At 72.4% G+C, this 222,029-nt stretch carries 211 protein-coding genes, 3 tRNA genes and 1 pseudogene (2 of these 215 only partly in view); 102 read left to right on the plus strand and 113 right to left on the minus strand.

Going from position 1 to position 222,029, the window contains the following annotated elements; genetic code table 11:
* The 7 genes from BLW43_RS06530 to BLW43_RS06560 all read left to right on the plus strand — a co-directional run.
* Positions 1–692, plus strand: partial view of an ABC transporter ATP-binding protein gene (locus BLW43_RS06530; RefSeq protein WP_093250621.1) — the 3' portion only. The gene continues 82 nt to the left of window position 1, outside the view; the window shows 692 of its 774 coding nt (coding positions 83–774); its start codon lies off the left edge, out of view; it ends in the stop codon at positions 690–692.
* Between the two features lie 19 nt (positions 693–711).
* Positions 712–1,326, plus strand: a complete 615-nt coding sequence (locus tag BLW43_RS06535) for a hypothetical protein (RefSeq protein WP_093250628.1) — start codon at positions 712–714, stop codon at positions 1,324–1,326.
* Positions 1,323–1,784 (plus strand): paraquat-inducible protein A, encoded by a 462-nt coding sequence (locus tag BLW43_RS06540; RefSeq protein WP_245730951.1) that lies wholly within the window; start codon positions 1,323–1,325, stop codon positions 1,782–1,784. The genes BLW43_RS06535 and BLW43_RS06540 overlap by 4 nt, the downstream gene beginning before the upstream one ends.
* Complete coding sequence (locus BLW43_RS06545; RefSeq protein ID WP_093250631.1) at positions 1,772–2,308, plus strand: lipocalin family protein; 537 nt, start codon at positions 1,772–1,774, stop codon at positions 2,306–2,308. Before BLW43_RS06540 ends, BLW43_RS06545 begins: the two co-directional genes overlap by 13 nt.
* A 15-nt stretch (positions 2,309–2,323) precedes the next feature.
* Positions 2,324–3,694 (plus strand): DNA repair protein RadA, encoded by a 1,371-nt coding sequence (gene radA, locus BLW43_RS06550; RefSeq protein WP_093250635.1) that lies wholly within the window; start codon positions 2,324–2,326, stop codon positions 3,692–3,694.
* Positions 3,695–3,761: 67 nt separating this feature from the next.
* On the plus strand, positions 3,762–4,337 hold the full coding sequence (locus tag BLW43_RS06555) for a CvpA family protein (protein ID WP_093250638.1): 576 nt from the start codon (positions 3,762–3,764) through the stop codon (positions 4,335–4,337).
* A gap of 41 nt (positions 4,338–4,378) precedes the next feature.
* Complete coding sequence (locus BLW43_RS06560) at positions 4,379–5,377, plus strand: magnesium transporter CorA family protein (RefSeq protein WP_093250640.1); 999 nt, start codon at positions 4,379–4,381, stop codon at positions 5,375–5,377.
* Positions 5,378–5,457: 80 nt separating this feature from the next.
* On the opposite strand, the gene BLW43_RS06565 is transcribed toward BLW43_RS06560, so the two are convergent.
* Together BLW43_RS06565 and BLW43_RS06570 are read right to left on the minus strand one after the other, a co-directional pair.
* On the minus strand, positions 5,458–6,693 hold the full coding sequence (locus tag BLW43_RS06565) for an HlyD family secretion protein (protein ID WP_093250645.1): 1,236 nt from the start codon (positions 6,691–6,693) through the stop codon (positions 5,458–5,460).
* Positions 6,690–7,091 carry a hypothetical protein gene (locus BLW43_RS06570; RefSeq protein ID WP_093250649.1) on the minus strand — a complete coding sequence of 134 codons (402 nt, stop codon included), beginning with the start codon at positions 7,089–7,091 and terminating at the stop codon, positions 6,690–6,692. Before BLW43_RS06570 ends, BLW43_RS06565 begins: the two co-directional genes overlap by 4 nt.
* A gap of 167 nt (positions 7,092–7,258) precedes the next feature.
* Here BLW43_RS06570 and purF point away from each other — a divergent pair, with 167 nt between their 5' ends.
* Positions 7,259–8,752, plus strand: a complete 1,494-nt coding sequence (gene purF / locus BLW43_RS06575) for an amidophosphoribosyltransferase (RefSeq protein ID WP_093250652.1) — start codon at positions 7,259–7,261, stop codon at positions 8,750–8,752.
* A gap of 42 nt (positions 8,753–8,794) precedes the next feature.
* Here purF and BLW43_RS06580 read toward each other — a convergent pair whose 3' ends face one another.
* On the minus strand, positions 8,795–9,379 hold the full coding sequence (locus BLW43_RS06580) for a beta-class carbonic anhydrase (RefSeq protein WP_093250659.1): 585 nt from the start codon (positions 9,377–9,379) through the stop codon (positions 8,795–8,797).
* A 124-nt stretch (positions 9,380–9,503) separates the two neighbouring features.
* On the opposite strand from BLW43_RS06580, the gene BLW43_RS06585 reads away from it, so the two are divergent.
* The 3 genes from BLW43_RS06585 (at position 9,504) to BLW43_RS06595 (ending at position 12,025) form a co-directional block, all read left to right on the plus strand.
* Entirely contained in the window at positions 9,504–10,205 is a 702-nt protein-coding gene (locus BLW43_RS06585; protein ID WP_093250662.1) for an SDR family NAD(P)-dependent oxidoreductase, read from the plus strand.
* Positions 10,202–10,969, plus strand: coding sequence for an SDR family oxidoreductase (locus BLW43_RS06590; RefSeq protein WP_093250665.1), 768 nt, complete (start codon positions 10,202–10,204; stop codon positions 10,967–10,969). Before BLW43_RS06585 ends, BLW43_RS06590 begins: the two co-directional genes overlap by 4 nt.
* 96 nt (positions 10,970–11,065) lie before the next feature.
* Positions 11,066–12,025 carry an autotransporter domain-containing protein gene (locus BLW43_RS06595; RefSeq protein WP_093250669.1) on the plus strand — a complete coding sequence of 320 codons (960 nt, stop codon included), beginning with the start codon at positions 11,066–11,068 and terminating at the stop codon, positions 12,023–12,025.
* Between the two features lie 12 nt (positions 12,026–12,037).
* Here BLW43_RS06595 and BLW43_RS06600 read toward each other — a convergent pair whose 3' ends face one another.
* Complete coding sequence (locus tag BLW43_RS06600) at positions 12,038–13,939, minus strand: ABC transporter ATP-binding protein (protein WP_093250670.1); 1,902 nt, start codon at positions 13,937–13,939, stop codon at positions 12,038–12,040.
* Positions 13,940–14,131: 192 nt separating this feature from the next.
* On the opposite strand from BLW43_RS06600, the gene BLW43_RS23895 reads away from it, so the two are divergent.
* Positions 14,132–14,767: a VPLPA-CTERM sorting domain-containing protein gene (locus tag BLW43_RS23895; RefSeq protein WP_093250673.1), complete on the plus strand. Its 636-nt coding sequence runs from the start codon at positions 14,132–14,134 to the stop codon at positions 14,765–14,767.
* 67 nt (positions 14,768–14,834) lie between these two features.
* On the opposite strand, the gene BLW43_RS06610 is transcribed toward BLW43_RS23895, so the two are convergent.
* The 4 genes from BLW43_RS06610 to BLW43_RS06625 all read right to left on the minus strand — a co-directional run bounded on the left by BLW43_RS06610 (position 14,835) and on the right by BLW43_RS06625 (position 18,894).
* Positions 14,835–16,685: an ABC transporter ATP-binding protein gene (locus tag BLW43_RS06610; RefSeq protein ID WP_093251587.1), complete on the minus strand. Its 1,851-nt coding sequence runs from the start codon at positions 16,683–16,685 to the stop codon at positions 14,835–14,837.
* 179 nt (positions 16,686–16,864) lie between these two features.
* On the minus strand, positions 16,865–17,743 hold the full coding sequence (locus BLW43_RS06615; RefSeq protein ID WP_093250676.1) for a hypothetical protein: 879 nt from the start codon (positions 17,741–17,743) through the stop codon (positions 16,865–16,867).
* The gene (locus BLW43_RS06620) at positions 17,740–17,964 is read right to left on the minus strand and encodes a hypothetical protein (RefSeq protein ID WP_093250679.1); all 225 of its coding nucleotides are present in this window, start codon (positions 17,962–17,964) and stop codon (positions 17,740–17,742) included. Before BLW43_RS06620 ends, BLW43_RS06615 begins: the two co-directional genes overlap by 4 nt.
* A 33-nt stretch (positions 17,965–17,997) precedes the next feature.
* On the minus strand, positions 17,998–18,894 hold the full coding sequence (locus BLW43_RS06625) for a hypothetical protein (protein ID WP_139283995.1): 897 nt from the start codon (positions 18,892–18,894) through the stop codon (positions 17,998–18,000).
* A gap of 86 nt (positions 18,895–18,980) precedes the next feature.
* On the opposite strand from BLW43_RS06625, the gene hemF reads away from it, so the two are divergent.
* Positions 18,981–19,937 carry an oxygen-dependent coproporphyrinogen oxidase gene (gene hemF / locus BLW43_RS06630; RefSeq protein WP_093250685.1) on the plus strand — a complete coding sequence of 319 codons (957 nt, stop codon included), beginning with the start codon at positions 18,981–18,983 and terminating at the stop codon, positions 19,935–19,937.
* A 49-nt stretch (positions 19,938–19,986) separates the two neighbouring features.
* On the opposite strand, the gene BLW43_RS06635 is transcribed toward hemF, so the two are convergent.
* A complete protein-coding gene (locus BLW43_RS06635) occupies positions 19,987–20,598 on the minus strand; it encodes a flavin reductase family protein (RefSeq protein ID WP_093250689.1) in 612 nt (203 codons plus the stop codon).
* Positions 20,599–20,684: 86 nt separating this feature from the next.
* On the opposite strand from BLW43_RS06635, the gene BLW43_RS06640 reads away from it, so the two are divergent.
* The 7 genes from BLW43_RS06640 (at position 20,685) to upp (ending at position 25,174) form a co-directional block, all read left to right on the plus strand.
* The gene (locus tag BLW43_RS06640) at positions 20,685–21,248 is read left to right on the plus strand and encodes a GNAT family N-acetyltransferase (protein WP_093250690.1); all 564 of its coding nucleotides are present in this window, start codon (positions 20,685–20,687) and stop codon (positions 21,246–21,248) included.
* A gap of 67 nt (positions 21,249–21,315) precedes the next feature.
* Positions 21,316–22,665 (plus strand): GAF domain-containing sensor histidine kinase, encoded by a 1,350-nt coding sequence (locus BLW43_RS06645; RefSeq protein ID WP_175478785.1) that lies wholly within the window; start codon positions 21,316–21,318, stop codon positions 22,663–22,665.
* A gap of 141 nt (positions 22,666–22,806) precedes the next feature.
* Positions 22,807–23,337 (plus strand): MarR family winged helix-turn-helix transcriptional regulator, encoded by a 531-nt coding sequence (locus BLW43_RS06650; protein WP_217632110.1) that lies wholly within the window; start codon positions 22,807–22,809, stop codon positions 23,335–23,337.
* 129 nt (positions 23,338–23,466) lie between these two features.
* Complete coding sequence (locus BLW43_RS06655; protein ID WP_093250698.1) at positions 23,467–23,769, plus strand: hypothetical protein; 303 nt, start codon at positions 23,467–23,469, stop codon at positions 23,767–23,769.
* 45 nt (positions 23,770–23,814) lie between these two features.
* Positions 23,815–24,252 (plus strand): GNAT family N-acetyltransferase, encoded by a 438-nt coding sequence (locus BLW43_RS06660; protein WP_093250701.1) that lies wholly within the window; start codon positions 23,815–23,817, stop codon positions 24,250–24,252.
* The gene (locus BLW43_RS06665) at positions 24,249–24,431 is read left to right on the plus strand and encodes a hypothetical protein (RefSeq protein ID WP_093250704.1); all 183 of its coding nucleotides are present in this window, start codon (positions 24,249–24,251) and stop codon (positions 24,429–24,431) included. The genes BLW43_RS06660 and BLW43_RS06665 overlap by 4 nt, the downstream gene beginning before the upstream one ends.
* 101 nt (positions 24,432–24,532) lie before the next feature.
* Positions 24,533–25,174, plus strand: a complete 642-nt coding sequence (gene upp / locus BLW43_RS06670; protein WP_093250706.1) for a uracil phosphoribosyltransferase — start codon at positions 24,533–24,535, stop codon at positions 25,172–25,174.
* A 318-nt stretch (positions 25,175–25,492) separates the two neighbouring features.
* Here upp and BLW43_RS06675 read toward each other — a convergent pair whose 3' ends face one another.
* A complete protein-coding gene (locus tag BLW43_RS06675) occupies positions 25,493–26,815 on the minus strand; it encodes an 8-oxoguanine deaminase (protein WP_093250709.1) in 1,323 nt (440 codons plus the stop codon).
* Complete coding sequence (gene puuE / locus BLW43_RS06680; RefSeq protein ID WP_093250711.1) at positions 26,812–28,224, minus strand: allantoinase PuuE; 1,413 nt, start codon at positions 28,222–28,224, stop codon at positions 26,812–26,814. The genes BLW43_RS06675 and puuE overlap by 4 nt, the downstream gene beginning before the upstream one ends.
* 37 nt (positions 28,225–28,261) lie before the next feature.
* Between puuE and BLW43_RS06685 the strand changes: the two genes are divergently transcribed.
* From BLW43_RS06685 to xdhC, 5 genes are read left to right on the plus strand one after another with little or no spacing between them, the layout of a single operon-like run.
* The gene (locus BLW43_RS06685) at positions 28,262–28,948 is read left to right on the plus strand and encodes a nuclear transport factor 2 family protein (RefSeq protein ID WP_175478786.1); all 687 of its coding nucleotides are present in this window, start codon (positions 28,262–28,264) and stop codon (positions 28,946–28,948) included.
* Between the two features lie 5 nt (positions 28,949–28,953).
* Positions 28,954–29,298, plus strand: coding sequence for a hydroxyisourate hydrolase (uraH, locus tag BLW43_RS06690; protein WP_093250714.1), 345 nt, complete (start codon positions 28,954–28,956; stop codon positions 29,296–29,298).
* A complete protein-coding gene (gene xdhA / locus BLW43_RS06695; RefSeq protein ID WP_093250723.1) occupies positions 29,298–30,740 on the plus strand; it encodes a xanthine dehydrogenase small subunit in 1,443 nt (480 codons plus the stop codon). Before uraH ends, xdhA begins: the two co-directional genes overlap by 1 nt.
* A 1-nt stretch (position 30,741) precedes the next feature.
* A complete protein-coding gene (xdhB, locus tag BLW43_RS06700) occupies positions 30,742–33,078 on the plus strand; it encodes a xanthine dehydrogenase molybdopterin binding subunit (RefSeq protein WP_093250726.1) in 2,337 nt (778 codons plus the stop codon).
* A complete protein-coding gene (xdhC, locus tag BLW43_RS06705; protein ID WP_093250730.1) occupies positions 33,068–33,850 on the plus strand; it encodes a xanthine dehydrogenase accessory protein XdhC in 783 nt (260 codons plus the stop codon). Before xdhB ends, xdhC begins: the two co-directional genes overlap by 11 nt.
* 22 nt (positions 33,851–33,872) lie before the next feature.
* Here xdhC and BLW43_RS06710 read toward each other — a convergent pair whose 3' ends face one another.
* The 6 genes from BLW43_RS06710 to BLW43_RS06735 all read right to left on the minus strand — a co-directional run bounded on the left by BLW43_RS06710 (position 33,873) and on the right by BLW43_RS06735 (position 40,168).
* A complete protein-coding gene (locus BLW43_RS06710; protein WP_093250734.1) occupies positions 33,873–34,649 on the minus strand; it encodes an HpcH/HpaI aldolase family protein in 777 nt (258 codons plus the stop codon).
* A 32-nt stretch (positions 34,650–34,681) separates the two neighbouring features.
* Complete coding sequence (locus BLW43_RS06715) at positions 34,682–36,121, minus strand: CHASE2 domain-containing protein (protein ID WP_093250741.1); 1,440 nt, start codon at positions 36,119–36,121, stop codon at positions 34,682–34,684.
* 178 nt (positions 36,122–36,299) lie between these two features.
* On the minus strand, positions 36,300–37,601 hold the full coding sequence (gene guaD, locus BLW43_RS06720) for a guanine deaminase (RefSeq protein ID WP_217632111.1): 1,302 nt from the start codon (positions 37,599–37,601) through the stop codon (positions 36,300–36,302).
* Positions 37,598–38,803 carry a urate hydroxylase PuuD gene (locus BLW43_RS06725; RefSeq protein WP_425441168.1) on the minus strand — a complete coding sequence of 402 codons (1,206 nt, stop codon included), beginning with the start codon at positions 38,801–38,803 and terminating at the stop codon, positions 37,598–37,600. The genes guaD and BLW43_RS06725 overlap by 4 nt, the downstream gene beginning before the upstream one ends.
* 74 nt (positions 38,804–38,877) lie before the next feature.
* Positions 38,878–39,615 carry an FkbM family methyltransferase gene (locus BLW43_RS06730; RefSeq protein ID WP_093250743.1) on the minus strand — a complete coding sequence of 246 codons (738 nt, stop codon included), beginning with the start codon at positions 39,613–39,615 and terminating at the stop codon, positions 38,878–38,880.
* A gap of 22 nt (positions 39,616–39,637) precedes the next feature.
* Positions 39,638–40,168, minus strand: coding sequence for a DUF1178 family protein (locus tag BLW43_RS06735; RefSeq protein WP_093250744.1), 531 nt, complete (start codon positions 40,166–40,168; stop codon positions 39,638–39,640).
* A gap of 159 nt (positions 40,169–40,327) precedes the next feature.
* Between BLW43_RS06735 and BLW43_RS06740 the strand changes: the two genes are divergently transcribed.
* Both BLW43_RS06740 and mbfA read left to right on the plus strand, forming a co-directional pair.
* Positions 40,328–41,698, plus strand: a complete 1,371-nt coding sequence (locus tag BLW43_RS06740; RefSeq protein WP_139283996.1) for a sensor histidine kinase — start codon at positions 40,328–40,330, stop codon at positions 41,696–41,698.
* Positions 41,699–41,797: 99 nt separating this feature from the next.
* The gene (mbfA, locus tag BLW43_RS06745) at positions 41,798–42,778 is read left to right on the plus strand and encodes an iron exporter MbfA (protein WP_093250746.1); all 981 of its coding nucleotides are present in this window, start codon (positions 41,798–41,800) and stop codon (positions 42,776–42,778) included.
* A 15-nt stretch (positions 42,779–42,793) separates the two neighbouring features.
* Here mbfA and BLW43_RS06750 read toward each other — a convergent pair whose 3' ends face one another.
* Entirely contained in the window at positions 42,794–43,240 is a 447-nt protein-coding gene (locus BLW43_RS06750) for an RrF2 family transcriptional regulator (protein WP_093250747.1), read from the minus strand.
* Positions 43,241–43,438: 198 nt separating this feature from the next.
* Complete coding sequence (locus tag BLW43_RS06755) at positions 43,439–44,071, minus strand: GcrA family cell cycle regulator (protein WP_093251589.1); 633 nt, start codon at positions 44,069–44,071, stop codon at positions 43,439–43,441.
* Positions 44,072–44,179: 108 nt separating this feature from the next.
* On the opposite strand from BLW43_RS06755, the gene BLW43_RS06760 reads away from it, so the two are divergent.
* On the plus strand, positions 44,180–45,118 hold the full coding sequence (locus tag BLW43_RS06760) for an ABC transporter permease (RefSeq protein WP_093250748.1): 939 nt from the start codon (positions 44,180–44,182) through the stop codon (positions 45,116–45,118).
* Between the two features lie 86 nt (positions 45,119–45,204).
* Here the strand turns inward: BLW43_RS06760 and BLW43_RS06765 are convergent, their stop codons facing one another.
* The 5 genes from BLW43_RS06765 to BLW43_RS06785 form a co-directional block, all read right to left on the minus strand.
* Complete coding sequence (locus tag BLW43_RS06765; protein ID WP_093250750.1) at positions 45,205–46,236, minus strand: VPLPA-CTERM sorting domain-containing protein; 1,032 nt, start codon at positions 46,234–46,236, stop codon at positions 45,205–45,207.
* Between the two features lie 490 nt (positions 46,237–46,726).
* Positions 46,727–48,661 carry an acetate--CoA ligase gene (gene acs / locus BLW43_RS06770; RefSeq protein ID WP_093250751.1) on the minus strand — a complete coding sequence of 645 codons (1,935 nt, stop codon included), beginning with the start codon at positions 48,659–48,661 and terminating at the stop codon, positions 46,727–46,729.
* Between the two features lie 188 nt (positions 48,662–48,849).
* Positions 48,850–50,259: a sensor histidine kinase gene (locus BLW43_RS06775; protein ID WP_245730952.1), complete on the minus strand. Its 1,410-nt coding sequence runs from the start codon at positions 50,257–50,259 to the stop codon at positions 48,850–48,852.
* A gap of 131 nt (positions 50,260–50,390) precedes the next feature.
* Complete coding sequence (locus BLW43_RS06780) at positions 50,391–51,830, minus strand: dihydrolipoyl dehydrogenase family protein (RefSeq protein ID WP_093250754.1); 1,440 nt, start codon at positions 51,828–51,830, stop codon at positions 50,391–50,393.
* A gap of 3 nt (positions 51,831–51,833) precedes the next feature.
* Positions 51,834–52,613, minus strand: coding sequence for a TVP38/TMEM64 family protein (locus tag BLW43_RS06785; protein WP_093251591.1), 780 nt, complete (start codon positions 52,611–52,613; stop codon positions 51,834–51,836).
* Positions 52,614–52,838: 225 nt separating this feature from the next.
* Here BLW43_RS06785 and rpmH point away from each other — a divergent pair, with 225 nt between their 5' ends.
* The 8 genes from rpmH (at position 52,839) to yihA (ending at position 58,410) form a co-directional block, all read left to right on the plus strand.
* Positions 52,839–52,973 (plus strand): 50S ribosomal protein L34, encoded by a 135-nt coding sequence (gene rpmH / locus BLW43_RS06790; RefSeq protein ID WP_093250757.1) that lies wholly within the window; start codon positions 52,839–52,841, stop codon positions 52,971–52,973.
* 24 nt (positions 52,974–52,997) lie between these two features.
* A complete protein-coding gene (gene rnpA, locus BLW43_RS06795; protein ID WP_217632112.1) occupies positions 52,998–53,399 on the plus strand; it encodes a ribonuclease P protein component in 402 nt (133 codons plus the stop codon).
* Entirely contained in the window at positions 53,396–53,617 is a 222-nt protein-coding gene (yidD, locus tag BLW43_RS23900; RefSeq protein WP_217632113.1) for a membrane protein insertion efficiency factor YidD, read from the plus strand. The genes rnpA and yidD overlap by 4 nt, the downstream gene beginning before the upstream one ends.
* Positions 53,618–53,654: 37 nt before the next feature.
* Positions 53,655–54,272, plus strand: a complete 618-nt coding sequence (locus BLW43_RS06805) for a trimeric intracellular cation channel family protein (protein ID WP_175478787.1) — start codon at positions 53,655–53,657, stop codon at positions 54,270–54,272.
* Between the two features lie 97 nt (positions 54,273–54,369).
* On the plus strand, positions 54,370–54,723 hold the full coding sequence (locus BLW43_RS06810) for a DMT family protein (protein ID WP_093250768.1): 354 nt from the start codon (positions 54,370–54,372) through the stop codon (positions 54,721–54,723).
* A 140-nt stretch (positions 54,724–54,863) separates the two neighbouring features.
* On the plus strand, positions 54,864–56,654 hold the full coding sequence (gene yidC, locus BLW43_RS06815) for a membrane protein insertase YidC (protein WP_093250770.1): 1,791 nt from the start codon (positions 54,864–54,866) through the stop codon (positions 56,652–56,654).
* Positions 56,655–56,842: 188 nt separating this feature from the next.
* On the plus strand, positions 56,843–57,655 hold the full coding sequence (locus tag BLW43_RS06820) for an MOSC domain-containing protein (protein WP_093250772.1): 813 nt from the start codon (positions 56,843–56,845) through the stop codon (positions 57,653–57,655).
* A gap of 101 nt (positions 57,656–57,756) precedes the next feature.
* The gene (gene yihA / locus BLW43_RS06825; protein WP_093250775.1) at positions 57,757–58,410 is read left to right on the plus strand and encodes a ribosome biogenesis GTP-binding protein YihA/YsxC; all 654 of its coding nucleotides are present in this window, start codon (positions 57,757–57,759) and stop codon (positions 58,408–58,410) included.
* 17 nt (positions 58,411–58,427) lie between these two features.
* On the opposite strand, the gene adhP is transcribed toward yihA, so the two are convergent.
* From adhP to BLW43_RS06890, 13 genes are all read right to left on the minus strand, one after another.
* Positions 58,428–59,462: an alcohol dehydrogenase AdhP gene (adhP, locus tag BLW43_RS06830; protein ID WP_217632114.1), complete on the minus strand. Its 1,035-nt coding sequence runs from the start codon at positions 59,460–59,462 to the stop codon at positions 58,428–58,430.
* Positions 59,463–59,555: 93 nt separating this feature from the next.
* Complete coding sequence (locus BLW43_RS06835) at positions 59,556–59,873, minus strand: phosphoribosyl-ATP diphosphatase (RefSeq protein ID WP_093250777.1); 318 nt, start codon at positions 59,871–59,873, stop codon at positions 59,556–59,558.
* The gene (gene hisF, locus BLW43_RS06840; RefSeq protein ID WP_093250781.1) at positions 59,870–60,631 is read right to left on the minus strand and encodes an imidazole glycerol phosphate synthase subunit HisF; all 762 of its coding nucleotides are present in this window, start codon (positions 60,629–60,631) and stop codon (positions 59,870–59,872) included. The genes BLW43_RS06835 and hisF overlap by 4 nt, the downstream gene beginning before the upstream one ends.
* Complete coding sequence (locus tag BLW43_RS06845; RefSeq protein ID WP_093250784.1) at positions 60,625–60,864, minus strand: SPOR domain-containing protein; 240 nt, start codon at positions 60,862–60,864, stop codon at positions 60,625–60,627. Before BLW43_RS06845 ends, hisF begins: the two co-directional genes overlap by 7 nt.
* Before the next feature lie 37 nt (positions 60,865–60,901).
* Positions 60,902–61,537: a LysE family translocator gene (locus BLW43_RS06850; RefSeq protein WP_245730953.1), complete on the minus strand. Its 636-nt coding sequence runs from the start codon at positions 61,535–61,537 to the stop codon at positions 60,902–60,904.
* 5 nt (positions 61,538–61,542) lie between these two features.
* On the minus strand, positions 61,543–62,265 hold the full coding sequence (hisA, locus tag BLW43_RS06855) for a 1-(5-phosphoribosyl)-5-[(5-phosphoribosylamino)methylideneamino]imidazole-4-carboxamide isomerase (RefSeq protein WP_093250787.1): 723 nt from the start codon (positions 62,263–62,265) through the stop codon (positions 61,543–61,545).
* Positions 62,262–62,906, minus strand: coding sequence for an imidazole glycerol phosphate synthase subunit HisH (hisH, locus tag BLW43_RS06860; protein WP_093250791.1), 645 nt, complete (start codon positions 62,904–62,906; stop codon positions 62,262–62,264). The genes hisA and hisH overlap by 4 nt, the downstream gene beginning before the upstream one ends.
* On the minus strand, positions 62,903–63,313 hold the full coding sequence (locus BLW43_RS06865; RefSeq protein WP_093250793.1) for a DUF2628 domain-containing protein: 411 nt from the start codon (positions 63,311–63,313) through the stop codon (positions 62,903–62,905). Before BLW43_RS06865 ends, hisH begins: the two co-directional genes overlap by 4 nt.
* Positions 63,310–63,903 (minus strand): imidazoleglycerol-phosphate dehydratase HisB, encoded by a 594-nt coding sequence (gene hisB, locus BLW43_RS06870; protein WP_093250796.1) that lies wholly within the window; start codon positions 63,901–63,903, stop codon positions 63,310–63,312. Before hisB ends, BLW43_RS06865 begins: the two co-directional genes overlap by 4 nt.
* A 72-nt stretch (positions 63,904–63,975) precedes the next feature.
* Complete coding sequence (locus BLW43_RS06875; RefSeq protein WP_139283997.1) at positions 63,976–64,491, minus strand: hypothetical protein; 516 nt, start codon at positions 64,489–64,491, stop codon at positions 63,976–63,978.
* Complete coding sequence (locus tag BLW43_RS06880) at positions 64,481–65,182, minus strand: hypothetical protein (protein WP_093250801.1); 702 nt, start codon at positions 65,180–65,182, stop codon at positions 64,481–64,483. Before BLW43_RS06880 ends, BLW43_RS06875 begins: the two co-directional genes overlap by 11 nt.
* Positions 65,155–66,765, minus strand: coding sequence for a caspase family protein (locus tag BLW43_RS06885; RefSeq protein ID WP_175478788.1), 1,611 nt, complete (start codon positions 66,763–66,765; stop codon positions 65,155–65,157). The genes BLW43_RS06880 and BLW43_RS06885 overlap by 28 nt, the downstream gene beginning before the upstream one ends.
* Before the next feature lie 13 nt (positions 66,766–66,778).
* Positions 66,779–68,068 (minus strand): hypothetical protein, encoded by a 1,290-nt coding sequence (locus BLW43_RS06890; protein WP_139283998.1) that lies wholly within the window; start codon positions 68,066–68,068, stop codon positions 66,779–66,781.
* Positions 68,069–68,310: 242 nt separating this feature from the next.
* Between BLW43_RS06890 and BLW43_RS06895 the strand changes: the two genes are divergently transcribed.
* Positions 68,311–70,305: a glycosyltransferase family 2 protein gene (locus BLW43_RS06895; protein ID WP_175478789.1), complete on the plus strand. Its 1,995-nt coding sequence runs from the start codon at positions 68,311–68,313 to the stop codon at positions 70,303–70,305.
* Here the strand turns inward: BLW43_RS06895 and BLW43_RS06900 are convergent.
* Positions 70,284–70,736, minus strand: coding sequence for a hypothetical protein (locus BLW43_RS06900; RefSeq protein WP_139283999.1), 453 nt, complete (start codon positions 70,734–70,736; stop codon positions 70,284–70,286). The genes BLW43_RS06895 and BLW43_RS06900 overlap by 22 nt on opposite strands.
* Before the next feature lie 189 nt (positions 70,737–70,925).
* Positions 70,926–72,896 carry a transketolase gene (tkt, locus tag BLW43_RS06905; protein WP_093251598.1) on the minus strand — a complete coding sequence of 657 codons (1,971 nt, stop codon included), beginning with the start codon at positions 72,894–72,896 and terminating at the stop codon, positions 70,926–70,928.
* Between the two features lie 319 nt (positions 72,897–73,215).
* Here tkt and BLW43_RS06910 point away from each other — a divergent pair, with 319 nt between their 5' ends.
* The 4 genes from BLW43_RS06910 to BLW43_RS06925 all read left to right on the plus strand — a co-directional run bounded on the left by BLW43_RS06910 (position 73,216) and on the right by BLW43_RS06925 (position 75,473).
* Positions 73,216–73,500 (plus strand): hypothetical protein, encoded by a 285-nt coding sequence (locus tag BLW43_RS06910; RefSeq protein WP_093250812.1) that lies wholly within the window; start codon positions 73,216–73,218, stop codon positions 73,498–73,500.
* Positions 73,501–73,535: 35 nt separating this feature from the next.
* Positions 73,536–73,820 carry a cell division protein ZapA gene (locus BLW43_RS06915; protein WP_093250814.1) on the plus strand — a complete coding sequence of 95 codons (285 nt, stop codon included), beginning with the start codon at positions 73,536–73,538 and terminating at the stop codon, positions 73,818–73,820.
* Positions 73,821–74,082: 262 nt separating this feature from the next.
* Complete coding sequence (locus BLW43_RS06920) at positions 74,083–74,658, plus strand: 5-formyltetrahydrofolate cyclo-ligase (RefSeq protein ID WP_093250816.1); 576 nt, start codon at positions 74,083–74,085, stop codon at positions 74,656–74,658.
* Positions 74,649–75,473 carry a TIGR00282 family metallophosphoesterase gene (locus BLW43_RS06925; protein WP_093250825.1) on the plus strand — a complete coding sequence of 275 codons (825 nt, stop codon included), beginning with the start codon at positions 74,649–74,651 and terminating at the stop codon, positions 75,471–75,473. Before BLW43_RS06920 ends, BLW43_RS06925 begins: the two co-directional genes overlap by 10 nt.
* 57 nt (positions 75,474–75,530) lie before the next feature.
* Here the strand turns inward: BLW43_RS06925 and BLW43_RS06930 are convergent, their stop codons facing one another.
* Entirely contained in the window at positions 75,531–76,805 is a 1,275-nt protein-coding gene (locus BLW43_RS06930) for an endonuclease/exonuclease/phosphatase family protein (protein WP_175478790.1), read from the minus strand.
* A gap of 212 nt (positions 76,806–77,017) precedes the next feature.
* Between BLW43_RS06930 and glgC the strand changes: the two genes are divergently transcribed.
* The 6 genes from glgC to BLW43_RS06960 all read left to right on the plus strand — a co-directional run bounded on the left by glgC (position 77,018) and on the right by BLW43_RS06960 (position 87,080).
* Positions 77,018–78,283, plus strand: a complete 1,266-nt coding sequence (gene glgC, locus BLW43_RS06935) for a glucose-1-phosphate adenylyltransferase (RefSeq protein ID WP_093250829.1) — start codon at positions 77,018–77,020, stop codon at positions 78,281–78,283.
* Between the two features lie 69 nt (positions 78,284–78,352).
* A complete protein-coding gene (glgA, locus tag BLW43_RS06940) occupies positions 78,353–79,768 on the plus strand; it encodes a glycogen synthase GlgA (protein ID WP_093250832.1) in 1,416 nt (471 codons plus the stop codon).
* Positions 79,765–81,849 (plus strand): glycogen debranching protein GlgX, encoded by a 2,085-nt coding sequence (gene glgX / locus BLW43_RS06945; protein ID WP_093250836.1) that lies wholly within the window; start codon positions 79,765–79,767, stop codon positions 81,847–81,849. Before glgA ends, glgX begins: the two co-directional genes overlap by 4 nt.
* Positions 81,846–83,897, plus strand: a complete 2,052-nt coding sequence (malQ, locus tag BLW43_RS06950) for a 4-alpha-glucanotransferase (RefSeq protein WP_093250838.1) — start codon at positions 81,846–81,848, stop codon at positions 83,895–83,897. The genes glgX and malQ overlap by 4 nt, the downstream gene beginning before the upstream one ends.
* Complete coding sequence (locus tag BLW43_RS06955; protein WP_093250842.1) at positions 83,894–85,525, plus strand: alpha-D-glucose phosphate-specific phosphoglucomutase; 1,632 nt, start codon at positions 83,894–83,896, stop codon at positions 85,523–85,525. The genes malQ and BLW43_RS06955 overlap by 4 nt, the downstream gene beginning before the upstream one ends.
* Positions 85,526–85,655: 130 nt before the next feature.
* Positions 85,656–87,080 (plus strand): Glu/Leu/Phe/Val family dehydrogenase, encoded by a 1,425-nt coding sequence (locus tag BLW43_RS06960; RefSeq protein ID WP_093250844.1) that lies wholly within the window; start codon positions 85,656–85,658, stop codon positions 87,078–87,080.
* A gap of 45 nt (positions 87,081–87,125) precedes the next feature.
* Here the strand turns inward: BLW43_RS06960 and BLW43_RS06965 are convergent, their stop codons facing one another.
* Positions 87,126–88,061 carry a TAXI family TRAP transporter solute-binding subunit gene (locus tag BLW43_RS06965; RefSeq protein ID WP_175478791.1) on the minus strand — a complete coding sequence of 312 codons (936 nt, stop codon included), beginning with the start codon at positions 88,059–88,061 and terminating at the stop codon, positions 87,126–87,128.
* A gap of 108 nt (positions 88,062–88,169) precedes the next feature.
* On the opposite strand from BLW43_RS06965, the gene BLW43_RS06970 reads away from it, so the two are divergent.
* The gene (locus BLW43_RS06970; RefSeq protein ID WP_093250846.1) at positions 88,170–88,970 is read left to right on the plus strand and encodes a bestrophin-like domain; all 801 of its coding nucleotides are present in this window, start codon (positions 88,170–88,172) and stop codon (positions 88,968–88,970) included.
* A 5-nt stretch (positions 88,971–88,975) separates the two neighbouring features.
* Positions 88,976–89,656, plus strand: coding sequence for an AIM24 family protein (locus tag BLW43_RS06975; protein ID WP_093250848.1), 681 nt, complete (start codon positions 88,976–88,978; stop codon positions 89,654–89,656).
* 37 nt (positions 89,657–89,693) lie between these two features.
* Here the strand turns inward: BLW43_RS06975 and BLW43_RS06980 are convergent, their stop codons facing one another.
* From BLW43_RS06980 to BLW43_RS06990, 3 genes are all read right to left on the minus strand, one after another.
* A complete protein-coding gene (locus tag BLW43_RS06980; protein ID WP_093250849.1) occupies positions 89,694–90,110 on the minus strand; it encodes an Hsp20/alpha crystallin family protein in 417 nt (138 codons plus the stop codon).
* Positions 90,111–90,191: 81 nt separating this feature from the next.
* Positions 90,192–91,313 carry a THUMP domain-containing class I SAM-dependent RNA methyltransferase gene (locus tag BLW43_RS06985; protein WP_093250850.1) on the minus strand — a complete coding sequence of 374 codons (1,122 nt, stop codon included), beginning with the start codon at positions 91,311–91,313 and terminating at the stop codon, positions 90,192–90,194.
* Positions 91,314–91,410: 97 nt separating this feature from the next.
* The gene (locus BLW43_RS06990) at positions 91,411–91,920 is read right to left on the minus strand and encodes a TIGR00645 family protein (protein WP_093250852.1); all 510 of its coding nucleotides are present in this window, start codon (positions 91,918–91,920) and stop codon (positions 91,411–91,413) included.
* Positions 91,921–92,081: 161 nt separating this feature from the next.
* Here BLW43_RS06990 and BLW43_RS06995 point away from each other — a divergent pair.
* A tRNA-Lys gene (locus tag BLW43_RS06995) sits at positions 92,082–92,157 on the plus strand.
* A gap of 6 nt (positions 92,158–92,163) precedes the next feature.
* Here the strand turns inward: BLW43_RS06995 and BLW43_RS07000 are convergent.
* The 4 genes from BLW43_RS07000 to BLW43_RS07015 all read right to left on the minus strand — a co-directional run bounded on the left by BLW43_RS07000 (position 92,164) and on the right by BLW43_RS07015 (position 95,511).
* Positions 92,164–93,345 (minus strand): tyrosine-type recombinase/integrase, encoded by a 1,182-nt coding sequence (locus BLW43_RS07000; protein WP_139284000.1) that lies wholly within the window; start codon positions 93,343–93,345, stop codon positions 92,164–92,166.
* A gap of 357 nt (positions 93,346–93,702) precedes the next feature.
* Complete coding sequence (locus BLW43_RS07005) at positions 93,703–94,161, minus strand: hypothetical protein (protein WP_093250864.1); 459 nt, start codon at positions 94,159–94,161, stop codon at positions 93,703–93,705.
* A gap of 207 nt (positions 94,162–94,368) precedes the next feature.
* Positions 94,369–94,683, minus strand: a complete 315-nt coding sequence (locus BLW43_RS07010; protein ID WP_093250866.1) for a hypothetical protein — start codon at positions 94,681–94,683, stop codon at positions 94,369–94,371.
* A 291-nt stretch (positions 94,684–94,974) separates the two neighbouring features.
* Positions 94,975–95,511: a type II toxin-antitoxin system PemK/MazF family toxin gene (locus BLW43_RS07015; protein ID WP_093250870.1), complete on the minus strand. Its 537-nt coding sequence runs from the start codon at positions 95,509–95,511 to the stop codon at positions 94,975–94,977.
* Between the two features lie 616 nt (positions 95,512–96,127).
* Here BLW43_RS07015 and BLW43_RS07020 point away from each other — a divergent pair.
* Positions 96,128–97,783 (plus strand): plasmid recombination protein, encoded by a 1,656-nt coding sequence (locus BLW43_RS07020; RefSeq protein WP_139284001.1) that lies wholly within the window; start codon positions 96,128–96,130, stop codon positions 97,781–97,783.
* Positions 97,784–97,826: 43 nt separating this feature from the next.
* On the opposite strand, the gene BLW43_RS07025 is transcribed toward BLW43_RS07020, so the two are convergent.
* The 3 genes and pseudogenes from BLW43_RS07025 to BLW43_RS07035 all read right to left on the minus strand — a co-directional run bounded on the left by BLW43_RS07025 (position 97,827) and on the right by BLW43_RS07035 (position 103,057).
* The gene (locus BLW43_RS07025) at positions 97,827–98,360 is read right to left on the minus strand and encodes a hypothetical protein (RefSeq protein ID WP_093250878.1); all 534 of its coding nucleotides are present in this window, start codon (positions 98,358–98,360) and stop codon (positions 97,827–97,829) included.
* Between the two features lie 310 nt (positions 98,361–98,670).
* Positions 98,671–99,351, minus strand: a pseudogene (istB, locus tag BLW43_RS07030) (IS21-like element helper ATPase IstB); the annotation flags it as partial.
* A 61-nt stretch (positions 99,352–99,412) separates the two neighbouring features.
* On the minus strand, positions 99,413–103,057 hold the full coding sequence (locus tag BLW43_RS07035; protein WP_175478792.1) for a TIR domain-containing protein: 3,645 nt from the start codon (positions 103,055–103,057) through the stop codon (positions 99,413–99,415).
* Between the two features lie 138 nt (positions 103,058–103,195).
* Between BLW43_RS07035 and BLW43_RS07040 the strand changes: the two genes are divergently transcribed.
* From BLW43_RS07040 to BLW43_RS07055, 4 genes are all read left to right on the plus strand, one after another.
* Positions 103,196–104,929, plus strand: coding sequence for an nSTAND1 domain-containing NTPase (locus BLW43_RS07040; protein ID WP_093251605.1), 1,734 nt, complete (start codon positions 103,196–103,198; stop codon positions 104,927–104,929).
* On the plus strand, positions 104,926–107,283 hold the full coding sequence (locus tag BLW43_RS07045; RefSeq protein WP_093250893.1) for a WD40 repeat domain-containing protein: 2,358 nt from the start codon (positions 104,926–104,928) through the stop codon (positions 107,281–107,283). Before BLW43_RS07040 ends, BLW43_RS07045 begins: the two co-directional genes overlap by 4 nt.
* A 17-nt stretch (positions 107,284–107,300) precedes the next feature.
* Complete coding sequence (locus BLW43_RS07050) at positions 107,301–108,227, plus strand: hypothetical protein (RefSeq protein WP_093250894.1); 927 nt, start codon at positions 107,301–107,303, stop codon at positions 108,225–108,227.
* Positions 108,228–108,749: 522 nt separating this feature from the next.
* Positions 108,750–110,441, plus strand: coding sequence for a DUF262 domain-containing protein (locus tag BLW43_RS07055; protein ID WP_093250895.1), 1,692 nt, complete (start codon positions 108,750–108,752; stop codon positions 110,439–110,441).
* A gap of 71 nt (positions 110,442–110,512) precedes the next feature.
* Here the strand turns inward: BLW43_RS07055 and darG are convergent, their stop codons facing one another.
* Genes darG through BLW43_RS07070 form a run of 3 tightly spaced genes read right to left on the minus strand, consistent with a single transcriptional unit; the run spans position 110,513 to position 116,408 of the window.
* The gene (gene darG / locus BLW43_RS07060) at positions 110,513–111,595 is read right to left on the minus strand and encodes a type II toxin-antitoxin system antitoxin DNA ADP-ribosyl glycohydrolase DarG (protein WP_217632115.1); all 1,083 of its coding nucleotides are present in this window, start codon (positions 111,593–111,595) and stop codon (positions 110,513–110,515) included.
* Complete coding sequence (darT, locus tag BLW43_RS07065) at positions 111,580–112,254, minus strand: type II toxin-antitoxin system toxin DNA ADP-ribosyl transferase DarT (protein ID WP_093250897.1); 675 nt, start codon at positions 112,252–112,254, stop codon at positions 111,580–111,582. The genes darG and darT overlap by 16 nt, the downstream gene beginning before the upstream one ends.
* On the minus strand, positions 112,251–116,408 hold the full coding sequence (locus BLW43_RS07070; RefSeq protein WP_139284003.1) for an Eco57I restriction-modification methylase domain-containing protein: 4,158 nt from the start codon (positions 116,406–116,408) through the stop codon (positions 112,251–112,253). The genes darT and BLW43_RS07070 overlap by 4 nt, the downstream gene beginning before the upstream one ends.
* Positions 116,409–116,983: 575 nt before the next feature.
* Between BLW43_RS07070 and BLW43_RS07075 the strand changes: the two genes are divergently transcribed.
* The 6 genes from BLW43_RS07075 (at position 116,984) to BLW43_RS07100 (ending at position 125,727) form a co-directional block, all read left to right on the plus strand.
* The gene (locus tag BLW43_RS07075; RefSeq protein WP_093250899.1) at positions 116,984–118,150 is read left to right on the plus strand and encodes a mandelate racemase/muconate lactonizing enzyme family protein; all 1,167 of its coding nucleotides are present in this window, start codon (positions 116,984–116,986) and stop codon (positions 118,148–118,150) included.
* 52 nt (positions 118,151–118,202) lie between these two features.
* The gene (locus BLW43_RS07080; protein ID WP_093250900.1) at positions 118,203–119,354 is read left to right on the plus strand and encodes an NAD(P)/FAD-dependent oxidoreductase; all 1,152 of its coding nucleotides are present in this window, start codon (positions 118,203–118,205) and stop codon (positions 119,352–119,354) included.
* Positions 119,355–119,588: 234 nt separating this feature from the next.
* Positions 119,589–120,614 carry an alpha/beta fold hydrolase gene (locus BLW43_RS07085; RefSeq protein WP_093250901.1) on the plus strand — a complete coding sequence of 342 codons (1,026 nt, stop codon included), beginning with the start codon at positions 119,589–119,591 and terminating at the stop codon, positions 120,612–120,614.
* A gap of 303 nt (positions 120,615–120,917) precedes the next feature.
* Entirely contained in the window at positions 120,918–122,003 is a 1,086-nt protein-coding gene (locus BLW43_RS07090; protein WP_093250902.1) for a TRAP transporter substrate-binding protein, read from the plus strand.
* A 93-nt stretch (positions 122,004–122,096) separates the two neighbouring features.
* Complete coding sequence (locus BLW43_RS07095; protein ID WP_093250903.1) at positions 122,097–123,065, plus strand: TRAP transporter small permease subunit; 969 nt, start codon at positions 122,097–122,099, stop codon at positions 123,063–123,065.
* 19 nt (positions 123,066–123,084) lie between these two features.
* Complete coding sequence (locus tag BLW43_RS07100) at positions 123,085–125,727, plus strand: TRAP transporter large permease (protein WP_093250904.1); 2,643 nt, start codon at positions 123,085–123,087, stop codon at positions 125,725–125,727.
* A gap of 43 nt (positions 125,728–125,770) precedes the next feature.
* Here BLW43_RS07100 and ruvB read toward each other — a convergent pair whose 3' ends face one another.
* The 3 genes from ruvB to ruvC are packed head-to-tail and all read right to left on the minus strand — an operon-like array spanning position 125,771 to position 128,059.
* Entirely contained in the window at positions 125,771–126,808 is a 1,038-nt protein-coding gene (gene ruvB / locus BLW43_RS07105) for a Holliday junction branch migration DNA helicase RuvB (RefSeq protein ID WP_093250905.1), read from the minus strand.
* A 55-nt stretch (positions 126,809–126,863) separates the two neighbouring features.
* Positions 126,864–127,559, minus strand: coding sequence for a Holliday junction branch migration protein RuvA (gene ruvA, locus BLW43_RS07110; protein WP_093250926.1), 696 nt, complete (start codon positions 127,557–127,559; stop codon positions 126,864–126,866).
* Positions 127,556–128,059 (minus strand): crossover junction endodeoxyribonuclease RuvC, encoded by a 504-nt coding sequence (gene ruvC, locus BLW43_RS07115; protein ID WP_093250929.1) that lies wholly within the window; start codon positions 128,057–128,059, stop codon positions 127,556–127,558. Before ruvC ends, ruvA begins: the two co-directional genes overlap by 4 nt.
* Positions 128,060–128,337: 278 nt before the next feature.
* Here ruvC and BLW43_RS07120 point away from each other — a divergent pair, with 278 nt between their 5' ends.
* Positions 128,338–128,580, plus strand: a complete 243-nt coding sequence (locus BLW43_RS07120) for a YjiS-like domain-containing protein (RefSeq protein WP_175478793.1) — start codon at positions 128,338–128,340, stop codon at positions 128,578–128,580.
* A 65-nt stretch (positions 128,581–128,645) separates the two neighbouring features.
* Here the strand turns inward: BLW43_RS07120 and BLW43_RS07125 are convergent, their stop codons facing one another.
* Positions 128,646–129,512 carry a 50S ribosomal protein L11 methyltransferase gene (locus tag BLW43_RS07125; protein WP_093251622.1) on the minus strand — a complete coding sequence of 289 codons (867 nt, stop codon included), beginning with the start codon at positions 129,510–129,512 and terminating at the stop codon, positions 128,646–128,648.
* A gap of 193 nt (positions 129,513–129,705) precedes the next feature.
* Between BLW43_RS07125 and BLW43_RS07130 the strand changes: the two genes are divergently transcribed.
* Complete coding sequence (locus tag BLW43_RS07130; protein WP_093250936.1) at positions 129,706–131,616, plus strand: methyl-accepting chemotaxis protein; 1,911 nt, start codon at positions 129,706–129,708, stop codon at positions 131,614–131,616.
* Positions 131,617–131,720: 104 nt separating this feature from the next.
* On the opposite strand, the gene BLW43_RS07135 is transcribed toward BLW43_RS07130, so the two are convergent.
* The 3 genes from BLW43_RS07135 to BLW43_RS07145 all read right to left on the minus strand — a co-directional run bounded on the left by BLW43_RS07135 (position 131,721) and on the right by BLW43_RS07145 (position 135,916).
* Positions 131,721–132,506 carry a Bax inhibitor-1/YccA family protein gene (locus tag BLW43_RS07135; protein ID WP_093250939.1) on the minus strand — a complete coding sequence of 262 codons (786 nt, stop codon included), beginning with the start codon at positions 132,504–132,506 and terminating at the stop codon, positions 131,721–131,723.
* Positions 132,507–132,650: 144 nt separating this feature from the next.
* Positions 132,651–135,212, minus strand: a complete 2,562-nt coding sequence (locus BLW43_RS07140; protein WP_245730954.1) for an ABC transporter permease — start codon at positions 135,210–135,212, stop codon at positions 132,651–132,653.
* A complete protein-coding gene (locus BLW43_RS07145) occupies positions 135,209–135,916 on the minus strand; it encodes an ABC transporter ATP-binding protein (protein ID WP_093250941.1) in 708 nt (235 codons plus the stop codon). The genes BLW43_RS07140 and BLW43_RS07145 overlap by 4 nt, the downstream gene beginning before the upstream one ends.
* A gap of 52 nt (positions 135,917–135,968) precedes the next feature.
* Between BLW43_RS07145 and BLW43_RS07150 the strand changes: the two genes are divergently transcribed.
* Both BLW43_RS07150 and thpR read left to right on the plus strand, forming a co-directional pair.
* Positions 135,969–136,595 carry an arylesterase gene (locus tag BLW43_RS07150; protein ID WP_093251626.1) on the plus strand — a complete coding sequence of 209 codons (627 nt, stop codon included), beginning with the start codon at positions 135,969–135,971 and terminating at the stop codon, positions 136,593–136,595.
* 2 nt (positions 136,596–136,597) lie between these two features.
* Complete coding sequence (thpR, locus tag BLW43_RS07155; RefSeq protein WP_093250945.1) at positions 136,598–137,143, plus strand: RNA 2',3'-cyclic phosphodiesterase; 546 nt, start codon at positions 136,598–136,600, stop codon at positions 137,141–137,143.
* 4 nt (positions 137,144–137,147) lie between these two features.
* Here the strand turns inward: thpR and BLW43_RS07160 are convergent, their stop codons facing one another.
* Together BLW43_RS07160 and BLW43_RS07165 are read right to left on the minus strand one after the other, a co-directional pair.
* Positions 137,148–137,540 carry a hypothetical protein gene (locus BLW43_RS07160; RefSeq protein WP_093250949.1) on the minus strand — a complete coding sequence of 131 codons (393 nt, stop codon included), beginning with the start codon at positions 137,538–137,540 and terminating at the stop codon, positions 137,148–137,150.
* A gap of 292 nt (positions 137,541–137,832) precedes the next feature.
* Entirely contained in the window at positions 137,833–138,519 is a 687-nt protein-coding gene (locus BLW43_RS07165) for a response regulator transcription factor (RefSeq protein ID WP_093250952.1), read from the minus strand.
* A 189-nt stretch (positions 138,520–138,708) separates the two neighbouring features.
* Here BLW43_RS07165 and ribA point away from each other — a divergent pair, with 189 nt between their 5' ends.
* The 3 genes from ribA to BLW43_RS07180 are packed head-to-tail and all read left to right on the plus strand — an operon-like array spanning position 138,709 to position 141,161.
* Positions 138,709–139,797, plus strand: coding sequence for a GTP cyclohydrolase II (gene ribA / locus BLW43_RS07170; protein WP_093250955.1), 1,089 nt, complete (start codon positions 138,709–138,711; stop codon positions 139,795–139,797).
* 10 nt (positions 139,798–139,807) lie between these two features.
* Entirely contained in the window at positions 139,808–140,410 is a 603-nt protein-coding gene (locus BLW43_RS07175; RefSeq protein WP_245730955.1) for a L,D-transpeptidase family protein, read from the plus strand.
* Positions 140,411–140,465: 55 nt separating this feature from the next.
* Positions 140,466–141,161, plus strand: coding sequence for a M48 family metallopeptidase (locus tag BLW43_RS07180; protein ID WP_093250959.1), 696 nt, complete (start codon positions 140,466–140,468; stop codon positions 141,159–141,161).
* Positions 141,162–141,267: 106 nt separating this feature from the next.
* On the opposite strand, the gene BLW43_RS07185 is transcribed toward BLW43_RS07180, so the two are convergent.
* The 4 genes from BLW43_RS07185 to BLW43_RS07200 all read right to left on the minus strand — a co-directional run bounded on the left by BLW43_RS07185 (position 141,268) and on the right by BLW43_RS07200 (position 145,029).
* Positions 141,268–141,792 (minus strand): RSP_2648 family PIN domain-containing protein, encoded by a 525-nt coding sequence (locus BLW43_RS07185; protein WP_093250964.1) that lies wholly within the window; start codon positions 141,790–141,792, stop codon positions 141,268–141,270.
* A complete protein-coding gene (locus BLW43_RS07190; RefSeq protein ID WP_093250965.1) occupies positions 141,792–143,048 on the minus strand; it encodes an RSP_2647 family RNA methyltransferase in 1,257 nt (418 codons plus the stop codon). The genes BLW43_RS07185 and BLW43_RS07190 overlap by 1 nt, the downstream gene beginning before the upstream one ends.
* Positions 143,049–143,147: 99 nt before the next feature.
* Positions 143,148–144,521 carry a sensor histidine kinase gene (locus BLW43_RS07195; RefSeq protein ID WP_093250966.1) on the minus strand — a complete coding sequence of 458 codons (1,374 nt, stop codon included), beginning with the start codon at positions 144,519–144,521 and terminating at the stop codon, positions 143,148–143,150.
* 28 nt (positions 144,522–144,549) lie between these two features.
* Positions 144,550–145,029: a putative pterin-binding protein gene (locus tag BLW43_RS07200; RefSeq protein WP_139284004.1), complete on the minus strand. Its 480-nt coding sequence runs from the start codon at positions 145,027–145,029 to the stop codon at positions 144,550–144,552.
* 190 nt (positions 145,030–145,219) lie between these two features.
* Here BLW43_RS07200 and ccmI point away from each other — a divergent pair, with 190 nt between their 5' ends.
* The 3 genes from ccmI to BLW43_RS07215 all read left to right on the plus strand — a co-directional run bounded on the left by ccmI (position 145,220) and on the right by BLW43_RS07215 (position 147,578).
* The gene (gene ccmI, locus BLW43_RS07205; protein ID WP_093250969.1) at positions 145,220–146,704 is read left to right on the plus strand and encodes a c-type cytochrome biogenesis protein CcmI; all 1,485 of its coding nucleotides are present in this window, start codon (positions 145,220–145,222) and stop codon (positions 146,702–146,704) included.
* A gap of 158 nt (positions 146,705–146,862) precedes the next feature.
* Entirely contained in the window at positions 146,863–147,351 is a 489-nt protein-coding gene (ruvX, locus tag BLW43_RS07210) for a Holliday junction resolvase RuvX (RefSeq protein WP_093250972.1), read from the plus strand.
* On the plus strand, positions 147,348–147,578 hold the full coding sequence (locus tag BLW43_RS07215) for a DUF1289 domain-containing protein (RefSeq protein ID WP_245730956.1): 231 nt from the start codon (positions 147,348–147,350) through the stop codon (positions 147,576–147,578). The genes ruvX and BLW43_RS07215 overlap by 4 nt, the downstream gene beginning before the upstream one ends.
* A gap of 211 nt (positions 147,579–147,789) precedes the next feature.
* Here the strand turns inward: BLW43_RS07215 and BLW43_RS07220 are convergent, their stop codons facing one another.
* The 8 genes from BLW43_RS07220 to BLW43_RS07255 all read right to left on the minus strand — a co-directional run bounded on the left by BLW43_RS07220 (position 147,790) and on the right by BLW43_RS07255 (position 155,355).
* Positions 147,790–148,776, minus strand: coding sequence for an acetamidase/formamidase family protein (locus tag BLW43_RS07220; protein ID WP_093250974.1), 987 nt, complete (start codon positions 148,774–148,776; stop codon positions 147,790–147,792).
* Between the two features lie 27 nt (positions 148,777–148,803).
* The gene (locus BLW43_RS07225; RefSeq protein ID WP_093250978.1) at positions 148,804–149,517 is read right to left on the minus strand and encodes an ABC transporter ATP-binding protein; all 714 of its coding nucleotides are present in this window, start codon (positions 149,515–149,517) and stop codon (positions 148,804–148,806) included.
* Entirely contained in the window at positions 149,510–150,229 is a 720-nt protein-coding gene (locus BLW43_RS07230) for an ABC transporter ATP-binding protein (RefSeq protein ID WP_093250981.1), read from the minus strand. Before BLW43_RS07230 ends, BLW43_RS07225 begins: the two co-directional genes overlap by 8 nt.
* Complete coding sequence (locus tag BLW43_RS07235; protein ID WP_093250983.1) at positions 150,226–151,338, minus strand: branched-chain amino acid ABC transporter permease; 1,113 nt, start codon at positions 151,336–151,338, stop codon at positions 150,226–150,228. Before BLW43_RS07235 ends, BLW43_RS07230 begins: the two co-directional genes overlap by 4 nt.
* Positions 151,339–151,347: 9 nt before the next feature.
* Complete coding sequence (locus BLW43_RS07240) at positions 151,348–152,220, minus strand: ABC transporter permease subunit (RefSeq protein ID WP_093250986.1); 873 nt, start codon at positions 152,218–152,220, stop codon at positions 151,348–151,350.
* A 79-nt stretch (positions 152,221–152,299) separates the two neighbouring features.
* Entirely contained in the window at positions 152,300–153,541 is a 1,242-nt protein-coding gene (locus BLW43_RS07245; protein ID WP_093251003.1) for an urea ABC transporter substrate-binding protein, read from the minus strand.
* A gap of 33 nt (positions 153,542–153,574) precedes the next feature.
* On the minus strand, positions 153,575–154,195 hold the full coding sequence (locus tag BLW43_RS07250) for an ANTAR domain-containing response regulator (RefSeq protein WP_093251006.1): 621 nt from the start codon (positions 154,193–154,195) through the stop codon (positions 153,575–153,577).
* Entirely contained in the window at positions 154,192–155,355 is a 1,164-nt protein-coding gene (locus BLW43_RS07255; protein WP_093251633.1) for a transporter substrate-binding domain-containing protein, read from the minus strand. Before BLW43_RS07255 ends, BLW43_RS07250 begins: the two co-directional genes overlap by 4 nt.
* A 592-nt stretch (positions 155,356–155,947) precedes the next feature.
* On the opposite strand from BLW43_RS07255, the gene BLW43_RS07260 reads away from it, so the two are divergent.
* From BLW43_RS07260 to BLW43_RS07275, 4 genes are all read left to right on the plus strand, one after another.
* On the plus strand, positions 155,948–157,045 hold the full coding sequence (locus BLW43_RS07260) for a mandelate racemase/muconate lactonizing enzyme family protein (RefSeq protein ID WP_217632117.1): 1,098 nt from the start codon (positions 155,948–155,950) through the stop codon (positions 157,043–157,045).
* 83 nt (positions 157,046–157,128) lie between these two features.
* Entirely contained in the window at positions 157,129–158,121 is a 993-nt protein-coding gene (locus BLW43_RS07265) for a TRAP transporter substrate-binding protein (RefSeq protein ID WP_093251011.1), read from the plus strand.
* Between the two features lie 54 nt (positions 158,122–158,175).
* The gene (locus tag BLW43_RS07270) at positions 158,176–158,748 is read left to right on the plus strand and encodes a TRAP transporter small permease (RefSeq protein ID WP_093251013.1); all 573 of its coding nucleotides are present in this window, start codon (positions 158,176–158,178) and stop codon (positions 158,746–158,748) included.
* Positions 158,745–160,025 (plus strand): TRAP transporter large permease, encoded by a 1,281-nt coding sequence (locus BLW43_RS07275; protein ID WP_093251636.1) that lies wholly within the window; start codon positions 158,745–158,747, stop codon positions 160,023–160,025. The genes BLW43_RS07270 and BLW43_RS07275 overlap by 4 nt, the downstream gene beginning before the upstream one ends.
* 9 nt (positions 160,026–160,034) lie before the next feature.
* Here BLW43_RS07275 and BLW43_RS07280 read toward each other — a convergent pair whose 3' ends face one another.
* The 4 genes from BLW43_RS07280 to BLW43_RS07295 form a co-directional block, all read right to left on the minus strand.
* Positions 160,035–161,291, minus strand: a complete 1,257-nt coding sequence (locus tag BLW43_RS07280) for a lactonase family protein (RefSeq protein ID WP_093251016.1) — start codon at positions 161,289–161,291, stop codon at positions 160,035–160,037.
* A gap of 182 nt (positions 161,292–161,473) precedes the next feature.
* Positions 161,474–161,550 (minus strand) — tRNA-Pro (locus BLW43_RS07285).
* A 13-nt stretch (positions 161,551–161,563) separates the two neighbouring features.
* Positions 161,564–162,106: a DUF192 domain-containing protein gene (locus BLW43_RS07290; protein ID WP_175478794.1), complete on the minus strand. Its 543-nt coding sequence runs from the start codon at positions 162,104–162,106 to the stop codon at positions 161,564–161,566.
* Positions 162,107–162,125: 19 nt separating this feature from the next.
* Positions 162,126–162,836, minus strand: coding sequence for a cold-shock protein (locus tag BLW43_RS07295; RefSeq protein ID WP_093251021.1), 711 nt, complete (start codon positions 162,834–162,836; stop codon positions 162,126–162,128).
* Between the two features lie 233 nt (positions 162,837–163,069).
* Between BLW43_RS07295 and BLW43_RS07300 the strand changes: the two genes are divergently transcribed.
* The 4 genes from BLW43_RS07300 to BLW43_RS07315 all read left to right on the plus strand — a co-directional run bounded on the left by BLW43_RS07300 (position 163,070) and on the right by BLW43_RS07315 (position 168,366).
* On the plus strand, positions 163,070–163,786 hold the full coding sequence (locus BLW43_RS07300; protein ID WP_139284005.1) for a hypothetical protein: 717 nt from the start codon (positions 163,070–163,072) through the stop codon (positions 163,784–163,786).
* A 91-nt stretch (positions 163,787–163,877) separates the two neighbouring features.
* Entirely contained in the window at positions 163,878–165,701 is a 1,824-nt protein-coding gene (locus BLW43_RS07305) for an aminopeptidase P family protein (protein ID WP_093251025.1), read from the plus strand.
* 57 nt (positions 165,702–165,758) lie between these two features.
* The gene (locus tag BLW43_RS07310) at positions 165,759–166,082 is read left to right on the plus strand and encodes a DUF427 domain-containing protein (protein WP_093251029.1); all 324 of its coding nucleotides are present in this window, start codon (positions 165,759–165,761) and stop codon (positions 166,080–166,082) included.
* A gap of 94 nt (positions 166,083–166,176) precedes the next feature.
* Complete coding sequence (locus BLW43_RS07315) at positions 166,177–168,366, plus strand: esterase-like activity of phytase family protein (protein WP_093251032.1); 2,190 nt, start codon at positions 166,177–166,179, stop codon at positions 168,364–168,366.
* Between the two features lie 107 nt (positions 168,367–168,473).
* Here the strand turns inward: BLW43_RS07315 and BLW43_RS07320 are convergent, their stop codons facing one another.
* Both BLW43_RS07320 and BLW43_RS07325 read right to left on the minus strand, forming a co-directional pair.
* Complete coding sequence (locus BLW43_RS07320) at positions 168,474–169,523, minus strand: MBL fold metallo-hydrolase (protein ID WP_093251035.1); 1,050 nt, start codon at positions 169,521–169,523, stop codon at positions 168,474–168,476.
* A complete protein-coding gene (locus tag BLW43_RS07325; RefSeq protein ID WP_093251039.1) occupies positions 169,520–171,208 on the minus strand; it encodes an acyl-CoA dehydrogenase family protein in 1,689 nt (562 codons plus the stop codon). Before BLW43_RS07325 ends, BLW43_RS07320 begins: the two co-directional genes overlap by 4 nt.
* Positions 171,209–171,327: 119 nt before the next feature.
* Between BLW43_RS07325 and BLW43_RS07330 the strand changes: the two genes are divergently transcribed.
* Positions 171,328–172,332: an L-threonylcarbamoyladenylate synthase gene (locus BLW43_RS07330; RefSeq protein WP_093251045.1), complete on the plus strand. Its 1,005-nt coding sequence runs from the start codon at positions 171,328–171,330 to the stop codon at positions 172,330–172,332.
* A gap of 10 nt (positions 172,333–172,342) precedes the next feature.
* On the plus strand, positions 172,343–173,770 hold the full coding sequence (locus BLW43_RS07335) for an FAD-binding oxidoreductase (protein WP_093251052.1): 1,428 nt from the start codon (positions 172,343–172,345) through the stop codon (positions 173,768–173,770).
* Positions 173,771–173,945: 175 nt separating this feature from the next.
* Here the strand turns inward: BLW43_RS07335 and BLW43_RS07340 are convergent, their stop codons facing one another.
* The 4 genes from BLW43_RS07340 to BLW43_RS07355 all read right to left on the minus strand — a co-directional run bounded on the left by BLW43_RS07340 (position 173,946) and on the right by BLW43_RS07355 (position 175,802).
* Positions 173,946–174,620 carry a glutathione S-transferase gene (locus tag BLW43_RS07340; protein WP_093251069.1) on the minus strand — a complete coding sequence of 225 codons (675 nt, stop codon included), beginning with the start codon at positions 174,618–174,620 and terminating at the stop codon, positions 173,946–173,948.
* Positions 174,621–174,709: 89 nt separating this feature from the next.
* Positions 174,710–175,291, minus strand: coding sequence for a hypothetical protein (locus BLW43_RS07345; RefSeq protein ID WP_093251072.1), 582 nt, complete (start codon positions 175,289–175,291; stop codon positions 174,710–174,712).
* 38 nt (positions 175,292–175,329) lie between these two features.
* Positions 175,330–175,524 (minus strand): hypothetical protein, encoded by a 195-nt coding sequence (locus tag BLW43_RS07350; protein ID WP_093251074.1) that lies wholly within the window; start codon positions 175,522–175,524, stop codon positions 175,330–175,332.
* A 47-nt stretch (positions 175,525–175,571) separates the two neighbouring features.
* On the minus strand, positions 175,572–175,802 hold the full coding sequence (locus BLW43_RS07355; protein WP_093251077.1) for a hypothetical protein: 231 nt from the start codon (positions 175,800–175,802) through the stop codon (positions 175,572–175,574).
* Positions 175,803–175,933: 131 nt separating this feature from the next.
* Here BLW43_RS07355 and BLW43_RS07360 point away from each other — a divergent pair, with 131 nt between their 5' ends.
* Positions 175,934–176,275, plus strand: coding sequence for an ArsR/SmtB family transcription factor (locus BLW43_RS07360; RefSeq protein WP_093251081.1), 342 nt, complete (start codon positions 175,934–175,936; stop codon positions 176,273–176,275).
* A gap of 13 nt (positions 176,276–176,288) precedes the next feature.
* Positions 176,289–177,317: a permease gene (locus BLW43_RS07365; RefSeq protein ID WP_093251084.1), complete on the plus strand. Its 1,029-nt coding sequence runs from the start codon at positions 176,289–176,291 to the stop codon at positions 177,315–177,317.
* 28 nt (positions 177,318–177,345) lie between these two features.
* Here the strand turns inward: BLW43_RS07365 and BLW43_RS07370 are convergent, their stop codons facing one another.
* Together BLW43_RS07370 and BLW43_RS07375 are read right to left on the minus strand one after the other, a co-directional pair.
* Positions 177,346–178,542: an acyl-CoA dehydrogenase family protein gene (locus tag BLW43_RS07370; RefSeq protein WP_093251088.1), complete on the minus strand. Its 1,197-nt coding sequence runs from the start codon at positions 178,540–178,542 to the stop codon at positions 177,346–177,348.
* Positions 178,543–178,553: 11 nt separating this feature from the next.
* A complete protein-coding gene (locus BLW43_RS07375) occupies positions 178,554–179,282 on the minus strand; it encodes an SDR family NAD(P)-dependent oxidoreductase (protein ID WP_245730957.1) in 729 nt (242 codons plus the stop codon).
* 274 nt (positions 179,283–179,556) lie between these two features.
* Here BLW43_RS07375 and BLW43_RS07380 point away from each other — a divergent pair, with 274 nt between their 5' ends.
* A complete protein-coding gene (locus BLW43_RS07380; protein WP_175478795.1) occupies positions 179,557–179,898 on the plus strand; it encodes a winged helix-turn-helix transcriptional regulator in 342 nt (113 codons plus the stop codon).
* A 7-nt stretch (positions 179,899–179,905) separates the two neighbouring features.
* On the opposite strand, the gene BLW43_RS07385 is transcribed toward BLW43_RS07380, so the two are convergent.
* Complete coding sequence (locus BLW43_RS07385) at positions 179,906–180,793, minus strand: hypothetical protein (protein ID WP_139284006.1); 888 nt, start codon at positions 180,791–180,793, stop codon at positions 179,906–179,908.
* A gap of 105 nt (positions 180,794–180,898) precedes the next feature.
* Between BLW43_RS07385 and BLW43_RS07390 the strand changes: the two genes are divergently transcribed.
* Entirely contained in the window at positions 180,899–181,786 is an 888-nt protein-coding gene (locus tag BLW43_RS07390; RefSeq protein ID WP_093251638.1) for a LysR family transcriptional regulator, read from the plus strand.
* Between the two features lie 420 nt (positions 181,787–182,206).
* Here the strand turns inward: BLW43_RS07390 and BLW43_RS07400 are convergent, their stop codons facing one another.
* Together BLW43_RS07400 and BLW43_RS07405 are read right to left on the minus strand one after the other, a co-directional pair.
* Positions 182,207–182,701 (minus strand): ureidoglycolate lyase, encoded by a 495-nt coding sequence (locus BLW43_RS07400; RefSeq protein ID WP_093251111.1) that lies wholly within the window; start codon positions 182,699–182,701, stop codon positions 182,207–182,209.
* Between the two features lie 25 nt (positions 182,702–182,726).
* Positions 182,727–183,647 (minus strand): polyprenyl synthetase family protein, encoded by a 921-nt coding sequence (locus tag BLW43_RS07405; protein ID WP_093251639.1) that lies wholly within the window; start codon positions 183,645–183,647, stop codon positions 182,727–182,729.
* A gap of 194 nt (positions 183,648–183,841) precedes the next feature.
* On the opposite strand from BLW43_RS07405, the gene BLW43_RS07410 reads away from it, so the two are divergent.
* The 3 genes from BLW43_RS07410 to BLW43_RS07420 all read left to right on the plus strand — a co-directional run bounded on the left by BLW43_RS07410 (position 183,842) and on the right by BLW43_RS07420 (position 185,201).
* A complete protein-coding gene (locus BLW43_RS07410; protein WP_093251112.1) occupies positions 183,842–184,072 on the plus strand; it encodes a putative signal transducing protein in 231 nt (76 codons plus the stop codon).
* Positions 184,073–184,155: 83 nt separating this feature from the next.
* Positions 184,156–184,893 (plus strand): tRNA1(Val) (adenine(37)-N6)-methyltransferase, encoded by a 738-nt coding sequence (locus tag BLW43_RS07415; RefSeq protein WP_093251642.1) that lies wholly within the window; start codon positions 184,156–184,158, stop codon positions 184,891–184,893.
* Between the two features lie 134 nt (positions 184,894–185,027).
* A complete protein-coding gene (locus BLW43_RS07420; protein WP_093251113.1) occupies positions 185,028–185,201 on the plus strand; it encodes a YdcH family protein in 174 nt (57 codons plus the stop codon).
* 15 nt (positions 185,202–185,216) lie between these two features.
* On the opposite strand, the gene yddG is transcribed toward BLW43_RS07420, so the two are convergent.
* The 3 genes from yddG to BLW43_RS07435 all read right to left on the minus strand — a co-directional run bounded on the left by yddG (position 185,217) and on the right by BLW43_RS07435 (position 187,348).
* A complete protein-coding gene (gene yddG, locus BLW43_RS07425; protein WP_093251130.1) occupies positions 185,217–186,077 on the minus strand; it encodes an aromatic amino acid exporter YddG in 861 nt (286 codons plus the stop codon).
* A 47-nt stretch (positions 186,078–186,124) separates the two neighbouring features.
* Positions 186,125–186,895, minus strand: coding sequence for a type 1 glutamine amidotransferase (locus BLW43_RS07430; RefSeq protein ID WP_093251131.1), 771 nt, complete (start codon positions 186,893–186,895; stop codon positions 186,125–186,127).
* Positions 186,896–186,967: 72 nt separating this feature from the next.
* Positions 186,968–187,348: a VOC family protein gene (locus tag BLW43_RS07435; protein ID WP_093251132.1), complete on the minus strand. Its 381-nt coding sequence runs from the start codon at positions 187,346–187,348 to the stop codon at positions 186,968–186,970.
* A 97-nt stretch (positions 187,349–187,445) separates the two neighbouring features.
* Between BLW43_RS07435 and BLW43_RS07440 the strand changes: the two genes are divergently transcribed.
* Positions 187,446–188,288 carry an urea carboxylase-associated family protein gene (locus BLW43_RS07440; RefSeq protein ID WP_093251133.1) on the plus strand — a complete coding sequence of 281 codons (843 nt, stop codon included), beginning with the start codon at positions 187,446–187,448 and terminating at the stop codon, positions 188,286–188,288.
* Between the two features lie 84 nt (positions 188,289–188,372).
* On the opposite strand, the gene preA is transcribed toward BLW43_RS07440, so the two are convergent.
* From preA to BLW43_RS07460, 5 genes are all read right to left on the minus strand, one after another.
* Positions 188,373–189,674, minus strand: coding sequence for an NAD-dependent dihydropyrimidine dehydrogenase subunit PreA (gene preA, locus BLW43_RS07445; RefSeq protein ID WP_093251134.1), 1,302 nt, complete (start codon positions 189,672–189,674; stop codon positions 188,373–188,375).
* Positions 189,675–189,921: 247 nt separating this feature from the next.
* Complete coding sequence (locus BLW43_RS23420) at positions 189,922–190,215, minus strand: DUF1127 domain-containing protein (protein ID WP_093251135.1); 294 nt, start codon at positions 190,213–190,215, stop codon at positions 189,922–189,924.
* Positions 190,212–190,673: a helix-turn-helix domain-containing protein gene (locus BLW43_RS07455; protein WP_093251144.1), complete on the minus strand. Its 462-nt coding sequence runs from the start codon at positions 190,671–190,673 to the stop codon at positions 190,212–190,214. The genes BLW43_RS23420 and BLW43_RS07455 overlap by 4 nt, the downstream gene beginning before the upstream one ends.
* A 169-nt stretch (positions 190,674–190,842) precedes the next feature.
* Positions 190,843–191,004 (minus strand): hypothetical protein, encoded by a 162-nt coding sequence (locus BLW43_RS23425; RefSeq protein ID WP_175478797.1) that lies wholly within the window; start codon positions 191,002–191,004, stop codon positions 190,843–190,845.
* Between the two features lie 175 nt (positions 191,005–191,179).
* Complete coding sequence (locus BLW43_RS07460; RefSeq protein WP_093251146.1) at positions 191,180–192,517, minus strand: NAD(P)-dependent oxidoreductase; 1,338 nt, start codon at positions 192,515–192,517, stop codon at positions 191,180–191,182.
* A 197-nt stretch (positions 192,518–192,714) separates the two neighbouring features.
* On the opposite strand from BLW43_RS07460, the gene BLW43_RS07465 reads away from it, so the two are divergent.
* Complete coding sequence (locus BLW43_RS07465; RefSeq protein ID WP_093251149.1) at positions 192,715–193,737, plus strand: Fe(3+) ABC transporter substrate-binding protein; 1,023 nt, start codon at positions 192,715–192,717, stop codon at positions 193,735–193,737.
* A 72-nt stretch (positions 193,738–193,809) separates the two neighbouring features.
* Here the strand turns inward: BLW43_RS07465 and BLW43_RS07470 are convergent, their stop codons facing one another.
* Positions 193,810–194,133, minus strand: coding sequence for an NIPSNAP family protein (locus BLW43_RS07470; protein WP_093251644.1), 324 nt, complete (start codon positions 194,131–194,133; stop codon positions 193,810–193,812).
* A gap of 194 nt (positions 194,134–194,327) precedes the next feature.
* On the opposite strand from BLW43_RS07470, the gene BLW43_RS07475 reads away from it, so the two are divergent.
* Positions 194,328–195,590 carry an aspartate kinase gene (locus BLW43_RS07475; protein WP_093251152.1) on the plus strand — a complete coding sequence of 421 codons (1,263 nt, stop codon included), beginning with the start codon at positions 194,328–194,330 and terminating at the stop codon, positions 195,588–195,590.
* An 89-nt stretch (positions 195,591–195,679) separates the two neighbouring features.
* Complete coding sequence (gene ptsP / locus BLW43_RS07480; RefSeq protein ID WP_093251154.1) at positions 195,680–197,923, plus strand: phosphoenolpyruvate--protein phosphotransferase; 2,244 nt, start codon at positions 195,680–195,682, stop codon at positions 197,921–197,923.
* Between the two features lie 66 nt (positions 197,924–197,989).
* Here ptsP and BLW43_RS07485 read toward each other — a convergent pair whose 3' ends face one another.
* The 4 genes from BLW43_RS07485 to BLW43_RS07500 all read right to left on the minus strand — a co-directional run bounded on the left by BLW43_RS07485 (position 197,990) and on the right by BLW43_RS07500 (position 204,938).
* Positions 197,990–198,847, minus strand: coding sequence for an OmpA family protein (locus BLW43_RS07485; RefSeq protein ID WP_093251157.1), 858 nt, complete (start codon positions 198,845–198,847; stop codon positions 197,990–197,992).
* A gap of 217 nt (positions 198,848–199,064) precedes the next feature.
* The gene (ileS, locus tag BLW43_RS07490; protein WP_093251160.1) at positions 199,065–201,992 is read right to left on the minus strand and encodes an isoleucine--tRNA ligase; all 2,928 of its coding nucleotides are present in this window, start codon (positions 201,990–201,992) and stop codon (positions 199,065–199,067) included.
* A gap of 475 nt (positions 201,993–202,467) precedes the next feature.
* A complete protein-coding gene (locus tag BLW43_RS07495; RefSeq protein WP_093251162.1) occupies positions 202,468–203,517 on the minus strand; it encodes a YcjF family protein in 1,050 nt (349 codons plus the stop codon).
* Positions 203,518–203,528: 11 nt separating this feature from the next.
* The gene (locus BLW43_RS07500; RefSeq protein ID WP_093251647.1) at positions 203,529–204,938 is read right to left on the minus strand and encodes a YcjX family GTP-binding protein; all 1,410 of its coding nucleotides are present in this window, start codon (positions 204,936–204,938) and stop codon (positions 203,529–203,531) included.
* Positions 204,939–205,062: 124 nt separating this feature from the next.
* Here BLW43_RS07500 and truA point away from each other — a divergent pair, with 124 nt between their 5' ends.
* Together truA and mutS are read left to right on the plus strand one after the other, a co-directional pair.
* Positions 205,063–205,818: a tRNA pseudouridine(38-40) synthase TruA gene (gene truA / locus BLW43_RS07505; RefSeq protein ID WP_093251165.1), complete on the plus strand. Its 756-nt coding sequence runs from the start codon at positions 205,063–205,065 to the stop codon at positions 205,816–205,818.
* Positions 205,811–208,450 carry a DNA mismatch repair protein MutS gene (gene mutS, locus BLW43_RS07510; protein WP_093251167.1) on the plus strand — a complete coding sequence of 880 codons (2,640 nt, stop codon included), beginning with the start codon at positions 205,811–205,813 and terminating at the stop codon, positions 208,448–208,450. Before truA ends, mutS begins: the two co-directional genes overlap by 8 nt.
* Positions 208,451–208,459: 9 nt before the next feature.
* Here mutS and BLW43_RS07515 read toward each other — a convergent pair whose 3' ends face one another.
* The 4 genes from BLW43_RS07515 to BLW43_RS23430 form a co-directional block, all read right to left on the minus strand.
* A complete protein-coding gene (locus BLW43_RS07515; protein ID WP_093251170.1) occupies positions 208,460–209,179 on the minus strand; it encodes a DUF2927 domain-containing protein in 720 nt (239 codons plus the stop codon).
* A gap of 125 nt (positions 209,180–209,304) precedes the next feature.
* Positions 209,305–210,486, minus strand: coding sequence for a toxic anion resistance protein (locus BLW43_RS07520; protein WP_093251172.1), 1,182 nt, complete (start codon positions 210,484–210,486; stop codon positions 209,305–209,307).
* Positions 210,487–210,530: 44 nt separating this feature from the next.
* Positions 210,531–211,445 (minus strand): 5-bromo-4-chloroindolyl phosphate hydrolysis family protein, encoded by a 915-nt coding sequence (locus tag BLW43_RS07525; protein WP_093251175.1) that lies wholly within the window; start codon positions 211,443–211,445, stop codon positions 210,531–210,533.
* Positions 211,442–211,579: a hypothetical protein gene (locus BLW43_RS23430; protein WP_175478798.1), complete on the minus strand. Its 138-nt coding sequence runs from the start codon at positions 211,577–211,579 to the stop codon at positions 211,442–211,444. The genes BLW43_RS07525 and BLW43_RS23430 overlap by 4 nt, the downstream gene beginning before the upstream one ends.
* Positions 211,580–211,704: 125 nt before the next feature.
* On the opposite strand from BLW43_RS23430, the gene BLW43_RS07530 reads away from it, so the two are divergent.
* Positions 211,705–212,670: a ChaN family lipoprotein gene (locus BLW43_RS07530; RefSeq protein WP_093251178.1), complete on the plus strand. Its 966-nt coding sequence runs from the start codon at positions 211,705–211,707 to the stop codon at positions 212,668–212,670.
* Between the two features lie 21 nt (positions 212,671–212,691).
* On the opposite strand, the gene BLW43_RS07535 is transcribed toward BLW43_RS07530, so the two are convergent.
* Positions 212,692–212,916, minus strand: coding sequence for a sulfurtransferase TusA family protein (locus tag BLW43_RS07535; RefSeq protein ID WP_093251180.1), 225 nt, complete (start codon positions 212,914–212,916; stop codon positions 212,692–212,694).
* Positions 212,917–213,046: 130 nt separating this feature from the next.
* Here BLW43_RS07535 and BLW43_RS07540 point away from each other — a divergent pair, with 130 nt between their 5' ends.
* Together BLW43_RS07540 and BLW43_RS23435 are read left to right on the plus strand one after the other, a co-directional pair.
* Entirely contained in the window at positions 213,047–213,505 is a 459-nt protein-coding gene (locus BLW43_RS07540) for a c-type cytochrome (RefSeq protein WP_093251182.1), read from the plus strand.
* Positions 213,506–213,574: 69 nt separating this feature from the next.
* On the plus strand, positions 213,575–214,618 hold the full coding sequence (locus BLW43_RS23435) for a cytochrome c biogenesis CcdA family protein (RefSeq protein ID WP_093251199.1): 1,044 nt from the start codon (positions 213,575–213,577) through the stop codon (positions 214,616–214,618).
* On the opposite strand, the gene BLW43_RS07550 is transcribed toward BLW43_RS23435, so the two are convergent.
* From BLW43_RS07550 to ypfJ, 3 genes are read right to left on the minus strand one after another with little or no spacing between them, the layout of a single operon-like run.
* Positions 214,573–214,884: a ribbon-helix-helix domain-containing protein gene (locus tag BLW43_RS07550; protein ID WP_342741599.1), complete on the minus strand. Its 312-nt coding sequence runs from the start codon at positions 214,882–214,884 to the stop codon at positions 214,573–214,575. The genes BLW43_RS23435 and BLW43_RS07550 overlap by 46 nt on opposite strands.
* Positions 214,851–215,063 carry a DUF4169 family protein gene (locus BLW43_RS07555; RefSeq protein ID WP_093251203.1) on the minus strand — a complete coding sequence of 71 codons (213 nt, stop codon included), beginning with the start codon at positions 215,061–215,063 and terminating at the stop codon, positions 214,851–214,853. The genes BLW43_RS07550 and BLW43_RS07555 overlap by 34 nt, the downstream gene beginning before the upstream one ends.
* Before the next feature lie 8 nt (positions 215,064–215,071).
* Complete coding sequence (gene ypfJ / locus BLW43_RS07560) at positions 215,072–215,947, minus strand: KPN_02809 family neutral zinc metallopeptidase (RefSeq protein ID WP_093251206.1); 876 nt, start codon at positions 215,945–215,947, stop codon at positions 215,072–215,074.
* A 234-nt stretch (positions 215,948–216,181) separates the two neighbouring features.
* Here ypfJ and BLW43_RS07565 point away from each other — a divergent pair, with 234 nt between their 5' ends.
* Positions 216,182–217,045 carry a DUF2189 domain-containing protein gene (locus tag BLW43_RS07565; protein WP_093251208.1) on the plus strand — a complete coding sequence of 288 codons (864 nt, stop codon included), beginning with the start codon at positions 216,182–216,184 and terminating at the stop codon, positions 217,043–217,045.
* A gap of 97 nt (positions 217,046–217,142) precedes the next feature.
* Here BLW43_RS07565 and fumC read toward each other — a convergent pair whose 3' ends face one another.
* Entirely contained in the window at positions 217,143–218,537 is a 1,395-nt protein-coding gene (gene fumC, locus BLW43_RS07570) for a class II fumarate hydratase (protein ID WP_093251215.1), read from the minus strand.
* A gap of 120 nt (positions 218,538–218,657) precedes the next feature.
* Between fumC and BLW43_RS07575 the strand changes: the two genes are divergently transcribed.
* The gene (locus BLW43_RS07575; RefSeq protein ID WP_093251217.1) at positions 218,658–219,326 is read left to right on the plus strand and encodes a hypothetical protein; all 669 of its coding nucleotides are present in this window, start codon (positions 218,658–218,660) and stop codon (positions 219,324–219,326) included.
* Here BLW43_RS07575 and BLW43_RS07580 read toward each other — a convergent pair.
* On the minus strand, positions 219,310–220,320 hold the full coding sequence (locus BLW43_RS07580; RefSeq protein WP_093251220.1) for a DUF2125 domain-containing protein: 1,011 nt from the start codon (positions 220,318–220,320) through the stop codon (positions 219,310–219,312). The genes BLW43_RS07575 and BLW43_RS07580 overlap by 17 nt on opposite strands.
* Before the next feature lie 72 nt (positions 220,321–220,392).
* Here BLW43_RS07580 and BLW43_RS07585 point away from each other — a divergent pair, with 72 nt between their 5' ends.
* The 3 genes from BLW43_RS07585 to BLW43_RS07595 all read left to right on the plus strand — a co-directional run.
* Complete coding sequence (locus tag BLW43_RS07585; protein ID WP_175478799.1) at positions 220,393–220,965, plus strand: gamma-glutamylcyclotransferase; 573 nt, start codon at positions 220,393–220,395, stop codon at positions 220,963–220,965.
* A 45-nt stretch (positions 220,966–221,010) separates the two neighbouring features.
* A tRNA-His gene (locus tag BLW43_RS07590) sits at positions 221,011–221,087 on the plus strand.
* A 130-nt stretch (positions 221,088–221,217) separates the two neighbouring features.
* On the plus strand, positions 221,218–222,029 hold the 5' portion of the coding sequence (locus BLW43_RS07595; protein ID WP_093251222.1) for a tetratricopeptide repeat protein. Its footprint extends 568 nt past the window's final position; only the first 812 of its 1,380 coding nucleotides appear in the window; the start codon lies at positions 221,218–221,220; the stop codon falls past the right edge of the window.

A 222,029-nucleotide genomic window follows, 5' to 3' on the forward strand; every position in this document is an offset into this window, starting at 1 on the left:
ACGTGACGCTGGAGGTCGGGCGCGGGCGGTCCCTGGTGATCATCGGCGGCTCTGGCACCGGCAAGTCCGTCACGCTGAAATGCGTGATCGGCCTGATCGAGCCCGACAGCGGGACGATCAGGCTAGACGGCGAGGACATCACCCATGCGCGGGGCCGCAGGCGCGACGCGTTGCTCAACCGCTTCGGGATGCTGTTCCAGGGCGCGGCGCTGTTCGACAGCCTGCCGGTCTGGCGCAACGTCGCCTTCCGCGTGCTGCAGACCCGGCCTGCGAAGGACGCGCGCGAGATCGCCATCGAGAAGCTGCGCAGGGTGGGCCTGACGCCCGACGTCGCCGACCGCTTTCCGGCGGAGCTTTCGGGCGGCATGCAGAAGCGCGTCGGCCTCGCCCGCGCCATCGCCGCCGAACCGGAGATCATCTTCTTCGACGAGCCGACAACGGGGCTCGACCCGATCATGGCCGACGTCATCAACGACCTCATCCGGGAGATCGTGAGCGAGATGGGCGCCACAGCCATGACCATCACCCATGACATGACCTCGGTCCGCCGCATCGCCGACGATGTCGCGATGCTGCATGACGGCGTGGTTCAGTGGCTTGGGCCCATTGCGGATCTCGACAACAGCGCCAACCCTTACGTGGACCAGTTCATCCACGGACGCGCCGATGGCCCCATCGCCGCGGTGCGTTGAGCCCAGGAGGCCGCAGCCCATGTCCGACGACGTTCTCTGGCGCGATCTGCTGCGCATCGCCGACCAGCACCGCAAGGCGGCGGCGCCCGCTCCCTTCGAGACCGCCTATGCCGACGTCGCGCGCAGCCTCGCGATCTGCCACCGGCTCGGCGTCGACCACCCCGGCGTCGACATGCTCAAGAAGGACAGCTTCGCGCCGGCTGAGCTGAGTGACTTCTTCCAGAAGACGTGGCGGCTAGCGACCCTGCACCTTGAGGAGCGGCGCGTGGCGCAGCTGGAGGCGCGCGGCGGCGTGGACCTCGACGCCGGCGACCTCGACCGCCTGCGCGCCAACCTGCTGGAGTCGCGACGCATGATCCTCGCCTTCGCGTGGCTCGGCGAGGACCAGAAGCGGCGCCATCTCGACCAGCTGGAGGCCGTGGGGTCGGAGCTGCAGCGCGCGCGCGACGCCTTCGACGTGGCGCTCGACGGCGTGGACGACCGCGGTGCGGCGGCGATGATCGAGATCGGTCGGCCGAGCCCGCTGAAAGACCTGCTGGCGCGGCTGATCGCGCCAATCGCCGGCTCGAAGGCGCAGCCGAGCGCCCTGCCCGGCCCCAATGCGAGGCTCGCGCCGCCGGACGGCAAGAAGTGACGGCGCGCGCGCCCCGCGCGCTGGAGCTCGCCAATCTCGCCGTCCTCGCGCTGCTGCCGGTGGCCTGGGCGGCCCCGCTGATGCGCGCGCAGGCGCTGCCGTTCTTCCCGACGAGCGAGATCAGCATCCTCTCCGGCGTCGCGGCGCTGTGGGAGACCGACGCGGCGCTGGCCGTCGTCGTCGCCCTGTTCGCGCTGGCGGCGCCGCTGGCCAAGGGCCTCGCGACGGCCGCGGCGCTGCGCGGCCTGGCGCCGCGGCGGCTGACGCGCTGGCTGCCGGCGCTGGGGCGGCTGGCGATGGCCGACGTCTTTCTCGTCGCGGTTTATGTCGTGGTCGTGAAAGGCGTCGGGCTGGCGACGGTCGAGACCGGCTGGGGCCTGCACCTGTTCACCGCGCTCGTGCTGGCGGGGCTGGCGCTGGCGCATCTGGTCGAAAGGAGCGCGCGATGCAGCGCATGACCGCCGCCGCGGGGTGCCTCGCACTCGCGGCCTGCACCGGAGCGCCGGACGGCGTGACGCCGGTGACCGGTTTCCAGCCCGAGCGCTACGCTGGCGAATGGTTCGAGATCTACCGGCTCGACCACAGCTTCGAGCGCGGCCTGACCAACGTCACGGCGACCTACGCCCTGCGCGAGGACGGGCGGCTTTCGGTCGTCAACCGCGGCTGGAGCCCGGATGACTGCGCCTTCGACAGCGTCGAGGGAACCGCTCGGCCGATCGGCGCGCCGGGCGAGGCGAGCCTCGCCGTCACGTTCTTCTGGCCCTTCGCGGGCGGCTACCACCTCTTCGCGCTCGACCGGGAAGACTACGCCTGGGCCGCCGTCTCCGGCCCGACGCGGGAGTATCTGTGGATCCTTGCACGCGAACCGGCGCTCGACGCCGAGACTGACGCGGCGCTGCGGGCGCAGGCCGCGCGGCTGGGCTTCGACACGGACGCGCTGATCGCCGTCTCCCACGGCGCGCCGGTCTGCGATGACGGCTGAGGGGGCGGCTTGAGCATGGCGAAGGACGCGCCGGGCTTCGCCTGCGCCGAATGCGGCGCGACGCACCGCAAGTGGTCGGGGCGCTGCGACGCCTGCGGGGCATGGAACAGCATCGTCGAGGACAAGGGGCTGACGGCCTCCGGCCCGCCCTCCAAGACGCTGGGGCGCGCGCGCGGCAAGGCGATGACGCTGGTCCCGCTCACGGGTCGGGAGGCGCCGCCGCCGCGCACGCCCTCCGGCGGCGCCGAACTCGACCGCGTGCTCGGCGGCGGGCTGGTCGCGGGCTCGGCGATCCTCGTCGGCGGCGACCCCGGCATCGGCAAATCGACGCTGCTGCTGCAGGCGGCGGCGGCCTTCGCGCGCGGAGGGGCCAAGTCGGTCTATGTCTCCGGCGAGGAGGCGACGGCGCAGGTTCGAATGCGCGCCGCGCGGCTGGGGCTGGCCGACGCGCCGGTGCTGCTGGCGGCCGAGACCTCCCTGCGCGACATCCTCACAACGCTGGAGGCGGAGCGCCCGGCGCTGGCGATCATCGATTCGATCCAGACCATGTGGGCCGACACGGTGGACAGCGCGCCCGGCTCCGTCAGCCAGGTGCGCGCCGCCGCCCATGAGCTGACCGCCTTCGCCAAGCGGCGCGACACCGCGGTGATCCTCGTCGGCCACGTCACCAAGGAGGGCCAGATCGCGGGGCCGCGGGTGGTCGAGCACATGGTCGACACGGTGCTCTATTTCGAGGGCGAGCGCGGGCACCAGTTCCGCATCCTGCGCTCGGTCAAGAACCGCTTCGGCCCGGCCGACGAGATCGGCGTGTTCGAGATGACCGGGTCGGGGCTGGCGGAGGTCGCCAACCCCTCGGCGCTGTTTCTCGGCGAGCGCGGCGCGCGGGCGCCCGGCGCGGCGGTGTTCGCCGGGATGGAGGGCACGCGGCCGCTGCTGTGCGAGATCCAGGCGCTGGTGGCCCGCTCCAGCCTCGGAACCCCCCGCCGCGCCGTGGTGGGCTGGGATTCGGGCCGCCTTGCGATGCTGCTGGCGGTGCTGGAGGCGCGCGCCGGGGTCTCGATGGCGGGGATGGACGTCTATCTCAACGTCGCCGGCGGCCTGCGCGTGGGCGAGCCGGCGGCGGACCTGGCGGTGGCCGCGGCGCTGATCTCGGCGCTGACCGACGTCAGCCTGCCCGCCGACGCGGTGTGCTTCGGCGAAATCAGCCTCTCGGGCGCCGTTCGCCCTGTCGCCCACGCCGAAGCGCGGCTAAAGGAGGCGCAGAAGCTGGGTTTCGCCCGCGCTTACGGCCCCGCCGGGGGGCCTGAGGCGGCGGGGCTGGCCCTGGAGCGCGTCGCCGATCTCGCGGATTTCGCCGCGGCGCTCGGCTGCGCGCCGGAGGAATGAAGTCGGGGGCTGGATGGCGGCGGCTCGGGGCCGCGGCCCGCGGCCTTAAGGCGCGGAGGCGGGCGGCATGGCGTTCACGGTGGTCGATCTGGTTGTGCTCGGCGTCGTCGCCGTCTCGGGCCTGCTGGCCTATTCCCGAGGGCTGACGCGCGAGGCGCTGGCGATCGGCGGATGGATCCTCGCGGGGCTCGGCGCCTTCTTCTTCGCGCCGCTGGTGGAGCCGCTGCTGCGCGAGATCCCCGTCGTCGGCGACTTCCTGCGAACCTCCTGCACGCTGGCGATGCTGGCGGGCTTCGCCGTCTCCTTCGCGCTGATCCTGCTGCTGCTGGCGATCTTCACGCCGCTGGTCTCGGGCATGGTGCGCGAGAGCGCCATCGGCCCGCTCGACAGCGCGGCGGGCTTCCTGTTCGGCGTGGCGCGCGGCGTGGCGCTGGTGGCGGTGCTCTACCTGCTCTACGATCTCGTGGTGCCGATCGAGCAGCGCGTGGAGGCGATCGACGGCGCGCGCTCGGCGGTCTGGCTGGGCGACGCTGCGGAGGCGATCCGCGCCTCGGCGCCCGAGACGGCCCCTGCCTGGCTCACCGACCGCATCGACCGGCTGATGGGCGCCTGCGGCGAGCCGCCGGCGACGCCGGCGATCTGACCCCCTGCCCCTCTGAACCCCTGACCGCCGGAGCGCGCGAGATGATCAGAGCCTACGGTCATCATGCGGAGCGGCTGGTGAAGCGCGCTCCGGACGCCGATCTCGCGAACATCCTCTGGTTCGACCTCGAAGCGCCGTCGAATGAAGAGGAGACCACGCTTGAGGCCCGGCTCGGGCTCGACCTGCCGACCCGCGACGAGATGCGCGAGATCGAGCAATCCGCGCGCCTCTATGTCGAGAATGGCGCGGTGTTCATGACTGCGACGCTGCCGGCGAGTTCCGAGGGCGAGAGCCCGGCGCTGGAGCCCGTCACCTTCGTGCTGACCGACCGCTGCCTCGTGACCGTGCGCTACCACACGCCGCGCGCCTTCACGACCTTCCCGCCCCATGCCGCCAAGGGGCTGGCGCCCTGCGACACGCCGGCCGCCCTGCTGACGAGCCTGCTCGACGCGATGGTGGAGCGGCAGGCCGACCTGCTGGAGCATGTCGGCGCCGGCATCGACGGGGTGTCGCGCGACATCTTCCGCCACAAGGCGCAGACGGGCAAGCCGCGCCCCGACAAGGACATGCGCGGCATCCTGGAGACCATCGGCCGCATGGGCGACCTCAGCGGCAACATCCGTCTTGGACTGCTGAGCCTTGAGCGGCTGGTCGGCTTCCTCGCGCTGAACCTCGGCGAGCGGACCGGCGAGCGGGTCGCCGACATGCCCGGCGCGCGCGAGGCCCGGCCGCGGGTGAAGGTGCTGGCGCGGGACGTGCGGGCGCTCTCCGAGCACGCGGCCTTCCTCGACCAGAAGATCACCTTCCTGCTCGACGCCGCGCTCGGCTTCATCAACATCGAGCAGAACGCGATCATCAAGATATTCTCGGTGGCCGCGGTCGGCTTCCTGCCGCCGACGCTGGTCGCGTCCATCTACGGGATGAACTTCCAGTTCATGCCGGAGCTGGACTGGGGCCTGGGCTATCCGCTGGCGCTGGGGCTGATGGTCCTCTCCGCCGCGCTGCCGCTGTGGTATTTCCGTCGGCGCGGCTGGCTCTGAAGCCCGCGCGGGGCCTGAACGGCCGACCGCCGCGCGCCAGAACGGCCCCGGGCGCGCGAGCGACAGCCTCGGCGGGCGCCTCAGTGCCCGCCCGACAGCACCAGCCTGCGCACCGGCGCGAGCAGCGCCTGGATCCGCAGGATCGCGGCGTGCACCACGCCGGTCGCATCGATGGCGTGGAGCGCCACGGCGCCGAGCGTCGAGAGGTCGGGATCCTGAAGCCGGTCGTGGTGGCTGGTGTAGACGTTGGCCGTGCAGGAGGCCCCCGGCGGCAGCCCCTCAAGCCCGCCCGCGAACATCGGCTCCAGCTCCGCCAGAACCGTGCCGTCGCCCCTGAACGCGCCGGCGTCGAGAAGCTGGTCGGAGAGCCGCACCTGCCCCGAGGCGACGTATTCCTGCACATGGGTCACGACCATGGGGATGATCGTGAAGGGCTTCGCCGGGCAGGCGATCTCGGCGGCCATGCCGACCTTGAGAACCTGCGCCTCGATCTGGTCGAAGCCCGCCAGCACCGCGCGCCGCCCCGCGTCGGCGGGGATGATGACGCCCGCCGGGCGCATCAGCGGGCTGACGAAATCGCCGACGCGAAGCGTGAGCTGCTCCAGCGCGCCGTCGACGCCGGCGCGGACCACCGTCTGGTCCAGCGCCACCTGCGCCTGCGCGAGCTGGGCCTCGGCGAGCGCGCGCTGCGCGGGCAGCAGGGCGGCGATCTCGACCTGGCTCGCCGCCTTCTCCGCCTGGGCCGCCGCCACCGCGCCGCGGCGACCGTCCGCGCGGGTCTGGAGCCGCTCGATCTCGCGCCTCGGCACCACGTCGGGGTTCCGCGCGGCGAGCTCCTGCTTCGTCTCCAGCTCCTCGAGCGCCTGATCCAGCGCCCCCTGCGCCTCGACGATGGCGCCGTCCGCCGCGGCGAGCCGCGCCGACGCCACCAGCATGCGGGCCTCGATCTCGGCGATGCTGCGCCGGGCGGTCTCGACCGCCGCGCGCTCGTCGGCGTCGTCGAGCGAGAAGAGCGGCGCGCCGGCCGTCACGCGGTCGCCGCTGCGCACATGCACGGCGGCGATCCGCCCGCCGGCCTCGGGCAGCAGCGGCACGGTGCGGAAGAACGCGGCGGCGCTGCCCGTCGAGGGGTGGAAGTAGAAGATGACCGTGATCAGCGAGAGGGTCAGGATCACGCAGGCGGCGATGCCCCAGCGCAGCTCGTACCACACGGTGTAGAGCGTGATCTCGGCGCCGAGCCGCTTGCCCTGCCCGAAGCGGCGGAACAGGTAGTCCGGGAGGATTGTCACCAGCGAGCAGAGCAGCGCCTCGATCATGGCGCGTCCTCGCCCTGCGTCGCGGGACCGTCCTTCGCTGCGGGGCCGCCGCGCCGGCGCCCCGTCATCCGCTCCAGCGCCTCGGCGATGCGGCGCGCAGGCGTCTGGAGGTCGGGAAGCTCGACCAGCGCCAGGACGAGCGCGGCGACCCAGAAGATGTTCTGGTGAGTGAACAGCGCCAGCAGCGCCAGCACGGCGACCAGTTCGATCTGCCCCCTGCCCCGGCCATGCGCCAGCCGCTCCGGCAGCGCGTGCAGCGTGAGGTAGAGCACCGCCGCGCCCAGTACGGCGGCTACGAGCACGACGCCGAGCCCGACGAGCAGTGCGTCCGTCTCGCCCGGGGGCGTGATGAAAGGCGGCAGCGCATGCGGCGCCAGCGGATGCATCCCTGCGGCCATCGCCTTCCTCCCCATCGACGTCCCTGCGCTAGCGCGCGCGCCCCGGAGGCGCCAGCCCTGCGATTGTCGCATCGCCGCCCGGCTTTTCGCGACGGCGTGATGACACCCCGCCCCGCGGGCGTTATATGCGAGAGCGACTCCTTGACCAGCGAAGCGGAGCAGCGCGCATGACTGGCGACGCCCATACGCCTGACCGACGCCTGCCCAGCCACCCGTTCGACCCCGACGACGACAAGCTGCGCGAGGAATGCGGCGTCTACGGGGTGTTCGGCGCCCCCGACGCGGCGAGCTTCGTGGCGCTGGGGCTGCACGCGCTCCAGCATCGGGGGCAGGAGGCCGCAGGCGTCGCCGCCCATGAGGGCGAACCGAACGGCTTCAACATCGTGCGCCGGCTAGGCCATGTCCGGGACAGCTTCACGACCGCGGAGGTCATCAAGGCCCTGCCCGGCCGTCTCGCGCTCGGCCATGTGCGCTATTCGACCGCCGGCGCGAAGGGCGCGACCGCCATCCGCGACGTGCAGCCGCTCTACGCGGAGTTCGCGCAGGGCGGCTTCGCCATCGCCCATAACGGCAACATCGTGAACGCCGACGCGCTGCGGGCGGAGCTGATCGAGCGCGGCTCGATCTTCCAGAGCTCCAGCGACACCGAGTGCATCGTGCATCTCATGGCGCGCTCGATCCAGCGCAGCGCGGCGGAGCGGATGAAGGACGCGCTGCGCCGCGTCGAGGGCGCCTACTCCATCATCGCGATGACGCGCAGCAAGATGATCGGCGTGCGCGACCCCCTCGGCGTGCGGCCGCTGGTGCTGGGCCGCGCCGGCGACGCCTGGATCCTCTCGTCTGAGAGCTGCGCGCTCGACATCGTCGGCGCCGAGTTCGTGCGCGACGTGGCGCCCGGCGAGATGGTCATCATCTCCGACGACGGCGTGGAGAGCCAGTTCCCGTTCCAGCCGAGCAAGCCGCGCTTCTGCGTGTTCGAATACGTCTACTTCTCGCGCCCCGACAGCGTGATCGGCGGCCTCTCGGTCTACGAGACGCGCCGCCGCATCGGCGTGGAGTTGGCGCGGGAGGCGCCGGTGGAGGCCGACCTCATCTGTCCCGTGCCCGACAGCGGCACGCCCGCCGCCATCGGCTACAGTCAGGAATCGGGCGTGCCCTACGCGATGGGGATCATCCGCAACCAGTATGTCGGGCGGACGTTCATCGAGCCGAGCGAGCAGATCCGCAACATGGGCGTACGGCTGAAGCTGAACGTCAACCGCGCCGTCGTCGCCGGCAAGCGCGTGGTGCTGGTCGACGACAGCGTGGTGCGCGGCACGACCTCCCGCAAGATCAAGGAGATGGTGCTGGACGCCGGCGCCGCGGAGGTTCACCTGCGCATCGCCTCGCCGCCGACCACCTGGCCCTGCTTCTACGGCGTGGACACGCCCGACAAGGAGAAGCTGCTCGCCGCCACCATGAGCGAGGAGGAGATGCGCGACCATCTGGGCGTCGATTCGCTGCGCTTCGTCTCGCTGGACGGCCTCTACCGCGCCTGCGGCGTGGCGGAGGGCCGTGACGACCGGGCGCCGCAGTTCTGCGACGCCTGCTTCTCGGGCGACTACCCGGTGGCGCCGTCGGACCGGATCGCGCAGGGCCGCCTCAAGCTCGCCGCGGAGTAGCGCGGCGGAGCCGAGGCCCGGGGGCGATGCGCCGCCGGGACGTCACCCCTTCGGCCTGCCGGCCTGCGTCGCGTCGGCGACCTCGTTCAGCCGGCCGGTCTTCACGTCGTAGACGTAGCCGTAGATCGGGATCGCAGGGTTGACGAGCGGGTGGGCGCGGATGCGCGCGACGTCCTCGACGACGGCGCGGGCCTGATCGGGAATGGTCAGCCACTTGACGTAGCGGCCCTCGGCAGAGCCGCCCGGCTCGGCGGTGTTGCGGAAACCCGCCGGCGTGAGCTCGGCGGTCGCCAGCGAGCCCGCCAGAAGATCGCCCATCGTCGCGTCGTCGAAGAACAGCATGCCGCAGTCGGTGTGATGCACCACGAACCACTCCCGCGTGCCGAGCAGCTTGTGGCTGATCACCATGGAGCGAATCGCGTCGTCGCTCGCGCGCCCGCCGGCGTTGCGCACGACATGCGCGTCGCCTTCCGCGAGACCAGCGTACTTCGCCGGGTCGAGCCGCGCGTCCATGCAGGTGAGAATGAGAAAGCCGCGCGCCGGCGGCAGCGCGAGCGCGCCCTTCTCGCCAAAATCCCCCGCATAGGCCGCGTTGGCCGCCTCGATCTCGATCTTGATCGCGCTCATGGCGTCTCTCCCCCCTGCGCTCCGGCGCGCAGTCGCCGGTTCGGGAAAGGATGACCGGCGGACGGGGGCGCACGCAACGCCAAACGCCCTTCTCCGGCCTCGGAATTCGCGCTAACTCGGGCCGATGGACAGGAAAGATGAAGTGGTTCTCGTCACCGGCGCCTCGCGCGGGCTCGGCTATGCGCTGGCGCTGGCGGAGGCCGCGCGAGGCGCCCATGTCGTCGCGCTGGCGCGCACCGTCGGCGGACTGGAGGAACTCGACGACGCGGTGAAGGCGGCCGGCGGCGCCGCGACGCTGACGCCGCTCGACGTCACCGACGACGACGGGCTGGCGCGGCTCGGCGCGGCGATCCACCAGCGTTGGGGCCGGCTGGACCGCTGGCTGCACTGCGCCGTGCATGCGCCGCCCTGCGCGCCGGCGAGCCACGCCGATGCGAAGGACGTCGACCGCGCCATGGCGGTGAACGCGCGGGCGACGCAGCGCCTGATCAGGGTGCTCGACCCGCTGCTGCGCGCGGCGCCCGCCGGCGCGGCGGCGCTGATGGACGACCGGACGGAGGGCCGGCCCTTCTTCGCGCCCTACGCCGCGAGCAAGGCCGCGGCCCGCGCCTGGTGGGCGGCATGGGCGCTGGAGACGTCGAAATCGCCGCTGCGCGTGCGCCTGGCGCTTCCCCCGCCGATGGCGACCGCGACGCGAGCGCGCTTCTTTCCCGGCGAGGACCGGGAGCGTCTGGCGCGTCCCGCCGAGGTCGCCGGGCGACTGCTGGCGGCGCTGGCGCAGGGCGGCGACGCGGAGATCGATCTGAGGGAAAGGCTGGCGGCGTGAGCGCGGAACTCCAGGGAAAGGCCGCGCTCGTGACTGGCGCCTCGCGCGGCATCGGCGCGGCGGCGGCGGCGGCGCTTGCCGAAGCCGGGGTCTCGGTCACGCTCGCGGCGCGCACCGTCGCGGAGGCGGAGACGCACGCCGCGACCATCCGCGCCGCGGGCGGCCGGGCGCAGGCGCTGGCCTGCGACGTGGCGGACGCCGCCGCCGTAGAGGCCGCGGTCGCCGCTACCGAGGATGCGTTCGGCCGCTTCGACATCCTCGTGAACAACGCCGGCCTGATCGACCCGATCGGGCGGCTCGCGGACGTGGACCCCGAGGCCTGGGGCAAGGTGATCGACGTCAACGTGAAGGGCGTCTTCCACGGCCTGCGCGCCGCGCTGCCCCGCATGGCGGCGCAGGGCGCGGGCGTCGTGGTGAACATCAGCTCCGGCGCCGCGACCAACGCGCTGGAAGGCTGGGCGCACTACTGCGCCTCCAAGGCCGCCGCGCTGATGCTGACGCGCTGCGCGCATGTCGAATACGGCGCGCAGGGCGTGCGCGTGGTGGGCCTGAGCCCCGGCACGGTGGCGACCTACATGCAGGAAACCATCCGCGCCTCGGGCGTCAACGCCGTCAGCCGGCTCGACTGGTCGGCGCACATCCCGCCGGAGTGGCCGGCGCGGGCGATCGTCTGGCTCTGCACCGAGGACGCGCGCGAATTCGACGGCGGCGACGTCTCGCTGGGGAATGAGGAGATCCGGCGGCGCGCGGGGCTGATCCCGTGACGCGCCGTTCCTCAGCCGACCGCGCGACCGGGACGACCGCCGGATCGGGCGGCCCGCGCGGTCGCCCGCCCGGTCGGCTGTCGCGGGGCTGAGCGGATGCGGCCGTTCCTGCGCCGCTGGGCGACGGCCTGCGCCGTCGCCGTCGCTGCGGGAGCCGCCGCCGCGGCGGCAGAGGCGCAGGAAGTCGTCAGCGGCGCGCTGATGGACGCCAAGCTCCGCAGCCGCGCCAACGGCGTGCTTCAGGTGCTGTCCTTCACGGCGATCCCCGACAGCACCGCATCGGCGCTCAGCATCAGCAGCGATGACACCGGCGACCCGCATTTCCGGCAGACCCAGCTCGGCGGCGCCTTCACGGTGAGCGAGCGCACGCCGATCTATCTCGAAGGCTTCATCGGCGCGACGCGCTACGACCCCGAATTCGTGTTCAGCGGCGGCGAAAGCACGCGCAGCGTGCCGACACGCTGGAGCGGCGTGACCGCCACCGGCGGCGTGGGCTACGATTTCGACATCGGCGCGAACTGGGTGTTCCGGCCGATCGTCAACACGATGCTCGGCTACATGGCCAGCGACCTGAAACTCCTCACCTTCGTGATCGACCGCCAGGCGGACCCCGACCTCGACTTCATCGACGGCGGCGACCTGTTGGCGGTCGGCGGCGGCGGTTCGGTCATGCTGGACTACGAGCACCGCTCGGCGGCCTACGACGCAGACATCGAACTGCGCTTCACCAGCCTGTTCGTGCGCAGCTTCGGCGGGGATGCGGTGGAGGGCCAGGCCCACGGGCAGACCGCGGCGCTGTGGACGCGCCTGCGCTACCCGACGGGGCTTCGCGCCTTCGACGCGCCGGTGCGCCTTGTCGTCGAAGGGGCGCATTCGAGCTTTTTCGGGGCGAACCGCGGCGCGCTGGGCTTCACCGACCTCAGCCAGGTCGGGCTCGGCATCGAATTCGACACGGAAAGCAAGGGTGTTATCCTCACCCGCACGCGGCTCGTCGGGCGCTACGTCTTCGGCCGGAACGTCTCCGGCTTCGGCGTGGGCCTCGGGGTCAGCTTCTGAAGGCGCGCCGCGCTACTCCGCCGCCTCCGCGCCGAGGAAGCCGCCCGACTGCCGCGCCCAGAGCTGCGCATAGAGCCCGCCCTTGGCCAGCAGCGCGCCATGCGGCCCCTGCTCGACGACGCGGCCCTGATCGAGCACAAGCACCCGGTCCATCGCCGCGATGGTGCTGAGGCGGTGCGCGATGGCCAGCACGGTCTTGTCGCGCATCACCTCCTCCAGCGCGGCCTGGATGTCGGCCTCCACCTCGCTGTCGAGCGCCGACGTCGCCTCGTCGAGCAGCAGCACGGGGGCGTCCTTCAGGATCGCGCGGGCGAGCGCGATGCGCTGGCGCTGGCCGCCCGAGAGCTTCACGCCCCGCTCGCCGAGATGGGCGGCGTAGCCGGTGCGCCCCCGTCCGTCGCGCAGGCCCTCGATGAAGTCGTGCGCGCGGGCGCGCTTCGCCGCCTCCATCGCCGCCTCCAGGCCCGCCTCCGGGCGGCCGTAGAGGATGTTGGCCAGCGCGGAGCGGTTGAAGATCGCCGTCTCCTGCGTGACCGTGCCGACGGCGCGGCGCAGGCCGTCCTGGGTGAGATCGCGGATGTCCGCGCCGTCCAGCGTCACGCGGCCCTTCTCGACGTCGTAGAGCCGCAGCAGCAGCGAGACGGCGGTGGACTTGCCGGCGCCCGAGCGCCCCACCAGCGCGACCTTCTCCCCGGCGGCGATGTCGACGTCGAGCCCCGCCACTCCGCCGGTCTCGCGGCCGTAGCGGAAGGTGACGTCCTCGAACCGCACCCGCCCCGTCACCGGCGCGGGGTCTCGCGCGCCGGGGCGGTCGGTGATGTCGTGGCGCGGCGAGAGCGTCTGCGCGCCGTCCTCGATGGTGCCGATCTCGCCGAAGATGCTGAGCGCGGAGAACGCGATCCAGTTCGACATGTTGGTGAGGCGGAAGGTCAGCATCGCCGCCATCGCCACGACGCCGATGCTCGCGGAGCCCACCTGCCACAGCCACAGCGCCCCGCCGATCAGCGCCAGCGTCACCAGCACGTTGAGGATGTTGAGCAGCACGCGCATCGCCATCATCGCCCGGCCGAAGCCGAGCGCCGCCTCGCGGTATCGCGCCAGAGCCGCCTTCGCGCTCTCCTCCTCGCGCCGGGCGTGAGCGAAGAGCTTCACCGTCTTCATGTGGCTGAGGCTGTCCACCAGACGGCCCGTCACCGCCGCACGCGCCGCCGCCCGCGCCTGCGAGCGCGCCCGCACCAGCGGCACGCCCCAGCGCAGGGCGAGGCCGAAGCCCAGCGCCCAGAGCAGCGTGACCAGCGCCAACCACGGCTCCGCCGCGGCGAGCAGCAGCGCCATCGTGGCGACGTAGCTCACAAGCATGCCGAGCGTGCTCAGCGTGTCCATCGTGACGGAGGTGGTGGCGTTGGCCGTCTGCATCTGCTTCTGCGCGATGCGCCCGGTGAAATCCTCCTCGAAGAAGCGCATCGACTGCCCCAGCGTGTGGCGATGCAGCCGCCAGATCACGAGCTGGTTCAGCGTCGGGCCGAAGGTCAGCGAGGTGAGGGCGTTCTGGCCGAGCTGCGCCAGCGGCTTGGCGACGACGACGCCGAAGCCGAGGGCGGCGAGCCAGGGCCATTCGTCGGCGAAGAACCGCTCCGGCCCCGCCGCCGCCGCGCGGTCCACCAGTCCGCCGATCAGCGCATAGACGAGCGCCTCGGCCGCGCCCAGCACAAGCGAGACGACCCCGAGCAGGACGACGGCGGGCCGTGCGTCAGTGAGCGCCCAGCGCAGGAACGGGACGAGCGCGCGCGGGGGCTCCGCGGCGGCGTATGGGCCGAACGGATCGATAAGCCGCTCGAACGGCGCGAACAGCCGCTGGAACGGCGTCGCGCCCTGCAGGGCGGCTTCCCGTTTGTCGTGGGCGTCGTCATGCATCGCGGATTCTCCCCTCGTCGCTCCACAACTAGGGCGACTCGCGTCGCCCGACACGCGGGCCTCTCTCCAAAACCCTCTTAATGTTTCGTTGAGTAATTAAACAACTTTGATAACCACGAAATCATTTCAACTTTTCCATCAAATCCACTACAACTCCCTTCAGTAGCGTAATCGAGTTGTGGAGTTTGTAACATGAAAACCCTGGTGATCGGCCTCGCCTTCGGCCTGCTCGCGGCGTCTGCTTCGGCGGCGACCGTGTCGGTTGTGAAGACCGCGCTCCCCATCGATCTCGTCGAGGCGCAGAGCGACGTGCTGGCGCCGACGAGCTTCACCGCCGGCAAGTTCCTCGCCAATCAGACCGGCTCGATCGGCGGCGTCCGTCGTTCGCCTTACGACTCGGTCGCCAGCCTCGCCGACTCCGGCGTCTACAACAGCGTTCAGGGCGGCGGCTCGGCGACCTACCTCTTCGACGCGGCGCAGGACGGCTTCTCGATCCTGTGGGGCTCGCCCGACGCGTACAACACGCTGTCGTTCTTCCTCGGCGGAACGCAGATCGATCTCGGCGTGGCGCCGGGCGTGGCCGGCATGTCGATCACCGGAGCCGAGGTCGCCGCGCTGCCGGTGTGGCAGCCCCAGCAGATCGGCCTTGCGCAGGTGGTGTTCAGCGGCTTCGAGTTCGATGAAGTCGTGCTCGCCTCGGGCGGCAACGCGTTCGAGTACGGCCTGGTCTCGACCACGCCTGCGCCGGTGCCGCTGCCGGCGGCCGCCTGGCTGCTTGCGGCCGGTCTCGGCGCCCTCGGCCTGCTGCGCCGTCGCGCGACGGCCTGAAGGGCTGCGACGATCTCCGCCCTCCCCACGCGCCTCGGCCGTGGGGAGGGCGCAGCGTGTCGGGGCGTCACTCGGCGGCGGCCGGGCCGGCGTCCTCCAGTCCGATGAAGCCGCCGGACTGGCGCGCCCAGAACCCGGCGTAGAGGCCGCGCGCGGCCAGCAGCTCGGCGTGGGGCCCCTGCTCGGCCACCCGCCCCCCGTCCAGCACCACGATGCGGTCCATCTGCGCGATGGTGCTGAGCCGATGCGCGATGGCGATCACCGTCTTGCCCGCCATCAGGCCGGTCAGCGCCGCCTGGATCTCCGCCTCCACCTCCGAATCGAGCGCCGAAGTCGCCTCGTCGAGCACGAGGATCGGCGCGTCCTTCAGCACCACCCGCGCCAGCGCGATGCGCTGGCGCTGACCGCCCGAGAGCTTCACGCCGCGCTCGCCGACATGGGCCTCGTAGCCCGAACGGCCGTTGAAATCGCGCAGGCCGAGGATGAAGTCATGCGCCGAGACGCGCCGCGCGGCGGCGACCATCGCCGCCTCCCCCGCCTCGGGCCTGCCGTACAGGATGTTGTCGCGCACCGAGCGGTGCAGAAGCGCGGTGTCCTGCGTGACCATGCCGATCCGGCGGCGCAGGCTGTCCTGCGTCACCGAGCGCACGTCCTGCCCGTCGATCTCGATGCGGCCGGCCTCGGGGTCCTGGAAGCGCAGGAGCAGGTTGACCAGCGTCGACTTCCCGGCCCCTGAGCGGCCCACCAGCCCGACGCGCTCGCCGGGGCGGATCACGAGGTCGATCCCCTCCAGCCCGCCGCCCTGTTTGCCGTAGTGGTGGCGCAGGCCGCGGAAGGCGATCTCGCCGCCTGTCACCTTGAGATCGGACGCGCCGGGCGCATCGGTGACGTCATGGGGCTGGGAGATGCTCTCCATCCCCTCGCGGATCACGCCGGCGTGCTGGAAGAGCTGCGACGTGACCCACATGATCCAGCCGGTCATGCCGTTGAGCCGCAGGGTCAGCGCCGCCGCCGCGCTGACCGCGCCGATGGAGGCGTCGCCGAGCGACCAGAGCCAGATCGCCGCGCCGACCACCGCGACGATCACCAGCCCGTTGACGGCCGCGATGCCAGCCATCATCAGCGTCATCAGCCGCAGCATCCGCGCGAAGCGCAGCCGCGACGACTTCATCGCCGAGAGGGCGAAGGCCTCCTCCCGCCTGCCATGGGCGAAGAGCTTGACGGTCGCGATGTTGCTGTAGCTGTCGACGATGCGCCCCGTCAGCGTCGACCGCGCGGCGGAATACTTCTGCGAAGCGCGCCCGATCGCCGGGATCAGCGCGCGCAGCAGCGCCAGATAGATCAGCAGCCACAGCAGCAGCGGGATCGAGAGCCGCCAGTCGATCTCGGACAGCACCAGCAGCGCGCCGATGAAATAGGCGGCGGCGTACCACAGCGCCTCGAAGCTCATGAAGGCGCTGTCCTCCACGGCGGGCCCGGTCTGCATCACCCGGTTGGCCAGCCGTCCGGCGAAGTCGTTCTGGTGGAAGCCGATGGACTGGCCGAGCAGGTGCCGGTGCGCGCGCCAGCGCACCCGCTCCAGCAGGTTGGTCGAGAGCGCCTGGTTCAGCAGCAGGTGGTTGAGCGTGATCGCCACGGGCCGCAGCAGCAGGACGAAGGCGGAGATCAGAACGAGTTCGAGCCCATTGCGCGACCAGAATCCGTCCTCGCCTTCGGCCAGCAGATCCACGACATGGCCGGCGTAGTAGATCAGCCCGGTCTCCACCAGCGCGGTCGCCAGCCCAGTCAGCGTGATGAAGCCGAGCACCCGCCGGAACGGGCGCAGATGGTCGGCGAGATAGGCCCAGAAGGTCGCCGGCGGCGCGGTTTCGGGCATGCCGTCGAACGGCGCCACGAGCCTCTCGAAGAAGCGGAACATCGGATCGGTCCTGAAACGGAAGGGATGGACGGTCGGCCCGCGCCATGCGGGCGCGGCGGTCATGCGCCGGTCAGCGCTCCGGATCGATGCATCGAGGATCCTCCCGCACACGACGCCGCGTGCCTACCGCGAATCGCGGCGGTTGTCAGCCGGGAAGCGGCAGGCGCGCGCGGGCGGCGTCAGTCGCCGCCGCCCGGTCCGCCGCCGATGGGCGCCACCGTCACCGCCGAGAGCCCCTCGCGGTCGGCGCGGTCGAGGTCCACGGCGCCGAAGGCGCGCGGGCGACCGCCGTTGCGCGCCACGACGACGAGCCGGCGCCTGCGCGACCGCGCGAGCGCCTGGTCGATCTCGCGCAGCTCGAAGCAGCGGAACGCGTTGCAGGTCTCGGCCCGCAGCGACCTCGGCAGGACGCAGCCCTGCGCCCCGTGATAGACGCATGAGCCGTGGAGCGAGCGGTCCGGCAGCGCGTCTCGGTAGAGCGCCAGCATCGCCGCAGCGTCGGCCTCCGGCCGCCGGGCGCGCTGGCGGGCGATGTCCTTCGCGCTCAGGAACGCCATCCGCCCTGCGCCGTGCTGGCAGCACCAGCCGCGACACGCCGCGCAGGCCGCGACGCCGGCGGCCTGCGGCGCGGCGGCGGCGGCTTCGGCGTCCTGCGTCGCCTCGGCATCGACGGCGGGCAGCGCGAAACCGGCCGCGACGACGCCTTCCAGATGCGCGAGGAAGGCCGCCTGCTGCGCCCGGTCGGCGGGCGCCAGCCGCCGCTCGGTGAAGGGCGCGTCCATCGTCAGCGCATCGCCCGGCGCGCCGCCCAGCGCGGCGCGGGCCGCCGCGATCGCGGGCTCGGCCGCCCTGAGCGCCGCGGCGCGGGCCTCCAGCCGCTCGGCCTCGCGCCGGGCGGCGACGCCGTCCACGGCCGCCCGGCGCGACGCCGCGGCGCAGGCGGGCGCAGAGCAGTGTCCGCCGGAGACGGCCTCGTTGGGCGTGATCGGCGCGCCGCAGCGGGCGCAGGCGCGAGGCTTGAACGCCGCGCGGGGCGGCGTCGCTCCGGCCTCGCTCACCGCTCGCTCCGCCGCGCGGCGCGCCAGCTGCGCAGCCAGTAGAGCCAGCCGCCGATGGCGATGGCCCAGCCGAACGGATAATAGGGCAGCACCGGCGACGGGTCGCCCGTCGCCGCCAGCATCGCCGGCCCGCCGAGGCCCAGCGCCGCGATCGCGACCGCAGCGACGCCGAGACCCGCCATGCCGCGCGCCCTGACGCGCTTCGCTTCGGCTTCCGTCATCGCTCTCCTTCCCTCCGGGGTTCCGCCGCCGCGTCAGTCGCCGGCGGCGCGCGGCGCGCCGCGCCGCCAGGTCTCGCGGAAGCCGGCGGCGAAGCCGTCCGCCTCCGCCGCCGCGACGTCGATCACGCCCACCGCAAGCGGCGCGGCGCCGTCGCGCGAGACCACCGCGACCGCCCTGCGCGGCCGCTCCGCCATCTCCCGCGCGATGGTGCGCTGCTCGGTGCAGTGAAAGTCGTTGCAGATGTCGGCGCGCATCGCGCGCGGCAGCGTGCAGCCCATCGGCCCGTGATAGAGGCAGGAGCCTTCCACCGGATCGTCGGGCAGAAGGTCGAGGTAGCGACGCTTCACGGCCTCCGCGTCGTCCTGCGGCCGGTCGCGGCGCGCGCGGGCGATCTCGTCCGCACTGAGGAAGGCGTGGCTCGCCGCGCCCAGGCGGCAGCAGCGGCCCCGGCAGACCGCGCAGGCCGCGGTGAGCGCCGGCGCCTCCTCCGCCTCGCCCTTCAGGCGGGCGGCGTCGGACGCCGGCGCCGGCGCCGCCGCGAAGCCCTCCGCCACGATCGCGTCGAGATGGGCGAGGAACGCGGCGCGCTGGTCGGGCCGCGCCGTCACGATCCCGGGGTCGAAGAAGGGCGCGTCGGTCACGAGCGCGTCCTCCGGCGACACGCCGACGGCGGCAAGCGCGGCGGCGACTTCGGCCCCCGCCGCTTCAAGCGCCCCGGCCCTGCTGCGCAGCCGCTCCGCCTCGGCCTTCGCCACGACCGCCGCCGCCGCGGCCTCCCGCTCGGAAGCGCGGCAGCGCCCGGCGACGCAGGCGCTCTCCGGCGCGCCGATGTCGAGGGGGGAGCCGCAGGCGGGGCACGGCGTCGGCCTCCAGCCCTTCGCCGCTGCGCCGCTGGCCACCATCATTCCGCCCGGTCCCAAGCCCTTCATCCGGCCCTCCCATCGCGACGTTGGGCCATATTGCCCGTATTGCCCCCAAAGCCTAACCCGTGGGAGCCCATGAGACGAGGACAACGATGAACCAGGCCGCCGACGCGCCCGCCCGACCCGCCGCCGCCCCCGCGCAGGCCGCCCAGCTCGCCGAGGAGCGGGCCCGCGCGGCCGCGTGGTTCGTCTCGCTGCGCGACACGATCTGCGCCGCGTTCGAAAGGCTGGAGGACGAGCAGACCGAAGGGCCCTTCGCCCATCTCCCCGCCGGCCGCTTCGAGCGCAAGGAGACGCGCCGCGCCGGCGAGGGCCCCGAGGGCGAGAAGGGCGGCGACCAGGGCGGCGGCGTGATGAGCGTGATGCGCGGCGGGCGGCTGTTCGAGAAGGTCGGCGTCAACGTCTCGGAGGTGTATGGCAGGCTCGGCGATCAGGCGCAGCGCAGCCTGACGGCGCGCCGAGCGATCCCCGGCCTCTCGACCGACCCGCGCTTCTGGGCGTCGGGCGTGTCGCTGGTGGCGCACATGCGCAGCCCCAAGGCGCCGGCCGTCCACATGAACACGCGGATGTTCTGGACGCCGTTCTGCTGGTGGTTCGGCGGCGGGACCGACCTCAACCCGATGGTCGCGGTCGACGAGGACACCGCCTTCTTCCACGGCGTCCTGAAGGAGGCCTGCGACCGCCACGACGCCGCCTTCTATCCCAAGTACAAGGCGTGGGCCGACGACTACTTCATGATCCGTCACTGGAACGAGCCGCGCGGCGTCGGCGGCATCTTCTATGACGACCACTGCACCGGGGACTGGGAGGCCGACTTCGCCTTCACGCAGGACGTCGGCCGCGCCTTCCTCGACGCCTTCGCGCCGATCACCGAGAAGCGCCGATTCGAGCGATGGACCGACGCCGACCGCGAGCACCAACTCGTGCGCCGCGGCCGCTACGCCGAGTTCAACCTCGTCTACGACCGCGGCACCCGCTTCGGGCTGGAGACCGGCCACAACCCCGAGGCGGTGCTGATGAGCCTGCCGCCAGAGGCGAAATGGCCGTGACGCGCGGCCCCGCGCCGGCTCGGCATTCGCAGCCCCGGCTTTCTTCGGCTCAGCCTTCGCCGGGCCGGGCCATCGCGAACACTTCGCGCACGACGGCGTAATCCTGGTAGCCGAGGCGGGACAGCGGGTTGAAGCGGGTCACGTCGAACCGGCCCGCCACAACGCAGTCGTCGCGCAGGTGCACGCCGACGACCTCGCCGAAGGCGACATGGTTCGCCGCGCCCGGCAGCTTCACGATCTGGGTGAGCCGGCATTCCAGCGCGGCGGGCGCGCCTGCGACGCGCGAACAGGCGATCTCGCGGCACGGCTCGCGGGCGATCCCCGCCTCCTCGAACTCGTCCACGTCGCGGCCGAAGCCGGCGGAGCTCGCGTTCATCGCGTCGCGCGCGGCATATTCCACGATGTTGACGCAGAAGACGCCGGTCTCGCGGATGTTGCCGAGGCTGTCCTTGCCGTCGCCGCGGTCGGGCTTCGAACCGGTGGAGGCGAACATCACCTGGGGCGGCGTGTAGGCGACCGCGTTGAAGAACGAGTAGGGCGCCAGATTGTCCCGCCCGTCGGCCCCGCGGGAGGAGATCCAGCCGATCGGCCGGGGCGTCACGATCGCGTTGAAAGGATTGTGCGGCAGGCCGTGGGCGTCGAGCCCCGGTCGGTAGAACATGTGATCCTCGTCGGGTGGGGGGCGGCTGGCTCAGCCGTGCGGGTCATGCTAGCCGCGCCGCGACGCTACGCAAGCGAGGGCGAGAGGTGTTCAGACTGCTGCCGGAGACGCCGCGCGACCTCGACGAGGTGGAGGCGCTGCTCGACCTCGCCTTCGCGCCGGGCCGCACGGCGCTGTCCTCCTACCGCCTGCGCGAGGGCGTCGCGCCGGTGGCTGCGCTCTGCCGCGTCGCGCGCGACGAGTATGACGCGCTGGCCGGCTGCATCCGCTTCTGGCCGGCGCTGATCGGGACGGAGGGCCGGCCGACGCTGCTGCTCGGCCCGGTCGCCGTCCACCCGACCAGGCAGGGCGAGGGGCTCGGCGCGCTGCTCATCGTCGATGCGCTGGAGCGGGCGGCGGGACTCGGCTGGGAGCGCTGCGTGCTGGTGGGCGACGAACCCTACTACCGTCGCTTCGGCTTCACGCGCGAGGCGGCGAGGGACATCGTCTTTCCGCCGCCGACGAACCCGGCGCGGGTGCTGGCCAGGGCCCTCGCGCCCGGCGCGCTGGACGGCGTCGCGGGCGAGGTGCGGCGCGCCGGGGCGCCGGCGAAAGGCCCGGATGCGGACACCGGGCCGGACCCGGGCCCGTGCCCGGACCCGGTCGCGTAAATCCTCCTTAACGAGTTCCGGCGCATGGTGAGGCGTGTGGCGAACCCATTCAGGCCGTATGACCGACATGCTCGACCCAGCCGCGCTGAGCGACGTTTCAGGCGCCGAATTCGACCGGCTGACACGGCTGGCGGCGACGGCGTTGAACACGTCCGCAGCGCTGCTGACGGTCGTCGAGCCCACGCGGCAGGTGTTCCTGTCGCAGACCGGCCTTCCGGAGTTCTGGGCGCGCCGCGGATCGTCGCCGCTCTCGCATTCGATCTGCAAGCATGTGGTCGCGCGCGGCGAGATGCTCGACGTGCCGGACGCCCGCAAGCATCCCGCCCTGAGGGACAACGGCGCCATCGAGGCCATGAACGCCGTCGCCTATCTCGGAACGCCGGTCCATGACGCCGAAGGGCGCGCCATCGGCGCGCTCTGCGTCATCGACGGCGAGCCGCGGAAATGGTCCGCGCAGGACCGCGAGACGCTCTCGACGCTCGCCGCTGCGGTCGACACCGCGGTGGCCCTGCGCGCGGCCCTGCGCCGCCAGACCGAAGAGATGGACGAGCTGAACCGCATCAACGAATCACTCTCCGCCCAGATGGCCGAGCTGACCATGGCGCGGCTTTCCGCCGAGGCCGCGCTGACCCGCCAGACCCGATTCATCGCCGGGCTAAGCCATGAGGTGCGCACGCCCCTGAACGGCGTGCTCGGCGGCCTGTCGCTGCTGGAGGCGTCGTCGGACCCCGGCCAGACCCAGCGCGTCCACGCCATGATCCGGGCCTCCGCGAACGCGCTCAGCGACTGCGTCGACGATCTCGTGACCTATTGCCGGATAGGCTCGGGCGAGGAGCGGCCATCGCTCGACGCCTTCGCGCCCGCGCGCGTCGCGCGGGAGGCGCTGAGCGCCATCGAGGCGAGCGCCGCCGCCAAGGGGCTCTCCATGTCGGTGGCGCGCGCCACCGACGCGCCGGAGAGCTGGGTCGGCGACGAGCGGCGGGTCCGCGGCGTGCTGATCAACCTCCTGGGCAACGCCGTGAAGTACACCGAGAGCGGCTCGGTCGCCGTTAAGATCGAGCGCTGGGGCGACGCGCTCGCCCTGCGGGTCGTCGACACCGGGCGCGGCGTCCAGCCCGCCCACGCCGACGCGATCTTCGAGCCCTTCAACCGCGGCGATCCCGAGACAGCCCGCACGGCGAGCGGCTCCGGCCTCGGTCTCGCCATCGCCCGCAAGACCGCGGAGCTGCTCGGGGGGTCGCTGACGCTCGAGCGCACGGCGGACGCGACGGGCGCCTCGTTCCTGCTGCTGCTCCCGCCGCCCGGCGCCGCCGTCGCGCGCCCGTCGCAGGGCCCGGCCGGCGTCACCGCGGCAAGAGCAGAGGGCGCGGCCTCGGAGGGGGGCGGCGAAGGCCTCAGCGCGCGCCGGACCGGTTGATCTGACGCGTCCTGATGCGCCGCGCGAGGTTGACACGCCGCTCAGGACGTGGACCGTTTCAGGATGAGACGGGGTGGGACGAACGCCATGGATGAGACATATCTTCGCGCCGGGCGCGTGGCGTTTGGCGGAGCGCCGAGTGTGGCGAGACGCGCCGCCGGGGCGAAGGGCGGCTCGGGCGCCGCGCGCCCCGAAGACTTCGCGGCCCGCCCTCTGCGCCTCGACGACCAGCTGTGCTTCGCGCTCTACGCCGCGACCAACGCGGTGGTGCGCGCCTACCGGCCGATGCTGCGCGAACTCGGGCTCACCTATCCGCAGTATCTCGTGATGCTCGCGCTGTGGCAGGACGGGCCGAGCCCCATCGGGACCATCGCCGACCGGCTGAGCCTGCCCCAGAACGCGCTCAGCCCGCTGCTCGAGCGCCTCTCCAAGAACGGTCTGGTGCGCCGCCAGCGCGATCCGGCCGACCGGCGGGTGATCCACATCTCGCTGACGGAGGCGGGCGCGGCTCTCGAGCCGGCGGCGTCCCGCGTCCAGCAGGCCGTGGAGTGCCATACCGGGCTCGACCCCGACGCGCTCGCGGCGATGCGCGGCGCGCTGCGCGCGCTTGCGCTGCGGACCGCCTCGGCAGGCGGACCGGGAGACGATCTCCCCGACGAAACCGAGACCTGACGCCGCCGCCGGCGCCGCCTTCGAAGACCCCATCTCCACGCGGCCCGTCGCGTCGGCCAGCGACGAAATGGCGAGTGCATTCTTGCGGGACATCGCCTATGTTGCAGTGCACAACAGGAGGCCGCGGCGATGACGCCCAAAGCGATGATGAAGTCCTACGAAGCGTGGTTCCGCCTTGCGACCGGCATGGCGAAGCTCGGCGTCGCCGCGAACGAAGTGGTTCTGCGCCGCACCGCCATGATGGCGATGGGCGCGATGAAGCCGCACGAGGCGACGAGGATGCTGCTGGAGAAGCCCGCCGCCTTCGCGCAGGCGGCGCAGAAGGCCGCGATGGCCGCCGCCGGCGGCAGCGACGCGACCGCCATCGCGACGGCCGCGCTCAGGCCGATCAAGGTCGCCGCCTCGGCCAACGCGCGGCGGCTGCGCAAGTAGCCCGACGCGCTGGCGCCGCGCCCCGCGACCTGCTAAGCGCGACGCATGACCGACATCAGACCCTTGAAAGCGCAGGACGAAGGCGACTGGCGCCGGCTCTGGGCCGACTATCTCGCCTTCTATGAGACCACGCGCCCGGACAGCGTGTTCCGGGCGACTTTCACGCGGCTGCTCGACGCCGCCGAGCCGATGCGCGGCCTCGTCGCCGTGGCCGACGGCCGCGTTGTCGGGCTCGCCCACCTCATCTTCCATCGCCATTGCTGGAGCGAGGGCGACACCTGCTACCTGCAGGATCTCTATGTCGATCAGGACATGCGCGGCGAGGGCCTCGGCCGCAAGCTGATCGAGGCGTGCTACGCCGAGGCGGACGCGGCCGGCGCGGTCACGGTCTACTGGATGACGCAGGAGTTCAACTACGCCGCGCGGATGCTGTACGACCGAGTCGGCGTGCGCACCCCGTTCATCAAGTATCAGCGGCCATGATCCTGATCCTGGCCTTTCTCGCCGGCGCCGCGCTGGGCGCCTTTCGCGCGAAGTCCCGCGGCGGGTCGGTCGGCGACATGGCGCAGTACGGCATCGCCCACGGCTTCGCCGGGCTCGTCGCCGCCGCCGCCGTCGCGCTGTTTGCGGCGCTCACGGGTCTGAGCGACGCGCTGATCTGACGGCGACGACGCGACGGGCGGATGGGCCGCTGCGCGCGCCGGCGATTTCCAGCGGCCGGCGCAGGCGGTAGAGCATGGCCGCAGACGCAAGGAGCCACGCGATGACCGCCGAACACCCCTCCCTCACGATCGTCGATCACCCCCTCGTCCAGCACAAGCTGACCCTGATGCGCGAGAAGGATGGCTCGACGGCGCGCTTCCGTCGCCTCCTGCGCGAGATCAGCCTGCTGCTCGGCTACGAGGTGCTGCGCGACCTGCCGCTGACCTCGCGCCGCATCGAGACGCCGCTGGAGGCGATGGACAGCCCAGAGATCGAGGGCAAGAAGCTGGCGCTGGTCTCGATCCTGCGCGCCGGCAACGGCATGCTGGAGCCGCTGCTGGAACTGGCGCCTTCGGCGCGGGTGGGCTTTCTGGGGCTGTACCGAGACCACGAGACGCTTCAGCCGGTGGAGTACTACTGCAAGCTGCCGAGCGAACTCGCGGCGCGGCCCGTCATCCTCGTGGACCCGATGCTGGCGACCGCGAACTCGGCCGTGGCGGCGGTGGACAAGGTCAAGGAGTCCGGCGCCCAGGACGTCCGGATGATGACGCTGCTCTGCGCGCCGGAGGGCGTGCGACGCATGGCCGAGGCGCACCCCGACGTGCGCGTGTTCACCGCCGCGCTGGACCGGGAGCTGAACGACAAGGGCTACATCCTGCCGGGGCTGGGCGACGCCGGCGACCGGATGTTCGGCACGAAGTAAGGCCCGGGGAACGAAGCACAGGCGGCTCAGCGCGGAAGGCGGCCTGTGGCCTGAAGGCGCCTCGCTCGACCCTTGGCCCGTGCGACCAGCACGGGCCGCGCCCTCCCTCCCCCAAGGGAGGGCGCATTGCAACGCCTCAACCCGCTGCGCCGTCGAAGTTGTTTGCCCCATAAACCGCGCCGCTCAGCCGTCGCGAAGCGCCCACCCGAGGGAGGGCGCGGCCCTCATCGCTCAAGAGGCGCCGCGGGGCGGACGGCTGAAATCCGCGCATGGCGGTCGAACATAGCGGATGGACCGAGACCGCCCTGGCCCGGCCCCCTACCTGAACGCCAGCGCCATGGCGCCGTGCTCGGCGCGAAGGCGGGCGACGTCGACGCCGACCGGCGCGCCGTGTTCCAGCACCCAGCGGCCGGCGACCATCGCCCGGTCGGCGCGATGCGCGCCGCAGAGCAGCAGCGCCGAAAGCGGATCATGCGCGCCGGAGAAGCGCAGCTCGTCAAGCCTGAAAAGCGCCAGATCGGCCTGCAGGCCGGGCGCGATGCGGCCGATGTCGGCGCGGCCGAGGCACGAGGCGGAGCCCTCGGTCGCCCAGGCGAGCACGTCGCGGCAGGGCATGTCGGCGCCATAGACGTGCCGCGCCAGCATCAGCGCATGGCGCGCGCCCTCCATCGCGTTGGAGCTGTCGTTGGAGGCCGACCCGTCGACGCCCAGGCCCAGCTTGACCCCCGCCGCAACCATTTCCCGCGTCCGGCAGGCGCCGGAGGCCAGCACCATGTTCGAAGTCGGGCAATGGCAGACGCCGACGCCCGCCGCGGCGAGCCGCGTGATCTCGCCGTCGTCGAAGTGCACGCCATGGGCGAGCCAGGTGCGCGGGCCCATCCAGCCGCACTGCTCCAGATAGTCGAGCGGGCGCAGGCCGAAGGCTTCGCGGCAGAAGGCGTCCTCGTCGGCGGTCTCGGCGAGATGGGTGTGCAGGCCGCAGCCCGTCTGGGCCGCGAGCGCCGCGCTGTCGCGCATCAGCTCGCGCGTCACGGAGAAGGGCGAGCATGGCGCGAGCGCCACCTGCGTCATCGCCCCCTCGCCGGCGTCGTGCCAGCGCGCCACCGTGCGGGCGCTGTCGGCCATGATCGCGTCATGGGACTGGATGACGTCGTCCGGCGGCAGGCCGCCCGCGCTTCGCCCGAGGTTCATCGAGCCGCGGTTGAGCGTGATGCGCACGCCGAGCCGCGCGGCCTCCTCCGCCTGGATGTCCATGGCGTCGTCCATGCCGGCCGGAAAGACGTACTGGTGGTCGGAGGAGGTCGTGACGCCGGACATCAGCAGTTCGGTCAGCGCCAGCCGCGTCGCCAGCCGAAGCGCCTCGGGCGTCAGCCGCGACCAGAGCGGATAGAGCGCCTGCAGCCATGGAAACAGGGGGCGGTCGATGGCGTCGGGGTGGCAGCGCGTCAGCGTCTGGTAGAAATGATGGTGCGCGTTCACGAGCCCGGGCAGGACGACATGGGCCGAGGCGTCGAACGCCGCGTCATGCGCCGGAACGAAGCCCGGCGCGACCAGCGCCGCGATGCGCCCGCCTTCGATCACCACGCCGCCGCCGGCGCCCTCGGCGAGGATGGCGAGCGGGTTCCTGAGCCAGAGCCTCACGACAGCAGCGCGTCGAGGCGCAGGCGGGCGATGCGCTCGACCTGCCGGCACGCCTCGGCGACCTCCGTGGGCGGGTCGGCGGCCAGCCGCGCCTCGAAGGTGTAGAGAATCGACGCCTTGTCGTGGTCGCGCACGGCGATGATGAAGGGGAAGCCGAACTTCTCCTGATAGGCGGCGTTGAGCTGCGTGAAGCGGGCGCGCTCGGCGTCCGTCAGCGCGTCGAGCCCGGCGGAGGCCTGCTCCGCCGCGCTCTCCGCCGTCAGCCGCCGCGCCGCGGCGAGCCTGCCGGCGAGATCGGGATGGGCGCGCAGCACGTCGCGCCGCTCGTCGGCCGAGGCGAGCCGGAACTGCGCGCAGAGCGCGCCGTGCAGCCCCGCGGCGCGGTCATGGGCCGGGCCGAGTTCGGCGGCGTGGGCGCGCTCGGCGACCCAGGGCGAATGCTCGAACACGGCCCCGAAGCGGGCTAGGAACGCCTCGCGGTCCATGGCGGAGGGTCTTTCGCGCGATGCGAAGGGGTGCGTCGCCGCCCAGTGGCGGGCGATGTCAAGCCGCGTCGCGACCCAGGCCCGGTCATGGGCGCGCACATGGTCGAGAAACCGCGCCAGCGCCGCCGCCCTGCCCGGCCGCCCCGCAAGGCGGCAATGCAGCCCGACGCTCATCATCGCCGGCCTGCCCGCAAGCCCCTCGGCATACAGGGCGTCGAAACTGTCGCGCAGGTAGGCGAAGAACTGGTCGCCCGAGTTGAAGCCCTGCGGCGTGGCGAAGCGCATGTCGTTGGCGTCGAGCGTGTAGGGAACGATGAGCTGGGCGCGGCCTTCGTGCTCGCGCCAGTAGGGCAGATCGTCGGCGTAGCTGTCGGCGACGTACTCGAACCCGCCCTCCTCGCTGGCGAGGTCGACGCTATTAATCGAGCAACGGCCGAGATACCAGCCGTGCGGCCGCTCGCCGGTCGCCGCGACGTGCAGGCGGATCGCCTCGGCCATGTGGGCGGCCTCGTCCTCGCGCGGGAAATCCCTGTACTCGATCCATTTGAGACCGTGGGAGGCGATCTCCCACCCCGCCTCGCGCATCGCCGCCACCTGTTCCGGGCCGCGCATCAGCGCCGTCGCGACGCCGAACACCGTCACCGGAAGGCCCCGGTCGACGAACAGGCGGTGCAGCCGCCAGAACCCGGCCCGCGCCCCGTACTCGTAGATCGTCTCCATGTTCCAGTGGCGCTGGCCGGGCCAGGCGCTCGCGCCGACGATCTCCGACAGGAAGGCTTCCGAGCCCGCGTCGCCATGGAGCAGGCAGTTTTCGCCGCCCTCCTCGTAGTTGACGACGAAATTGACGGCGACGACCGCCCCGCCGGGCCATTTGGGGTCTGGCGGGGTCGCGCCGTAGCCGGCAAGGTCTCTGGGGTAACGCATGGGCTGAGGCTCCGGGGCGCGTGGCGGGCGGCGCAGCATGGCGCCGAACCGCCCCGGCTATCCAGCCCCTGCGGACGGTGCGGGAGAGATGATGGGATCGTCGAGCAAGCGCGCCCTCGCGGCGCTTTCCCTCGGCGGCGCGGCCCTCTGCGGCGCTGCGCCGGCAGCCGAGGTCCGCCCCGGCGTCGAGTTCGCCGGAAAGCTCGCGGCGGACGGGACGACGGCGGCGATGGCGCAGGCGCTGATCTTCGACTTCGCGACCTCCTGGGCGGCCTGCGACGCGCAGGCGATGCGCCGCGCGCTGGCGGAGGACGTGGCGTTCTCCTACCCGACCACGGCGCATCTCGGGCGGGACGCGGCGCTGGCGGACCTCGCGCTCTTCTGCGAACAGGCGGCCGACACGAGCTTCTGGTTTCCCGCCGACGCCTTCACCATCGACGCGGAGGCCGGCCGCGCGGCGGTGGAGGTGCAGTTCCGCACCTTCCAGCGCGGCGCGCGGCAGGCGGTGAACGACGTCTGGGTGGTCCATTTCGCCGATGGGCGCATCACCGTGCTCAAGGAATACCTCGACGGCCGGGTGAAGGATCTGCAGGCGCTCGGCGTTCTAGAACTCGACGAGAGCCCGGAGACGCTGACGCCATGGCCGCCGCGCACCGCCGCCTGGGAGGCCTGCTTTCCCGTGGTGAAGGCCGCCCCGATCAACGACTGCCCGCCCAAGGAGTAGGCGCAATGGCCGCAAGCCTGACGACCCATGTGCTGGACCTCGCCGCCGGCAGACCCGCCGCCGGCATGGCCGTGGAGCTCTACCGGCTCGACGGCGACGGCGAGACGCTGGTGACGCGCTTCCACACCAACGCCGACGGCCGCTCGGACGGGCCGATCCTCGGCGACGCCACGCCGCGGAGCGGGGTTTACGAACTGCGCTTCCACGTCTCGGACTACCTGAAGACCGGGCGGGAGACGCCGTTCCTCGGGGTGGTTCCGGTGCGCTTCGGGCTCGATGCGGAGGGCGGGCACCATCACGTCCCCCTGCTGCTGTCGCCCTACGGATACTCGACCTACCGGGGAAGCTGATGGCGCGCGACCATGTCCGGCTGCTGCTGAACGACGACGCGGTGTCGGCGCGGCCCGGCCCGCGCGACACGCTGCTCGACTTCCTGCGGCTGGAGCGCCGGCTGCGTGGAACCAAGGAGGGCTGCGCCGAGGGCGACTGCGGCGCCTGCACGGTGCTCGTCGGCAGGCCGGACGGCGACGGCATGTCCTATGCGCCGGTCAACGCCTGCATCCGCCTGACGGGTTCGCTCGACGGCGCCCATGTCGTAACGGTCGAGGGACTGGGGACGCCGGCGGCGCCGCACCCGGTTCAGGCGGCTATGGTGGCGCATCACGGCAGCCAGTGCGGCTTCTGCACGCCGGGGATCGTCATGGCGCTGGCCGCGCTCCGGATGCAGGGCGGCAGGCCGTCGGACGCCGAGATCGACCGCGCGCTGCAGGGCAACCTCTGCCGCTGCACCGGCTACGCCCCCATCGTGCGGGCTGCGGAGGCCGCCTGCGCCGCGCCGCGCGAGGCCGATCCGCTGACGGCCGGCGCCGGGGCGGTCGCGGCGCGGCTTCGCGCGATGGCGGACGGCGCGCGGATCGACATCGGCGCGGGAGAGGACCGCCTCATCGTCCCCTCCGACGCCGACGACCTCGCCGCCGCGCTGGCGGAGGCGCCGGGGGCGACGCTGGTCGCCGGCGCGACGGACGTGGGCCTGTGGATCACCAAGAACCTGCGGCCGGTCGGGGCGACGATCCTCATCGGCGGCGTCAGGGAGCTGCACGTCATCGAGGAGAGCGCGGCGGGCCTGCGCCTCGGCGCCTGCGTCAGCTATGCGCAGGCGGCGCCCGCCCTGCTGCGGGCGCATCCCGAACTTGCGGCGCTGTGGTCGCGGATCGGCGGGCCGCAGGTGCGGGCGATGGGCACGATCGGCGGCAACATCGCCAACGGTTCGCCTATCGGCGACACGCCGCCGCCCTTCATCGCGCTTGGCGCGCGGCTGACGCTGCGGCGCGGCGCGGCGCGGCGGGAGACCGCGCTGGAGGACTTCTTCCTCGGCTACGGCGAACAGGACCGCGCGGCCGACGAGTTCATCGAGAGCGTGTTCCTGCCCGCTCCGGGGCCCGGCGAGCGGCTCCGCGTGGCGAAGCTCTCAAAGCGGCGCGACGAGGACATCTCGACGGTCTGCGGCGCGATGTGGCTGCGGCTCGACGCCTCCGGCACGGTCGAGGCGGCCCGCATCGCGTTCGGCGGCATGGCCGGCACGCCCGCCCGCGCCCCGTGCGCCGAGGCCGCGCTGGTCGGAAAGATCTGGGGCGAGGCGGCGGCGGAGGCCGCGGCGGCGGCGCTGGCGGCGGACTTCGCGCCGCTCAGCGACTGGCGCGGCTCGGCCGCCTATCGCCGCATCGCCGCCGCCAACCTGCTGCGCCGCTTCGCGCTGGAGGACGCCGGCGCGCAAGGGCTGGAGGTCGCCTGACATGAACCGCCACGCGCCTCCGGCGGGGTCGCCCGCCCCGCGCCTGAAGCCGCCCGAAGGCGACACGGCCGACCGTCACGAGAGCGCGTGGCTGCACGTCTCGGGCCGCGCGGAGTACATCGACGACCTGCCCGAGCCGGAAGGCTGCCTGCACGCCTGCCTCGGCCTGTCAGAGCGCGCCCATGCGCGGATCGCCGCGCTCGACCTCGCGGCGGTTCTCGCGGCGCCCGGCGTGGCGGGCGTGCTGACGGCGCGGGACGTGCCTTGCGTCAACGACATCTCGCCCACCCACCGCCATGACGAGCCGGTGTTCGCCGAGGACCGCGTGCTGTTTCACGGCCAGCCGATCTTCGCCGTGGTCGCCGCCACCCGAGCGCAGGCCCGCGCGGCGGCGCGGCTGGCGCGGGCGGACTACGAGGCGCTGCCGCACGCCGTCGACATCGAGGCGGCCGAGGCGATGGGCCTGCCGCTCGTCACGCCGCCGCTGACGCTGTCGCAGGGCGACGCCGCGGCCGGGCTGGCGGCGGCGCCGCGGCGGCTCTCGGGCGAGATGCGCATCGGCGGGCAGGACCATTTCTACCTCGAGGGCCACATCGCGCTGGCGATCCCGCAGGACGACGGGATCGTGATCCATTCCTCCACCCAGCACCCCAGCGAGGTGCAGCACATGGTCGCCGCGGCGCTCGGCCTGCCGGCGAACGCAGTGACGGTGCTGGTGCGGCGGATGGGCGGCGCGTTCGGCGGAAAGGAGACCCAGAGCAACCTGTTCGCCGTCGTCGCGGCGCTGGCGGCGCTGCGCTGGGGCCGCGCGGTGAAGCTGCGTCCCGACCGCGACGACGACATGATCTCAACGGGCAAGCGGCATGACTTTCGCGTGCGCTATGAAGTCGGCTTCGACGATGACGGGCGCATCCTCGCCGTCGACGCCGGTTTCGCGGCGCGGTGCGGGTTCTCGTCGGACCTGTCGGGGCCGGTGACGGACCGGGCGCTGTTCCACGCCGACAACGCCTATTTCTACCCTGCAGCGCGGCTCGTCTCGCAGCCGCAGATGACGCACACCGTCTCCAACACCGCCTTCCGCGGCTTCGGCGGACCGCAGGGCGTGGTCGGCGCCGAGCGCATCATCGAGGAGATCGCCTATGCGACCGGGCGCGACCCGCTGGAGGTGCGAAAGCTCAACTTCTACGGCGAAGGTCGCGACGTAACCCCCTATCATCAAAGGGTCGAGGACAACATCCTGCCGCGGCTCGTCGCGGAGCTGGAGGCGTCGTCCGACTATGGGGCGCGACGCGCGGCGGTCCTCGCCTTCAACCGCGACAGCCGGATCGTGCGCAGGGGAATCGCGCTGACGCCGGTGAAGTTCGGCATCAGCTTCACCGCCACCTGGTACAATCAGGCCGGCGCGCTGGTGCATGTCTACCAGGACGGCTCGGTGCAGGCGAACCATGGCGGCACGGAGATGGGTCAGGGCCTGCACACCAAGGTGCGCGGCGTGGTGGCGGAGGTCTTCGGTTTGTCGCCTGAGCGCGTGCGGGTGACGGCGACGGCGACCGACAAGGTGCCCAACACCTCGGCGACGGCGGCCTCCTCCGGCGCGGACCTCAACGGCATGGCGGCGCTCGCGGCGGCGACGACGATCCGCGACAGGCTGCGGGCGTTTCTCGCCGAGAGCCGCGGCGTCGGCGCGGAAAGCGTGCGATTCGAGGGCGGCATGGTGCTGGCGGGCGACGTCGCCGAGCCCTTCGCGCAGGTCGTGAAGGCGGCCTACATGGCGCGCGTCCAACTTTCGGCCTCGGGGTATTACCGCACGCCAAAGGTCCATTGGGACAGGGAAAAGGGCCGGGGGCGGCCGTTCTACTACTACGCCTACGGCGCGGCGGCCTCGGAGGTGTCGGTCGACACGCTGACCGGCGAGCATGTCGTCGACCGCGTCGACATCCTGCACGACGCCGGCAAATCGCTGAATCCCGAAATCGACCTCGGACAGGTCGAGGGCGGCTTCGTGCAGGGCATGGGATGGCTGACCTCGGAGGAGCTGTGGTGGGACGAAGCGGGCCGGCTGCGGACCCACGCGCCGTCCACCTACAAGATCCCGCTCGCCTCTGATCGCCCGCGCGTCTTCAACGTGGCGCTCGCGGACTGGTCGGAGTGCCGCGAGATGACCATCAAGCGCTCCAAGGCCGTGGGCGAGCCGCCGCTGATGCTGGCCGCCTCGGTGCTGGAGGCGCTGTCGATGGCGGTGGCCTCGCTGGCCGACTACCGCGAGTGCCCGCGGCTGGACGCGCCGGCGACGCCCGAGAGGCTGCTGATGGCGGCGGAGCGCCTGCGTGGCCGCTGAGCGCGCCGCCTGGGTGCTGGCGACGATCGAGGCGGCGGAGGGCTCGGCGCCGCGGGGGCCGGGCGCCTGGATGCGGGTGTTCGCGAACACGGTGGAGGGCAGCGTCGGCGGCGGCGCCCTGGAGCACCGCGCCATCGCCCGCGCCCGCGCGATGCTGCGCGAGGGCGCAGGGCCCGGCGCGGGCGCGGAGACGCTGACGCTGCCCCTCGGGCCCGATCTCGGCCAGTGCTGCGGCGGGCGCGTGCGGCTGCGGCTTGAGCCGGGCGGCGACGCAGGCCCGCTCGCGGCGGCGGAGGCGGCCGCGCGGCCCGTCGCGATGATCCACGGCGCGGGGCATGTCGGCCGGGCGCTGGCGGCGGCGCTGGCGCTGCTGCCGGTGCGGACGGTGGTGCTCGACGGGCGCGAGAGCGAACTGGCGCAGGCGCCCGGCGCGGTCGAGCGGCGGCTCACGGCCTTGCCGGAGGCCGAGGTGGCCGCCGCCCCGGCCGGGGCGGCCCATGTGGTGACGACCCATGACCACGGGCTCGATTTCCTCATCGCGACGGCGGCGCTGGCGCGGGGCGATGCGGCCTATGTCGGGCTGATCGGCTCGGCGACCAAGCGCGCCCGCTTCGAGCGGTTCGCGCGCGGGCGGGGGGTGGACCCCGCCCCGCTCGTCTGCCCCGTGGGCGCGATGGGCGGCGCCGGGCTGGCGGACAAGCGCCCGGCCGTGATCGCCGCCATGGTCGCGGCGGAGCTGATGGCGGCCTTCGCGGCCGCGCGCGGCGGCTGAACCCCGGCCCAGCGGCGCCGGCTCAGGGAGCAAAACCCTCCAGCGCGGCGTCCTTCGCCGCCAGCGCCGCGCTGGCCCCGGCCACCACGAGCGCGGTGTCGCACGGCCCGATGACAAGGCGGTAGCCCAGCTCGAACAGCTCGCGGAACCCGCGCCCCGGCAGGGTGATGGTGCCGATGAGGGCGCCCGAGGCGGCGGCCTTCGCCTCGATCTCGGCATGGGCGGCGTTCATCTCGGCGCAGTCCAGCTCGTTGAGCCGGCCCATCGAGCCGGCGAGGTCGTTCGGCCCGACAAAGCCCATGTCGACGCCGGGCGTCGCCATGATCGCGTCGAATTCGGCGACGGCGGTGACGTGCTCGATCTGCACCATCAGCAGCAGCTCGTCGGCCGCGGCCTTCTGATAGCCGACGTCGGTTCCATAGCCTGCGGCGCGCACGGCGCGGGCGAAGCCCCGGCGGCCGAGCGGGGGGTAGCGGCATGCGGCCGCGACCGAGGCGGCGATGGCGGCGTCGTTGACCATCGGCGCCATGATCGACTTCGCGCCGCGGTCCAGCGCGCGCTTGAGCGTCGCATCGTCGCCGAAGGGCACGCGCAGAATCGCCTCGCCGCCCGCGGCCTCGACGGCTCGGATCATGCCGGCGGCGCTCTCTACGCCGGCGCAGCCGTGCTCGCAGTCCACGACGATCACATCCCACCCAGCGCGCACCAGCGCCTCGGCGGCGTCCGGCGAGCCGAGCTGCGCCCAGGCCCCGCACAGGCGCTCACCCGCGGCGAGCCGCGCCTTCAGTCGGTTCCGCATATCATGTTCCCCTCGTTCGCGCGGCGCCGGGATCAACCTGCGCCGGGTTCGGCCGATCGCCCGCGCCGCAGCGACGCGAGCAGGGCGCCGCAACCGGCGAGCGCGATCCATAGCCCGATCGGCGCCGCCACGTCGACGACGAGCGCCGGTGCGACCCGCACTATCGCCGCGGCGGCCAGCCATGCGAGGACGCAGGCCAGCGTCGCGCCGGCTGCGGCTAGTCGCGAGAGCCTGGCCCAGGCCGTCGCGAGCGCCAGCGCCACCGCCAGAAATGCGGCGTGCTCCGCCAGCACGAGGGCGCGGGGTCGCGAGAGCGTCGCGCCGGAGATGAGCGCATCGATGGCGACGGCGACGACTTCGGCGCCCGAAATGACTTCGCCGTGGGCCGCGCTGAACGCCGGCGCGAGGCCCGCCGCGTCGACGCCGATCACCGCGACGCGGCCGGCGACGGCCCGCCTTGCGGCTTCGCTGGCGGCGTCGGCCGTCTCGGCGCCGCCCGGGCTCCGGTCAGAGCCGCCCCCCTCGCCGACGAGGTCGCTCGCCTCGACGCGGCCCACGCGCGCGGCGCCGCCGGCGAAGTCGAGAAACACGCGCCCGGCCGCGTCGGTGCGCACCCTGCGCCCGCCCACCACGACGGCGGCCACGCCGGATTCCCGCGCAATCACCGTTCCGCTGCGGCCCATCGCGGCGACGGCGGCCACGGCCAGCGACGGGTGCGCCACTCCGCCGGCGAAGAACACGGTCGGCGCCCTGCGGAGCACGGCGTCGGCGTCGGGCGTCAAGTTTGCCGCGCCTTCGGTGGTGGCGCCTGCGCGGATCGGCTGGGCGGCCGCCGCGACGCCCTCATAGGCCGGCGTCCGCTCCGCCGGCGCGCCGACCATGGTCAGGGCGAAGGGGCCGCGGCTTTCGCTCGAGGCCGGCCGGTCGGTGACGGAGGTCGCCAGCGCGCTTCGGACCTTGCGCAGCGCCTCGGCGAGCGCCGCGTCCGACGGCGGCGGCTCCGGGGCCTGGCGCAGGCCGCCGTCGCCGGGTCCGCCGTCGCCCGGGCCGCCCTCCTGCCTGGGGCGGTCGGGGTCGAGGACGTCCGGCGCCTCGAGCAGCAGGTTCAGGACGACGACCTCGGCGCCCGCCTGCGTCGCGGCCTCGACGACGCCGGCCAGCCGGTCGCGCGGCCACGGCCACGGGCCGATCTCCGCAATACTGCGGTCGCCGACGCCGACGACCACCGGCGCGGGCCGCTCCAGCGCGGAGACCGGACCCACGCCCTGGAGCGCGTCGAAGCCGAGCGCCTGCAGGCGCTCCACCGGCCACGGCGCGGAGACGCGCAGGAAGAATAAGCCGACGGCGATCACGACCAGCGCAAGCCAGATCCAGCCCCCCCTGTCGCCGCCGCGGCGGGCGGGCGCCGCCCGCGCCGGCGCGGCCTCGTCACCCGCGTCGTCCGGCGTCGCGCCGTCAGTCTCGGCGATCATGGCGCTGCGACTTCCGTCCGGCGACGAGACGGCGGCCGGCCGGCGCCGTGGCGAAGCCGTCGCACAGGCGCGGAGCGCGCCGCAGTCGGCGGGTCGTTCAGCATCACTGGCGTCCTTTCAGCCTCGCTGGTCAGCCTCGCTGGCGCCGTCGGCCCCGGCGTCGCCGGCGCGGCGCAGGTCACGCCGCTGCGCGGCGCTTGCGCGGGGCGCCGGCGACATAGGTCTCCGCCACCGTGCGGTCGTCCCCCAGTGTACTGACGAGAAACAGCCTGTCAGCCAGCGTTTCGGCCCGTTCGGCCCGCAGCCGGGCCTGCGGCGTGGCGGCGGGGTCGAGCACCACGAGATCGGCCTCGAAGCCCGGCGCGACGCGGCCGATGCGGTCGGCGAGGCCCAGCGCCTCGGCGCCCCCCAGCGTGGCGAGGCGGAACGCCTCGAAGGGATGCAGCCGCTGACCGAGCAGCTGGGTGACAGAATGGGCGGCGCCGAGCGTGCTGGGCAGCCCCCACGCCGTGCCGCCGCCAATATCGGTCGCCACCGCGACTCGCACGCCGGCGGCGGAGAGGCGCGCGCGATCGAACAGGCCGCTGCCGAGAAAGAGGTTCGAGGTCGGGCACCAGACGGCGACGGCGCCGGCCTCGGCCATCGCCGCCGCCTCCCGGTCCGAGAGGTGGATGCAGTGCCCCATCAGGCTGCGCGGCCCGAGCAGGCCGAAGCGGGCGTAGACGTCGGTGTAGTCGCGCGCCTCGGGGAACAGGCGCGCGGCCTCGGCGATCTCGGCGCGGTTCTCCGAGAGATGGGTCTGCACGAGGCAGTCGGGGTGCGCGGCGACCAGCGCGCCGGCCACCTCGAGCTGCGCGGGCGTGGAGGTCAGCGCGAAGCGCGGCGCGACGGCGTAGCCCAGCCGCCCGCGCCCGCGCCAGCGCGCGATCAGCGCCTCGGTCTCGTCATGGGCGCGCTCTGGCGTATCGAGCAGGGCGTCGGGCGCGCCGCGGTCCATCAGCACCTTGCCGCCCAGCATCCGCATCTCCCGCCGCAGCGCCTCGGCGAAGAAGGCTTCAACGCTGGCGGGGTGCGAGGTGCAGAAGGCGCAGGCGGTGGTCGTGCCATGGGCGATCAGCGCGTCGAAGAATCGTGGCGCGATCGCGCGCCCATGCTCGGGGTCGGCGAAGCGCGCCTCTTCGGGAAAGGCGCCGCGGGCGAGCCAGTCGAGCAGGGCCTCGGCGTGGACGGCGGTGGCCTGGGCCTGCGGGAAGTGGATGTGGGGGTCGACGAAGCCGGGCAGGATCAGCTTTCCGCGCCAGTCGTCGCTCGGCAAACCGGCGGCTGCGGCGCGCGGGCCGATCTCGGCCCAGTCGCCGACGGCCTCGATCAGGCCGTCGCGGAGGACCACGGCGCCGTCTTCCCGGACATCCGGCGCGGGGTCTTCGCCCGGCCGGAAGCTGACGACGGTTCCCCGGAGCAGGCGGGCGGCGGCGCTCACCTGCCCTCCTCGTACCAGGCGGCGATCAGGGCGCGCTCCTGAGGCTCCAGCCAGGTCACGTTGCCCGGCGGCATGGCGCGGCTGACGCCGGCCTGAAGATAGACGCCGTGAGCGTGGCGCAGGATGTCGGCGTCGGTCTCCAGCATCACGCCCTTCGGCGCGACGGCGAGCCCGTCCCACAGCGGCTCGGCCGCGTGACACATCGCGCAGCGGCTGAGCACGACGTCCCGCACGCCCTCGAAATGCGCCGACGCCAGAAGCGGGCCAGCCGCCGCCGCCGTCTCCTCGCGCGGCTCGGGGCGGAAGCCCGACAGCCAGACGATGACGAGAAACAGCGCCGCCGTCGCGGCCCAGGTCCACCAGAGCATCCCCCCGCCGGCGTGCATCGTGTTGAAGAAGTGGCGGATGGTCACGCCCGACAGGAACACCAGCGCGGCGATGACCCAGTTGAACTCGGTTGCGAAGGCGAGCGGATAATGACCGGACAGCATGAGGAAAAGCACCGGCAGCGTCAGGTAGTTGTTGTGCAGCGAGCGCTGCTTGGCCTGCGCGCCGTAGATCGCCGCGGGCGTCTCGCCGGCCTTGAGCGCGGCGACCACCTTGCGCTGGTTGGGGATGATGATGTGCGCGACATTGGCGGCCATGATCGTGGCGGTGAAGGCGCCGAGATGCAGGAGCGCCGCGCGACCCGTGAAGACCTGCGCATAGCCCCAGCTCATGACCGCAAGCACGCCGAACAGGATCAGCATGAGCCGGTTCTGGTCGGCGCCCAGCGGCGACTTGCACAGCCTGTCGTAGAGCAGCCAGCCGAGCGCCAGCGACGCTACCGAGATCGCGGAGGCCTGCAACGGCGTGAGGTCGGCGATCTCGGGGTCGATCATGTAGAGCTCGGCCCCGAAGTAGTACATCACCACCAGCAGCGCGAAGCCCGACAGCCAGGTGGAGTACGCCTCCCACTTGAACCAGATCAGATACTCCGGCATGTGCGGCGGAGCGATCATGTATTTCTGGATGTGGTAGAAGCCGCCGCCATGGACCTGCCACTCCTCGCCCGCGACGCCCTGCGGCAGGTTCGGCGACTTGCGCAGGCCCAGATCGAGCGCAATGAAATAGAACGACGAGCCGATCCACGCTATGCCCGTGATGACGTGCAGCCATCGCAGGCCGAAGCTCAGCCAGTCCCACGCCATCGCCGCAACCATGATCGCCCTCCGCCGCCCTCGCAGCGCAGCATGGCCCGGCTTGCGGGCTTAGGGAAGCCGGCGCGGCGGCAAGTTCAGCGACGGCAGTAGACGTCGCCGGAGTTGGCGGCGTCGGGCAGCGCGGCGATGGCGGCGTCCATGGCGGCGGCGTCGGTCCACTCCCCGGCCCAGACATGACTTTCGCCGAGCGAGAGGCGGAAGTCGCGGTAGCCGAGCGCGGCGGCGCGCGCCAGCGCCGCGCGGCCGGCGCCGCGGAACGCCGCGACCACCTCGAAGGAGAGCGCCGGCGGCGGCAGCGACAGCCCGGCGAGCACCTCCGCCTCGAACCCCTCCACGTCGATCTTGACGAAGGCCGGCGGGCCGTGGGCGGCGATCAGGGCGTCGAGCGTCGCAGCGGGCACGGTCTCGCGGCCTAGCCACCGCTGGTTCTCCCAGCCCGGCGCGCCCGCGGCGGCGGCGACGAAGCCGCGCGAGCGGGTGGCGACGGTAGGGTTGGCGGGATTGAGCAGCAGGACCGCCTCGCCGTCCTCGGGCCCGAGCGCGGCGCGCAGCACGCGCACGCCGGGGTCGCGGCCATGCAGCAGGCGCAGGACGCGCACCAGACGGGCCTGCGGCTCGACGGCGACGACGCGCGCGCCCAGCGCGCGGAAGGCGGCGACGCGGTCGCCCACATGGGCGCCGACGTCGATGACCAGATCGCCGGCCCCGACGAACTCCCCGTAGATCCGGCGCAGGCCCCTCGCGTGGGCCCGGTCGAGACGGTAGACGCGCAGCGAGCGCGCCACCGCGAGCCATTCGTTCAGCACGCCCATGGCGGCGCTCCGGCTTCGGGGGTCAGTCGTCGCGGCGCGGGAAATGCGGCAGGGGCGCGATGGGAACACCCTCCTCCAGCAGCGCCTTCGCCTCCGCGGCGCTGGCCTCGCCCCAGACGGGGCGCGCGCCCTCTCCCTCGCCGTGGCGGGCGCGGGCCTCCTCGGCGAAACGGGGGCCGACATAGTCGGCGGTCTTCTCGACATGGGCGCGAAGCTCGGCCAGCGCGCGGGCGATCTGCGGCGGGACGGGGCCTGACATCGCCGGGCCGGGCGTCGCGGCTTTCGAGGTCGTGCGGCCCGGGGACGGCGGGAGCGGCGCGGTCCGATCCGGCGCCCCCGATGACGGCGAATCCGCCCGCCGCTCGGGCCCGCCCTGCGTGGGCGCTGCGCGCTCGCGCACGGCCGGGGCCATCAGCGCCTTCTCGACGTCGCGCCCGCCGCAAAGGGCGCACTCGACCTGACCCGCCACACGCTGCGTCTCGAAGGCCGCGCTGTCGCTGAACCAGGCCTCGAAGCCATGGCCGTCTCGGCAGCGCAGGGCGTAACGGATCATGGCGGCGCATCTCCCCTCGGCATGGCTGCGTAACAGCTTCCGGACTCCACATATATGACGCAGCGGTGAATTCCATATTTCTCGTTGCGGCGCGGCCTCCGTGCTATGGCTCCGCGCGACAGGGAGGCGGCGTTGGACGAGAGCGGGAGAGAGGCGGGCATGGCGGCGCGCGCGGCCGAGGAGGCGCCCGCGATCCTCGCGGCGGCCGGCGTCGCGGCCGCGGCGGGGCTCGCGCTAGGGGCCGCAGGCGCGCCGGCCGCGCTGGCGGCGGCGTTCGGGGCCGCGCTCGGGGCCGCGTTTCGGGCGTCTCTCGGGGTAGCGGCGGGCTGCGCCGTGGCGCGCCTTGGCGGGTTCGGCGCCGCAACGCCCGCGCCGCCGAGCCCCGCGGCTGTGGACCAAGCCCCTCCACCGACGCTCGACGCGCTGGCGCCGGGCCTCGGGCGGGCGCTGCTGGAGCAGCTGCCGGCCGGCGTGCTGCTGATCGACGAATTCGGCCGGGTGATCTTCCAGAACGCCGCAGCGACGGATGTGGTCGAGCGCTCGGTGGCCGGCCTGCCTTACGCGGCCGCGCTGCGGGCGCCGGCGATGACCGAGGCGGTCGCCGCTGCGCTCGCCGACCAGCGCCCGGCCGACATCGACGTGACGCTCCAGCGGGCCAAGGAACGGGTGATCCACGCCGCGATCCGCCCGCTGCCGCGCGCCGAGCTGTCGGCGCCGGGGGCCGACGGGGAGCCGCCGAGGCCTGCCGTGCTCATCATGCTGGAGGACCGCACCCGCGCCGCCAAGGCCGAGGCGCTGCGCCGCGACTTCGTCGCCTACGCCAGCCACGAGCTCAAGACGCCGCTCGCCTCGATCTCGGGCTTCATCGAGACGCTGCAGGGCCACGCGAAGTCTGACCCCGCCGCGACCGAGCGCTTCCTGCGGATCATGGCGCAGCAGACCGAGCGCATGAAGCGGCTGGTCGAGGATCTGCTCTCGCTCAACCGCATCGAGATCAACGAGCATGTGCGCCCGCGCGACCCGGTGGATCTGGCGACGGTGGCCTGGGAGGTCGCCTCGGCGCTGTCTCCCCTTGCGCAGGCGCAGGGCACGCGCATCGAGGTGAGCCTGCCGCGCGAAGGCATGATGACCCGCGGCAGCCATGACGAGGTGGCGCAGGTGTTCGTCAACCTGATGGACAACGCGGTGAAATACGCCGGCCATGGCGGGCCGGTGCGCGTGACGCGCGCCCAGCCGACGCCGGGCCGGGCGGGCATGATCGGCGTCACGGTCGCCGACAGCGGGCCGGGCATCGCGCGCGAGCACCTGCCGCGCCTGACGGAACGGTTCTACCGCGTCGACGCCGCGCGCTCGCGCGAGCGCGGCGGCACCGGGCTGGGGCTCGCCATCGCCAAGCACATCCTGAACCGCCATCGCGCCGATCTGAGCGTGACCAGCAAGCTCGGCGAGGGCTCGCGCTTCACGGTGTGGTTCCCGGCGACGCCCGACGAGGCCGCCGCGCCGGAGCCGCCGGTCGGCGCGGCTCAGTAGCGGCGGGCGCGCGGCGCGGCGCCGCGTCGCCGCCGCATGGTTTGACGCCGGCGGCGGGGACGCGCTAGCTTGGAATCATTCCAGAGTGGGAGCGTCACGATGATTCCGGGCTTCACGTCTCGGCGCCGGTTCAGCGACCTGAGCGAGCAGGAGATCCTGGCGCTCGCCATCTCCTCGGAGGAGGACGACGCGCGGATCTACCGCTGGTTCGCCGCGCGGCTGCGCGAGGACGGCGCGCCCGACTCCGCCGCCGCCTTCGACGGCGTCGCCGCCGCCGAGGACGCCCACCGCCGCGCCCTGATCGACCTGCACCGCACCCGCTTCGGCGAGGCGATCCCGCTTCTGAGACGCGAGCATGTGGCCGGGTTCTACGCCCGTCGCCCGGTCTGGCTGATGAAGACCCTGGGCCTCGAGCGCATCCGCGAGGAAGCCGCGCGCATGGAGAGCGACGCGCACGACTTCTACCAGCGCGCCGCGGCCTCGGCGACGGACGCCGCGACGCGGAAACTGCTGGGAGACCTCGCCGCGGCGGAGGCTGGTCACGAGAACACCTGGGCGCAGCTCGAGCGGGCGCACCTGCCCGCCGAGCGTCGGGCGGCCGAGGACGAGGAGGCCCATCGCCGCTTCGTGCTAACCTATGTTCAGCCGGGGCTGGCGGGGCTGATGGACGGCTCGGTCTCCACGCTGGCGCCGATCTTCGCCGCCGCCTTCGCGACCGGCGACACCTGGCAGACGTTTCTCGTCGGGCTCGCGGCGTCGGTCGGCGCCGGCATCTCGATGGGCTTCACCGAGGCGGCCTCCGACGACGGCGTGATCTCCGGGCGCGGCTCGCCGGTGACGCGCGGGGTGGTGACGGGCCTGATGACGGCGGTGGGCGGGCTCGGCCACGCCCTGCCCTACCTTATCCCGCATTTCTGGACGGCGACGGCCATCGCCATCGCGGTCGTCTTCGTGGAGCTGTGGGCGATCGCCTGGATTCAGAACCGTTTCATGGAGACGCCGTTCTGGCGCGCGACGCTGCAGGTGGTCGTCGGCGGCGCGCTGGTGCTGGCGGCGGGAATGCTGATCGGGCTCGCCTAACGCCCCGCCGGCGGCTCAGATTGGCGCAAGGGCCCGGTCGAGCCGTTCGAGCAGCGCGCCGCGGTTGGCGGCGATGTCGGCGATCGTCAGCCCGTCCAGCACCGCGAAGAAGGCCGCCGTCGCCTCGTGCAGCTTGAGCGACAGGCGGCAGACGCCGAGCAGCGGGCAGGTGTTGCTGGACGGATTGAAGCACTCGACCAGCTCGATCGGGCCTTCGGTCAGCCGCACCACCTCGCCCACGCTGATCTCGGCGGCGGGGCGCGCGAGCCGGAAGCCGCCGCCCCTGCCCCGCAGCGTTTCAAGATAGCCGGCGCGGCCGAGCTCATGCACCACCTTGGTGATGTGGGCGCGGCTGAGGCCGTGCGCCTGCGAGACCTCCTCGACGCGCGTGAGGCCAGGCGCGCGGAGCGCGGCGAGCTGCAGCGTGCGCAGGGCGAAGTTCGTGTAGGCCGTCAGCTTCATCGCGTCGCATCCATGTCGTGCGGCCCGGCCGCCGGGCGCGTCCGTGCGGGTATGACCGTAAAAGATATACGACAGATGACGCTTTCAACAAGCCAGTCCGCCGGGCTCGCCCCACGGCGCCGACGCCGCCGGAGATGGCGGCGGCAAAGCTTGAGGAGGGCGCGCGCGTCCGGTCGTTCCGGGCTGTCGGCGCGGCGCTCAGCTGCGCACGCGCTGCCGGTCGCGGTCGCGGCGGCTCGACATCGGCTGGAACGCGACCGCGACATGCGCCGCGCAGTACGGCTTGCCCTGCTGCGCGGGCAGGCCGCAGAAGCGGAAGGCGGGGTCGGTCGGGTCGCCGATCGGCCATTTGCAGACGCGCTCGGTCAGGTCCATCAGCGTCACGCGGCGCGCGGTCTTCTCGATCTCGGCGAGATTGGCCAGCACCTCCAGCCGCTCCTCGGTCATCGGCGCGGGCTCCCGGCGCAGCGGGTCGCGGGCCGGCGCGCGGGCGACGGCGGGTTCCGGGGCCTCCTCGTCCGCATCCGTCGCGGCCTCGACCGGCTCGGGCTCCGTTTCGGGCTCGGGCGACGGCGCCGCCGCCGCGGGCTGCTCGGCAGGTTTGGAGGCGGGAGGCGACGCGGCCTCCTCGGCGACGGCGGCCGACGCCGGCTCCTCCGCCGGTTCGGTCGCGCGCGGGGCCGCCGCGCGGTTCGACAGCCCGAGCCGATGCACCTTGCCGATCACCGCGTTCCGGGTGACGCCGCCCAGCGCCTTGGCGATCTGGGCCGCCGACTGACCCTCGGCCCAGAGTTGCTGGAGCTTCTCGACGCGCTCATCCGTCCACGACATGTCCATCGCCTCCACCGCGCTGCGCGCGCCCTCGACGCCGCGCGCCTACATGTTAGGTTCCGCCGCGTTTCCCGCAACCGGAACGCCGCCAGATAGAGGTTTTCTCCGATGCGCGCCACACCGGACGCCGCCGCGACGCGACATGCCCCGCAGCCCGAGGCGCCGGGCGGCGCGAAGCGCGGCGGCGAAGGCCCCGCGCACCCGGCCCGAACGCACCCGACACCCGACCGCGCGAGCGGGGCGGCGCCGGAGCGCCCCGGCCCGGGCGTCCGTCGCTTCGGGAGGACCAACTGGCTCGGACTTTGGACGCTGATCGGCCGCGAGGTGCGCCGTTTCGCGAAGGTCTGGGGCCAGACCCTTCTGGCGCCGCTGGCGACCGCCGCGCTGTTCATGGCGGTGTTCCACTTCGCGCTCGCCGAGCGGCGCGGCGACGCGATGGGCGTGCCGTTCATCGATTTCCTCGCACCGGGGATCGCGATGATGACGGTGATCCAGAACGCCTTCGCCAACACCTCCTCGTCGCTGATGATCGCCAAGATCCAGGGCTCGATCGTGGACACGCTGATGCCGCCGCTCTCGTCGGCGGAGATCCTGACCGGCTATGCGCTGGGCGGCGTGGCGCGGGGTGCGGCGGTGGGTCTCGCGGTCTGCGCGCCGGTCTTTCTCGCGCTCGGGATCGTTCCGGCGCACCCGTTCTGGGCGCTGCTCTTCATCCTGCTCGGCGCGCTGGCGATGGCGCTGGCGGGGCTGATCGCGGGCGTGTTCTGCACGAAGTTCGACCAGATGGCGGCGATCACCAACTTCGTGGTGACGCCGCTCGCGTTTCTCTCGGGCACCTTCTATTCGATCTCCGACCTGCCGGGGCTGGTGTACGGGCTGAGCCACGCCAACCCGGTGTTCTACCTCATCGACGGCTTCCGCTACGGGATCATCGGCGTGAGCGACAGCCCCCCGCTGCTGTCGGCGGGAGTGGCGCTGGCCAGCTGCGCGGCGCTGTGGCTCTGGGCGCTGCGGCTGATCACCAGGGGCACGGGGTTGAAGAACTAGGCTGCTGGATCAGGCGCGGCCCCAAAACAAATGCGCGCCCCGCATCGGGGCGCGCACGCGTGGCGCAGCATGGATGAGCGGCTGATTCAGCAGGCGCGGCGGCGGGCGACGCCAGCCGCCATCGCGATGCCGCTGACCAGCAGCCACATCGATGCAGGCAGCGGAATTGGCGGAACGGTCGGATCGGTCGGAACGTCCGGGTTGACCACGCTCGCGGTACCGGTCAGATCGAGCACCGCCACGAAGATGTTGTCGTTGACCGAAGGGTTGAGCGTGTCGACGCTCAGCAACGTGTCGCCGGCGTTGACGTAGGGCGCAAGGTCGTAGCGCTCGGTGTCGGCTGCGTAGCTGGGAAGAAACGCGGAGGGCGCGTCGTCGAAGCTGCCCATCGTAATCAGGGAGCCGTTGGCCTGCTGCAGCCCGTCGTCGAAATTGCCGGAGTTCCGCGAGATCAGCGTGCCGTTCACGGTGATGTTCGAGGCCTGATTGCAGCAGCTGTAGCCGATGCCGAGGAACATCTCGAGATTGAAGCCAGGCGCAGTGGGGTCGAGCGGCACGCCGAACGTGACGTCGAAGGTGTCGCCAGCGATGTCGGAGAAGCCGTCGAGCACCGCAACGGTCCGGTCGCTGAGGGCCGGATTGTCGTAGACGACCACGAGGGCGCTGCCGTCGATGCCGGTCCTACCGTTCTCGACGCCGGCATTGTTCTCGTTGTATGCGAAGTCGTAAACGCCGCCAGCGCTGCCGTCGATGACCGGCTTGACCGTGCTGGTCACGTCCGCGCGATGGGCGGTAAGCCGGGAATATGACGGGTTCTGGATGCTCTGGGTGTAGGTCACCGCATCGCCATCGAGCGTGACCGTCGTCGGCGCGACCGTCGAGAAGCCAACCTCGTCATAAGTCGACGTGTAGAGATACGCTGCGATCACGGTGGAGCCGCTCGGCGCGCTGGCGCTGATGGTTCCGACGCCGCTGGTGGAGCCGAAGCCGTCGGTGGAGACGCCCACCGAGCCGGTGTACACGAACGCCGGCGCAAGCGCCGCGCCGGCCGAAGTCGCAAACGCCAGCGACATAGAGACGACCGCTGCGGCCGCAGCGGCATGGGAAACCGAAACCATTTTCATCTCTCCAAACAACTTTCGATGCCTTCAACCTTTACCTTAGGGGAGGCGATTCGCAATCGCCTTGAGGTTGAGTACTTAATTTTTGGTGAAGCCGGCCAGCGCCTGGTGCTCCGGGCGCGCAACATGGGGCGGCCCCAGCGCCGACGGGGCGCGGCGCCGCAAGCGACGTTCCTGCTCGCGCGGCGCCGGCCGGGAGGCTCGGCCCGTCCGGCCGGCGCGCCTCTCCCGCACCGGCCGCGAAAGCGCCCCCTCGAGGCCGGCGCGGCTCGGATTCCCGAATGGTATCACTTCAGAAGGCGCATCCTGGAACGGTCGCACGACGCCGCGCGCTCGCCCGGAATGGCGGCCGATGAGAACGCGCCGTCGCTGCGCAGGACGCGGCGCGCGAAACTCTGGCCCATCGGCGCCGGTGTCCGAAGCGTCCTTCGGATCGTGGCGGTCGCAGCGGCCGCGCGAACAGGCCGTCCGCGTCGGCCGCTCGGATTCAACCGGCCCGGTTGGCGATCAGCTCCTCGACCACCGACGGGTCGGCCAGCGTCGAGGTGTCGCCCAGCGAGCCGGTTTCGTTCTCGGCGATCTTGCGCAGGATGCGGCGCATGATCTTGCCCGAGCGGGTCTTCGGCAGGCCCGGCGCCCACTGGATGACGTCGGGCGACGCGATCGGGCCGATCTCGTTGCGGACCCAGTTGCGCAGTTCGGTCTTGAGCGCATCGTCGTAGGGCTCGCCGTCCATCAGGGTGACGTAGCAGTAGATGCCCTGCCCCTTGATGTCGTGCGGGTAGCCCACCACCGCGGCCTCCGAGACCTTGGGATGCGCCACCAGCGCCGACTCGACCTCCGCGGTGCCCATCCGGTGGCCGGAGACGTTGATGACGTCGTCCACGCGGCCCGTGATCCAGTAGTAGCCGTCCTTGTCTCGGCGGCAGCCGTCGCCGGAGAAGTAGTAGCCCTTGAACATCTCGAAGTAGGTCGACACGAAGCGGTCATGGTCGCCGTAGACCGTGCGCATCTGGCCCGGCCAGCTGTCGGCGATGGCGAGCACGCCCTCGCACTCGGTCGCGGCGATCTCCTCGCCCTTCTCGTCCAGCACCACCGGCCTGACGCCGAAGAAGGGCAGCGTCGCCGAGCCGGGCTTGGCGGCCACCGCGCCGGGCAGCGGCGAGATGAGGATGCCCCCCGTCTCCGTCTGCCACCAGGTGTCGACGATCGGGCAGCGCTCCCCGCCGACATTCTTGTTGTACCAGTGCCAGGCCTCGGGGTTGATCGGCTCGCCGACCGAGCCGAGCAGGCGCAGCTTCGACAGGTCGTGCTTCTGGACGAACTCCACGCCCTTGGCCATCAGCGCGCGGATCGCGGTGGGCGCGGTGTAGAAGATGGTGACGCCGTGCTTGGCGCAGACCTCCCAGAAGCGCCCTGCGTCGGGATAGGTCGGCACGCCCTCGAACATCACCGTCGTCGCGCCGTTGGCGAGCGGGCCGTAGACGATGTAGCTGTGGCCCGTCACCCAGCCGACATCGGCCGTGCACCAGTACACGTCGTCGTCCTTGACGTCGAAGACGTACTCGTGGGTCATCGCGGCGTAGAGCAGGTAGCCGCCGGAGCTGTGCACCACGCCCTTCGGCTTGCCGGTCGAGCCGGAGGTGTAGAGGATGAACAGCGGATCCTCGGCGTTGACGGCGACCGGCTCGCAATGGTCGGAGACGCGCTCCATCTCCTCGTGCAGCCAGTTGTCGCGCTCGGCGTCCCATGCGACGTCGCCGCCCGTGCGCTTGACGACGAGCGTCTTCACGTCGCCGCCGACCCGCTTCAGCGCCTTGTCGACATTGGCCTTGAGGGCCGTGTTGCGGCCGCCGCGCGGCGCCTCGTCGGCGGTGACGACGAGCTTCGCGCCGGCGCCCTCGACCCGGTCGGCCAGCGCGTCCGGCGAGAAGCCGGCGAAGACGATGGAATGCACCGCGCCGATGCGGGCGCAGGCCAGCATCGCATAGGCGGCCTCGGGGATCATCGGGAGGTAGAGGATGACGCGGTCGCCCTTCTTCACGCCCATCCCGTGCAGCACGTTGGCGAACCTGGAGACGTTCTCGTAGAGCTCGCGGTAGCTGATGCGCTTGGAGAGCTTGGGGTCGTCGGCCTCCCAGATGATCGCGGTCTTCTCGCCCCGGCCCAGATGCCGGTCGACACAGTTGGCGCAGACGTTGAGCTGCCCGTCCTCGAACCACTTGATCGACACGTTATGGTAGTCGAACGTCGTCGACTTCACCTTCGTGTAGGGCTTGATCCAGTTGAGACGCTTGCCATGCTCGCCCCAGAAAGCGGCAGGGTCGGCGACGGAGGCTTCGTACATCGCCTTGTACCTGGACTCGTCGGCGTTTGCCTGCGCGACGAAGGCGGCGGATGGCGCAAACACGTCGTTACTCATTGAAGGAGCTCCCCCCGGGGCTTCTGCGCGCCGGCGGCGCGGCGCGCGTTTGCTTTTCGCTGCGCAAGATTATGGCGCGCCGCGCAGACACCGCAACCACTGGCGGCGCCGCAGTCGCAAGCGCGCGCCGCCGAGCGGGACGACGGCTTCCATTGACTGCGGCGCGGGCCCCGGCGCCTTGATCGTCGTCAATCGCCGGGCGGGCGCGCCGGCGCGCTGACGCGGAAGCGCGCGCCGCCCTCGCCGCTGGCGACCAGCGTCAGGGCGCCGCCCTGCATCTCGGCGAGATCGCGCGCGATCGCGAGGCCGAGCCCCGTTCCGGCGCGCCCGGCGCCGCCCCGGAACGGCTGGAACAGGTTGTCGAGCGCCTTTCTCGGCAGGCCCGGCCCTTCGTCGGCCACGTCGATCTCGACCATCGCGCCCGCCTGCCGCGCCGACAGCCGCACGACGCCGGACCGGCCCGCCCCCTCGATGGCGGCGCGGGCGTTGCGCACGAGGTTGACGAGCACGCGGTGGAGCTGGTCGGGGTCGGCCCAGACGCAGAGCTTCCCGGCGACATCGATCTCCAGGCGCACCGGCGCCGTGTCGCCGTTCTCGGCGTCGGGAAACACCGCGTCGGCGACCTCGGCGGCGAGCCGGGCTACGGGCGTCTCGCGCGGGGCCGGCGGCGCCTCCTGCGCCGCGCCGAAGCGCAGGGTGGACTGGCAGAGCGCCACGGCGCGGTCCAGCGAGCCGACGAGCTTCGGCCCGACGCGCGCCGCCACCGGATCGGCGGAGCCCTCCAGCCGGTCGGCGAGCAGCTGCGCGGTGGAGAGCAGGTTGCGCAGGTCGTGCGCGATGCGCGCGACCGCCTCGCCGAGGCTCGCCAGCCGCGCCTTCTGGCGCAGGGCGGCGCGCAGCTCGGTCTGCATCGCGGCCAGCGCCTCCTCCGCGACGGCCACCTCGGTCACGGCGCTGGAGGGGACGAACACCGGCTCCGGACCCTCCGGGTTCTCGCGGAAGGCCGCCATGCTCGCCACGATGCGCGCCATCGGCCGCACCAGCAGCCGCCGCGTGAGCAGGTAGAGCAGAACCCCGACGAACATCGAGATGATCAGGGAAAGCTGGAGGATGCGCAGCGCGTAGGCGCGGCCGGCCTTGAGCAGCGGCGCCTCCTCCATGGTGATCTCGACCACGTCCATCCCGGCGGCCGGCGCGCCGATGACGCGGATGACGCGGTCGCCGTCCGAGAACAGCAGCATCACCGCGTCGGCGATGAGTTCGGGCGCCTGCGCGTCGCGCAGGTCGTAGGTCTCCTGCACCATGCGCGCCATGGGGTCGCTCAGCGCCAGCGCGCGGGCGCCGCCGCGGCGCAGCACGATCGAGGCGGCGTCGGCGCGACGCAGCAGCTGCGCCTCGAGCTCGGGGTCGAGCATCCCCTCCGGCGTCGCCAGCAGGGCGAGCGAGGCGAGTTCGGCCATCCGCAGCCGGCCGAGCAGATAGTCCTCGCGGAAGCGGGCCACCGAAGGCAGGAAGATGACGACCTCGACGACCATCACGGCGAGGATGGCGAGGATCAGCAGCCTGCCGGAGAGGCTCCTGGTCAGGCTTCTCGCCACCCCCTTCGCTCGCACGGTTCCTGCCCCCCCGGAGCGGCGACCGGGGCGCACCCTCGCCCCGCGCCGCAGCTAAGCGGCGCGGACCGGTTTTCGCAAGGCGGGCAGACGGATTGAGGGCGGCGGCGGCGGCGTCACCCGAAGCGGGCCAGCAGCCTGACGGCGCGCTTCACCCAGGGATTTCCGAACAGCTTCGGCGCAAAATGGGCGCCGGCGGCGCGCTTGGCGGCCTCGCCGTAGGTGGGATAGGGCGCGACCATGCCGGCGAGGTCGCCCGCCTTCAGCCCCTTCGAGACGGCCAGCGCCACGACGCCGATGAGCTCCCCCGCGCCGCGGCCGACGACGGTTCCGCCCAGCACCCTGCCGCCCGGCCCGATCAGGAGCTTCGCGAACCCCTCCGTGGCGCGCTCGGCCCGGGCGCGGTCGACCTCGGCGAGGTCCAGCCGCGCGACGGAGAAGCGGTCGCCATGGGCGGCGCGGGCCTCCGCCTCGGAGGGGCCCACGGCCGCGATCTCGGGGTCGGTGAAGGTGACGCGGGGAATGTGGTCGCCGCGCGCCTTCACCGGCAGTCGGAAGAGCGCCGAGCGAATCACGAGCCCGGCATGGTGGCCGGCGAGATGGGTGAACTGCCCGCGCCCCGCGACGTCGCCGACGGCGTAGACGCGGCGGTTGGAGACCGAGCGCAGGCCCGCGTCCACGGTCACGCCGCGGTCGTCATGGGCGATGTTCGCGGCGTCGAGCCCCAGACCGTCGAGCGCGGGCGCGCGCCCCACGGCGACGAGCAGGTGCGAGCCGGCGACCGTCTCGCCCCCCTCCAGCGTCAGCGTCACGCCGTCTCCGCCGGCCGCGGCGGCGACCTTGGCGTTCTCCCGGATCGCGACGCCCTCGGCCCGCAGCGCGACGAGCGCGACGGCGGCGGCCTCGGGATCCTCCCGGCCCAGCGCGCGCCCCGCCTCCAGCACGGTGACGGCGCAGCCGAGGCGGCGATGCGCCTGCGCCATCTCCATGCCGATGGGACCGCCGCCGAGGATCAGCAGATGCGCGGGCTTCTCCGCCAGCGCGAACAGCGTCTCGTTGGTGAGGTGCGGCGTCTCGGCGAGGCCGGGGATTGGCGGCACCCGCGGGCGCGAGCCGGTCGCGATAACGAAGCGCCGCGGGCGGACGGTCGCGCCGCCGGCCTCGACCGTCCGATCGTCCACGAAGCGGGCGAAGGCGCGCAGGACGGTGACGCCGAGCCCCTCGAAGCGCTCCTGCGAATCGTGCGGCGCGATGGCGTCTATCACGCCGCGGACATGGGCGCGCACCGCCGACCAGTCGACCTCCGCCGGCTGCGGGCGCACGCCGAAGGGCGCGCCGGCGCCCATCATGTGCGCATGCTTCGCGGCCGCGAGGAGGGCCTTGGAGGGCACGCAGCCGGCGTTCAGGCAGTCGCCGCCCATCTCTCCAGCCTCGATCAGCACGACCGAGGCGCCCATCTGCACCGCCCCGGCCGCGACCGAGAGCCCGCCGGAGCCGGCGCCGATCACGCAGAGATCGGGCGTCAGCGTCCCACGCGACGCGCCGTCCCGCGCCATCGCTCAGCCCCCCTTGCGGCGGATGCGCCGCGCCAGCGCAGGCAGCAGCGAGAGCGCGGCCAGCCCCAGCAGCGGGCCCAGCACCGCCGGCCTGAAGATCACGCCGAGGTCCGGCCGCTCGCCCAGCGCGAACAGTTCGCCGAGCCCCGCGCCGACGGAGGCGTAGATGAAGGTCGCCGGCATGATCCCCACGAAAGTCGTCCAGAGATAGGTGACGAACGGCACGCCGAGGAAGGCCGGCGCGAGGTTGGCGACGAAGAACGGCACCACCGGCGCGAGCCGCATCGCCAGCATGAAGCTCACCGCGTTCTCGCGCACGCCGCTTTCGAACCGGGCCAGCCAGCCGCCGGCCCGGGCGCGCAGCATGTCTCCCAGGCCGGTGCGCGCGGCGAGGAAGATCGCGGCGGCGCCGAGCGTGGCCCCGATAACGGTCAGCGCGCCGCCCGCCAGCGCGCCGAACAGGAAGCCGCCGCCCAGCGTCAGCCAGATCGCGCCGGGCAGCGACACCGCAACCGCGAGCGCATAGACGGCCACGAAGCCCAGGGCGGCCAGCGGATAGGAGGCGTCGCGCCAGGCGATGAGGGCGGCGCGGTTGCGCTCCAGCGCCTCGAAGCTCAGCACGTCGCCGAAGGCCCAGAACGCGGCCGCGCCGGCGAGCGCGAGCGCGGCGAGCGGCGCGAGCCGCCGCAGCCGGGCCGCGCGGCCGCCGGGCCGGTCCGCCGAGCGGCCCTCGGCGGCGCCCCCGCGCGCTCCGTCAGCCGCCGCATCGTCTTCGATCGCCATGGCGCGCATCGCCTCCCCCGATTCGACTGCCGGACGCCCCGGGTACTTACACCTCTGCGGCCCTCTCGCGAGCGGGCGTCACGACAGCTTGACCGCGGCGCGACCAGGCGCGATCACGCAGCCAGACGCAAGGCGCGCGTTGACATCCGCGCCGCGCCGCGCTACCCGCCACGGCTCAATTGACGCGCCCGCGAGGCGCGCGGAACAGCCAAGGAAACCGCCGCCATGAAACGCACGTTTCAGCCGAGCCGGCTCGTCCGCAAGCGCCGCCACGGCTTCCGTGCGCGCATGGCGACGAAGAACGGCCGCAAGATCGTCAACGCCCGCCGCCGCCTCGGCCGCAAGCACCTGACGGCGTAACCTCGCCGGGCGGGCGCCGCGCCGATGGAGACCATCGCAAGGCGGCGGGACTTCATCGCCGCCTCCCGCGCCCGCCGCGCGGGCGCGGCCTCTCTCAACCTGCAGGGACGCAGCCGCGCGCCGGGCGAAACGCCCGACCCCGCGACCGTGCGCGTGGGATACACCTGCTCCAAGAAGGTCGGAAACGCGGTCCGGCGCAACCGCGCCAAGCGCCGGCTGCGCGCGGCGGCGGCGGCGGTGCTGCCGCGCCTCGGCCGGCCGGGCTGGGACTATGTGCTGATCGGCAAGCCCGAGGCGACCGCCGCGCGGCCCTTCCCCGACCTGCTGGCCGACCTGGAGGGCGCGCTCGCGCGCGTGCACGGGGCCGGCGGGGGCCGCGACCGGCCCCACAGGCCGAAAGCGACCGCGCCGGCCGTTTCGCCGTGAGCCCGCTCGCCCGCGTCCTCAGCCTGCCGGTCCTGCTCTACCGCGCCACCTTCTCGCCGCTCGTGGGCATGTCCTGCCGGTTTCAGCCCACCTGCTCGGCCTATGCGCTGGAGGCGCTGGAGCGCCACGGCGCCCTGCGCGGCGGCTGGCTCACGCTTTGGCGGGTGCTGCGCTGCCACCCCTGGGGCGGCTCCGGCTACGACCCGCCGCCCGAGTGAGTCGCGCTCCCATGGCCTCGCTTGCGGAGACGCGCGCATGACGCCGCTCTGGCTCTCGGCACTCGACATGGCGGCGGTGTTCGTCTTCGCCGTCTCCGGCGCGCTGCTTGGCGGGCGCGCGCGGATGGACGCGTTCGGGATGCTGGTCGCCGCCTTCGTCACCGGGGTCGGCGGCGGCACGCTGCGCGACCTGCTGCTCGACCGCCCGGTGTTCTGGCTGGTGGACGCGCGCTATCTCGCGGCGGCGATGGCGGCGACGGCGCTGGTCTGGCTCTTCGGGGCGCGGCTGGAGCGGCTGAGCCGGCCGCTGAGCTGGGCCGACGCGCTGGGGCTCGCCATCGCCGCGCCGCTGGGCCTCGCCGCCGCGCGTTCGGTTGGGGCGGTCTGGCCGGTGCAGATCGCCATGGCGGTGGTGACGGGCACCTTCGGCGGGCTGACCCGCGACCTGCTGTGCGGCGCAAGGCCGATGATCCTGCACCGCGAGATCTACGCAACCGCCGTCGCGGCCGGCGCGGCCGTGGGCGTGCTGGCCGACGCCGCCGGCGCGCACCCCTACGTCTCGGGCGCCGCCTGCGGCGCGTCGGTCTTCGCCGTGCGCGCCGCGGCGATCCTGCGCGGCTGGGAGAGCCCGCAATGGCGCGGGCACGCGCCATGAGGCCGGGCCGGGCGCCGTCCGCCGCAGGCGTCCCGGCGCCGCGCCGACACCTTGTCGCAAGGCGTCCGCTCCCCGACGCCGCACCCGAGGTCTCGCCATGACCCTGCCTCCCGCACTCGTCCCCTACGTCGCCGTCGCGCTGCTGGTCGGCTCGAACGTATTCATGACGTTCGCATGGTACGGCCACCTGAAGTTCAAGGCGGCGCCGCTTTACGTCGTCGTCCTGGCGAGCTGGGGCATCGCCTTTTTCGAGTACTGCCTGCAGGTGCCCGCGAACCGAATGGGCCACGGGCATTTCTCCGCCGCGGAGCTGAAGACGATCCAGGAGGTCGTCACGCTGCTGGTCTTCGCCGGCTTCTCGGTCTGGTGGCTGGGCGAGCCGCTGCGCTGGAACCATGCGGTCGGCTTCGCGCTGATCGCCGGCGGCGCAGCCTTCGTGTTCTACAGATAGGGCGCGACGGGCCGCCGCCGCTATTGGCGGGCCGCGCGGTCTCGCTTTCCGCCGCCGCAGCGGCTACATCGCCCGCGGGCGGGCCTGCGCACCGCCCCCGATCCAACCAAGCCGGATCCTGCACGAACGGAGCGACCGCCATGGGCGAACAGAAGAACATGATCCTGGCGGCGGCGCTGAGCTTCCTCGTCATCGTCGTGTGGCAGGTGTTCCTCGCGCCGCCGCCGCCGGCGCTCAACCCCCAGCTCCCGCCCGCCGAGTCCGTGGCGGGCGCGCCGGACGCGCCCGGCCCGATCGCCGCGGCGCCGACGTCCGTCCCGCGGGCCGAGGCGCTCGCGCGCAGCGCGCGCGTGCCGATCGACACCCCGAAGCTGCGCGGCTCGCTCTCGCTGAAGGGCGGCCGCATCGATCACCTCGACCTCACCGCCCACCGGCAGACCAACGACCCCGGCTCGCCGGCCGTGGAGCTGCTGGAGCCGACCGGCGCCGCCAATCCCTACTACGCGCTCTGGGGCTGGACGCCGGCGCGCGGCTCCCAGACGGGCCCGCTGCCAGACGCCGAGACGGAGTGGGCGCTGGCCGCCGGCGACCGCCTCGCGCCCGGCGCCCAGGTGACGCTGGAGTGGGACAACGGCGCCGGCCTCGTCTTCCTGCGCGAGATCGCGGTGGACGAGAACTACATGTTCACCGTCACCCAGACGGTCGCGAACCGGACCGACGCGGCGCTGAGCCTCGCGCCCTACGCCATCATCGCGCGCCACGGCGAACCGCAGACGATCAATTTCTACATCCTGCACGAAGGCGCCATCGGCGAGATCGACGGGGTGCTGAAGGAGTACAACTACAGCGACATGCTCGAACTGCCCGCCGACCCCGCCGAGGGCGGACCGGTCGAGCGGCTGCCGGTCGCCAACAACGGCTGGCTCGGCTTCACCGACAAGTACTGGATGACGGCGCTCGCCGGCGGCGCCGACAGGCCGTTCACCGCCGTTTTCAAGGCCACCGGCGCCGGCCTGCCGGTGTTCCAGACCGACCTGCGCCAGCCGGCGCTCACCGTCGCGCCCGGCGAGAGCGCCTCGGCCTCCTCCATGCTCTTCGCCGGCGCCAAGGAGACGCGGCAGCTTCAGGAGTACGAGGATACGCGCGGCATCGGCGGCTTCGTGGACGCGGTCGACTGGGGCTGGTTCTTCTTTCTCACCAAGCCGATCCACTGGATGCTGCTGTTCATCCACGACATCGTCGGCAACATGGGCTGGGCGATCATCCTGCTCACCGTGGTGATCAAGACGCTGCTTTTCCCGCTCGCCTACAAGTCCTTCGTCTCCATGTCGCGCATGAAGAACCTTCAGCCGGAGATGGAAAAGATCAAGGAGCGCGTCGGCGACGACAAGATGAAGATGCAGCAGGAGATGATCGCGCTCTACAAGCGCGAGAAGGTCAACCCGGCCGCCGGATGCATCCCGATCCTGCTCCAGATCCCGATCTTCTTCTCGCTCTACAAGGTGATCTTTGTGTCCCTGGAACTGCGGCACGCGCCGTTCATCGGCTGGATACAGGATCTCTCGGCGCCCGACCCGACCTCCTGGATGAACCTTTTCGGCCTGCTGCCCTTCGAGACCTCGGCGATCCCCGCCTTCCTGACGCTGTTCTCGATCGGAGTCTATCCGATCATCATGGGGATCACGATGTGGATGCAGCAGAAGCTGAACCCCGCGCCCACGGACCCGATCCAGGCGCAGATCTTCGCTATCATGCCGTTCATGTTCATGTTCCTGCTGGGCACCTTCGCGTCCGGGCTGGTGATATACTGGATCGCCAACAACGTGCTGACCTTCGCGCAGCAGTACACGATCATGCGAAGCCAGGGCGTCGACGTGAACTTCTTCGGCAACGTCAAGCGCACCTTCAAGCGAAAGCGTCCGGTCGAATGACCGCCGGCAAGCGAAAGCGTCCGGTCGAATGACCGCCGGCAAGCGAAAGCGTCCGGTCGAATGACCGCCGGCAAGCGAAAGCGTCCGGTCGAATGACCGCCGGCAAGCGAAAGCGTCCGGTCGAATGACCGCCGGCAAGCGAAAGCGTCCGGTCGAATGACCGCCGGCAAGCGAAAGCGTCCGGTCGAATGACCGCCGGGGAGCAGGCGCCGGCGCCCGGCGGCGGGACCGGCGCGAGGCGCAGCGACGCCGCGGGCGGCGCGCTGGCCGCGATCCATCGTCACCCGGTCAAGAGCCTCGGCGTCGAGGCGCTGGAGCGCGTTACGCTCGCCCCGGGCGCATGGATGCCGTTGGACCGCGTCTGGGCCGTGACGCGGGCGGGCGCGGCCTTCGACGCCGCGAACCCGGACTGGGTGGAGCCCAACAACTTCGCGCGCGTCACCCATGCGCCGCGGCTGGCCCAAGCCCGCGCCGGGTGGGACGGCGCGACGCTCACCCTCGCCCACCCCGACGCGCCGGTGCTCTCGGTCGACCCCGAGACGGCCGAAGGCCGCGCCGCCATCGAAGCGTGGGTCGCGCCGCTCGTCGAGGACGCGCTGAGCGGGCCGTTCCGCCTCGTCCGCGCGCGCCAGCCTCTGACCGATGTCGATCGGCCGTGGCTATCGCTGCACTCGATGGCGTCGCTGAGGGCGCTTTCGGAGGCCGCCGGCAAACCGCTCGATCCGCTGCGCTTCCGCGGCAACCTGTGGGTGGAGCGGCTGGCGGCCTGGGAGGAGACGCAGTGGCCGGGCCGCGTGATCGCGGTCGGCCCCGTCAGGCTCAGGGTGGTCGAGCCGATCTGGCGCTGCGCCGCCACGCAGGCCAACCCCGACACCGGCGCGCGCGACGCCGACACCCTGCGCGCCATGCGCGAACTCGTCGGCGACACCTGCTTCGGCGTCTACGCAGAAGTGGTCGAGGGCGGGGAGATCGCGCTGGGCGACGTCGTCCTGCCGGTCTGAGCCGCCATGTCCGCACCCGAAACCCGCCAGTCCGACCTTTCAGGCGCCGCGGCGCCTACGATCCGCGGCGCGGGCGGCGCCGCTCCGGAGACCGTGCGCCCATGACCGACATGCCGACCGACGCGCCGATGTTCGACGAAGAGGCGGTCGAGGCCGCGCGAAAACTCTTCGCGGGGCCCTGCGACTTCGTGAAGGGCGTGGTGGCGCTCGGCGGGCTGCCGCCGGCGGACCGGCCGGAGGTCTGCTTCGCGGGGCGCTCCAACGTCGGCAAGTCCTCGCTGATCAACGCGCTGACCGGGCGCAAGGGGCTGGCGCGGGCGTCGAACACGCCGGGCCGCACGCAGGAGCTTAACTTCTTCGACCTCGGCGGCCGGCTCTGGATGGTCGACCTCCCAGGCTACGGCTTCGCGGAGGCGCCGAAGGCGAAGGTCGCGGCCTGGCAGGCGCTGCTGAAGGACTATCTCGCCGGCCGCCCCACGCTACGCCGCGCCTTCGTGCTGGTGGACGGGCGGCACGGACTGAAGCCGCCGGACCTCGAGATCATGGCGCTGCTAGACGGCGCCGCAGTGGCCTATCAGGTGGTGCTGACCAAGGCCGACAAGCCGCGCGGCGGCGCCATCGTCGCGACGGCGGAGGGCGTGCGGGCGGGGCTGGCGAAGCGGCCCGCCGCGCACCCCCACATCCACCTGACCTCCTCGGAGACGGGACATGGCCTGCCGGAGCTGCGCGCCGAGATCGCCGCGCTGGCGGGCTGAACGGGAGGCGCCCGCGGCTACATCCGCAGCACCACGCGGCCCTCGATCGCGCCCTGCCGCATCCTGTCGAAGATCGCGTTGATGTTGTCGAGCACGTCCCAGGAGTAGTGGCTGCTCACCCTGCCCTCGCCGGCGAAGGCGAGCGCCTCGGCGAGATCGTTGCGGGTGCCGACGATGGAGCCGCGCACGGTGATGCGCTTCAGCACGACCTCGAAGATCGGCAGCGGGAAGTCGCCCGGCGGCAGCCCCACCAGCGACAGCGTGCCGTGGCGGCGCAGCATCCCCACCGCCTGCGCGAAGGCCTGCGTGCTGACGGCCGTCACCAGCGCGCCATGCACTCCGCCAATGAGCTTCTGCGCCTCCGCCGCCACGTCGCACTCAAGCCCGTTCAGGGCGATCTCCGCGCCGAGCGAGCGGGCGAGCGCGAGCTTGTCCTCGGCGATGTCCACCGCGATCACGCGCAGGCCCATGGCGCGGGCGTACTGGACAGCCATGTGGCCGAGGCCGCCGATGCCGGAGATCGCGACCCACTGGCCGGGCCGCGCCTCGGTCTCCTTCAGGCCCTTGTAGACCGTGACGCCGGCGCAGAGCACCGGCGCGGCGGCGCCGAACTCCAGCCCGTCGGGCAGCCGGCCGACATAGTTGGCGTCCGCCAGGACATACTCCGCATAGCCGCCGTCGACGGTGTAGCCGGTCATCTGCTGGCTCTCGCAGAGCGTCTCCCAGCCGCCGGCGCAGTGCTCGCAGCGCCCGCAGGCGGTGTGCAGCCACGGCATCCCCACCCGGTCGCCCTCCTTGAGGTGCGTCACGCCGGCCCCGAGCGCGGCGACCTCGCCGACGCCCTCATGGCCGGGGATGAAGGGCGCGGTCGGCTTCACCGGCCAGTCGCCCATCGCGGCGTGCAGGTCGGTGTGGCAGACGCCGGAGGCGCGCACGCGGGCGACGATCTGACCGGGGCCGGGCCGCGGCACGGCGACCTCGCGGATCTCCAGCGGCGCGCCGAGGCGCGTCACGACGGCGGCCTTCATTGTGTTCGGCAGGGCTTCGGGCATGGGCTGGCTCCAGCGGTTCGGGTTGCGCCCGCCCGTGATCCCCCCTGCGCCGCGCGGCCGCCTTGAGGCGGATCAATCCGCGACGAGAGCGGATCAGCCGCCCTTGCGCGAGGCCTTCTCGACGACGCCGGAGACGCCCTCGCGCCGCTCCAGCTCGGCCAGGACGTCCGCGAGGCCCAGGCCCTGGGCGGCGAGCATCACCGCCATGTGATAGAGGACGTCGGCGCATTCGGCGACCAGCGCGGCGCGATCTCCCTGCGCAGCGGCGATGATCGCCTCCACCGCCTCCTCGCCGAATTTTTCAGCGCATCTGGCCGGCCCCTTCGCCAGCAGCCCGGCGGTGTGGGACGAGGCCGGGTCCGCCGCCTTGCGGGCCTCGATGGTCGCCGCGAGGCGGTCGAGCACGGTCATTGCAGCCTCACGGGGATGCCGGCGGCGGCCATGTGGGCCTTGGCCTCCGCGATGGAGTGCTCGCCGAAATGGAAGATGGAGGCGGCGAGCACGGCGTCGGCATGGCCCTCGCGCACGCCGTCGACGAGGTGATCGAGCGTCCCCACGCCCCCCGAGGCGATCACAGGCGCGTCCACCGCGTCGGCCACGGCGCGGGTGAGCCCGAGGTCGAAGCCGATGCGGGCGCCGTCGCGGTCCATCGAGGTCAGCAGGATCTCGCCGGCGCCGAGGCTGGTGACGCGTTTCGCGAACGCCACCGCGTCGATGCCGGTGGGCGTGCGCCCGCCATGGGTGAATATCTCCCAGCGGCCCGGGCCGACGGCCTTGGCGTCGATGGCGACCACGACGCACTGGCTGCCGAACTTCTCGGCCGCCGCGCGCACAAGCTCGGGGTTCTTCACCGCCGCGGTGTTGATCGAGGCCTTGTCGGCCCCGGCGAGCAGCAGCTGGCGGATGTCCTCCACCGCGCGCACCCCGCCGCCCACGGTCAGCGGCATGAAGCAGCGCTCGGCGGTGCGGGCGACCACGTCGAGCAGGGTGCCGCGGTTCTCATGGCTGGCGGCGATGTCGAGGAAGCACAGCTCGTCGGCGCCGGCGGCGTCATAGACGGCGGCCTGCTCGACCGGGTCGCCGGCGTCGCGCAGGTCGACGAAGTTGACGCCCTTCACGACGCGCCCCTCCTTGACGTCGAGGCAGGGGATGACGCGGGCCTTCAGCATGGCTCCTCCTCTCCGGCGCAGGCGGCGCACCAGCGCACGTCCTCCCAGCCGCGATTGCGCAGGCGGCGCAGGGTGTTATCCGCGTCCCGCCGGTTCTCGAACGGCCCGTGCCACACCACCGGCTCGCGCCCGACGAGCGCGCCCGAGAGCCCGCCCGGCCCCCAGCCGCAGCCATCGACATGACCGCGCCCCCGCGCGCGCGACGGCGTCTCGGCGACCCACCAGCGCGTCACCGGCCGCCGCGCGCGTGCGCCGCCAAGCCGCCCGCGCTCACGCCGCCCGCCGCGTCAGCGCCATCGCCGCGCCGGCCGCCATCAGCGCGCCGCCCCCGATCCGGTTGACCAGCCGCATCGCCCGCGGGCTGCGCGCCAGCCGGCCGGCCCGCGCGCCGGCCAGCGCGTAGCCGAGCGCGTTGACGAAGGCGAGCGTCACGAAGGTCGCCGTCAGCGTCGTCATCTGCGGCGCGAAGGCGCGCGCCGGATCGACGAACTGGGGCGCGAAGGCGACGAAGAACAGGATAGACTTCGGGTTTAGCACCGTCACCAGAAAGGCGTGGCCGAGCATCCTCTCGGGCGGCGCCGCGTCGGCGCGGGCCTCAACCGGCGTCGCGCCGCCAGCGCGCCAGAGCTTCAGCCCGAGCCACGCGAGCCATGCGGCGCCGATCCACTTCACCGCCATGAACAGCGTCGCAGAGGCCGCGAGCAGCGCGCCCACGCCGAGCATCGCAGCGGTCATCGCGACCAGATCGCCGAGCGCCACGCCGACGGCCATCGGCGCCGCGACCCGCCAGCCGCGCCCCATCGCATAGCTCACCACCAGCAGCACGGTCGGGCCGGGGATCAGCAGCAGCGCCGTGGACGCGGCGGCGAAGGCGGCCCATGTGGCGAAGTCCATTCCGAAGTCCATTCCGCTCACCCCCTCAGCAGCGCCACGGCCTCGGCGAGGTCGATGCGGCCGTCATAGAGGGCCCGGCCCGAGATGGCGCCGTCAAGCGGCGCGCCGCAGGCCTTGAGCGCGCGCAGGTCGTCGAGCGAGGAGACGCCGCCCGAGGCGATCACCGGGATCGAGACGCCGCGGGCGAGCGCGGCGGTGGCCTCGACGTTCGGCCCCTGCATGGCGCCGTCGCGGTCGATGTCGGTGTAGATCAGCGCCGCCACGCCGGCGTCCTCGAAGCGGCGGGCGAGGTCGAGCGCGGAGATGTCGGTGTTCTCCGCCCAGCCCTCGACCGCCACCATGCCGGCGCGGGCGTCCACACCCACCGCGACCCTGCCAGGAAAGGCGCGGGCGGCCGCCTTCACCAGCGCGGGGTCGCGCACCGCGACGGTGCCGAGGATGACGCGCGCCAGGCCCTTCCCCAGCCACGCCTCGATGGCGGCCATGTCGCGGATGCCGCCGCCGAGCTGACAGGGGACGGAGACGCGGGCGAGGATCGCCTCCACCGCCGCCGCATTGACCGCCCTGCCGGCGAAGGCGCCGTTGAGGTCCACCAGATGCACCCACTCGCAGCCGGCGCTGACGAAGGCCTCCGCCTGCGCGGCGGGGTCGTCGTTGAAGACGGTCGCCGCCTCCATCGCGCCGCGCAGCAGGCGGACGCACTGGCCGTCCTTCAGGTCGATGGCGGGGTAGAGGATCATGGCGTCCAGCTCAGGAAATTGGCGATGAGGCGCAGGCCGGTCCTCTGGCTCTTTTCCGGGTGGAACTGCACGCCGGCGATGTTGTCGCGGCCGACCGCGGCGGCGAAGCGCCCGCCATGGTCGGCGGTCGCGAGCACATGGGCGGGGTTCTCGGCCCGCAGATGATAGGAGTGGACGAAATAGGCGTGGTCGCCCTCTGCGATCCCGTCGAACAGCGGGTGGTCGGCGACGCTCAGCGCGTTCCAGCCGATCTGCGGCACCTTGAGGCGCGGGCCGTCGCCCTGCGTCGGTTCAAGCCGCGCGACCTCGCCAGGGATCCAGCCGAAGCCCGGCCAGTCGCCATGCTCGCGCCCCACAGTCGCCAGAAGCTGCATCCCTACGCAGATGCCGAGGAACGGCGCGCCTCTGGCGATCACCTTTTCCTCCAGCGCCGCGCGCAGGCTGGCGGCCTCGACGCCGCGCGCGCAGTCGGCGAAGGCGCCGACGCCGGGCAGCACGACGCGATCGGCGCGCATCATCGCCTCTGGGTCGGCGGTGAGCGAGACGGGGCCGCCGCGGCCGGTCTCCTCCGCCATGCGCTGAAACGCCTTGAGTGCGGAGCGCAGGTTGCCGGAGCCGTAATCGAGAATGACGGTGCTCATCCCGGCGCGCCCCAAGGTCCGGAGGGCGCCGCGGTCGGGACGGCGGCGCCGGCGCGGCGGCGCAGCCAGCGCAGGGCGGCGGCGTCGGCGCTGTCGGCGGTCACGCCGCCGAGGTCGCGCCAGCCGCGCAGCCGCAGCTCGAGCCGGGAGGCGGCGCCGGCCTCGAAGCCCATCGCCAGCCGCACCGCGAGATCGACGGCCGCCGCAGCCGCAGGGCCGCCCGTCATCGCGAGCGCGGCCGTCCCGGCGCCGGCGGCCAGCAGGGCGAGGGCCAACAGCCAGCGCCGGTTCCAGAGCGCCCAGAGCAGCGGCAGCGCGAAGGCCGTCCAGCGCCAGCGGTCCTCGATCAGCACGGCGCGCGCCGGGTCGGCCCTCTCCGGCAGATGCACGGTGAACAGACGGCTCATGCGCTCAGCGTGCCCTTGGTGGACGGCGGGCCGGCGGGGGCGCGCGGGTCGGGCTCGACCGCCTCGCGCAGGGCGCGCGCGACGGCCTTGAACGCGCTTTCCGCGATGTGGTGGCTGTTGGCGCCGGCGAGCCCCTCGACATGGAGCGTGACGCCGCCGTTCATCGCGAATCCTGTGAAGAACTCGCGCACCAGTTCGGTGTCGAAGGAGCCGATCTTCTGCGTCGGGAACGGCAGCGACCACACCAGGAAGGGCCGGCCGGAGAGGTCTAGCGCGGCGCGCGTCAGCGCCTCGTCCATCGGCAGCAGGCACGATCCGTAGCGGCGTATCCCCGCCTTGTCGCCCAGCGCCTCGCGGAGCGCCCGGCCAAGCAGGATGCCGCAGTCCTCCACCGTGTGGTGGTCGTCGATGTGCAGGTCGCCCTTCGCGCGGAGAGTGAGGTCGAACAGCGCGTGGCGCGCGATCTGTGCGAGCATGTGGTCGAAGAAGCCCACGCCGGTGGCGACGTCGCAGCGCCCCGAGCCGTCGAGAGCGAGCGAGAGCGAAATCTGCGTTTCGGACGTGTTCCGCGATAGCTCCGCCTTGCGCATGTCACCCTCCGTCTCGCGCCGCGCCCGCTTCTAGGGCGCCGCGCGCGGGAGGGAAAGGCGCGCGCGGCGGCGTCAGAGCGCGCCGATGGCGGCGAGACGGTCGGCGAGCTCGGCGGCGCCGGAGATGGCCTCGCTCAGCGCCGCGATGCGCGCGTCCGGGGTCAGCCCCGCATAGCGGTCGGCGCTGGTCTGGCGCAGGAAGTCGGCCGCCGCCTGCGCCTCCGCCGGCGGCAGCTCCGCGATGGTGGCCGGCGCCTCCAGCGCCCGCCGGATCGCGGCGCGGGAGCGCGCGAGGTCGAGCTCCAGCGCCTCGATGCGCGCCGCGTTGGCGGCGACCTGCGCCTCGGCCTCGGCGGCCTGCCGCGCCGCGGCGGCCTCGGTCTCGCCGAGATCGTCGACGGTCGCCTGTCGCTCGTCCACACGCGCCTGGTAGCCGCCGCCCGCGACGCCCGCGACGCCTGACAGCAGGCCGCCGGCGGCGGGGTCGGCTTTCGGCGCGCAGGCGGCCATGGCCGCCGCCGCCGTCGCTGCGAGGACAGCCGCGGCGAGGCGCGGCGCAGGCGGGCGGGTTCTGCGGTCAGATGTCATTGGCGAGCGTCCCGGCGATGTCGCGCATGGAGGCGATGCGGTCGGCCAGCAGCGTCAGGTAGCCGTCCACCTGCTCGCCGGCGGCGACCTCGGCGGGCGGCGCGTCGCCGGCGGTGACGACGATGCCGCGGGTCTCGGCGAACACCTGTTCGCGCGCCTCGGCCCCGGCGATGGCCTTGTTCATCTCGGCGAGGTTGCGCTCGGCCCGCTCGCGCTCTCGCGCAAGCTGCGCCTGGGTGGCGGTGTTCGCCGCGACGGCCCGTTCGAGGCCGGCGATCCGCGCCTGCTGCGTCTCGAGCACCGCGCGCATGGAGGCGAGCGCCGCCTCGACCTCGTCGATCGAGAGCTGCAGGTCCGCCGCGATCTGCTCGAGCTGGGCCTCGCGGTTCGCGAAGTCGCTCTGCAGCGCCTTGAGGTAGATGCCCGCGCCCGCCCCGGCGAACTGGCCGAAGCGCGCGCCCTGAAAGGCCGCGCCGACATTGCCGGTGGCCGCGCCGAGCGCCGCGCCGATCGCCGCGCCGGCGAGGCTGCCCTCCCCCACCGTCGCCTGCAGCGCCTCCGCCTGCTCGCGCAGGGCGCGCTCGGCGTCAGTCTCCGGCTCCCAGCTAAGCACCCCGGAGCCGGCGCAGGCGGCCAGCGCCAGCAGGACGAGGAAGCCGGCGATCAGCCGGGCAGGAAGTCGGCGAGCCATGCGATGGTGCCTCGTGTCTGCGGGTTGGACGATTTTCGCACATGCTCCGCAAAGAGGCGCATGTCCGCCTGGAGGGCGGCGTCGCCGATGGCGGGGGCCGCGGCCTCGGCGCCGCCTTCTGGCTGGCTGCGCGTGAGCCCGCCGAGGGCGCGGGCGGTCTCCTCCGGAAAGTTGCGCACGGCCCGGTTCAACTGGCGGGCGTAGTACTCGCGGCTCTGGTCGAGCCGCGCGAGGATGCGGTCGCGGGCCTCGTCGATCTGGGCGACCTGGGCTGCGGCCTGCGCCAGCAGCGGGGCGGCGTCGGGGCGGTCGGCGGCGAGCGCGCGCAGTTCGGCCTGCGCCGTCGTCGCGACCTCCCAGACCTTCTCCACGCTCGCCAGCGCCGCCATGTCGACGCGGATGCGCCGCGCGACGGAAGCCCCGACCAGGGCGGTGGCGCGCGCCGCTTCGGCGTAGACCTGAGCGGGCCGCACGGCGCCGCCGCGCAGACCGGCCGAGCGCAGATAGGAGGCCGCGGCCCCGGTCAGCGCCGCGACGTCCGCGACTTCGGCCTGCGCCTCCGGCAGATGGCCGAGCGCGGCCAGCGCTGCGCCGAGCCGCGCCGGCTCCGCCGCGGCGGTGAGCGACGCGGCGTCCACCGGTGCGTCGTCGGACTGGCCGCCGGCGAAGCGCTCCAGCCTGCGCCGCGCGAGTTCCTTGAACACGCCGTCCGGAAACTCGGCGAGATAGGCCTTGAGGTCGGCGGGATCATCAGGGTCGAGGGACGACCAGAGGGCGATCTCGTCAACGATCGGCGGGCTCTCGCCGTCGCGCGGCCGCAGTTCGAGCCCTTCGAGCAGAGACTCCTCGACCCAGGGCACCTGCGCCCCGCCCGAGGCGAGCACCACGTCCTGCCGCACCCTTCCGAACACCAGCCGGATGTCGAGGCCCGGCGTCGCGAGATGCTGGAGCAGCGCGGTGGTGAAGGTCGAGTTGTTTCCCTCCCCGTCCTCCGCGACGTTGCCGGGATCGGTCGCATAGGCGATGAGATAGCCCGGCAGGGCCCGCGGCGTCGGCGCGAGGCCCACCGCGGCGCGCAGCTCAGCCTCCGCGCTCCCGTCGCCCAGCACAGGGGTGTTGCGGCAGGCGTCGAGGATCAGGATCGAGCTCTCAGGCCGCGCGCGCGCAAAGACCTCGCGCAGCCGCGTGAGGGTGACGGCGTTGCGCTCGATCGCCGGCAGCGTCGCGGCGTCGAGACTGGCGCTGAGGAAGTAGTTCTCGCCGCCGATCTGAAGGCCGTGGCCGGCGAAGAACAGCGCGCCGACCTCGGCGCCCTCGAGCTTCGCCGCGAAGCCGTCCAGCGCCGCGTCCAGCGCCGCGATGCCCGCGTCTGCGACGACCGTGACATCGAAGCCCAGCCGCTCGAATACCGGTCGCAGCGCATTGGCGTCGTTCACCGGGTTGCGCAGGTCGAGGTCGTCGGCGGCGTAGTCGCCGACGCCGATCAGCAGCGCGACACGGTCCTGCGCCGCGGCCCGCCCCGCGAGGGGCGGGACGCAGGCCGCGACGAGGCCGAGCGCAAGCGCGACGACACGGCTCCGCACGCGCGCGGGCCGTCTAGAACTGCGCCCCGAAGCTGAGTCGGAACCCGTCATAGTCCGCATCCGTGAAGATGTAGGAGACGCCGAGCCGGAACGAGTCCCAGACCAGCCCGTTCTGCGACGCCTCCGTGCCGATGGTGAACGAGATCTCGTTGGCGTTCTCGACAAAGAGCGAGTCGCCGAAATAGAGCGTGTTGACGAACGACGCCTCCCAGGTGAGCGGCTCGCCGTAGAGCTCGGACCCGATCCCGCCGGAAACGCCGAGACCGTTGCGCGTGACGACGTTCTGGAGGTCGTAGTCGATGTCGGAGTCCTGGAACTCGACCGGGATGGTCTGCAGGTACGCGACGCTGTTGCCGAGCCTGAAGCCCAGGCCGAAGGCGTCGAGCTGGAAGCTGGACGTGATCGAGCCGCTGTACAGCAGCGACGCCGCGCCGAGCTCCTCGGAGCCGGTGCCGCCGAACCGCAGCGCCGGCGTCACGAACCAGTTGTCGAGCACGGGCACGCGCAGACCGACGCCGACCGACGCGGCGTAGGTGTCGGTCCCCTCGGTCTCGACATAGGTGAGCGGCGCGCTGATGTTCACCGCCCAGCGCGGATCGGCCAGCGGAATGACGTAGCCGATCGGCAGATCGACCACGTTGCTCTGGAAGCCGCCGGCGCTGAAGGAGCCGAAGCGCGCGCCCAGGCCGATCAGGTTCGGCGCCGATCCGGCTTCATCGGCGGCTTCGCCCGTCTCGCCGCTGCCCGTGCGAGACACGTTGGCGAAGGACGTCCCGTTGCCGATGCCGGACGCGATGGCGAAGTCGGACTCGACCATCTTGCTCTGGAGACTGTTGGGGTTGCCCGCCACGGGATCGACCGGCGACTGCTCGGCCAGCGCCTGCAGGATCTGGGTCAGAAGCCCTTCCTCGTTGTCGCGCAGGAAATCCTCCAGAGCACGCTCGCTTTCGCCGCGGGTCGCCTCGGAGAAGGTCTCCGACACGCCGATCGACGGGATTTCGAAGGTGAGCGTGGGGCCCTCGTCGCGGTACGCCACGATCGCGTCGAGCCCGCGGATGTTGCTGATGCTCTCCATCAGCGACTCCTGTGTGTAGTCCGGGTTGATCGCCGCGAAGTCGCCGTTCTCGATGATCGTCACGATGTCGTCGATGTTGCCGAAAGCGGTGCTGCCTGTCGACTCGCCCTCCCCCTGCGGCACGGTGACGGTGATCGTGAAGAGATCGGCCGCGGCGACCGGCGTCGCCATGGCGACGACTGTAGCGGCCAGGGCGGCGAGGCAAGGCGAAAATCTGCTCTGATCCATGGTGGAGACCCTCGTTCTGTAGCGGACTTCGCCGCGTTGTGACGCAGGGTAAGTCAGCCGCGGCCCGCCAAGCCCGCCGCCGGAGCGCCTCATCACCTTTTTCGTAGATTTGATGCGAAAATGCTACATTTCCGCAATTGCTTGGCTGCCGGAGCGCAGACTCTTCCATGTTTGTTGCGCGGCGCGGCGACGCGGGGGATTTTCTTGCGGTGGTTGGGCGGTCGCTGAGGGTTGTGAGACGCATGGACAAGAGCGAGCCCGACGCGGATGCCGCCGGCGACCGGCAAAACGCAGAGCAGGTCTTGAACGCGGTGGCGAGCGCCGCCGTGGCGGCGCGGCAACGCCTCGGGTCGCTGATGGTGGAGATGGGCCTTCTCGACGCCGCCCAGCTCGACAGCGCGCTTTCGGCCCAGCGCGAGAGCGCCGCGCGACTTGGGCTGATCGTGGCGCACACCGGGCTCGCGAGCGCCGGCGCCGTCGCAGGGGCGGCGGCGCGTCAGGCCGGGCTGCAACGCGCCGACCTGCGCGCGAGCCCGCTCGACGCCTCGCTCCTGCAGGGCGAGAACGCCCTCGCCGTCTGTCTCGCCCACAGGATCGCGCCGTGGAGGCGGAGCGGGAACGCCGTCGTCTATGTCGCCGCCGACGAGGCCGAGGCGCGGCGCGGGCTCGCGACGCTCGGCGTCGCGCCCGACGCCGCGATCCTGGCGCTGGCGCCGGCGCAGGAGATCGCCGAGGCGATGCTCGCCGCCCACGGTCCCGCGATCGCGCAGGCCGCCGCGACGCGGGCGCCAGCGGCGACGAGCGTCAGGACGGGTCTCTTCGCGCGCTGGCGCTGGCCGCTGCTCGGCGCGCTCGCGCTGGCCGCCTCGCTCGCGCCGGCGGCCCTGCTGATATCGGCCATCACCGGGCTCTTTGCGATCAACGCGCTCAACGCGGCGGTGCGGATCGCCGTCCTGCGCGCCGCGCTCATCGCGCCGCGCGACCCCGAGCCGGCGACGCCGGCGGACGCCGTGTCGCTGCCGGCGCGGCTGCCGCCGCCCCGTGTCACCCTGCTGATACCGCTGCTTGACGAGCCGGAGACGGCGCCCGTTCTGTTCGACGCGCTCGAGCGCCTCGACTGGCCGCGCGAGCTGCTCGACGTCAAGCTGATCCTTGAGGAAGGCGACCTCCGGACCCGCGCCGCGCTGGAGGCGACGCCGCCGCCACCCTTCTGCACGGTCATCACCGCGCCCGCGGGCGCGCCGCGCACCAAGCCGCGCGCGCTGAACGTCGCGCTGGACTTCGCCGAGGGCGAGATCATCGGGGTCTATGACGCGGAGGATCTTCCCGAGCCGGACCAGATCCGCCGCGTCGCCCGCATCCTGCGCAACGCGCCGCCCGAGGTCGCCTGCGTGCAGTGCCGCCTCGCCTACTACAACGCGCGCGAGAACTGGCTGACGCGGTGCTTCGCGATCGAGTACGCGATGTGGTTCGACGTGCTGCTGCGCGGCTTCCGGGCGTTGAGCCTGCCGATCCCGCTCGGGGGCACGTCGGTGTTCTTCCGCCGCGCCGCGCTGGAGCAGGTCGGCGGGTGGGACGCGCACAACGTCACCGAGGACGCCGAACTCGGCATGCGGCTGGCGCGGGCGGGCTTCCGCTGCGAGATCAGCGCCTCATGCACCTTCGAGGAGGCGTCGAGCCAGACGGGCCAGTGGCTGAGGCAGCGCTCGCGCTGGCTGAAGGGCTTCATGGCGACGTGGCTGGCGCACATGCGCCGGCCGGCGGCGCTGTGGCGCGACCTCGGGGCGCGCGGCTTCATCGGCTTTCAGGCGCTGTTTCTGGGGGCTGCGGCGGCCTATCTCGGCCTGCCGGCGTTCTGGGCGTTCTGGATCATGGGGATGTTCGGCGCCGCGCCGGCCTGGTTCGCCGAGGCGCCGGGCTGGCTGGTCTGGGGCCTGGCGACGACGCAGATCGCCGGCTGGTGCGCGATGATCGCCGCCGCGCTCATCGCCACCCACCGGCGCGGCGAACGCTGGCTGTGGAAGTGGATACCCTCGCTGACGCTCTACTGGCCGCTGGGCGCGGCGGCGGCGTGGCTGGCGGTCGTCGAGCTCTTCGTCTCGCCGACGCTGTGGCGCAAGACGCCGCACGGCCTCGGGCGCGGCGCGGAGGCGCTGAGGGCGCGGGCGGCGTCGCGGCGCGCCGAGCAGGGCCCGGCCGCGGCGCGCGCGGCCGGTCAGCGCATCTCGGGCTCGTAGGACGAGTAGAGGCCGCCGGACGGCATCCGCGGCAGGGGCGCGCCGTCCGCGCCGCCGGCGCCATGGATGCGACGGGCGAGTTCTCCACAGGCGCCCAGCGCCTCCGGCGACGTCTCCGACGCCGCATCGACAGCAAGCGCGGCGCGCGCGGCCTCGCGCGTCGGGCGGTCCATGGCGGCGTCGAGCGCAGCCTCGATCAGCGCCATGTCGGCGGACATGCGCCAGACGCGCTGGTGGCCGCGGGTCCAGACCGTGACGGCGAGCCGCGCCGAGGCCCGCGCGATCTCGGCCTCGAGAACCTCGCCGCATCTCAGCAGCAGCGAGAGATCCTCCCGCGTCTGGGGGCGCCAGGCGGGCGATCCCGCGGCGGAAGCGGCGGTGGCGAGCAGTGCGGCGAGCGCACCGGCGGACATGACTTTCCTGAACCCCATCGCTGAACCTCCGCGACAGCGCGCGGACGCCCGGGAAAGCCGGGCGAGAAACCGCGCCGATGTCGACAGAATAGCGACAGATTAATGACGCTTCGGTTAACCAGAGAAGCCCTTACGCGCCTAAAGGTCGCACCCGCCCCGAGCCTGCCGCAGGCGGGCGGGTTCGGGGCGGAGCGAGCGCGCGCCGGTTCAGAGCAGCGACTTCGCCTTGCTGGCGACCGCCTCCGCAGTGATCCCGAAATGGGCGTAGAGTTCCTTGTAGGGCGCCGAGGCCCCGAAGCCCTCCATGCCGACGAAACCGGTCTTGCGCGCGTCGCCGCCCTCGCCGCAGAGCCAGCGGTCCCAGCCCTGGCGCATGGCGGCCTCGACGCCGACGCGCACCGGGCCGCGCGGCAGAACGCGCTTGCGATAGGCCTCGGGCTGGGCCTCGAACAGCTCCCAGCAGGGCATCGAGACGACGCGGGCGCCGATCCCCTCCGCCTCCAGCAGGGCCTTGGCGCCCATGGCGATCTCGACTTCCGAGCCGGTGGCCATCAGCACGACGCGGCGCTTCGCGACCGACTCGGCGATGACGTAGGCGCCCTGTGCGACGAGGTTCTTCGACGTGTGCGTTGTGCGCAGCAGCGGCAGGTTCTGCCGCGTCAGCGCCAGCGCCGACGGCGTGCGCGTCGAGGACAGCGCCAGCTCCCACGCCTCGGCGGTCTCGACGCTGTCGGCGGGGCGGAACACCATGAGGTTGGGCGTCGCGCGCAGCATGGCGACCTGCTCGACCGGCTGGTGTGTCGGGCCGTCCTCGCCTAGGCCGATGCTGTCATGGGTCAGGACATGGACGACGCGCAGCCCCATCAGCGCCGAGAGGCGAATGGCCGGGCGGGAATAGTCCGCGAAGACGAGGAAGGTGCCGCCATAGGGCGCCACGCCGCCATGGGCCGCCATGCCGTTCATCGCCGCGGCCATGCCGTGCTCGCGGATGCCGTAGTGGATGTAGCGCCCGGCGTGGTGCTCCGCGGTGAACACGCTCATGTCGCCGCTTCGGGTGTTGTTCGAGCCGGTCAGGTCGGCGGAGCCGCCCAGCGTCTCGGGCATCACCGGGTTGATCGCGTTGAGCGCGGTCTGCGAGGCGGCGCGGGTCGCGACCGCCTTGCCCTCGGCGGAGAGCGTCTTCTTGAGCGCGCGCACGACGGAGGCGAGACGTGCGGGCGGTTCGCCGGCCATGCAGCGCTCGAACTCGGCGCGCTTGCGCTCCGACAGCGCCGCGATGCGGGTGAGCCACTCCGCGCGCAGGCTGGCGCCGCGGCCTCCAGCCGCCGCCCACAGCTTCGCGACGTCGGCGGGGATCTCGAAGGGGCCGTGCTCCCAGCCATAGGCGGCGCGGGCCCCGGCGATCTCGGCCTTGTCGGTGATGGCGCCATGGGCGGGCGCGGTGCCCTCCTTGGTCGGGGCGCCGAGACCGATGCGGGTGCGACAGGCGATCATCGTCGGCCGGTCGGCCTTCTTCGCCTCGGTCATCGCGGCGTCGACGGCGTCAGGGTCGTGGCCGTCCACGTCGAGCACGTTCCAGCCGGCGGACGCGAAGCGGGCGCGCTGGTCGGTGCTGTCGGCGATGGAGAGCGGGCCGTCGATGGACACCCCGTTGTCGTCGAACAGCACGATCAGGCGGTCGAGACGCAGGTGGCCGGCCAGCGTGATCGCCTCCTGGCTGACGCCCTCCATCAGGCAGCCGTCGCCGGCGATCACCCAGGTGCGGTGGTCGACCGCCCTGCCGAAGCGCGCCGCGAGCGAGCGCTCGGCGATCGCCATGCCGACGGCGTTGGCGAGCCCCTGCCCCAGCGGGCCGGTGGTCGTCTCCACGCCCGGGCAGTGGCCGTATTCGGGGTGGCCGGCGGTCCTGGCGCCGAGCTGGCGAAAGTTCCTCAGCTCCTCGATAGGCACGTCCTTGACGCCGGTCAGGTGCAGCAGGCCGTAGAGCAGCATGGAGCCGTGGCCGGCGGAGAGCACGAAGCGGTCGCGGTCGGGCCAGGCGGGGTCGGCGGCGTCGTAGCGCAGATGCTTCGAGAACAGCACCGTCGCGACGTCGGCCATGCCCATCGGCATCCCGGAATGGCCGGAGTTGGCGGCGGCGACCGCGTCGAGCGTCAGCACGCGCAGCGCGGTGGCCATGCGGAAGTGCTCGGGATGGCGGGCGCGTAGCGCGGCGATGTCGACGGCGGGGGTCGCGGCGTTGGTCACGGGAGAAGGCCTCGCTGTGGCGGCGGCGCTGGCGCTGCGCCGGGGTGGAGCGTCGTGTCGATGCTTCGTCTGGCGCGGCCGGAGCCGCGGCTGGCCCGCTCTTGCTGCGCGAGGGCGCTTCGGTCAAGGCTCGGCGGCGTCGCGGCCGCGGTTGTGGGCCGGTGGCGGGGTTGAAATACTGCCCGCGCGACGGCGGCTCAGGGCGATTCGCGCCGGGCGCGCCGAGCACTTGGACGGCGGAGTTGAGCGCATGGGCGAAGCGGCGACGCGGGCGGCGCGGCTGGAGGAGCTGATCGACCGGCTCGAAACCGCGCTCGCCGCGCGGGCGAAGGCGCTGCAGGCGGCGCGCGCGGCGCAGGCGCAGGCGGAGGCCGAGCGCGACGAGGCCGCGGCGGACCGGGACGAGGCGCTGCGCGAGCGCGCCGCGCTGTCGGCGGAGCTCAAGCGCGAGACCGCCCGGCGGGCGGCCGCCACCGCCGAACTCGACGCGGCCATCGCCGAACTGCGCGCGCTGGCCGAGGAGGAAGGCGCATGAGGGTCGCGGCGACGAAGCTGGGGGAGGGCTGAGCGATGGCGACGCTGGACGTGTCGGTAGGCGGGCGCAGCTACCAGCTCGCCTGCGAGGACGGTCAGGAGAAGCGGCTGGCGGAGCTGGCGCGCGTGGTCGACGCCGAGCTGCGGGCGCTGGCCGCCCAGATCGGCGCTGTCGGCGAGGCGCGGCTGCTGCTGATGGCCGCGCTGGTGCTGGCCGACAGGCTTTCGGATGCGGAGACGGCGGCGGCCCCTGAGGACTTCTCCGGGATCGACGCGGCGACCGCCCGGCTGGAGCGGCTGGTCGCGGACGCCGGGGCGTGATCCCGCGCCGCGCCGGGCCGCCAGAGGGCCCGCGCAGCGCCCTGTTGCGCGGCGCGCGCGAGCCATTAGATTACGCGGAGGCGGGTTCTGTCCTTCTCGTGCGCGGTTTGAATCCCGGTGGCCTTAAACATACTCGCGGGAGCTGGCTCTGCGACTGGCCCTGGCCTATCGCACCTGGCGCCCACCTGGATCTCCAGGCTCGCGAGGATCAACGCCGCCACGGTCGCGACGGGCCCGCCGCCCCTGACCGCCGGCGCACGCCATGAGCGCAGTCAAGGCTGACAAGCGCGTTGCACGCGACGCCGCCGCCGCGAGACGCGACGCCGCCCACGCCGCCGCGCCCGGAGCGGCCGAGGCTGCGGCGGAGCGGCTCGACGCGGCCCTCGCGGACCTGCCCCCCGGCGCGACGGTCTCCGGATATCTGGCGTTCCGCAGCGAACTCGACCCCGCGCCCGCGCTGACGCGCCTCGCCGCGCGCGGCGCCGCGCTCTGCATGCCCGTGGTCGAGGCGAAGGGCCGGCCGCTGGTCTTTCGGCGCTGGCGGCCCGGCGCGCTCACGACCATGGGCGTGTTCGGCGTGGAGATCCCCGCCGACGAGACGACCCTGACGCCGGACGTGGTGATCGCGCCGATGCTCGCCTTCGACCGGGCGGGCTTCCGGCTCGGCTACGGCGGCGGCTTCTACGACCGCACGCTGGCCGCCTTGCGCGCCGCGGGGGCGGTGCGCGCCATCGGCTTCGCCTACGCCGGGCAGGAGGTCGCGGCGGTCCCGCGCGAGCCGACCGACGCGCGCCTCGACATGATCGTGACCGAGAGCGAACTCATCAGATGCGGCTGATCTATCTCGGCGACGTCGTCGGCCGCGCCGGGCGCGACGCGGTGGCGGAGCGGCTGCCGGGCCTGCGCGCCGGGCTGGGCGCCGATTTCGTGGTGGTGAACGCCGAGAACGCCGCCGGCGGCTTCGGCTGCACCGGCAAGATCGCCGCGGAGATCCTCGCCGCCGGCGCGGACGTCGTGACGCTGGGCGACCACGCCTTCGACCAGCGCGACATGCTCCAGGCCATCGAGAAGGAGCCGCGGGTGCTGCGTCCGCTCAACATCGGCCGCACGGCGCCGGGCGCGGGCTTTCGCGTGTTCGACGCGCCGCGGGGCCGCCGGGTGGCGGTGGCCGTCGCGCTGGGGCGCGTGTTCATGAAGCAGCCCTACGACGACCCGTTCTCGGCGCTGGACGCCGCGCTGAAGGCGTCGCCCCTCGGCGCCGGCGGCGTCTCGGCGGTGATCGTCGAGATCCACGCCGAGGCGACCTCGGAGAAGATGGCGATGGGCCACTGGCTCGACGGCCGGGCGACGCTCGTCGTCGGCGCGCACACCCATGTGCCGACGGCCGACGCGCAGGTGCTGGCGAAGGGCACGGGCTTCCAGGCCGACGCCGGCATGTGCGGCGACTACGACAGCGTGATCGGGATGGCGAAGCTGGAGCCCCTGCGCCGCTTCGTCACCGGGATGCCGGGCGAGCGCTTCGAGCCCGCCGCGGGGCCGGCGACGCTCTGCGGCGTGGTGGTGGACGCCGACCCCGCCACCGGCGCGGCGCGGCGCATCAGCCCGCTGCGCGTCGGCGGGCGGCTGGCCGAGGCCTTGCCGCCCGCCCCCTGACACGGTTTTGCTCCAGGCGCCGCCCGCGACGGGCCGGCGCAGGCGAGCGCGCCGGGTTCAAGCGCGGCGACGGCCCGCCAGGCCCAGCGCGCCGAGCCCGCCGAGCAGCAGCCATGCGGCGGCCGGCAGCGGGATCGGCGCCGGCGACACGGCGACGTCGACCCAGACCAGACGGTGATCGGAGCTCGGGAACGGGAAGTCGCCGGCGAGTGCGAACAACGGATCGTTCGGCTTGGGCCAGAATACGCCCGCCGCGATGAGGTCGAGCGTCGCGGAGGGCAGAACGTAGTCGGCGCGCAGGTTGCCCGGCGCGCTGTCGGCGAAGTCGGCGGTGTCGAAGAACGGGTCGCCGACATGGCTGAGATTGGCGCCGCCCTGCCGCGAAGCGGCGTCGACGCCGCCCTCCGAGCCCGGCGTCAGCGAGGTGTTCACCAGCGGGTCGTCGAGCAGCTGCTGCGCCGCGCCGGGCAGGCTGTCGCCGTCGACCGGATCGGAGTTGAGATCGCCCACGATGACGAACTTCGCGTCGGCGCCGAGGCCGCCGAGACCGCCCAAATCGTCGTAGAAGTAGTCCTCGCCGTTGACGTAATCCGCCCAGAAGCGGATCTCGTCGGCGTTGCGCAGGCCGTTGCGGTCCTCGGGGCCGTCGAACACTGGCGGCGTCGGGTGGCTGGCGAGCAGGTGGACCGTCTCGCCGCCGACGATGACGGGCAGATCCCAGTGGCTCTTGGACGACAGCGGCAGCACGGCGAGGTCCTCGTCGGAATACCACGCCGCGCCGTCGGCGGGGTCGACCGGCAGGCGGGCGCCCGGCATGTCCTTCCACAGGAAGTTCTGGAAGGTGCGCGCGTTCGCGGCGTCGATCTCGTATTTCGAGAATACGGCCATGCCGAACTGGCCCTCGAAGAAGCCGAAGCCCTTGGCGTCGTTGGGTCCGCCGACCGAACCGTTGTTGTCGAGGTCGAATCCCGAGGCCACGCCGGTGTTGGAGGGCGCCGTGAAGCTGTAGGCGTAGTCGACCGGCGCTGCCGGGCCCGCGCCGGAGACGTTCTGGCCGATGTTGAGGTAGTTGCTGTTGAAGAGCGCGGGCAGATCGCCGGCGGCCTCGTAGTCGAACTCGTTGATCAGCAGCACGTCGGGGTCCACCCGCTGGATGATCTCGGCGATCGTCCTGAGCTGCTGGTTGGTCCCGCTTTCGAGGTCGGCGCGAAGCTCGCCGGCGGCGTTGCGGTTCATCGAGGCGTTGAACGTCGCGATGCGGATGGTGTCGGCGGCGGCTGCGCCGGCCAGAGCGGCGGCGGCGGCGGCGAGAAGCATGATGCGTGGCGTCATCGGGTGGTTTCCTGCCGCTGTCGCGGCTCTGCTGGTGGTTGAAGCGCTTGCGTCGAACTCGCGCCAAAAAGTGTTAACGCCGGCACGCGACAGTTCCAAGACACATCCATCCTCGCGCCTTGATCGTTGCGCCGCGATACCCGTTCGGTCATCGTGGCCGCAGCGGCCAGGGGCGAACCGAAGCCCGGAGAAGCGCCGCATCAGGGGGATGGATGGCGCTGGATCGGGTCGAGACGGGGGCGCTGGCGCGCCAGTCGATGGCTTTCATTCTGGCCGGCGGGCGCGGGTCGCGGCTGCGGGAGCTGACCGACACCCGCGCCAAGCCGGCGGTCTATTTCGGCGGCAAGAGCCGGATCATCGACTTCGCGCTGTCGAACGCGCTGAACTCCGGCATCCGGCGCATCGGCGTCGCGACCCAGTACAAGGCGCACTCGCTCATCCGCCACCTCCAGCGGGGCTGGAGCTTCCTGAACGCGGGCCGCGGCGAGGGTCTCGACATCCTGCCCGCCTCCCAGCGCGTCGACGAGCGGAGCTGGTATCTCGGCACCGCCGACGCCGTGACGCAGAACATCGACATCATCGAGGGCTACGCGCCGCGCTACATCGTGATCCTCGCGGGCGACCACATCTACAAGCAGGACTATTCGCTGATGATCGCCGCCCATGTCGAGTCGGGCGCCGACGTGACGGTGGGCTGCATCGAGGCGCCGAGAATGGAGGCTACGGGCTTCGGCGTCATGGCGACCGACGCCGCCGGGCGCATCACGGCCTTCGTCGAGAAGCCCGCCGACCCGCCCGCGACGCCCGACAACCCCGACCTCGCTCTCGCCTCCATGGGCATCTACGTCTTCGAGACGAACTTCCTTATCGAGCAGCTCCAGCGCGACGCAGCCGACCCCGACACCGAGCATGATTTCGGGAAGAACGTCATTCCGTACATCGTGGAGAACGGCCGCGCGATGGCGCACCGCTTCAGCGACAGCTGCGTGATGACCGGGACGGAGCGCGAGCCCTACTGGCGCGACGTCGGGACGGTCGACGCCTTCCACGCCGCCAACCTCGACCTGACGGATTTCGAGCCCGCGCTCGACATCTACTCCGAGGACTGGCCGATCTGGACGCACACGGAACTCTCGCCGCCCGCGAAATTCATCCATGACGAGGACGGGCGGAGGGGCATGGCGGTGTCGTCGCTGGTCTCCGGAGGCTGCGTCGTCTCGGGCGCGTCGGTCTCGCGCAGCCTGCTGTTCACCGGGGTGCGGGTGAACTCGTTCTCGCGACTGGAGGGGGTGGTGGCGCTGCCGCGCTGCGTCATCGGGCGCGGGGCGCAGCTGCGCGACGTGGTGCTCGACCGCGGCGTTATCATCCCGCCCGGACTGGTGGTGGGCGAAGACCCGACCGCCGATGCAAAGCGCTTTCGCGTCAGCGAGAAGGGCGTTACCCTCATAACGCAGGCGATGCTCGACCGCCTGAGCTGAGCCACGCCGACCCGAGCACGCCGACCCGAGCACGACCGCGCGATCTGACCCCGAGGACCGCTCCCCCCCATGAAGGCGCTGTTCGCCGTCTCCGAATGCGCGCCGTTCGTCAAGACCGGCGGCCTCGCCGATGTCGCCGGCGCGCTGCCGCTGGCGCTGGCGCGGCTGGGCGTCGAGGCGCGCGTGCTGATGCCGGCCTATCCCGCCGTCGCGGCGCTCGGCGGCGAGGATCTGGGCGGCTTCGACGGCGCGCGGCTGCGCGGCGTGCGGGCCGAGGGGATCGACCTCCTGCTCTACGACGACCCTGCGCTCTTCGCCCGCCCCGGCGGCCCTTACCTCGACGAGGGCGGGCGCGACTGGCCCGACAACGCCGAGCGCTTCGCCGCGCTCTCGCGCGCGGCGGCGCATCTGGCGCGCGAGGGCGTCGGCGACTGGCGCCCCGACGTGCTGCACCTGCACGACTGGCAGACGGCGCTCGCGGCGGTCTATCTGCGGGCGCGGCCGGGCGGGCCGCCCTGCCTCCTGACCATCCACAACATCGCCTTCCAGGGCGTCTTCCCGCCGGATCTGCCGCCCCGGCTGGGGTTGCCCGCCGACGGCTTCACGCCCTCGGGCTACGAGTTCTGGGGGCAGGTCGGCTTCCTGAAGGGCGGGCTGACGGCGGCCGACCGCATCACGACCGTCTCGCCCGGCTATGCGCGGGAGCTGACCTCGCCGGCCTTCGGCATGGGGCTGGAGGGCGTCATCGCCGAGCGTCGGGCGGAGGTGGAGGGCGTGCTCAACGGCGTGGACGACGCCGTGTGGAACCCCGCCGCCGACCCGCACATCCCCGCCGCCTACGACGCCGACACCCTGCCCCGCCGCGCCGTCAACCGGGAGGCGCTGGCGCAGCGCTTCGGGCTGGCGCGCTCGCCGGACGCGCCGCTCTTCGGCGTGGTGAGCCGACTCACGCGCCAGAAGGGGCTCGACATGCTGCTCGACGCCCTGCCCCGGCTGCTCGACCGCGGCGCCTCGCTCGCCGTCATCGGCAGCGGCGACGCCGACCTCGAGCGCGCCTTCCGCGGCGCGGCCTCGGCGCATCCCGGCCGCGTCGGCGTGGTGATCGGCTACAGCGAGCCGCTGTCGCACCTGCTGCAGGCCGGCGCCGACTGCCTGCTCGTGCCCTCGCGTTTCGAGCCCTGCGGGCTGACCCAGCTCTATGCGCTGCGCTATGGCGCGCTGCCGCTGGTGGCGCGCACCGGGGGGCTCGGCGACACGGTGATCGACGCCAACCCCGCCGCCATGCAGGCGGGCTGCGCCACCGGCTTCCAGTTCTCGCCGATCGCGGAGGGGCCGCTCGGCGACGCGATCGACCGGGCCTGCGACGCCTTCGCCGACGTCGCGCTGTGGGAGACGATGCAGCGCAACGCCATGGCGCAGGACGTGAGCTGGACCGTCTCCGCCGCGCGTTACGCCGACATCTATCGGGAGCTCTGCGCCGCATGACCGACTTCCTCGCCACGGCCGGCGCGCCCCACCCGCTCGGCGTCACGCCCGACGCGACGGGCGCCAACGTCGCGGTCGCCTCGACCAGCGCCGCGGCGATCGAGATCTGCCTGTTCGCCGAGGACGGCGTGCGCGAGGTCGCCCGCATCGCCCTGCCCGAGCGCACCGGGGACATATGGCACGGCCATGTCGCCGGCGTGCGCGAGGGGATGCTCTACGGCCTGCGCGCCCACGGGCCATGGGCGCCCGGACAGGGCCAGCGCGCCAATCCCGCCAAGCTGCTGCTCGACCCCTATGCGCGCGCCTTCGACGGGGCGTTCGACCCGACCTCCGCGCTGCTCATCGGCCACGACCCCGAGCGCGGCGAGGACGTCATGTCGCTCGCCGACAGCGCGCCGGCGCTCCCCAAATGCGTGGTGAAGGCGCGTCCGGCGCCCATCCCGCCAAGCGCGCGGCCCAATACGCCCTGGGAGCGCACGGTGCTCTACGAGGCCCACGTCAAGGGCCTCACCATGCTGCACCCTGACGTGCCGCAGCAACTGCGCGGCACCTACGAGGCGCTGGCCTGCCCGGCGGTCGTCGATCACCTGAAGTCCCTGGGCGTCACCGCCGTCGAACTGCTGCCGGTGCAGGCGTTCATGGACGACGGCCGGCTGATGCTGATGGGGCTGCGCAACTACTGGGGCTACAACACCATCGGCTTCTTCGCGCCGGAGCCGCGCTATTTCGGCCCCAACGGCGCGCAGGGGCTGCGCGACAGCATCGCGACGCTGCACGCAAACGGGATCGAGGTGATCCTCGACGTGGTGTACAACCACACCGCCGAGGGCGACCAGCGCGGCCCGACGCTGAGCTTCCGCGGGCTCGACAACGCCGGCTACTATCGCCTTCAGCAGGGCCGCCTGCGCCGCTACGTCAACGACACCGGCTGCGGCAACACGTTCCGGGCCGAGAAGCCGATGGGGATGCGGCTGATCCTCGATTCGCTGCGGCTCTGGGTCGAGGACTACGGGGTGGACGGCTTCCGCTTCGACCTGGGCACCGCGCTGGCGCGCGAGCCCGGCGGGTTCGACCCCGAGGGCGGCTTTCTCGACGCGCTGCGGCAGGATCCGGTGCTGGCGGGCGTGAAGCTGATCATGGAGCCGTGGGACATCGGGCCCGGCGGCTACCGTCTCGGCGGCTTCCCCGCCCCCATCGCGGAGTGGAACGACGCCTTCCGCGACACCACCCGGCGTTTCTGGAAGCGCGAGCCCCACGCGGCGCAGGAGCTGGCGGAGCGGCTGCTCGGCTCGGCGGCGCTGTTCGACCAGAGCGGGCGGGCGGCGTGGAGCTCGGTGAACTTCGTGGCCTGCCATGACGGCTTCACGCTCGCCGACGCCACCGCCTACAACGAAAAGCACAACGCGGCCAACGGCGAGGACAATCGCGACGGCCACCACAGCAACTTCTCGGACAACTGCGGCGTCGAGGGCGAGACCGACGACGAGGAGATCCTCGCCCGTCGCGCACAGCGCCGCCGCGCGATGCTGGCCACCGTGTTCTTCGCGCAAGGCGCCCCGATGCTGCTGGCCGGCGACGAGATCGCCAACTCGCAGGGCGGCAACAACAACGCCTACTGCCAGGACAACGAGATCGGCTGGGTCGACTGGACGAAGGCCGACGCGGGGCTCCTCGCCTTCACGCGCCGGCTCGTCGCCCTGCGCCGCGACTGCGCCGTGCTGCGCCAGAACCGCTTCCTGCACGGCGAGCCCCGCGAGGACGGCCTGCCGGACGTCGAATGGCGCGCGTTCGACGGGGCGGAGGTCGAGTGGCGGGATCCGCTGCTCGCGCGCTTCTGCCTCGTCCTGCGCCGCTGCGCCGAAGGGCCGGCCCATGGCGACCCGGACGCGGCGATGCTCGCCTTCAACGGCCGGACCGAGGCTGGCGAGGTCGCGCTGCCGACGGCGCCGAAAGGCTGGCGCTGGAGCCGCGAACTCGACGCGGCCGCGCCCGAGGCGGCGCCGTCGCCGGCGGGGCCGACGGAACCGATCGCGGGCGAGAGCCTTGTCGCCTTCGCGCTCAGCCGCGCCGCCGAGGCATGAGCGGCGGCGGCGACCCCCGCGCGCGGCTGGCGGCCGCGATGGGCGTCGCGCCGGGCTGGCGCGACATCGAGGGGCGCGACCACGAGACCGGGATCGATACGCAGGTCGCGCTGCTCGCCGCCATGGGGCTCGACGCCGCGACGCCTGAACGCGCCGCTTCGCTGCTGGCGGCGCGCGAGGCGGCGGCCGCGCGGCGCCGGATGCCGGCGGAGATGGTCGTGGAGACGGGCCGCGCCGCGCATTTCCACGTCGCCGGCCCTTGGCTCCTGGAACTCGAGGACGGCGCCGTGCGCGAGGGCGAGGCCGAGGCGCATCTGCGGCTGGAGCCGCCGGAGGGGGTTCATCTGCTGCGCGCCGGCGGCGAGACCTGCCTTCTGATCGTGGCGCCGGCGCGCGCGCCGAGCGTCGATGAGGTCACTTGCGCGCCGCGCATCTGGGGCGCGATGGCGCCGCTCTGGGGCCTCGCCTCGCGGCGGTCGCTGGGGATCGGCGACTACGTCGATCTGGCGACGGCGGCCGGGGCGCTGGGCGGCCTCGGCGCGGCCTTCGTCGGGATCAACCCGGTGCATGCGCTGGGCGCGGCGCATGAGGGGATCAGCCCCTATGCGCCGACCTCGCGCATCGCCTACGCCGAGGCCCATATCGCGCCCGACGCCGTCCCCGGCTTTTCGGAATGCGCCGCGGCGCGGGCGCTGACGGCCGAGGCCGCGGAGGGCGTGGCGCTGGCCCGCTCAGGTCCTCTCGCGCAGTGGCGCGCGCGCGACGCCGCGGCGGCGCCGGCGCTCAGGGCGCTGTTCGAGGCCGGAGGCCGCGACGACCCCGACTTCGCCGCCTGGGCCCGCGGGCCCGGCGCGGCGCTGGAGGGCTTCGCGCTGTGCGAGGCGCTCTCGCTGCGGCTGGGCGAGGACTGGCGCGCCTGGCCGGCCGGCCACGAGGGGCCGGAGGCGCCTGCCGCGCGCGCCTTCGCCCGCGCCTGCCCCGACGAGCCTCGCTTCCGGCTGTGGCTGCAATGGCTCGCCGACGCGCAGCTCGGCGCGGCGCAGGCGGCGGCGCGCGGCGCCGGCATGGCGGTCGGCCTCTATCTCGATCTGGCGGTCGGGGTGCGGCCCGACGGCGCGGACGTCTGGGCGAACCGGGAGGCCTTCGCCGAGGGCGTCTCGCTCGGGGCTCCGCCGGACCGGCTGTCGCCGAAGGGGCAGGTCTGGAGCCTCGCGCCCTTCGCGCCGGAGGGGCTCAGGGCCTGCGGCTACGCGCCGTTCCGGGCGGCGCTGCGCGCGGCGATGCGCCATGCCGGCATGATCCGCATCGACCATGTGCTCGGCTTCGCGCGCGCCTACTGGGCGCCGGACGGCGGCGAGCCGGGCGGCTACGTCGCCTATCCGTTCGACGCGCTGCTGGCGCTGACGCGGCTGGAGGCCAGGCGCGCGCGCTGCCTCGTGATCGGCGAGGATCTCGGCACCGTGCCGGAGGGGTTCCGCGACCGGCTCGGCGCCAGCGGGCTCTACGGCTGCGCGGTGATGCAGTTCGAGCGCGAGCACGGCGTCTTCACGCCGCCGCGGCTGTGGCGCGACGGCGTGTCGGCAAGCTTCGGCACCCATGACACGCCCACCCTGCGCGGCTGGCTGCGGGGGCGCGAGATCGACTGGCGCGAGAAGGTCGGCGACTACGACGAGACGCAGGCGAACGCGGCCCGCGACGCCCGCGCCCATGAGATCGCCGCCTTCGGCCGGATGCTGCGCGCCGAGGGCTTCGCGCCCGACGACGAGGCGTCCACCGCCGCATCGGCGCATGCGGCGCTCGCGGCGAGCCCCGCGGCCATCGCGGCGCTGTCGCTCGACGACGCGCTGGGGGCGGTGGAGCAGCAGAACCTGCCGGGCACCGTCCACGCCCACCCCAACTGGCGCCGCCGCCTGCCCTGCGCGGTGGAGGCGCTGGCCGACAACGTCGCCCTGCGCGAACTCGCCGGCCTGTTCGGCGCGGCCCGGCCGGGCGCGCGCCGGGAAGCGCCGCGGACGCGACCAGACAGCACCGAGGAGACGCCGCAATGACCGCCTTCAGCACCGTAGACACCACGCCCTTCGCCGGGCAGAAGCCGGGCACCTCCGGCCTGCGCGCCACCACCCGCACATTCATGCAGCCGCGCTATCTGGAGAACTTCGTCCAGGCGACCTTCGACGCGGTCGGCGGCCTCTCGGGCAAGACGCTTGTGCTGGGCGGCGACGGGCGTTTCTTCGGCGCGGAGGCCGCGGCGACGATCCTGCGCATGGCGGCGGCCAACGGCGCGGCGCGGGTGATCGTGGGGCGCGGCGCTCTGCTCTCGACGCCCGCCGCCTCGAACCTCATCCGCAGCCGGGGCGCCGACGGCGGGATCATCCTGTCGGCCAGCCACAACCCCGGCGGCGAGGACGGCGACTTCGGCGTGAAGTACAACGGCGCCAATGGCGGCCCGGCGCCGGAGGCCGTCACCGCGGAGATCCACGCCCGCACCGAGGCGCTCGACGCCTACCGCATCGCCGACGCCGACGCGCCCGACCTCGACGCGCCGGGCGAGCACGCTCTCGGCGACATGATCGTGGAGGTGGTCGATCCGGTCGTCGATTATCTGGCGCTGATGAAGACGCTGTTCGACTTCGACGCCATCCGCGCCCATTTCGCTTCGGGCTTCACGATGCGCTTCGACGGGATGCACGCGATCACCGGCCCCTACGCGACCGCGGTGCTGGCCGAACTCGGCGCCGGGCCCGACACGGTGATGAACGCCGTCCCCCTGCCCGACTTCGGCGGCGGCCACCCCGACCCGAACCCGACCTGGGCCAGGCCGCTCTACGACGAGATGATGGGCGGGAACGCGCCCGACTTCGCCGCCGCGTCGGACGGGGACGGCGACCGCAACATGATCCTCGGCCGCGGCGTCTATGTCAGCCCGTCCGACAGCCTCGCGGTGCTGGCGGCGAACGCGCATCTCGCGCCGGGCTACGCCGGCGGGCTCAAGGGCGTCGCGCGCTCCATGCCCACCTCGCGCGCGGCGGACCGCGTCGCCGCGAAGCTGGGCGTGGAGGCGTTCGAGACGCCGACCGGCTGGAAGTACTTCGGCACGCTGCTCGACGCCGGCCGCGCCACGCTCTGCGGCGAGGAGAGCTTCGGCACGGGCTCGGACCATGTGCGCGAGAAGGACGGGCTCTGGGCGGTGCTGCTCTGGCTCAACATCCTCGCCGTGCGGCGGCAGTCGGTGGCCGAGATCATGGCCGACCACTGGAAGACCTACGGGCGCGACTACTACACCCGCCATGACTACGAGGCGGTGGACAAGACCGCCGCCGAGGCGCTGATGGACGACCTGCGCGGCCGCCTCGCGGGCCTTCCGGGCCAGTCCGTGGGCGGCTACACGGTAGAGACCGCCGATGATTTCGCCTATACGGACCCGATCGACGGCGCGAAGGCGGCGAAGCAGGGCGTGCGGATCGGCTTCCAGGGCGGCGCGCGCGCAGTCTTCCGGCTTTCGGGCACGGGCACGCAGGGGGCCACCCTGCGCCTCTACCTCGAGCGTTTCGAGGATGACCCGGCGCGGCTGGCGCTCGACCCGGCTCAGGTGCTGCGCCCTGTCGCGGAGGCCGCGGACGCGCTGGCCGGCATCCGCGAACGCCTTGGCCGCGACGCCCCGGACGTCACCACCTGAGCCGGCCGAAGGCGGCGCCCCACCGCCACGCCAAGCGCAAACGTCGCGCTGGCGCGCTCAAAGCTTGGTTTGACCGCCGCAACCTGCGGGCGCATCGTCAGGCGCCAATCCTGAGGGGGAGAAACCACCCATGAGCGCCGAGCCGAGCTTTCGCCAGTCCGTCGACATCATGTTCAACCGCGCCGTCGCGCTGATGGACCTTGCGCCGGGGCTTGAGGAGAAGATCCGCGTCTGCAACTCCACCTACACGGTGCGCTTCGGGGTGCGGCTGCGCGGGCGCATCCACACCTTCACGGGCTACCGCTCGGTGCACTCCGAGCACATGGAGCCGGTCAAGGGCGGCATCCGCTACGCGCCCAGCGTCAATCAGGACGAGGTCGAGGCGCTCGCCGCGCTGATGACCTACAAGTGCGCGCTGGTCGAGACGCCGTTCGGCGGCTCCAAGGGCGGGCTCTGCATCGACCCGCGCGAGTGGGAGGCCGACGAGCTGGAGCGCATCACCCGCCGCTTCGCCTTCGAGCTGATCAAGCGCAGCCTGATCCACCCCTCGCAGAACGTGCCGGCCCCCGACATCGGCACCGGCGAGCGCGAGATGGCCTGGATCGCCGACCAGTTCGCCCGGATGAACCCCACCGAGATCGATGCGCGCGCCTGCGTCACCGGCAAGCCGCTGAACGCCGGCGGCATCGCGGGCCGCGTCGAGGCTACGGGGCGCGGCGTGCAGTACGCCCTGCGCGAGTTCTTCCGCCACAAGGAGGCGGTGGACGCGACCCGCATGAGCCCCGGCCTCGGCGGCAAGCGCGTCATCGTGCAGGGCCTCGGCAATGTCGGCTACCACGCCGCGAAGTTCCTCTCCGAGGAGGACGGCTGCCTCATCGTCGGCATCGCGGAGCGCGACGGCGCGATCATGGACGCCCGCGGCCTGCCGGTGGAGCGGGTGAAGGAGCACATGGCCCAGACCGGCGGCGTGCGCGGCTTTCCGGGCGCGGACTACGTCGCCGCGGGCGCCGACGTGCTGGAAGGCGACTGCGACATCCTGATCCCCGCCGCCTTCGAGGCCGCGATCAACCTCACCAACGCCGAGCGCATCCGCGCGCCGCTGATCATCGAGGCCGCCAACGGCCCTGTGACGGCGGGCGCCGACGAGATGCTGCGCAAGAAGGGGACGGTGATCATCCCCGACATGTACGCCAACGCCGGCGGCGTGACGGTCAGCTATTTCGAGTGGGTGAAGAACCTCAGCCACATCCGCTTCGGCCGGATGCAGCGCCGGCAGGAGGAAGGCCGGCACCAGCTGCTGATCGACGAGCTGGAGCGGCTGTCCAAGGACACCGGCGTGGGCTGGCAGCTCTCGCCCGACTTCAAGGAGCGCTACCTCCGGGGCGCCGACGAGCTGGAGCTGGTGCGCTCCGGCCTCGACGACACCATGCGCATCGCCTACCAGTCGATGCACAGCGTCTGGACCTCGCGCAACGACGTCACCGACCTGCGCACGGCGGCCTACATCGTGTCGATCGGCCGGGTTGCGTCGAGCTACGCGGCGCTCGGTCTCTGACGGCCTGCCGGGGCCTGATCCGAAACGCCGTTCCGGGTCAGGCTATCAGGGCGCCGCCTCAAAGGCCCTCTCGACGCCCGCATGCGCGACGATGGGGCCGAATCCCTCCGCAACGGCCGTCGGGTCGGCCTCCGCCAGAAGCGGCGCGCGGAGCATCATGTTGCGGGAGGGCGCCACCAGCGCTTCCGCGACGGCGGCGACCATGTCCGTCGGCGTGTCCGCCCGCGCCACCAGCAGCGCCGCGACGCCCAGGGTCGGCACCGGGCCGTCAACGCCGGAATAGAGCCCCGCGGGGATTCGCTCGGTCCGGAAGAACGGCGCACGCGCCGTCGCGGCGACGACCCGCGGCCCGGCGAACGGCGTCAGACGCGCGCCGCACGCATCGATCGCCTTCGCGACGAGCGCCGAAGGATGCCCGACGATGAGCATCACCGCGTCGAGCGCGCCGTCGCAGAGCGCCTCCACGGCGTCCGACCCCGTGCGGCGCGACAGCTCCGCGAAGGAGGCGGCGGGCGTCTCCAGCGCCTCGAGCAGCGCCGTCAGCGTGGCGTTGCGGCCCGACGCCGGCGGCCCGATGTCCACCCGCGCGCCGAGGAGATCCTGAAGACCGTCGAAGCGCATCCCCGGCCGGATCAGCAGCGCGAGCGTCTCGACGTAGAGCATGCTCGCCACGCGCAGCTCCACGCCCGCCTCCACGGCCTTCCAGGCGAGGTCCGACTGCGTGATCGCCATGTCCAGTTCGCCGCTGGCCAGCGCATCGATGTTGTAGCGCGAGCCCGGCGTCGTCTCCGGCGAACAGCGCAGCCTGCCCCGCTCCCTGTCGTTCACCGACGCGCAGAGCGCCCGCGCGGCGTCATGATAGCCGCCGTCGAGTTCGCCCGAGCCGAGCGAGAACAGGCGCATGCTCCCTTGCGCCCATGCCGGCCAGCCTGCGAGCGCGCAGCAGAGCGCCGCCACGAGTTTCACTCTGCGCGACATCATGGTCCCCCGCCGCCCGCCTCGCCCAATCATCGTCACTTTACTGCCGGCGTCGCCGCGCGATAGCCTTCGCATCGACCGAATTGAAATCGCCCGAAGGCCGCAGCGCAGATGCCGGAGTTTCTCAAGGAACTGCCGCAGGCCGATCTGGCGCTGCTTTGCGTCGCCGCCACGGTCGGCGTGACATGGCTCGGCGTGCTGCTCGTGAAGCCGTTCCTGCGGCTGCTTGTCGGCGGCGAGGCCAACGTCAACGCCACCATCGGCTTCGCGACCTCGGTGTTCAGCCTGTTCTACGGCCTGCTGGTGGGCCTGCTGGCCGTTGCCGCCTACCAGAACGCCGAGGCGGTGGAGCGGGCGGCGTTCAACGAGGCGGCGAGCGTCTCTTCGCTCTACGCCGACGCCGCGAGCTACCCCGACCCGATGCGGTCGGAGCTGCGCGAGATGCTGCGCGACTATGTGCTCTACACCATCCTGAAGGACTGGCCGGCGCACCGGCGCGGCGAAATCCTTCTCGGCGGTTCCCATCGGGCGGACGCGATGCGGCAGCGTCTCGCCGGCTTCTCGCCGGAGACGCCGTCGCAGGACATCCTGCACCGCCAGGTGACGCAGGTGTTCCACGAATTCTCCCGCGCGCGGGACGCACGGCTCGGCGGCGTCCTGACGCGAATCCCCGCGGTGCTGTGGTACGCCGTGATCGCCGGGGCGGCAGTGAACATCGCATTCCTCATCATGCTGAAGATCCGCCCCGCCCCGCATCTCGTGCTCGGCGGCCTGGTGTCGTTCTTCCTCGGCGTGATGCTTTTCGTGATCATCGCGCTGGACGACCCGCTGCGCGGCGACGGCGGGCTGCGGCCCGAGGCGATGTCGGCGCTGTGGGAGACCCGCATGGTCTTCGACGAGCCGCAGGTCTGACGGCCATGGCCCGCTTCACCGTGCGCGACGTGGAGGGCATGCGGCAGCTCCGCATCGATCTCGCCGGAGAGACCGTGCGAACGGTGCGCGGCGCGCTCTCGCGACTGGAGGGCGACATCCGCATGACGGCGCCGCTGCCGGGGCCCGGAACGCTTCTGCGCTCGATGATCTCGCGCGAGGGCGCCGTGCGGCCGCGCTACACCGGCTCGGGCGCGGTGCACCTGCAACCCTCGATGCGCGGCTACCATGTGTTCGAGGCGCGGGAGATGCGCTGGATACTCGAACCGGGCGTGTTCTGGGCGGCCGAGGGCGACGTGAGGCTGGGCCTGCGGCTGGAGCGCATCGTGCCCTCGCTCTTCGCCGGCGACGGGCTGTTCAAGCTGCAGACGACCGTGGTGGGCGAGGGCAAGGTGGTCATCAACGCGCCCGGTCCGGTCGAGGAAGTCGCCATCGACGACGCCGAGATCCTCGTGAAGGGACGCCTCGTGCTGGGGCGGACCGACGGCCTGCGCTTCTCGACCAAGCGCCCGGGCGGACTGATCCGCGCACTCATCGCCGGGGAGCCCCTCGCGAGGGCCTATCGCGGGACCGGCAAGCTGCTGGTCTGCTGGACGCCCTACTGGAACCAGTACATCCACGACATGATGAACCCCGATCTCAGGCCGTCCTCCGGCCTGTGGGAGTGAGCGGCCGGCGGCGGGATGGGGCCGCCGACCGAAACCTTCAGCCGCGCTTCACGGCGATGCGCTTGCCCTGCGCGATGCTGTCGGCGCGCCGCGCGATGGCGACCGTCAGCACCCCGTCGGCGTGCGACGCCTCGACGGCGTTCGGGTCCGCGTCCGCCGGCAGGCGGAAACTGCGCTGGAAGGCGCCGTACTCGCGCTCGCTGAAGAAATAGGTGCGGCCCTCCACCCTGCGTTCGGCGCGCTTCTCGCCGCGCACGATCAGCGCGCCGTCATGCATCGAGAGCTCGATGTCCTCGGGCTTCACGCCCGGCAGCTCGATCGTGATCTCATAGCCCGCCTTGTCGGTCGCCGCCTCGCTGCGCGGCGCGAACCAGTCGGCGACGCGCTGACCCGCGGCGCGCAGCGGCTCGAACAGCGCGGGCCACCAGTGGCTCGCATCGGTCTTTTCGACCATGAACGCCTCCTCTCCCAAGGTGTCGATGGCGAGAGGATGGCGCCGGAGCGATCGCCCGCCTTGACGGCGGTCAATCGCCGGTCAAGGCAACGGGCCGGTCCGGTGGAGGCGCACCTTGAGGGGGCCGTGCGGAACCGGCGGGCCAGGCGGCAGGAAGGGCAGCCCCGCGGCCTGCGCCAGCGCCGGCTCGCTGGTCACGACGCCGACGCGCCAGCCGCGGAAACGCTCCCGCAGCGCCTGCCCGAGCGATCCGTAGAGCGCGCGCAGGTCGCCCTTCTCGCCGATGCGCTCCCCGTAGGGCGGGTTCACGACGACGAGGCCGGGCTCGCCCTCCAGCGCCTCCGGCGGGGCCAGCGCGCTGACGGCCTGCCGGCGGAACACGGCGGCGCCGGCGACCCCGGCGCGCGCCGCGTTGGCCTCGGCCGCCTCGACGGCCCCGGCGTCGCGGTCCATCCCGAAGAACCGCGGGCGGCCCGGGGCCGCGCCGGGCGACCTCATCGCGGCGAAGGCGGCGGCGTCGAAACCGGGGAACCGCTCGAATGCGAAGGCTCGCCCCCTGCCCGCATCGAGCCCCAGCGCGATTTCCGCCGCCTCCAGAACGAAGGTGCCCGAGCCGCACATCGGGTCCACGACCGGCTCCGCGCCATGATGGCCGCAGGCGCGCAGGAACAGCGCCGCGAGCGTCTCGCGCAGCGGCGCCTTGCCGACGGCGAGCTTGTGGCCGCGCTTGTGGAGCGGCTCGCCGGAGGCGTCGATGCTCACCACGCAATGGTCCTCGACGATGCGGGCGAGGATGCGGAAACCGGCTTCCGGCGCCTCCGTCCCGCCGACGGCCTCCGCCGCGGCGCGCGCGATCCGCTGCGCGGCGGCGCCCGCGTGCCAGATTCGGGAGCGCTGGCAGGCGGCGTCCACCCGCAGCGTGGCGCCCGGCGGCAGAATGTCCGACCAGGGCAGCCGCCTGGCGCGCTTGTCGAGCTGGGCGAGGTGCACGGCGTGGAAGGCGCCGACGCGCGCGAGCACCCTTCCCGCGCCGCGCAGCTTCAGGTTCGCGCGCCAGACCTCGGGCCAGCCGCCCCGCGTCAGCACCCCGCCGGGCGAGACCTCGGCGCCGCGGAAACCGAGCGCCGCCGCCTCGTCGCGCAGCAGCGGCTCCAGGCCCGGCGGCGCGGCGAGGAAGATGTCGAACTCCGCAGGGGCGGTCATAGCGTCGGCTCGCGGATCGGGAGGGGCGTCGCCGCCTGCGGCGCGGGAGAGGCCCCATGCCCCGCCGCGGCCGCGATTGCAACGCCGCCGCGCGCGGTCACTTCGTCTTCTTGCCCTCGGCGATGTAGTCCGTCAGGGCGAACAGCACGCCGGAGACGACGAAGGCGACATGGATGCCCACCTGCCAGGCCAGCGCCTCGGCGCTGTGCCCCTCCGGCTGGAGGAAGGACTTCAGCAGCTCCACCGCGGAGATCGCGACGATGGCGCCGATGAGCTTCAGCTTGAGATCGGCGAATCCCACCTTGCCCATCCACGGCGGCCGGTCCTCATGGTCGGCCGCCCCCATCTTCGAGACGAAGTTCTCGTAGCCGGAGAAGACGATGATGAGCAGGAGGCTGGCGATCAGCGTCGTGTCCACCATGGTCAGGATGCGGATCACGGCGTCGTCGGACGTGCCGCCCAGCACGTCGTCGGCAAGGCCCACCAGATCCTTGCAGAACTTGTAGAGCAGGGCGACGATGCCGAGGATCAGCCCCAGGAAGAACGGAGCCAGCAGCCAGCGGCTGAGAAATATCACCCGCTCCAGCGCGTTTTCCAGCCAAAGCATCCCTGCACCCTTCCGCCTCGCGCCGCCCGTCGCCGCGGCGGCTGCGACACATAGCCGATCCGGCAGCTTTGTCAGCATCCCGGCGCGGAGAACAGACCCTGACGCGCGCCGCGCCGCGGCCGCTTGCAATCCCCGGCGCGCGGCCTTAAACGGCGCGGCATGGGTGTGTAGCTCAGTTGGTAGAGCAGCTGACTCTTAATCAGCGGGTCCACGGTTCGAGCCCGTGCACACCCACCATATCCCTCAACGGTTTTCGAGCTTCGCCTCAAGCGTGGCCAGCTTATTTTGGAAGCTGTTTTGGAGTTTGAGCGCCGCCGACTGGGCGAGCGAGCCATCATTCTTGAGGTAGTGGCGGTCGAGGATTCGGCTCACGTCGGCCCTCTTGTGTCCCGTTATCGCGCTGATCTCCTCGATGGTGCAGCCCGCATGTCGCAACATGGTGGCGGCAGTCCCTCGGAGGTCAGAGAACCGGCGATCGGCGATCGCAAGCATCTCATCGGCGTACTTGATGGCGTCTTTTCCGACGGCGGCTTCGCGAAGCGCGCACGCCGCTTCGACCACGGCCTTACGGGCCTTCCGGAACTCGCATCTGAATCCGCCCGACGTCCAGCGCTGGCCCTCCAACGTTGTGAGGACGGTGTCATCCGGCCCCTGGGCCGGGATCGCGTTCATCATTGCCGCCAGAGGCCCCCAGACCGGCACCTTGACATGAACGTCAGTCTTGGACTGCCGCACATCGAGAAAATCGGGACCGCACCGCCGCCAAATGATGTCAAGGCAATCACGCTGGCGCTGGCCGCTGAAGCCGCCGAGAAGCACGCCACGGGCGACGCGCGCCGGCGCATGGTCGACAAAGAACTCGAGCTGCGCCACTGACCAGATGGTCTCTACGCGAGTGCCCGCATACACGCGCCCCGGGCGCAAGACCGGGTTTCGGCCAAGGAGCTCGAGGTTAACGCCAAAACTGAAGAGAGCGCTCAGGACACTCATGGCATAGTCGGCACTCCGCGGACGATCTTCAGCGATCTCATCGCGCCACTCGATGAAAACTTCACGGCTGCCGCGCTCTTCGACAGCGGCTAGGGGCATTTCGCCAAACTCGTCCTCGATCTCGTCGAGATAGCGGCGATAGTCCTTCTGTGACTTCTCTTCGAGTGCGAGATAGCCTTTTTGGGTGCCGCTCTTGTTACGGCTCTTCTCGTATCGCCTGATGAGACTGGCAACATTTGGAGGTGCGACCGGGGGCGGACCGTCTTTGGCGCGCTGCTTGGTTGCCGCATTGAACTCGGCCTTGAACCTCTCGCTCCCGAACGGGTGTTTGAGCCGCGGTCCGTTCTTCCATGCGTAGTAGTAGGTGGCGCGTTCGCCGCTTTTCAGCTTCGCAGATGTCTTAAAGAGACCGGGATACGGATTTTCTTTCGCCACGCTTACGCTTCCACTCAACAAGCGCCGATTCTGAGTTCTGCTCATGTATCGGCTGACCAACAAACACCCGGACGATTCCACCCGGTTCTCGACGGATCTCGCAGACGGAGAGGCCGGCATCGGCTGCCGCCCTGAGCGTGCCGGTGATGTCCTGAGCGCTGGGCGCGCGACGGCGCTGCCGGGTCTCGGGTTTCACTTGCGCGCTTTCCATGGTCGTCGCCCTCTCGTCTCCTCGCTGAACAGCAAATCGGTCCATGCGGTTGGGGCCGGAAAAGCGACGGCGAACTTTTTTCGGGGGGACCGATCAGTTTTGCCGGCGGTGGGCTTTCGCCGACCACCGGCCTCGCGAGGGCGGCGTCAGCCGCGGCGGGCGCCTTCGCGCAGCGCGATGACGGCTTCGTCCGCGGCGGCGATGTCGCGGGCGCGGTCGATGAGCGCCGAGACGGCGCGCGCCCGCTCGAGCACGGCGGCGAGCGGCGCGGCGGCGGGATCGATCACCGTCTCCGGCTCGTAGTCGAAGATCGGGCCGTCGGCGTCGTGGCCGCGTTCGACGGTGCGCATGACGGTGCGCGTCGCGTCGGTGACGGCGCGGTCGAGCCGTTCGACGAGGCTCGCAAGCGGGCCACCGAACATGCGGTCGGTGATGCGCCGGTCCTCGGCCATCCGCCGCACCGTGTTCGCGACGCCGCGCAGCTTCGGCTCGATGTGATGTTCGGCCGCCGCGATCTCGGCGGCCAGGGCCCGGGCCGCGCTCATCGCCGCGGCGATCAGCGCCTCTGGCCGGTCGTGGTAGAGGCAGGTCTCGCAGACATGCATGATGATGTTCCCTCTGAGCGCCGGCGCAATGCGCCGGCAGTTGCGCGCTTCGCCCTCGGGCGATCGCGCGGGCGTCGCGGTCGTGCGACGTCAAGAGCGCAAGGGCGCGCTGCGCTGGGATGGTTGGCGCATTCGCGCCATAGCGACGCGGGTGAGATGCGGGATCCGGACGGGCCGCTGGAGGCCCGACCGGGTGATGATGGCGGCTCACGCCGCGGCGGCGGGCTCTTCGTCATCGTCCTCGACCAGGGCGAGCCGTTCGGCGAGATCGAAGAGCCGGCCACGAAGCGCCGCCGTCCGGGCGCACCGGTCGATGCCGGCGACGTCGATCAACTCGATCGTCTTTGCGAGCGGCCATCCGTGCGGGTATTCGCCATCCTGCATCATGTCCGCGAGCGCATGGGCGAGCGCGGCGCCGTCGGCGCCGTCGGCCTGCGCGCAGCGCAGCGCCAGCAATTGTCGGGCGGCGAGCGCGAGCGTCGCGCCATCGCGCCGAATGGCGGCGAGCGTGTCGTTCGACATTGGGAGGTCCTTTCGTTCCCAGCGCCGCGCGGTCCTGCGCGGTCAAGGCGGGCGCTGTCCGCGGCGGCGCGCAGCGCGCGACCGCGTCCTCCCGCATGGTCTCCACCAGTCCCTCACCCTCCCGGCTCGTGGCCCCGCGATGGTCGCGCCTCGAGAACCATCGCGAGGCCCCGGGCCGGAATTGCTCCGTCCCCGTCGCGCGCGGCGCGCGGCGGCCCGACCTGTTCGGGGCCGATGGACAGCGCCGGGATGAGCCCCGCGCGTCGGCGGGCCGGGCGCAGCGTCGGCCGACTACCGGCTGAAACTCGGCGCGGGGATCAGCGGCCGTCGGGTCGATCGCCAGACCACCGGAACGCCGCCTTCGGTCACGGAGCGCCGCTCGTAGCGCCGCGTGGCTGCGAGCATCTTCTCTTCCCAAAGACGCCCGCGCAGGGCGGCGAGGCGGGCCATCGCGGCGGCGTCGAGCCGCCCGATCACCGGCGAGCGGTGTGTCGATGAATGGGCGATCCGCGGGCTGTCGGTCGTGACGATCACGCGACGGCGGAGCACGAACCGCGTCGCGCGTTCGAGGCCCGCGGATCGCATCCCCGCGGCGGTGCGGACATGGATCTCGAGCCCGGCATTCGCCGCGCTTTTCGATGACGTGCCATACGCGATCTCGACGAAACGGTCGTCGCCGGCGCGACCGGTTTCAATGACGAGGCAGGGTCGTTTCTTCGTCTCGCCGTCGGCGGTGTCGCTCGGGAAATCGAAGAGGATCACGGCGCCGGGCGTCAGCGCCGCGGTCCATTTCCCGGTCTTCTCGGAGACGGTGGTCGTGTCGAGCATGTCGCTCTCCGCTTGTTGGAGGAACGACGCGCCAGCCGATGTCACCACCCTTTTCCTTCACCCGGGGCGGTGTCGCTCGACGCGCGCGTCACTCGATGCGCGTGCGTCGAACGACGCCGTCCCTCGCCGCCGCAGGTCCCGGTTTCACCCCAGCCATGTCGACGATCCGCCGCCTCCGCCTTCACCCGATCGCCGACGATCCGCGACGCTGAACGCGTCGCTGATCGGAGGCGGTCGCCGCTGGATCGCCCGGCGGAAGGCGGTCGATCCGGCGGCTCATCTGCGGCGTCGGCGCCGGAAATCACGCATGCCGAATGGCGCGAGATCCGGGGCTGGCGTCGCGCGGGCCGCAGGCCCGCCGCGTCGCGGAACGCGGCGCAAGGGAGTGGGTGTCGGGAGAGGGAACGGCTCCCGACTCCGGCTGAAGGCCCCCTCGGAGAGCCGACGTGTATTGGCAGGGGTCGAAGACCCCGGACAATACACATAGTCGGTCCCTACATGTATCGATGGCTCAATATTTCAATGCGACTTTGCTCATCAATGTATCTGCGCCTATGTGCTCTGTACATACGAAAACAGACGGGCATCGCAAATGCAAGGCTATCAGTTCGGACACATGGAAACGTGGTCGCGCGCCGGCGCGACCGGCTCGACGCATCACCAGCCCGGCAAGGCGCGCGGCGAGCGCCGGCGCTGGACGACGGAGGAGATCCTCGCCGAGGCCGAGCGCCTCGCCGGCGCCGCGCCGCATGTCGAGCGCGGCGGGCCGCCGCCGCAGATCATCCCCGGCGCCGTCGGCAGTTTCGCGGAACTGCGCGCGGCGCACGCGGCGGCGGCGGCGATCAAGGAGGAGTTCGGCTACACCGACCCGAAGACCAAGACGAAGAAGAAGCGCTCGCGCGCTCTGCGCAAGGATGCGCGCACGCTCTACACGGCGGTGTTCTCGCTGCCTGTCGAGACGAAGGATGCGCTCGCCGATCCGAAGCTGCGCGCGCGGTGCCTCGCCGTGATCGGCGACGCCGTCGCTTTCGAGCGCGACCGCATCGAGGCGGCCGGCGGCGTGCTGGCGATGTCCGTCGTTCACTGGGACGAGGCGCAAGTGCATGCGCATGTCTACGCCGTGGAGCCGGCCAGGGGCCGGGTCGACGCGCTGCATCCAGGCGTCGCAGCGAAGCAGGCGCTGATGTCGGACGTGCGGGCGATGACCCTCACCGCCAAGGACCGCAACAAGGCCGGGAACCGCGCCTATTGCGAGGCGATGCGCGACTGGCAAGACGAGATCCATGCAGAGGTTTTCGCACCCGCCGGCCTGCTGCGCGTCGGTCCGCGGCGGGAACGGCGCAGCCGTGGCGACTATCTCCACGACAGGCGGGCGGCGGCGGAGCGCACTGAAGATCGTGGGCGCCAGAAGGCGCTGGCGGAGGGCTACGCCGATCTCGCCGTTGCGACCGAGGCGGTGCTGAAGATTGCAGACGCCGACCGCGAAGCCGCTGCTGCGTGGGAAGTCGATCTGACCGAGCGCGAGGCCGCGATCGAGCGCCAACGTGCGCAAACGGAAGCTGACATGAAAGCGGCGGAAGCCGTTCTCGACGCCGCCGCGCAGATGCATGCCAAGGCCGTCAATGCGCAGCGCGAAGCGGCTGAGGAGCGCGCCTGCACCGAGGCGATGGCCGCCGAGATCGCCGACCAACGCGCGGCGATCGAGCGTGACCGCGCCGACGCAAAGCGCGATCGCGCCAGCGCTGCTCGCGACCGCGCCGCGACGGAGATGTACTTCGAGATCACGCCGCTGGCGCTCGCGAAGGGCGAGGTGAAGATTGCCGAGCATGACGAGGACGGAGCGCGGCTTCTGCCAGGAAAACGGCCGCCGGGCCCTGAACGGCGCGCGGAGATCGAGGCCGCCCACGCGGCCGCGCCGAAAGCTGTGCGTCGCTCGCTGGCGCGGGCGTGGAAGCAAGTGACCGACGCCGCGACGGTCGCCGTGCGCGCCTTCCAGCCGGACGGTCTGCTCGGCAAGTGGCGCGGCGCGTTCGAGTATCTCAAGACCGCGCTGATGCGCGATCAGGAGCGGTTCGGCGGCGCCGACGACACAAAAAAATCCACGCCCTGCGAGACCGCGGTCGTCGCGCTCGCCGCCGCGGTGCGCGAGGACGACCGCGCGCTCAGCGACGACCTGCGCCGCGCCGCGCTCGCCGCCCGCGATCGGCGGGAGGCGCCGAAGGGCGAGGACAGCGGCGAGGGCAGACGCCCGGACAGGTCGCGCCAGCGGTAGAGCGCATGAAGCCGCGATGTCCGGCGTCGCCGCGTCGCGGCGCTCACGCCGGAAACGGCCCCGCCCCGGCGACAAACGGCGGGCACCAGGTCGACGCCGGACCCCGGACAGCGAAGCCAATGGACGGCTTGATCTGCGAGGCGCGCGCCGCGTCGAGCTCGGCCCGCAGGGTGGCGATCTCGGCGTCCCTGCGCTCAAGTTCGCGGCCGAGCCGGGCGGAGGTCGCCAGAACATCGTCCTGCGCCCGCATGGTCTGCGCAGCGCGCAGCGCGTGCGTCTCCTCGGTCTCGTCGCGCATCAGTTCGCCGAACGCGAGGATGGCGGCGACGGCGTTGGCGTAGCCGAGGGCGGCCGTCTTCGACAGACCGGCACGCCCAGAATCGGTCGAAGGCGCAGGCGGCGTCCAGGGCCCGCGCAGCTCGGTGTATTCGGTCCAGGCGCGCCACGCCGTCGACGGCATCCCGCGCCCACCGAGCGCGACATGGAGCGACGACTGCGACACGGCGGCGCCGGTCGCTTCGAGTTTCTGACCGGCGAGGATCACCTCGGCGGCGCCATACGCGGGAGGCTGCGGCATGGTCGACGCTCCTGTTCATCGTGACGAAAGCCGGCACGATGAGGAGGTGCATCCGCGAGCGGCGCGGCGGAAACGGAAAAGCCGAAGCTCGGAAGCTTCGAAGCTTCGAAGCTTCCCTCCGCGCCGAAGCTTCACGCGCCGGCGTACTCTAGCCCAACAACGAACCCGGAGCGGAGGCGAAGCCAACGACCATCGGACGCTCGCGTGCGCGGGTGCAGGCGACGTCGAGGAGGCGGCTGTTGATTTCCGCGCGGAACTGACCCGGGATTTCCATTGAGAAGTGACCCGGCTGGATATTGCTCCGCGCGGCTCAGGCGGGTGTCAAGTTGACTGGGACCTCCTTCTTTTTCCGGGTTGCGGCGGCGGTGCTCGCCTTGAAGCGGAAGCTGTCGTTTCCGGTCTCGAGGATGTGGCAGCGGTGGGTGAGGCGATCGAGGAGCGCGGTGGTCATCTTGGCGTCGCCAAAGACCGTGGCCCATTCGCTGAAGCTGAGATTGGTGGTGATGATCACGCTGGTCCGCTCGTAGAGCTTACTCAGCAGATGAAAGAGCAGCGCGCCGCCCGAGGCGCTGAACGGCAGGTAGCCGAGCTCGTCAAGGATGACGAGATCGAGACGGATCATGCCGTCCGCGATCTGGCCGGCCTTTCCCCGGGCCTTCTCCTGCTCGAGGGCGTTGACGAGTTCGATGGTCGAGAAGAAGCGGACCTTGCGGCGATGGTGCTCGATGAGCTGGACGCCGATGGCGGTGGCGACATGCGTTTTGCCGGTGCCGGGTCCGCCGATCAGCACGACGTTCTCGGCGGCGTCGAGGAAGCCGCCCTTGTGCAGCTGGCGCACCGTGGCCTCGTTGATCTCGCTGGCGGCGAAGTCGAAGCCGGTGAGGTCCTTGTAGGCGGGAAAGCGCGCCGCCTTCATGTGATAGGCGATGGAGCGGACCTCGCGTTCGGCGAGCTCGGCCTTGAGCAGTTGGGACAGGATCGGCACGGCGGCGATCAGGCGGCGCATCGGCGGGGCGGCCTCCCTTGTCTGGCGCGGCGGGCGTCCCCTGGGGTCATGCGATGAATTCCAGCAGATGCCAGCGCCCCGCGGCGTCGCCGACGGCGATGCAGCCGTCGGCGCGCACGGCGACCGAATGCACATGCGCCCCGAACGGCAGCCGGGCGATCTCGCACCCCGAGGCGAGGTCCCAGATCCGCGCCGTGTTATCCCAGGATCCTGTCGCGAGCCGCGCTCCGTCAGGCGAAAACGCTAAACTGGTGACTACATTCCGATGCGCCTCAAGCCGGGCGACCTCGCGCCCCGAGTTGAGGTCCCAGAGCCGCGCGGTGTTGTCCGAGGATCCGGTCGCGAGCAGCGCCCCGTCGGGCGAGAAAGCGACGCTGCTGACAAAATTCTCGTGCCCCTTGAGGCGGGTGATCTTGCGCCCCGTTGCGAGATGCCACAACTCTACCTCTCCGCCTCCGCATGCGATAGCGAGGCGTGCCCCATCAGGCGAGAAGGCAACGCTCGCAGACTTGCCAGTGTAGTGATCGACCCACGCGATATCTTGCTCTGCGACGACGTCCCATAGTCGCACGGGGCCGCTCCCATTCCCGATGGCGAGCAGCGCTCCGTCGGGCGAGAAGACGACGCATGACAGCAATCGTACGCTGTCAATTTCGCTGGACTCGAGTCGGGCGATCTCGCTCCCCGAGGCGAGGTCCCAAAGCCGCGCCGTGCCTTCAAGAGAACCCGTGGTGGCGAGTCGCTTGCCGTCAGGCGAGAACGCGACGCTTTTAATGTCAGCCTCATGTCCCTCGAAGCGGGCGATTTCGCGCCCCGAGGCGAGGTCCCAGAGCCGCGCCGTGCGGTCATCGGACCCGGTGGCGAGCCGCGATCCGTCGGGCGAGAACGCGACGCTCAAGACGTTCCCTTCATGGCTCTCTTGAGGCGTAATGTCGTAATCCTTTTTAATATCCCAGATCCGCGCCGTTCCGTCGTGTGACCCAGTGGCGAGCCGTACGCCGTCTGGCGAAAACATGACGCAGGAGACTGCTCCAGTATGCCCATGAAGTTGGGCTATCTCGCGCTTCGTGGCGAGATCCCAGAGCCGTGCCGTACGGTCGAAGGAAGCGGTTGCGAGCCGCGCCCCGTCTGGTGAGAAGGCGACGCTCAGGAGTTGCAGCCGATGCCCTTCAAGCCGTGCGATTTCGCGCCCCGTTGTAAGGTCCCAGAGGCGCGCCGTGTCGTCTTCGGACCCGGTAGCCAGTCGCGCCCCGTCGGACGAGACGGCGACGCTCTTCACCCTACCCTCATGCCCCTCAAGTCGGTCGATCTCGCGCCCCGAGTTGAGGTCCCAGAGCCGCGCGGTGTTGTCCGAGGATCCGGTCGCGAGCAGCGCCCCGTCGGGCGAGAACGCGACGCTGGCGACATCGCCCCCATGCCCGTCGAGCCGGACGATCTCGCGCCCCGCGGCGAGGTCCCAGAGCCGCGCCGTGCGGTCCCCGGCCCCGGTGGCGAGCCGCGCCCCGTCGGGCGAGAACGCGACGCAGTTGAGGAAGTTCCTATGCCCTTCGAGCCGGGCGATCTCGCGCCCCGTGGCGAGGTTCCAGAGCCGCGCCGCCTTGTCGTGGGACGCGGTGGCGAGCCGCGCCCCGTCGGGCGAAAAGGCGACGCTGGCGACCGATTTGCCATGCCCCTCGAATCGGGCGATCTCGCGACCCGTTGCGAGGTCCCAGAGCCGCGCCGTGTTGTCCCTGGACCCGGTGGCGAGCCGCGCCCCGTCGGGCGAGAACGCGACGCTGTAGACTTGGTCTTCGTGCACCAGCCGGAGAAGTTCGCTCTTTGCTGGGGCGAGCGTGGCGCGCATGGGCAGCAGGGCCGGGCGCAGCGCCGCGGCGCGCCAGCGCGTCCGGAGCGCGTCGTCGTCGACGCCGCCGAGCAGCAGCGGCACGACGAGGCGCCCGCCATCCTCGGTTAGTTCATGCGCGAAGCTCCGGATCATGCGCGCCGCGCCCAAGGCCGCGGGCGTGCGCGCGTGCAGGCCATAGGCCGCCACCAGCGGCGCGCAGCCCGCCCCGGCCAGCCGGTGTGCGTCGAGCGCCGCGCCCAGCCACCGCGCGTCGGTCAGCAGGGCGTCGAGCCCCGCCTCGTTACCCGCGCCCCAGAGATGCGCCGGCAGGTGCGCGACCGCGTAGGCGTCGGTCCCCAGCGCCGCCCAGTCCGCACCGGCGCGGGCGCAGATCGCCGCCGCGAGCACGCCGTCGAGCGCCCTCAGACGATCCGGCCCGAGCCGCTGGCGCAGGCGGGCGCGCACCACGTCATGTAGGCGCAGCACACCCACGCCGCGGTCGAAGCGCACGAAGAACGAAAGGTCGTCGACCCGGTCAAGCAGGGTGTCGCCGTCGAAGGGATCGAGCCCGGCCTCGCGCTCCCAAAGGGCCGTCGCCAGGGCGATCGGCACGTCAGCGTCCTCGACGAAGACGCCCAGAGCCTCCAGCCGGAGCGCGGCCTGATGTCCCTCGTCCTCGATCAGCGCCTCGATGCTGAGGTCGAGCGAACCCGCCGCCGCATCGCTGCGCGCCTCCGGGTTCGTTGCGTCGAAGGCGCCGACGCCCTTCCGGTCCAGCCCCTGCTCGACATGGTCGAGCGCCGCGGCGAGGTCGGCGCCCTTGCCGATCCGCGCCCGCAGCCGCGCGTTGGCGAGATCGAGCAGCAGCGGCCAGCACCCGAGCGTCTCCGAAAGCGCCCGCAACTGCGCGGCCAGCGCCGTCTTCTCCGGCGGCAGGTCGCGGGCGAGCAGCGCCACGGCCTCCGTCTCGTCCATCGCGTCCACAGGGATGCGCGCCACCGCCACGCCAGGCAGAACTCCCGCGTCGCGGGTGGTGACGAGCCGGGCGCATTCGGGGCCGCCCTGCAGGAAGGGTGCGAGATCGGCCCTGCGCCAGACGTCGTCGATCACGATCAGGCAGCGCCGCTGGTCCAGCGCCTTGCGCCACTCCGCGATCGCGAGGTCGAGGTCGTTCTCGAGCCGGGCCTCGGGGGCGAGCGCGCGGGTCAGCGTGTTGAGCCTGCCGACCACGTCGCCGGGGCTCTCGCCCAGCGTCGTCCAGAGCACGCCGTGGTGATAGGCCTCCTGCACGTCGTCGTCGTGGCAGAGCGCCCGGGCGAGCGTGGTCTTGCCGAAGCCGCCCGCGCCCCTCAGCGCCGCCGTGATCGCGACCGCGTCGCCCCGTTCGTCGAGCAGCGAGTGCTTCACCGCCGCATAGGCCGCCGGCCGCTCGACGAAGCCTGCAGGCGCGTCGCCCGCCATGAAGGGCACGCGCATCTGGCCGCTCGGCCCTTCCAGCAGCCGGACGAGACGGCGCCAGTCTTCGTCCACAGCAGGGTCATTGGAATGCTCGCGCTGCATCATCTTCGGAAGCTGCGACCGGTCAGGCTTGTTCGCCCGGTCGATCACCGGCGTCACGCGCACGCCCTCCCTAAGGGCGTAGCGCCACTCTCGACGCACGACGAGTGATCGAACGGCCTCGGGTGTGAGCACCAGCACCAGATGCTCCGCCATGGGCGACCGGAGCATGCCGGTGATCTGCTCCCACCAGTCCCGCCCGCCCGCCATGTCGATGCGGTCGAGCCAGACCGTAAGATTTTCTTCAGCGGTCAGCCGGCGGTGAATGTCGCGCGCCAGCGCCTCGCCATCGGCGCGGGCGTAGCTCACGAAAATCCTCGGCGCCCGATCCGCCGCCCCGTGCATGAAAATCCCCTGCAAACCACGCATTCCAGCTTGCTTAGCGAAGGGTAAACACGCAACCGTTGTCTTGGATTTGCGCGACATGCAGGAGGCGAGGCGCGCGCCATGCTGTTGTTCCTCAGTCATTCCGGGGCCGACACTGCGGCGGCCCGCGACCTGAAGGCGCGCATCCTCGCCGCCCCTGAAGCCCGCGCGGCGCAACTCGACGTCTGGCTCGACGTCGACCGCGGCCTCGAGGCCGGCGGACCGGCGTGGCAACGGCAGATCGAGGATGCGCTGGAGCAGGCGACGGCGTTCTGCGTCTATGTCGGATCGCGGGGCGTGACCAACTGGGTCGAGCGCGAGGTGCGCGTGGGCCTGTCGCGGGCGACCGGGGACGGCGCCATCCCGTTCGTGCCGGCGCTCGCGCCCGGCGTCGCGTCGCGCGCGCTGCCGCCCTTCGCGCGCCAGCACCAGGCGGTGCGCGATCCGTTGGGCGACGATCAGGCCCTTGCCGATCTGGTCCGCGCGGCACTTGGCAGGGCCGACGCGCCGGTCCTTGTCGAGGAGCCCTTCGTCGGCCTGCGCGCGATGGAGGAGAGCGACGCGCATCTTTTCTTCGGCCGCCGCGACGAGACGGACGCGCTCGCCACGAAGCTCCGCGCCCATCCCATCGTCGCGGTGGTCGCCGACAGCGGCGCAGGCAAGTCATCGCTTGTGCGCGCCGGGCTCGCGCCGGCCTTCCGCGGCGGCTTGCTCGAGCCGGCGGACCGGCCGCAGCGGCCGGGGGCGCTGCGGCATGTGGTCGTGATGCGCCCCGGCGGCGACCCGACCGAAGGCCTGCGCCGCGGCGTCACCGAGGCCGCCGGCGCCATGGGGCTAGCACCGGACGCGCAGGCCGGATTGCGCAAGCGCATCGACCTCGGCCATCCGCCCGAGACCGCCTATGCGCTGCGGTGCGACCTGCCGCCGGAGCTGACCGACACGCTGCTGATCGTCGACCAGCTCGAGGAGCTGGTCACGCAGACGCCGGCGGCCGAGGCGCAGCGCTTCATCGCGCTGCTGATGGCGCTGGTCGATCCCGGCGCGCAGCGGCGGGTCCGGATCGCGCTGACGGTGCGGGCGGACTATTTCAACCTGCTCTCCGCGCATCCCGCGCTATTCGCGCGACTGACCGCCGATGGTGGGGCTGCGCAGCTTCGGCTAAAGGTCGTCGGCGCAAAGGGGCTGGAAAAACTCGTCCGCAAGCCGCTGCGGATGGCGGGCCACGGCGATGCGGGCGAACAGGCGGCGCTCGCGACCGCGATCCAGCGCGACGTCTCCGACCGGCCGGGCGATCTCGCACTGGTGCAGATGGCGCTGGCGGCGTCGTGGCGGCGCGCGCAGGTCGACCGGATCGGGCTGACCGCCGCCTACGCCGAGGTCGGCGGCGTGCTGGGGGCGCTGGCGCACGAGGCCGAGCGGGTGCGGACCGAGGCGCTCGACGCCGGCGAGCAGGCGCTCCTGTTCCCGCTGCTCATCCGGCTGATCCGGCTCGGCGACGCCGGCGGGGCCACCCGGCGGCCGGTGGCGCTCGCCGACCTCGACGAAGCCCGGCGGGCGTTGGCGCAGAAGCTCGCGAGCGAGGCCAGCGGGCGGCTGCTGGCCGTCGGCGAGGCGGCGGTCGAGATCGCGCACGAGGCGCTGATCCGGCAATGGCCGTGGCTGCAGCGCGCGATCGCCGAGGCCGGTCCCGACCTGCGCGCGCTGGCGCGGCTCGCGGATGCGGCAGCAGCGTGGCGTGAGGGCGGCCGCGCCGCGCGTCTGCTGCCCAACACGGCCGACAGAACCGCCTTTGAGGCCCTGAGGAGCAGGCGATGACATGGCTTCTGCCGCACGAGCAGGCCTTCCTCGATCACGCCCGGAGGAGTCATCGCCGGTGGAGCCTGTTCTATGGCGCGGTCGCTGCCATGCTGGCGGTGTTGGTCGGCGGGGTTGTCGTCATGGCGATCGCAGCCGCTGAGGGGCGGGCGCAGGCGGAGCAGGAGGCGTGGGCTGCGCGGCGAAACGAGATGGGGGCGCTGGCGGCGCTATCGTCCATCGCCCTGGATCAGGGCCGCCCGGTCGATGCGTTGAAGCTGGCGCTGGCGGCCTGGCCACGCCGCGCCGGCGACGGCCTGGCGCAGCTCGACGCGCAGGCGCGGCCTCACGGCGAGGCTGTATCGGCGTCGCGCGAGGCCATTCGCCTTTTTGCAGGTGGTGGTGACGTCACCAGCGTCGCGTTCTCGCCCGACGGGGCGCGGCTCGCCACAGGGTCCGGGGACCGCACGGCGCGGCTCTGGGACCTCGCCTCGGGGCGCGAGATCGCCCGGCTCGAGGGGCATGGAAACCGGGTCGGCAGCGTCGCTTTCTCGCCCGATGGGGCTCGGCTCGCCACAGGATCATTCGACGGCACGGCGCGGCTCTGGGACCTCGCAACGGGGCGCGAGATCGCCCGGCTCGACGGGCACGAAAGAGAGGTCAACAGCGTCGCGTTCTCGCCCGACGGGGCGCTGCTCGCCACCGGGTCGTGGGACCGCACGGCGCGGCTCTGGGACCTCGCCTCGGGGCGCGAGATCGCCCGGCTCGACGGGCATGAGAGCGCGGTCTGGAGCGTCGCGTTCTCGCCCGACGGGGCGCGACTCGCCACCGGGTCCCATGATCGCACGGCGCGGCTCTGGGACCTCACCTCGGGGCGCGAGATCGCCCGGCTCGAGGGGCATGTGGGCTCGGTCGATAGCGTCGCGTTCTCGCCTGACGGGGCGCGGCTCGCCACTGGGTCCGTGGACGAGACGGCGCGGCTCTGGAACCTCGAAACGGGGCAAGAGATCGCCCGGCTCGACGGGCATGAGAGCGCGGTCTACAGCGTCGCGTTCTCACCCGACGGGGCGCGGCTCGCCACTGGGTCCACGGACCGCACGGCGCGACTCTGGGACCTCGCCTCGGGGCGCGAGATCGTCCGGCTCGAAGGGCATGAGAGCGCGGTCTACAGCGTCGCGTTCTCGCCCGACGGGGCGCGGCTCGCCACCGGGTCCTGGGACAAAACGGCGCGGCTCTGGGACCTCGAAACGGGGCGCGAGATCGCAAGGCTCGAGGGGCTTGGGGGTGGGGTCGCCAGCGTCGCGTTCTCGCCCGACGGGGCGCGGCTTGCCACCGGGTCCGGGGACGACACGGCGCGGCTCTGGGACCTCGCCTCGGGGCGCGAGATCTTGAGGCTCGAGGTGCATGGGGACTACGTCAACAGCATCGCGTTCTCGCCCGACGGGGCGCGGCTCGCCACTGGGGCCACGGACCGCACGGCGCGACTCTGGGACCTCGCCTCGGGGCGCGAGATCGCCCGGATCGACGGGCATGAGAACCGGGTCTGGAGCGTCGCATTTTCGCCCGACGGGGCGCGGCTCGCCACCGGGTCCGAGGATCGCACGGCGCGGCTCTGGGACCTCGCCGCGGGGCGCGAGATTGCCAAGCTCGAGGGGCATGGCGGCTCGGTCTTAAGCGTCGCGTTCTCGCCCGACGGGGCGCGGCTCGCCACCGGGTCCCATGACCGCACGGCGCGGCTCTGGGACCTCGCCTCGGGGCGCGAGATCGCCCGGCTCGAGAGACATGAGGACTCGGTCACCAGCGTCGCGTTCTCGCCCGACGGGGCGCGACTCGCCACCGGGTCCTGGGACCGCACGGCGCGGCTCTGGGACGTCGCCACGGAGCGCGAGATCGCCCGGCTCGAGGGGCATGAGGAAGGGGTCACCAGCGTCGCGTTCTCGTCCGACGGGGTGCGGCTCGCCACCGGGTCCACTAACCACACGGCGCGGGTCTGGGACCTCGAAACAGGGCGCGAGATCGCGCGGCTCGACGGGCATGAGGCCTCGGTCTCGAGCGTCGCGTTCTCGCCCGACGGGGCGTGGCTCGCCACCGGGTCTTGGGACCACACGGCGCGGGTGTGGAACCTCGCCTCGCTGCACGATGGCGACGCCTTCGCTCTCGCCTGCGCGCGCCTGCCCAGGGTGAACGGCGTTCCCGATACCGACGTCTCGATCGCGTTGGCCGGGACCGGCATTGAGGATGTCGCGCCGATCTGCGACCCGGCCGACCGCCCGCCCATGCCCTGGCGCCTGACGCCCGGCGCGACCGAGCCGCAGCCGCCGGCGGCCGACCTGCGCTCGGCCCTCGGCCGCCTCCTCGAAGACCTCATGCCCTGATCCCGGAGCGCCCCGCCATGCCTAACCCCCTCGACGCCTCGGACTTCGCCCCGATACGTGCGGACCCAAGATTTGCCCACGAGCACGACCGCCGCGAGGAGCACGCCGCCGCCGCCCGCGCGGCGCAGGCGACCTATCTGCGCCTGACCCGCCTTTTCGTCGCCGCCACCGCCGGCGTAGCGATCCTCGCCGCCCTGTCGCTCTACGGGACCGGGGCGGAGGGCGAAGGCGCCCCGGTCGCAAGCGAAGGCCTGAAAGCGTGGCTCGCTCACCCGGACGTGCGTTTCTGGCTGCTCCTCGCCCAAGCGGTCGGGGTCGCGCTGGCTGGGTTCAGCGCCTTCATGCTCGCCACCCGCGACTACCTCGGTCGGTGGCGTGAGCAGCGCGAAATGGCGGAGACCGGTCGAAGCGAACGCGGACGGCTCGCGCTCGAGATCGGCCACCGCCTCGGCCCCGACAGCTTCAGGGCAGGCGCGGCCTACTTCGTGGCCGACCTGATCGACGGACAGGTCGCCTACCTGAAAAAAGCAACGGCCGATCAGGGGCGCCGTGCCTTCCAGCAGACTGCGCTGACGGCGATTGTCGTTGCGTTGGCCGCCGCGGCGCCGGTGCTCGGCGGCATCGGACACGCAGGGTTGCTGCTCGCTGGCGCCCTCGCGGCGGTGATCGCGCCGGCGCTGTTCGCCGGTCTCAAGACCTGGGGCGAAGCGACCGGCGCCGGCGAGCGCGAGAAGCTTCACGCAGCAACGCGCGACCTGCTGCGCAAGGCCGGCGCCGAGCGCGGCGAGCTCGATGAGGCAGTCGCGGACAACGACCTGCCGCGCGCAATGGCATATGCCGAGCGGGTGTTCGCCGCGCTGAGGACCGACGTCGACGGATTCCTGAAGATCACCGGCGCAGCCCCAACGCCGCCCGCGCCTACCCCTCCCGGCCCGAAGCGCTGAGCGGCGTATGACCGCCGTTCCCACCCCCGCCACGCACCCACTTCACAAGCCGGTGGTTGAGCGTGAGTTCGCCAACCGCTCAGCCCACTATAATTGCGTCATCGTCCTCTGCGTCCGCTACAGCGCCCCCAACCGGCAGAGCAGGAGACAGTGAACCGTTACGCCCGCCACACCCGCGATGCCACCCCATGACGGCATCTGGAAAGCGCCGCCGTCAGCGATGATCCCGTCGTCAGCCTCGCCAACATGGAGGGCTGACCCCTGCCTCACCGGAGATCACGCTGGCCACCGCCAGCTTCACCATCCCATGGCACACGACCCTGCATCGCGTTGACGCTCGGAAGCTCACTAGCTTCCGAGCGTCAGAGCGTCCCAATCTTGGTGACGCCGAGTGAGCACATAGTCGTGGTGGCTGTGCGGCCCCGATCGCGTCCGCCGCGTCACCGGTCGTTTCATCTTGAGCATGGCCGCGAGGCAACAGGCCGGTCATTCTCGTCGGACGGAAGCAGTTGGGATCAGAGCATGGAAGCGCGCAATCGAACGATCGAGGAATGGTTCGGCTGGGTAAGAGAGGGCCGGGTGGTCTTGCCGCGGTTCCAGCGCTTCGAGGCCTGGGGCGGCAGTCAGATCGAAGGCATCCTCGAAAACATCCTGCGCAAGCCTGCGCTCCCGGTCGGCGCGCTGCTGATCCTCGAGGTCGGGGACACGCCGCCGTTTCATGCGCGGCCCATCGCAGGAGCACCAGAACCGACCGTGACGCCGTCGTATCACTTGCTCGACGGGCAGCAGCGTCTGACGGCGCTCTGGCGCAGCCTCACCGGCGACTACGAGGACGTATCGTTCTTCGTGGAGATCGGTGAGGTCCGTGAGCCAGACGTCACCGCGATCCGCCGCTTTCGCAACAAGGGCGAGCGCTATCCCCGTTGGTGTGACGATCCGGCAGAAGTCTGGGCCCGCGGTCTCATGCCGGTCACGGTCCTGATGCCGGGTGACGCCGGCGCACAGAACTTGAAGACATGGGCCAAGACGGCAGCCTGCGATGACGTCGAGGCGCTTCTGAGGATCAGCGAGGTCGGGGCGGAGTTGCGCGCGCGTGTGGCCGGGTTCTCGATCCCGTTCCTGTCACTACCGCTAGGGACGGACAGGGACGCCGCGCTGGACGTCTTTATCAAGATGAACACGATGAACACTGCGCTCTCCGCCTTCGACATCGTCGTTGCGCAAGTTGAAGCAGCCATCGATCAGTCTCTCCATGAGCTTGTCGAGGGGCTTCGCGCTGCGGTGCCCGAGTTGGCCGATTTCGGGCAGCCCGGCGAGATCGCCATGCAGGTGGGCGCAGTCTTGTCCGGCAAGGCGCCGAACCGCGCGACCTACTTGGCGCCGGACTTTGGACGCGACCTCATCCGACTATGGCCAGACGTCGAGCGCGGCCTCCGGCGAGCTATCGACTTTCTCGCGGAAGAGCGGATCTTCACTGGCGGTCTGCTCCCCGCTGACCCCCTGCTGACCCTGCTCGCCGCTTTCTGGGCCTCAGCGCCGGAAGGCAAAGACGCCGAGGGGCTGGCCCGACGGCTGGCGCGGCGCATCTTCTGGACCGGTGCCTTCTCTGACCGCTACCAGAAGACCAGCGCAACGCGGACCGATCTCGACTACCGACAACTCTGCGCCTTTCGCGACGCAGGCGGACCGACGCCTGATCTGCTCGATCCGAATCTGACGCCATTGCCGGAGATCGCGGAGCTCCAGACAGGCGGGTGGCCGAAGACCAAGGATCGGCTGGGGCGCGCGATAATGGCGGCCTCGCTGCGCATCGGCGGCTACGACTTCGCCGACGAGGCAGCCTTCGCGAAATCCAACTTCGCGCGGCGCGAGTACCATCATCTGTTTCCACGAGCGCGGCTCGAGACAGAGGGCCGGCCCCGCCGCCTGATCTACTCAGCGCTGAACTGCGCACTGGTCAGCTGGCGGACCAATCGGACGATCGGTGACAAACCACCGTCTGTCTACATCGCCGAACGGGCCGAGGAGGTCGGCGTGGAGCCGCAGGAGGTCGCCCGCCGCCTGCGGTCTCACGCGATCCCGCCGGCGGCGCTGCAGGCCGATGACTTCGACGCGTTCCTCTCGGCCCGGGCTGCAGCGGTGCACGCGGTCATGCGCGGCTTGTGCGCAGGTGAGGTTGTGTCGCCGGAAGCGCTGAGGTCAGAGGCGGCGTAGGTTTTCGCCGATCACTCGCCCAGCAGCGGCGGCGCTCGTCACGCGCCTTGACGCGTGTCTCGCGGGATCGATCAGATCGGGTCCGTCGCGATCAGGTGGTCGATGGCCGTCTCGATATGGTCGCGATGAAAGATCCCCGCCTTACGGGCCGCCGAGCCTTCAGGGCCGGGCCATGCGCCGATGGCCTCGGTCATCGGCTGAGCTTTCATCTCCACCCCTTCTTTGCGGCGGAGCCAGTCGACCGTGGCGAGCAACTCCATGCCGTGCGGCGACTGGAAGCCGTCGATGATCGCCGTCACCCGGTCCAACGCGGGGCGCAGGGTCGCCGCCGCCTCGGTCGTGAGGAACGCGGTTACGCGATCGCGGCGGTCATGGCGGAAGCGGATCGGGTCGAACGGCCTCGCCTCCGCGACGCGCCGCTCGCAGGTCAGATAGCTGCCGTCGAGGCTGTCGAGCAGGTGGCGGACCCGATCGGAATACGGGCCGTAGCGGTCTGGCGCGAAGCGCCCGTCGATCGGGTCATCTAGCCGCAGGCTGCGGCTCGCGACGGAGAGGAACCACGCGAGCTTCTGCGCTTCGAGGATCGAGCAGTCGAAGCCGAGGATCTCGTAGCGCGCGATCATCTCGGACATGAGCGCCCTCGCCGGCGTCAGCTTCTCGACGCCGCGCCGTTTCACGACGTTGCGGTAGCTGTCACTCGGCTCGAATACGGCGACCGCCACGTCCATGTCGCCCAGCGCCTCGGTGATCAGCGGCTTCACGTCAGTCCAGTCGAGCCCGCCGTTGCCGGCGCCAAGCGGCGGGATTGCGATCGAGCGGATGCCGCGCGCGGCGATCTCGCGGCGCAGGTCCGCGAGGCCCGCCTCGATCCATTCCAGCCGTGACGGGCTACGCCAGTGGTCCTTCGTCGCGAAATTGATGATCCAGCGCGGGCCGAGCATGTCGCGCCGCTCGGTGACGAACAACCCGCCCGGCGCGATGTCGCCTGCCCTGCATGCGGCGGCGTAGGCGCGGAAGTTCTCCGGAAACGCCTCCTTGAACATCAGCGCGACGCCCTTGCCGCTGACGCCCACCGTGTTGACGGTGTTCACCAGCGCCTCGGCGTCGGCGTCCAGCAGGTTTCCAGCGCGATAGTCGATCATCGGAAATACCATTCCGGGCGGGCCTCGACGAACATCGCCACGCCCGCCGCCTGCGCCATCATCTCCACCTTCTTCTTGGCAGCGTCCGAAGCGCAGGCCAAGCCGAGAAGCGCCTCCGTCGGCACATGGCCATGGGCGAGCGCCTCGGCCATGTAGCGGTCCATCTTGTCGGGATAGGCGTCGGTGTTCTGGAAGTCGCTGTCGCGCAGGATGCGCCAGTCGAGCATCGCGGCGAGTTCGGCGTGGTCGGCGGTCCACCGCGCTGTCCGGATGAAGGCGTGCCGGTCGGTGAACAGTGTCGTGACGCCATGCGCCGCGAGCCGGGCGATGCTGGTGACCATGACCACGATGTCGGCGTTCGGCCGCTTGGTGATCCCCTTCCATCCGGTCTTGATGTTCAGCAGCATCGGCGAGCGGGGCGTGAAGTAGAACGGCACGTAGTCCGCCAGCGTCCCATGGGGTGGTTCACGAACCGCGTGGCGGGCGCGGTCCTCGATCAGGTCGGCGTTGCCGATGGCCACGAAGCTGGGCGCGCGCAGGGGGCTGCTGGCGCAGGGCAGGCCGTTGGCGAGAAGCCAGGGCAGGTTGTCGCAGTGGGTGATGCGGAACAGCAGGCCGCGCTCGGGCGAGAGGTCTCGCGGATAGACCGCCCTGCGCCCCGCGCCGGTCATGGCGCCGCGCCGAGGCGGCGCAGCTCCTCGGCGGGGTCTAGCGGCATGCGCGGGGGCGCGGTGCGCCACATCAGCGCCACCTCCTCGGGCGTCAGGCCGTAGGCGGCGTTGACGGCGTCGGACAGGCGGCGCTCCAGCGTCAGGATCTCGGCGGCGGCGGCGCGGGCGGGCTCGACGGTGTCGCGGTACTCTTCCTTCAGGCGGGCGATGTCGGCGGCGGAGAGCTTGCGCTTCTTCGGCAGAACGGCGCGGACGGCGGCCACGAAGCCGTCGGCGTCGAGCAGGTGCGGCGCGCCCAGCGCACGGCCTGGCTTGTCGAGGCCGAACTCGTGGTGGAGCCAGTCGAGGATTGCGGCGTCGTACGATGCGCACCGCTCTGCGCCCGCGCCGAGGGCGACGACAGCGTCGGCTTCGCACGCGTTCGGCATTGCAGGGATCGGGAACGCCTCGACCAGTGGATTGAAATAGCGCAACGCCTCGTCCTTGCCGTGTTGAGCCGCTCGCCACGCGAGCCAGTAGCCAACTGCGGAATTCATGATCGAGGCAATCCAATGGTCGCCTGTTGGAATAAAGTAACCTGCGTTGTTCAAAAAATACCCATTCGTGTCGATGTGGAAGGATGGCCCCCAAGATATGTCGCCGTAGCATAGCTTGGGAGCTTCCAATGCTTCCCAGTAATCAACGCTGTCCTGAATCTCGAACCAGGCGTAGCTCCCCGCTTTCCGGCCGGCCCACTTTGCGTCCGGTTCGAGCGATGACCAACCGTCCGGCTTCGGTTCCAGGCGCTCCCGGAACCCCTCAAGATGGCGCTTCACGGCGGGATAGGCGTCGATGTCGATCCCGCGCCGGGTGAAGATCATCCACAAGCCCTGCCAAGGCGCGTGCCACCGCTCGATGTCCTGCCCGCGCAGGTAGGGCTTGATGATGTCGGCGCAGCCGGGGTCCTCGCGCACCAGCCGGTCGCGGGTGGAGCCGTCGATCAGGAAGGCCTCGTTGAGGCCGGTCAGCACGCCGCGATAGGGCTTCACCCCGGCGTATTCGGCCAGCGGCACGCCGTTGCGCCGGATCTTCTCCAGCAGCGCCACCACATCGGGTGGCTCCAGCGTCCAGCTCTCGCGGGTGAAGTGCGCGCGCGGCAGGGGATAGGTCGCGGCGGCCACCGCCCCGCCCAGGCCCTTGCGTGGCACGGCGTCGCGCGGGATGACGCAGACGTCGGTCTCGGCGCGCGGCTCTTCCGCCGGGACCGGCCGGCGCACCACGACGACGCAGGGGAACACGTCAGCGTCAGGGAAGAAGTGCTTGGCGTGGCCGAAGTCGGCGATGAACTCCAGCTCACCCCGCTCGGCGAAGACGCCGCGCAGCGCCTCGGCGTAGCCCGCGCGCAGCCACTTGTTCGTCACGACGAAGCTCAGCCTGCCACCGGGCTTCAGCAGGCGCAGGGCCTGTTCGTAGAAATAGACGTAGAGGTCGGCCATGCCGTCCCATGCGGCGTAGTCGAGCCTCAGGGCGCGCTTGACCTCGTCGCCAAGCAGCTCCTGGCGCACATAGGGCGGGTTGCCGATGATGGCGTCGAACCCGCCGCGCGGCGCGGTCGAGGTGATCTGCGACCAGACGTTCGGGAAGCCGATCTCCCAGTGAAAGAAACCGTGCTCGGCCACCCGGGCGGCGGCGGCGTCCAGGAGGGTCTGGGCCACAGCGCGGCGCCGGCGGTCGCCGGTGATGGCGGGAAACAGGCTCGGCTCGTCATCGGGCGTCTGCGTCGCCAGCGCCGCCATGTCCTCGTCCGAGGCGACACGCTGCGCGCCCTGGGCGATGCCGGCGGGGTCGCCGTAGGCCCGGGCGAAGACGGCCTGCAGCGCCTCGGCCCTCTCGAAGGCGGCGTGCTGGGCGCGCAGGCGTTCGAGGTGCTTCTCGCTCTTGCCCGCGGCCTTGGCGAGCGGCGGCGGCGCCTTTTTCGGCGCAGCGTCGATCACGCCCATCATCCGCTCGGCGGCCAGCAGGGAGAACAGCGCCTCGACGGGGCCGACGGCGTCCTCGTAGGCGGCGTAGGCCTGCTTGGAGGCCTCCACGTCGGCGAGGTCGCTGTCGGTGCGCTCCTCGATCTGCTCCATCAGCCCGCCGACCGCCTCGATGGCCGCGATCTGGCCGACGTTGAACAGGCTGTCGGCGGCGCGCAGGGCGTCGATGGCGCTGGCGGCGCGCAGGCCGACGATGCTGTCGCCGCGGCGCAGGTGATGGTCGAGAAACGATAGCGGCGCGCCCACCGTGAAGCTGTGCAGCCAGAGGCTGACCTTGGCGAGTTCGACCGCCATAGGGTTCTTGTCCACGCCATAGACGACGCGCTTCAACACCATGCGGCGCACGATGTGGCGGTCCTCCAGCTGGCTTTCGACGAGCGGCCAGCGTCGGGCGCGCGCGGTTGCGACGATGCCCTCCCGGATCGTCGCGATGCGCTCGGTCAGAGGCGAGGCGTAGTCGCAGAACGCCGCCGCCGCCTCGGCGTCGGCCATCGCCTCCAGCACCTCGTCGGCGAGCCAGTCGACAAGGCTGACGAGGAAGTGGCCGCTGCCCATCGCCGGGTCGCAGATGCGCAGGTCGAGTATGCGGCTCGCGGGGTCGTGTCGCCGCAGCGCCTCATGACGCTGGATCAGGGGCCGGCGGTCTGAGGCCAGCGCGTCGGCCACGCGGGTGAACTCGGCGCGCGCCTCGGCCACCAGCGGGCCGACAGCGCGCTCGATGATCAGCGTGACCAGGTCCTCGGGCGTGTAGTAGCTGCCCGAGGATCTTCTGGCGCTGAGATCCTCGCGGACCACGACGCGTTTGCCGTCGAAGGCGAGGCCGTGCTCAAGGATGCGCTCATAGACGGAGCCGAGCTGCTGCACGCTGAGATCGCGATAGTTGATGTATTTCGGGGCCCGGCCGTCCCCTGCCTCGAGGTGCGACAAGTTGAACACGACATCGGCCAAGGCGGCGTCTGGCAGCGATACATGCTCGAGAAGCGGTGAGGCGGAAGGGGCGAACAGGCCGCCGTTGTAGGGCGGCACGCCGAGCGCATCGTCGCCCTGGGCGATGGCGCCGAAGGCGCCCTTCAGGCGACCCCAGAGCGTCGAGATCCGGTCCGACCAGGTCTTGCCGGCGGCTCGCCCGTCGGCGACCTCACGCCTGATCCGCGTCAGCGAATAGTCGGCGTATGGCCCGCTCTCGTCCGGCAGCAGGTTCCGGTCTTCCGCATAGAGCACGAACAACAGGCGATAGAGCAGCACCAGCGCCGCCGTGCGCACCTCGTCCAGGCGGCCGTCTCCGGGCGTAACGCCCGCGGCCCGCGCAATGGCGTCGGCCAGCCTTGGAAACACCGTCCGGAAGACGATCTGCGAGAGGTCGTGGGCGACGCGGGCCTCCCATTGAAGGCCCTCGCGCCGCGCGAGCTCGTGGAACGTCTCGCCGTGCTCCGTCGCGACGAAGGCCTCGCGACCGAACAGGAGCATAAAGAGCTTCAGGACATGCCGCCGCCAGGCATCGGCGTCCATGCCCGCTCCCGCGAGGTCGATCAGGTCGAGCTCGCACCCGGGCAGGCCGAGCGCCTTTCCGAGGTCGATCTCGAGAAAATCCTCCGCGACAGACACCGCGCCGCTGAAGTAGAGCCGCCAGACGCGCCCGTTGGTGAGGACGCCCCAGCGCAGGGCGCCCCCGGTGAGATCGTCGATGCGGCGCAGGTACCGGAGCATCTGCGTCGCCGGGACGCCCGCCTCCCCCGTCGCGCGTCCATGCGCTCGGTCAAGCGGCCGAAGCCAGCGCTTCGACTCGACCACGCAGAGCGCCCGGTGCAGGCGCTGCGTGGGATCGCCGCCCGCGGCGGCGTCCTTGTCGCCGGGCGTCTCGAACAGCAGCAGGTCGGGAACGTCCTCGCGCCGCTTCCCGGGCAGTTTCTGCTGGGGCAGATACGCGTCCCAGCCGAGCGCCTCGACCATGGGCCAGATCAGCTCGCTCTCGGTCTCGGCTTCGTTGGGCGTGCGCGCCGCCATGAGCGCCCGAAGGCGCGCGGTGGCGAACTCGGCGAATGCGTCGACGTCGCCCTCTGGGAGGTGCGACCACCGGTCGGTCCCGCTGATCCCCTCCGAGAGGAAGTCGAGGGTGAAGAGCGAGCCTGAAAGCATCTGCAATCCGTGACGAAACTGTGAGAGGATGGCGAGGGCCGACGGTGCCGTCAAACGGAACGCGCCCGATGTTGGACCACAGTGCGAGGACTGACCGGTCGATCTGTGCGTAGCGCAACGCAGCTCTGAGGGCCATCTGACGCTGCGCGACGCGATGACCAGACCATGCCGAAATAGCCGATCGAGGCCCCATCTCATTTTGGAGGCCGGACGTAACCCGTTGATCCCGCACAGGCGCTTAGGGCCTTTTTTGGAGGCGATTTCCGAGCGAAATCAAGGGGCCTCGCTGACTCTTAATCAGCGGGTCCACGGTTCGAGCCCGTGCACACCCACCATGCTTCCCGAGACGACAGGTTTGAGCGGCGGCGCCGGACTCCGCCGCGTTGCGCCGCGCCGCCTCCGCACTGATGCGCGTCGACGATTGACCGTGCGCGGCGAGCTGCGGCCGCCGGCCGAGCGGTCGGCGAGCCGGGTCGCACAGGGGCCGGCAGGTCGACTTGACCGTGGCGGCGATGCCGATAGCCTGACGGTACCACCCGGTGTTGCGCCGCGCGACGAACCCAGGAAGACCGCCCATGCGCATTCTTGAAATCCGCGAAGCGATCGTTCCGATCTCCTCGCCCATCCGCAACGCCTACATCGACTTCTCGAAGATGACGGCGAGCGTCGTCGCGGTGATCACCGATCAGGTGCGCGACGGCCGGCCGGTCGTCGGCTACGGCTTCAACTCCAACGGGCGCTATGCGGCGAGTGGCCTGCTGAACGAGCGGTTCCTGCCGAGGCTGCGGGAGGCCGCGCCCGAAACGCTGCTCGCAGACGACGGCTTCATCGACCCCGCCAAGGTGTGGGACGCGCTGATGGCGAACGAGAAGCCGGGCGGGCACGGCGAGCGCTCGGTGGCCGTCGGGGTGATCGACATGGCGGTGTGGGACGCGGTGGCAAAGGCGCGCGGCGTCCCGCTCTGGCGCCATCTGGCTGATGCGCACGGCGACGGGACGGCGGACGAGAACGTGTTCGTCTACGCCGCCGGGGGCTACTACCACCCCGGAAAGGACGACCGCCAGCTTCAGGAGGAGATGCGGCGCTATCTCGGCATGGGCTACGAGGTCGTGAAGATGAAGATCGGCGGGGCGTCGCTGGACGAGGACCTGCGCCGCATCGAGGCGGTGCTCGCGGTCGTCGGCGAGGGGCGCCGCCTCGCCGTGGACGCCAACGGCCGGTTCGACCTCGAGACGGCGCTCGCCTACGCCGGGGCGCTGCGCCCCTACGAGCTGTTCTGGTACGAGGAGGCCGGCGATCCGCTCGACTACGCGCTGCAGGCCGAGCTGCCGAAGGTCTATCCGCATCCGATGGCGACGGGCGAGAACCTGTTCTCGCACCAGGACGCGCGCAACCTCGCCCGCTATGGCGGGATGCGGCCGGACCGCGACTGGCTCCAGTTCGACTGCGCGCTGAGCTACGGCCTCGTGGAGTATTTGCGCACGCTGAAGGCGATAGCGGGCGAGGGCTTCGGGAACCGCAATTGCATTCCCCATGGCGGCCATCAGTTGTCGCTCAACATCGCCGCGGGGCTGAAGCTCGGCGGCAACGAGAGTTACCCGGAGGTGTTCGCGCCCTTCGGCGGCTTCGCGGACGGCGTCAGGATCGAGAACGGGCGCGTGGGCCTGCCCGACGCGCCGGGCGTGGGCTTCGAGCTGAAGGGGAAGCTGATCGCCGCGATGCGGGAGGCGACCGGAACCTGAGACCGGCGCCCGTTCGGCCCTGCGCCCCCTGCCCGCAACGATCGAGAAGCGCATGAGCATCGATTCCCACGAGGTGGACTGCGTCGTGATCGGCGGCGGCGTCGTCGGGCTGGCCATCGCGCGCCGCCTCGCGCTTGATGGCCGCGACGTGATCCTGCTTGAGAAGAACCACGCCCTCGGCGAGGAGACCTCGAGCCGCAATTCCGAGGTCATCCACGCGGGGATCTACTACGAGGCCGGTTCGCTGAAGGGCACGCTTTGCGTGGAGGGCAAACACGCCCTCTACGCGTTCTGCGAGCGGCGCGGCGTGCCGCACAGGCGCCTCGGCAAGCTGATCGTGGCGGCGGACGACGACGACATGCCGGCGCTCGAGCGCGTTTCGCAGAAGGCCGCCGCCAACGGCGTGACGGACCTGCGACCGCTGTCGCGGGCGCAGACCCTAGCGATGGAGCCCGAGCTGGACGTGGCGGGCGCGCTGCTGTCTCCGTCGACGGGGATCGTCGACAGCCACGCCTACATGCTGGCGCTCGCCGGCGAGGCGGAGGCGCATGGCGCCGTGATCGTCACCGGCGCCGAACTGCGCGGCGGGGAGATCCTGCAGGACGGGCGCATCGCCGTGGAGACCGGCGGCGACGAGCCCGTGCGGCTGATCGCAAGGCTGGTGGTCAACAGCGCCGGGCTGTGGGCGCAGCGCGTCAGCGCGCGCATCGCGGGCCTCGACGCGGCGTCGATACCGCGGGCGGTCTACGCCAAGGGCCACTACTTCTCGCTGCGTCAAAGCGCATCCTTCGAGAGGCTGATCTATCCCACGCCCGGCGGCGGCGGCCTCGGCGTGCACCTGACGCTGGACATGGCCGGCCGCGCGCGCTTCGGCCCCGACGTGGAGTGGCTGGCGCAGGACGAGCCGGCGAGCCTCGATTACTCGGTTCCGCAGGCCCGGGCGGACGCATTCTACGCCGCCATCCGGCGCTACTGGCCCGGCCTGCCCGACGATGCGCTGGTCGCGGACTACGCCGGCATCCGGCCGAAACTCTCCAGCGAGACGGGCCAGAACGTCGACTTCCGCATCGACGGGCCGGAACGCCACGGCGCCGAGGGCTTCGTGGCGCTCTACGGGGTGGAGTCTCCCGGCCTCACGGCCTCGCTCGCGCTCGCTGACCGGGTGCGCGACGTCGCGCTTGGCGGAACCGCCGCGCCGAGGTGACGGCCGCGCCGCATGGGCGGCCCGAGCGGTCGCGGGTGAAGCCGCACGGCGCCTCGGCGCGGTCGGATCAGGCTGCGGCGGCTTTCCGCAACGCGGGGCGCCCCGCCCGCCGAGAAAGACCGAAGAACGCTTGCGCGCAGTGGTTCATGCGCCGACCTTCAGGGGCGTTCGGAGAGACGCGGCGCCGTGCATGTTGCGGCCTGCGGAGCTTCGCCACCTGGCAGGAGTATCCCGATGGCCTCGCCGCTTCCCCCGCTGCAAACCTTTCAGCTGAATGATTTCCGGCTGCAGTGCGGCGCGACGCTGCCCGAGGCGACGCTCGCCTATCGCACTCATGGCGCGCTGAACGCGGACCGGTCCAACGCCATCGTCTATCCGACCTCCTTCGCCGTGACCGACGCGGACGTGGCGTGGCTGATCGGGCCCGGGCGCATCCTCGACCCCGAGCGCTACTTCATCGTGGCGCTCAACATGTTCGGCGCCGGGGTCTCGACCTCGCCGAGCGACATGGCGCGCGACCCCGGCACAGGGCGCTTTCCCAGCTTCAGCCATGTCGACAACGTCACGGCGCAACACGCTCTGATGACGGAGCGATTCGGCGTCGATCGCCTCGCGCTCGCCTATGGCTGGTCGATGGGGGCGCAGCAGGCGCTGCACTGGGCGGCGCTGTTTCCGCATCGGGTGGAGCGGGTCTTCGCCGTGTGCGGCGCGGCGCGCACCTCCGTCCACAACTGGGTCTTTCTCGACGGCGTGCGCGCGGCGCTGACGGCCGACCCCGCCTGGGACGGCGCGCGCTTCACCGCGCACCCCGAGCGCGGCCTGCGCGCCATGGGCCGCATCTACGCCGGCTGGGCGTTCAGCCAGTCCTTCTACCGCGAGCGCGCGTTCGAGAGGCTCGGCCACGCCGATGTCGAGAGCTACCTCGCCGCGGTCTGGGAGCCGAACTTCCTGCGCCGCGATCCGCACAACCTGCTGTCCCTCATCGACACTTGGCAGCGCTGCGACATCAGCGCGAACGACGTGTTCGGAGGCGATCTCGACCGGGCGCTGGGCGCGATCACGGCGCGCGTCGTGCACATGGCGGCGGACACCGACCTCTACTTCCGCGCCCGCGACATCCGGGCGGAAGCCGGGCGCATCCCGAACGGCGAGTACGCCGAACTGCGCACGGTCTGGGGGCACCGGGCCGGCAACCCGGACGGCAGCCCCGGCGACGAAGCGGCGATCCGCGACGCCGTGGAACGCCTGCTGGCGCGCTAGATGGTCGGTCGAAAGCTCGAACGCATACACAGGGCCCGGCGCTCCGGCTGGAGAATGCCCATTCGCAAGGCACAAGCGCGCCGACTGCGCGTGCTTCTCGCCGATGTGCGGTCAGGTTGCCGCAGATGTGCTTGCAATTTTCTTCAAGCGCGGCGAGGTAGCAGTGTCGGTTCGGCGGCCTGCCCGCCCCTGCGACGCCGGAGGAAGACCGCAACGACAGAACGGCAGTGCGGCGACCTCGGCCTCCCACATGCGGAAGGGGGCGGCGTCGATGAAAAAATCCACAACAGGAGGAGTTACATCATGGAACGACGCAAGTTTCTGAAGGCCGCGACCGGCGGCGCCGTGGCCTCGGCCGCGCTCGCGGCGCCCGCCATCGCCCAGAGCCGGATCGACATGGTCATCGTGTCGACCTGGGGCCGCGATTTCCCCGGCCTCGGCACCAGCGCCCAGCGCCTCGCCGCCCGCATCGAGCAGATCACCGAGGGCCGCATCGCGGTGCAGTACTTCGCCGCCGGTGAGCGCGTGGGCGCCTTCGACAGCTTCGACGAGGTCGCTTCGGGCAATGCGCAGGCCTATATCGGCACCGACTACTACTGGAAGGGCAAGCACGCCGGCTGGTCGCCCTTCACCGCCGTTCCGTTCGGCCTGACCTACACCGAGATCGACGGCTGGATGAAGTTCGGCGGCGGCCAGGAACTCTACAACAAGATCGGCGACGAGTTCGGCCTGCGCGGGTTCCCCTGCGGCAACACCGGGCTTCAGATGGGCGGCTGGTTCAACAAGGAGATCAACTCGCCGGAGGATCTCCGCGGCCTCAAGATGCGCATTCCGGGCCTCGGCGGCGACGTCATGTCCAAGGTCGGCGCCTCGCCCGTCTCGCTGCCCGGCGGGCAGATCTACGAGAACCTCGTCTCCGGCGCCATCGACGCGACGGAATGGGTCGGGCCGTGGAACGACTTCTTCCTCAAGCTCTACGAGGCGGCGAAGTTCTACTACTGGCCGGGCATGCACGAGCCGGCGAGCCAGGTCTGCCTCGGCATGAACGCCTCCTGGTGGTCGACCGTCCCCGAGAACGACAAGCTGCTCATCCAGGTCGCCTGCGCCGAAGAGAACGCGATGCAGCCGGCCGAGACCAACTACCAGAACGGCATCTATCTCAACCGCCTGGTGAACGAGTACGGCGTCGAACTGCGCGAGTTCAACGACGACGTGTACGAGGCGTTCGGCGATGCGGCGACCGAAGTGATCGAGGAGGCCCGCGACCACAGCGCGCTGGCCGCCGAGATCTTCGACAGCTTCCTCGCCGCGCGCGGGAATGTCGGCGTGTGGACCAACTACTCCGACGCGCCCTACGTCGCCAAGCGCAACCGCTACCTCAAGATCTGACGCGTCGCCTCCGGAGCCGCCGGCCGCTCGCGGGCGGCGGTTCTCGGGGTTCTCGCGCCCTGCCGGGCGCTGGACGATCGGGGGAAACACCGCATGACGGAAACGCCCGCCTCGCGCGCGATCGCGACGCGCACCTTCGGCTGGACGATGCTCGCCGTGATGGCGGCCTTCCTGATCAACGTCGTCCTCACCTTCTGGTTCGGCCTGCCCGGCGCCGGCGCGGCCTTCGCCGGCGGCGGGATCGCGGCGGTCGCGCAGGCGGCGCTCTACCCCGCCGCCATGGCCCTGGCCGTCTGGTCGGTCCGGCGGCGCCCCGACGCCACGCTGCGCGAGGAGTCCCAGCGCGCGACGGCGCTCAACAATTTCCTGATCCGTGCGGCCTTCTGGGTCGTCCTGCTGGTCGGCCTCGGCGACGCCGTCGTGTCGTTCCTGCGCGTCGACGGACTCCTTGAACCCCTGCTCGGGGCGCAGCTGGCCGGCGACCTCGGGCGTTCGCAGTATCGCGGACTGCATCTCCACGTTCCGCTCGGGCTGCTCGGCGTCGCCATCGCGGCCGTCACCCGTTCGCTCGGGTTCGTCTGGCTCGCGCTGCTGGTGGTGGCGGCCGAGCTGCTGATCGTGCTGAGCCGCTTCGTCTTTTCCTACGAGCAGGCTTTCATGGCCGATCTGGTGCGGTTCTGGTACGGCGCGCTGTTCCTGTTCGCGTCCGCCTACACGCTGCGCGAGGAAGGCCATGTCCGGGTGGACCTGCTCTACGCGAGCATGTCCCGCCGCGCGAAGGGGCGGGTCAACGCCTGGGGTTCGATCCTGCTCGGGGCCCTGCTGTGCTGGACGATCCTGATCCTCGGGATGGGCTCCACCTCCAGCATCATCGTGGGCCCGCTGCTGGTGTTCGAGGTCACGCAGTCCGGCTTCGGCATGTATGTCAAGTATCTCATGGCCGGCTTCCTCGGCGTCTTCGCGGTCACGATGATGGTCCAGTTCGTCTCGCAGTTCTTCGAAGCGGTGGCGGACCGCCGCGACGAGCCGGGCGCGCGCGAGACCGCATCGGAAATGATGTAACCAGACAGGGTCGTTCCGGATGGAGCTTTTCTTCCTTCTCCTGCTGCTCGTCATCATGGCGACGGCGCTCGGCTCCGGCTATCCGGTCGCCTTCGCCCTGCCCGGCTCCGCGATCATCACGGTGCTGCTGGCGGCGGGCGCCGGCTATCTTTTCGCCGGCGACAGCAGCGCGTACTTCGAGAGCGGCGGCCCGTCGCAATGGCTGAGCGCGGGGGTCACGAACCTGCGCGGCGTCTACTGGGAGCCTGAACGCGACACGCTGATCGCGATCCCGCTGTTCATCTTCATGGGCATCATGCTCCAGCGGTCCAAGATCGCCGAGGATCTGCTGGTGACCATGGCGCAGCTGTTCGGGCCGGTGCCCGGCGGCCTCGGCATCTCCGTCGTCGTCGTCGGCGCGCTTCTGGCGGCCACCACCGGCATCGTCGGCGCCACCGTGGTCGCGATGGGCCTGATCTCGCTGCCGGCGATGATGCGCAACGGCTACTCGAATTCGCTCTCCTCGGGGATCATCGCGGCCTCCGGCACGCTTGGGCAGATCATCCCGCCGTCGATCGTGCTCATCATCCTCGCCGACCAGCTTTCCTCGGCGGTCGACCAGGCCGGCCAGTCGCGGCAGGAGCTCTACAAGGCCGTCACCGGCGAACTGGTCATGCCCTCGGAGTTCGCCGTGGTCTCCACCAGCGCCGGCGACATGTTCCTCGGCGCCATGGTCCCCGGACTGCTGCTGGTCGGCCTCTACATCCTCTTCATCCTCGCCATCGCGCTGATCCGCCCGAAGCTGGCGCCCGCCGTTCACTATGGCGGCAAGTGGGACTTCAAGTTCGCCGGCCAGGTGTTTCTCGCGATGACGCCGCCACTCGCGCTGATCATCATGGTGCTCGGCTCGATCATCGCCGGCGTCGCCACGGTGAACCAGGCCGGCGCGATCGGCGCGGTCGGCGCGCTGATCATGGCGGGCTATCGCCTGCATCCCGGCGGGCGGCTGCGCTATGCGCCGGCGCTGATGGCGCTGGTCGGTCTGGCCGTCATCGCCTTCACCGTCTCGTCCTTCAACACCAACATCCAGAACATCCAGAGCGCGGAGGACTCATTCGCGGTGCGCCTTGCGGGCTTCGGCGTCGCGCTGGTGATCGTCTCGATCCTGTGGAGCGGCTACCGCGCCTACGTCACCGAAAGCGCGCTGACCGGCACCATGATCGAGACCGCGAAGACCACCTCGCTGGTCTTCATCATCCTGCTGGGCGCCGCGATGCTGACCGCCGCCTTCCGCGCCTTCGGCGGCGAGGAGCTGGTGCGGCACTTCCTGGAGGGGCTGCCGGGCGGGTTCTGGACCAGATTCGCCATCGTGATGGCGGTGATCTTCATCCTCGGCTTCTTCCTCGACTTCATCGAGATCGCCGTGGTGGTCGTGCCGATCGTGGCGCCGATCCTGCTGGCGGACCCCGAGGCCAACGTCTCCGCCGTCTGGCTCGGCGTGATGATCGGCCTCAACATCCAGACCTCGTTCCTGACGCCGCCCTTCGGCTTCGCGCTGTTCTACCTGCGCGGGGTGGCCTCGGCGGCGGTGAGGACGATCCAGATCTATCAGGGCGTGGTGGCGTTCATCGCGCTGCAGCTGGTCGCGCTGGTGATCGTCGCCGTCTATCCGCCGCTGGTGAACTACCTGCCGGCGCGCAGTTCGCTGACGGCCGAGACGGCGCCGCCGCCGGTCAACCCCGCGCTGCAGTTCTGCGTGGAGAACTACGTCGCGCAGGAGTTCGAGACCAACGGCGCCGCCATCTCGGCGGCGATCGACCGGGCCGGCGCGCTCGACCTCTCCTACCTGCCGGAGGGTCTGCGGGAGGACTTCGAGGAAGGCGTCGAGAAGGCGCGGCAGGCGATCCCGATGATGCGCGAGATCGAGGACATCAAGCGCCGGCTCGCGGAGGGCGCCGTGGAGTATCGGCCGTTCCACACCGTCGTGCGGGCGCTCGAGAGGGACGCGCGGGCCATCGACGCCGAGCTTGCGGACCTGCGAACGCGCATCAGCCGCGGCTTCGGCGACGTCCCCGCCCAGGAGGCGCGGTTCGCACGGCTGGAGGCCGAGAAGGCCGAGCTGCTGGGGCGGATACCCGCCGACTGGGAAGCGGCCGAAGCCGCCTATGGGCAGATCACGAGCGCCGACCGGCGCGCGCGCGGCATCTACCGGCGCACCGTCGATCAGGCCTATGAGCCGGTCGTGGAGCTGCGGCGGATCATCCTCGCCGCCGACGCCCTGCCGCCCGTCGGGCCGATGATCGACGCCCTCGCGGAGGACGCGCCGTCGATGGACCGGGACACGGCGTCCGACCGTTTCAGGGACGTGGAGCGGGTTGTCGGCGAGATCGCCGGCGCCGGCGACATCCGGGGCCTGCTCTCGGACGCGCGGCGCGAGATCGACGACCGCTCGCCAGACGCCGAACGCGCCGCCGAACTCCTCACCGAGGCGAAGGCGCTGCTCGAAGCCGAGATCGCGTGGCGCAGCCGCGCGGCGTCGGACCTGGCGCCGGCGCTGGCGGAGTACGACGCGGCGATCAGGGACACGATCGGCCTGCGTCAGCAGCCGCGTCTGCCGCGCGAGCAGGCGCTGTTCATCGCGTCCTGCAACGCCAGCCACCGCGACATCTCGCTGAACTTCTGAGGACGGCGCGAAGCTCGGCCGGCGGGCGCGCCGGCCAAAGGGCTCATGCCCCGTCGAAGAGCCCCGGCGGCTGCGTCGCCCGCCCCGGCTGGGGCAGGCCCATATGCGTCCAGGCGCGGTGAGCGAGCATCCGCCCCCGCGGCGTACGCTGGATGAAGCCCTGCTGCAGGAGGTAGGGCTCGATCACCTCCTCCACGGCGTCGCGCGCCTCGGACAGCGCGGCGGCGATGGTCTCCACGCCCACCGGCCCGCCCTCGTAGGCCTCGGCGATCAGCCTCAGATAGCGCCTGTCGGCGGCGTCGAGCCCGGCTGCGTCCACGCCGAGCCGGGTCAGCGCGCGGTCGGCCAGCGGACGGGTGATGGTCCCGTCGCCCTCCATCACGGCGAAATCGGCCACGCGCCGCAGCAACCGCCCCGCGACGCGGGGCGTGCCGCGCGCGCGGCGGGCGATCTCCGCCGCCCCCGCGGGGTCGGCCGGGGTGCGCATCAGCGCCGCGCCGCGGGTGACGATGCGCGTCAGCTCGGCCTCGTCGTAGAACTCCAGCCGCACCGGGATGCCGAAGCGGTCGCGCAGCGGCGTCGTCAGCAGGCCCATGCGCGTCGTCGCGCCCACCAGCGTGAAGGGGGCGAGGTCGATGCGCACCGAACGCGCGCCCGGCCCCTCCCCGATCACGAGGTCGAGCGCGAAATCCTCAAGCGCGGGATACAGGATCTCCTCCACGGCCGGGTTGAGCCGGTGGATCTCGTCGATGAACAGGACATCGCGCGGTTCGAGATTGGTGAGGATCGCCGCAAGGTCGCCGGCGCGCGCGATCACCGGGCCCGACGTCATGCGGAAGCCGACCCCGAGCTCGCGCGACATGATCTGCGCCAGCGTCGTCTTGCCAAGGCCGGGCGGCCCGTGCAGCAGCACATGGTCGAGCGCCTCGCCGCGCTGGCGGGCTGCGCCGACGAAGACGCGGAGGTTGGCCTTGGCGGCCTCCTGCCCGATGAAGGCGTCGAGCGTCTCCGGGCGCAGGGCGCGGTCGGCGCCGTCGCCTTCCTGCGGCGCCGGGCGCAGCAGCGGGTCGGGCGTCGTCATGGGTTCGGCCCGTCAGGCGCAGGGCGCGCGGCGACGGCCGTCCCGGAGGAGGCGCTCACGCCCCGCTCCCCGGCGCCAGCGCGCGCAGCGCCGCCCGGATGAGCGCCGAGGGCGCCGCGCCGGCGTCCGCCTCCTGCGCCGCCAGCACGGCGCCGGCGGCCTCGCTCTGCCCGTAGCCGAGGTTCATGAGCGCCGAAATCGCGTCGGCGCGCGCGTCCGCCGCGCCCTCGTCGGCGCCGGCTGCGGCCGGATGAGGCGCCGCCGAAACCTCGCCCGTAGATGCGGGCGCGGACTGCGGCGCGACGCCGTGGGCCTGCGCCGGGCGAGACGCCGCCGCGCCCAGCGCCATGACGACGGGCGCCTTGTCCCGAAGTTCGGCGACGATGCGCGCGGCGAGCTTGGGCCCGACGCCCGGCGCGCCGCGCACCGCCGAGATGTCGCCCAGCGCGATGGCGCGCCCCGTCGCCTCCGGCCCCAGCGCGCCGAGGATCGCGAGCGAGACCCGCGCGCCCACGCCCTGCACCGAGGTCAGGAGTCGGTGCCACTCGCGCTCGGCCAGCGTCGTGAAGCCGTAGAGCGTCAGCGCGTCCTCGCGCACCAGAAGCTCGGTGTAGAGCGCGCCGACGCCGCCCGGCGCCAGCCCGCGCAGGGTCCGCCGCGAGCAGTAGACGACGTAGCCGACGCCCGCCGCCTCGATCAGCGCATGGTCCTCGGCGACATAGTCCACCCGGCCGGTGATCTTGCCGATCATCGCGCCGCCTCCGCGAGCCGGGCCGCGAGGCGGTCGCCGGGCGCGCGATGGGCGCAGGTCACGGCGATGGCGAGCGCGTCCCAGGCGTCATGGGCCTCGGCCCGCGCGCCGGGCAGCAGGCGCGCGACCATCATCGCCATCTGCGCCTTGTCGGCGCGTCCCACCCCGGTCACGGCCTTCTTGATCTCGTTCGGCGCATATTCCGACACCGGCAGCCCCGCCTGCGCCAGCACCAGCAGCGCGACGCCGCGCGCCTGCCCGAGCAGCAGCGCGCCGGCGGGGTCGGCGTTGACGAAGGTGCGCTCGATGGCGCCGGCGTCCGGCGCATGGGCGGCGACCGCGGCGGCGAGGCCCTCGTGCAGTCGCGCGAGACGCACCGCGAGATCGCCCGCGCCGCTCTCGCAGACGCCGTTCGCGACGTGTCGCAGGCGGCCGCCGGCGACGTCGATCACGCCCCAGCCGGCGCGTCTCAACCCCGGATCGACGCCGATGATGCGCATGAGCGGCTCCCGCAAGCGGCCGGCGCCCGAAAACGCCCCTGAAATCAGCTAGCACGAAGCAGGAACAGGCGCCAGCGCCGTGACGCTCCAATGTCGCGCCGCAGGTGCGAAGCGTCGCTTTCAGTCGAAAGCAGTCGATCGGCTAGGTGTTTGTAAAAACAAAGTAAAAGCCATGCGTGCAGCGCATGGCGCCCCTGCTTCCGGGCCGCTTGTGCGGCGCCTGCGAAATGGGCATCTGCTGCACGAACAGTAGCAGCGCCAATTCAGTGGAGTGCGCCATGGACATGATCAAGCCCCCCGCCGCCCCCTTCGGCGCCATCACCGTCTATGGTCTGGTGCTGCGCATCGAGACCGCCTTCGCGGCCGTGTTCGGCCTCGCGAGAGCGGTTCGGCGCGCCGCCCAGCTGGCGGCGACGCGGCGACGGCTGGCGGCGCTCAGCCCGGAGATGCGTCGCGACATCGGCGTGTCCGACGATCTCGAGGCGGAGATCGCGCGCCTCGCGCGCCGCCACCGCCCCTGACGCCGTCACGCCATCCCGACTGCCGAAGGGCCGTCCGCGCATCGTGCGGGCGGCCTTCCCGCGCATCACAGGCGGCGGAGCGTGAGCGTCGTCCACTCCCCGATGCGCCGTCGCGCCACCCGCGCGAAGCCGTGCGCGCGGTAGCTCGCCTGCACGGCGGGCGCCTGGCGCGTCAACAGTCCTGACAGCACGACATGGCCGCCCGGTGCGCAGCGCGCCGCCATCTGCGGGGCGAGCCTGCGCAGCGGCCGCGCCAGGATGTTGGCGCAGATCACGTCGAAGCGCGGGCCGCGGCCGAGAGCGGGATGACGGAACCCCGGCGCCGTGACGATGCGCAGCCAAGGCCCCACCACGTTGGCGCGCGCATTGGCGCGGGCCGTCGAAGTGGCGACCGGGTCGATGTCGGACGCGACGACGGGGACGCGCCAGATCTTCGCCGCAGCCATCGCCAGCACGCCGGTGCCGCAGCCGACATCCGCCGCGCGCCGCGGCCGCGGCGCGATGCGAGCAAGATCCTGCAGGGCCAGCAGGCAGCCGACGGTCGTCGCATGGTGGCCGGTGCCGAACGCCATGGCGGCCTCGATCACCAGGGCGATGGTCGGCGCCGACGGCGCGGGGTCGTGCGGGCCGTGGACGGTGATGCGCCCGGCCTCGACCGGCGAAAGCTCGCGCCGCACATGGGCCACCCAGTCGGTGTCCGGCAGCTTCGACACCGCGAAGGGCGCCGCGCCATGCGCCGCCGCGAGCAGGGCCAGCGTCACGTCGTCGGGCTTCTCGGTGAAATAGCCGCCCACCTCCCAGCGCCCCGAGCCGTCCTCGATCTCGAAGACGCCGACGCCGGCGGCGGCCGGACGAACCGCTTCGAGCGCTTCGCCGAGCGCCTCGGCATGCGCCCGATCGCCGAGCGTGGTCAGGGCCGTCCAGGTCGTCATGCGCTTCTCCGACGTCGCCATGCGCGGGAATAGCGCGCCGCCGGCTCGCCGCCAAGGCGACGACATCCCTAATCGTCTTTAATCATACCGCATTAATCGATCAAAAATCTTGAACACGCAATGTCCGCGCGTTTGCGGAGAGTGTGGTCGGGCGTGCCGCTGTCGACTTGCACCTTATGGAGATGTGCCCGTTATGCGCCTGACCCTACGTCTTCAATTGACGCTTCTGCTCGTTTTGCTGACCGCCGCCACCGCCTTCACTGCGCGGTTGAACTGGGAGGCTCGGGAGAGCGCTCACGCCAGCCTCGACACGATCTACGCCGATCGCGTCGTCCCGCTGCGCGACCTCAAGAACATCGCTGACGCCTACGCCGTGGACGTCGTCGATCTCACGCACAAGGTGCTCGACGACCTCTTTACATGGGAGGCGGCCGTCGACGCACTCGACAGGTCGAAGGCGGAGATTCACCGGCTCTGGAACGGCTACGTCGCGACGGACCTGACGGCGCAGGAGACGCAACTGGTCGACGCCGCGCGACCGCTCATGGCCGACGCCGACGCCGCGATGGCCGACCTGCGCGCGATGCTGCTCGCCCGCGACGCCGCGGGCCTCGCGACTTTCCGGCGCGAGGCGCTCTATCAGAAGATCGACCCCATCTCGACGGCGATCGGCAACCTCGTCGCGTTGCAGGTCACGGAAGTCGAACGGGTGTACGGGCTCGCAGACGCTGCGCTCGACGCAGCGCACCAGCGCGGGATGCAGATGCTCGGGCTGACCACCTTCGCGACGGTCGTCAGCTTCCTGATCGTGTTTTTCAGTGTCACCGGCCCCATCAACCGCCTGACCGGCGCGATGAAGGCGCTGGCGGCGGGCGCGCTGGAGACGAAGACGCCCAGCCTGGGCAAGCGCAACGAGATCGGCGACATGGCCGCGAGCGTGGAGGTCTTCAAGCGCGCGATGGTCGACCTGCGGGACTCGACGGACGCGAGAGAGCGGGCCGAGGCCGCTGCGCGCGCGGAGCGGGCCGAGCTGATGACGCGGCTCGGGGCCTCGGTCGGCGAGGCCGTGGACGCCGCGTCGCGCGGCGACTTTTCCCATCGGGCGTCGACCGACTTCGCCGACGCCGAGCTGAACCTGCTCGCCGAGGCCGTGAACCGCCTGCTCTCCGCCGCGGCCGACGGCGTGAACGCAGCCAACGGCGCCATGCGGGCCGTCGCCTCCGGCGATCTCCAGGCCGAGATGCGCGGCGAGTTCCGCGGCGCCTTCGCGGAGCTGCAATCGGCGGTGACGGAGACGGTCTCGCGGCTGCGCGAGACGATCAACGCCATCCGCCAGACCAGCGGCGAGATCGACGCCGACGCCATCGCGATCAACGACGGCGCGCAGTCGCTCTCTTCGCGGGCCGAGACGCAGGCGGCCTCCCTGGAGGAGCTCGCCGCGACCATGGAGGAGATGTCGGCCACCGTGAAGACCAACGCCGACAACGCCGCCATCGCGCGCCGGCTGGTCGGGGAGACCGCGCAGCAGGCCGACACCGGCGCGAGCGTGATGCGGGAGGCCGTCGACACGATGGCGGAGATCGACGCGGGCGCGAAGCGCATCGCCGAGATCGTCACGATCATCGACGGCTTCGCCTTCCAGACCAACCTGCTGGCGCTCAACGCCGCCGTCGAGGCCGCCCGCGCCGGCGAGGCGGGGCGCGGCTTCGCTGTCGTGGCCGGCGAAGTCCGCATGCTCGCCCAGCGCTCGGGCGACGCGGCGTCGGAGATCCGCGCACTCATCAACGCCAGCAACGAGCAGGTGGCGCAGGGCGTGACGCGGGTTCAGGAGACGGGCAAGGCGCTCGACGCCATCCTGGGGTCGATACATCGCGTGGCGGAGACGATGGAGGCGATCTCGGACGCCAGCCGGGAGCAGGCCCTCGGCGTGGGAGAGATCGCGTCGACCCTCTCGCAGCTCGACGCCGCGACCCAGCAGAACGCCGCCATGGCCGACACCAGCGCCAACACCGCCGCGGCCCTGCGCGACCGCAGCCAGCGCCTGACCGAACTCATGGCGTTCTTCGCGGCGAAGCACGCCGAGAGGGCGCGCAGAGCCGCCTGAACCCGGCCGCGAAGGCGCAGGCGATCCAAAAAAGAAGCCGGCGCTCCTACGAGCGCCGGCTCATCTCGTCGGTCAGGCCGAGCGCGGATCGCCCGGCGCAGCGGTCACTCGCGGGACTGGCCCATGAAGCTCAGCAGGAACATGAACATGTTGAGAAAGTTCAGGTAGAGGCTGAGCGCGCCCGAGATGGCGGCGGCGCTCATCATCTGCGCGCCGGCGCCCATGTTGGACATCTGCACATATTCAGACTTCAGACGCTGCGTGTCATAGGCGGTCAGGCCGGCGAAGATCAGGATGCCGAGCACCGAGATCGCGAACTGCAGCGCGCCGGAGCCGATGAAGATGTTGAGCAGCGAGGCCACCACGAGGCCGATCACGCCCATGATCAGGAACGAACCCATCGCCGACAGGTCGCGCTTGGTCGTGTAGCCGTAGAGGCTGAGGCCGAGGAAGGCGATGGCCGTCGCGAAGAAGGTCTGCGCGATGGAGATGCCGGTGTAGATCGCGAAGATCGACGAGATCGACAGGCCCATCAGCGCGGCGAAGGCCCAGAACACCATCTGCGCCGTGGCCGGCTGCATCCGGTGCACCATGGCGCCGAACGCGAAGACGACGCCGAGCGGGGCGAGCATCACGACCCAGCGCAGCGGCGAGAAGAAGATCGCCTCGATCATCGAAGCGGGAATGATCGCCGTCTCCGCGGGCACGCCCGCGCGCGCCGCGCTGAGCACGGCGTAAAGATCCTGGCCGAACACGTAGGCCACCGCTCCCGTGACGAGCATCGCGATGCCCATCAGCGAGTAGATGGAGTTCATATGGGCGCGCAGGCCCGCATCGATCTGCTGGGCGTAGGCGCCGTCGCGGCGAACCGCGGTCTGGTAGTCTGCCATGCGTCCTCTCATTTTTTATCGCATCCGAGCGCTGCGGAGCGAACCCCCCGAAGCTATCCTGGCGAATATCGGCGTGAAGCGATGCGCTTTCAACTGCGCACGCGCAATCCCGACGGTTTTTGTTCCGAACAAAACCGCGAAAAGCTACTCTCTCGCCCGCAGAACGCGAGCCGGCCGCGCCGATAGCGGCCCCCAGGCGAAGGCGAGACCGGCGAGCAGGCTCGCCAGCGCGCCCCCGACGACGACCGCCAGCGCCGACGCGGCCGAGAAGCTGAAGGCGGCGTCCATCACGAAGACGATCACGGCCCAGGCTGCAAGCGCCCCGAACGCCAGCGCCACCACGCCCGCCGCCGCGCCGGTCAGGCCCGCCCGCAGCGCGAAGCTCGCCAGGATGCGCCCCCGCGCCGCGCCGAGCGTCTTGAGCACCGCGGCCTCGTAGGTGCGCCGCCGCGCCCCCGCCGCCGCGGCGCCGATCAGCACGACGAGCCCGGTCAGCAGCGTGACGCCCGCTCCCCAGCGGGCCGCCGCGGCAAGCTGGCCGAGACCGTCGGAGACCCGCGTGATCGCGTCTCGCACCGAGACGGCGGTGACGTTGGCGAACGCGCCTCCCACGGCGCGCAGCAGCGCCCCTTCCGCCTCGCGCGGCGCGTAGACGGTGGCGATGTGGGTGTGCGGCGCCCCCTGGAAGGCGCCCGGATCGAGGATCATCAGGAAGTTGATGCCCATGTCGCGGAAGTCCACGCGCCGGAAGTTGGCGACAGTCGCGGTGATCTCGCGGCCCAGCACGTTGACGGTGATCGTGTCGCCCAGCTCCAGACCAAGCTGCCGGCCATGTTCGTCGGAGAACGAGACCAGCGGCGGGCCGGCGTAGTCCGCCGCCCACCACGCGCCCTCGGTCAGCTCCGCGCCCTCGGGCCGCGCCGCCGCATAGCTGACGCCGCGATCGCCGCGCAGCACCCATGCGGCGTCCGGGTCGATCTCGGCCTCCGCCGCCGGCACGCCGTCGAGCCGCGTGACCACGCCGCGGAGCATCGGCGCAGTCTCGACGCTATCGACGCGCTCGCGCTCGACCGTCTCGAGAAACCGGCCAAGCTGGTCGTTCTGGATGTCCACGAAGAAGAACGCCGGGCTGCGGCTCGGCAACTCGTCGGCGACGAGCTGGCGCAGGTTGTGGTCGACCTGCCCGATGGCGGCGAGGACCGTCAGGCCCAGCCCCAGCGAAAGCGCCGCGCCGACCGTCTCGCCGCCGGGCCCGGCGAGCGAGGCGAGCGCCAGCCTGAGCGCCGGCCGGCCCCGCATGGCGCGACGGCGCGCGCCCCAGAGCGCGGCGCGGCGCAGGCCCTGGGCGGCAAGCCACAGCACGACAAGCGCGGCGATTGCGCCGGCGGCGAACCAGGCCGCAAAGAGCCAGGCGCCCGAGAGCGCCACCGCCGAGCCCACCAGCAGCGCCGCCAGCGCCGCGATGGCCAGCAGGTCGCGCGTCGCCGGCCAGCCCTTCAGCGGGTCCGCCACGTCGCGGAACAGCGCCGCCGCGCGCACCTCCCGCGCCCGCGCCAGCGGCCAGAGCGCGAAGGCCAGCGCCGTCAGCACGCCGTAGAGCGCCGCCTCCAGCATCGGGCGCGCATAGATCGAGAAAAGCGCCGGCACCGGCAGGCTGTCGGCGAAGATCGGCCCGATCAGGGCCGGCCCGACGCCGCCGAGGAGCAGCCCGATGGCCACGCCGAGCGCCGCCAGCGCGCCGATCTGGGCCAGATAGACCGCGAAGATGGTCCGCCCCGTCGCGCCGAGCGTCTTGAGCGTCGCGATGGTGGCGGTCTTCTCGTCGAGATAGCTGCGCACCGCCGCCGCGACGCCCACCCCGCCGACGGCGAGCGCCGCAAGCCCCACGAGGATCAGGAACGCGCCGATCCGATCCACGAAGCGCTGGACGCCGGGCGCCGGGTCGGACCGGTCGCGCCACCGGGCGCCGGCGTCTGGAAAATCCTGCGCGAAGGCGCGGCCCAGCGCCGCCGGGTCGTCTCCCGGCGCCAGCGCCAGCCGCACCTCGGTCTCGTAGAGCGAGCCCGGCGACAGAAGCTGCGAGCCCTCCAGCGCCTCGGTCAGCACGAGGGTGCGCGGCCCGAGGCCCAGACCGCCCGCCGCGGCGTCGGGCACGCGGTCGATCGCCGCGCGCAGCTCGTAGGTCTGCGCGCCGAGCCGCACGGCGTCGCCCACCGCAACGCCGAGGCGCTCGATCAGCAGCGGCTCCAGCGCCACGCCCCAACGGCCGTCGCGCTCGCCGAGCGCCTCCTCCAGCGCCATCGGCGGCGAAAGCTCCACGGCCCCGACGAGGGGATAGGCGGCGTCCACCGAACGCACCTGCGTCAGGCCGCGCTCGACCTGCCCGGTCAGCGGGCTGTCGGCGACGACCATCGAGCGGAAGTCCACCGTCTCCGACACCGCCTGCGTGCGGGCGTGGAGCCATGCGCGCTCGGCGGGCTCCGGGAAGCGGTAGGTGAACTCCACCTCGGCGTCGCCGCCGAGGATCGCCCTGCCCTCCCGCGCGAGCCCCTCGGAGATCGCGAGCCGGACCGAGCCGACGGCGGCCACCGCGGCGACGCCCAGCGCGAGGCAGGCGAGGAAGACGTAGAACCCCTTCACGCCGCCGCGCAGCTCGCGCAGCGCGAAGCGCAGCGGAACCGGCAGCCGCGCCATGAGCGCGCTCATTCCGCCGCCGCCCGCGCCGCGGTCTCCGGCTCGACCATGCCTGAGCGCATCCGCACGACACGGTCGCAGCGTCGGGCGAGCTCGGGCGCGTGGGTGACCATCACGAGGGTCGCGCCGTGGCGGTCTCGCAGGGCGAAGAGCAGATCGGTGATGGCGCCCCCGGTGCTCTCGTCGAGGTTCCCGGTCGGCTCGTCGGCCAGAAACAGCGCCGGGCGCGGCGCGGCTGCGCGGGCCAGCGCCACCCGCTGCTGCTCGCCGCCCGAGAGCTGCGCGGGGTAGTGGTCGAGCCGGTCGCCGAGGCCGACGCTCTCCAGCTCCTCCGCCGCGCGGTCGAACGCGTCGGCGCGACCGGCCAGCTCCAGCGGCGCGGCGACGTTCTCGAGCGCGGTCATCGTTGGAATCAGGTGGAACGACTGGAACACCACGCCCATATGATCGCGACGAAACCGGGCGAGCGCATCCTCGCCCATCGCCGTCAGGTCCCGCCCCAGCGCGAGGGCCGCGCCCCCGGTGGCCCGCTCGAGGCCGCCCATGATCATCAGGAGCGAAGACTTGCCGGAACCGCTCGGACCCACGACCCCCACCGTCTCGCCCGCGCGCGCCTCGAAATCGACGCCGCGCAGAATCTCGACCGGGCCCGCCCGGCTTGGCAGCGTCAGGCGCACGCCCCGCATCTCGATCACCGGAGCCTTGTCTTCAGCCATGGGCCTCTTCCGCGCTGGGGTCGCTGCGCTGCGATATGGCGCCGCGGCTCCGATGCGCAACCTCGCCGCCGGGCTGCTGGCCGCGATGGCGCTGGCTGGCGCGGCGGCGGCGGAGATGCGGGTGGTCGCCCTCGGCGACAGCCTCACGCATGGCTACGGCCTGCCGCCGGCCGACGGCTTCGTTCCGCAGCTGGAGGCGTGGCTGCGCCGTAACGGGGCGGAGGACGTGACCGTGGTCAACGCCGGCGTCTCGGGCGACACCACCGCCGGCGGGCTCGCGCGGCTGGAGTGGTCGCTCGGCGACGGCGCCGACGCGCTGATCGTGGAGCTCGGCGGCAACGACCTGCTGCGCGGAATCGACCCGGCGGCCTCGCGCGCCAATCTCGAAGCGATCCTGCGCAAGGCCGGCGCGCGCGGACTGCCCGTCCTGCTCTCGGGGCTGGAGGCGCCGGGCAACTACGGCCCCGACTACAAGCGCGCCTTCGACGCGATGTATCCCGAACTCGCCGAGGAGTACGGCGCGCTGCTCGACCCGTCCTTTCTCGAGGGCGTGCAGGATGACCGCAGCCTCTGGCAGTCGGACGGCATCCACCCCAACGCCGAGGGCGTGACGGTCATCGTCGAGCGCATCGGGCCGCTGGTGCTGGAGCTGGTGGAGCAGGCGCGCGAGGACGGCTGACCATGCTGAGGCTCTTCGCCGCGCTGCCGCTGCCGGCGTCGGCGACGGACCGGCTGGAGGCGCTGCGGAAGGGGCTGCCGGGGCGACGCCCCGACGCCTCGGACATGCACCTGACGCTCGCGTTCTTCGGAGAGATCGACGAGGCGCAGGCGGCCGACCTGCACGCCGCGCTCGGCGCGGTCAGCGCGCCGGGCTTCGCGTTCTGGCTGGACGGCGCGGGCGCGTTCGGCGGCGCGAAGCCGCGGGCGATCTACGCCGCGGTGCGGCCGGAGCCGGCGCTCACGCATCTGCACGAGAAAGTGACCCAAGCGGCGCGTTCGGCCGGCCTGCGCATCGACGCGCGGCGCTTCGTGCCGCATGTGACGCTGGCGCGCATGAAGCCCGGCGAGATGACGTCGGCGGAGGCCGCGAAGGCGCTGGGGGCGCGGGCGGCCTTCCTCGCCGGTCCGGTGGCGGCGGAGGCGTTTTGCCTCTACCGCTCCGATCTTGGGCGCCGCGGGCCGCGCTACGAGGAACTGGCGCGGTATCCGCTGCGGACGGCGGCGTGAGGCGTCACGCCGCCAGGGTCGTCTCGGTCATCCGGGTCATGCGCGAGGACAGCGTCTCCGGCAGCGGCGCGCCGGCAAGGCTGAGCCCGGCGCGCAGCGCGCCGAACACCACCGCGACGGCCGTGGTCGCCGCGGCCTGGGCCGCCGCGCCGGCGAGCCCGCGCAGCGTGCCGGCGTAGCGCCGCGTCATGTTCTCGATCTCGTCGATCTCGCGGCGCATCTCGGTCTCGGTCAGCGCGCCGGCGGCGTAGGCGTCGGCGATCAGCGCCGCATACTGCGTCACCGCGCGCGCCTTGGCGTCGGCGTAGCCCCCCGGAGACGGCGGCAGATCGGCCCCGGTGAACCGGCGGAGCGCGAAGGCGAGGCGGCGGGCCACGTCATCGACGTCGAAGGTCATGGCGTTCTCCTGGCTGACGAGAGGGGCCGCGGATGATTACGGCGTTTTGGTTAAAATGCCGTCTATCCACCGAAACGATCGCTGGACAAGCGGCGCATTCCGGACAAGAAGACGCCCGACGTGAGGGGCGCGTCGGGCGTCCGCCTTTCGGCTAGGCCGGCCGCCACATGGCCGGTCGCCGGATGCGCCCGAGGGGTGGCGTCATCCGACTGGTCTTGAAATGGGACCGGCGCCCGGCGCGTCAAGGTTGCAGGCGCTCACGCGCCTTCCCGCTCACGCCCATGTCAGGCCTTCATGGCGCCAGCCGATAGCCGCCGGGTTCGGTGAGCAGAAGCTGCGTCTGGGAGGGATCGGGTTCGATCTTCTGACGCAGGCGATAGACGTGGGTCTCCAGCGTGTGCGTCGTCACCCCGGCGTTGTAGCCCCACACTTCATGCAGCAGCACCTCGCGGCCAACGCTGGCGTCCTTGTTGCGATAGAGAAAGCGCAGGATGCTCGTCTCCTTCTCCGTCAGGCGGATCTTGCGGCCGGCCTCGTCGAGCAGCAGCTTCTGACCGGGGCGGAAGCTGTAGGGGCCGACGGAGAACGTGGCGTCCTCGCTGGCCTCATGGGTGCGCAGCATGGCGCGTACGCGGGCGAGCAGCACTGCAAACTTGAACGGCTTCGTCACGTAGTCGTTGGCGCCGGCGTCGAGCCCAAGGATCTCGTCGCTGTCGCTGTCATGGCCGGTGAGCATGACGATCGGGCACCGCACACCCGCCTTGCGCATCAGTCGGCAGACCTGGCGACCGTCCATGTCGGGCAGGCCCACGTCGAGGATCACGAGATCGTGCGGTTCGCCCTTGACGCGCTCGAGGCCCTCGGCGCCATCGCCGGCTTCGAAGACGTCGAATTCCTCGGTGAGAACGAACTGGTCGGCGAGGGCGCCGCGCAGGTCCTCGTCGTCGTCCACAAGCAGGATCTTCTTGAGCGCAGACATGTGCACCTCCGATGGCGGTCGCTTCGCACACCACATTCTTGAAGGGCGCCGCGTCCGCAACAAGTGTTGCGACGGCTCACGCAACCTTGCGCGCGGGAGCGCCATTGTTTCAGTCGCGGCGGCGCAGCAGGCCTGTTTCCCATCCGCACGCGCTTGCCGGCGCCCCCTCCAGATGCGAGATACCGCCGCATGAGCCTGAGCCTCTCAGCCCCCGAAATGATCGCCCGGGCGCGGGCCGACCTGCGCATCGGAGCCCCGGTGTGCGTGGACGCCGGCGGGGCGGCGGCGGTCGTCATGGCCGCGGAACTCGTCACGCCGGAGCGGCTGGAGGCGATGCGCGCCCTCGGCGACGTCGATCTCGCGATCTCTGACCGGCGGGCCGGCACGCTGAAGGCGCGCGCCTATGACGGCGACCTCGCGCGGATCGTGGTGGACGCGGCGACGACGCCCGCCCGCATCCGAGCCGCCGTCGACCCGTCGCGGGCGCTGACCGACCCGATGGCCGGACCGTTCGCGACGCGCCGGGGCGGCGATGCGGCGGCGCACCGGCTGGCGCTGCGGCTGGTCAAGCAGGCGCGGCTGCTGCCTGCCGCTCTCGTCGCGCCGGTGCCGGACGCCGCCGCTGCTGCGTCGGCGATGGGACTGACGCTGGCGCGGCTGCAGGACATGGCGCTGTCTGACGACGCGGCGGCGCGGCTCTCGGCCGTGTCGGTCGCGCGGGTGCCGCTGGAGGTTTCGGAGGACGCACGCGTTCATGTGTTCCGCCCCGCCGACGGCGCCGAGGAGCATTACGCCATCGAGATCGGCCAGCCGCCGCGCGGCGAGCCGGCGCTCTGCCGGCTGCACTCCGCCTGCTTCACCGGCGACCTGATCGGCAGCCTGAAATGCGACTGCGGCCCGCAGCTTCGCGCCGCCCTCGCGCAGATCGGGGCGGAGGGCGCCGGCGTGCTGCTCTACCTCAACCAGGAGGGGCGCGGCATCGGGCTGGCCAACAAGATGCGCGCCTACGCGCTGCAGGACGCCGGCTTCGACACGGTCGAGGCCAACCATCGCCTCGGCTTCGAGGACGACGAGCGCGACTTCCGCATCGGCGCCGAGATACTGAAATCGCTCGGCTTTTCCTCCGTGCGCCTGATGACCAACAACCCCGGCAAGGTCGTCGCGATGGCGGCGGCGGGCGTAAGCGTCGCCGAGCGGGTTCCGCTCCGCGTCGGCGTCAACCCGCACAACACCCGCTATCTGGCGGTGAAGGCGGCCAAGAGCGGGCATCTGCTGTGACCGGCGCGACGTGACCCTGCGCGCCCGGCGCGACGACTTCGCCGTGACGCGCTGGGGCGCGCGGTTCAAGGGGCGGCGCATGCCCGTGCGGATCGGGCGCGGCGGGGTCCGTACGGACAAGCGCGAGGGCGACGGCGCCACCCCTGCCGGCGCGTGGCGGCTGACGACGCTTTTCTTCCGCGCCGACCGGTTGCCCCCGCCCCGCCGCAAGGGCCTCGCGGGGCGGCGCTCGGCGCCCGGGGCGGCGCTGCGCATCTCGGGATTGCAAGGACTTGTGCGCCCCGTCGCCATCGGGGCCCGCCTAGGCTGGAGCGACGACCCCGCCTGCCCGCGCTATAACCGCGCCGTGCGTCTGCCCTCGGCCTTCTCGGCGGAGCGGATGCGGCGGGGCGACCGGCTCTATGACCTCGTCGCCGCGACGGACCATAACGCGGCGGGCGTTCCCGGCGCCGGTTCGGCGATCTTCCTGCACCTGCTGCGGGGCCCGGGGCGCAGCGTCGGGCGACCCACCGCGGGCTGCGTCGCGCTGCGGCGGCCGGACCTGCTGTGGCTGCTCGCGCGCTGGCGGCCGTGGTCGCGGATCGTGGTCGCGCCGGCGCCGCGACCGAGGTGACGCAGGCCGCCCGCGCGCCTACATGCTCCGATGCAGACAGGAGAGCTTGCGCCCCATGGCCGGACTGATCGCCCTCATCCTCGCCGCCGTCGCCATCGGCCTCGTGCAGTGGCGCGTCAGCCTGTGGCGCATGGAGAAGATGTTCGACGAGAAGGGCCGGCCGCTCGACGACCCTGCGCTGAACGAGATGGTGCGCCGCCTCGGCGCCTGCGTGGACCTGCCCGAGCTCAAGGCGGAAGTGCTCGACATGCCGGTGGTCAACGGCCTCGCGACGCCCGACGGGCGCATCTTCGTCACCTCTGCGCTGGTGGACAAGCACCGCTTCGGCATCATCAGGGCGGAGGAGATCGCCAGCGTCGTCGCCCATGAACTCGGCCATGTCGCGCTGGGCCACCACACCCGCAGGATGATCGACTGGAGCGGGCAGAACGCGGCGCGGATGGCGCTGGGGCTGATCCTCAACCGGTTCCTGCCGATCATCGGCTTCTACATCGCCAATTTCCTCGCCGGCCTGTTCATGGCGCGGCTGAGCCGGCGCGACGAGTTCGAGGCCGACCGCTACGCCACCGCGCTGATGCTGAAGGCGGGGCTGGGCCACGCGCCGCAGGTCTCGATGTTCCGCAAGCTCGACAGGATGATGCCCGGCCCCAAGCCCGCGGCGTGGATGGCGAGCCATCCGCCGACCGAGGAAAGGGTCGCCGCCATCGAGGCCAACGTCGCCGCCTGGGAGGCGACCGCGGCGCAGGGCTGAGCCGACGCCTCCAGAGGGCGCCGTCGCCGGCGGCCCGCGCCCGGTAGCGGCCGGCGATGTCCGCGCGCGGCGCGAAGAAGGCCGTGAGCGCCCCGCCCCCCCTGCCCTAGCCCTTCGCGAATTTCGCCTTCGCCAGCCGCGGCAGGCCGGCGCGCTTGAGCCGGGTGCGGGGCGCCTCGCCGAGATCGAGCGCGTCGAGCGCGGCGTCGAGCGGGCCGCCGGGCGTCCACTCCAGCCGCAGGAAATCGTCGGGGTGCAGGCGGGCGAGCCCGCGGACCGCCATCACCCTCAGCGGGAAGTCGCGGGTGTTGAAGGTCACGATCCCGTCCGCGGCGCCGGCGACGGCGGCGGCCAGCACATGCGCGTCGTCGACGTCGGGCAGGCCCGCGGCGTCGAGATGGGCCTCCCAGCCTTCGACCTGCGCCGCGGGCCAGTCGGCGTTCATCGCCGCGGCGCGGGCGCGGGCGACGGCGCCGGCCTCGGGGCCTGCGGCGCGCTCGGCGGCGCGCGCCCATTCCTCCAGGATGCGCCCCGACCAGAGCGGCGCGAAGCCGCCGGCGCCGGCATGGGCCAGCAGTACGGCGCGCGCGGTCTCGGGAAACAGCACGCAGGCGTCGAGCACCAGCCGCATCAGAGCAGCCTGAAGGTGAGCGCCTTGAGGTAGCCGGTCTCCGCCAGCGCCGGGTGGGCGGGGTGGTCGGGCCCCGCGCCGCCGGAGCGGATCAGCGCCGCCTCGCGCCCCGCCGCGCGCAGGCCTGCGGCGCAGGCGGCGCGGAAGCGTTCGAGGTCGACCGCGTGCGAGCAGGAGCAGAGCGTGAGAAACCCGCCCGGCGCGGTGACGGCGGCGCCGAGGCGGGCGGTCTTCTCGTAGGCGCGCGCGCCGGCCTCGACCGCGGCGCGGTTCGGCGCGAAGGCGGGCGGGTCGCAGACCACGACGCCGAAGCGCCGCCCTTCGCCCGCCAGCCGGCGCAGCGCGTCGAAGGCGTCGGCCTTCTCAACGGCGAAGCGGTCGGCGAAGCCGGAGGCGCGCGCGCCCTGCTCGGCGAGCGCCAGCGCCGGCGCCGAGCCGTCCACCGCCAGCGCCGAGGCCGCTCCGGCGGCCAGCGCCGCCAGCGAGAAGCCGCCGACATGGGCGAAGACGTCGAGCATGTCGGCGCCCCTCGCCAGCCGGGCCACGAAGGCGTGGTTGGGGCGCTGGTCGTAGAAGAGGCCGGTCTTCTGGCCGCCCATCAGGTCGGCCATGTAGGTCGCGCCGTTCATCGGCGTGGGGATCGGGCCGTCGAGGGCGCCCCGCAGCAGGCGGGTCTCGCCCTCCAGCCCCTCCAGCGCGCGGGCGCGCGAGCCGGCGTTCAGCACCACGACCTTCGGGGCGATCGTCTCGTCGAGCGCGGCGAGCAGGGCGGCGAGCCGCTGATCGACCCAGGCGGCGTTGGGCTGGATGGCCACCGCGTCGCCGAAGCGGTCGATCACGCAGCCCGGCATCGCGTCGCCCTCGGCATGGACCAGACGGTGATAGGGCGCGTCGTAGAGCGGCGCGCGCAGGGCGAGCGCGGCGCGCAGCCGGGCGGCGAACCAGGCGACGTCGATCTCGGCGTCAGGGTCGGCGTCGAGCACCCGGGCCGCGATGGTCGAGCCAGGGGTGACGCCAACGGTCGCGAGCGGCCGGCGCTCGGCGTTCTCCAGCGTCGCGACGGTTCCGGGCGGCAGCGCCTTCGTGCGGCGGTCGAGCGCGAGCTCGTCGGCATAGACCCAGGGCGACCCGGCGGCCAGCCGCCGGCCGGCCTTGGGCTTCAGCCTGACGACGGGGCGTCGCGGCCCGGCCACAGCGCCGGTTCCGGCCCCGGCCGCCGCATCGCCGTCGCCCTCTTCATCCGTTGCGTCAGACATGCCCGCTCCGAAGCCCGCGCGCCGCGCCCTGCGCCGCGCCGTAGCGGCGGGTGATACGCCGACGCGCCGCGCTGCGAAAGACCGTGGGCCGCGGCCGGCTCAGGAGGCCGCGCGGCGGCTGGCGGGGGCGTCGACCGCGTCGCCCGCAGCGCGCCCGGCGGGGAAGGACAGCGTCATCTCCAACGCGCCGTCGTCGAGCCGGCGCAGCGACGCCTCGCCGCCGGCGTCGGCGATCAACGCGCGGGCGAGCGCGGGGCCGATGGCCTCGGTCTGGATGGTCGCGCCGGCGGCGGTGAGAGCGCCGAGCAGGGCCTCCGGGCTCCACTGCGCGCAGGCGGCCTCCGGCGCCTCGATCACGACGATCAGCCGGCCCCTAGCGTAATCTAGCCCGATGCGGTTGCCATGGACGCGCAGGCGGTCGTGCAGGAACATGATGAGCTGGCGCGCAGCCTTCACCACCACGCGGCGGTCGACGAGCACCACCGTCTCCGGCGCACCGAGCGCGCAGGCGGTGAGCGCCGGGTCGGGCCGGCTGAGGCGCAGGGCGACTGCCTCCACGATCTGCATCGCCAGCATGTCGAGCGACACCGCCTCGATCTCGGCCTCGCGGCGGCCGATCTCGATGTCGGAGAGGTCGAGGATGTCCTCCACAAGGCCGAGCATGTCGCTGGCGGAGCGGCGGGCGACCTCGATCAGCTTCGTCTGGCGTTCGTCGACGCGGGTGCCGGAGAGCACGCCCAGCAGGCCCAGCACGCCGTTCATCGGGGTCCGCAGCTCATGGCTCATCATGGTGAGGAAGCGGCTCTTGGCCTCCGCCGCGATCTCCGCCTCGCGCGTCATGCGCTGCTGGGCGGCGAGCCGCACGCGGTCGAACCGCGCCTGCGCAAGCGCGGCCAGCAGCAGCAGCACGGCCACCAGCACCGACCCGAACCCCATCGCCCGGCCGACCGCGTTGCTCCGCAGCACCTGGCGATAGATCTTGGACATCCGCTGGTCCTCGACCTGGGCGGCGAGCGAACTGTAGGTCTGGAGCGGCGCGACCATCGACACGAAATCCTCGACCATCGCATCGAGATCGGCGGGGTCGGCCGTGGCCGCTGCCATGGCGACTGGCTCGTGCCGGCGCAGCATGACGCCCAGAGCGCCGATCACGCCGTGCTCGTCGATCGCCTGCAGGCGCTGGCTGACGCGGCCTACGCCGAACTGGGCGTGTCGGCTCCACAGCAGATCGAACCGTTCGGCGACCTGCGCCTCATCGACGTCGGCGCCGTTGCCGAAGCGGCTCGCGACGGTCAGGAACCGCATCGTCTCGAGCTGGAGATGGGAGACGTGCCACGAGACGCTGTCGCGTCGGAACTCCTCCAGGCCCTTCGCGTCGACGGCCCGCCCGCGCCACTCCAGCATGAAGAGGCCGATCGTTCCCGCCAGTGCGGCGACGATGAGGCCCTGCGTCAGTCTGTTGTGGCGCGACACCGCGCGTTCGCCGTCGTTCGACGGGCGCTCAGCGTAGCGACACGTCCGCGAGCTGCCAGACCAGTCTGTTGATGTAGACCGGATCCTGAAGCTCGACGTGCTCGTCCACCGGATACATGAGCCAGATCGGCCCCTTGTCGCGCCGGCTCATCGGCTTTCCGTCCATGCTCGTGGCGAGGATGACGTCGTAGCGCCGGAAGTCGTCGAGCGGCACGGTCGCGACGTAGTCGTTGAGCGCGCGCAGCCGGACCTCCGTCGCGCCCGGCGAAACGGCGATCAGCGGCGCGAGGACGTCGCGGACGAGCGGGCCCGAGAAGACGGCCGTGCTGTCGGTGAACTCCGTCGTGGCGCGCAGGACGCGCTGTTCGTAGGAGGCGAGGTCGGCGGCGGTGAGCTCGACGGGGTCCACGCCCTCGGCCGAGATCGTCAGCAGCGCGGGCGCGTCGCCGGCGCGCGCCGCGGCGGCGAGCGCGAGCAGCGCGACCAGCGCGGCGAAAAGGCTTTTCATCAGGTTCTCCCCCATGGCGGACGCAGGACGCTCCACCGTCTAGCGGCTCGGCGTAAACGCCGCGTTTCCCAAAGGTGATCACGACGGCGGCGCGCACATCGACGCGGCGCGGGCCGGGCCGATTGTCCCCCGGCCCGCCCACGCCTAGGTTCCGCTGCGACGAAGGGATGACGCGCGGGCGGGAGAAGGCATGGCGTTCTGGATCATCGCGGCGGCGGCGGCGCTGGCGGCGGCGGCGTGGATGGCGCGGCCGCTTGCGGCATGGCGCGGATTGGGGCGCGCATCGGGGCGCGCATCCGCCCGTCCCCGCGCGGCGTATGACGAGCAGGTGTTCCGGGACCAGCTCGCCGAGGTGGACCGCGACCTCGCCCGCGGCGTGCTCACCGACCGCGAGGCCGACGCCGCGCGCACCGAGGTTTCGCGACGCCTTCTCACGGCGGCCGCCGAGCGCGCGCGCAGCGCCGACATCGCGCCGGCGCCGGCCTTCGCCTCGCGGGCGCTGGCGGTCGCGGTCGTCGTCGGCGCGCCGCTCGGGGCCTGGGCGCTCTACGGCGTGCTGGGCGCACCGGGCCTGCCGGACCAGCCGCTCGCCTCGCGAGACCTGGAGCGGCCAGGGCAGGCGGTGGCGGAGGCGATGCTCCCGCCGCAGCAGGCGCCCGACCCCGGCCCCGACGGGGCCGAGGCGGCGCGGCTCATCGGCGAGCTTGAGGCGCGGATGCAGGGCGACGGGGCCGACGCGCAGGGCCTCTATCTGCTCGCGCGCTCGCTCGCGCAGGTGGGCCGGTTCGGCGACAGCTGGCGAACCTACGACCGTCTGATCGCGACCGCGGGGCGCGACGCGCCGGCGGCGATCCATGTCGCCAAGGCCGAGGCGATGATCCTCGCCGCGCGCGGCTACGTCTCGCCGGAGGCGGAGGCCGCGCTGGAGGAGGGTCTGCGGCGCAGCCCCGACAACCCCGTGGCGCGCTACTACATCGGCGTCGCCTACAGCCAGACGAATCGGCCGCGCTCGGCGCTGGAGGCATGGTCGGGCCTGCTGCGCGACAGCCCGCCTGACGCGCCGTGGGTGGAGTCGACGCGCGCCCAGCTCGCTGCGCTGGCGCAGGAGACGGGGCTGGAGGCGCCGCAGGCCGAGACGCCGGAGGCGACGCGCGACGCCGGCGCGGCGATGGCGCAGATGGCCGGCGCGCTCGACGCGCGACTCGCGGCGGAGGGCGGCGGACCGATGGAATGGGCGCAGCTCGTGCGCACCTGGCGTGCGCTGGGCCGCGAGGCGGAGGCCGCCGACGCCGAGGCGCGGGCCCGCGCGGCGCTGGCGGGCGCGGCGGCGCTGGCGGCGTTCGACGCAGCGCTCGAAGCGCCCGCGCCCGGCGCCCCTGCGGCGCCCGCCCTGCCCGGCCCCGACGCCGGCGCCGTGGCGGCGGCGGCGCAGATGCCGGCGGGCGAGCGCATGGCGATGATCCGCGGCATGGTGGACGGGCTGGCCGAGCGGCTCTACGGCGACGGCGGCTCGCCCGACGAATGGGCGCGGCTGATCGCCTCGCTCGGCGTGCTTGGCGAGAGCGAGGCGCAGGCGGAGGCCTATGCGCGCGCGCGGCAGGCGCACGCCGACGACGCCACGGCGCTGGCCTTTCTCAGGGAGCGCGCGCTGACCGCCGGGCTGGACGTCGAGTGAGCGGCGAGGCCCCTCCCGCCGCGCCGGCCGGCGCCCCCGGCCCAGGGTCCGACACAGGCCCCGGTTCCGGCGCCGCCTCAGGCCCAGGCTCCGCCCGTGGCCCCGACTCCGGCCCCGACTCCGGCCCCGACCCGCTCGCCCGGGTCCACGAGGGGCCGATGGAGATGCTCGCGGCGGGGCTCGCGCCCGGCGCGCTGATCGGCCTCGACCTCGGGACCAAGACCATCGGCGTGGCGGTGAGCGACCCGCGCCGCACGCTGGCCTCGCCGCTGGAGACCCTGCCGCGCAGGAAGTTCGGGGCGGACGCAGGCCGGCTGCGCGAGATCGCCGAGGGACGCGGCGCGACCGGTTTCGTCATGGGCCTTCCCCGCGACATGAGCGGGGCGGAGGGGCCGCGGGCGCAGGCCAGCCGCGCCTTCGCGCGCAACCTCGCCCGAACGCTCGGCCTGCCGGTGGCGCTGTGGGACGAGCGGCTGAGCACCGTCGCCGTGGAGCGCGCGCTGATCGAGGCGGACGCCTCGCGCCGCCGGCGGGCGGAAGTGGTGGACCGGATGGCGGCGGCCTTCATCCTGCAGGGCGCGCTAGACCGCATGACCTACGCCGCGCGCGAGGCCGGGGAGCGCGACGGGCGCGAGGGTCAGGCGTGAGCGACGGCCCGCCCCGCCTCAAGCCGCGGCGCGCGTCGGCGATGGCCTCGCCCTGCGTCAACGTCTGCACGCTGCATCCGGTCTCGAAGCTCTGCGTCGGCTGCGGGCGGACCGGCGACGAGATCGCCGCCTGGGCGCGGCTGGGCGACGCCGGCCGCGCCGCGGTCATGGCGGAACTGCCGGCGCGCATGGCGGCGACGGCCCAGCGGCCCCCGAAGCTGTTCTAGGGCGTTGTCAGAGCCGACTGGATCAGTCGGCGCCACGAAAACCGCGGCGGGGCGCCGGCGCCGATCGGCAGACCTGACGCCGTCAGGTCGTACGGCCATGGCGGGCGGGAGGGCGGCGGCGCGCGGCCGCCTCGCACCCGCTTCCGCCCCGCACCCCGGGCCGTTGCGGCGCGCGGGACGCCAGCGCCCGAGCGGCCGCCCCCCCTGCGCGCTACTTCAGGTATTTCTTGGCGATGGAGGCCCCGACGCTGTATTTCGGGTCCACCATGTTGCCGAGCCTGACCTTGCCGCACATCGTCAGCAGCATGTAGGCGTCCGCCTCGGACTGGCCGGTTTCAGCGGCGACCCAGCGCACGAGTTCGCGATAGGCGATGCGCGAGGCGTCCTCCAGCGGCCGCGCCGAGCCGATGAACATCATCGCCTCCTCGGTCTCCAGCTGCGGCCATGCGTTGCCGTGACCCTTGATGAGATCGACCTGCAGCTCCACCGTCGCCGGCATCTCCAGCGCCACGCCGCACAGCTCGCCGTCGCCCTGGATCGCGTGGCAGTCGCCGAGATAGAGGTAGCCGCCCGCCTTGTTCACGGGGAGGTAGATGATCGCGCCGGGGCCGACGTCCGGCAGGTCCATGTTGCCGCCGTAGTAGTCGGGCTGCAGCGAGGAGATCGCCTCGATCTCCGGCGACGTGCCGATGGTGCCGATGAAGGGCTCGTAGGGCAGCGTCAGCGTGTCGGACCAGTAGACGCCCTGCTCGTCGACCCTGATCTTCTTCACCTTCTCCGGCAGCGGCGCGTTCAGCATCGCGGTGTTTCCGGTGCCGACGAGACCGCCGAACTCGGGAATGAGGCAGGTGGTGCCGACCGGCTGCGGCCCGCGCGGCCTGATGGAGAGGATGCGCACCGCCAGCGCGTCGCCCTTCTCCGCGCCCTTCACGAAGATCGGGCCGGTCTGCGGGTTGAGGAACGGGAAGTTGAGGATCTGCGAGGGGACGTCGCTCTCCTTCGTGATCTTGCCCTCGAAGGCGTCGTGGGTCTCGACCGAGACCACCGCGCCGGGCTCGACCTCGATCACGGGGTCCGCGTAGGGGCCGTAGACGTAGTGGAAGGCGCCCTGATCGGCGATCGTTATGGCGTGCTTCGCGCCGGCGGCGCCGCCGGCGACGCCCTTGCGCGCCATCAGCGAATTCTCGAACCAGCCCATTGTCTTCTCCCTCTCCCTTTGGGGCGTTCAGATCGTCAGATGCCGGCGCACCGCGTCGCGGGAGGTTATCTCCTCGCGGCTCAGCGATGCGACGACGCGACCCTTCTCCATCACGTAGCCGCGCTCGGCCATCGACACGATGAGGTCGAGATTCTGCTCCACCAGCAGCACGGCGACGCCGGTCTGGCGGTTCAGCGCGCGGACGTTGCGGGCGATGTCCTTCACGATGGAGGGCTGGATGCCCTCCGACGGCTCGTCCAGCAGCATGAGCTTCGGCGCGCCGATCATCGCGCGGCCGATGGCGAGCTGCTGCTGCTGGCCGCCAGAGAGCGTGCCGGCGCGCTGGCGCGCGCGCTCCTTCAGGATCGGGAAGAAGCGGTGGACGGCCTCGTAGTCGGGCGTCGACCGGCCGGCCCCGGCGACCTCGCCGACCATGAGGTTCTCGCGCACCGTCAGCGAGGGGAACACGTCGCGCCCCTGCGGGATGTAGCCAACGCCGGCGCGGGCCCTTCGGTCGGCGCTCTCGGCGGTCGCGTCGCGCCCGTCGAACAGGATGCGCCCGGCGGTGGGCCTCAGCAGGCCGGCGAGCGTGCGCATCAGCGTGCTCTTGCCGACGCCGTTGCGGCCGATGACGGCGACGATCTCGCCCGGCGCGATGGCGAGATCGACGCCCTGCAGCACCGTCTCCCCGCCGTAGCCGCCGCAGAGGCCGACGACCTCCAGCACTGCGCCGCTATTCATCGGCCGCCCCCAGGTAGATCCGCTGCACGCCCTCATGGGCGATCATCTCCGCGATCGAGCCCTCCGCGAAGATCGCGCCGAAATGCAGCACCGTCACGCGCTTCGCGATCTGCTCCACGAAGGCCATGTCGTGCTCGACGGCGAGGATGGTGATGCCGCGCGCGTTCAGGGCATGCAGCATCTCCCCGGTCCTGCGCGTCTCGTCGGGCGACATGCCGGCGGTCGGCTCGTCGAGCAGAAGGAGCTGCGGCTCGACGCCCACCGCCATGCCGATCTCAAGCCATTGCTGCTGGCCGTGGGAGAGGACGCCGGCGGGCGTCCCGGCCTCGTCGCCGAGGCTGGCGAAGTCGAGCACCCGTTCGACGGTCGCGGCGAGGTCGGCGCCGTGCAGGTGGTTCTGGAACGCGACTTCGAGATTCTGCCGCACGCTGAGCGCCTTGAAGATGCCGGGCACCTGGAACTTCACGCTCATGCCGCGGCGGATGCGCTGGAACGGGCGCAGGCGGGTGATGTCCTCCCCGCGGAACGTGATGGTACCGCTGTCAGGCGCGTGCTCGCCGAGCAGCAGGCGGAAGAAGGAGGACTTGCCGGCGCCGTTCGGCCCGATCAGGCAGTGCATCGCCCCGGCCTCAAGCGCAAAGTCGATGTCGCGCGCGACGGTGACGCCGCCGAACGCCTTGTTGAGACCGGCGACTCGCAGGATCTCGGTCATCGCCCGGCCCTCCGGCCCGGTCGGCCGAGCCGCCCGAGACGCTCCATCGCCGTGTACACCACGCCGTCCGGCGCCAGCAGCACGGTGAACAGCAGCAGCGCGCCCATGGCGACCAGCGCATACTGGCTGCCGTAGATCGTCAGTTGCTGGAAGGCCGTGAGCACCAGCAGCGTCCCCAGCAGCGTAGCCGTGATGTCGCGCCGCCCGCCGACCGCGACCCAGACGATGGGCAGCGCGGCGGAGGTCAGCCCCATGCTCGAAGGCGTGATGTACTGCCCCCATGCGGTGTAGAGCGCGCCGGAGAGGCCCGCCAGCGCGCCGCCCAGCCCGAAGGCGAGCATCTGGTACACGCGCACGTCGTAGCCCAGCATCTCGGCGCGCTCGGGGTTCTCGCGGATCGCCACCAGCACGTTGCCGAAGGGCGCGTTCAGCAGCATCCGCAACCCGAGATAGCAGAGCGCCACCATCGCCAGCAGCGCATAGTACAGCTGCGCGCCGGGGTAGAGCACGAGGTCGCCGCCCGGCCATGGCAGGGTGAGCGGCGGCATTCCCGACATGCCGTTGAAGCCGTTGAGCCGCGCCTCGCCGATGCGCCACTGCGGGCCGGCGGTCTGGGCCATGAAGGTCTCCAGCACCAGCGTCACCGACAGCGTGACGATGCCGATGAAAACGCCCCGGATGCGGCCGAAGAACATGAAGTACCCGATGAGCAGCGCGAAGGCCCCGCCCAGCGCCACCGACAGGATCAGCGCAAGCCAGGTGAAGCCGTAGGCGGCGCCGACATTGATCGTCAGCACGCCATAGGCGTAGCCGGCGAGGCCGAAGAACGCCGTCTGCCCGAAGCTGAGCGCGCCGCCATAGCCCCAGACCACGCCAAGGCCCATCGCCATGAAGGTCCAGACGAGGAAGTAGGCCGCGTTGCCGACGGTGTAGTCGTCGCTGAACTGCGGATAGGCCGCCGCCGCCAGCAGCGCCAGCCCGGCGGCGAGCCAGAACAGCGACCCGCGCCCCATGGTCTGCGGCCCCTCCAGCCGGCGCAGCCAGACCGCGAGGCCCGAGCGGCGGTCGCGCGGCGCGGCTTCGGGCGCGAACGTCCTTGCGTCGTTCATTCTCGCCCCCTATCGCCGCGCGCGCTTGATGAAGGCCGAGAGGCCGCCCGGCAGGATCCGGATGACGACGATCACCGCGACGAGCAGCCCGATCTGGCCGAACAGCTGGCCGTACCACGCCGTCAGGCCCGCCCGGATCGCCGCGAGGATCGCCGCCGCCGGCGCCGCGCCCACGAAGATGTCCGCCCCGCCGACGACGACCGTCACGAAGCTCTCGACCATGAAGGTCGCGCCCATGGTCGGCACCATGGTCATCGTCGGCGCGTAGAGGCCGCCGGCGAGGCCGGCCAGCGCGGCGCCGAGGCCGAAGGTGAGGCCGTAGACGCGCCGCGTGTCCACGCCTAGCGCGCGCGCCATCTGCGGCCGCTCGATGGTCGCGCGCGCCACCACGCCGAAGCGGGTGCGGTAGAACAGCCAGTAGAGCCCCGCCAGCAGGGCGACGGCGGCGCCCATCAGCACCAGCCGATAGAGCGAATAGGAGCGGTCGCCGACCGCGACGCCGCCCAGCGGCGTGCCGACGCCCTGCATCGTCGAGCCGAGCACGATCAGCACGCCCTGGGTCGCGATCAGGCTCACCCCCCATGTCGCGATGATCGAGTCGAGCGGGCGGTGGTAGAGATGGCGGATCACCGCGCGCTCCAGCGCCATGCCGACGAGCCCCGCGACCAGCGCCCCGCACAGGATCGCGAGCGGCAGCGGCAGCCCGGCGCGGGCGGTCGCCGCCGTGACATAGGCGCCGCACATGATGAACTCGCCATGGGCGAGGTTGATCACGCCCATCATCCCGAAGATCACCGCGAGCCCGGCGCAGGAGATGACGAGAAAGGCGAAGGCGTCGCCGAACTGGTAGGCGGTGGAGAAAAGCGTGGCGGCAAGCTCCAACGAAAAGCCCCCTTTCGCGTTCCGGGCAGGTGAAAGGCGGACGGCGCGTCGCGCGCGCCGTCCCGGTCGCGTCAGCCGGTCAGTTGGCCGGCGGCGGGCTGGAGGGCGTGTACTGCGCGCTCGGGTCGTTCTTCGTCAGGTCGCAGCCGGCGTCGCCCAGCCAGTAGGGCGCGATGTTCTCCCACACCGTCGGAAAAGCGATGGAGTGGTCGGCCTCGACCTTGGCGAGGAAGATCGTGTGCGACATGTGCTGGCTTTTCGGGTCGAGGCAGACATTGCCCGAGGGCCCGTCGAAGCAGACGTCGCCCTTGCCCAGTTCGGCGCGGATCGCGTCATGGTCGGTGGAGCCGGCGCGCTCGACCATCTGCTTGTAGAGGTTCATCGCGATATAGGAGTTCGCTGCCTCCTGGTTGATGTAGGGCTCGTCTGGGAACATCGCGCGGAACTTCTCGACGAACGCCTTCGAGGCGGGGGTGTCGATCTCCTCGATGTAGTTGGTCGTCACATACATGTCCTTCAGGCTCGGCGGCGTGAAGCGCTTGTGCTCGTAGCCCTGGCCGACATTGACCGAGGACGCCATCGGCAGCCCGACATCCGCCGAAGCCGCCTGCTCGTAGTAGGACGCCTGCGCCGCGCCGACGAGCAGCGTCACCACGAAGTCGGCGTCGGTGGCCTGGATGTTCTGGATAGTCTGGCTGAACTGCGAGACGCCGAGCGGGATGAACTCCTCGCCGACCATCTCGCCGCCGTTCTCGGCCACGATCTGGCGCACCCATTCCGCTGAGATCTGGCCGAAGTTGTAGTCGGCGGCGAGCGTGTAGACCTTGGGGCCGTAGGTCTCCATCATCCACGGGATCAGCGTGGAGAACTGCTGCTCGGGCACCGCGCCGGTGACGATCATGTTCGCGTCGCAGACGCCGCCCTCATACTGGTTGTTGTAGAAGGCCAGCCCGTCGAACTGGTTGACGATGGGGCGATAGGCCTCGCGCGAGGCGGAGGAGAAGCCGGCGAACACCACGTCCACCTTGTCCTGCTGCAGGACGCGGCGCATGAACTCCTGATACCGGCGGTTGTCGGACTGGGTGTCGTAGACGACCAGCTCTACGGGGCGCCCGGCGATGCCGCCGGCGTCGTTGATCTCCTTCGCGGCGAGCTCGATGGCGTGGACCTTCACCATCGTCGCGGCGGCGAAGTCGCCGGACTGGTCCTCCAGCACGCCGATCCTGATCGGGCCGTCCTGGGCGAGCGCCGTGGCGGCGCCGAGGCCCGCGGCGGCGGCCAGCGCCGCCGACGTCAGAAGGGCTTTGCGGTTCGTCTTCATCGCTTCCGTCTCCTGCTGGTTCGTCGTTGTCGTTCATGCGTTCCGGGTGAGCCCGGCCGTGCGCGGGCTCTGCCGCGCCCCGTTTCCGCGCGCGAGGTAGTCGCGCGCCATCTCGTCGACCGGGATGCGCCGCCGCATGGCCTCGGCGCGCAGGCGCTCATAGGCGGCGTCCTGGTCGAGGCCGTCGTCGAGCACCATCCGCAGGATCGCCGCGGTGACGACGCGGCGCCCGGCGAGGCGCTGGCGCATCGCCTCCGTCTCGCGGGCCTCGCGCTGGCGCCGCGCATGCTCGTTGACGGCGAGATAGACCGCCGTGAACACGCCCGAGCTGCGGACAGGCTTGAGGATGTGGCTGGCGCAGCGCCGCCGCACCACGCGCGCGAGGCGGCTGGGGGCCTCGTGGCCGATGAGCGCGATCGTCGGCGGGGCGTCCGCCGCGTCCCGCCCGCCGAGCGCCTCGATCTCGTCGTCGGCGTCGAAAAGGATCAGGTCGCATTCCGGCAGGGCGGCGTCCGTGAGCGCCGCCGGGTCGACCGCCTCGACGGCGAGGCCGAGCTTGCCAAGCACGCTCATCAGCACGTCGCGGCTGGCGTCCTCCCGGTGCAGCACGAGAGCGCGGTAGCCGCGGAAGTTCTGGATGGCGGCGCGCTTCACGTCGCCGCCCGCAGGAAGCCGGGGCCGAGCTCGGCGCCGCCGCTGATGCGTTTCACCCAGACGAGATAGGGGTCTGGCCGGACCGGGCCGGCCTCCTCGAACAGAAGCTCGAACGTCCCCGCCGCAGTGGAGCGGCCGATACGGGGGCGCATGCAGCAGTGCAGGTTGTCGGGGTCGACGCGCACGAGGCCCTGGGGCGCGGCGAAGCTCAGGCCGCGCAGCGCCTCGCGCACCGGCCCGAGCGCGGCGCCGCCGCTGGCCTCCGCGGCGCCGGCGAGCAGATGCACGGCGACATAGCTGGCCTCGGCGTCGGCGCAGGTGAAGCCCAGGTCGGGATGCTGACGCGACCACGCCGCGGTGAAGCGCGCGTTCTCGGCCGAGGCGACGGACGAGAAATAGACCGACGAGGAGAGGTGGCCGTCCGCCGCGTCGCCGAGGAACGGCAGCTCGACCTCCGAGAGGCTGCAGCTTGCGATCGGCATGTCGCGCGCCTGGTCCACGCCCGCCTCGCGCGCCGCGCGGCGCAGCCTGCGGATGAAGGCGTAGCAGGACTCGCCGATCAGCGTCGTGAAGATGAAGTCGGGGCGGTCGCGCAGGATCTGGGCGGCGAGGGCGTCGAAATCGGTCTCGCCCACCGGGAAGTAGCGCTCGCCGAGCACGGCGCCGCCGACCTCCATCAGCGCCTCGCGCAGGATGCGGTTGTTCTCCCACGCCCAGACGTAGTTGGAGCCGACGAACCAGCCGCGCGCGCCGTGGCGCGTCAGCAGGTGGCGCGCCAGCGGCACGACGTGCTGGTTGGGCGCGGCGCCGGTGTAGACGACGTTCTCGTTGGTCTCGAAGCCCTCATAGTGCGACGGGTACCAGAGCATCGCGTCGTTCTTCTCGAAGAGCGGCAGCACCTCCTTGCGGCTGGAGGAGGTGTAGCAGCCGAAGACGTGCGAGACGCCCTCCTCGGTCAGCATCCGGCGCACGGCGTCGGAGTAGGCCGACGTCACGCCGCCGGGGTCCATCGCGACCGGGTCGAGGACGACCGCGCGCGACGCGTCGGCGTTGACCTCCGCGATGGCGAGCTCCGCGCCGGCGCGCATCGCGCGGCCCACGGCGGCGTAGGAGCCGCTGCAGGAGAAGAGGACGCCGACGCGGATGTTCAGTCTTTCCATCGCCATCCAGAACAAAAAGGCCCCTCGCGACGACCGTGGGTCGCCAGCAAGAGGCCGTGTCGCCCGTCCGGCGCAGCCGGACTATGTCGCGTCTCAAGGCTCCGGCGCAGCCGGACCATCTCGCGTCTCGAAGGGTGTCAGCCTCGCTCTTGAGGCGCATTCACCTTGGTTACCGGCGCGGCGGCGAGTCAAGTCCGTTCGCGCGGGCGGCCGCATTGCAGGGCAGACGATCGAGGTCGCCCATCGATTGGGCGCCGCTCGAGCCGGAATGTTCACCGCCAAGGCGCCGCGGCGGCCTGCTCCGGCGTCGGCGCATCGCAGGTTCCTCCGCCGCCGCTTCTCCGCCGCCGCGGCCCCTTTGCGTCGGCGCGGCGCAAAGGGGCCGCGACAGCCGGTCCGAGCCGATGCGGGACCGGCGGTCGGGCGACATCCCGGTGCGCGCCCTCGCGCGGCGGATCCGGCGCCGCTGCGCACCGAGCGACGCGAAGACTCCGCTTGACGTAGCGCAAACCTCCGTGTGACCGTCTGATGAAAAACGATTTTCGGCGGCGTCTCGCAACGGGCCGATCGGGTCCGCTTGGGGGGAATGCATGTGAAGATCGCCGCCGTGCGCGCGAGCGCGCACAGGATACCGACCGTCCTGCCCATCGTTGGAACGCCGGCCGGGGGGTCGGTGCGCGTCGTGTGCGAGGTCGAGACCGAGGATGGCCTCGTCGGCGTCGGCATGACCGCGCGCTTCCTGCCGCTGGGGGTGGTCGCGGTCATCGAGAAGCACCTCGCGCCGGCGGTCATGGGCCTCGATCCTCGCGATCTGGAGGCCATCCACGCCCGGCTGCAAGCGCTGACGTCGGAGCGCGGCCAGACGCTCGGGGTCAACACCGCGGCGGTCTCGGCGCTCGATCTCGCCCTGTGGGATCTGATCGGCAAGGCGCACGGGCGCACCGTCGCGCAGCTTCTCGGCGGCCGCGCCGACCATGCCGAGTGCTACGTCACGTTCGGCTTCGGCGCCTTCGACCGCGATCAGCTCGTCGAGGTCGCGCGCGGGCTGGCGGCGGAGCAGGGCCACACCGGCTTCAAGATGCTCGTCGGCGTCGCCCCGAACATCGGCGAGGACGCCGCGCGGGTGCGCCATGTCCGCGACGCGCTGGGCGACGACGCGGTGCTGGCCGTGGACGCCAACGAGAGCCTGTCGATCGACCAGGCGACGCGGCTCGCGCGGCTCATCGAGGACTGCGACATCGCCTGGTTCGAGGATCCGGTCTGGCGCAACGACCCGCGCGACATGGCCCGGCTGCGCCGCGCGACCTCGATCCCGCTGGCGGCGGGGCAGATGGACGGCCATTCGAGCCGCTTCCGGCAGTTCATCGAGGGCGACGCCATCGACATCTTCCTGCCCAACAGCCTGTTCAACGGCGGCATGACCGAGACGCGCCGCGTCGCCGCCCTCGCCCAGATCTACGACAAGCCGCTGTCGGACGCGGGCGGCGGCGGGATCTACTGCCTGCACCACGTCGCGGGCTTTCGGAACGGGACGCTGGCGGAGACCCATCTCGGCGTCGAGCAGGTCGAGCGGGCGATGTTCCGCGCGGCGCCCGAGCCCTCCGGCGGCCGGCTCGCCGTGCCGCCGGGGCCGGGCTTCGGCGTGGAGCTCGACCGCGACGTTCTGAAGGACACGCTCATCACCGACTAGACCACCCCGAAGTCGAACCCATGGCGCGCAAGACGCCGAAACCGGCCGAACGCATCGCGTGGCCGAACAGTGGAGAAAACAGAATGCTGCACACCACGCGTTTCATCGCCGCCGCGGCATGCGCCGCAAGCGTCGCCCTGGCCGGCTGGACCGGCGCGCAGGCGCAGTCGCTGTCGTTGCGCATCTCCGGCGAGAACCCGATGACCGGGCTCGACCTGCGCATGGCGGAGCGGTTCGCCGAAGTCCTCAAGGAGAAGATGGGCGACGACCTCTCCTACGAGCTGTTCCACACCCAGGCGCTCGGCGACGAGCAGGTGCACCTGCAGATGATCCGCACCGGCCAGATCGACGTCTATCCCATGGGGTCGGACGCCGTGACGCTCGACCCGGCCTGGGCTGTCTTCGACATGCCGTTCCTGTTCTCGGACCGCGACACCGTCTCGCGCCTGCTCGACGGCGAGATCGGCGAGGAGCTGCGCCAGTCCATGCGCGCGGCGGCGGGCCTTGAGGTTCTGGCCTTCGGCGAGCTGGGCTTCCGCCAGATGACCAACAACGTCCGCCCCATCGTCACGCCGGCGGACATGCAGGGCGTGCAGTTCCGCGTGCCGGGCAGCCCGGCGCGCATCCTGTCCTTCCGCGCGCTCGGCGCCGAGCCGATCAACATGAACTTCGGCGAGCTCTATCTCGCGCTGCAGCAGGGCACGGTGGACGGGCAGGAGAACCCGCTCATCACCATCAAGAACCGCTCGCTGAACGAGGTGCAGGAGTATCTCTCGCTCTCCGGCCACGTCTATTCGCCCGTCACGCTGGTGATGAACGGCGCGAAATACGACAGCCTGACGGCGGAGCAGCAGGCCATGGTCAGGGAGGCGGCGCTGGAGGCCGCGCAGTTCACCCGCGGGCTCGGCGCCGAGGGCGACGCGACGCTTCTCGGCGAGCTGTCGCAGACCATGGCGGTCAACGAGATCGACCTCGCCGCCTTCAAGGAGGCCGCGAAGCCGATCTGGGAGCAGGTCGGCGAGATGGCCGGAGCGGAGCTGGCCGGGCGCGTGATCGCGGCGGCGGCGGCGCAGTGAGGCCGTGCGGCGCGGCCCGGCCGCGCCGCGACCCCCCATGATCGGAGCCGCCCCATGACGCGACCCTCGGACGGCCCCGGCGGCCGGGAGGACCTCGGCGCCGCCATCGCCGAGGCGTCCCGCGCCGCAGACATCGGCGACCCGGACGCCGGCGCCTCGACCTTCGACCGCACCCTGAACAGGCTGGTGGAGGCCGCCGGCGTCGCGATCTTCCTGACGATCGTGGGGATCGTGTTCCTGAACGCGGCGGGTCGCTACGCGATCTCGACCACGATGATCTGGGGTGACGAACTGGTGCTGTCGCTGCTGCCCTGGCTCGGCATGACCGGCATGTTCCTCGCCATCCGCCGGCGCGCGGCCATCCGCATCGGCTTCTTCGTGGACCTGCTTCCCGGCCCCGCGCGGCGCGTGCTGACGGTGTTCGGCTCGCTTTTCGCAGCCGCCGCCTTCACCTGGCTCGGGATCGTGTCGGTCCACTACATGGGCTTCTTCGGGGCAGACCGCACGCTCTACCTGCAGATTCAGAAAGGTTGGTTCATGGCGGCGATGGTCGGCGGGCCGGCGCTGGCGGCGCTGGCCTATCTGGTCGTCGCGTGGCGCGACGGCCGCGGCGGGGACGCGCGATGATCGGCTCGCTGATCGCCGTCGCCATGCTGCTGACGCTGCTGGTGGCGGGCGTGCCGATGGTGGCCGCGCTGCTGGCGGCGGTGGCGTTCAACTTCGTCTTTGGCGGCCAGTGGGCGATCATGGTGCCGCAGACGATGGTCTCCGGCGTCAGCCAGTTCACGCTGATCGCCCTGCCGCTGTTCGTGCTCTCGGGCGTGATCATGAACGCCGGCGGCATCTCGGGGCGGCTGTTCGATTTCGCGAAATCGCTGGTGGGCTGGATGCGCGGCGGGCTGGCGCAGGTCAACGTGCTGACCTCGATGTTCTTCGGCGGCATGATCGGCTCCTCCACCGCCGACCTGGCGGGGTCGGGCTCGATCCTGATCCCGGCGATGAAGCGCGAGGGCTATCCGCCGGAGGTGGCGGCGGCGATCAGCGCCTCGTCCTCCGGCGTCGGTCCGCTGATCCCGCCGTCGTCGCCGATGATCCTCTATTCCGCCGTGACAGGCACCTCCCTCGGCGCGCTGTTTCTGGCGGGGCTGATACCGGGGCTGCTGCTCGGCCTCGCCTTCATGGTCTGCATCGGCTTCATCGCGGTCCGTCGCGGCTGGAAGCGGCACGGAGACTTCTCGGCGGCCGAGATCCTGCGCGCGGGATGGCGCGCGAGCCTCGCCTTCGGCACGCCGGTCATCATCGTCGGCGGGCTGGTGCTGGGCGTGTTCACGCCGAGCGAGGGCGGCGCGTTCGCGGTGGTCTACGCGGCGCTGCTCTCCACGCTGGTCTATCGCACGCTGACGCTGCGCGGCCTCTACCGGGCGGTGGCGGCGGCGCTGCAGATGACGGGCGAGTTGCTGATCATCGTCAGCCTGTCCTTCGCGCTCGGCGCCTCGCTCTCCAGCGCGCAGGCGCCGCAGGCGCTGGCTGGCGTGCTGGAGATGCTGGCGATCGACGACTCGCCCTATCTGCAGCTTCTGGCGCTCATGGCGCTCGCCATCATCGCGGGCATGTTCCTCGATCCGCTCATCCCGGTGCTGGCGCCGGTGATCCTGCCCACGCTGCTGCTCTATGACATCGACCTGATTCATTTCGGCGTGCTGATGGTGATGGCGGTGGTGATCGGGCAACTGACGCCGCCGCTCGCCATCGCGCTGATCATCACGTCGGGCATCGCGCGGGTCGATCAGATGCGGATCTTCAGGGCCAACCTGCCGTTCTTCTTTCTCATCATCGGCTTCACGCTGCTGCTGATGGCGACGCCCCAGCTCGCGACGTGGCTGCCCTCGGTCGCGGACCGCTGAGCGGGCCGCTCAGGGGATGGAAGCGAGGAAATAGGATTCGTCGCCAACCCCAGGCACGGTCGCCGCGATCTCTCCGCGCTCCAGATCGACGAGCCAGACGAGGCTGCTGCGCGGCCCCGCCTTGGCGCCGCCGATGACGCAGGCGTAGCGGCCGACCACGACCACGCCGCGCGGCCGCGCCTCGCCGCCCGGCAGCGCCGGCGGGCGCAGGCGCAGCGCCTCGGAGGGGCGGCCGGCGAGCGCCGCGGCGACGTCGATCACCGAGATCGTGTTGGACCGGAAGCAGGTCGCCACCAGATGCGCGCCGTCGGGCGTGAAGGCGACGCCGAAGGGCCGGGTGGCCACGTCCGGATCATCGCCGCCGACCCGCACCCGCGCGAGTTCCGCGTCCCGGCCGCCCTCGGCGGCGCGGGCGACGTCGATGATCGAGACGGTCCGGCCCTCGTAGGGCTCCGCCATGCTCTCGCGGGCCGCGGCGGCCACCAGCGCGCCGTCGGCGCTGACGGCCATGCCGAACGGCCCCGTCTCCATCGCGACGCGCCCGATCTCCGGGTCAGGCTCGCCGGCGAGCGCGGCGCCGAGGTCGAGCACGGAGACGTCGCTGAAGCCGCCGTTGCCTACGAAGAGCAGACCACCCCTCAGCGGCGAGACCACGAGGCCGGTCGGGTTCGGGTAGCGGCCGAAGCTGGGATGCGGGCTGTCATGGGCGCTGGGGCCGGCGGCGGGGTGCGCAGCGTTCTGCTTCAGCGCGATGGCGCCCACGGCGCGGCGGGCGGCGACGTCGATCACCGTCACCGCGTCGCCGCCGTCCTCGCTGCCGGCGGCCTCGCCGCAGTTGACGAGAAGCCGGGCGCCGTCCGGCGTCAGCGCGGGCCCGACCGGCCCGGTCGCGCCCGTCGGGATGAAGTCGACCACCGCGCCGAGCGTGCCGTCGTTAGCGGGATCGGCGGCCTTCTCGAGGTCGAGCACCGCCACGAGGCCCGGATGGCCGTGCTGGTAGGCCTTTGCGGCGGCGGGCGTCGCGGCCCCGGAGTGATTCACGACATAGGCGAAGCGGCCTTCGGCGTCGACCGCGACGGCGACCGGCTGGCCGCTCGCCGGGGCGTCGGGGGCGCCGTCCCCGTCGGTGTCGACGTCGGGGGTGACGCGCGGGCGCGACACGACCGCGGCCCCGCCGCCGCCGTCGAGCGCCGTCAGCAGGTCGACGACCGCGACCGAATTGTCCCACCGTCCGCTGACGATCAGTCGCCCGGGGGCGTGCGGCATGGCTTCGATCCTCGCATCGCGCGGAAATTGGTGAACCGGCCCGGTCTTTTGAGCAGCGCGTCCGGGATAATGCAAGGCGGGCGGCGCCCCTGCGGGGCGACCCCGCCGCCGCGGCCGGACTTGCGAATGGGGTGCGACGCCGCACGCATCAACGCCGCGGCGCCGGATGGGGGCAGGGGGTGTGGTCGGGGCGGCAGGATTCGAACCTGCGGCTTTCGGTTCCCAAAACCGACGCGCTACCAGACTGCGCTACGCCCCGACGCGCCCCGCTTCTAGCCCGCCTCGGGCGGGCGGGCAACGGAACAGGGCCACGCCGCTCCTTCGTCGCCGAACGCGGCGTGGCGGGCGCGCGCGCCCAGGCCGATGCCGAGGCGCTCGGCGAGACCGCCATGGATCTCCAGCACGGCCAGCGTGTCGCAGTCCGAGTGCCTGGGATCGAGCGTGTAGGGCTCAGCCCGCTCGACGAGGCCGCAGAGCCGCCCGTCGGGTCCGAAGAACAGCATGTCGAGGCTGAGCGGCGTGTCCTTCATCCAGAAAGCCACAGGCCGCGGTCTTTCGAAGACGAACAGCATCCCGGCGTCCTGCGCGAGGTCGGTGCGGTTCATGAGGCCCTGCGCGCGCTCCTCCGGCGTGTCGGCGATCTCCACCGCGAAGGCCGCGACGCGGACGCGGTCCGCCCCGCCCTCGAGCGCGATGTCTATCCTGTCGGTCGGGCACGCGCCCGACGCCGCCGGCGCCGCCGCCGGTCCGGCGAAGGCGACCAAAGCGACGACCGCCGACGCGGCCATCCTGCGAGGCCCGATGAGGCCTGCCATACCGAACTCCCGGACCGGTCTAGCGACCGAAGCCGCGTCGCGGCGCCATGCTGTCGTCGCCGTCTTCATCCTCGCCGACGTCCGGCTGGGGCGCGCCGAGGCGCGACACGTCCGCGCCCTGGCGTGGCGGCGGCGCGGCGGCGGGAGCGTGGGATGCGGGATGATTGGCGGCGGGCCGCATGTTCGTCGCCAGCCGCAACGCCTCCTCCGGCGGCAGGGCCGCCTCCCACGCCGCGACCTCGGCGGCCATCAGGCCGCGCGGACCGGCGGTGGTGCGCACCGCGACCGCCTCGCCCGGCCCGAGATCGTTCAGGCCGCTGCGCCGCAGGACCTCCATGTGCACGAACACGTCGCCGCTTGACCCGAAGACGTTCAGGAAGCCGAATCCCTTCGCCCGGTCGAACCACTTGACGCGCGCCGGCTCGAGCGGACCGCCAGCAAGCTCATCGTGGACGAAATCGCCCGGGCGCTCCGCCATGCCTTCGGGCTCGGGCTCCTCGACGGCAAGGATCTGGACGGCCTGCCAGCCGCGTTCGAAGAGCGACGCCTCGATCCTGACGACGGCGCCATCAGGCAGAGCGCCGCGCCCGGAGGCGCGCACGCAGTTGGCGTGGGCGAGAATGTCGCCCTCAATGGCGTCGGAAGTTATGAAGCCGTATCCGCGAACGCTGTCGTACCACTTCACGCGGCCCTCGACGACGACGACGCTAGGCTCTGAAACCGCGTCCACAGCTTTCTCCCACCCGTCTTGCGCTTATGTTAACCCTGCAAGACCGAAACGAGGCTCGCACCCACATGGTTACAATACCGTTAAAACCTGATGGAACAAGCGCGCCTTTCGCACTGATTGCGGCGCAATCTGCGCGTGCAGGACGATTTCTGGCCGCTGGCGCCCTGCTCGGCCTCGCCGCGGCCTGTGGCGCGACGGGGCCGATGGCCGCGGGCGGGGAAGCGAGGCTCCGCGTGGCCGCGCTCGCGGGCCCGATCACGGCCGCGACGCCGGACGATACGTCGGATGCGGCGATGCGGGCGCGGCGCGCGACAGCGCGCGCTGGCGGGGCCGTGGCGCTGGCCGAGACGCCCTTCCTGCAGGGCTCGCCGGCCGGTCGGGCCTATCTCGCCAGGCCGGCTCCGAAGGCGCTGGCGCGCGGCGAACCGCCCGGCCAGTGCTACGGCCTCGGCGTCGCGACCGGTCCGGACGCGCCGGCGGAGGCCCTCAGGCGCTGCTTCGAGGAGATGGCCGACGATCCGCGCGAGGCGGGATGCGGGTGCCGCCTGCTCGCGATCGACGACGTCCTGCTCGCCGAGCGCGCGGCCTTCGCCTACGCGCCGGGCGTGAGCGGCAGACTTCTGGGCCCTGAAGCCCCGCAGTCCGGCGCGCTGGTGGTCGCCGAACGCCCGTCGGGCCGGGAAGGCGCCGCGCTGGCCGCGTTCTTCGGCTTCGATGGCCCCGTCGCGGTCGCGGAGCTCGGCGCGGACGGCGAGGCGGTGCTGCTTCTGCCGGGCGACGCCGCGCCCTTTCGCGGGGAGCGCGAGCGGTGGGGCTGGCGGCGCGGCCGGCTCACGGAGCGGCTGCTGCTGAGCAGCCCCGAGGGGCGCCGGCTGATCGCGCTGATCGGCTTCGAACCCGCCGACATCGCCGCCGAGGGCCCTGCGCTCGGGGCGTGGCCGAAGGGGTGAGCGGCGCGTCGGGCCGGCAAGTTTGGGTCCGAGGCTTGCGCCCTGGCGCTTTTCGCCCACAAATCGCCGCACAGCGCAAAGTGACAGGCCCATGTTCCAGAGCTTCGACCTCCCCGACGACCGCGCCGCCTCCGCCGACAGGCTGGCGCGGCTGCGCAAGGCGATGGCGCAGGCCGGGGTCGACGGCTTCGCCGCGCCGCGCGCCGACGCGCATCAGGGCGAGAACGTGGCGCCGCGCGACGAGCGGCTCGCCTGGCTGACGGGCTTCACCGGCTCGGCGGGCCTCTGCCTCGCGCTCGCCCATCGCGCGGCGGTGTTCGTCGACGGGCGCTACACGCTTCAGGCGCGCGAGCAGGTCGACGGCGCGGCGTTCGAGGTGCTGGGCCTGGCCGACCCGGGCCCGGAGGCGTGGCTGTCGCAGGCTCTGCATGCCGGCGCCGTGCTGGGGCTCGACCCGATGCTGCACACGACGGCGGGCGTGGAGAAGCTCTCCGCCGCCGCTGCGAAGGCCGGCGCCAGCGTGAAGCTGCTCGACGCCAACCTCATCGATGCGGTCTGGAGCGACCAGCCGCCGCCGCCCTGCAGCGCGATCCGGCCCTACCCGGAGGCGCTGGCCGGGCGCAGCGCGGCGGTGAAGCGCGACGCGATGGGCAGCGCGGTCGCCGCGGCGGGGGCCGAGGCGGCGGTCCTCACCCTGCCCGACAGCATCGCGTGGCTGCTGAACGTGCGCGGCGACGACGTGGCGCGCATGCCCGCGCCGCTCGCCTTCGCGACGCTGGGCGCCGATGGCGCGGTGACGCTGTACACCGACCCCGACAAGCTCGACGGCGTCGCGCTGGCGCATCTCGGCCCCGACGTGACGACGGCGCCGCCGGAGGCCCTCGGGTCCGGCCTCGACGCCCTCGCCGGCAAGGCCGTGCTGGTGGACCGCCGCAGCGCGCCGGCCTGGGTGGGGCGACGGCTGGAGGCCGCGGGCGCGCGCGTCGTCTGGGCGCGCGACCCCTGCATCCTCGCCAAGGCGACCAAGACGCAGGCGGAGCTCGACGGCGCCCGCGCCGCCCACCGCCGCGACGCCGCCGCGATGGCGGCCTTCCTGCGCTGGCTCGACGAGGCGGGCGCCGCCGAGAAGCCGCTGACCGAGATCGCCGTCGTCAAGGCGCTGGAGGATTTCCGCGCCGGGGCGGGCGACCTGCGCGACATCTCCTTCGACACGATCTGCGGCGCCGGCCCGCACGGCGCCGTCGTACATTACCGCGTCAGCCGCGCCACCGACCGCGCGCTGGTTCCCGGAGAACTCGTGCTGGTGGACAGCGGCGGGCAGTATCTCGACGGCACCACCGACGTCACGCGCACCGTCGCGTTCGGTCCGCCCGCGCCGGAGGCGGAGGCGCGGCGGCTCTTCACCCTCGTTCTGAAGGGCATGATCGCGATCTCGACGGCGCGCTTCCCCGAGAACACGACCGGGCGGGAGCTCGACCCCCTCGCCCGCGCCGCGCTGTGGCGGGCCGGCCACGACTACGACCACGGCACAGGCCACGGCGTCGGCGCCTATCTCGGCGTCCACGAGGGGCCGCAGAGCCTGTCGCGCCGGGGCGAGGAGCCGCTCAAGGCCGGGATGATCCTCTCCAACGAGCCCGGCTGCTACCTAGAGGGCCGCTTCGGCATCCGCATCGAGAACCTCCTCGTGGTGGAGCCGGCGACGCTCGTCGAGGGCGCGGCGCGGCCCACCATGGGCTTCGAGACGCTGACGCTGGCGCCGGTCGACCGCCGCCTTATCGACCCGGCGCTCCTGACGCCGGAGGAGCGAAGCTGGCTCGACGCCTACCATGCGCGCGTCCTCGCCGAGATCGGGCCGCTGGTCGATGCGCCGACGCGGGCATGGCTCGAAGGCGCCTGCGCGCCGCTGGAGCGCTGAAGGAAGACCCGCGCCGCAGGTCGCAGGGCGCAGGACCGATTGCAGGGAGAACGACCGATGGACATCGAGATCACGCCCGTCGCGGGCGTCGTGGTGGTGCGGGCCGGCGGCGCGGTGATCGCCGAGAGCCGTTCCGCGGTGATGCTGCGCCAGCCCGGCGCCGAACCGGCCTTCTACCTGCCGCGGGCCGACGTCGAGATGGCGTTCCTCGACCCCTCCGAGACCGTGACGACCTGCCCGGTCAAGGGTGCGGCGACACATTGGCACATCATGGCCAAGAGCGGCCCGATCCCCGACGCCGCATGGGCCTACGAGGCGAACGAGGCCCTCGCCGGCCGCCTCGCATTCGACCCCGAGCGCGCCGCGGTCGAGCGCCTCTAGGGACGACGCGCCAGGGCGCGGCGCCGGCCGAGCCGTCACATCTCCGTCGCGAAACGCCGCTAATGGTCGGCGAAACGACGATGGAGGGACTGACATGACACATCGGGCATTCGGCGCGGCGCGCCTCTCGCTCACGGCGGCGCTCATGTGCGGCGCGGCGATGACGCAGGCGCACGCCGAGGCGTTCAACCGCATCGCCAGCTTCCCGGTGAACCTGAACCTGCCGGAGGGCGCCGAGGCGCTGACCGAGACCTCCGCCGAGATCATCGACGTCACCGCCGACGGCATGACGCTGATCTACACCGACAGCCCGCTCGGCGTCGTGGGCATGGTCGACATCAGCGACCCCGCCAACCCGCAGCCCAGGGGCGCGATCATGGTGGACGGCGAACCGACCGGCGTCGCCGTGGTCGGCCAGACGGCCTTTGCGGGCGTCAACACCTCCGAGAGCTATGTGGCGCCCTCGGGCTACCTCGCGGTGATCGACGTCGCCACGGGCGCGCTGACCAAGAGCTGCGACCTCAGCGGCCAGCCCGACAGCGTCGCGGCGGCCAAGGACGGCTCCTTCCTCGCGGTCGCGGTTGAGAACGAGCGCGACGAGGATCTGAACGACGGCGAGATCCCGCAGCTTCCCGCCGGCCATGTCGCCATCGTTCCGCTGACCGGCGGCGCGCCGGACTGCGCCGCCATGGTGCTGGCCGACGTGACCGGCCTTTCCGCGATCGCGCCGAGCGACCCCGAGCCCGAGTTCGTCGACATCAACGGATTGGGCGAGATCGTCGTCACGCTGCAGGAGAACAACCACCTCGTCGTGCTCGACCGCACCGGCGCGGTGCTGTCGCACTTCTCCGCCGGAGCGGTCGACCTCGAGAACGTCGACACCGAGGAGGAAGGCGCGCTGACCTTCGACGGCGCGCTTCAGGCCGTCGCCCGCGAGCCCGACTCGGTCAAATGGCTCGACGACGACCGCTTCGTGACCGCCAACGAAGGCGACTACAACGGCGGCTCGCGCGGCTTCACCATCTGGTCGAAAACCGGTGAAGTCCTCTACGACAGCGGCCTCTCGTTCGAATACGCCGTCGCGCAGGCCGGCCACTATCCGGAGGAGCGCTCCGGCAACAAGGGCGCCGAGCCCGAGGGTCTTGAGGTCGACGTGTTCAACGGCGCGACCCACATCTTCGTCATGAGCGAGCGCGGATCGCTGATCGGCGTCTATGCCGACGGCGAGACGCCGGAACTGCTCCAGCTCCTGCCCTCCGGCATCGCCCCCGAGGGCGGCGTCGCCGTGCCGTCCCGCGGCCTCTTCGTCACCGCCAACGAGGCCGATCTCGGCGAGGACGGGGCCGCCCGCAGCCATGTCATGATCTACCAGCTTCAGGACGCCGAGCCCGCCTACCCGACGCTCGTCTCGGGCATGGACGAGGCCGGCCGGCCGGTCGGCTGGGGCGCGATCTCCGGCATGGTCGCCGACGCCGAGACGCCCGGCCGCATCTACGCCGTCAACGACAGCTTCTACGCCATGCAGCCGACAATCTTCGAGATCGACGCGACGCAGAAGCCCGCGCGCATCGTCCGCGCCATCCGCGTCACGCGCGAGGGCCAGCCCGCGCAGAAGCTCGACCTCGAGGGCGTGACGCTGGACGGGAACGGCGGCTTCTGGCTCGCCTCGGAGGGCCGCAGTGACCGGCTCATTCCGCACGCGCTCTACCACGTCGATGCGAAGGGCGAGATCAGGCGCGAGATCGCCTTCCCGCCCGAACTGCTCGCGGGTGAGACCCGCTTCGGCGCAGAGGGCGTCACCATGGTCGGCGACACGCTCTGGATCGCCATACAGCGCGAGTGGAAGGACGACCCCAAGGGCTTCGTCAAGCTGCTGGCCTACGACACCAAATCGAAGGAATGGGGCGCGGTGCGCTACCCGCTGGAGACGCCCGGGACGGGTTGGATGGGCCTCTCCGAGATCACCGCGCATGGCGACGCGGTCTATATCGTCGAGCGCGACAACCAGATCGGCGCCAACGCCGCCGTCAAGCGCCTCTACAGCGTGCCTCTGGCGCAGATGACGCCGGCGCCCCTTGGCGGCGAACTGCCGGTGGTCGAGAAGACGCTGGTCCGCGACTTCATCCCCGACCTCGCGTCCTGGGGCGGCTACATCGTCGACAAGGTCGAGGGCTTCGCCATCGACGCGGACGGCGTGGGCTATGTCTCGACCGACAACGACGGCGTCGACGACAGCTCCGGCGAGACCTTCTTCTGGTCGATCGGCCCCGTCGCCGGGAACTGACCCGGCGCATCGCGCGCCGACCCGACATCCCTGCGCCGCCGCGGCCCGCGCCGCGGCGGCGCTCTCGTTTTCCGGACGCCGCGTCGGCGCGCCCGCAGACCCGCCGGCTACGCCGCGTGGAACGCCCGCGCCCCGTCAGCCCGGTCCTCGATGCGGGCGCGGCCCGCGGCGGCGAGGCGGTTGACGTGGGCGACCGCCTCGGCGGTGGCCAGCCCGAATTCGCCGTCACCGATCTTCCGGCCATAGAGCGTCGGGAAGCAGTCCACCGCCGTCAGCGGACCCGAAGCCGCCATCAGCGCCGCCAGCCGGTCGAGCGCCGCCGCGTGGCTGTCGATCAGCGCACGGCAGCGGCCGGGGACGCCCCGGAACGGCCGCTCGTGGCCCGGCAGCGCGAGCGTTTCGTCGCGGGCCTCCTCGGCGAAGCGGGCGCAGCTTGCGAGGAAATCGCCCAGCGGGTCGGCGTCCGGCTCGGTGGCGTAGACGCCGATGTTGGGCGTGATCCGCGGCAGGCACTGGTCGCCGAGCAGCGCCAGCGCGCCATCCTCGCTCCATAATGTCGCATGGTCGGGCGCATGGCCGTCGCCGAGCTTCACGCGCCAGCGCCTCCCGCCCATCTCCAGGGCGTCGCCCTCGGCGATCCGGCTGAAACCGAGCGGCAGGGCCGCGACGGTGCGCGAGAAGTTGAACGGCTCCGCCGCGGCGTAGGCCGCCAGCCGCGCCTCCGGCCAGCCGGCGCGGCGCAGGAAGGCGAGCGTCTCGGGCGGGGGGCGGTCGTGGTGGTCGAGCGTCAGCATCCGCGCAAAAAGCCATGCGGTGCGCGTGGTCCAGAGATCCGCGCCGTCCTCGATCAGCCGCGCGGCCATGCCGATGTGGTCGGGGTGGTGATGGGTGACGACGAGCCGCCGCACCGGCCTTCCCGCCAGCGGCCCCGCGCGCAGGGCGGCGAAGGCCTCGCGGCCCTTCGACCAGTCGAGCCCGGCGTCGACAAGCGTCCAGCCGTCGCCCTCCTCCAGCGCGTAGAGGTTCACATGGTCGAGCTTCATCGGCAGCGGCAGCCGCAGCCACAGCACGCCCTCGGCGACTTCGACCGCGCCCCCCGGCGGCGGCGGCTCGAACGGAAACGCCAGCCCCGCCGCGCGGCGCGCAGGGGCGTTCATGCGAAGGCCGCGGCGTCGGACAGCGGCAGCGCCTCCAGCGCCGCCGCACCGTCGGTCGCCTCGCGGCAGAGCGCGGAGACGGCGGGCAGTTCGCGCGTCTGCATCACGGCCGAGAGCGGCGCGAAGCTTGGGTCGGCGGCGGCGCCCCGCGCCATGAGGTGCGCCCCGAAGGTCAGCGCCCAGGCGCGCAGGTAGGGCGCGGCGCCGGCGGCGCGGTCCTCGCGCCCGGCGGCTAGCATCCAGTCGGTCGTCGCGGCCAGCGCCGCCCGCGCCTCCGCCAGCGCCGGCGCGTCGGAGCCGGCGGCCATCTCCGCCAGCAGGGCGCGCGCCGCCTCGCCGCCATCGGCGAGCTTGCGGCCCACCAGATCGAGCGCCTGAATGCCGTTGGTCCCTTCGTAGATCGGCGGGATGCGCGCGTCGCGCAGCAGCTGCGCGGCGCCGGCGTCCTCGATGTAACCCATCCCGCCATGGACCTGCACGTTGAGGCTCGCCGTCTCGAAGCCGACATCGGTGCAGAACGCCTTGGCGATGGGGGTCAGGAACGCCGCCCGCGCCGCCCAGCCGGCCCGCCCCGGCGCGTCCTCGGCGCGGCCCATGTCGCCCGCCACGGCGCAGGCGTAGGCGACGGCGCGGGCGGCGGCGGTGCGCGCGCACATCGTCGCCAGCATCCGCCGCACTTCGGCGTGCTCGACGATGGGGCCGGCGCCGTTCGGCGTGCGGCCCTGCCGGCGCTCGCGCGCGTAGCCGAGCGCCATCGCCGTGGCCGCGCCGGCGAGGCCCACGCCCTGCATCGCGACCGAGAGCCGGGCGTTGTTCATCATGGTGAACATCGCCGCCAGTCCGCGGTTCTCCTCCCCGATCAGCCAGGCCGTCGCGCCTTCGAAGGCCATGGTGCAGGTGGGCGAGCCATGCACGCCGAGCTTGCGCTCCAGCGAAAGAACCTTGATTCGGTTGCGCTCGCCGGGCGCGCCGTCCGCGCCGGGGATGAATTTTGGCGCGAGGAAAAGGGAGATGCCCGCCGCGCCCTCCGGCGCGCCGGGGGTGCGGGCGAGCACCAGATGCGAGACGTTCTCCGCGACGTCGTGATCGCCCCAGGTGATGTAAATTTTCTGCCCGGTGATCGCGAAGGTTCCGTCGTCGTTCGACGCGGCGCGCGTCGTCAGCGCGCCGACGTCCGAGCCCGCCTGCGGCTCGGTCAGGCACATCGTGCCGGTCCAGCGCCCGGAGGTGAGCTTCGGCAGGTAGAGCGCCCTGATCCAGTCCGGCGCATGGGCCTCCAGCGCCTCGATATGGCCGACCGTCAGCAGCGGGCACATCGAGAAGGCGAGGTTGGCGCCGCTGATCATCTCGTTGGCGGCGCACCAGAAGGCGTGGGGCAGCCCCATGCCGCCATGCGCGGCGTCGGCTGCGACGCCGTACCAGCCGCCTTCGGCCAGCGCGGCATGGGCGGCGGCGAAGCCCGGCGCCGTGCGCACGACGCCGTTCTCCAGCCGCGCGCCATGCGCGTCGCCGGCGGCGTTGGCGGGCGCGAGCGCGCCTTCGCAGAGCTTCGCGGCCTCGCCGAGAACCGCGGCGCGCAGGTCCGGCCCGGCCTCGGCGAAGCGGGCGAGGCCGCCCAGCGCGTCTGCGCCGGCCATCGCCGACAGCGTGAACTCGATCTCCCGCAACGGCGCGGCGTAGGCCATGGCGCATCTCTCCCGGAACGTCGGCGGGGGCTTGCCCGCCACCGCGGCGGATCATAGGGCTCGGGGCCGCGGGCGCAAACCGGCCCCGCGCCCGATCGATCGGCGGCGGGAGACGCGCGATGACCCTGCGCTGGGCGGCGGAGGCGGTGGACGAGGCGGCGCGGGCGATCCGAGAGGGCGGCCTCGCGGCCTTCCCGACCGAGACGGTGTATGGCCTGGGCGCGCGCGCCGACGACCCGCGCGCTGTCGCCGCGCTCTTCGCCGCCAAGGGCCGGCCGGCCTTCAACCCGCTGATCGCCCATGTCGCCGATCTCGACGCCGCCCGAGCGATCGCCGATCTGCCGCCGCAGGCGGAGGCGCTGGCGGAGCGCTTCTGGCCCGGGCCGCTGACGCTGGTCGCGCCGCGCCGCATGGGCGGGCCGGGCGCGGTCAGCGACCTCGCCGCGGCGGGGCTGGCGACGGTGGCGGTGCGGGTTCCGGCGCATCCGCTGGCGCAGCGGCTGCTGCGGGCGGTGGGCGCGCCGGTGGCGGCGCCCTCCGCCAACCCCTCCGGCCGCCTGTCGCCGACCACGGCGGAGCATGTGCTGGAGGGGCTCGGCGGGCGCATCGTCGGCGTGCTCGACGGCGGCCCCTGCGCGGTGGGCGTGGAGTCGAGCATCGTCGGCTTCGAAAGCGGGCGCGCGACGCTGCTGCGGCCCGGCGGGCTCGCGGCGGAGGCGCTGGAGGCGGCGCTGGGAGCGCCGCTCGCGCGGCTGTCAGGAGCGGCGGCGGGGGCGCCGACCGCGCCGGGCCAGCTCTCCAGCCACTACGCCCCCGGCGCGGCGCTGCGGCTGGGCGCGGCGGGGCCGCGCGCGGGCGAGGCGTGGCTCGGCTTCGGCCCAGGCGGGCCGCCGCCGGGACCGCTCGCGCGCTCGCTTTCGCCCTCCGGCGACCTCGCCGAGGCCGCCGCGAACCTTTTCGCCGATCTGCGCGCGCTCGACGCCGCGCTCGGCGGGGCCGGCGTCATCGCGGTCGCGCCGATCCCTGAGCGGGGCCTAGGCGCCGCCATCGCCGACCGGCTGCGCCGCGCCGCCGCGCCGCGGCCCTCGACGGCGCCCCCTGTGCGCGCGCCCGAACCGGACTAGGCTCGCAAGCATGAGCATTGTCGCCCCGACCCCCGACTTCCTCGACGGCCTGCGCGACCTGCTGGGGCCGAGCGGCTGGCGCGACGGCGCCGACGCGGCCCCGTGGCTCGACGAGCCGCGCGGCAAGTGGAGCGGCCTCGCCGCCATCGTCGCCCGCCCCGCGAACACCGGCGAGGTGGCGGAGATCGTGCGCCGCTGCGCCGAAGCCCGCGTCGCGGTGGTGCCGCGCGCCGGCGGCACCGGCCTCGTCGGCGGCCAGACGCTGGTCGATGGCCCGCCCCCGGTCGTGCTGTCGCTCGACCGGATGACGGCGATCCGCAGCGTCGACGCGGCGGAGGACGCGCTGGTGGCGGAGGCCGGCGTCATCCTCGAACATGTCCACGCGGCGGCGGAGGCGGCGGACCGCCTGTTCCCGCTCTCTCTCGCCTCGAAGGGCTCGGCGCGGGTCGGCGGGCTGCTGTCGACGAACGCCGGCGGCGTCGGCGTCCTGCGCTACGGCAACGCGCGCGACCTCACGCTCGGGATCGAGGCGGTGCTGCCCGACGGCTCGGTGCTGCACGGGCTCAAGACGCTGCGCAAGGACAACACCGGCTACGACCTGCGCCATCTGCTGATCGGCTCGGAGGGCACGCTCGGGGTGATCACCGCCGCGGCGCTGCGGCTTTTCCCGCGCCCGCGCGAGACGGCGACGGCCTGGGTCGCGGTCGCCTCGCCGGAAGCGGCCTGCGCGCTGCTGCCGCGGCTGCGCGACCGTCTGGGCGGCGCCGTCTCCGCCTTCGAGCTGATCGGCGCGCTGGCGCTCGACTTCATCGCGCAGGAGCTGCCCGACGCGCCCGCGCCGCCGCTGAAGGCGCCGTGGATGGTGCTGGCCGAGGCGAGCGGCGGGGCCGGCGCACGCGTCGGCGAGGCGCTGGAGGAGGCGCTGGCGGAGGCGCTGGAGGCCGGCGCCGCCGACGACGCCGTGATCGCCCAGAACGAAGCGCAGGCGGCCGCGTTCTGGCGGCTGCGCGAGGAGATCCCGCAGGCCAACCGCCGCGTCGGGGCCGTCGCCAGCCACGACGTCGCGGTGCCGCTGGCGGCGCTGCCGCGGATGGTGCGCGAGGGGGAGGATGCGGTGCGCAAGGTCTCGCAGGGGCTGCGCGTCAACTGCTTCGGCCATGTCGGCGACGGCAACCTGCATTTCAACGTGTTCCCGCCCGACGGCGCGACGCGCGAGGATTTCGCCGGCCTCGCCGGGGCGGTGACGCGCGCGGTGCATGATCTGGTCGACGCCCTCGGCGGCTCGGTCTCCGCCGAGCACGGCCTCGGCAGGCTCAAGGCCGACGAGCTCGTGCGCTACGGAGACCCCGCGAAGCTGCGCGCGATGCGCGCGATCAAGGCCGCGCTCGACCCGGCGGGGGTGATGAACCCCGGCGCCGTGCTCGCCATGGAGGAGTAGCGCGCAGGCGGGTGGCGGGCGGCCCCGCTCCGCCCCTCCCGAACTCGGGGAGGGGCGGCGGGGCCACGAACGCAACGCCGGCCCGCAACGCTACGCCACCACCTGCGCCTGCGCGCAATCACGCTTGTAGCGGGGAGCCGTTAGCTTCCGGTTGACCGAACGAAAAGATTTCGATTCAAACCACTTCGTAGCGTTCGATGCGCCGCGGGTCGCGCGCCGCCATCTCGACCCACTCGGCGACGGCGGGATGGGCCCTCAGCGCCTCGGCATAGGCCGTCGCCTCGGGCGGCAGCGGCAGGCGGTGCGTCGAGGCGCGGAACGCGACGGGTGCGTAGAATGCGTCGGCGGCGCAGAAATCCGCGCCGAAGAGCCACGGCCCGCCCGCCCCGAAACGCGACCGCGCATGGGCCCAGAGCGCCGCAATCCGTGCGACGTCGGCCCGCGCGGCCTCGCTGAGCGGCGTCGGCGCGGCGGCGACGGCGCGGGTGTTCATCCAAGCCTCGCGGCGCAGCGCGGCGAAGCCGCAGTGCATCTCCGCCGCGAGCGCGCGCGCCAGCGCGCGGGCGGCCGGCGCGGCGGGCCAGTGCCCGGCGGCGGGGTGACGCTCGGCCAGCGTCTCGGCGATGGCGAGGCTGTCCCACAGCGAAACCGCCTCGTCGCCCTCCACCCACGAGAGCGCCGGAACAGTCGGCTTCAGGCCCGGCGCGAGCGCTTCCTGGAACGAAACGAACTCGGGCGTGAACATCGGCAGCGCGCGAGTCTCGAACGGCAGGCCGAACGCACGCAGCAGAAGCCAGCCGCGCAGCGACCAGCTCGAATAGGCGGCTTCTCCGATATCAAGACGATACATGCGGCGCTCTCCCTCGCGTCCTCGACCCACGGGATGAGCGTTACGCGAGGCCGCGACCGGCCGCCAACGCCGTTGCGTGATGGGCGTCGTCACCCGCCGCGATGGCCGGCGCCGCCGAAGAGGCGCGGCGCGGCGGCGCGGACGCGGTCGAGCAGCCCCCCGCGCGGCGAAGGCGTGACGTCGACGATCGCGCGCCGCGGCCTCAAGCGCCAGCCCAGCGCCGCGCCGCCCGCGAGCGTGATCGCGACTAGACCCAGCGTCACGAACTGCGCCGCAAGCAGCGCGACGCCGACGCCGACCGCGCCGCCGCCGGCCAGCCCCCAGCGCAGCGAAGCGGCGCGCGTGCGGCTCTGGTCGAGCACCGCTTGCGTGGTGGCGAGCGCGTCACTGCGCGCCTCGGTGGCGCGCCGGCGTTCGAGCGAGACGGCGAGCTTCTCGCGCTCGCGCGCCAGCCTCGCCTCGGTCAGCGCCGCCTGCACGCGGCGCTCGCTGCGGGCGATGGCGCCGAACGCCCAGGCGACGCCTGCGCCGAAGACCAGCGTCCCGCCGGCGAGCGCTGCCTGCAGCGCCGGAGACGCAAGCCCCGTCGCCGCCAGAATGGCGGCCGCCGCCGCGACCTGCGCCGCAAGGACGCCGACCAGATACCGCCAGAATGCGCCCTCGCCGCTCATGGCACCGATATCGGACGCGCCGGCGCTCCGCGCAACACTCAGCCGGCGATGGCCGCGAGCACCGCGGAACCGATCGCATAGAGCGCGATCACGGCGATGACGATCTTGACGCCCGTCACGACCCGGTCCACGCCCGACCCGCGCAGCGCATCGCTGAACGCCGCGTAGCCGACGCCGTAGCGGTCGACCTTGTCCTGGAACTCGTTGCCGTCGCCTTTCCCGTCCTCGGCCATCGCGCGCTTCTCCTCCTGCCATCCCGCGCCTGCGGGAATGCGCCCGCTCAGGCGGCGAGCAACGCCATCACCAGCACCGCGCCGGTCGCAAGGGTGAGGAACACCGTGGTCGCCTTGTAGACGACATCGACGCCCCGCCCCTTCATCGGCTCAAGCACGAAATCATGGAAAAGGCCCTTGGGCGACAGGCCAAGGGCGTCGCGCCCGCGGGGCTCGGCAGCGTCTTCGCGCTGATCCGTGTCGGCTTTCACCATGATTTCATCCGGATAGTCGCGCATTTCCATCTCCCTGCCAGTGCAGAGCGATATCGACCGGGGTCGCGGAGTTTCAAGCTCGAACCGTCCATTGCGCGGCTCCTTTCGGTCGGACGCGCTTGACTAACCCACAAATCTAGTTTTATGGCTGCTTCATGGATGACGCAGCCGCCTCCGCCGCCCTCGCCGCCCTCGGACACGAAGCCCGGCTTCGGCTCTTCCGCCTGCTGGTGCGGGCGGGCCCGGACGGGCTGAACGTCGGCGAGATCGGCCGGCATCTCGGCGCCGCGCCCTCGACCCTCGCGCATCATCTCGGCGCCCTCGTCGCCGCCGGGCTCGTGACGCAGGAGCGGCGCGGGCGGGAGACCGTCAACCGCGCGGCCTTCGACGCCCTGCGCGCCACCTTCGCCTATGTCGAGGCCGAGTGCTGCGCCGGCCTTCCCGACGCGCCGGACGCGACCGCGCCCGAATCCGAACGCCGCGGCGACGCCGCTTGAGGAGATTGACGCCATGACCGCCCTTGTTCTTGAGATGCGTCGCCTCGCCGCCGTTCGGCTCGACCGGGCATGGCTCGCGGTCGCCGCGATCCTGCTGGCGCTGGCGCTGCTGGCGCCTGCGCAGGCGACCGAGAGCCTGCGCTTCACCATCGAGGCGCTGATCGGCGTGGCGCCGTGGCTGGCGCTCTCGGTGGGCGTCGCGGCCTATGCGGCGGCGAGCGGGGCGGACAACCTGATCGGCAGGGCGTTCCAGGGCCGGCAGGCGCCGATGATCCTCACCGCGGCGCTGTTCGGCGGGCTCTCGCCGTTCTGCTCCTGCGGCGTCATCCCGCTGATCGCGGCGCTGCTGGCGATGGGCGTGCCGCTGGCGCCGGTGATGGCGTTCTGGCTGGCCTCGCCCGTTATGGACCCGGCGATGTTCGCGCTGACGACCGGCGCGCTCGGTTTCGAGTTCGCCCTCGCCAAGGCGCTCGCCGCCGTGGGGCTCGGCCTGATGGGCGGTTTCGGCGTCATGGCGCTGTCGCGGGGCGGCTGGCTGGCCGATCCGCTGCGCCCCGGCGTCGGCGACGGCGGCTGCGGCGGCGCCAAAGTGCGCAACCCCAGGCCCCCGGTCTGGGCCTTCTGGCGCGAGGACGCGCGGGTCGAGAAATTCCGCCGCGAGGCTCTCAAGAGCGCGCTGTTCCTCGGCAAGTGGCTGACGCTCGCCTTCCTGCTGGAGAGCCTGATGCTTGCCTATGTCCCCGCCGAGGCGGTGGCGGGGCTGGTCGGCGGCGAGGGGCTGGCGCCGATCGCGCTGGCGACGCTGGCCGGCGTGCCGGCCTATCTCAACGGCTACGCGGCCATTCCACTCGTCTCCGGGCTGATCGAGCAGGGCATGGCGCCCGGCGCCGGGCTCGCCTTCATGGTGGCTGGCGGCGTCTCCTCTATCCCCGCGGCGGTCGCGGTCTGGGCCCTGGCCAGGCGCGAGGTCTTCGCGCTCTATCTCGGCTTCGCCTTCGCGGGGTCGCTGCTGGCGGGGGTGCTGTTCCAGCTCGCCCAGTAGCGCCGCGGCGCCCGGGCCGGCGGCCGATTCAGGCGCCCCAGCGCCAGAGCCCCGCCCCCTCCCGCGCGTAGGCGTCGGCGAGCACCATGCGGTGCACCTCGTCGGCGCCGTCCACCAGCCGCGCCTGGCGGGCGTAGCGGTAGATCCACTCCAGCGGCGTGTCTGTCGAATAGCCGCGCGCGCCGCAGATCTGGATGCAGTCGTCGGCGGCGCGGTTCAGCGTCTCGGCGACATGCATCTTCGCCAGAGACACTTCGGTTTTCGCGCGCGCGCCCTGGTCGAGCGCCCACGCCGCCTTCATGGTGAGCAGGCGCCCGACCTCGATCATGTAGGCCAGACCGCCCAGCTTCACGCGGATGGTCTCGCGGTCGGCCAGCCGCACGCCGAAGCCCTCGCGCGCCGCCGCGTAGGCGGCGGCGATCTCCATGGCGCGCTTGGCGAGCCCAAGCCAGCGCATGCAGTGGGTGAGGCGCGCGGGCCCTAGCCTGATCTGCGTGACCTTGAGGCCCTCGCCGACGCCCATCAGCCGCCTCTCGTCGGGTATCTCCAGCCCGTCGAAGGCAAGCTCGCAGTGCCCGCCATGCTCCTCCGGCCCCATGATCGGGATGCGGCGCTCGATCTCCCAGCCCGGCTGCGCGGCGTCGAACAGGAAGGCGGTCAGGCCCCGGCGCGGGTCGTCGGAGGTGCGCGCCATCAGGATGAACTTTTGCGCGCCCTCCGCCCCGGTGATGTACCATTTGCGGCCCCGCACCACCCAGCGGCCGCCACGCTTCTCGGCGCGCGTCAGCATCATGCCGGGGTCCGAGCCCGCGCCCGGCGCCGGCTCGGTCATGGCGAAGGCCGAGCGGGCCTCGCCGCGCACGACCGGGGCGATCCAGTCCTTCTGCGCCTCGGTTCCGACCTGATGGATCACCCGCATGTTGCCGTCGTCCGGCGCGGCGGCGTTGAAGCAGACCGGCCCGAACAGGCTGCGGTTCATCTCCTCATAGGCCGCCGCCAGCGCGACGAAGCTCAGGCCCAGCCCGCCGCGGTCGCGCGGGACGTTGGGCGCCCACAGCCCGGCGGCCTTCGCCTTGTCGCGCAGGGCGGCCAGCATCGCGGGCGGAATGTTGCCGTGGTCCGACAGGCTCGCCGGGTCGGCCTCCAGCGGCAGGCACTCGCGCGCGACGAAATCGGCGACCGCCGCGCGATAGGCCTCGGCCTCGGGGGGGAGCGTGAAGTCCATCGCGGCGTCCTTCAGGTCAGCGGCGTGACGAGGTGGCCGCCGTCGACCGGGATGATCGCGCCGGTCATGTAGGCGGAGGCGTCCGAAAGCAGCAGGAACAGCGGGCCGTCGAGATCCTCCGGGCGGCCGAAGCGGCGCAGCGGCACCTTGCGCAGCATAGCCTCACCCAGATGCCCCTCGGTCATCTCGGTCGGGAAGTAGCCCGGCGCCAGCGCGTTGACGCGCACGCCATGGCGCGCCCACTCTACCGCCAGCGAACGCGTCAGATGGATCACCGCGGCCTTCGACGCCGCATAGGCGGCGACGCCGCGCCCCGTCCCGAAGCCCTGGATCGAGGCCATGTTGACGATGGCGCCGCCCTCGCCCGCCGCCATGGCGCGCGCCGCCGCCTGCGCGACGCGGAACGCGCCGTGGACGTTGACCGCCATCACCTGCGCGAACGCCGCGTCAGGCATGTCGAGCGCCGGGCCGCCCCAGGCGACGCCGGCGTTGTTCACGAGACCGTCGAGCCCGCCCAAGGCCTCGACCGCGAACTCGACCCCGGCGGCGACCGAGGCCGGGTCCGTCACGTCCATCGCCACGGGCGTCGCCGCGCCGCCGGTCTCCTGCGCGAGCCGCGCCAGGGCCTCCGTCCGCCGCGCCGCGGCGACGACGCGCGCGCCCGCCCGCGCCAGCGCCGCCGCCATGTGCGCACCGAGGCCCGACGAGGCGCCGGTGACCAGCACGCGCCGTCCGCTCATGTCGCCCGGCATCCCCAGGACCTCCCGCACGTCGCTTCCGGAAGGCGAGCATCGCGCGCCGCTCGGCGCAGGGAAAGGGCGCCTCTGGCCATAGGACTTTGGCAGCCTCGCGCGTTGACCGGTCTGCCCGTATGATGAGTTTCGCGGGTGAAGCATGATCTCGCCAAGCCGTGCGGCACCCTGTCGCGCGTGATGAAACTGACGAATTAACTGTCGTGCCGAATTGACGTGAATGGCACGATCCCGAACGACCCTGTGGCGCGGAGGCAATGTCGTGCGCAAGAATTCCGAAGCCGACCCCTGCCCGCTCTCCAGCGCGGTGGACCAGATCGGCGACGCCTGGATGCTGATGATCCTTTGGACGTCCTATGAGGGCGTGACCCGCTTCGACGACTACCAGAAAAAGCTCGGCGTCGCCCGCAACATCCTCTCGAACCGGCTGCGGCGCCTCGTCGAGCTGGGCATCCTCGAGAAGCGGCCCGTGCGCGAAGGCGCGCGCCGGCTGGAGTACCGCGTGACGCCGAAAGGCGACGAGCTGCGCGGCCCCCTGGGGGACATCCGCCGCTGGGGCCAGCGCTGGGAGCGCGATCTCCTGCCCTCGCCCGCGCTCACCTGACCGCGGCTCAGCGATAGCGGGCCAGCACCGTGCCCGCCGTCTCCATCGACACCGCCCGGCGGGCGGTGTCCTGCGCCGAGGCTGCGCAGCGGGCGTCGTTGCGCGCGTAGTTCTCGGCGCAACCCAGGGCGACCAGAAGCTCGGCCCGTTCGGCGGCCACGTCGCGGACGTAGCGGTTGAAGACGTCGCTTCCCTGAGCGGCGCGCAGCGCCTGGACGACGGTCTCGCAGACGACGCCCTGCCCGCGCAGCGCCTCGGCGAGACCTTCGGTCCGGCGCGGGCTCTGGCACAGCTTCCACAGCAGATCGGTCTGCACGAGCGGATAGAGCCGGATCAGCGTGCGCAGCGACGGCTCCACGGCCTCGTAGGCCCAGGACGCCGAGAGCGGCGGCCAGAACGGATAGCTGTCGACGAACGCCCGCGCGTCGAAGAACGGCGTCGGGCCGGTCGGCGGCGGCAGGTAGCGCGAGGGCTGGGGCGGCGCGTCGAGCCCCTCGCGGCGGAACGCCAGCGCGCGGGTCCGACCGGCGTCTAGCACGCCCTCGGCGCTGATCGGGGCGATCACCACCGTGGCGCCGGCCGGCTCCGGCATCACCCGCAGATAGACGCGCTCGCCGCCGAACGCCGTCACGGTCTCCGCCGAGGCGCCGAGCGCGTCCGCCTCGAACGTGCGGCGGGCGCCGTCGGCCTCGATCAGCGCGCCGTCGAAGCGCGCGCCGTCGCGGTCGATCTCGAGCCGCATGCCGTCGGCGGCGCCAAGCCCGACATAGGCGCCCTGCAGCGCCTGCGCCGCCGCCGGCGCGGCGACCGACGCGGCGACCGACGCGGCGACCGCGAGCGCGAGGACAGCCAGCAGAGCGCGCAACACCGCCGCTCCAGTTCCCGCAAATCGCATTTGCCCCTCCCCACCCGTGCCTCGCAGCTATAGCCTGCGGCGACACGATTTGTGGAGGGGCGGCGGCATGGCCGGCGAATTGAAGCGGAACTGCGTCGCATGACGATGGACTGGGACAAGCTGCGCGTCTTTCACGCCGTCGCCGAGGCCGGCAGCCTCACCCATGCCGGCGAGACGCTGCATCTCAGCCAGTCGGCGGTGAGCCGCCAGATCCGCGGACTCGAGGAACATCTCGGCGTCACGCTGTTTCACCGCCATGCGCGCGGGCTGATCCTGACCGAGCAGGGCGAGCTCCTGCGCGAGGCGACGCGCGACATGACGCGCAAGCTCGTCGCCGCGTCGGCGCGCATCCGCGACAGCAAGGACGAGGTGTTCGGCCAACTCCGCGTCACCACCACGGTCGGCTTCGGCGCCATGTGGCTGACGCCGCGGCTGCCGCGCTTCTTCGGCGAGTTCCCCGACATCTCGGTGGACCTGCTCATGACGGAGAACGTGCTCGATCTGCCGATGCGTGAGGCCGACGTGGCGATTCGGATGCGCGAGCCGCAGCAGGCCGACCTCATCCGACGCCCGCTCTTCGACGTCACCATGCGGTTCTACGCGTCGAAGGCCTATGTCGAGCGCCATGGCGCGCCGCAGACCGAGGAGGAGCTGCGGGCGCACCGCCTCATCAGCTTCAGCCCGAACGCGCGCCAGCCGGCGCCGGTGGGCTTCTGGATCAACGCGCAGCTGGAGCTCGCCCATCGCTCGACGCTGCTGATGAACAACTACTTCGCGATGCTGCAGGCGGCCGAGCACGCGCTGGGCGTCGCGATTCTGCCTGATTATCTGGCGGTCGATCATCCGGAGCTGACGCTTGTGGCGCCGAGGCTGCACAGCCCGGCCTTCACGGTCTACTTCGCCTACCCCGAGGAGTTGCGCCGCTCGCGCCGCGTCGAGGTGTTTCGCGACTTCATCGCCGCCGAAGTCGAAACGTTCCGCGCCGCCACCTGATTTTGCACGACTTTCAACGCAGGTCATGCAGTCAGCGCAATACTGCATTGCAGCGAGGCATCAGACCTTTCTACACGTTGCACGATCGCGTCATCAGCCCTATCTCTGATGACGAGACGTGTCGAACTGCATCATCTTGTTGCATTTCGACCATCTCAACCTCCCTGTTGGACTGGCCGGGCTTAGCCCGGCCTTTTTTTCGGCGCCGAGGAGCGCGCGGAGTTCCGACGGCTGAGCCGGCGCACCGCCGCCATGTGGCCGGTCTCGACGCAGGGACGGAGGCGGCCGAGGCGCAGGGCCATCGCCATTTCGGCGTCGTCGCGCCGCCCGCCGACCCCGCCAGCGCCATGCCCCGCCGCGTCGCCGAGGTCCAAGCCGCGTCGCCGAGGTCCAAGCCGCGTCGCCGAGGTCCAAGCCGCGTCAGATCGCCTCGATGACCGTAAGCGGCTCGGGGAGCTTGTGCTCCTGCAGGTTGTCTGCGCCGCCCCGGTCCACCACGAGGAAGCGCGCCGGCTGGTCCAGCGGCGTCAGCGGCGCGTGCCACACGCCGCGGCGCAGGTTCACCCCGACGCCGGGAGGCACGATGAACGCCATGGGCATGCCGGGGACGCCCTTCTCGTCGGGCGCGACGACGATCATCCAGCGGTCCGGCCCCAACGGCACGAAGGCCTGGCTGCCGAGCGGGTGGCGCTCCAGCAGCGTCAGGGCGTAGGGGAACGCGACGGCCTCGCTCTCGAACACGCTGATCACCGGGCTGTCGTCGACGTCGACCTCGGCCAGCGCGTGGTGCCGAACGCAGCGCCCGTCGTTGATGGGGAGGCGCACGGCGCCCGGCGTCACGATGATCTCGCCGAAGGCGGAGAAGGCGAACTCCGCAAGCGGGCGGGTGCGGATGGAGCCGGGCGGCGGTCTCATGGCGTCTCCTTCCGGCAGCGGCGGTTCAGCGCGCGCGGGTCAGCACGAAGGCCGCGACGTCGGCCAGCGCCTCGCGCAGCGGCCCGGCCGGCAGCGGCGCGAGCGCCGCCACGGCCGTCTGCGCGAAGGCCTCGGCGCGCGCGCGCGTGGCCTCGAGCGCGCCGCTGTCGCGCATCAGCTCAAGGGCCGTCTCGAAATCGCCCTCGCGCTGGTCGCGCCCCTCGATCACCCGCTTCCAGAAGGCGCGGCCGGCCTCGTCGGCGCGGGAATGGGCGATCAGCACCGGCAGCGTCGCCTTGCCCTCGCGGAAGTCGCCGCCCGACGCCTTGCCGAACGCCGCGGACGCGCCGCCGTAGTCGAGCAGGTCGTCCACGATCTGGAACGCCACGCCCAGCGCGTCGCCATAGGCCGCGAGCGCCGCGACCTGCGCCGCCGGCGCGCCCGCCGCCATGCCGCCGGCCTGCGCCGCCGCCTCGAACAGCGCCGCGGTCTTGCCGCGGATCACCTTGAAATAGACGTCCTCGCCGCCGGCGAGGCTGCGCGCCGCGGCGAGCTGGAGCACCTCGCCCTCGACGATCACCGCCGCCGCGTTCGAGAGCACCCCCAGCACCTCCACCGAGCCGGTCTCGACCATGAGCTGGAAGGAGCGCGCGAAGAGGAAATCGCCCACCAGCACGCTGGGCTTGGCGCCGAACACCGCGTTCGCGGTCGGCCTGCCGCGGCGGCGGTCGCTCTCGTCCACGACGTCGTCGTGCAGCAGCGTCGCGTTGTGGATGAACTCCACCGCCGCGGCGAGACGAATATGGTTCTCACCGTCATGGCCGCAGAGCCTCGCGGCTGCCAGCGTCAGGCAGGGCCTGAGCCGCTTGCCGCCCGCCCCGATCAGATGCGCCGCGACGCGGGCGATGAGGTCGGTGTCGGCCGCCTGCATCCGCTCCGCGATCATGGCCTCGACGCGGGCGAGTTCCGGCGCGATCAGCGCCTGAAGGCGCTCGAACGCCCCCTCGCCCGCCGCCTCGGCGACGGGCCTATCGGCGAACGGCTTCTGCGCGACGGCGTCTCTCACCGGCTCGGCCCCTTCTCGCGCGCCGCGCCCGGCGTCTCTGGCGCGGGGCCTCTGGCGCGGTCTATCATTGCGTCATGGAAGAGCTGATCCGCACCACGGACCCGACAGTGCTTACTTTCGCGACCGCGCTCTTGCGGAGCGAGGGTATAGAGTGCTTCGAGCTGGACGTCCACATGAGCGTGCTCGAGGGCAGCCTCGGCGTGTTGCCGCGGCGCCTGATGGCGCGCAGGGCGGACGCGTTCCGCGCCCGCGCCGTGCTCCGCGACAACGGGCTCGAGGTCAGCGCGGCTGGCGTCGGCGTGTGACGACGCCCGCCGTCCCCGTCGCGAAGCAGGGCGGATCGCCGGAAACCCGCGACGCCCCTCCGGAGCGGTTTCGGGACGAGGATCTGACGCGGGACGCCTTTCTCGGCGGCAGGGTGATCCTGCGGCAGCCGCGCGTGGGCTATCGCGCGGCGACGGATCCGGTCCTGCTCGCCGCCGCCTGCGCCGCGACGCACGGCCAGCGCGTGCTGGACCTCGGCTGCGGGGCCGGGGCCGCGGCGCTCTGCCTCGCCGCGCGCGTCGACGGGCTGGAGATCCACGGGCTGGAGCTTCAGCCCCGCTACGCAGCCCTCGCCCGGTCGAACGCGGCTCATGCAGGCGTCGCGCTGACGGTGCATGAGGGCGACGTCGCCCGCCCGCCCGCCGCGCTGCGGGCGCGCATGTTCGATCATGTCGTCGCCAACCCGCCCTTCTTTCCCGCCCATGGCGCCTGCGCCCCCGACGCGGGGCGGGACGCGGCGCGGCGCGAGGGCGCGGCGGCGCTGGCGACATGGATCGACTGCGGCCTGCGCCGGCTGCGGCAGGGCGGATGGATCACGCTGATCCACCGCGCCGAGCGCCTGCCGGAGATGCTCGGCGCGCTGGCCGGCCGGGCCGGAGACGTCGCGCTGCTTCCCATCCAGGCGCGTGCGGGGCGCGAGGCCGGCCGGGTGCTGCTGCGCGCCCGCAAGGACAGCAGGGCCCCCTTCCGCCTGCTCGCGCCCCTTGTGATGCACGTCGGACCCGCCCACCTGAAGGATGGGGACGACTTCGCCCCCGAGGCGCTTGCGGTCCTCCGCGACGGCGCGGCGCTGCGCCTCTGATCACCGTTTCGGATCGGCGCGATTCGCGAGCAAACTGCGCCAAATGCACGCTACGGTTGACCATTCTTCCGCGTGACAGAGCGGCGACGACCATGCTCTACTTTCGTGACTGGTCCACTGCATGGAGGTCGCCAATGAGCCTGCACTCGCACCTTACGGAGCTTCGCCGCAAGCACGAGACCCTCTCCGACCGCATCGAAACCGAGCAGCGCCATCCGGGCGCCGACGAGCTCGCGATCGTCTCCATGAAGAAGGAAAAACTGAAGCTCAAGGAGGAGATCACCCGCATCTCCGCACAGGTGCACTGACGGGTCGCGCGCCCTTCAGGCCTTGCGGCCCGGCGAGGCGCCGGATGCGACGAGCGCGCCGCCCGCAATGAGGGCGGCGGCGATCACGAGGGCCGGGGTGGCTTCGGCCATTCCGGCGGCGACCAGCAGGACGGTCGAGAGCACCGGCGCCGCGTAGGCCGCCACGCCCAGAAGCTGTATGTCCCCCCGCTTGCACCCCACGTCCCACGCATAGAACGCGCCGCCGACCGGCCCGAGGCCGAGCGCGAGCGCCGCGATCCAGCCCAGCGCGCCCTCCGGCCAGACCGTCGTCTCCAGCGCCACATGGCTGATCGCGGCGAGGGCGGCGCTGGCGAGGCAGAAGCCCGCGACGGCGTGGGTCGGCGCCGTCCCCACCACCCGCGACAGCACGGAATAGCTCGACCAGATCAGCGCGCAGGCGCAGGCGGCAGCGTAGCCCAGCGCCTCGCCCGAACCGCTGTCGGCGCCGGGCGCAAGCAGCAGCGCCGCCCCTGCGAAACCCGCGACGGCGCCGACGACATGGCGCGTGCGCAGCCGCTCGCCGGGCAGCAGGCCCGAGAACAGCACGATGAGCAGCGGCCAGAGATAGGCGATCAGCGACGCCTCGGCCGCCGGCGCGCCCCGCAGCGCGGTGAAATACGAGAAATGGTAGCCGAACAGCCCGCCCACCCCGACCAGCCAGACCGGCCATGGCTGGCCGAGCGCCGCGCGCAGGTCGACGCCGCGCAGCCGCGCGTCGGCGAGCCCGGCGAGGCCGCCCACCAAGAAGCACATCGCGGCGAGCTGGAAGGGCGGAACGGGGTTCGTCGCCACGGTGAGCAGCGCCAGCGCCGCCCACAGCGCCACCGCGACGCAGCCGACGGCGGTCGCGCGCATCCGGTCGCGGATTTCGGCGGACGTGAGGGCCCGCGCGGCCCCGGCGCTCACGCCGCGCGGCGGGCGGCGACGGCGCCGGCGAGATAGTCCGCGAGCGCGCGGCCGATGGCTGCGTTGTGCACGGGCGCCGCGTCGATGCTGGCGAGCGCCTCGGCCCCCAGCCGACCGTCCACGCGGCCGTCCTGGATGAGCCTGGCGATCAGCGCCGCCGCGAAATCGGGCGCAAACTCCGGGTGCGGCTGGATCGACACCGCGTCCGGCGCCGACGGGTCGCCATAGAGCGCGCCAGCGATCTCGCAGCCCGAGGAGCGCGCCCAGATCGTCGCGTCGGCGGGCAGCGCGATCACCTGGTCCTGGTGGATGCTGTGCAGCCGGGCGGAGCCGCCCAGCGCCCCGAGCCACGCCGGCGCGGCGCCGTCGACGGCCAGCGAGAAATCGCCCGCGCCGAGGTTCCAGCCGCCCGGATGCTTCACCGCGCGCCCGCCGAAGGCCTCCGCCAGGATCTGGTGGCCGAAACAGACGCCGACGATGGGCCGGCCCGCGGCCCGCGCCGCGCGCAGGAACGCCTTGAGCGGCTCGATCCACGGCAGCGGGTCGTAGACGCCATGCTTGGAGCCGGTCACCACCCAGCCGTCCGCGTCATGCGGCGACGGCGTCGGCGCGCCGTTGACGATCTCGAACGCCTCCAGCGCGAAGCCGCCGCCCGAGGCGTCGAGCGGCCGGCCGTTGAGCAGCCGGTCGAACATCGGCGGATACTCGCCGAACGCGTCCGCAAGGTCGCCGCGCACGTTGCCGGTCTGGAGAATGCCGATCTTCATGTCGTGGCCCCCGCGTCGCTGGAATACAGTCGATATAGACCCGTGGCCCGCGCCGCGGAAGCCGCCCGGACGTCAGGCCCGCTCTGCAAAGTCCACATGGATATGGTTGCCGTCGGGGTCGTGGATGTTGACCTGCGTCAGCGTCGCGCCGGGCACCGCGGCGACCCGCGCGGGCACGCCAAGGCGCTCCAGCTTCGCAAGGAACGCCGCCATGCCCTCGCCGCGCAGGGCGAAATGCTCGATGCGCAGGCTGCTCTCCTCGGCGTCGGGCGCGCGGTCGACGCCGACCAGATGCACAACGGCGCAGTCCCCGGCGTAGAGCCAGGCGCCGGGAAAGGGAAAGGGCGGGCGCCAGCCTTCGACCAGCCCCAGCGTCTCGCCATACCAGGCGACCATCTCGGCCAGCCGCGCCGTGCGCAGGTTCACATGGTCGAGCGTCAGATGCGCCGTCATCGCCGTCTCCCCCTTGCAGCTTCGGCCCGATGCTGACGCATCGCCGGCGGCGGGACCAGCCTTGACCGCAGGCGGCCCGGCGGCGACGCTCACCCCCATGACCACGCCCCCGCCAGACGCCGAGGCCCGCCGCGCCGTCCCGCCGGTCGTCGCCTATCCGCCCGACGCGCTGCCGCCGGCCGACCTCACCGCCTGCGCCGAGGCGCTGGCGGGCGCCGCGGTCACGGCGGTGGTGGACGTGCCGCCGCGGGAGGCGCGGCTGTTCCGCGCGCCGGCAGGCTCGTTCTTCCGCATCTCCTGCCCCGAGGCGCCGCAGGTCGGCGACCTCAACCTCTGGGCGGCGGGCGACTGGGGCGAGCGGTTCTACTCCGGCAAGACCCGCGCGATCCATGGAACTCATGTCTCGACCGGGGACCGGCTGTGGTCGAGCTTCCCGCATCTGCGCCCGATGGCGACCATCGTCGCCGACAGCCTCGACTGGTACGGCGTCGATGCCGACGGGCTGGGCGTGCACGACGTCATCGGCACGCGCTGCGACCCCTACACCGCGCGCCTGCTGACAGGGCGCGACTATGACCGCTGCTGCCACTCCAACATCGTCCGCGCGCTCGTGCGGGAAGGCGGGCTGGCGCCCGAAATCGCCGAGACCACGGCGCATGACGTGCTGAACGTCTTCATGTGCACCGGCTTCGACCGCGCGACCGGGCGCTACCTGATGAAGGCGACCCCGGCGCGGGCCGGCGACGCCCTCACCTGCTTCGCGGAGATCGACCTCGTAGGCGCCCTCTCGGCCTGCCCCGGCGGCGACTGCGGCGCCACGCATTCCAGCGACGAGGCCCGCTGCGCGCCGCTGCGGATCGAGACGCTCGCGCCCCTCGCGCCGCCGCGCGGCTGGGCGGCGCCGGCGAAGAACCCCTACGCCGGGCGCCACGGCCTGTGAAGCGTCAGGGCTGTCGCGGCGCTGCGCGGCGCGATCCCGTCCCGGCGACAAGGAAGCGGAGCTGGGGCCGGTCGCGCCGCCGCGCTACTCCGCCGCCACCCGCGAGGGGTTGTTGGGGTGCGTCGTCCAGTCGGCGTGGTCGTCGCTCACCGTGCGGCCGGTGCGCGGGTCGACCGCGCCCGCCGGCAGCCGCTCCATGGTGATGCAGTCGGCCACCGGGCAGACGTCGACGCAGAGGTTGCAGGCGACGCATTCGGCGTCGTTCACCTCGAAGACGCGGCCGGGCTTCATCCAGATCGCCTGGTGCGAAGTGTCCTCGCAGGCGGCGAAGCAGCGCCCGCACTTGATGCAGGCGTCCTGATCGATCCGCGCCTTGGTCACGTAGTTGAGGTTGAGATGCTTCCAGTCGGTCACGTTCGGCACGGCGCGGCCGACGATGTCGGCGAGGCGCGCGTGGCTCTTCGCGTCCATCCACGTCTCCAGCCCCGAGATCATCTCCTGAACCACCTTGAAGCCGTAGGTCATCGCGGCGGTGCAGACCTGCACGTTGCCGGCGCCCAGCGCCATGAACTCCGCCGCGTCGCGCCAGGTGGTGACGCCGCCGATGCCGGAGATCGGCAGGCCCGCCAGCTCCGCATCGCGGGCGATCTCGGCCACCATGTTGAGCGCGATGGGCTTCACCGCCGGGCCGCAATAGCCGCCATGGCTGCCCTTGCCGTCGATGCTCGGCTCGGGGCTGAAGTCGTCGAGGTTGACGGAGGTGATCGAGTTCACGGTGTTGATGAGGCTCACCGCGTCGGCGCCGCCCTTCAGCGCGGCGCGCGCGGGCTGGCGGATGTCCGTGACGTTCGGCGTCAGCTTGACGATCACGGGCATCCGCGTGCTCTGCTTGCACCAGCGCGCGACCATCTCGATGTATTCCGGCACCTGCCCGACCGCCGAGCCCATGCCGCGCTCGCTCATGCCGTGGGGGCAGCCGAAATTGAGCTCGACCCCGTCGGCGCCGGTCTCCTCCACCATGGGCAGGATGGTCTTCCAGCTCGCCTCGTCGCAGGGAACCATGAGCGAGACGACCATCGCGCGGTCGGGCCAGTCGCGCTTGACCTCCTTGATCTCGCGCAGGTTCACGTCCAGCGGGCGGTCGGTGATGAGTTCGATGTTGTTGAGCCCGAGCACGCGCCGGTCGGCGCCGTAGACGACGCCGTAGCGCGGGCCGTTGACGTTGACGCAGTGCGGGTCGAGCCCCAGCGTCTTCCACACGACGCCGCCCCAGCCGGCGCGAAAGGCGCGCTCGACGTTGATCTTCTTGTCGGTCGGCGGCGCGGAGGCCAGCCAGAACGGATTGGGGGAGCGGATCCCGACGAACTCGCTGCGCAGATCGGCCATCGTTCCGTCTCCCGTCACACTGACGCAACAGAGTGTCGAACGGCTTGGCGCGGCGGGCAAGCGCTTTCGGCGCGGGCGAAATCGCCCGCCGGGCCGCGGCGCGGTCGCGGGCGGGAGCGTCGGTTCCCGCCCGCGCGTCAGAGCCGGTCGCCCTCGCTGACGGGGGGCGGCCCGTCCGGCCGAACCATGCCGATGTCGCGCAGCATGTGGTCGGACAGGCGGCTCAGGTCCGGGTCTCGCCGCGGCGTCAGGAGCCGTCGCGCGAGGCCGAGAACAGCGCGCGCCACGGCGGCCACACAGGCTGCTCCGAGAGCCGCTGCGCCTCGCGCCGGGTCAGCCCGACGTCCTCCAGAACGCTGTCCGGCTGGAGCAGCGCCAGATTCCTCAATTCGCGCCGACATCTGATCCTCTCAAGCCAGTTCCTGAAAAATCCTGCGGCCGGGTCGAGGCCGGGCCGCGTCGATCGCTCGCGACGCGGCGGGCTCGGGAAGCGGACGATCTCGGCTGCGCCGTCTCGTCTCGGCGCCATGGGGCTGGTCACGGGGCGTTCCTTTCGATGCTCGACGGGTCGATGTTCGACGCGCCTGCGTCGGGGGCTTCGGGCGCGGCGGCGCGCGCGAACTGGGCCGGGGTCGAGCCGACGAGGCGCCGGAAGGCCCCCGTCAGGTGCGACTGGTCGGAGAAGCCGCAGTCGTGCGCCACCGCCGCGGGCGTGCAGCCTGCGGCCAGCAGCGCCTTGGCGCGCTCGACGCGCACGCGCAGCAGATAGGCGTGCGGCGTCTCGCCGACGGCGTCGCGGAACGCCCGGATGAACTGGTAGCGGCTGAGCTCGGCCTCACGTGCGAGGCTTTCGAGCGGATAGCTCTCGCCGGGACGCGCGCGCATCCGCTCGGCGATCCGCGCGGCGACGTCGGCGACGCGAGACGGCGCAGGCGCGCGGCGCGCAGACCGGGCCGCCGCCGTCGCGGGCGCGACGGGGATTGGTCCCATGCAGTTCATGGCGATTCCAGTGCGGTCACGCGCGGTCGCCGCGAGGACGGTCGGCGCGCACGAATGACGCGAACGCGGGACGCCGGCGCGTCCGGAGAGGCGCGCAGTCGTCGTCGGTGTCGGTCAGAAGCGTCGCGGCGCGGCCGCGACGGAGCGGTTCAGGGAGTGGCGGCGGCGCTCAGTGCGCCCAAAAGCCGGGCTTGCCGGCCTCGCCATAGCAGCCGCGCATGAAGCCGCGGCGCGTTTTCCAGGCGCCGAGGACGACCACGTTCGCGCCATTCGAGCGAATGGCGGCGATGCGGGCGGCGGCGGTGCTGGTCTGGCGCGTCATGGCGATCATTGTTCCGGCTTTCTCTAAGTCCCTGAAGCGGAGCCTCACTCGGGGCGGTTGCGGCTTGGGAGACGGATACCCCGAATCAAACCGCCGATCTTGTAAGAAATTGCGCAGGCGCCGGGGCGGCTGCATGTCGGCGGCGCGACCCTCGCCGTGTCGGCGGCGCGACCCTCGCCGCGCCTCACCCCGCCAGCGCGCCGTGGATGCTCTCGGCGGCGTCGCGGCCCTGAGCGACGGCGGTCACGGTCAGGTCGTCGCCGCCGGCCGCGCAGTCGCCCCCGGCCCAGACGCCGGCGACGGAGGTGCGCCCCACCGCGTCCACCGCGATCTTGCCGCCGGCCATCTCCAGCGACATCCCCGCGCCGGGAGCGAAACACTGGCCGATGGCCTTGAAGACCTGATCCGCGGGCAGGGTGAACGTCTCGCCGGCGTCGCGCAGGCCGTCCGGCCCCTCCTCGGTGTAGGCGAACTCGACGCCGCGCGCCGCGCCCTCGCCGACGACGCGAAGCGGCCGGGCGTTGCAGCGGATCGTCACGCCCCTGGCGAGCGCCTGCTCCTGCTCCCACAGGCTCGCGCTCATGCGCTCGCGGCCCCGGCGGTAGACGATCGTCACGTCCTCCGCGCCGAGCAGGCGCGACTGCGCGGCGGCGTCGACAGCGGTCATGCCGCCGCCGATCACCACCACGCGGCGGCCGACCGGCAGAGCCGACAGGTCGTCGCTCTGGCGCAGCTCCGCGATGAACTCCACCGCGTCGCGCACGCCGGGCAGCCCCTCGCCCTCGGCGCCCAGCGCGTTGACGGCGCCAAGGCCGACGCCGAGAAACACCGCGTCGAACCCCTCGCGCAGCTCGTCGAGGGTCAGGCCGGCGCCGAGCGCCCTGCCGGTCTCGACCGTGATCCCGCCAATGGCCAGCAGCCAATCGACCTCCGCCTGCGCGAAGCCCCCGGGCGTCTTGTAGGCGGCGATGCCGTATTCGTTGAGGCCGCCAGGCTTCGGTCGGGCCTCGAAGATCGTCACGTCATGGCCATGCGTCGCGAGGCGGTGGGCGCAGGCGAGCCCCGCAGGCCCGGCGCCGACCACCGCGACGCGGCGCCCCGTTTGCGGCGCCCGCGCGAAGGGCTGCGGCCCGGCGGCCATCAGCGCGTCGGTGGCGTAGCGCTGGAGGCGGCCGATCTCCACCGGCTGGCCCTCGGCGGCCTCGCGCACGCAGGCCCCTTCGCAGAGCGTCTCGGTCGGGCAGACGCGGGCGCACATGCCGCCGAGGATGTTCTGGCTGAGGATGGTGCGCGCCGCCGCCTCCGGCAGGCCGGTCTGGATCTGGCGGATGAACAGCGGGATGTCGATCGCCGTGGGGCACGCCGTGACGCAGGGCGCGTCATGGCAGAAATAGCAGCGATCCGCCGCGACCACCGCCTCATGGGCGCCCAGCCTCGGATGCGCGTCCGCGAAGTTCCGGGTGATCGCCTCGGAGGGCAACCTCCCCGCGGCGATGCCGGGGGTCAGCAGCGGCGCTGTCATCCTGTCTTCCTCCCGCGCGGTGACGCTCTCGACGCTGGCGGGGCCGGAAAGGTTTATCAACCGGAAACATTTCAGACTGATTTGATCGGAAAATTCGCCCCACAACCTTGACTGTTTCACTCGGAAAAGGTCAGGGTGCGCTCGCAGTCCCGATCCGGAAGGCTCGGGCCACAGTCGCAAGACAGGGAGCACCATCCATGAAATCCGCCACCGCAGGCAGCAGCGCCGCCGCCGCCCTCCTGGTCGCGCTCGCCGCGCCGGCTTTCGCCGAAGGCGAGCTCAACCTCTACTCCGCGCGTCACTACGACACCGACGAGGCGCTCTACGCAGACTTCACGAAGGCGACCGGGATCACCATCAACCGCATCGAGGCCGGCGCCGACGAACTGTTCGAGCGCATCCGCGCCGAGGGCGCCAACAGCCCGGCGGACGTCTTCCTCACCGTCGACGCAGGCCGCCTCTGGCGCGCCGCGGACGCCGGCATCCTCGCGCCCGTCGACAGCGAGATCCTGGAGCGCCGCATCCCCGCCTATCTGCAGCACCCCGACAACCTCTGGTTCTCGTTCAGCCAGCGCGCGCGGATCTTCTTCTATGACAAGGAGACGGTCGACGCCCCGCCGCTGACCTACGAGGCGCTGGCCGAGCCGCGCTACGAGGGCATGATCTGCGCCCGCTCCTCCTCGAACATCTACATGCTGTCGCTGATGGCCTCGATGATCGCCCACCATGGCGAGGAGGCGGCGCTGGCCTGGGCGGAGGGGCTGAACAACAACCTCGCCCGCGCGCCGCAGGGCGGCGACACCGACCAGCTGCGCGGCATCGTCTCCGGCGAGTGCCCCATCGCGGTCTCCAACACCTACTACTTCGCGCGCGCGCTGGCGACGAACGTCGACGGGCTGACCGAGGGCGTCGAGAAGATCGGCTGGGTGTTCCCCAACCAGGCCGATCGTGGAACCCATGTGAACGTCTCCGGCGCCGGCGTCCTCAGGAACGCGCCGAACCGCGAGAACGCCGTGAAGTTCCTCGAATACCTCGCCTCCGACCAGGCGCAGAAGTACTTCTCCGACGGCAACTACGAGTATCCGGCGGTTCCCGGCGTCGGCCTCGGCGACGCGGTCGCGCAGCTGGGCCTGTTCCGCAGCGACAACCTGAACCTGTCGGCGCTCGGCGAGAACCAGGCCGCGGCCGTGCGTCTCTATGATCAGGCCGGCTATCGCTGATCCGGCGCCAGGCGGCCCTGCGATGGACCTGCGCCCCGCGACGGGCGCAGGTTCGCCTTTTCCGGCGGGCGCTCAGGCGCCCGCGTCGTCCCGCGCCGGGATGCGGCGCAGGAACGTACGGTCCTCGCGCAGCAGGAACCGCTCCGCCTGCGCGAAGGCGTAGTTCTCCCGCCCGACCGGGTCCGCGGCGAGGCGCGCGCGATAGGCCTCGTAAGCGGCGAGGCTCGGCACGGAATACACCCCGTAGGCCAGCGTGCTGGAGCCCTCATGCGGCGCGTAGTAGCCGAGCAGATCGGCCCCGCACCTCGGGATGGCCTCCCCCCAGGCTGCCGCGTAGCGCTCGAACTGCGCCTTTTTCACGGGGTCGATGTGGTAGCGTATGAAGCAGGTGATCATGGCGGGCTCCCGATTGCGGAGCGCCATCCTCGCCCGGTCGCCGGCCCGGAAGCTTCGTTCCCGGTCGAAGCCTGCGCGCGGAGGATCGCCGGCGTCGCCGCGCCCCGCCTAGCCGCGCCCCGCCGCCTTGTCCCTGCCGTGGCCCGGTTGTATAGCGCAGGCGCCGCACCGGTCGCGGCTGCCGAGACGCCCTGATGCCACGTCCAAACCCCCGCCTGGTCATGAAATTCGGCGGCACTTCGGTGCGAGACCTCGCGCGCATCCGCAACGCGGCGGAGAAGGTGCGCGCCGAGGTCGAGCGCGGCTACGATGTCGCCGTCGTGGTCTCCGCGATGGCGGGCGAGACGAACAAGCTCGTCGGCTGGGTTCGCGAGGCCTCCGCCGGCCCGGAGGGCGGCGCCGCCTTCTACGACGCGCGCGAGTACGACGCCGTGGTGGCCGCCGGCGAGCAGGTGACCTCGGGCCTCATGGCGCTGACGCTGCAGCAGATCGGGGTTCCCGCGCGAAGCTGGCAGGGCTGGCAGGCGCCGCTGCGCACCAACGCCGCCCATGGTGCGGCGCGCATCGAGGCCATCGACACCGACGCGCTCGACCGAAAGTTTGAGGAAGGGCTGCACGCGGTCATCGCGGGCTTCCAGGGCATCGGGCCGGACGGGCGCATCGCGACCCTCGGTCGCGGCGGCTCCGACACGTCGGCCGTCGCCTTCGCCGCCGCGCTGGGGGCGGAGCGCTGCGACATCTACACCGACGTCGACGGCGTCTACACCACCGACCCGCGCATGGAGCCCCGCGCGAGGCGGCTCGACCGCATCTCCTACGAGGAGATGCTGGAGTTGGCCTCGCTGGGAGCGAAAGTGCTCCAGACGCGTTCGGTGGAACTGGCGATGCGCTACCGCGTGCGCCTGCGCGTGCTGTCGTCCTTCGAGGAAGGACCGGGCACGCTGGTGTGCGACGAGGACGAGATCGGGGAGGATTCGATGGAGAGCCGTGTGGTCAGCGGCGTCGCCTTCCAGCGCGACGAGGCCAAGGTGACGCTGCTCGGCGTGGAGGACCGCCCCGGCGTCGCCGCGGCTATCTTCGGCCCGCTCGCCGAGGCGGGGGTGAACGTGGACATGATCGTTCAGAACATCTCCGAGGACGGCCGCACCGACATGACCTTCTCCACCTCCGAGGACGATCTCCCCAAGGCGCTCAAGGCGCTGGAGACGGCGCGCGAGACCATCGGCATGCGCGAGATCGTGTCGGACCGCGACGTGGCGAAGGTCTCGGTCGTCGGCATCGGGATGCGCAGCCATGCCGGCGTCGCGCAGAAGATGTTCGCCGCCCTCGCCCGCGAAGGCGTCAACATCAAGGTGATCACCACGTCCGAGATCAAGGTGAGCGTCCTGATCGACCGCAAGTATCTCGAACTCGCCGTCCGTGCGCTGCATGACGCCTTCGGGTTGCATGCGGCCTGACGCGCACCGATAAGGCGAGGCTTGAATCAGGCCTGCGGCGCCAGGACGGCGCAGCGGGGGACCGGGAGACCTGGGGGCGGGAGACGCCGATGACGCCCAGCGCTGGCGTTGGGTCGCGCGCGATGCTGCGACGGCTGCGCCAGGTCATGGCGGAGCCGGGCGACGGCCAGCAGCGACTCGACAAGATCACGCAGGTCATCGCGACCAACATGGTCGCGGAGGTCTGCTCCATCTATCTCCGGCGCGAACCGGGGATGCTGGAGCTGTTCGCGACGGAAGGTCTGCGCAAGGACGCCGTGCACAAGGCCGCGCTGCGCATCGGCGAGGGTCTCGTCGGGCGCATCGCCGAGCGCGCCACCCCGATCGCGACGGACAACGCGCCCGCCGCGCCGGGGTTCCAGTATCTTCCCGAGACCGGCGAGGAGGTCTATCGCAGCTTCTGCGGCGTGCCGATCCAGCGGCTCGGCAAGGTTCTCGGCGTGCTCGTCGTCCAGAACACGACCCAGCGCACCTACGACGAGGACGAGGTCGACGCGCTCGAGGTGGTGGCCATGGTCATCGCCGAGATGGCCGAGAGCGGGGCGCTGTCGGCGGGCCGCGAGATCGAGCGCGGCAAGCGCGGGCCGCTCACCGCGCGCGGCGTCAGCGCCGCCGACGGCGCGGCGGTCGGGCATGTCCACCTGCATGACCCGCGCATCGCCATCGCCAACCCCATCGTCGACGACGTGCCGCGCGAGCGCGAGCGCCTGCGCGGCGCGATGGTTGCGCTGCAGGGCGAGGTCGACCGACTGCTCGACACCGACCTGCTGAAGGGCGGCGGCGAGCACCGCGACGTGCTGGAGACCTACCGCATGTTCGCCCATGACAAGGGCTGGCTGCGGCGGCTGGACGAGGCCGTGGCCTCCGGCGTCGTGGCCGAGGTCGCAGTGGAGCGCGTGCAGTCGGCTGCGCGGGCGCGCATGGACCGGGTGGCCGACCCCTACCTGCGCGAACGCCTCCACGACCTCGACGACCTCGCCAACCGGCTGCTGAGGCTGCTCACCGGGGCCGAGGCGACGCCCCCGCCGGAGGACGCCATCCTCGTCGCGCGCTCCATCGGCCCGGCGGAGCTGCTGGAGCTCGCCGGGCGGGTCAGGGGCGTGGTGATGGAGGAGGGCTCCGCCGGAGGCCACGCCGCCATCGTCGCCCGCGCTCTCGGCGTGCCTATGATCGTGCAGGCCCATGGCGTGGTGGCGGAGGCCGAGAACGGCGACCGCGCCATCGTGGACGGCGACGAGGGCGTGGCGCATTTCCGCCCCGACGCCACCGTGCTCGACGCCTTCGGCGAGCGGCTGGCGCTGGAGGCGGAGACCCAGGCGCTCTACCGCTCCCTGCGCGACCTGCCCGCCCAGACGCGCGACGGCGTCTGCGTGAGCCTGATGATGAACGCGGGCCTCGCCACGGACATGCCCTCGCTGGCCGAAAGCGGGGCGGAGGGCGTCGGCCTCTACCGCACCGAACTGATGTTCATGGTGCGCGCGACCATGCCGGGGCGCGACGCGCAGGAGGCCGTCTATCGCCGCATCCTCGACGAGGCGGCGGGAAGGCGCGTCGTGTTCCGCACGCTCGACATCGGATCGGACAAGATCCTACCCTACATGCGGCGGACCGAGGAGGACAACCCGGCGATGGGCTGGCGCGCGCTGCGCTTCGGGCTCGACAGGCCGCGCCTGATGACCATGCAGCTCCAGGCGCTGCTGCGCGGCGCGGCGGGGCGGCCGCTCTCGGTCATGTTCCCGTTCGTCACCACGCTGGAGGAGTTCCGCAAGGCGCGCGCGCTGCTGCTGCGCGAGCGCGACCGTCAGGCTGCGCGCGGCCGTCCGGCGCCGGAGCGGCTGGAGATCGGCGCCATGCTGGAGACGCCGGCGATGGCCCACGCGCCGGACGCCTTCTTCCGCGAGGCCGACTTCATCTCGGTCGGCGGCAACGACCTCAAGCAGTTCTTCTTCGCCGCCGACCGGGGCAACGAGCGGGTGCGGCGGCGCTACGACACGCTGTCGCCGCCCTATCTCGCCTTCCTGAAGCGCATCGTCGGACGGTGCGCTGAGAACGGGGCGTCGCTGAGCTTCTGCGGCGAATCCGCGGGCCGGCCGATCGAGGCGCTCGCACTCGCGGCCATCGGGTTCCGCGCCTTCTCGATGCGGCCGTCCGCCATCGGGATGGTCAAGCGCGCGCTGCGGGCCGTGGACCTGTCGGAAGCCGAGGCGCTCGTAGCCGCCGCAGTCGCCGGCGGTGATCCCACCGCGCGCCCGGCGCTGACGCGCTACGCCCAGGATTGCGGAGTGTCGATCTAAAAGACGCGATGCGCCCCGCGCCTGGTGGGACAGGCGCGGGGCGCATCCTCAGGTCGGGCGGCCGCGTCAGAAGCGGAAGTCGTAGGCCAGCGTCAGCGAGATGACGCCTTCCTCGAGGTCGCGATCCTCTACGATGTCGTAGGCGAGCTTCGCGTTCACGCCGAAGATCGACAGGCCGACCTCGGGCCCGGCGAAGAAGCCGCCCTTGCCGCTGCCGTCGATCGTCATGTAGCCCGCGTTGACGCCGACATAGGGCAGCACGCCGCCGCCGACGCCGTAATCGGCGAAATGGTAGTCCGCGCCGAGCGCGCCCCGGAAGCCGAGGCCCTCGTCCCGCGCGTCGAGGTTCCAGAACAGAGCGGTCTCGCCGGTCAGCGCGACGTTGGGCGTCGCGAAGTAGGTCGCGGTCAGGTTGCCGCCGAGGAACACGCTCTCGTCGCCGTCCTGCATGTTGTAGCCGACATAGGGGCCGAGGCCGATGGCGATGCGGCTGAGGGTCTGCGCGATGGGCTCGGGCGCGGCCGGCAGGACCGACTGGGACACGGTGATCTCGACCCGGCGGTTCAGGGGCTCGACCACGCCATCGGCGGTCCCCACCGCGGGATCGGCCTCGCCGCGCCAGGCGGCGGTGATCGCCGAACCGGGCACGCCGGCGGCCACAAGCGCCGCAACCACCCGCTCGGCGCGACGGCGCGACAGATCCTCGTTGTAGTCGGCCGGGCCGGAGGCGTCGGCGTGGCCGACAAGGCTTACCGCCGTCTCTCCGGTGGCGGCGTAGTCGGCCGCGGCGGCGCTCACGATCGACGAGCCGTCCGGGCTCAGCCGGTCGCTGTCGAGCGCAAAGTAAACGGTGTGGTCGGCCGCCGGGGCCGACAGCGGCGCGCCGGAACACAGCAGCGCAATCGCAATTCCACGCAGTTTCATGCCCACAGTTCCCTTCCGCTTGGCAGGTTCGCCGCGACAACACCGATTGCATAAAGGTTAATCACAACCGAGAGAACGCGCAAAGCACGAAGATGCCTCCGGACAGGCGGGAGGCGCCATGCTGTTGCGACAATGCCAGCGCCTGACGCCGGGCGGCCGAGGCTGCGCGCCGGGGAAACGCCCGCCGCCCCTGCGCGGCCGCCCGGGAAGGCCGCCGTCAGGCGAGCGCCGCGTCGCAGCGCTCGCAGGTCTCGGGATGGGCGTGTCGGCCGACGTCGCGCAGCACGCGCCAGCAGCGGGCGCATTTCGCCCCCTCCGCCAGCGCGGCGACCACGGCGACGCCGGGAACCTCCGGCAGCGTGAAGGCCCCCGCCGGCGCCGGCGCGTCGGTCACGGTCGCGCCGGAGGCGATCAGCAGTTCCGCCATGTCGGCCGAAGCCGCCGTCTCGCGCAGCGCCGCGTCAGCCACATGGATCACCGGCGCGGCCTCCAGCGCCGCGCCGATGCGCTTCTCGCGCCGCTCCACCTCCAGCGCGCCGAGCCCGACGCGGCGCACCCGCCGAAGCTGCGCCATGCGCGCGGCGAGCGCGTCGTCGCGCCAGTCGGCCGGCGTCTCGGGGAAGGTCTCCAGATGCACCGACGCGTCCTCGCCGGGGAAGCGGGAGAGCCAGACCTCCTCCATGGTGAACACCAGCATCGGCGCGAACCAGGTCGTCAGCCGCGCGAACAGCGCGTCCATGACCGTGCGGCAGGCGCGGCGGCGCAGGCTGTCGGGCGCGTCGCAGTAGAGCGCGTCCTTGCGCACGTCGAAGTAGAACGCCGAAAGGTCTCCGGTCACGAAGTTGAAGAGCGCGGCATAGGCCCGCTGGAAGGCGTAGGCGCCATAGGCCGCGCGGACCTCCGCATCCAGCTCCGCCAGACGGTGCAGCACCCAGCGCTCCAGCTCGGGCATCTCCGCCGTCGCGACGCGCTCGGCGGCGTCGAACCCGTCCAGCGCGCCGAGCATGTAGCGGAACCCGTTGCGCAGGCGGCGGTAGCCGTCGGCGGCGGCCTTCAGGATGTCCGGCCCGAGGCGCTGGTCGTCGGTGTAGTCGGCGGTGGCCACCCACAGGCGCAGGATGTCGGCGCCGTATTCCTGCACGACCTTCTCGGGCGCGACGACGTTGCCCTTGGACTTCGACATCTTCTCGCCGTTCTGGTCGAGGGTGAAGCCGTGGGTGACGACCGCCTTGTAAGGCGCCCGCCCCCGCGTGCCGCAGCCCTGCAGCAGCGAGGAATGGAACCAGCCGCGATGCTGGTCGGAGCCCTCCAGATAGACGTCCGCCGGCCACTGGCCGCCACGGTCGCGCAGCGCGAAGGCGTGGGTCGAGCCCGAATCGAACCACACGTCGAGGATGTCGCGCACCTGGTCCCACGCCTCGGGGTCATAGGCGTTCCCGAGGAAGCGCGCCTTGGCGCCCTCGGCGAACCAGGCGTCGGCGCCCTCCTCGCGAAACGCCGCCGCGACGCGGGCGTTCACCTCCGGGTCGCGCAGCAGTTCGCCCGTCTCGCGGTTGACGAAGCAGGTCAGCGGCACGCCCCAGGCGCGCTGGCGGCTCACCACCCAGTCGGGTCGCTGGGCGATCATCGCGCGCAGGCGGTTCTGGCCGGCGGGCGGCGTGAAGGCGACGAGCTCGTTGATGGATTTCAGCGCCCGCTCGCGGATGGTGGCCCCGTGCTCGCCATGGCCGTCGTCGAGCGGCCTGTCTATGGCGATGAACCATTGCGGCGTGTTGCGGTAGATCAGCGGCGCCTTGGAGCGCCACGAGTGCGGGTAGCTGTGCTTGAGGCGGCCCCGCGCCATCAGCGCGCCCGCCTCCTGAAGCTTCTCGATGACGGCGGCGTTCGCCTTGCCCTCCTTGCCCTTGGCGTCGAGGACGCCAAGCCCGCCGAACAGCGGCAGGTCGGCGCGGAAGGCCCCGTCCGGCCCGACATTGTGGGTCATCTCCAGCTTGAAGCGCTGGCCGATCTCGTAGTCGTCGAGGCCGTGCGAGGGCGCGGTGTGCACGAAGCCCGTTCCCGCCTCGTCGGTGACGTGGTCGCCGGGCAGCAGGGGCACGTCATAGTCCCACTCGCCGGCCCCGCCTTCCACGCCGCGCAGGGGATGGGCGCAGACGAGCGCCTCCAGTTCCGTCGCCGCCACGCCGCGCAGCCGCTCGTAGCCGCCGACGCGCGCCTGCGCGAACACATCCGCGGCCAGCTTGTCGGCCAGCAGGAAGGTCTCGCCGGTCCTCGCCCAATTGTCCTCGGCGGCCTCGGTCACGCCGTAGAGGCCGTAGGAGAGCCCCGGATTGAAGCAGACGGCGCGGTTCTGCGGGATGGTCCAGGGCGTGGTCGTCCAGATCACAACGTCGGCGCCGGCGAGGTCGCCCGGCCGCCAGTCGGGGCTTGTGCGCTGGTCGACCGAGAGCGTGACGGGTCTGAACCGCACCCAGATCGTCGGCGACTGGCGCTCGTGATACTCGACCTCCGCCTCGGCCAGCGCGGTCTGCTCGACCGGGGACCACATCACCGGCTTTGAACCCTTGTAGAGCGAGCCGTTCATCACGAAGGCCATGAATTCAGACGCGATGGTGGCCTCGGCGGCGAAATCCATTGTAAGATAAGGATTTTCCCAGTCGCCGCCGATCCCGAGGCGCTTGAACTCCTCGCGCTGCACGTCCACCCATTCGGCGGCGAAGGCGCGGCACTGGGCGCGCAGCTCATTGACCGGGACGGCGTCCTTGTCCTGGCCCCTGGCGCGGAACTGCTCCTCGATCTTCCACTCGATCGGCAGGCCGTGACAGTCCCAGCCCGGCACGTAGCGGCTGTCGTGGCCGAGCATCTGGCGCGAGCGCACCACGAAGTCCTTGAGGATCTTGTTGAGCGCGTGGCCGATGTGCAGGTGGCCGTTGGCGTAGGGCGGGCCGTCGTGCAGCTCGAATTTCGGGCGGTCCGCGGCGGTCTCGCGCAGGCGGCGGTAGAGCCCCATCGCCTCCCAGCGCGCCAGCCATTCCGGCTCACGCTTCGGCAGGCCGGCGCGCATCGGGAAATCCGTCTGCGGCAGGAAAAGGGTGTTCTTGTAGTCGGGCGCGGCAGCGTCGGGCGCGGAGACGTCGGAGGACATGGGGCGCGTGTTCCCGTAAAGAATTGAGGCTATCGGCATCGGCTCGGCCGCAGCGCGGCTGACATACCCGGCGCTCCGCTCAGGAGGCCGGGCCGCTAATTCGCATGCCGCCCCGGTATTCCATCGCCGGGCAGATACCAGCGTGCGCGACCTACGTCCAGAAACCTGCGCGCAGCGCATGGCCGCCATGAATTTAACCCGAAGGTAAAACAACCGATAGGAAGAAAGGCGATTCTGACTTAGAGACAGCCTTACGTTGACGTTGACGTAAATCACAGGGCCGCCACAGTGACCAGCCGCGAACCTCCAACCCGCAGCACGCCAGAAGAAGTTGCGAGCGATCTCAGCTCACTGGAGGCGGTCGCCGCAAGGCTGCGCGAAGCCGGGCGCACCATCGAGGCCGATCAGCTGGTCGCGTGGCGCAACCTGCATGCTCTCAGAAGCGGGCGGCCCGGCGAGGAGTGAGGCTGCGCCCTCAGCGCGCCGTCTCGCCCGCCAGCCCGCGGATCGCGGCGCCCGCCAGCCCGCGCCAGCTCGGCCGCGGCAGCGCGACGAAGGCCGCCGGGCGGCACACCTCGATGGCCGCGACGCCGACGCGGGCGCAGAGCGCGCCGTTGAGCAGTCCCTCGCCGAAGCGGCGCGACAGCCGGCTCGCGACGCCGCCGCCGAGCGCCGGGCCGATCATGTCGTCGCCGATGGAGACCGCGCCGGTGGCGAGAATGTGTCCCGCCACCGCGCGCAGCAGCCGCAGCGAGCCGAGCCAGCCGGCGCGGCCGCCGTATATCTCAGCGACGCGGCGGATCATCGCGAGATTGATCGCCAGCGTCGCCAGCACGTCCACGAGCGCGATGGGAATGAGCGCCGTCGCGGCGGCGACCTGGCGGGCGGAGCGCGCCACCGCGGCCTGCGCCTGCGCGTCGAGCGGCGTCATCAGCGTCCGCTCGGCAAGTTCGCGCACCGCCTCGGCGTCGATGGCGTCGGGCAGCCGCGTCTTGAGATCGGCCAGCGCCCAGGCGAGGTCGGCCCGGCCCGCGTAGAGCCGCCTGAGCCGTTCGACCGCCGCCGCCGCCGCCGGACGGTCGGTCGCGCCCGCCAGCGCCTCCCGCGCCGCCTCCACGCGGCCCAGCCGCGCCACCGCGGCCGCCTCGCGCAGCGCAAACAGCGCCAGCGCGACCGCGGCGACGACGGCGAGCGTCGCGGCGACGGCCCCGAGCACCGGATTTCGGCTCAGCAGGTTGGCGGCGAAGTCCCAGGCGGCGACGCTGAGCGCCATGCCGAGCAGGCCGAGCGCCGCGCCCCAGAACCAGCGCGCCAGCCCGGAGGAGCGCCCCGCCGCGACCTTCAGCGCCGCGGCGCCCGCCGGCGGCGCGCCGGCGCCGGGCTCGTCGGGCGGCTGCGGCGCGTCGAAGGGCGTCGAGGCACCGGCCCCGGCGCCGGGCGCCTCGGGCTCGATCTCGAACAGCGCGGGGCGCCGCCGCGGGTTCTTCGTCGCGCCCGGCGCGTCTTCGACCTCGAATTCCGCCATGGTCCCCTCCCTCACGCCAGCCGGTCGCCGAGCAGGAACTCCGCCGCCCGGTCGAGCCGGATATGCGGCGGCCCGTCGCCGGCCCGCGCGCTCGCCGAGGGCTTCGGCGGCGCGAAATCCATCAGGTCGAGCTCGCCGCCCAGCCACCCAGCCCCCGGCGGCGCGTCCTCCCGCGCCTGCGCCAGCACCGCCGCGGGGTTGTCAGGCAGGTCGCCGGGAAAGAGCGCCGCCTCGCGCCCGGTCTCCAGCAGGCGCCCGCGCACGCAGGGAAGCTGGCGGCCGTCGCGCGCCACCTCCTGCTCCACGGTCGCGCGCAGGGCGGCGATGGCCATCGTCTCGACCTTCGCGCCGCGGAACTCCGCCCGCGCGACGCTCTCGCGCAGCATCGCCTGCATCATCGCCGTCAGGCGCGGATGCTGGACATGGTGCACATGGTCGGCCTTGGTCGCGGCGAACAGGATGCGGTCGATGCGCCGGCCGAGGATCGACGCGAGCCAGCCGCCGCCCGGCCGGAAACAGCCGAGCACCGCGGTCATCGCGTCGCGCAGGTCGGCCACGGCGCCGGGCCCGGCGTCGAGCGCGCCGAGCAGGTCGACCAGCACCACCTGGCGGTCGATCCGCGCGAAGTGGTCGCGGAAGAACGGCTTGGCGACGCGGGCCACATAGGCGTCGTAGCGGCGTTCGAACTCCGCCCGCATGCCCCCGCGGCGGCGCTTCGAGCCCGCCGGCAGCGGGCAGAAGGTCAACGCCGGCGAGCCCTCCAGCTCTCCGGGCAGCAGAAAACGCCCCGGCGTGAGCCCCGACAGCCCGGCGGCCTTGGCGCGCTTGAGATAGTCGGCGTAGGCCGCCGACAGCGCCCTCGCCTGCGTCTCGTCGAGAGCGGCGTCGGGGTCCGCGGCGTCGAGAAGCGCGAGCCACGGCGCCGCCAGCGGCGCGCGCAGCGGCGCGCGGGCGAGCGCCAGCGCCCTGTCCGACCACGCGGCGTAGTCCTGCCCGATCAGCGCGAGGTCGAGCAGCCACTCGCCGGGATAGTCGACGATGTCGAGATGCAGCGTGCTGTCGCCGGTCATCCGCTCCAGCCAGTTCGCCGAGCGATGCCGGATCGAGAGGCGCAGCTGCGCGATGGAGCGGGTGCCCTGGGGCCAGCGCGGCTCGGGCGCGGAGAGCGCGGCCATGTGGCTCTCGAAGTCGAAGCGCGGCACGTCGCGGTCCGGCTGCGGCCGCAGGGCGACCGCGCCGATGCGGCCCTCCGCCTCGGCCTTGAGCCGGCTCATGCGGCCGCGCGCGAGCAGGTTCGCCACCAGCGAGGCGATGAACACCGTCTTGCCCGCCCGGCTGAGCCCGGTCACGCCGAGGCGCAGGGTCGGTTCGAACAGCGCCTCGGTCGCGCTGTCGCGCGCGTCCTCGACGGCGCGCATCATGTCGTCGATCAGTCCGCCGATCACGCCCGGGTTCTCCGCTTCCGTTCCGCCTGCACATAGACCGGCGCGCGCCGGATTGGGAGGGGCTGGCTCGTCGCGCGGGCGCGCGCTAGGACAGGCTCCCATGCCGCGCTTCAAGCTCACACTGGAATATCATGGCGGGCCGTTCAGCGGCTGGCAGCGTCAGGCCGACGCGCCCTCGGTGCAGGGGGCGCTGGAGGAGGCGCTGGCCCGCATCGCGCCCGAGGCGGGTCCGGTCACGGGCGCGGGGCGCACAGACGCCGGCGTGCACGCGCTCGGCCAGGTCGCCCATGTCGACGTGGCGCGAGCGTGGGATCCGTTCCGCCTCGCCGCCGCGCTCAACCACCATCTAAAGCGCTGGCCGATCGCGGTGACGTCGGCGCAGGAGGCCGAGACCGACTTCCATGCCCGGTTCGACGCCGTGGAGCGCCTCTACCGCTACCGGATACGCGACCGGCGCGCGCCGCTGACGGTGGAGAAGGGTCTGGCCTGGCGCCATCACGGGCCGCTCGACGAGGCCGCGATGGCCGAGGGCGCGGCGCATCTCGTCGGGCATCACGACTTCACCACCTTCCGCGCGGCGCAGTGCCAGGCGCTCTCGCCGGTCAAGACGCTCGACGCGGTGACGGTCGAGCGGTCGGGCGACGAGATCGCGGTGACGGCGCGGGCGCGCAGCTTCCTGCACAACCAGGTGCGCAGCATCGTCGGCACGCTGGCGCAGGTCGGCGCCGGGCGCTGGCCGCCCGCGCGCGTCGGCGAGGCGCTTGCGGCCTGCGACCGCGCCGCCTGCGGGCCGGTCGCGCCGCCCCAGGGGCTCTACCTCGTCGCGGTGCGGTATCCGGAGCGCGCGGATGGCTGAGGGCCCCTCGCCCATGATGGCGCAGTATCTCGGCATCAAGGCCGACCATGCGGACGCGCTGCTGTTCTACCGCATGGGCGACTTCTACGAGCTGTTCTTCGAGGACGCCGCCGCCGCCGCAGCCGCGCTCGACATCGCGCTGACCAAACGCGGCCAGCACGAGGGGCGCGACATCCCGATGTGCGGCGTGCCCGTCCACAGCCATGAGGCCTATCTCAACACGCTGATCCGAAAAGGCTTCCGCGTCGCCATCTGCGAGCAGACCGAAGACCCCGCCGAGGCCCGGAAGCGCGGCGCGAAGTCGGTCGTGCGGCGGGAGGTGGTGCGGCTCGTCACCCCCGGCACCCTGACCGAGGACGCGCTGCTGGAGGCGCGCGGCGCCGCGCCGCTGGCCGCCTGGGCGGAGGTCCGCGGCGAGGGCGGGCTGGCCTGGCTCGACCTCTCCACCGGCGCCTTCGCCGCGATGCCGGCGGCGCGCGCGGAGCTGGCGGCGGCGCTGGCGCGCACGGCGCCGCGCGAACTCCTGCTCGGCGAGGCGCACGCCGCCGACGCCGAGATCGAGGCGCTGGCGCGCGAGGCCGGCGCCGTCGCCGCGACGCTGGGGCCGGCCAGCTTCGAGAGCGGCGGGGCCGAGCGACGGCTGACCGCGCAGTTCGGCGTCGCGACGCTGGAGGGTTTTGGCGCCTTCTCGCGGCCCGAGATCGCGGCGATGGGCGCGGTGCTCGACTATGTGCGCATGACGCAAGGGGCCGCGGCGCCCCATATCCGCCCCCCGCGCCGCGAGACCGCGCAGGCAGCCATGGCGATCGACCCCGCCACCCGGCGCAATCTGGAGCTCACCCGCACGCTCTCCGGCGCGCGCGAGGGCGCGCTGCTGACGGCGGTGGACCGCACCGTGACGCCGGGCGGCGCGCGGCTGCTGGAGACGCGCCTCGCCGCCCCGCTCACCGACCCGCAGGCCGTAGCCGCGCGGCAGGACGCCGTGGCGTTCCTGCGCGCCGAGCCCGAACTGCGCGCCCGGCTGCGCGCGGCGCTGAAGCAGGCGCCCGAGACGGCGCGCCCGCTGGCCCGGCTGGCGCTGGACCGCGCCGGGCCGCGCGACCTCGGCGCCCTGCGCGACGGTCTGGCGCGCGGCGCCGAGGCCGGCGCGCTGCTCGCGGCCGCCGACCCGCCGGCCGCGCTGGCCGACGCCGCGCGGCGACTCGGGGCGCCGGCGGCGCTGGCCGCGCATCTGGCCGCCAGACTGGCCGAAAGCCCACCCATGGCGCTCCGCGACGGCGGGACGATCGCGCAGGGCGTGGATGCGGAGCTCGACGCGGCGCGAAAACTGCGCGACGAGGGGCGTGGGGTGATCGCCGGGCTTCAGGCCGACTACGCCGCGCAGGCGGGCGTCGCCTCGCTCAAGATCCGCCACAACGGCGTGCTCGGCTACTTCATCGAGGTCGGCGCGGCGCACGGGCCGAAGCTGACCGCCCTGCCCGACATCTTCCGCCACCGGCAGACCATGGCCAACGCCATGCGCTTCACCACCGACGCGCTCGCCGACCTCGAATCGCGCATTCTCGGCGCGGCGGATGCGGCGCTGGCGGTCGAGACGCGGATCTTCGGCGAGCTGCGCGACGCGGTGCTCGCGCAGGCCGGCGCCGTGGCGGACGCGGCGGACGCGCTGGCGGAGGTCGACGTCGCGGCGGGCTTCGCCGAACTCGCCGAGGCCGAGCGCTGGGTGCGCCCGGTCGTCGAGCAGGGCGCGGCCTTCGAGGTGGTCGGCGGGCGTCATCCGGTCGTGGAGCAGGCGCTGAAGGCCCGCGGCGAGGGCGCCTTCATTCCCAACGACTGCGACCTCTCCGGCGGCGCGGCGGCGCGGGTGCGCCTGCTCACCGGCCCGAACATGGCGGGCAAGTCGACCTGGCTGCGCCAGAACGCGCTGATCGCGGTGCTGGCGCAGGCCGGCGCCTGCGTCCCGGCGGAGGCCGCGCGGATCGGCGTGGTGGACCGGCTGTTCAGCCGCGTCGGCGCGGCGGACGACCTTGCGCGCGGCCGCTCCACCTTCATGGTCGAGATGGTCGAGACGGCGGCGATCCTCAACCAGGCCGGGCCGCAGTCGCTGGTGGTCCTCGACGAGATCGGCCGCGGCACCGCCACCTATGACGGGCTCTCGATCGCCTGGGCGACGCTGGAGCACCTGCACGACGTCAACCGCTGCCGCGCGCTCTTCGCGACCCACTACCACGAGTTGACCGCGCTGGCGCAGCGGCTGGAGGCGCTGGCGGTCAACACGATGGCGGTGCGGGAGTGGAAGGGCGAGGTCGTCTTTCTCCACGAAGTCCGCCCCGGCGCGGCCGACCGCTCCTACGGCGTGCAGGTGGCGCGGCTGGCGGGTCTGCCCCCCGTGGTCGTCGACCGCGCGCGCGAGGTGCTTGCGGCGCTGGAGGAAGGCGCCCACGCCGGAGGGGCCAAGCCCATGGCGCTGATTGACGACCTGCCGCTCTTCGCCGCGGCGCGTCCGCCGGCGGCCGCGCCCGCCGCCGCCTCGCCGGCGCTGGACGCGCTGCGCGCGCTGGACCCCGACGCGATGACGCCGCGCGAGGCGCTCGATGCGCTCTATGCGTTAAAGTCGGCGGCGGGCGATTGACGGGCGGCGTCAGCGGCCGAGTTCGGCGATCACCCGCCGCGCGAGCGTCATCCCTTCCCGGCGCGACATCCCCGGCTTCAGGCGCGGATCGTAGAGCACGCGCAGCAGCGCCTCGTCATGGGCCGTCAGAAGCGCGAATTCCTGATCGTCGTTGAAGACCGACGGGCGGGCGCCGGCGAAGTCGTTGCCCGGCCCGAGCGCCTGCGCGAACTCCTCATGCGCGCAGCTCTCGCGCAGCAGACCGGACGTCTCGGCCTTGATCAGGATCACGCCGAAGACGATGACGCCGTCGGGTTCGCCCACGCGCACGCTCGCGGCGCAGGGGATCTCGTATTCGTCGCCGCGCAGCCGATAGGCCAGCCCGCTGTCCACCGGCGCGTCGCTCGCGTCGAGCCGCGCCGCGATGCGCCGGCGCGCCTCGCGCGAGACGATGAGCACCAGCAGATTCGGCGGCGCGCCCTCCGTCGCCTCGGAGATGGGAAGCCGGGTGATCGCCGAAAGCCGGCGCGCGAGGCCGGCGTAGGTCTCCACGTCGGCGCGCTCGACCGCGTCGCCGATCAGCGCGTATCGGATCGGGTCCTGCCATTTCAGTAGCGGGGTCTCGCGTTCGCGCGGTATGAGCGCGCCCGCTTCGAAGGTGAACTCCGTGTAGAACGCGATGCGCTCGAGGTTGCGGGCGAGGTCTTCCGCCGACCATGGCGCATCGGCGGGGTCGTAGTCGGTGCGCATGCCGCCCGCCTCCCGCACCGCCGCCGTCAGCTCGGAATAACTGCGCGCCGCCCGCTCCTCTACGGAGCAGGCGGCGGCCAGCAGACCGAGCGCCGCCAGCGCGACGCGGGCGGCGCGGCGCCGCGTCAGTTGACGGCGGTCCCGATCGTGTCGCCCGTCCCGCTCGCCTTGGCGCGGGCGGCGGCGAGGGTCTCCTTCAGGGCGCCCTCCATCTTGACGAGCTCGGCCTCGGCGGCGGCGCGGCGGGCCTTGCCCTCGTCCGCGATCTGGAGGCTTTCGTTGATCGTCGCGATCAACCGGTCGTTGGCCTGCTTCACCGCCTCGATGTCGAACACGCCGCGCTCCATCTGCTCGCGCACCTCGCGGTTCGCCGTCTGGAGATTCTCGGCGTTCTTCGTGAGCAATTCGTTGGTGAGGTCGGTCGCGCCCTTCACCGCCTCCGCGGCGTCGCGCGAGCGCGCGATGGTGACGGCCTGCGCGAGCTGCGTCTCCCACAGCGGGATGGTGTTCACCAGCGTCGACTTGATCTTGCCGATCAGGGACTTGTCGTTCTCCTGCACCAGCCGGATCGAGGGCAGCGACTGCATCGTGACCTGGCGCGTCAGCTTCATGTCATGGACGCGGCGCTCGAGGTCGTCGCGGGCGGCGCGCAGGTCGCGCAGCTCCTGCGCCGCGATCACGGCCTCGCCCTCGGGCGCGCCGGCGACGGAGGCCTCCTTGGCCGGGATGTCGCCCGCGTCGAGCCCGGCGATCCTCGCCTCGCCGGCCGCGATGTAGAGACCGAGCTCGTCGTAGAACGCGAGCGTCTTCTCATACAGGCGGTCGAGGAACTTGATGTCCTTTAGCAGCGTCGTCTCATGGCCGAGCAGGTCGTCGGCGATCTTGTCGATCTGGCCGCGCACGCCTTCGTACTGGGCGACGAACTCGGCGACGGGCGTCGCCTTGCCCATCAGCCACTCCCACCAGCTGCGGTCGCGGCCCGGGTTCAGTTCGGCGACGTCGAAGCCGCGGATGGAGGTGACCATTCGGCCGAGCGCGTCGCCGGCGGGGCCGGTGTCCTTGTTGCGCACGCCGTCCAGCATCTCGTTGGAGATCGCCGTCAGCTCCTCCTGCGCCTTTGAGCCGAAGGTGATGATCGACTGCGTGTCGCCGAGGTCGAGTTCCGCCATGCGGGCCTCGATCGCCGCGCGCTTGTCTGCCGGCGCGGCCTCGAGCGGCGTGATCTCCGCTGCGGGCGCCGGCAGGCTCGCCAGCGTGTCGGCCTCGGCGAGCGCGGTTTCCGCCTTCGCCCGGATGTCCTGCGCCATGTCTGTGATCTCCCCGAACTGCGCGATCGCGCCGACGCCCGACGTCAGACGCCTTCCATCTTCAGGCGCTCGCGCAGGACGTCGATCTCGACGTCGAGCGCGGCGCGGTCCGTCTCGGTCAGGGCGTCGCGCGAGCGCGCGAACTGCGCCGAAAGATCGTCCAGCAGGGCCGCGTAGCGCTCGGCGGCCGCGGCGTCGCCGGTTTCCGCCCACACCTGCGCGAAGGCCACCGTCGCGTCCCGCGCGCCGACCAGATAGACGGCGAGGAAACGGCGCGCGCGGCGCATCTCGCCGGGGTTGCGTTCCAGCCGAGCCACGACCTGCTCGGCGTCCTCCGCGAGCGCATGGACGCGCTTCGCGAGCGCCGCGTCGCCGAGACCGTCCGCCGCGGCGACCATCTCGCCGATGAGCCGCCGGGCCGTCTCGATGCGCGTCACGGCGGCGTCAAGCGCCTCGCCCTCCAGCCCGTCGAGCCCCTTGCCGCGCATCGGGTCAGGCCCGAAGGCGACGACGTGCAGCCCCGCTCCCAGTGCGCCGAAGAGCGCCGCCGACGCGACGCCGTCGCCGCCCAGCGCCCCGCAGGCGGCGACGCCGAGGCCGGTCAGCGCCGCGCCGAAGAGTTTTCGGGGAAAGGCCGGCGGGCGGGCGATCGCGCTGCGCGAATAGGCGGCGGCCGCCAGCTCCCCGTCGCGCGTCAGCTTCGCCGCAAGCAGCAGCGCCGCCCAGACGCCGACGAGGCCGACGAGCCGCCCCATGTCGCCGGACATCGTCGCCCAGATCGCGCCGAGCGGCAGCAGGCTCGGCCAGAGCGAGAGCGCCGCGGCGCGCATCGAGGTCGACCGAACGGCCCGGCCGGCCCAGGGCCGGGCCTTGGGCGCCACGCGCCGGGTCGAGCCGGCCCCTTCTCCCCCCCGCACGCCGGGCGAGTGCGCCCCGCCATAGCGTCGCGCGCCGCTCATTGCGCGACCGCCTGCGCGGCCTCGGCGACCGTCGTCCACGCAGGCTCGGCCCCGAAGGTCGCCTGGCAGGACGCCGCCACGAGCAGCAGCGCGAGCGCGAGATACGCCGCCGCCCTCACCGTTCCACCGCCCATGCGACCACCCCCGTTAATCAGCGGTCAGCATATAGACCACCAGGGCCGCCGCCGCTACCGCGCCCGGGCGTCGCTTGGCGTGGATCGGCGGCGCGCTACCTTCCCGGGAGCCTCAGGAGGGTTTCATGCGAATCGGTAGAGCCGCGGAGCTTCTGGTCGCCGCCGTCATTCTGGCCGCCGGCGGGTTGGCGCCGGGCGGTGACGCCGCGGCGAACCCGCTCTCCGGCCGGGTCTTCGACGTCGCGGCGGGGCGGGAGATCTCGCAGGACGAACTCGTGGAGGCGCTCGCGCGCAGCGACGTCGCCATTCTCGGCGAGGTGCACGACAACCCTTGGCACCATGCGGCGCAGGAGGGCCTGGTGCGCGCGCTCGCGCCACGGGCTCTGGCCTTCGAGATGATCCCGCCGGAGCTGGAGGGGCCGCTGGAGCGCCTGCGCGCCGAGGGCGCGCCGCGCCGGGCGGTCGGGGAGGCGCTGCGCTGGAGCGAACGCGGCTGGCCCGACTGGGAGCTGTATGCGCCCATTCTCGAAGCGGCTCCCGGCGTTCCGGTCACGGGCGGCGAGGTCGCGGCGGCGCCGCTCCGCGCGGCGATGCGCGACGGCGCGGAGGCCGCGGCGCGGGCGACGCTCGGCGCCGCGGCGGCGCGCTACGACGTCGGCGGGATGCTGAGTGATTCGCAGCGCGCGCAGGCCGCCGCCGATCAGGTCGCCGCCCATTGCGGGGCCATCCCCGAGAGCGTAGGCGCGCAGATGGTCGAGGCGCAGATCCTGCGCGACGTCGCCTTCGCCGACGCGGCGCTGCGCGCCCGGGCGATGGGAGCGGACGACGGCGGCCCCGTCGTCCTGATCGCGGGCGCCGGCCACGCGCGGCGCGACCTCGGCGCTCCGCGCGCGCTGCTGGCCGCCGAGCCGGGGCTCTCGATCGTCAGCCTCGCGCTGCTCGAGCACGGCGCGGCGACGGACTGGCGCGAGCATCCGTGGGCGGACGCCGCGGCGCGCTTCGATTACGTCTGGTTCTTCCCCGCAGCCGAACGCGACGACCCCTGCGACGCGTTCCGGGCGCGCAGCGCGGCCCCAAGATCGGCCCCCTGATCCGCCGGGTGAGCGGCCCTCTCAGCCGCCCTTGCGGATGAGGTAGCGCCCCGCCGTCTGCTCGAGCAGCGCATGTCCGGCCTCGGCGCAGAAATGCGGCACGTCCACCACGGCCGCCGGGTCGTCGGCGAGCACGCTCAGCACGGCGCCCTCGGCCATGCCCTGAAGCCGCTTGCGGGCCTTCAGCACCGGCAGCGGGCAGAGCAGGCCGCGCGCGTCGAGTTCGTCGTCAGCCGCATCGCCCATGGTTCGCGAGCCCTTCTCCGCCAAATGCGCCACCCGGCCCGCTTGCCGGGGCCGCGTCCGTCGCGCTACGTCGACCGTCTGTCCCTGGAGCATCCCCCCGGGGACAGGCTGATATAGACCGGAGACCGCCATGCGCGCAGCCCCCTGCGCCCTTCTCGCCGCCAGCCTGTCGGCCCTTGCGCTGCTCGCCGGCGCCGCCGCGCCGACGCTGGCCGGCGACGCGCGCCCGACAGCCTATGTCGTGCGCGACGCCGCGGCCATCGATAGGCCGCTGACCGAGACGGCGCCCGACGCCGCCGACGGGGCCGCGACGGCGGCGGTCTTCTGCGCCGGCTGCCACGGGGCCGGCGCTGCGCCCGCGCTCTCCGCCGCCGTCGCGGGCCGCGACGCCCCGGCGCTGCGCCTCGCGATCGTCAATCTCGCGGTGGCGCGGCCGGAGATCGAGGGTCACGCCTTCTACGACCTGCCGCCCTTCGACCCGGAGGCGGCGGCGATGCCGACGACCGCGCTGACGGCGCAGGAGGTCGAGGATCTGGTCGCGCATCTCCTCGCCCTCGCCGCCGGCGCGCGCGAAGGTGATCGGCGCTGAGCGCCGCCGCGCTCGACCGCGCGCCGTTCCCCCGCTAAGTCGCGAGACTGGCGGGGAGGGAGTGGTGCGATGGGTGTGGGCGATCTGGGCATTCTGCTGGCCTTCGCGGGCGGCGTCCTGAGCTTCCTGTCGCCCTGCGTGCTGCCGCTGGCGCCGCCCTACCTCGCCTTCATCTCCGGCCAGACGCTGGAGCAGATGACCGACCCCGACCGGGAGGAGCGCACGCTGACCCGTCTGGCGCTGGTGGCGGTGGGGCTGCTGGCGCTGGCCTTCGCGCAGATGATCCTGTCGGGCGGTCGGCTGAGCCTGCTGGGCGGCGGCGCGCTGCTGGGCAGCGTCGGCATCCTCGGCTGGACGCTGGCGCGCGACGCGGTGACGCGGCGCGTGTTCTCGTCCGCGGCGTTCTTCGTGCTGGGCCTTGCGACGGTGTTCGTCGCGCTCGGCGCCACGGCCTCGGTGGTCGGTCAGACGCTGCTGGCCAACAAGGCGCTGTTCGGTCAGGTCGCCGGGCTGGTGATCTACGTGCTCGGCCAGCACTTCATCGGGCTGAAGCGTTCGCTGATCACCGTGGCGATCATGCTGGGGCTGTGGGCGCTTGCGGTCGTGCTGCAGGGCGGCGCGCTGGACGCGGCTATCGCCGAGAACGCGGTTCCGCTGGCGGGGCTGATCGGCCTCGGCGCGGCGCTGCAGTTCTCCGGCTACGAGCACATCCCGTTCCTCTACCGCGAGGCGCGCTTCGACGCCGGCCGGGAGACCGGCGGCCTGCTCGGGTCCTATGTCGTCGGGCTCGCCTTCGCGTTCGGGTGGACGCCCTGCATCGGGCCGGTGCTCGGCACGATCCTCGCGCTTGCGGGCTCGCGCGACACCATCGGCGAGGGGGTGCTGATGCTGGCGGTGTACGCCGCGGGGCTCGGCCTGCCCTTCCTGCTCGCGGCGCTGTTCGTGAGGCCCTTCATGCGCTTCATGCGGCGCTTCCGCCGCCACATGGGGCGGGTGGAGGCGACCATGGGCGGCCTTCTCGCCTGCGTCGGCCTGCTGATGCTGACCGGCCAGTTCGAGACGCTGGCCTACTGGCTGCTGGAGGCCTTCCCGGCCCTCGGCGCGATCGGCTGATCGCCGCGCCGGCGCAGCGCCCATTCCAGCGCGGCGACGCGCAGCGCGCTGGCGAGACCCTGATCGGGGGGCCGGCGCGCGTCGATCCTGCTCGCGGTCGCGTTGAGCGAGGCGCCGTCGGCGCGCGCCATCTCCGCCAGCGCCTCCCAGAAGGCGGGCTCGAGCGTCACCGAGGTCCGATGCCCCGACAGAGTCAGGGAGCGTTTCGTCGGCCCCGCGCCGGCGCGCTCGCTCAGGCGCCGTCCTCGGGGTCGCGGCGGGCGCAGTCTTCGGGATCGCGGCGGGCGCCGTCGAGCGTGCTGTCCAGCGCGCGCTTCTCGGCGCTGGTCAGGGCGCGCTCGGCCTTGCCGGCGCCGCAGCGTGCTGCGTTCGCGTCCGCCGCCTCCCGCGCCCGGTCGCGCTCGCGCGCCTTGCGGGCCCGGCGCAGATTGATGATCTCTGCCATCCCCCCCCTCAGATCGGCCCGGAGAAGCTGTCGCACGCCTCCATGTCGCCGGTGTCAAACCCGCGATAGAACCAGTTCTGGCGCTGCTCCGAGGTGCCGTGCGTGAAGCTGTCGGGCACGACGTAGCCCTGCGCGCGCCGCTGCAGCGCGTCATCGCCGATGCGCGACGCCGCGTCCATCGCGCTCTCGATGTCGCCGCGCTCCAGCACGCCGAACATCTCCTGCGCCCCGCGCGCCCAGACGCCGGCGAAGCAGTCGGCCTGAAGCTCGGTGCGCACCGAGATCTCGTTGGCCCCGGTCGCGCCCGAGGCCTGCCGCGCCGCCATGCTCTGCTCCATCACGCCGATGAGGTTCTGGACATGGTGGCCGACCTCATGGGCGATGACGTAGGCGCGCGCGAACTCGCCGCGGGCGCCGAGGTCGCGCTCCATGGTGCGGAAGAAGTCGACGTCGAGATACACCTGATCGTCGCCCGGGCAGTAGAACGGGCCGACCGCGGCGGTCGCGCGGCCGCAGGCGGAGGAGACGGCGCCCGTGAACAGCACGAGCTTCGGCGCGCGGTAGGTTGCGCCGCGGCGCTCGAACTCCCGGGTCCAGACCGCCTCGGTGTCGGCCAGCACGACGGCGACGAACTCCTCCTGCGCGTCGTCGATGACGTTGGGGCCGCTCGACCGGCCCGGCGGCGCGTCAGGGGACAGGCCCATCCCGCCGCCGCCCAGCAGCGGCGTCAGGTCCACGCCGAAGAAAAGCCCGGCGACCGCGACCAGGATCACGCCGATCAGCCCCAGGCCGCCGGCCCGGCGCGCGCCGCCGCCGCGCATGGCCCCGCCGCCGCGACGCACGTCCACCACGTTGTCGCTCGTCCTCCGCCCGCGCCATTTCATGCGTCGCACCCCTTCCGCATTTCGACGCGCCGAGGGTGCTTGCCGACGTCGCCGCGGTCAATTGCGCGCCTCGGCGCATCGCCCGAAACGGCGCGCGCGGCGCGCACGGTCACGCTTCTGCAACCAATGCGGCGAATCGGCCCGATGTGCGCTAGGCTGTCGCAGCGACGCCATGGCCCAAGCCGACGGCGGCCCATGGCGGGCGCCCATGACAAGCCGATGGGAGACGCAAGGATGGAGACGATCCGCAATCCCGGCGAGTGGACGGCCGAGGCCGTCTCCAGCGCCGGACGGCATCTCGGCGCGATCGGGACCGCGCTGCGCGGCTCGGAGGCGGAGATCGCCGCCGCCCCGCCGCGCGCCCGGCCGATCACGCCGGCCGATCTGTTCGACGCGCTGTCGAAGGGTTTCGACGACTTCCGGGAGACCCGCAGCGACGTGATATTCCTCTGCGTCGTCTATCCGCTGGCGGGCATCGCCGCCGTGGGCCTCGCCTCCAACGCCGCGCTGCTGCCGCTGCTGTTCCCGGCGGTCGCGGGCTTCGCGCTGGTCGGGCCGGTGACGGCGGTGGGCGCCTACGAGCTGAGCCGCCGGCGCGAGCGCGGCGAATCGACGGGGTGGACGTCAGCCTTCAGGCCGATCGCCTCGCCCTCGTTCGGGGCGATCTTCCTGCTGGCGCTGGGGATACTCGCGACCTTCCTCGTGTGGATGGGCGCGGCCCAGACGATCAAGGCCCTGACCATCGGCGCCGAGGCGCCGGCCTCGCTCGGCGACTTCGCCGCGCAGGTGTTCGGAACCGGGGCTGGCTGGGCGATGATCCTCGTCGGTTGCGGCGTCGGCTTTGTCTTCGCGGCGGCCGTTCTGGCGACTTCGCTCGTTTCCTTCCCGCTCCTGCTGGATCGGCAGGTCGGCCTGGTGCGCGCCGTCATGACCTCGGTCGAGGTCGCGAGGACGAGCCCCCGCACCGTGGCGCTGTGGGGGCTGATCGTGGCGGCGGCGCTGATCGTGGCATCGATCCCGCTGTTTCTCGGGCTGATCGTGGCCCTGCCCGTGCTGGGTCACGCGACATGGCACGTCTACCGCAAGGCGGTCGCCTGATCCCGACCGTCGGCGGCGGGCGTGAAACGCGGGCAGGCTGCGCGACCGGCGGGAAGCCGGTCGCGCAGGGCTGAAGGGCAGCGGGCCGACCAGCGGCTCAGGGCTTCGGGCCGACCATGTCCTCAGGACGCACGACGCGGTCAAAGGTCTCGCCGTCGCAGAAGCCCAGCGCGACAGCCTCCTCGCGCAGGGTGGTGCCGTTCTTGTGCGCGGTCTTGGCGACCTTGGTGGCGGCGTCGTAGCCGATGGTCGGCGCGAGCGCGGTCACAAGCATCAGGCTCTCGCGCATCAGCTTCTCGATTCGCGCCTCGTCAGCCTGCAGCCCGCTCACGCAGTTGTCGGTGAAGGCCTTCGCCGCGTCGCCCAGAAGCTGCATCGCTTGCAGCACGTTGTAGAGCATCATCGGCTTGTAGACGTTCAGCTCGAAATGGCCCTGAGAGCCCGCGAAGCCCACCGCCGCGTCGTTGCCGAATACATGGGCGCAGACCTGCGTCAGCGCCTCGCACTGGGTCGGGTTCACCTTGCCCGGCATGATGGAGGAGCCCGGCTCGTTCTCGGGCAGGACCAGCTCGCCGAGCCCGCAGCGCGGCCCCGAGCCGAGCAGGCGGATGTCGTTGGCGATCTTGAACAGGCTCGCGGCGACCGTGCGCACGGCGCCCGAAAGCTCCACGATGGCGTCATGCGCCGCCAGCGCCTCGAACTTGTTGGGCGCGGTGCGGAACGGCATGCCGGTCAGCGTCGCGATCTCCGCGGCGATCTTCTCCGCGAAGCCGGGCCTGGTGTTGAGCCCGGTGCCGACCGCCGTGCCGCCCTGCGCCAGAGGCCAGATGTTCTCCAGCGCCTGCTCCACCCGCGCCACGCCCTGCCGCACCTGATGGACGTAGCCGGAGAACTCCTGGCCCAGCGTCAGCGGCGTCGCGTCCTGCGTGTGGGTGCGGCCGATCTTGATGATGTGCGCGAAGGCCGCCTCCTTGGCCTCCAGCGCCGTCAGCAGCGCCTCCAGCCCCGGGATCAGCACATGCGTGGCGGTGTGCGCGGCGGCGATGTGCATCGCGGTCGGGAAGGTGTCGTTGGAGGACTGGCCCTTGTTGACGTGGTCGTTGGGGTGGATCGGGTCCTTCGTCCCCTTCACGCCGCCCAGCAGTTCGATGGCGCGGTTCGAGATCACCTCGTTGGCGTTCATGTTCGACTGCGTGCCCGAGCCGGTCTGCCAGACGACCAGCGGGAAATGCGCGTCGAGCTTGCCGTCGATCACCTCGTGGGCGGCCTCGACCATGGCGTTCCCGAGTCGGGGCTCGAGATCGCCCTGCTCCATGTTCACCTTGGCCGCGGCGCACTTGATCACGCCCAGCGCGCGGACGACGGCGACGGGCTGCTTCTCCCAGCCGATGGGAAAGTTCTGAATCGAGCGCTGGGTCTGCGCGCCCCAGTAGCGGTCCGCCGGCACCTCGATGGGGCCGAAGCTGTCGGTCTCGGTGCGGGTGGCGGTCATGGCGGGGTTCTCCGGGCTGGAATGCGCGCAGTCTAGGCGCCGCGCGTGCCCCGGCAATGCGGCGACTGCGCCCGCCCGCGCCGGCTTGACGCAGGCCCCACTCCCGGCGCTCCCTGCGCCATGGCCGTCGCCTTCATCCACACCGACGCGTCCCATGCGGCGCGATTCGACGCGATCCTCGCGGCGCTCGCGCCGAACATGCGCGCGGCGCACGCTGTTGCGCCGCACCTGCTGGCGCGCGCGCGTCGCGACGGCGCCGACTCGGTTCGAGACGAGCTTTCGCGGCTGCTCGCCGAGCACGCGGACGCCGCGGCGCTCGTCTGCACCTGCTCCACGCTGGGCGCGCTCGCCGAGTCGCTGGGGCGGTCCGCCGGAGTTCGCGGCGCAGTGTTCCGCGTCGACCGGCCGATGATGGAGGCCGCGGCGCGCTTCGGGTCCGGCGCGCTGCTCGTCGCCTCTCTCGATACGGCGATGGCGGCGGCCGAGGCCCTGTTCGCGGAGTGCGCGGCCGCCGCCGGCGTCGAAGGCGCGCCCGAGACGCTGCAATGCGGGGCGGCGTGGCCGCTGTTCGAGGCCGGCGACGCCGAGGCGTTCGCGCAGGCGGTGGCCGACGCCGTCCGCGCGCGGGTCCAGCGGGCGCGCGCCGAAGGCCGCGCCTTCGGCTGCGTGGCGCTCGCTCAGGCGTCGATGGCGCCCGCCGCCGCGCTGCTGGCCGATCTCGGCGCGCCGACGCTGACCTCGCCGGAGCTGGCGGTGGAGCGCGCGCTCGCGCTCAGCCGGGCGGCATGAGGCGCGGCGCCTCCCCGATCGGCACGGGGCCGATGCGCGCCGCGCCGCCCGAGAACGACAGCGGCGCCGACAGCGCGTCGCCATCTCCCGACAGTCGGGCCAGCAACCCGAGGCCGCCCTCGATCAGGCCGGCCGTGTTTGCGTCGAGCGCGCCCGCGGCGACGGCCGCGCGCAGCATCGCCCGCCAGTTCTCCGCCCGCACGTCGAGCGAGCCCTCCGCGTAGCCCGCCGCATCGGCCCGCAGGTCGCCCTTCGCCGTGAGCGCAAGGTCGCCCCAGCGCGCCTCCAGCGACCTGATGGACAGCGCGCGCACGCCCGGCGGCGCGTCCTCCAGCGCGAACCGGTCGAGCGGGCGGTCGAAGGTGGCGACGGCGTCGATGCGCAGGCGCTCCGCCACCGCCGGCAGCGCGCCAGCGACGTCCAGCCGGCTGCGGACGCCCTCGGGAAGCGTCACCGCCCCGGCCCCGAGAAACAGCCGGTAGGCGTTCTCCACGGCCGGCCGCACCGCCTCGACATGCGCCTCCGCGTCCGCCGCGCCGGCGCGCCAGCCCTCCCCCGCGAGGCTCAGCCCCTCCCCGACCGCGGATAACCGCGCCAGCGCCAGCGACGGGCCGGGAACGAAGCGGATCGAGGCGCGCAACCGCTCCGACGTCAGCAGCGCGCGTGCGCCAGGCGCGGCGAGGCTCTGCTCGGGCGGAAAGGCGAGGATGGCCGCGTTCGGCTCATAGGCCAGCGTCAGCACGTCGAGGAACGGCGCCCGCCACGCCCAGCCCGCGGCGGGGTCGGCCAGCGCGGGCTCGACCAGCCGCGTGTCGATGCGGTTGGGAAAGCCGCCCGTGCGGATCGCCGCCGCCCCGGCCTGCCAGCCCTCGGCGCGGCGCGCCTCCAGCCAACCCGCCAGCGCCTCCTCACGCAGGTTGGCCGAGAAGAACCACCAGCCCGACCACGCCAGCGCCGCCAGCGCGACCGCCCCCGCGAGCACTCGCCATTTCATTCGCTGCGCCTCCTTCGCGGCGGCCGCCCTCGCCGCGCGGCTTCGGGGCGGCTATACCGCGAAGCCATGACGATGGAAAACGACGCGCGGCGCGCGACGCCCTCGCCGGAGGGCGACCTGTGGGTGTTCGGCTACGGCTCGCTGATCTGGCGGCCGGGCTTCGACTTCGCGGAGCGGCGGCTGGCGCGGCTGACGGGCTGGCGGCGCAGCTTCTGCCTGCTCTCCGTCAAGTATCGCGGCACGCCCGAGGCGCCCGGCCTCGTGCTGGGGCTCGACGAGGCGCCGGACGGCTGGTGCGACGGCGTCGCCTACCGCGCCCCGGCCGCGGCGCGGGACGCCGTGCTCGCCTACCTGCGCGAACGCGAGCTGATCACCTACGCCTATCGCGAGATCTTCGCGCCGATGCGGCTGGAGGACGGCCGCGCCGCCGTCGCCGTGACCTATGTCGTGGACCGCGGCCATGCGCAGTATGCGGGCGCGCTGGCGGAGGACGCGCAGGCGCGCGTCATCGCCGCCGCCGCCGGCCCGATGGGACCGAACTCGGAGTATCTGGCCAACACCGTTGCGCATCTGGCTCAGCTCGGTCTGAGCGATCCCGAACTCGACCGGCTGCACGCGCGCGTCAGTCGGCTCCTCGGCGTCTGACTGCGGTTGCAACGCCACGCGCCATCCTGTATCTCCACCGCCGTCGCCGCCTTAGCTCAGTTGGTTAGAGCGCTAGATTGTGGATCTAGAGGTCCCCCGTTCGAGCCGGGGAGGCGGTACCATCTCGCCCTCATGTCGCTTCGAAACTCCCCACCGCCCCATCCGCGACTGCGCGGCTTCAGCCGAAGCGCGCGGCGCGGCGCGTCCGCGACGGGGGGGCGCCGATGTGCTTCGAGGCGGGGGGCGCGGCGCATGACGCCGGCGGTGAAACGGATGCGGCTCCTGGCGGCGCTGGCGATCGCGCTGGCCATCTTCGGAGCCGCGCCTGCACGGGCCCAGCCGGCGGCGGAGGCCACCGGCGCCGCCGCGACCCGCGAGGCGCTGACCGCGCGTCAGAGCGCGCTGTTCGACCTGATGCTCGACGCGCCGACCGATCTTGAACTGATGTTCGAGTACGCCGCCGCGTCAATGCGGCTGGAGGACTACGAAGCGGCCATCGCCACGCTGGAGCGGATGCTGATCTTCGAGCCCGACCTGCCGCGGGTGAAGCTGGAGCTGGGCGTCGCCTATTTCCGGCTCGGCTCCTACGCGGTGGCGCGGTTCTACTTCGAGGAGGCGCTGGCCGGCGGCGCGCCGGCGGCGGTCGCGGCGCGCGTCGCGCCCTTTCTCGACGCGATCGCGCAACGCACGCGGCGCGACAGGGTCAGCGGCTTCGTCGCCGCCGGACCGATCTACAGCACCAACGCGACGCTGGGGCCGACCGACCGCGAGATCAGGTCGGAGTTCTTCCCCGGCGGCGTCGCTACGCTCGACGAGACGGCGGTCGGACGGGCTGACGCAGGCGGGCGGCTGGTGGCGCTGCTGTCCTGGTCGCGCGACCTTCAGGGCGCGGCGGAGGCCGACTGGCTGACGACCGCGCTCTATTCCGGCCTGCGCTACCGCAGGGAGGACGCCGGCGAGTTCGACGCGGTGGAGATCACGACCGGGCCGAACCTGTCGCTCGCCGCGCGCGCCTTCGGCCCAAGGGCGCGGCCCTTCGCGCAGGCCGGCTTCGTGCGGGCGGC

Source organism: Rubrimonas cliftonensis (assembly GCF_900107585.1).
GTDB classification, from domain to species: Bacteria; Pseudomonadota; Alphaproteobacteria; order Rhodobacterales; family Rhodobacteraceae; genus Rubrimonas; species Rubrimonas cliftonensis.

Bases quoted from the DNA above. Each gene is read 5' to 3' on its own strand.
- BLW43_RS06535 (WP_093250628.1), top strand. From the start codon at position 712: ATGTCCGACGACGTTCTCTGGCGCGATCTGCTGCGCATCGCCGACCAG.
- BLW43_RS06545 (WP_093250631.1), top strand. From the start codon at position 1,772: ATGCAGCGCATGACCGCCGCCGCGGGGTGCCTCGCACTCGCGGCCTGC.
- radA (WP_093250635.1), top strand. From the start codon at position 2,324: ATGGCGAAGGACGCGCCGGGCTTCGCCTGCGCCGAATGCGGCGCGACG.
- BLW43_RS06555 (WP_093250638.1), top strand. From the start codon at position 3,762: ATGGCGTTCACGGTGGTCGATCTGGTTGTGCTCGGCGTCGTCGCCGTC.
- BLW43_RS06560 (WP_093250640.1), top strand. From the start codon at position 4,379: ATGATCAGAGCCTACGGTCATCATGCGGAGCGGCTGGTGAAGCGCGCT.
- BLW43_RS06565 (WP_093250645.1), bottom strand. From the start codon at position 6,693: ATGATCGAGGCGCTGCTCTGCTCGCTGGTGACAATCCTCCCGGACTAC.
- BLW43_RS06570 (WP_093250649.1), bottom strand. From the start codon at position 7,091: ATGGCCGCAGGGATGCATCCGCTGGCGCCGCATGCGCTGCCGCCTTTC.
- purF (WP_093250652.1), top strand. From the start codon at position 7,259: ATGACTGGCGACGCCCATACGCCTGACCGACGCCTGCCCAGCCACCCG.
- BLW43_RS06580 (WP_093250659.1), bottom strand. From the start codon at position 9,379: ATGAGCGCGATCAAGATCGAGATCGAGGCGGCCAACGCGGCCTATGCG.
- BLW43_RS06585 (WP_093250662.1), top strand. From the start codon at position 9,504: ATGGACAGGAAAGATGAAGTGGTTCTCGTCACCGGCGCCTCGCGCGGG.
- BLW43_RS06595 (WP_093250669.1), top strand. From the start codon at position 11,066: ATGCGGCCGTTCCTGCGCCGCTGGGCGACGGCCTGCGCCGTCGCCGTC.
- BLW43_RS06600 (WP_093250670.1), bottom strand. From the start codon at position 13,939: ATGCATGACGACGCCCACGACAAACGGGAAGCCGCCCTGCAGGGCGCG.
- BLW43_RS23895 (WP_093250673.1), top strand. From the start codon at position 14,132: ATGAAAACCCTGGTGATCGGCCTCGCCTTCGGCCTGCTCGCGGCGTCT.
- BLW43_RS06610 (WP_093251587.1), bottom strand. From the start codon at position 16,685: ATGTTCCGCTTCTTCGAGAGGCTCGTGGCGCCGTTCGACGGCATGCCC.
- BLW43_RS06620 (WP_093250679.1), bottom strand. From the start codon at position 17,964: ATGACGGAAGCCGAAGCGAAGCGCGTCAGGGCGCGCGGCATGGCGGGT.
- BLW43_RS06625 (WP_139283995.1), bottom strand. From the start codon at position 18,894: ATGAAGGGCTTGGGACCGGGCGGAATGATGGTGGCCAGCGGCGCAGCG.
- hemF (WP_093250685.1), top strand. From the start codon at position 18,981: ATGAACCAGGCCGCCGACGCGCCCGCCCGACCCGCCGCCGCCCCCGCG.
- BLW43_RS06635 (WP_093250689.1), bottom strand. From the start codon at position 20,598: ATGTTCTACCGACCGGGGCTCGACGCCCACGGCCTGCCGCACAATCCT.
- BLW43_RS06645 (WP_175478785.1), top strand. From the start codon at position 21,316: ATGCTCGACCCAGCCGCGCTGAGCGACGTTTCAGGCGCCGAATTCGAC.
- BLW43_RS06655 (WP_093250698.1), top strand. From the start codon at position 23,467: ATGACGCCCAAAGCGATGATGAAGTCCTACGAAGCGTGGTTCCGCCTT.
- BLW43_RS06660 (WP_093250701.1), top strand. From the start codon at position 23,815: ATGACCGACATCAGACCCTTGAAAGCGCAGGACGAAGGCGACTGGCGC.
- BLW43_RS06665 (WP_093250704.1), top strand. From the start codon at position 24,249: ATGATCCTGATCCTGGCCTTTCTCGCCGGCGCCGCGCTGGGCGCCTTT.
- upp (WP_093250706.1), top strand. From the start codon at position 24,533: ATGACCGCCGAACACCCCTCCCTCACGATCGTCGATCACCCCCTCGTC.
- puuE (WP_093250711.1), bottom strand. From the start codon at position 28,224: ATGCGTTACCCCAGAGACCTTGCCGGCTACGGCGCGACCCCGCCAGAC.
- BLW43_RS06685 (WP_175478786.1), top strand. From the start codon at position 28,262: ATGGCGCCGAACCGCCCCGGCTATCCAGCCCCTGCGGACGGTGCGGGA.
- uraH (WP_093250714.1), top strand. From the start codon at position 28,954: ATGGCCGCAAGCCTGACGACCCATGTGCTGGACCTCGCCGCCGGCAGA.
- xdhA (WP_093250723.1), top strand. From the start codon at position 29,298: ATGGCGCGCGACCATGTCCGGCTGCTGCTGAACGACGACGCGGTGTCG.
- xdhB (WP_093250726.1), top strand. From the start codon at position 30,742: ATGAACCGCCACGCGCCTCCGGCGGGGTCGCCCGCCCCGCGCCTGAAG.
- BLW43_RS06710 (WP_093250734.1), bottom strand. From the start codon at position 34,649: ATGCGGAACCGACTGAAGGCGCGGCTCGCCGCGGGTGAGCGCCTGTGC.
- BLW43_RS06715 (WP_093250741.1), bottom strand. From the start codon at position 36,121: ATGATCGCCGAGACTGACGGCGCGACGCCGGACGACGCGGGTGACGAG.
- BLW43_RS06725 (WP_425441168.1), bottom strand. From the start codon at position 38,803: ATGGTTGCGGCGATGGCGTGGGACTGGCTGAGCTTCGGCCTGCGATGG.
- BLW43_RS06730 (WP_093250743.1), bottom strand. From the start codon at position 39,615: ATGGGCGTGCTGAACGAATGGCTCGCGGTGGCGCGCTCGCTGCGCGTC.
- BLW43_RS06735 (WP_093250744.1), bottom strand. From the start codon at position 40,168: ATGATCCGTTACGCCCTGCGCTGCCGAGACGGCCATGGCTTCGAGGCC.
- BLW43_RS06740 (WP_139283996.1), top strand. From the start codon at position 40,328: ATGGCGGCGCGCGCGGCCGAGGAGGCGCCCGCGATCCTCGCGGCGGCC.
- mbfA (WP_093250746.1), top strand. From the start codon at position 41,798: ATGATTCCGGGCTTCACGTCTCGGCGCCGGTTCAGCGACCTGAGCGAG.
- BLW43_RS06750 (WP_093250747.1), bottom strand. From the start codon at position 43,240: ATGAAGCTGACGGCCTACACGAACTTCGCCCTGCGCACGCTGCAGCTC.
- BLW43_RS06755 (WP_093251589.1), bottom strand. From the start codon at position 44,071: ATGTCGTGGACGGATGAGCGCGTCGAGAAGCTCCAGCAACTCTGGGCC.
- BLW43_RS06760 (WP_093250748.1), top strand. From the start codon at position 44,180: ATGCGCGCCACACCGGACGCCGCCGCGACGCGACATGCCCCGCAGCCC.
- BLW43_RS06765 (WP_093250750.1), bottom strand. From the start codon at position 46,236: ATGGTTTCGGTTTCCCATGCCGCTGCGGCCGCAGCGGTCGTCTCTATG.
- acs (WP_093250751.1), bottom strand. From the start codon at position 48,661: ATGAGTAACGACGTGTTTGCGCCATCCGCCGCCTTCGTCGCGCAGGCA.
- BLW43_RS06780 (WP_093250754.1), bottom strand. From the start codon at position 51,830: ATGGCGCGGGACGGCGCGTCGCGTGGGACGCTGACGCCCGATCTCTGC.
- BLW43_RS06785 (WP_093251591.1), bottom strand. From the start codon at position 52,613: ATGGCGATCGAAGACGATGCGGCGGCTGACGGAGCGCGCGGGGGCGCC.
- rpmH (WP_093250757.1), top strand. From the start codon at position 52,839: ATGAAACGCACGTTTCAGCCGAGCCGGCTCGTCCGCAAGCGCCGCCAC.
- rnpA (WP_217632112.1), top strand. From the start codon at position 52,998: ATGGAGACCATCGCAAGGCGGCGGGACTTCATCGCCGCCTCCCGCGCC.
- BLW43_RS06805 (WP_175478787.1), top strand. From the start codon at position 53,655: ATGACGCCGCTCTGGCTCTCGGCACTCGACATGGCGGCGGTGTTCGTC.
- BLW43_RS06810 (WP_093250768.1), top strand. From the start codon at position 54,370: ATGACCCTGCCTCCCGCACTCGTCCCCTACGTCGCCGTCGCGCTGCTG.
- yidC (WP_093250770.1), top strand. From the start codon at position 54,864: ATGGGCGAACAGAAGAACATGATCCTGGCGGCGGCGCTGAGCTTCCTC.
- BLW43_RS06820 (WP_093250772.1), top strand. From the start codon at position 56,843: ATGACCGCCGGGGAGCAGGCGCCGGCGCCCGGCGGCGGGACCGGCGCG.
- yihA (WP_093250775.1), top strand. From the start codon at position 57,757: ATGACCGACATGCCGACCGACGCGCCGATGTTCGACGAAGAGGCGGTC.
- adhP (WP_217632114.1), bottom strand. From the start codon at position 59,462: ATGCCCGAAGCCCTGCCGAACACAATGAAGGCCGCCGTCGTGACGCGC.
- BLW43_RS06835 (WP_093250777.1), bottom strand. From the start codon at position 59,873: ATGACCGTGCTCGACCGCCTCGCGGCGACCATCGAGGCCCGCAAGGCG.
- hisF (WP_093250781.1), bottom strand. From the start codon at position 60,631: ATGCTGAAGGCCCGCGTCATCCCCTGCCTCGACGTCAAGGAGGGGCGC.
- BLW43_RS06850 (WP_245730953.1), bottom strand. From the start codon at position 61,537: ATGGACTTCGGAATGGACTTCGCCACATGGGCCGCCTTCGCCGCCGCG.
- hisA (WP_093250787.1), bottom strand. From the start codon at position 62,265: ATGATCCTCTACCCCGCCATCGACCTGAAGGACGGCCAGTGCGTCCGC.
- hisH (WP_093250791.1), bottom strand. From the start codon at position 62,906: ATGAGCACCGTCATTCTCGATTACGGCTCCGGCAACCTGCGCTCCGCA.
- BLW43_RS06865 (WP_093250793.1), bottom strand. From the start codon at position 63,313: ATGAGCCGTCTGTTCACCGTGCATCTGCCGGAGAGGGCCGACCCGGCG.
- hisB (WP_093250796.1), bottom strand. From the start codon at position 63,903: ATGCGCAAGGCGGAGCTATCGCGGAACACGTCCGAAACGCAGATTTCG.
- BLW43_RS06875 (WP_139283997.1), bottom strand. From the start codon at position 64,491: ATGACATCTGACCGCAGAACCCGCCCGCCTGCGCCGCGCCTCGCCGCG.
- BLW43_RS06880 (WP_093250801.1), bottom strand. From the start codon at position 65,182: ATGGCTCGCCGACTTCCTGCCCGGCTGATCGCCGGCTTCCTCGTCCTG.
- BLW43_RS06890 (WP_139283998.1), bottom strand. From the start codon at position 68,068: ATGGATCAGAGCAGATTTTCGCCTTGCCTCGCCGCCCTGGCCGCTACA.
- BLW43_RS06895 (WP_175478789.1), top strand. From the start codon at position 68,311: ATGGACAAGAGCGAGCCCGACGCGGATGCCGCCGGCGACCGGCAAAAC.
- BLW43_RS06900 (WP_139283999.1), bottom strand. From the start codon at position 70,736: ATGGGGTTCAGGAAAGTCATGTCCGCCGGTGCGCTCGCCGCACTGCTC.
- tkt (WP_093251598.1), bottom strand. From the start codon at position 72,896: ATGGCCACCGCGCTGCGCGTGCTGACGCTCGACGCGGTCGCCGCCGCC.
- BLW43_RS06910 (WP_093250812.1), top strand. From the start codon at position 73,216: ATGGGCGAAGCGGCGACGCGGGCGGCGCGGCTGGAGGAGCTGATCGAC.
- BLW43_RS06915 (WP_093250814.1), top strand. From the start codon at position 73,536: ATGGCGACGCTGGACGTGTCGGTAGGCGGGCGCAGCTACCAGCTCGCC.
- BLW43_RS06920 (WP_093250816.1), top strand. From the start codon at position 74,083: ATGAGCGCAGTCAAGGCTGACAAGCGCGTTGCACGCGACGCCGCCGCC.
- BLW43_RS06925 (WP_093250825.1), top strand. From the start codon at position 74,649: ATGCGGCTGATCTATCTCGGCGACGTCGTCGGCCGCGCCGGGCGCGAC.
- BLW43_RS06930 (WP_175478790.1), bottom strand. From the start codon at position 76,805: ATGACGCCACGCATCATGCTTCTCGCCGCCGCCGCCGCCGCTCTGGCC.
- glgC (WP_093250829.1), top strand. From the start codon at position 77,018: ATGGCGCTGGATCGGGTCGAGACGGGGGCGCTGGCGCGCCAGTCGATG.
- glgA (WP_093250832.1), top strand. From the start codon at position 78,353: ATGAAGGCGCTGTTCGCCGTCTCCGAATGCGCGCCGTTCGTCAAGACC.
- glgX (WP_093250836.1), top strand. From the start codon at position 79,765: ATGACCGACTTCCTCGCCACGGCCGGCGCGCCCCACCCGCTCGGCGTC.
- malQ (WP_093250838.1), top strand. From the start codon at position 81,846: ATGAGCGGCGGCGGCGACCCCCGCGCGCGGCTGGCGGCCGCGATGGGC.
- BLW43_RS06955 (WP_093250842.1), top strand. From the start codon at position 83,894: ATGACCGCCTTCAGCACCGTAGACACCACGCCCTTCGCCGGGCAGAAG.
- BLW43_RS06960 (WP_093250844.1), top strand. From the start codon at position 85,656: ATGAGCGCCGAGCCGAGCTTTCGCCAGTCCGTCGACATCATGTTCAAC.
- BLW43_RS06965 (WP_175478791.1), bottom strand. From the start codon at position 88,061: ATGATGTCGCGCAGAGTGAAACTCGTGGCGGCGCTCTGCTGCGCGCTC.
- BLW43_RS06970 (WP_093250846.1), top strand. From the start codon at position 88,170: ATGCCGGAGTTTCTCAAGGAACTGCCGCAGGCCGATCTGGCGCTGCTT.
- BLW43_RS06975 (WP_093250848.1), top strand. From the start codon at position 88,976: ATGGCCCGCTTCACCGTGCGCGACGTGGAGGGCATGCGGCAGCTCCGC.
- BLW43_RS06980 (WP_093250849.1), bottom strand. From the start codon at position 90,110: ATGGTCGAAAAGACCGATGCGAGCCACTGGTGGCCCGCGCTGTTCGAG.
- BLW43_RS06985 (WP_093250850.1), bottom strand. From the start codon at position 91,313: ATGACCGCCCCTGCGGAGTTCGACATCTTCCTCGCCGCGCCGCCGGGC.
- BLW43_RS06990 (WP_093250852.1), bottom strand. From the start codon at position 91,920: ATGCTTTGGCTGGAAAACGCGCTGGAGCGGGTGATATTTCTCAGCCGC.
- BLW43_RS07005 (WP_093250864.1), bottom strand. From the start codon at position 94,161: ATGCATGTCTGCGAGACCTGCCTCTACCACGACCGGCCAGAGGCGCTG.
- BLW43_RS07010 (WP_093250866.1), bottom strand. From the start codon at position 94,683: ATGTCGAACGACACGCTCGCCGCCATTCGGCGCGATGGCGCGACGCTC.
- BLW43_RS07015 (WP_093250870.1), bottom strand. From the start codon at position 95,511: ATGCTCGACACGACCACCGTCTCCGAGAAGACCGGGAAATGGACCGCG.
- BLW43_RS07020 (WP_139284001.1), top strand. From the start codon at position 96,128: ATGGAAACGTGGTCGCGCGCCGGCGCGACCGGCTCGACGCATCACCAG.
- BLW43_RS07025 (WP_093250878.1), bottom strand. From the start codon at position 98,360: ATGCCGCAGCCTCCCGCGTATGGCGCCGCCGAGGTGATCCTCGCCGGT.
- BLW43_RS07040 (WP_093251605.1), top strand. From the start codon at position 103,196: ATGCTGTTGTTCCTCAGTCATTCCGGGGCCGACACTGCGGCGGCCCGC.
- BLW43_RS07045 (WP_093250893.1), top strand. From the start codon at position 104,926: ATGACATGGCTTCTGCCGCACGAGCAGGCCTTCCTCGATCACGCCCGG.
- BLW43_RS07050 (WP_093250894.1), top strand. From the start codon at position 107,301: ATGCCTAACCCCCTCGACGCCTCGGACTTCGCCCCGATACGTGCGGAC.
- BLW43_RS07055 (WP_093250895.1), top strand. From the start codon at position 108,750: ATGGAAGCGCGCAATCGAACGATCGAGGAATGGTTCGGCTGGGTAAGA.
- darG (WP_217632115.1), bottom strand. From the start codon at position 111,595: ATGGTATTTCCGATGATCGACTATCGCGCTGGAAACCTGCTGGACGCC.
- darT (WP_093250897.1), bottom strand. From the start codon at position 112,254: ATGACCGGCGCGGGGCGCAGGGCGGTCTATCCGCGAGACCTCTCGCCC.
- BLW43_RS07070 (WP_139284003.1), bottom strand. From the start codon at position 116,408: ATGCTTTCAGGCTCGCTCTTCACCCTCGACTTCCTCTCGGAGGGGATC.
- BLW43_RS07075 (WP_093250899.1), top strand. From the start codon at position 116,984: ATGCGCATTCTTGAAATCCGCGAAGCGATCGTTCCGATCTCCTCGCCC.
- BLW43_RS07080 (WP_093250900.1), top strand. From the start codon at position 118,203: ATGAGCATCGATTCCCACGAGGTGGACTGCGTCGTGATCGGCGGCGGC.
- BLW43_RS07085 (WP_093250901.1), top strand. From the start codon at position 119,589: ATGGCCTCGCCGCTTCCCCCGCTGCAAACCTTTCAGCTGAATGATTTC.
- BLW43_RS07090 (WP_093250902.1), top strand. From the start codon at position 120,918: ATGGAACGACGCAAGTTTCTGAAGGCCGCGACCGGCGGCGCCGTGGCC.
- BLW43_RS07095 (WP_093250903.1), top strand. From the start codon at position 122,097: ATGACGGAAACGCCCGCCTCGCGCGCGATCGCGACGCGCACCTTCGGC.
- BLW43_RS07100 (WP_093250904.1), top strand. From the start codon at position 123,085: ATGGAGCTTTTCTTCCTTCTCCTGCTGCTCGTCATCATGGCGACGGCG.
- ruvB (WP_093250905.1), bottom strand. From the start codon at position 126,808: ATGACGACGCCCGACCCGCTGCTGCGCCCGGCGCCGCAGGAAGGCGAC.
- ruvA (WP_093250926.1), bottom strand. From the start codon at position 127,559: ATGATCGGCAAGATCACCGGCCGGGTGGACTATGTCGCCGAGGACCAT.
- ruvC (WP_093250929.1), bottom strand. From the start codon at position 128,059: ATGCGCATCATCGGCGTCGATCCGGGGTTGAGACGCGCCGGCTGGGGC.
- BLW43_RS07120 (WP_175478793.1), top strand. From the start codon at position 128,338: ATGGACATGATCAAGCCCCCCGCCGCCCCCTTCGGCGCCATCACCGTC.
- BLW43_RS07125 (WP_093251622.1), bottom strand. From the start codon at position 129,512: ATGACGACCTGGACGGCCCTGACCACGCTCGGCGATCGGGCGCATGCC.
- BLW43_RS07130 (WP_093250936.1), top strand. From the start codon at position 129,706: ATGCGCCTGACCCTACGTCTTCAATTGACGCTTCTGCTCGTTTTGCTG.
- BLW43_RS07135 (WP_093250939.1), bottom strand. From the start codon at position 132,506: ATGGCAGACTACCAGACCGCGGTTCGCCGCGACGGCGCCTACGCCCAG.
- BLW43_RS07140 (WP_245730954.1), bottom strand. From the start codon at position 135,212: ATGAGCGCGCTCATGGCGCGGCTGCCGGTTCCGCTGCGCTTCGCGCTG.
- BLW43_RS07145 (WP_093250941.1), bottom strand. From the start codon at position 135,916: ATGGCTGAAGACAAGGCTCCGGTGATCGAGATGCGGGGCGTGCGCCTG.
- BLW43_RS07150 (WP_093251626.1), top strand. From the start codon at position 135,969: ATGCGCAACCTCGCCGCCGGGCTGCTGGCCGCGATGGCGCTGGCTGGC.
- thpR (WP_093250945.1), top strand. From the start codon at position 136,598: ATGCTGAGGCTCTTCGCCGCGCTGCCGCTGCCGGCGTCGGCGACGGAC.
- BLW43_RS07160 (WP_093250949.1), bottom strand. From the start codon at position 137,540: ATGACCTTCGACGTCGATGACGTGGCCCGCCGCCTCGCCTTCGCGCTC.
- BLW43_RS07165 (WP_093250952.1), bottom strand. From the start codon at position 138,519: ATGTCTGCGCTCAAGAAGATCCTGCTTGTGGACGACGACGAGGACCTG.
- ribA (WP_093250955.1), top strand. From the start codon at position 138,709: ATGAGCCTGAGCCTCTCAGCCCCCGAAATGATCGCCCGGGCGCGGGCC.
- BLW43_RS07180 (WP_093250959.1), top strand. From the start codon at position 140,466: ATGGCCGGACTGATCGCCCTCATCCTCGCCGCCGTCGCCATCGGCCTC.
- BLW43_RS07185 (WP_093250964.1), bottom strand. From the start codon at position 141,792: ATGCGGCTGGTGCTCGACGCCTGCGTGCTGTTTCCCGAGACCGCGCGC.
- BLW43_RS07190 (WP_093250965.1), bottom strand. From the start codon at position 143,048: ATGTCTGACGCAACGGATGAAGAGGGCGACGGCGATGCGGCGGCCGGG.
- BLW43_RS07200 (WP_139284004.1), bottom strand. From the start codon at position 145,029: ATGAAAAGCCTTTTCGCCGCGCTGGTCGCGCTGCTCGCGCTCGCCGCC.
- ccmI (WP_093250969.1), top strand. From the start codon at position 145,220: ATGGCGTTCTGGATCATCGCGGCGGCGGCGGCGCTGGCGGCGGCGGCG.
- ruvX (WP_093250972.1), top strand. From the start codon at position 146,863: ATGGAGATGCTCGCGGCGGGGCTCGCGCCCGGCGCGCTGATCGGCCTC.
- BLW43_RS07220 (WP_093250974.1), bottom strand. From the start codon at position 148,776: ATGGGCTGGTTCGAGAATTCGCTGATGGCGCGCAAGGGCGTCGCCGGC.
- BLW43_RS07225 (WP_093250978.1), bottom strand. From the start codon at position 149,517: ATGAATAGCGGCGCAGTGCTGGAGGTCGTCGGCCTCTGCGGCGGCTAC.
- BLW43_RS07230 (WP_093250981.1), bottom strand. From the start codon at position 150,229: ATGACCGAGATCCTGCGAGTCGCCGGTCTCAACAAGGCGTTCGGCGGC.
- BLW43_RS07235 (WP_093250983.1), bottom strand. From the start codon at position 151,338: ATGAACGACGCAAGGACGTTCGCGCCCGAAGCCGCGCCGCGCGACCGC.
- BLW43_RS07245 (WP_093251003.1), bottom strand. From the start codon at position 153,541: ATGAAGACGAACCGCAAAGCCCTTCTGACGTCGGCGGCGCTGGCCGCC.
- BLW43_RS07255 (WP_093251633.1), bottom strand. From the start codon at position 155,355: ATGGAAAGACTGAACATCCGCGTCGGCGTCCTCTTCTCCTGCAGCGGC.
- BLW43_RS07265 (WP_093251011.1), top strand. From the start codon at position 157,129: ATGCTGCACACCACGCGTTTCATCGCCGCCGCGGCATGCGCCGCAAGC.
- BLW43_RS07270 (WP_093251013.1), top strand. From the start codon at position 158,176: ATGACGCGACCCTCGGACGGCCCCGGCGGCCGGGAGGACCTCGGCGCC.
- BLW43_RS07275 (WP_093251636.1), top strand. From the start codon at position 158,745: ATGATCGGCTCGCTGATCGCCGTCGCCATGCTGCTGACGCTGCTGGTG.
- BLW43_RS07280 (WP_093251016.1), bottom strand. From the start codon at position 161,291: ATGCCGCACGCCCCCGGGCGACTGATCGTCAGCGGACGGTGGGACAAT.
- BLW43_RS07290 (WP_175478794.1), bottom strand. From the start codon at position 162,106: ATGGCAGGCCTCATCGGGCCTCGCAGGATGGCCGCGTCGGCGGTCGTC.
- BLW43_RS07305 (WP_093251025.1), top strand. From the start codon at position 163,878: ATGTTCCAGAGCTTCGACCTCCCCGACGACCGCGCCGCCTCCGCCGAC.
- BLW43_RS07310 (WP_093251029.1), top strand. From the start codon at position 165,759: ATGGACATCGAGATCACGCCCGTCGCGGGCGTCGTGGTGGTGCGGGCC.
- BLW43_RS07315 (WP_093251032.1), top strand. From the start codon at position 166,177: ATGACACATCGGGCATTCGGCGCGGCGCGCCTCTCGCTCACGGCGGCG.
- BLW43_RS07320 (WP_093251035.1), bottom strand. From the start codon at position 169,523: ATGAACGCCCCTGCGCGCCGCGCGGCGGGGCTGGCGTTTCCGTTCGAG.
- BLW43_RS07325 (WP_093251039.1), bottom strand. From the start codon at position 171,208: ATGGCCTACGCCGCGCCGTTGCGGGAGATCGAGTTCACGCTGTCGGCG.
- BLW43_RS07330 (WP_093251045.1), top strand. From the start codon at position 171,328: ATGACCCTGCGCTGGGCGGCGGAGGCGGTGGACGAGGCGGCGCGGGCG.
- BLW43_RS07335 (WP_093251052.1), top strand. From the start codon at position 172,343: ATGAGCATTGTCGCCCCGACCCCCGACTTCCTCGACGGCCTGCGCGAC.
- BLW43_RS07340 (WP_093251069.1), bottom strand. From the start codon at position 174,620: ATGTATCGTCTTGATATCGGAGAAGCCGCCTATTCGAGCTGGTCGCTG.
- BLW43_RS07345 (WP_093251072.1), bottom strand. From the start codon at position 175,291: ATGAGCGGCGAGGGCGCATTCTGGCGGTATCTGGTCGGCGTCCTTGCG.
- BLW43_RS07350 (WP_093251074.1), bottom strand. From the start codon at position 175,524: ATGGCCGAGGACGGGAAAGGCGACGGCAACGAGTTCCAGGACAAGGTC.
- BLW43_RS07355 (WP_093251077.1), bottom strand. From the start codon at position 175,802: ATGCGCGACTATCCGGATGAAATCATGGTGAAAGCCGACACGGATCAG.
- BLW43_RS07360 (WP_093251081.1), top strand. From the start codon at position 175,934: ATGGATGACGCAGCCGCCTCCGCCGCCCTCGCCGCCCTCGGACACGAA.
- BLW43_RS07365 (WP_093251084.1), top strand. From the start codon at position 176,289: ATGACCGCCCTTGTTCTTGAGATGCGTCGCCTCGCCGCCGTTCGGCTC.
- BLW43_RS07370 (WP_093251088.1), bottom strand. From the start codon at position 178,542: ATGGACTTCACGCTCCCCCCCGAGGCCGAGGCCTATCGCGCGGCGGTC.
- BLW43_RS07375 (WP_245730957.1), bottom strand. From the start codon at position 179,282: ATGAGCGGACGGCGCGTGCTGGTCACCGGCGCCTCGTCGGGCCTCGGT.
- BLW43_RS07385 (WP_139284006.1), bottom strand. From the start codon at position 180,793: ATGCGATTTGCGGGAACTGGAGCGGCGGTGTTGCGCGCTCTGCTGGCT.
- BLW43_RS07390 (WP_093251638.1), top strand. From the start codon at position 180,899: ATGGACTGGGACAAGCTGCGCGTCTTTCACGCCGTCGCCGAGGCCGGC.
- BLW43_RS07400 (WP_093251111.1), bottom strand. From the start codon at position 182,701: ATGAGACCGCCGCCCGGCTCCATCCGCACCCGCCCGCTTGCGGAGTTC.
- BLW43_RS07405 (WP_093251639.1), bottom strand. From the start codon at position 183,647: ATGATCGCGGAGCGGATGCAGGCGGCCGACACCGACCTCATCGCCCGC.
- BLW43_RS07410 (WP_093251112.1), top strand. From the start codon at position 183,842: ATGGAAGAGCTGATCCGCACCACGGACCCGACAGTGCTTACTTTCGCG.
- BLW43_RS07420 (WP_093251113.1), top strand. From the start codon at position 185,028: ATGAGCCTGCACTCGCACCTTACGGAGCTTCGCCGCAAGCACGAGACC.
- yddG (WP_093251130.1), bottom strand. From the start codon at position 186,077: ATGCGCGCGACCGCCGTCGGCTGCGTCGCGGTGGCGCTGTGGGCGGCG.
- BLW43_RS07430 (WP_093251131.1), bottom strand. From the start codon at position 186,895: ATGAAGATCGGCATTCTCCAGACCGGCAACGTGCGCGGCGACCTTGCG.
- BLW43_RS07435 (WP_093251132.1), bottom strand. From the start codon at position 187,348: ATGACGGCGCATCTGACGCTCGACCATGTGAACCTGCGCACGGCGCGG.
- BLW43_RS07440 (WP_093251133.1), top strand. From the start codon at position 187,446: ATGACCACGCCCCCGCCAGACGCCGAGGCCCGCCGCGCCGTCCCGCCG.
- preA (WP_093251134.1), bottom strand. From the start codon at position 189,674: ATGGCCGATCTGCGCAGCGAGTTCGTCGGGATCCGCTCCCCCAATCCG.
- BLW43_RS07455 (WP_093251144.1), bottom strand. From the start codon at position 190,673: ATGAACTGCATGGGACCAATCCCCGTCGCGCCCGCGACGGCGGCGGCC.
- BLW43_RS23425 (WP_175478797.1), bottom strand. From the start codon at position 191,004: ATGATCGCCATGACGCGCCAGACCAGCACCGCCGCCGCCCGCATCGCC.
- BLW43_RS07460 (WP_093251146.1), bottom strand. From the start codon at position 192,517: ATGACAGCGCCGCTGCTGACCCCCGGCATCGCCGCGGGGAGGTTGCCC.
- BLW43_RS07465 (WP_093251149.1), top strand. From the start codon at position 192,715: ATGAAATCCGCCACCGCAGGCAGCAGCGCCGCCGCCGCCCTCCTGGTC.
- BLW43_RS07470 (WP_093251644.1), bottom strand. From the start codon at position 194,133: ATGATCACCTGCTTCATACGCTACCACATCGACCCCGTGAAAAAGGCG.
- BLW43_RS07475 (WP_093251152.1), top strand. From the start codon at position 194,328: ATGCCACGTCCAAACCCCCGCCTGGTCATGAAATTCGGCGGCACTTCG.
- ptsP (WP_093251154.1), top strand. From the start codon at position 195,680: ATGACGCCCAGCGCTGGCGTTGGGTCGCGCGCGATGCTGCGACGGCTG.
- BLW43_RS07485 (WP_093251157.1), bottom strand. From the start codon at position 198,847: ATGAAACTGCGTGGAATTGCGATTGCGCTGCTGTGTTCCGGCGCGCCG.
- ileS (WP_093251160.1), bottom strand. From the start codon at position 201,992: ATGTCCTCCGACGTCTCCGCGCCCGACGCTGCCGCGCCCGACTACAAG.
- BLW43_RS07495 (WP_093251162.1), bottom strand. From the start codon at position 203,517: ATGGCGGAATTCGAGGTCGAAGACGCGCCGGGCGCGACGAAGAACCCG.
- BLW43_RS07500 (WP_093251647.1), bottom strand. From the start codon at position 204,938: ATGATGCGCGCCGTCGAGGACGCGCGCGACAGCGCGACCGAGGCGCTG.
- truA (WP_093251165.1), top strand. From the start codon at position 205,063: ATGCCGCGCTTCAAGCTCACACTGGAATATCATGGCGGGCCGTTCAGC.
- mutS (WP_093251167.1), top strand. From the start codon at position 205,811: ATGGCTGAGGGCCCCTCGCCCATGATGGCGCAGTATCTCGGCATCAAG.
- BLW43_RS07515 (WP_093251170.1), bottom strand. From the start codon at position 209,179: ATGCGCACCGACTACGACCCCGCCGATGCGCCATGGTCGGCGGAAGAC.
- BLW43_RS07520 (WP_093251172.1), bottom strand. From the start codon at position 210,486: ATGGCGCAGGACATCCGGGCGAAGGCGGAAACCGCGCTCGCCGAGGCC.
- BLW43_RS07525 (WP_093251175.1), bottom strand. From the start codon at position 211,445: ATGAGCGGCGCGCGACGCTATGGCGGGGCGCACTCGCCCGGCGTGCGG.
- BLW43_RS23430 (WP_175478798.1), bottom strand. From the start codon at position 211,579: ATGGGCGGTGGAACGGTGAGGGCGGCGGCGTATCTCGCGCTCGCGCTG.
- BLW43_RS07530 (WP_093251178.1), top strand. From the start codon at position 211,705: ATGCGAATCGGTAGAGCCGCGGAGCTTCTGGTCGCCGCCGTCATTCTG.
- BLW43_RS07535 (WP_093251180.1), bottom strand. From the start codon at position 212,916: ATGGGCGATGCGGCTGACGACGAACTCGACGCGCGCGGCCTGCTCTGC.
- BLW43_RS07540 (WP_093251182.1), top strand. From the start codon at position 213,047: ATGCGCGCAGCCCCCTGCGCCCTTCTCGCCGCCAGCCTGTCGGCCCTT.
- BLW43_RS23435 (WP_093251199.1), top strand. From the start codon at position 213,575: ATGGGTGTGGGCGATCTGGGCATTCTGCTGGCCTTCGCGGGCGGCGTC.
- BLW43_RS07555 (WP_093251203.1), bottom strand. From the start codon at position 215,063: ATGGCAGAGATCATCAATCTGCGCCGGGCCCGCAAGGCGCGCGAGCGC.
- ypfJ (WP_093251206.1), bottom strand. From the start codon at position 215,947: ATGAAATGGCGCGGGCGGAGGACGAGCGACAACGTGGTGGACGTGCGT.
- BLW43_RS07565 (WP_093251208.1), top strand. From the start codon at position 216,182: ATGGAGACGATCCGCAATCCCGGCGAGTGGACGGCCGAGGCCGTCTCC.
- fumC (WP_093251215.1), bottom strand. From the start codon at position 218,537: ATGACCGCCACCCGCACCGAGACCGACAGCTTCGGCCCCATCGAGGTG.
- BLW43_RS07575 (WP_093251217.1), top strand. From the start codon at position 218,658: ATGGCCGTCGCCTTCATCCACACCGACGCGTCCCATGCGGCGCGATTC.
- BLW43_RS07580 (WP_093251220.1), bottom strand. From the start codon at position 220,320: ATGAAATGGCGAGTGCTCGCGGGGGCGGTCGCGCTGGCGGCGCTGGCG.
- BLW43_RS07585 (WP_175478799.1), top strand. From the start codon at position 220,393: ATGGAAAACGACGCGCGGCGCGCGACGCCCTCGCCGGAGGGCGACCTG.